The organism is Mesorhizobium sp. WSM4822 (genome assembly GCF_055811155.1).
Window position 1 is genome coordinate 208,095 of the sequence record NZ_JBVVQM010000007.1, and the last position, 174,913, is coordinate 383,007.

Genomic DNA, 174,913 nt, shown 5'->3' on the forward strand with positions numbered 1-174,913 from the left:
CCAGCAGCGAGGCACTTTTGCCCGAAGGGACAGGCGTGCTCTTTGGCGTCGACTGGCAGGATGCCAGCACAAAGCCCGCCGCGGCGACCAGTGCGATCGTCTTGCGTCTGATCAAGCGGCACCCATCTCGAGTTCGGACAGAAAAATCTTCAAACCATCGGTCATCTCGCCCCACACACGCGACAATGCCGGATGTTGCGAGGCGATCTGCTGGTAGGCGTCGAATTTGGGATAGGCGTCGAGCAGGTCGTGGCGTCCCGTCATGGCGCGGAAATTGTTGAAGATGAACCGTGTCGGCGTCAGCCAGGCATCGGCGAAGCTGATGTCGTCGCCGAGTGCGAAGGGCCCTTGCGCCATGCGCGCCTCGATCGCCGCCAGTCCATGATGCAGGCGGGCAAATTGGGCGTCGATCTCGGCATTGTTGCGCTTCGGCACGGAATGAAGCTCGAAAAGCTTCATCATCGGGGTCAGCACATCGAGATCGGTGATGCGGGCGAACATGCGCACCAGCGCGCGATCCTTGGAATCGGGCGGCAGCAGCGCCGGTTCCGGAAACCGTTCCTCGAGATATTCGGCGATGACCACCGATTCGACGATCGTCTCGCCCGAGCCGGTGATCAGCACCGGAATCCGGTTCATCGGTGAGATGGCGCGAAACTCTTCCGGGATGGGAAAACCGGGCGGCGGCGCGATGATCTTGAGTGGTACGTCCTTGATGTAGGCCAATGCCCGCACGATCGACGAGTAGGGCGACAACGGCCGCGAATAGAGTTTCATGACCGTCTCTCTCCCCAATGAACCAGACTTGCTCCAAAGAGACAGGAATGTCCGGCTGTTTTCAAGCTGTTCGCTTCGATATCGTCAGGCAGCGATGCCGAGGGCGCTCTCGAACAGTCCGCGGCCGTCGGTACCGCCATGGGCTGCTTCGATCAGGTTTTCCGGATGCGGCATCAGCCCGAGCACATTGCCTTGGCTGTTGACGATGCCGGCAATGTCGTTGATCGAGCCGTTGGGGTTGGTGCCCTCGGCATAGCGGAACACCACCTGGCCTTCGCCTTCGATTCGGGCAAGCGTGTCGGCGTCGGCGAAATAATTGCCGTCATGATGCGCGACCGGCGAGCGAATGATCTGGCCCGGCTGATAGCGGCGGGTGAACATGGTGTTGGCATTGGTGATCTCGAGCTTCACCTGCCGGCAGACGAATTTCAGCGAGGTGTTGCGCATCAAGGCGCCCGGCAACAGGCCGGCCTCGACCAGGATCTGGAAACCGTTGCAGACGCCGATGACCGTAACGCCGGCGGCCGCTTTTTCGGCCACCGCCCGCATGACCGGCATGCGCGCCGCGATCGCGCCGCAGCGCAGATAGTCGCCGAAGGAAAAGCCGCCCGGAATGGCGATCAGGTCGACATCGGGGATTTCGGTGTCGGTTTGCCAGACGGTGACCGGCGGCGTTCCCGAAATCTTGGTCAGCGCCGCGATCATGTCGCGGTCGCGGTTGAGGCCGGGCAGGAGGACAACGGCTGATTTCATGGCAATTCCCGTTCGAGCATCTGAACCAGATACCGGGGTGAAACGTGGTTGGTCAACCAGACACCGTTGTCGAGAGAAAGAATAATGCCCCGTTCTTGGTCATCGCTGCCGAGTCGACGCTCAGGATAGCACTTTCCTGCGTGAGATTGCGTTTGGAAAGCTTCACGCTCGTTCAAATCATACGTCACGCCGCTTTTCCGGTGAACGCGCGGAAGTCGCTGGAACAATGTCAGCGGTCAAGATCTGTAGCTGCGGAAAGCCCAACGATGGACCAGGGTTCTCACTATTGATCAAGTCTCGGCTCGTCTTTGAAGCGTCCGAGACGCTCTCTAAAGATTTTTATACAGTATGAATCCGGGATATTAACGTCTGCAGCAGCATAAGGACGATGGCTGCAAACGACTTGAGACTCCGGTGGACAACGGCAAGATCAAAGAACGCGAGGACATTCGGCGCGCCATGTGGGTATCGGCGACGATAGTGGCGTCGCTCGGCGCGTTCGCATTCATGCTGATGTGGGACGCCCGCCCTTCCACGGGGGAGCTTTTTTCAAAGTGGCTTTCCCTCGATACGAGCCTCGGCGCCTGTGCCGTCTCGTTCACGCGCCTGTTTCTCGTGACCACGATTATTTCAGTCAGCCTCGGCGTCATTTCCGCAGGGATGATCATATCGGATGCGATTGATGTCTTTACCTACAAGAGACGCTTTCGCGCTTACCGCGCACTTTTTCTGACTGGAGCGGGCCTTACGGCATTCTTGTTGGTGCCGCTTGTTTCGGGGGACGGCGTCTGGAACGCGGGTGGTCGTCACGGCTTATCTCGGATTGATTTCGCAAACGCCTGCATTGCTAGCCATCACACCACCTTTCATCGGTTGCATTGGCACCTTCTGATGGTCGCTCTTGTAGGGTGGTTCAACATGATGGTGTTGGTGGGTCTGCGGCGCGCAATTGGCGACGGGCGCGATCCGAGCCAGCTCTCCGACGATCCTCGGGTAAGAGCCGTCCAACTGGCGGCAATGGCGCGAACGAAACGGAGCCTGGCATTCGGTCGTTTCGTGTTAAAGCTCCTACTGACGGGGATGGCAGCAGCGCTTTTCTTTTTGGGCGCATCGTCAATGAAGCCGGCCGTCGTCCGCTTCATTCACACGTTCACCTGGGAACGGCAAAAAGCGGACGTGGTTGAGACCGGAATGCAGTGTGTACTGGAAGTGAAGGTCAGGCGCGACTGGGTAGAGCGGTCGCGCGCCAATTGCTCTTCTGGTGCCGCGACGGCTCCTTTGACCCCGGCGCCGGGAGAGGGCGCCTGGCGCATCACGAAAATCCCAACCGCAAAGCTCGCCTATCGCGCTCCGGGTGGTGGCGAGTATTCGTTTGACGTGGCCGGAGATTTTTTTATGAAGATGCCCACGTCGATCGGCACTGAGATCGAGCTGTTGCGAAACCCGGCCAGTCCCGAAGGGATCGACAAGGTTTTCGACTTTGGTGATGTCAAACGAATGTTCTACAAACTGCTCGTGATCATCGCTGGCGCAATCGCGATCTACTACCTGTGGGTTCGCAGGCCGCGCAGTCCACGCCCGATCTAGACCGGATCAGCGCCCGCCAACTGGCGGGCGCTATCGGCGTTACCCCAGCGTCACACTATAATTCTCAATCACCGTATTCGCCAGCAGCTTGTCACACATGGCCTTGAGGTCGGCTTCGGCCTTGGCCTTGTCGCTTTCCGCCAGCTCGACGTCGAACACCTTGCCCTGCCGCACCGCGCCGACGCCGCCGAAACCCAGGCCAGACAGCGCGTGTTCGATCGCTTTGCCTTGCGGGTCGAGCACGCCGTTCTTGAGGGTGACGGTAATGCGGGCCTTGATCACGCTGGACTTGCTCCTGTTCTGGGTATCGGGGCGCAAACCGCGATTAGTGCGGCTTGCCTTTGAGGCCGTCGGTCGAGGCGACAAGCACCGGGCCGGTCGGGCGCGGCGGTTCGTTCTCGTTCATGATGCCGAGGCGGCGGGCAACTTCCTGGTAAGCCTCGACGAGGCCGCCCATGTCGCGGCGGAAACGGTCCTTGTCGAGCTTGTCCTGCGTCGCCACGTCCCACAGGCGGCAGGAATCCGGCGAGATCTCGTCGGCGACGACAATGCGCATCATGTCGCCTTCGAACAGCCGGCCGCATTCGATCTTGAAGTCGACGAGCTGGATGCCGACGCCCATGAACAGGCCGGAGAGGAAGTCGTTGACGCGGATGGCCAGCGCCATGACGTCGTCGATCTCCTGCGGGCTCGCCCAGCCGAACGCGGTGATGTGCTCTTCCGACACCATCGGGTCGTCGAGTGCGTCGGCCTTGTAATAGAATTCGATGATCGAGCGCGGCAGAACGGTGCCTTCCTCGATGCCGAGCCGCTTGGACAGCGAACCGGCGGCGACATTGCGCACCACCACTTCGAGCGGAATAATCTCGACTTCCTTGATCAGCTGCTCGCGCATGTTCAGCCGGCGGATGAAATGGGTCGGAATGCCCATGCGGTTCAAATGGTTGAAGATGTACTCGGAAATGCGGTTGTTGAGGACGCCCTTGCCGTCGATGACCTCGTGCTTCTTCTTGTTGAACGCGGTGGCGTCATCCTTGAAGAACTGGATAAGCGTGCCCGGTTCGGGTCCCTCATAGAGTATCTTGGCCTTGCCTTCATAAATGCGGCGGCGATTTTTCATCTGGATTTTTCTCTGGGGTTCCGGACAGGGCGGTATCAGACCATTTCCTGTCCGTCTGCCTGAAATAGTGCGGCTACGGTAGGGTTCAATGCCGGGTCTATCCCAATCACATCGTTTGCTCAATCGGCAAATCCTTCCAATCAACCGCTTTCGGGACTGAAATGCCGCAGCGCAGCATGCGATGAAGCGTATTGACCGACCCGCGACCTTTTGGTTTGTGCTTTGGCAACGCACATATTCACCGCCAACGAATCGAATTTGACCGGAGGGACGCCATGAGCAGCATGAAAGACCGCGAAGAGGGCTTTGAGCGTAAATTCGCATTCGACGAGGAGCTTCGGTTCAAGGCCTCGGCGCGCCGCAACAAGGCGCTCGGCCTGTGGGCCGCCGAAAAGCTCGGAAAATCCGGCGCTGATGCCGACGCCTATGCCAAGGAAGTGGTTATCTCCGACATCGAGGAAGCCGGCGACCACGACGTGTTCCGCAAGATCCGCGGGGATTTCGACGCGGCCGGCGTCGAGCAGTCGGACCACCAGATCCGCCGCACCATGGACGAACTGATGGCGCAGGCGATCGAGCAGATCAAGAACACCTGATCCGGGCCATGCGCTGATCCCGGCCATACGCTGGACCAATCGACCGCCCGGCCTATCCGGGCGGTTTTTCTTTGCCTTTGTCGCGGTTTCCGGCTGAAACTGCCGGAGTTAACAAGGAAAGTATCCATGTCCCTGAAGTCCCGCCTCGCGGCCGACGAAACGCTGTTCACCGCATGGTCCGGCGTGCCGGATGCCTTGACCGTCGAAATCGTCGCCAAGCAGGGTTTCGATGCCGTCACGCTCGACATGCAGCATGGCGGCCATCACGAAGACAGCGTGCTGCGTGGCCTGGTGCCGGTGCTCGCTGCCGGCAAGCCGGCGCTGGTGCGCATTCCCGTTGGCCGTTTCGACATGGCAAGCCGCGCGCTCGATTTCGGCGCCGAGGCAGTCATCGCGCCGATGGTGAATTCGGTTGCCGATGCAAAACTGTTCGCCGCCGCCATGAAATACCCGCCGCTCGGCGAGCGCTCCTGGGGTCCGACCTACGCTTTTCCACGCCACGGCCAAGGCGACCAGGCCGACTGGCTGCGCGACACCAACCAGCGCACGATGGCCTTCGCCATGGTCGAGACGCGTGCCGCCCTCGATGCGCTCGATGGCATCCTCGACACGCCCGGCATCGACGGCATCTTCCTCGGCCCGTCGGATTTCTCGATCGCCTGGAGCAATGGTGCGACCGTCAATTCGACGCTGGAAAGCATGATGGAGACGGTGGCATCGGTGGCCGAGCGCACCCGCAAGGCCGGCAAACATGCGGCGATCTACGTTGTCGAGCCGGCAATTGCCGGCCGGGTCGTGTCGATGGGCTATCGCCTGCTGGCCATGGGCTCCGAGCATTCGCTGATCGGGCTTGGGGCAAAAACGCTGATCAAGAGCGTCCGCGATTCGATCGGGTCCTGAAGACGCTCAAGGTTTCAGATCCGTCAGGAATTTGGCGAAGGTCATTGAACCTTCGGGCCAAGGACCAAAACCTGAATCCGGGTTGAGATGACCGGTCTCACCGGCATCGATGAACAGCGAACCCCAGGCGCCGGCGATATCCTCCGCGACATCGAAGGCGCAGAACGGATCGTTGCGGCTGGCGATCACGATCGAGGGAAAGGGCAGCGGCTCACGCGGATAGGGGCCGAAGGTCATCAGGTGCCTGGGCCTGATCTCGGGATTGGCGACGTCGGGAGGTGCCACGAAGAAGGCCCCGGCAACCGGCTTGCGGAACTGCGGAATGGCTTGCACTGCAGCGGCGACACCGAGCGAGTGCGCCACCAGGACGACCGGCCGCTCGGCCTCGTTGACCGCCTCGGCGACGCTCGCCGTCCAGTCCTCGCGAACCGGCTTCGACCACTCGGCCTGTTCGACGCGGCGCGCCGTCGACAGTTTCGACTGCCAGCGGCTCTGCCAATGGTCGGGGCCGGAATTGGTGTAGCCCGGTACGATGAGAATATCTGCTTCCTTGACCTTCATGGCGCTGAGATAGCGAGCGGCATCGCTTCGTGCAACCGGCAGGAACGCCGCTTTTGATCACAATAGTGAACACCATGTTCGCTTCTTCGCGTCTTGTGTGAACGATGCAGATGGACGATCTGTGGTCAGGAAAAGAAACAGCCGTGCGCGGGAACCCTGACTTTGGAACTGACACGACGTACAATGATCGGCGGAGTGGGGCTTCTCGCCTTGGGAGCTTCATCGCAGGCCGGTCGAACGGAGCATTCGATGAGCGAGTTGCCTTTTGCCGCCACCACCCCGGTCAGCATTGCCTGTGTCGGGCTGAAGGCGCGCGACGCGGAAAGCCTTGCCGCCTATTACCGCGAAATTGTCGGTCTGCAGGAGTTGAGCCGTGCCGATGGCGCGATCACCCTGGGCGCCGCCAACCGTCCCTTGTTGGTGCTTGAGCAGGACGCTTCAGCCAAGCCGGATGATCCGCGCAGCGCCGGGCTGTTCCACACCGCCTTCCTGCTGCCCAGCCGCGCCGACCTCGGCCGCTGGATCAACCACGCCGTATCAAACAAGATCGCGATCGAGGGCGCTTCCGACCATCTGGTCAGCGAAGCCCTGTACCTGACCGATCCCGAAGGCAATGGCATCGAGATCTATGCCGACCGCCGTCCGCAGGACTGGAAGTGGAACGGCGACAAGATTGCCATGGCGACAGAACGGCTGAACATTCCGTCCGTCGTTGCCGAAGTGCCGGCGGGTGATGCCGGCTGGCAGGGTACGCCGGAAAACAGCATCGTCGGCCATGTCCACCTGCGTGTCGGCAGGCCGGAAGACGCCGAAGCCTGGTGGAACCAGGAATTTGGCTTCGACACCATGGCCAAATACGGTGGCCAGGCGGTGTTCCTGTCGTCGGGCGGCTATCACCACCACATCGGCGCCAACGCCTGGCAGAGTTCAGGCGCCGGCCGCCGCGATTCGAGCCGGTCGGGCCTTGCCTGGGTCGAGATGCGTTCGGACAAGGTGACGAGCCCGGCAACCCGCGAAGATCCGTGGGGCACGGTGATCAGGACTGTTCCCGGCAAGGCTTGAGAGCGTCTTTCTCCCCGTCACTATACGGGGAGAAATGCCCGGCAGGGCAATGAGGGGCAGCGCCAAAGTCGTGAATTTCTCAAAGCGTGAATGGGTGCGATTGTCGCCGAAGTCGGCACCGCCCCTCATCCGCCTGCCGGCACCTTCTCCTCGTATAGTGACGGGGAGAAGGAAGCTCAGGCTTCTCCAAACACCCGCTTGAAGATCGTGTCGACATGCTTGGTATGATAGCCCAAGTCGAATTTCTCGCGGATTTCGGCTTCAGGCAGCGCTGCGGTCACTTCCTTGTCGGCCAAAAGTTCCTCAAGGAAATCAGCGCCTTGCTCCCACACCCTCATGGCGTTGCGCTGCACCAGGCGGTAGGAGTCTTCGCGCGACAGGCCGGCTTGGGTCAGCGCCAGCATGACGCGCTGCGAATGCACGAGGCCGCGGAACTTGTTCATGTTCTTCAGCATGTTGTCGGGATAGACGAGCAGCTTGTCGACGACGCCGGTCAGCCGTGACAGTGCGAAATCGAGCGTCACGGTGGCATCCGGGCCGATCATGCGCTCGACCGAGGAGTGCGAGATGTCGCGCTCGTGCCAGAGCGCCACATTTTCCATCGCCGGCAGCGCCATGGAGCGCACCATGCGGGCAAGACCGGTGAGGTTTTCGGTCAGCACCGGGTTGCGCTTGTGCGGCATGGCCGACGAGCCCTTCTGGCCCGGCGAAAAATACTCTTCCGCCTCCAGCACTTCGGTGCGCTGCAAATGCCGGATTTCGATCGACAGCCGCTCGACCGACGAGGCGATGACGCCGAGCGTGGCAAAGAACATGGCATGGCGGTCGCGCGGGATCACTTGCGTCGACACCGGCTCGGGTTTCAGGCCGAGCTTTGCCGCCACATGTTCCTCGACATAGGGGTCGATGTTGGCGAAGGTGCCGACCGCGCCCGAAATCGCGCAGGTCGCTATATCTTCCCGCGCGTGCACCAAGCGCTCGCGGCAGCGCGAGAATTCGGCATAGGCCTGCGCCAGCTTGACGCCAAAGGTGGTCGGCTCGGCATGGATGCCATGGCTGCGGCCGATGGTGACGGTGTCCTTGTGCTCGAAGGCGCGGCGCTTGAGCGCTGCAAGCAAGCCATCGATATCGGCGAGCAGGATATCGCTGGCGCGGGTCAGCTGCACGGCAAAACAGGTGTCGAGAACATCGGACGAGGTCATCCCCTGGTGGATGAAGCGGGCGTCCGGGCCGACGAATTCGGCGAGATGGGTGAGGAAGGCGATGACGTCATGCTTGGTGACGCGCTCGATCTCGTCGATCGCCTCGACATCGAATTTTGCCGCCCCGCCCTTTTCCCAGATGGTTTTTGCCGCTTCCCTGGGAATGACGCCGAGTTCGGCCAGCGCGTCGCAGGCATAGGCTTCGATCTCGAACCAGATGCGGAACCGGGTTTCTGGCGACCAGATGGCGACCATTTCCGGCCGGGAATAGCGAGGGATCATCGGTCAGTCCTGACATATCGAGAAGTTTGCCCGCGTCCTAACAGAGGCGAGCAAAATGCTCAACGCTGCTGGCGCGCAAACCAGACGCCCGCGGCAAACAGAGCGATGAAACCAACTGGAAAATAGAGCCGGATGCCCAGCACCACGAACTGGTAGAGCGCAATCAGCGTCGTGAAGACGAACTGGAGGACCCAGGTGCGGGTGAAAGCAGGGGCGTGCCACTCGGCGTAGTAGGAGCGGTACTGCAGGGCAAAGAGCCCGGCGGTCAGGCCGATCGTCGCCGCGGCTAGGCACACGAAGGCCGCGGCAAAGGCGACTTCCCAGCGTCTTCCCTGCGAGACCAGCCGCGCCGCGAACAGGCCGATGGGAAAAGCCAGCGCAGCTCCCACCGCAAACAGCGCGGTGACAATGCGGATTTTCGCCGGCGTCTCCCAGTCGTCCAACAACAGGGCGACGAGCGCGCTGGCGCCCATCGTCGTGGCCCATAGCAAGGCGCCATAAAACGCAGTGCGCGGCGTCGGTATCGCGCGGCGAAGGCGGTTCAGCGAACGATCGCGCGGGGCGGGTGGGACAAGCGGTGTCACAGGCGGCCGGTCACCGCGATCCAGCGAAAGTCCGGGCCTTCAAAGCCGTATTGGCGCACCGCGATCAGCACGGCATAGGCGCTGAGACTGTCCATCGAAAAGGTCTGCACAGCGCCGATGCGGTAGCCGTTCGGGCAACCCCGGCTTTTCGGTATCGACTTGTCCTCGTGCAGCAGCTTGGTCGTGCCGCCATCCTGCGCCTCGATACGCAGCAGCCGGAAGCCGTTGATCTCGCCCTGGCTCTCGCAGCCCTCGGTGTTGTTCATGCCGAGCTCGTCGAGCCGAAACTCGAGCGGTGGGTCGACCGGCGAAAAGATCGGGCGCGGGTTGACTGCCATCCGGTGCGGATCGGCCGAAAGTTCGGTCACCGGGTTGAAGCCGACGGTGATGCCGCGATTGGCGTCCAACTCGGCCTGACTGACAATGGCTTCGCCTTTTTGCCGGGCCTGAAGGCGCGCCGCATCCAGTTTGGCATTCTCGTCCTCAAGCCGGACCCGGATCGGCGTGCCCTTGAGAAAGCCGTCGGTGCCGGTGTCGATGTAGTAGCGGTTGGCATAGGGAAAACCCGATCCATCCTGCACGCCATATTCCTCGAAAGCAAAGACGCTGCCGTCCTTGGTGAAGCCGAGGATTTCAAGTTCGGCGACATCGCCGGCATGAGCCGCGATCGAGGTGGCAAACTGTGCAAGCAGGCCAACGGCAAACAGAAAGAGCATTCGCATCGGTCTTCACCCCCGTGATCGTCTCAATCCCCTAGCACGCCGAAATCAAAACGTCGTGCGGTGCGAAAGCCGATGCATCCAATCGGCCCGTCATTTGTTATCGTCGGCAGTCCCAATGGAGACCACCATGACCGACACCAGCAAAATTCGCGAGCATATGGAAGTCGTCGGCGCCGACGGCGTGCATGTCGGCACTGTCGACAAGGTCGATGGCCAGCGCATCAAGCTGACCAAGGCCGATAGCGGCGAGGGCGCTCACAAGGGCCATCATCACTATATTCCCCTGAGCCTGATTGCCGAAGTCGACGGCAAGAAGGTCTGGCTGTCGGCGAATTCCGATGTTGCGGTGACGTTCGAGGAAGAAAAGTCCGATCGGGTCTGATTGATCGCTTCACCTCAGGCGTGACGACCAGACCGGAAACAGATCGTTTTCGGCAGGGGTTGCCGCATAGACGCCGCGACTGATGGCGCGCGCCATGGTGGCGCCGGCTGCGGCGTAGAGATCGATCGCCGCATCGGCGGAGAGTTCGATACCGCTCGTGCCGGTCGCCAGCGCGAACACAAGGTCGCCATCGGCCGGTGTGTGCGTCGGCCATATCGCGCGCACGAACCCGTCATGCGCCGATATCGCCAGGCGCTTGGCGGCAGCTTTTGTGAGCACCGCATCGGTGGCAATGACGGCGATGGTGGTGTTGCCGCCGGTCTCCATCTGCCTGCCAACATGCTTGTCGCGGTGTTTCAAAAGAATCCGTTTCGCATCGTCCGGCATCGGCGAGGGATAACCAAGCCCGCCGAATTCGTTGCCGATTTCGAACGGTGCTGCCCAGAAATGGCGGGTTCGGCCTGTGGTCACCGATCCGGTCGGGTTGACGGCGGCCAGCGCACCGACGGTGACGCCGCTATCCAGCAGCGTCGAGGCGGAGCCGAGGCCGCCTTTTAGCCCCGAGGTCAGCGCGCCGGTGCCGGCCCCGATCGTGCCAAGCTGGAAATCGGCGGTGGCGGTTTGCGCGGCTTCATAGCCAAGCTCGCGGTAGGGCGGATAACGGCCCCAATCCTTGTCGCCGCCATTGCGCAGGTCGAACAGGATCGCCGAGGGCACGATCGGCACGCGAAAGCCACCGACCTCGAGGCCGATGCCGCGTTCACGCAATGCCGCCTGTACGCCGGACGCCGCGTCGAGGCCGAAAGCCGAGCCGCCCGAAAGCACCACTGCGTGCACCACATCGACGGAATTGTGCGGTTCGAGCAGGTCGGTCTCGCGGGTGCCCGGCGCACCGCCGAGGATCTGAACGCCGGCCACCGTGGACACATCGCAAAGCACGGTCGTCACGCCGGATTTCAGGCTGGCGTCGGACGCATTGCCGACGCGCAGGCCGGCAACGTCGGTGATCAGGTTGCGTGGGCCGGTGCGAAACATCAGTTGCTGTCCAAGGGCGCAAAGCGCGTGCCGTCGAAACGGAAGACGCGGTAGGGGCTCTGGCTGAGGTCGCCTTTTGCATCAAAGCGGATCGGCCCGATCGCCGTGGTGAAATCCTGTCCGGTCAGGGCCTCCGTCAGCGGCTTGCCCGAGCTTTCGGACAAGCCTGATGCTGCCTTGGCGATTTCGACCGCCGCAAAGGCCGGCAGCGCATAGCCGTCAGGCACGATCTTCTTAGCGTCAAATGCCGCCAGCACTTTTGGATCGGCGACATCGGCCCATTCCGGCGGTGCGATCATCAGCGTGCCCACGGCATAGGGTACATCGCCCGGCGGTGTGCGGAGATTTTCGCCGCCGGCAAAGACGATGCCCGCCTGAAGCTGTGCGGCATCGCGGCCCATGATGGCGATGTCGTCGCCGTCGCCACCGGCAAAGACATGCGTCGCGCCAGCCTTCTTCAGCCGGCCGATCATGCCGATCTGGTTGTCGAGCTGTGGCCGGAACGTGTCGACGAATACCGGTTTCAGCGCTGCCTGTTCGGCCGCTGCCCGCAACGTCTCGGCGATCTCACGTCCGTAGATGGTGCCGTCGTCGATAATGGCGAACAGCTCGTTCTGCCATAGATGGGTGAGGGCGGACGCGATGGCGTTGCGCTCATCGTCGCCGCGCGGCCCGAGGCGATAGACCGGCCAGCCGGTCTTGGCGCGGCGGTCGGTCAGGCTTTCGGTCCGCACGCCAATGGTGATGACCGGAATGCCGGCGTCCTTCAGGATCGGCATCGCCGCCTCGATCGCCTCGGTGCAGAGAAAGCCGACCACGACATTGACCTTGGCAGCGGCGAAATCCCTGGCAGCAGTAGCGCCGCCATCGGCGGTGCAGGCGTCATCCACGGTCTTGAGTTCGATGCCGTTCGCTTCGGCCGCCAGGCCGGTGCCGGCCTCGATCTGCTTGCCGAGAATGGCAGATGGTCCCGATAGCGGTGCCGCGACGCCGACGAGCAGCGTCTGGGCATCCGCGGCACTGGCCAGAAACAGCCAGAACAGCGCCGCTATTGTTCTTGTCCTGGGTCGCATTCGAGCGATGGGTCCCTCCGTGCCGGCTCTATGCTCCTGGCACTATTGCCGCCAAGACCTAAAGGCTGCCCGGCCTTGGTGCAACACGGGAATTTCGGGATATGGCTCAAGCACTTCGCTTGTGGCGGGCTATATCTGGCCATATATGTCGGTAGGATCCTGACCATGGAAAAAATACGGTGCTGAAGAAGAACGACATTGGGCCGCAGGCCTATCGCGACGCGATGAGCCACTTTGCCGGCCACGTCCATGTGGTCACCACCGACGGGCCGGCCGGCAAGCGCGGCACGACGGTGATCGCCGCCTGTTCGGTGTCGGACACGCCGCCGACCATCCTGGTCTGTCTCAACCGCGAAAATGCCAAGAATGAGCTGTTCGTGAAAAACGGCAGGTTTGCCCTGAACACGCTGGCCTCGCACCAGGAGCCGCTGTCGGTCGGCTTTTCCGGCATCACCGGCCTGCCGGTCGAGGAGCGTTTCGCGCTTGGCGAATGGGATGTGATCTCCACCGGCGCGCCGACGCTGAAAGGCGCGCTTGCCGTGTTCGACTGCGAATTGATCGACACCAAGGATCTGGCCACCCATCGTGTGCTTTTTGGCAAGGTGACAGGTCTGCGTATGGGCGATAATTTGCGGCCGCTGATCTACCACGCCCGCGGCTACCACGTTCTGGACAGCGGAGCGGCGGCGTTCACGGAGAAAGAATGACCGAGCTGAAACCGCGCGCCGCGCCACGGACGATCGACGAGACGCTCGATCTCCTGACCGGTGCGGACTATGTAGCGGACCGGTCGCTGGCGACCGTGCTGTTCCTGTCGTTGCGTATGAAGCGGCCGCTGTTCCTCGAGGGCGAGGCCGGCGTCGGCAAGACCGAGATCGCCAAGGTGTTGGCACAGGCGCTCGGTCGCCGGCTGATCCGCCTGCAGTGCTATGAAGGCCTCGACGTTTCGTCCGCCGTCTATGAGTGGAACTACGCCGCGCAGATGATCGAGATCCGCATGGAGGAGGCGGCCGGCAAGGTCGAGCGCTCCGCCATGGAGCGCAACGTCTTTTCCGAAAAATACCTGATCCGCCGCCCGGTGCTCGATGCGCTGACCGGAAAGACGGGCGCTGCCCCGGTTTTCCTGATCGATGAGCTCGACCGTACCGACGAGGCGTTCGAAGCCTTCCTGCTCGAAATCCTGTCCGACTTTCAGGTGACGGTGCCCGAACTTGGCACCATCAAGGCGGAAGAACCGCCGATCGTCATCATCACCACCAATCGCACCCGCGAAATCCACGATGCGCTGAAGCGGCGCTGCCTCTATCACTGGGTCGACTATCCCAACGCCGAGCGCGAACTCGAGATCGTGCGCCGTAAGGTGCCGCAGGCCAACCAGCGGCTTTCGGCCGAAGTGGTCTCCTTCATCCAGAAGCTGCGCCAGATCGAATTGTTCAAGGTGCCTGGCGTCGCCGAAACCATCGACTGGGCCGGCGCGCTGACCGAGCTCGACAAGGTGGCGCTCGATCCGGAAACCGTCTCCGACACGATCGGCGTGCTGTTGAAATACCAGGACGACATTGCCCGCATCGAACAGGGCGAAGGCCGGCGCATCCTCAACGAGGTGAAGGCCGAGCTTTCGGCGGCGGAGTAGGCGATGCCGCCCCCCGAACCGAAAGAGGCCATGCCGCACGGGCGAATCGCCGACAACATCGTCTATTTTGCCCGCACCTTGCGCAAATCAGGCATGCGGGTCGGGCCGGCCTCGGTCAAGGACGCAATCGAGGCGGTGCTCGCCGCCGGCATTGGTTCGCGCGACGATTTCTACTGGACGCTGCACGCCGTGCTGGTGTCCAGGCATGAGGATCACGCCACTTTCGACGAAGCTTTCCGGCTGTTCTGGAAATCGCGTGAACTGATCGAGAAGATGCTGGCTATGTTTTCGCCGGTGGCACCCGACACCAAGGAAAAGCAGAAGCCGCGCGCCGCTGAAAACCGGGTCAGCCAGGCGATGTTCGAGGGCCACCAGAAGAACCAGCCGCCACAGGAAATTCCCGAGATCGAGGTCGACGCCCGCTTCACCTTTTCCGGCAACGAGGTGCTGCGGGCCAAGGATTTTGCCCAGATGAACGCCGCCGAGATGGCCGACGCCAAGAAGGCGATCGCCGAACTGCGGCTGCCTTTCGACATGGTGCGGACCCGGCGCTTCAAGGCCGATGCGCATGGCCGCCGCATCGATCCGCGAGCCATGATGCGTTCGGCCGCGCGCACCGGCGGCGAACTGATCCTGCCGAAATTCCGCTCAGCCCGCGAAGTTCATCCGCCTTTGGTGGTTCTGGCCGACATTTCAGGCTCGATGAGCCAGTACACGCGCATCTTCCTGCATTTCCTGCATGCGCTCACGGAAAAACGCCGGCGCGTGCACACGTTCGTTTTTGGCACAAGGCTGACCAATCTGACCCGGCAGATGCGCCACCGCGATCCCGATGCAGCACTTGCCGACTGTTCTGCGGCGGTCAAGGACTGGTCGGGCGGCACCCGCATCGGCGACACACTTGCCGAGTTCAACCTGATATGGTCGCGGCGCGTGCTGGGGCAGGGGGCGGTCGTGCTTCTGATCACCGACGGGTTGGAGCGCGACGATGTCGACGGCCTGTCGGAGGAAATGGAGCGCCTGCACAAATCCTGCCGGCGGCTGATCTGGCTGAACCCGTTGCTGCGCTTTGACGGTTTTCAGGCGCGCGCCCGTGGCGTCAAGGCGATGCTGCCGCATGTCGACGAGTTCCGCTCGGTGCACAATCTCGATGCGCTCGCCGATCTCTGCGCGTCATTGGACAAGAAGTCGGCACAATCCGTCGATCCGCGCCGATGGCTGGACGCTGGCGCGAGGCACGCCGCATAACCATATCTTTCCCACCCGGAAAACAGATCCCGAGAAAAACAGACTTCTGGAGAAACGGTCATGGAAAACAGCATTTATCTGGATGAGGCCCGCGACCCGCTGATCATCGCGGAGGGCTGGATGAAGGACGGCAAGGACGTGGCCATCGCGACTGTGGTCGAGACCTGGGGTTCGGCGCCCCGACCTGTAGGCAGCCATCTGGTCATCGACGCCGACGGCAATTTCCACGGCTCCGTCTCGGGCGGCTGCGTCGAAGGCGCTGTGGTCAGTGAGGCCATCGACGTCATCGACAGCGGCAAGGCCAGGTTGCTGGAGTTCGGTGTTGCCGATGAAACCGCATGGCAGGTCGGCTTGTCCTGTGGCGGCCGCATCAAGGTGTACGTGGAAAGACTGGGCTGATCTCGGATGGATCCCTACGCCTTAAAAATTTTGAACGCCGAACGACGAGCTCGCCGTGCGGCGATCCTTGTCACCGATCTCGGTGACGGCCGCGACCGCATCGTGCGCGAAGGCGATCAGGTCGCCGGCGATCTCGGCGCTGCCATTGCCAAGGCGTTCCGCACCGGCAATTCCGGTTCGGTCGAGGCAGAGGGGAGGACTTTCTTTCTCAACGCGCATCTGCCGCAGCCGCGTCTGGTCGTGATTGGCGCTGTCCATATCAGCCAGGCGCTGGCGCCGATGGCGAAGATCGCCGGCTATCCCGTGGAGATAATCGACCCCCGCACCGCCTTCGCCACGCCGGACCGCTTTCCCGATGTGGCGCTTCATGCCGAATGGCCGGAGGATGTGCTGAAGCGCCAGCCGCTTGACAGCTACACCGCACTTGCCGCCGTCACCCATGATCCGAAGGTCGATGATTTCGCGCTGAAGGCCGCGCTTGACGCCAACTGTTTCTATGTCGGGGCGCTGGGTAGCAGGAAGACGCATGCGAAGCGGGTCGAACGCCTGCTGGCGCTGGGCGCGAGCGCCGATCAGATCGCCCGTATCCATGCGCCGATCGGGCTCGACATCGGTGCTGCCAGCCCGGGAGAGATCGCCGTTGCGGTGTTGGCCCAGGCAATCCACGCCTTCCGCTCGCGCGGTCTCGATGCCTCCGCATCGGCTCCAAAATCGAAATCGACTTTGGAAAAGCACGATGCGTAGATTCAAACTAGCAGAGCGTCCGTTGCGCGTCCAAAAGGACGCGCGGCGCTCTGCGGGCGCTGCGGCGTGAAATTCGGCCCGATCCCGATCGAGACCGCGGAAGGCGCGGTGCTGGCGCATTCGACCACCGCCGGCGAACGCCGCTTCCGCAAGGCGCACAGGCTGAGCGCCGAAGATGTGGCGCTGCTGCGGGCTGCCGGCATTTCTGAGGTCGTTGCGGCCGTGCTGGCCGTCGACGACCTCGGCGAGGATGCCGCCGCGCAGACGATCGCCGAGAGCATGACCTTTCGCGGGATCGAAGCCAGGCCTGCCGCGACCGGGCGGGTCAATCTCCATGCCAAGGCGCCGGGCATCTTCACGGTCGATGCCGCTGTCATCGATGCCATCAATGCCATCGATCCCGCCATCACCATTGCGACGCTGGCGCAGCATGCGCCGGTCGAGAAAGGCCAGATGGTCGCGACCGTGAAGATCATCCCCTTCGCGGTCAGTTCAGCGCTGGTCGACGCTGCGACGAAAATCTGCGCCGCGGGCGAGATATTTGCCGTCAATGCCTACCGGCCCGTGCGTGTCGGCGTCATCCAGACGGTTCTGCCGGGCATCAAGCCTTCCGTGCTCGACAAGACGCTGCGAGTCACGGAAGCGCGGCTGGCGCGTACGGGCGGCAGGCTGACTGCGGAGCGCCGCACGCCGCATGAGGTCGCGCCAGTGGCGGAGGCCGCGGTCTCCCTGGCGCGCGACAACGACATGGTGGTGATCTTCGGCGCTTCGGCGATGAGCGATTTTGCCGATGTCATTCCCGCGGCGATCGAGAAGGCGGGTGGTGCAGTCATCCGCGCGGGCATGCCGGTCGATCCCGGCAATCTGCTGGTGCTCGGAACGCTCGGCGGCAAGCACGTCATCGGCGCGCCCGGCTGCGCCCGCAGCCCCAAGGAGAATGGTTTCGACTGGGTGCTGGACCGGTTGATCGCTGGCCTCGACGTGACCGCAAGGGATATTGCCGGCATGGGGGTCGGTGGGCTGCTGATGGAAATCCCGACACGGCCGCAGCCGCGCGAACCGCTGCCGGCGAGAAGCCAGCTCAAGGTCGGCATCGTGCTGCTGGCGGCCGGCCGCTCAAGCCGCATGGGCGGGCCGAACAAGCTGCTGGCGCTGTTCGACGGCAAGCCGCTGGTGCGCCGCACCGCCGAGCGGGCGCTCGGCTCGAAGGCGTCCGGCACTGTCATCGTCACCGGCCACCAGCGCGAGCGGGTGCGCGCTGCGCTGGTGGGCCTCGACGTGACCTTCGCCGACAATCCCGATTTTGCCGAGGGCCTGTCCACCTCGCTGAAAGCCGGCATCGCCTATCTGCCGGAAGATTCCGCCGGCGTGATGATCGTTCTCGGTGACATGCCTGATATCACGTCCGATGACCTCGACAGATTGATCGATGCTTTCCGCAAGGCAGGCGGCAATGCGGTGGTCCGCGCCTCGCATGACGGCAAGCGCGGCAACCCTGTGCTTTTGCCGCGCTCGCTGTTTCCGGCGATCGCCCATCTCGAAGGCGACACAGGCGCGCGCCATCTGGTTGAGACGGAAGGGCTCGATGTCATCGATGTCGAGATCGGCGCGGCGGCGTCAGTCGATGTCGACACACGCGAGGCGCTGGAAGGCGCCGGCGGCGTGCTGCAGGATTGACAAACCCAAGCCGAATTACGCATGCCTTGGGCATGGCTATTCGTACCGTCGCACCCCCCTCTGGCCTGCCGGCCATCTCCCCCTCAAGGGGGGAGATCGGCAGTTTCGATGGCGGCGTCCATCCTGCGGCCTTGGAGATTGGCGAAAACCGAAGGCGCATCCAATCTCCCCCCTTGAGGGGGAGATGGCCGGCAGGCCAGAGGGGGGCGGTCCGCGCTTTCCTCACAGCAATGCTTTTCTTGGTTTCTTCAGCTGCCCACGCTGCCGCTCTCGAACTAAAACCCTTCAAGGACGATCTGTTCGCCTATCCAGCCACGCTGTCGTCCGACACCAATGGCGCCTATACCGTCATCGACTACCGCGAGATGCGCGATATCAACCAGCGTGACCAGGTGCCGGAGCGGCGGGTGAACGCCCAATACACCGACACCGGCGTCCGCAAGATGCAGCAGGATCTGTTGCTGAAAACCGATGCCGGCGATGTCAGGCATGTCGCCGCAGGCAAGACCGAGGGCGCCGGCATCATCGTGCTTTATCTGCACGGGCAGGGCGGCAGCCGCAAGCAGGGTGTCGACGACTTCACCTTCGGCGGCAATTTCAACCGGCTCAAGAACCTGATGGCCGGCAATGGCGGCCTCTATCTCAGTCCTGATTTCCCCGATTTCGGCGACAAGGGAGCGGCGCAGGTGGCGGCGCTGATCGGTCATTATGCCGAACAGTCGCCAGGCGCGAAGATCTTCGTCGCCTGCGGCTCGATGGGCGGCGCGCTATGCTGGAAGCTGGCCGCGCGCAAGGATACAGGCGGACGCATCAATGGCCTGCTGCTGCTCGGTTCGCTGTGGGATGAGAGCTTTTTCACCAGCCCGGCCTTCAAGCGCCGCGTGCCGGTCTTCTTCGGCCAGGGCAGCCACGACGTCGTCTACCCCGTGGCAAAGCAGGAGGCGTTCTTTCGCTCGATCCTGACCAAATCGAAGACCTATCCGACCCGCTTCGTCCGCTTCGAGACCGGCACCCATGGCACGCCGATCCGCATGACCGACTGGCGCGGCACGCTCAACTGGATGCTGTCGAAGGCGCCCTGATCGACGCAGCCTGCAAGCTCGTGTGATGCTCAGGGCGCGGTGTTATAGTCGACAACCGTCTCCGGATTTTGCTCGCCGTCATAGGACGCATCGACGTCATACTGGACCAGCGAAAAATTGCCGTTGCGGAACAGATACGTCCCTGCGTCGGACGCATCGCCGATGCCGCGCCACTTGTTGAATGTTGTGATCGTGTGGGCAGCCTCGTCATAGTCGGAATTGACCGCCCAGCCGGACGTCTGGAAACCGACGATACTCATGCCCAGCAATTTGCCGTTGCTGTCATTGTTCTCGTAGCGGATGTCCATCTTGGGCTCGGCGAACTGCAACTGCTGCACGCCCGACACGTCGTCGGTCATGTAGTAGATCGAGCTTTCATTGTAGGCCGCGGCCGAACAGGAAAAATGGAACAGCCGCGTCTCCTTGTCGGGTTCGCCGGGCTGCGCATCCTTGTCCTTGTATTTAATCGAAAAAACGGTCGGCTCATTGGCAAGGAACTGCTTGTCGCACTGGTCGCCATAGGTTGCCAGAAAGGCCTTCTTGGCCTGCTCCAGTGCGGTGTCTTTCTTTGGCGGTGGCGGCCCGTCGCCGCAGCTTGGCGGCAGCGCCTCTTCGAAATCGGCGGTGGAGGGTTTCAGCGCGCCTTTTTCGATATGGATCGGATCGAAGGGCGGCTCCGCCTGGATCTGGGCATTCACCTGGCGCAGCGTATAGCAACCGGCAAAGACCTTTTCGCCGCCGGCCTTGTCCGTCGCGCGAATGGCGACGGGGACGTTGTAGAAAATGCTGCCAGCCGCACCTTCGTCGGAAACAGCTCCGGTCTCGACCTCGACCTTGTGGGTCCCATCAAAACCCTTGACGAAACTGTCGAAATCCTTTGCCGGCTTTGTATCGCCGAAATACCCCCAGGCGCGGGCGAATTCGTGCCGGCTGATGGCGCTGTACAGCGAACGGACAACCGCGTCGGCGCTCGACCGATCGTCGATATAGGGTGCTTCGGGGGCATCGTCGGCAGCCAATACCGTCTGGCCGATCGGTGCCAGGGAGAGAAAGGCAGTCGCTGCGAAAAGGGCGCGTCTCATCGGGAACCTCCGCTCGATAGAGGATTCTACGACGGCGATTGCGGCAACGTGGTGACGCAGGCTCGACGGACTTGAAGAATCGCGCGCGAAGGCGCTACGTCGCGTCCGCCGGCGTTCGGCCGGACAGGAGATTTGACGTGACGATATCGATGTATGAGGCGTCCGTGCCGGTGTTTTCGGCCAGGCTGAAAGCGCTTTCCGATGTGCTGGCGACCGCCGAACAGAATGCGCTTGACCGCAAGATCGACCCGCAGGTGTTTCTGACGGCGCGGCTGGCGCCAGACATGTTCGCCTTGACCAGGCAGGTGCAGATCGCCACCGATCATGCCAAGGGCGCGCCGTCACGACTCGCCGGGCGCGACGTGCCGAGATACGAGGACAACGAGGCGAGTTTCGCCGAAATTCAGGCGCGCATCACCAAGACCCTCGACCTTCTGGGCACATTTTCGGCTGCCGAGTTCGACGGCTCCGACGACAAGATCATCGAGCTGAAGCTTGGCGGGCGCGAAAGCTCGATGCCCGGCCTGCAGTATCTGCTGCATGTGGCTATGCCCAACTTCTATTTCCACCTCACCACGGCCTACGACATTCTTCGCCACAATGGCGTGCCGTTGGGCAAGGCGACATTCCTGGGAACGCGCTAGGGAATTGAGTTTTTTGGAGATGTCCCGGATCGATCCGGGACATCTCCGGAAGTACCTAGCGAATGGACATTTCGCGGGCGATGCGGGGGAAGTCGGCCGGCTTGATACCGATGTCGGCGCGGTCGGCATTGCTCATCGAATGAAGCAGCGCGAGCGCCGAGCGGTATCTCAGATGCTCCTGCGGCCGCGGCCGGGCGAACATTTCAGTGAAGAAACCCATGATTCAAGCCCCAAATTGGTCCTCCACATCCGCCAATATAGTTGAATCGTGACAATTGTGCAGTGCAGCATTTGCATACCTGCCATGTCTTGGCGAATTTTTCGACATTTTCTCTAACGGGCGAAACTTTTGGCCGGTGCGTATCGTAGCCTCGAATGCTGGCTACATGGCCGGTTTTCCTCGCCACACCTGGCGAATTCCGGACTGCAAAAAAATACAGTCTGAATTTTTGTTCTTGGGGTTGCGATGGGTCAAGCGGTGCAGGCGACGGCTAAATTCGTTAAGATCGGTGGCATGCATTTTTAACGAGCCGGTTCTATGCTTCGGTACCCGAATGGTCGGGCGGGGGGAGGCTGACATCGCTACTGGCGCCAAGCGGGATTTCGCTTCGTTGCTCGACGACCTATTTATCGCCCCCGACAAGAATGGCGAGGGCGAAGAGGCCGGCGCTCGTCCATCCATCCCGTTCGACTATCTTTCGGTGGCCGATGAACTCCATTCCGGCCGCATCAAGGTTTCCGCAGCCGAATATCGCGAGGCGGGCGCGGATCTGGCGACGGAATTCGCCGCCTTGCTCGATCATGCCAAGCTGGCTCTCGCCGGCGAAGAGCCAAAGCCCGAGGAAAAGCTGCCGCCGATCGATCCGGAAGCCATCGCCGTCGAACTCGGCCTCAATCAGCCCAGGCAGGTCGCCGATTTCGGTCCTATGCGCCGCCGCTTTGCCTTTGCCAACCATCCCGACCGTGTCGCCCCGCATTTGCGCCAGCGCGCCATGATCCGCATGCAAGTGGCCAACATGCTGATCGACGAAGCCAAGCGCCGTGCACTGGCCGGTGCTCGCCGCTAACCCGGCTGGTTCACGCAAAAGTCGGTCTGGCGAGGCTTGGAGAGCGGCTCTGCTTTGCTTATAGATGCGGCTTCCTCCGCGCAGTCGCGCCAGCCTTCCTCCGGAGCCGAATCCCATGCACAAACGCCGTCTCGGTCGGACCGATCTTCTTGTGACCCAGATCTGCCTGGGCTCCATGACCTGGGGCCAGCAGAACACCGAGGCCGAAGGCCACGCCCAGATGGACCTGGCTTTCTCGCGTGGCGTCAATTTCATCGACACCGCTGAGCTCTATCCGATCCCGCCCAAGGCGGAGACGCAGGGACGGACCGAAAGGATCATCGGCAGCTGGATGAAAGCCAAGGGCAACCGCGACAAGGTGATCCTGGCCTCGAAGGTCGTCGGCCGCACGGCCAACAGCTGGTTTCGCGGCGACAGGCCGTCGCAACTGGTGCGCGCCGATATCTTTGACGCCATCGACAAGTCGCTGGCCAAGCTCGGCACCGACTATATCGACCTCTATCAGATCCACTGGCCGGAGCGGGATATCCCCTGGGGCGCCAACCCGACGCGCGTCGGCGCCGTGTCGCCGCGCGCCGATTCCGTCGGCGCACCGGCCGACGAAACACCGATCGCCGAGACGCTTGCCGTCTTCGACGAACTGGTGAAGGCTGGAAAGATCCGCCATTTCGGGCTGTCGAACGAGAGTTCCTGGGGCGTGATGCGGTTCCTTGCCGAAGCCGACAAGGGCATCGGCCCGCGCGTCGCGTCGATCCAGAACGCTTACAATCTCGTCAACCGCACTTTCGAGGTGAACCTCGCCGAGGTCTGCGAGCGCGAGCAAGTGTCGCTGCTGCCCTATTCGCCGCTGGCCCAGGGCTATCTCACCGGCAAATACGACCATGGCGCGCGACCGCAGGGGTCCCGCTCGCAGCTGTTCAATCGCGGCCAGCGCTACGAGACGCCAGGTGCCGCTGAAGCACAACTTGAATACAATGAGCTGGCGCGCTCCTTTGGCCTGGAGCCGGCACTGTTTGCCAATGCCTATGTCTCGAGCCGGCCGTTCGTAACCTCCAACATCGTCGGCGCAACGACGCTTTCGCAGCTCGACATGGCGCTGTCTTCCGTCGACGTCACCTGGACAGAAGAAATGCAGAAGGCGGTCGACGCGATCCACCAGCGGGTCGGCAATCCCTGTCCCTGAACGGGACTGGCTGCAGGCCGAATACTCGACAATTCCAAGGGAGCGAGCAGCAATGAATTTTCCAGTCGAGGCAGTGCGTGAAAAATTTCCGGCTCTCTTCCTGACCGACAAGGGCCGCCGCCGCATCTATCTCGACAATCCGGCCGGCACGCAGGTGCCACAGGCAGTGGCGGACGCGGTGTCGCGCTGCCTTTTGACCACCAATGCCAACCTTGGCGGCTTTTTCGAAACGACGATTGCCGCGCAAGTTGTCGTCGACGAGGCGCATCAGGCGATGGCCGATTTCCTCGGCGCCGCAAGCCCCGAGGAAATCATCATCGGCGCCAACATGACGACGCTGACCTATCACATGTCGCGCACGCTCGGCCGCACGATGCAGCGCGGCGACGAGATTATCCTCACCCGCATGGATCATGAGGGCAATGTTTCGCCCTGGCTGCAACTTGCCGAGGATCTCGGGCTCGTCGTGCGCTGGCTGCCGTTCGATGAAAAGAGCTGGCAGGTCGAAGAGGCGACGCTGGCCGGTCTGTTTTCGGAGAAGACACGGCTGGTCGCGTTGAACTACGCCAGCAATTTGACCGGCTCGATCAATCGGGTGAAGGCGCTGACTGCGATGGCCAGGAATGCCGGCGCCCTTGTCTATGTCGATGCCGTCCAATTCGCGCCTCACGGTCTGATCGACGTGCAGGAGCTCGGCTGCGATTTCCTGATCTGCTCGGCCTACAAATTCTTCGGCCCACATATGGGCATATTGTGGGGCCGGCGCGACGTCGTCGAGACGCTGGAGCCCTACAAGTGCCGCTGCTCTTCCAACGGCCTGCCGGAGCGGTTCGAACTCGGCACGCCGCAGATCGAGCTGATGGCCGGTCTCACCGCCGCGGTCGACTACTTTGCCGACCTTGGCGCGGCGGCGGGCGAGGGCGGTTCAAGAAGGCAGAAAATTGCCAAGGCGTTTGCGGTTTCGATCGCGTATGAAAACCCGCTGGCGCAACAGCTGATCGATGGCCTGTCCGATGTCGAGGGCCTGACCATCCACGGCATCACCGATCCGAAGCGGCTCGGCGAGCGCGTGCCGACGGTTTCCTTCACCGTCGATGGCATCGTGCCCGAAACGATCGTGCGGCAGATGAACGCCGAAAACATCTTCCTGTGGTCTGGCCACAACTATGCCTGGGAGATCGTCCACCAGCTCGGCATTCCGGCCGAGCATGGCGTCGTGCGTATCGGCATCGCCCACTACAACACTACAGCCGAAATCGACCAGACGCTGGAGAGCGTACACCGTGTGATCGCCATGCTCAGGCAGCAGCGCTCCTGACGCTGGCTTGAGCATTCACCGCGTCTTGCCGCCGAAGCCGGTGAGGAACGCGGTGAGATTGTCGCCGAGTTCGTCGCAGAGATAGCCGCCTTCCTGGACGATGACCGTCGGTAGATCGAGCTTTGCGATAGCCTCGCCGATGCGCGAGAAACCCGGCGTCGTCATCGAAAGTCCACCGAACGGATCGCCCTCGAACGCGTCGAGGCCGAGCGCCACGACCAGCGCGTCGGGCGAAAAAGCGCGGATACGCTGTAACGCCACCGCGAGCGCTTCGAGAAACGCCGCATCGGCGGATTTGCGCGGCAGCGGCAGGTTGAAATTGTAGCCGAGGCCTGGCCCTTCGCCGCGCTCGTCGGCATGGCCCCAGAAGAACGGATAGAAGCGCACGGGATCGGCATGCAGCGAGACGGTCAGCACATCCGGCCGTGCGTAGAAGATGCCTTGCGTGCCGTTGCCGTGATGCAGGTCGACATCGAGGATCGCCACCCGTGCGGCCTGCTTACGCAGAACCTGCGCCGCGACGGCCGAGTTGTTGATGAAGCAGAAGCCGCCGGCGACATCGGCAAAGGCATGGTGGCCGGGCGGGCGGCTCAGCGCATAGGCGGCCGGCGCGCCTGACATCACCGCCTCGGCCGCGTCGACAGCGCTCCAGGCGCTCCACAGCGCGCTTTGCCAAGTCTCGCCCGAGATCGGGCAAGCAGTATCGGCCATGTGGTAGCCGGCCTGGCCGACTGCCGAGGCCGGGTAGGAGCCGTTGCGCGCGATCGGATGGATGTTGGGGATCACTTCGGCCGAAGCGCCCTCGATGCGCTGCCAGCGCGCGTAGATATGCTCGAGGAAATCCAGATATTCGGGCGTATGCACAGCCGCGACCGGGCCGAGCCCATGGTTGCGAGGTCGCTCGATCGTGCAGCCAGCATATTTTGCGCCGGCTAACAATCTCTCGACGCGCTCCGGCTTTTCCGGATTGGGCTGTGCCGCACCGCTTGACAGGAAGGCCTTGGGGTCGTGACGCTTCTGTTCCTCGGCATAGAAGGCTTTCATTCCGGATCCTCGTTCTGGGGCGCATCGGCGAAGGCAAAGAAAGCCTCGCCGATGATCTTCTGCGTCTGCTCATAGCTCGACCAGGCGATGCCCAGCCTTTCGTAGAAGGTCTTGGCACCCTCATTGTCCGTGTCGACCGACAGTCGGAGATAGACGCCGCCTTCTTTCCGGCACTGCGCCGCAACATGCCGCAACAGCCGCTCGCCGATCTTGCGGCCGCGAAACCGGTCCTCGACATAGAGGTCCTGCACATAGACGCCAGGCCGCCCCATCCAGGTCGAAAAGATCGGGAAATGCAGGCAAAGCCCGGCAAATTCCCCGCCGACTTCGGCGATCAGGGTCGAGAAGGCGGGCTTTTCGCCAAAGCCGTACGTTCTGAGATCGTCGGGTGTGGAGATGATTTCTTCCGGCGCACCGATATGCGTGCCGAGCTTCAGGATCGCCGCGTGGATGGTTTCGACGTCGTCGATCCGGCCGGGGCGTAAGAGGACGTCATTGGATGTTGGATTGATCACGGTCGTCTCTCAAAACGCCACCCGGTCGCCGCCCTTGAGCGCCAGCATGTCGCGCGCTTCGGTTGGCGTTGCAACCTCCAGAGACAGCCCGTCGAGAATGCCACGGATGCGGCGCACCTGGTCGGCATTGGATTTCGCCAACTGGCGGCCATCATAGAGACTGTCTTCCAGCCCGACCCGGACATTGCCGCCCATCGCCGCGGCGATCGAAATCAGCGGCATCTGCTGGCGGCCGGCGGCCAGCACCGAGAACTGGTAGCTGTCGCCGAACAATTTGTCGGCGATCCGCTTCATATGGACGAGGTTCTCCGGGTCGGCGCCGATGCCACCAAGAATGCCCAGCACGAACTGAATGAACAGCGGCCCCGACACCAGCCCGCGGTCGCGGAAATGCGCCAGCGAATAGAGATGGCCGACATCGTAGCATTCGAATTCGAAGCGCGTGCCGCAGCCCTTGCCCAGCCGCTCCAGCACGCCCTCCATGTCGGCGAAGGTGTTCTTGAAGATGGTGTCGCGCGTCGCTTCGAGCAGCTTGGATTCCCACTCGTGCTGCCATTCCCTTGGCTTGTCGAGCATCGGGAACAGCGCGAAATTCATCGAACCCATGTTGAGCGAGCACATTTCGGGTTCAGCCCGCAAAGGGGCTGCCAGCCGCTGATCGAGCGTCATCAGCGACGAGCCGCCGGTGGTGATGTTGATCACCGCATCGGTCGCCTGTTTGATGCGCGGCAGGAACTGCATGTAGACGTCCGGATCGGCGGTCGGGCGGCCATCCCTCGGGTCGCGGGCGTGCAGATGCAGGATCGACGCGCCGGCTTCCGCCGCGGCGATCGCGTCCGCCGCGATCTGGTCCGGCGTCACCGGCAGATAGGGCGACATCGACGGCGTGTGCACCGAGCCGGTGACGGCGCAGGTGATGATGACTTTTCTCAGGCCCATGCTTTTACCCTTCGACCGGCAGGTCGAGCTCGGAGGCGAGAACCTCCAGCGAGTCGCCGATGATGGAGACGATCTCGCCGACCTGTTCCCTGGTGACGATCATCGGCGGCGCGACCATGAAATTGTCGCCGTCGACGCCGCCCTTGACCCTGCGGCCATAGATGATCAGCCCACGTTCATAGGCGAGGTCGAGCAGCCGCTGCGTGGCTTTCTTGGTCTGGTCGATCGGCCTCAGGGTCTCTGGATCGGCGACCATCTGGGCGCCGGTGAGCAGGCCCTTGCCGCGCACGTCGGCGATGAACGGAAACCGCTTCGCCAGCCCCTTCAGTCCGTCCATCAGCACGTCGCCCATGGCGGCCGCATTGGCGATCAGGCCAAGCCGGTCCATTTCACCGAGCACGGCAAGCCCGGCGGCGCAGGCCAGCGGATTGCCGGCATAGGTGTGGCCGTGCTGGAAGCCGCCGGAGTCAAGCAGCGGCTGCACCAGCCGCATCGGGGCGGCGAGCGCGCCAAGCGGCGCATAGCCCGAACCCAGCCCCTTCGACAGCGCGATGATGTCGGGCTTGCAGTTCCAGTGGTCGCCGCCGAGGAATTTGCCGGTGCGGCCGGCGCCGCTCATCACCTCGTCGTGGATGAGCAGGATGCCGTAGCGGTCGCAGATCTCGCGGATGCGCGGATAATAGCTGTCCGGCGCGACCAGTGCCGCGGTCGCCGCACCGCCGATCGGCTCCATGATGAAAGCGACCACGCTGTCTGGACCTTCCGCAAGAATCTTCTCCTCCAGCATGTCGGCATAGCGGATGCCGCGCTGTTCCATCGAGAGATTGTCGCGGTCACGCCAGGCATTCGGCGCCGGCACGGTCGGCATAGCCCGCATCATCGGCTCGAACGTTTCGGCCAGCGCATCGTCGCCGGTGACCGAGAGCGAACCCAGCGTGCCGCCATGATAGGAGGGGAAGCGGGTGATCACCTTCCAGCGGCTGGCCTGGCCGGTGGCGACGGCCCATTGCCGCGCCAGCTTGATGCAGGATTCCGTCGCTTCCGAGCCGCCCGAGACGAAGAAGATTCGGTCCATGCCTTCCGGCAGCTTGCCGGCCAGTTCGCGTGCCAACTCCTCGGCCGGCTCGTTCTCGAAATGCAGCCGATAGGCAAAGGTGGCGCGGTCCATCTGCCGCTTCATGGCATCCAGCACATTGCGGTTAGAATGGCCGATATTGGCGACCATCGGGCCGCTCGAGCCGTCGATGAAGCGGCGGCCGTCCTGCGTCCACATATAGATGCCCTCGGCGCGGTCGATCAGCGGCCGGCGCAGGCTGGACAGATAGAACAGATGCGAGTCTCGCCGGGCGTCGGTGGCTTGCGCGGCGGTCTGGACTTTCGACATGTCAGGGCTTTCCGAGATAACGATCGAGGACATTTTTGGTGACGCGTTCGACCATCGGGTCCTGTCTTAGCAGGCCGGCGACCCATTCGCAGCTTCCGGCGTGGAACACCTCGCCCTTGCCGCGCGGGAAATTGACGATCATGCCGTTGCCGCGTTTGACCTTTTCCAGATTGGCGTCGCTCGCCTCGCCGAACAGCGTCTCGGCGGTGAAGCGGCCATCCTCGTCGGTGAGGAACTGGTCCTCGATCGGGATATCGGCGCTTTCCTCGACCTGGGATGCCATGCCGACGGCGAGAACCTGCAAGCCGTCTGGCGCGCCGCTGGTAGCGGTCGGGTAGGGCAGGCCGCCGAGTATCTCGAAGTCGAGCCCGTCGACCTCATAGCCATAGACATGGCTGTCGGCCCCCAACAGGTCACCATAATAGATGCCGGTGCCGGCAAAGGCCCAGTGCTCGGGCCGGTAGACCGGAAAACCACGCACGCCGCGCGGCGCGCAGCCGCCCCAACCGGTATAGACCCCGCGCGTCGCGTTGAGCCCGAAGGTAGCCGAACCCGGCCGGCCGATTTCCGGCGCTTCCCAGGAATTGGTGGCACGGGTGACGTCGCCGCCTGGGAGATAGGCCGGGTCTTCGGCACGCGAGCGATATTTGTAGCAGACCTGCCGGCGGCCCTCGTCCTCAAGCCGCGTCTGCCACATGAAGTTACCGGCAAAGCGCGCCGCATGACCACCACGCTCGACATAGGCGTCGACGGCATCGCGCATTTCCCAGGTCCAATATTCGTCGTGGCCGACGAAGACGGCGCAGTCGTAGCCGTCGAGAATTTCCGGCGAAAAATGCAGATCGTGCTGGCTGGCGAGATCGACTTGATAGCCGGCTCGCTCGGCAAAGCGGAAGAAATGGCTGTCATAGCTGGCCCAACCCGACGAGGCGTACTTTTTCGAATGGCCTGTGGCGAGCGCCCATTCCATGTGCGGATAGCGCGGGATCGTCTTGGGCGGTACGGCGACTTCCAGCGGCACGCGCGGCGCATCTTTCGGCAGCACGACGAAGCCACGGCACCAGGGGCGCTGTGTCGACACGATGGGCGAGTATTGGTTGCGGTCCGGCCCGGTAATGCCCTGGTAGTGGTTGGAACCGCCCCAGGTGTTGTAGGCCAGCCAGGTGCCCGTCGCCGCCACCTGCAGCACACGGCCGGGTTTACGGCCCGGCTGCGGGCTGACGATAAAAATATGGTGGGATTGGATCGGCTTGCCGTCGCGCCCGTCGGCGGTCAGCGTGACCCGATAGGCGCAGGACGGCCAGTCGTTCTCGACACGGAATTCGAACGAAGCGTCCCAGCCGCATCCTTCAGCCGAACACTGGTCGGGTGTGTCCTGCCGGCGTGCCGCGATGCCCGATTTTTCGAACACTTTGGTCTCGCTGCCGCCATCCCGGGTGATTGTCATGCCGAAGTTCGGAGCTGTCGAACTGACATGCAACGCCACCGTTTCGCCGGCGCGATAGGAAAACCGGTCGCTGTAGCACCAGATCTCGCCGCGCTCGCCATCCATCCCCGGCCATTCGTAATAATGGCCACGCACCGCGTGGCGGCGCTGCTCCGGCGTCAGTCCGAAATCGGGGAATTCGGTCGGCAGATGGGTCATGAACACCTGAAAAGGTCGAGGGCCGCCATTTCGGCGATCTGCCGGTCACGCGTCAAATAGAAACGATCGGGCCAGCATTCGCTAGCCGCACCCTTGGCCGCCTCCATCAAACGGACTATCTCAGGGGAGGCGGCGTTTCCGCCACGGGGGTCGGAATGCTCAGAGTGCAAAAGGTCAAGGTCGACGAGATCTACGTGCCGACGGCGCGCAAGAAGACGCTGCATCCCGAGACCGTTCGCCATCTGGCCGAGGACATTTTGGAAAACGGCATGAAGACGCCGATCCAGGTCCGCCATGACGGCAAGCGCCACATCCTCGTCGAAGGCCTGCACCGGCTGGAGGCGGCAAGGTGGCTCGGCGAGACCGAGATCGAGGCTTATCTGGTGCAAGCCAAGCGCCACTGACGCATCGAGTTTCTCGGCGCAGAAGTTTTTATCGAATGCCTTGGCGATTGGCTCGAACCCTGATCGCTTCGTCATCCACGGGCGGAGCAAGGAGCGCAGCGACGCGGCGCAGACCCGAGGATCCATGCCGCGACTCCAACGCGTCACGACGGTGCGGAATTCTTGCTCCGCTGCATTCCTCGACAACGGTCGCGGCATGGATCCTCGGGTCTCCGCGACGGAGCTCCGCTCCTGCTCCGCCCGTGGATGACGAAGGTGGGGAACGCCTTGGCCCATCGAGACGGTGCCGACATTTTTTCACTGGCCGATGTCGGTTTGCGGTTCATCGGCTCGTCCTTGGGACGGAAGCCAGATCAAACGCAGGACGCCATCATGACCATCAAGCTCGACATCGCCCCCACCAATGACCGTGAACTGGTTCTCGCCCGCATCATCGATGCACCGCGCGAGAACGTCTATCGCTGCTGGACCGACCCGAAACTGATCACGCGCTGGTTCTCGCCAAAACCATGGACGACGCCGCGCGCCGAGATGGATGTGCGCACCGGCGGCTCGAGCCTTGTCGTCATGGCTAGCCCGGACGGCAACGAATTCCCCAACCCGGGAGTCTTCCTCGAAGTCGTTCCCCGCAGGAAGATCGTCCTCACCGACGCCTACACAGAGGCTTGGCAGCCTTCGGAAAAGCCGTTCATGACCGTCGCGCTGACCTTCGAGGACGAGGGCAATGGCAAGACCCGCTACATCGCTCGGGTCAGGCACTGGAGCGTCGCCGACCGCGAACAGCATGAGAAGATGGGTTTCCACGAGGGTTGGGGACAGTGCGCCGACCAGCTCGAAGAACTCGCCAAAACGCTTTGATCCGCCTGACGCTCTGATACCGGCATGACGAGAGGAGATCGATATGTCCAAAACCCTGTTTTTCGCCATTCTTGCTTCGGTTGCAGCGCTCGTTGGCTGCCCAGGCACCACCAATGCGGAGGAGACAAAACCCGCCATGACGACTGAGACGAACGCACTGCCGAAGCCGGAAAAGTCCGGCCTGCTGCCGATCAACGGCCTGAATTATTATTATGCCATCTATGGCAAGGGCGAGCCGCTGCTTCTGCTGCATGGCGGTCTCGGCACCACGGATATGTTCGCGCCGATCCTGCCGAAACTTGCCGAAAACCGCACCGTCATCGGCGTCGACCTGCAGGGTCACGGTCGCACCGCGCTGGGCGACCGCCCATTCACCGTGGAGGCGATGGGCGACGACATGGCCGCCATCGTCAAGGCGCTCGGTTACGATCAGGTCGATGTCATGGGCTATTCGCTGGGCGGCGGCGTCGCCTTCCGCATGGCCGTCCAGAATCCCGAAGCGGTGCGCCGCCTCGTCCTGGTATCGACCGGCTACGCCACGGACGGCTTCTATGACGAGATGCGTCCCCAGCAGGCACAGGTGAGCGCGGCCGCGGCTGAGTTCATGAAGGACACGCCGATGTACAAATCCTACGTCGCCGTGGCGCCGCATCCTGAGGAGTTCCCGAAGCTCCTCGATGCGCTGGGCGGCTTCATGCGTCAGAACCGCGACTACTCGGCCGACGTCGCCAAGCTGAAGATGCCTGTCATGCTGGTCTATGGCGACAGCGATATGTACAAGCCCGAACACGAGATCAAGTTCTATCAGATGCTCGGCGGCGGGCTGAAGGACGCCGGCTGGATGCGCGAGAACCTGTCGCAGAACCGCCTGGCGATCCTGCCCAACCGCACCCACTACGATACCTTCTTCGCGCCGGAGCTGACGGCCGCAGCGCTGCCGTTCCTCAACGGCCAGACCAAGGTCAAAACCTGGGACGAGGTCGTCGGCGAAACGGAGTGAACGCCAAAGCCGCCGGCTGTTGGCGGGCAGCCGGCATTCCATGGCAGCCATGACAGCTTTCGGCGTCATCGCTTCACCCCACTCGCATGGCTCGACGATCCCACGGTTTTCAAGCCGCAAATGCATATTTTCACGGGCTCGAAGCAGCCCTGGGTGGTGCTCGATGACAGCCTGCCGAAATACGAAGGCGCCCCTCCGCCAGGCTAATTTTTCCCTTCTCCCCTTGTTGTGGAAGGAAGTGGATCGACGCGCAGCGCCAAGGGCCAAGGGAGAGCGCAAGCATGGCCAAAATTTAATCCAAATCGACACGAGATAGCCGGCAAAGCGTCATTGGCGGGCCATCATTGTCTCCCTATTTATGGGTCGCGGGTACGGCATTCGAGGAGACGACGGATGAACGACAGCATCAGCACCCTGGACGAGCTTTTGAGCGATCCGATGGTCCTGCTTGTGATGGAGCGCGATCGTGTGCGCCCCGAACAGGTGCGCATGCTGCTCGAACGGGCTCGCCGGCCTTCGACCGATGAGCCCGAAGTGCCGCCGGCGCATGTGATCGCCAGGACATGCCAGAAACTCTGGCTCTGCCCGTAGTCGCTTTGCGATTTTCGCTGTGTATCTCAAGCCGGCTCCAAGGTGGGCCGGTTTCGAACGGCGTGCACTTCGGCACGCCAGCTTACAAATCCGTAAATTGATTATCCGGCCCATGACGATAAGGCTTGCCCGGGATTGACCGATGGTCGGTCCACGCAACTCCGATCTCTCATGCACGGAATTCGATTTTGGCCGATATCTGCACACAAGGCCTGGATACGGGCTTCGTCGGCCTGGGGTTCGCCAAGGTGGCGTTCCTCGGCGTGGTGCAAGGCATCACCGAACTGTTGCCGATTTCCTCGACCGCCCATATGCGCATCGTGCCGGCCGTGCTCGGCTGGCAGGATCCTGGCTCCGCCTTCTCCGCCGCCATGCAACTCGCGGCTCTTGCCGCGGTGGTCAGCTATTTCTGGAGTGATGTCAGGAATATCCTGTTTGGTTCGTTCGACGCTCTGGCGCGACGCGATTTCGCCGACCGGCATTTCAAGCTGGCGCTCTGGATCGTGCTGGCGACGATCCCGATCGTCATCGCCGGCGTGGCGCTGTCGGGCGTGCTCAACGCCTGCAATTCGCCGCTACGCAGCCTGACGGTGATCGGCTGGGCCTGCATCGCAATGGCGATCCTGCTGGCGCTGGCCGAGATCTTTGCCCGTCACCGGCGCAGCATGGGGGGTGCGTCGCTAACCGATGCGCTGCTCGTCGGTGTTGCCCAGATCGGCGCGCTTGTCCCCGGCGTGTCGCGCTCGGGCTCGACCCTGACGGCGGCATTGGGGCTCGGCTTCAAGCGGGCTGAGGCGGCGCGCTTCTCATTCCTGCTCGGGCTGCCTGCCATCGCGCTCGCCGGCCTCAAGGAACTCTGGGAACTGCACAAGGTCCATCTCGACGCCCATGGCTGGTCGGTGCTTGCTGTCGGGCTGGTCGTTGCGTCGATCTCCGCCTTCTTCGCCATATGGGGGCTGATGCACGTGCTGGAGCGTTTCTCGGCCTGGCCGTTCGTCATCTATCGCGGCCTGCTCGGCATCGTCTTGTTATTGAGCGTCGCCATGGGATGGCTTGCCTAAGTCCAGAGCCTTTCACAGTCTCGCTTGAAACAGGTTATATCCGTACCGGACCTCGAACTTCGATTCCGGTAAGCACATGGATTTCCTGACCCTCCTGCAATCATTGCCGTTGCTGCTGGCCTTGGCCAAGGGCGCACTGCCGTCGGTGGCGGCATTTGGCATGGGATTTGGCCAGTGGACCGCTTCACTGCCGCCATGCCGGGACTTCACCTTCGAGGCGACCAGCTATCTCGTTTGCGAGGTCGATCCAAAACGATATCAGCTCGAGCTGTTCTGGAAGGATGCGGCGGGCAAGCCGTTTCAGTCGCTGCACAATCTGCATGCCACGCAACAGGCGGCAGGGCGCACCATGCTGTTCGGCATCAATGCCGGTATGTATCACCCGAACCTCGCGCCGGTCGGCCTCTATGTCGAGCGTGGCCAGGAGATGGCCTCGGTGAAAACGGGATCGGGAAGCGGCAATTTTTCCCTGCAGCCGAACGGCATTTTCTACATGCGCGACGGCAAGGCCGCGGTCCGTGCCACTCGGGATTTCGTGAAGAGGCGCCCGACCGTCGACTATGCGACGCAATCGGGGCCGATGCTGGTGATCGAGGGCAAGCTGCATCCGAAATTCCAGGCCGACGGCACTTCACGGAAAACCCGCGACGGTGTCGGGGTGCGAAAGGACGGCGTCGCGGTTTTTGCGATTTCGAATGGCACGGTGACCTTCCATGCCTTCGCCCGTCTGTTCCGCGATGCGCTCGGCTGCGACAACGCGCTGTTCCTCGACGGCACGATATCAAGTTTGTTTGCGCCTGCCATCGGCCGCAAAGACGACTATTGGAATCTCGGGCCGATGATCGGCGTTTTCAAAAAATCCTAGCCGGTTTCCATCGCGCTTACCCGCACGCGGTATGGGCGAAAAAAACTTGATTCAAACTTTATTGGTAATTTCTCATTCATAACTGATCCGGTTTGTCCGTCGGCTGTCGTTTTGCCCTCGGTCTGTTGTGTTTTGAGTACAGGTCCAGATGCGGATTCCGGGCGTCGTCAGTTTTTTGATCGCATCGCTATGCCTTGCCGGCTGCTCGTCGACGGCCGGCGTCGACGCGCTGGATTTGCAGAAACCGTCCAACGAGACCACCAGTTCCGTGATCCGGCCGCCGGCACCGATCGCCGCTGCTCCGGCGGCAAGGGGCAACAGAGCGGCAAGGGCCGGATTGGCTCCCATGTCTGACAACGGTCCGGGGGAAAAAACGCGCCCGTTCGGTTTGGCGGAGGAGGAAGAGACAGGGGTGTTTGCCGCACCCGACGTGCCTGATCCCCAAGTGCCTGATGTCGGCGGGCTGCCGGTCGAGCCGGCAGCCTTGGTGTCGCCGCCCAAGCTGTTGACCCGCGCGGCACCGGCCATGCTGGCCGGGCCGCTCACCCGTTACGGATTTCGCGACGCCAAGCCGATCAATTTCGGCAAGGGTTCGCCTCGCCGGCTTGCAGTGCACGGCGTCGACGTCTCGCGTTGGCAAGGCAACGTCAACTGGGACAAATTGCGGGCCCAGGGCGCCAACTTCGCCTACATCAAGGCGACCGACGGTGGCGACCACCTCGATCCGATGTTCATGAAAAACTGGCGCAGCGCCGACGCCGCCGGCTTGAAGCGCGGCGCCTACCATTTCTTCTACTGGTGCCGCACGGCCGGCGAGCAGGCGGACTGGTTCATCCGCAACGTGCCCAGGGTCGAAGGCGCACTGCCGCCGGTGATCGACGTCGAATGGAACGGCGAGTCCAGCTGCAAGCGGCGGCCGTCGCGCGAAAAGGTGCTGGAAAAGATGCAGGTGTTCATGGACAAGCTGGAGCGGCATTACGGCCAACGTCCCATCATCTACACCGCGCCCGATTTCTACCGCGACAATCTCAGGGGCGAATTCCTCGACTATCCGTTCTGGCTGCGTGCCGTGGCCCAGCATCCGTCAAAGGTCTATCCCGGCCGCAAATGGCTGTTCTGGCAGTATTCCGGCTCCGGCCTGTCGCACGGCGTCACCGGCCGCATAGACCTCAATGTCTTCCATGGCGACGAACGGCAATGGCGCGCCTGGGCCGGCGGCCGGCAGACTGTAGCCGACGCCAACTGAGACAGTCGTCAGTCCCGGCGCGCTCCGCTCTGCCTGATGCCCGCGGTCTGGGCAAGCGCGATATCGGACTGCTCGATGGACACGCTTCGGCCGGCAGCATTGGCTGAGGAAAGTGTCCGGCTCTTTGACCGACATGGACGCATGGGAGGAAAGATGGGTGTGTCATCGGAGGCTCTGGCGCAGAGCCGTCAAACGATCAGCGCTTACGAGGATTATGCGGAACAATATGATGCCATCGTGCGCCATGTCCCCAACGTGAAGGAGCAGGCATCGCTGAAGCGCCTGGTGGCGATTGCCGGCACAGGCGGCCGGATTTTGGAAGTCGGGTCCGGAGCCGGATACGACGCGGATTTTCTGGAGAGTTTGGGTGTCAAAGTCCGGCGCACCGACGCGACCAAGCGGTTCCTGGAACTGCAGGCCGCGCGTGGCAAGCATGGCGAGTTGCTCGATCTCATCACCGATGATCTCGGCGGCCCCTACGACGCAGTTCTGGCCCTGTGCGTCCTCATCCATGTGCCTCGCGACGAGACCGACCAGGTGCTTGCCAAGATAGCCGGGGCGCTGCGGCCGGGCGGCGCCTTTCTCGTCTCGATGCGCAATGGCGACGGCGAGACATCAGGCGAATATCATACGGTCTACTGGCGCAGGGACGACTTCGCGGCCCGTCTCGAAGGCGCCGGGCTCGTCCTCATCAGGGACGATTTCAACGTCGGCCGCGATAGCGAAGAATGGAACACGTTCCTGGCCGTGAAGCCTGCATGACGCGGCGTGGGCTGTTGCCGTTTGCGCTGCTCAACCTTTTCAGATTTTGCGAATAAGCAAGACATTGCCGCAGCCTTGCTGTCTATGTGCAGGTTCCTGCACTCCTGGGGGGAGACGAGTTGGAACTCAAGATCATGCTTGTCGGCTTTGCCTGCGTGGTCGCGGGCGCGCTGTCGTTCATCACCTTCATGAAATGGCGAGAGGTGAAGGCACTCAGCCGCTGGCTGCCGACGCCGGGAAAGATCATTTCCTCGCGCGTCGAGGCACGTGAGGTCAGAAACTCGGGCGTTGGTTCGGACAGCACTGACACCACCGAAATGCGCAATTTTCCGGCGATCACCTTCGAATACAAGATCGGCGGCAAGAAATTTCAAAGCTCGCGCTACAGCGTGAAGGAAAATCTGGGGAATTTCGAAGTCGCTGAAACCCTTGCCCAGTTTCCCCGCGGCGCGGACGTGACTGTCTTCTACAATCCGGCCGATCCGAGCAAAGCGGTGATCGAGCGCACCCTGCCGGACGGCGCCTTCAAGTTCATGGTCCAACTCTCGGCGGGATTGGCGATCGGCGCGGTTGTGCTGGTGTTTTCCGTCGGCGGTGTTCTGGAAGCGATCGGGCCGCATTTGCCCAAGCCGCAGAATCTCGGTGCCGCGGCGTTGCTGCTTTTTATGGGCTTGTTCATCCTGAGCATGGGTTTCGCCCAGAAAGCGTTGGCCGAGCAGGCGGCAAAATGGCCGATCGTGGTTGGCCGCATCGACACTTCAGGTCTGCAGGCGCTCCGAAACCATTCAGGCTATGGCCGCTGGCGCACCGTCTTCAAATCCCGAATCGTCTACTCCTATGGCGTCGCTGGCCAGCGCTACAGCGCCGATCGTGTGGCCTTCGGCGCCACCGTGACTGCCTCGCTGCCGGGCCTCGTCGGCGGCCAGGCACGGCAGTATGTCGAAGGCAGCAAGGTCGACGTCCACTATGACCCCGCCAACCCCGGCTCGGCGGTGCTCGAATGCCGGGTCCGGGGGCTTTGGCTGCTATGGATCTGCTCGGCAGGCTTTCTCGGTGGCGCGGCCTTTCTGCTCGGGCTGGTTTGAGCGTGCCAGCCGACTTCCCCAATGCCAATCCAGACGGCTCCTCATGGGATGCCTTTACCTAAACAGGATGCAGCGATGAATAGCGCCATGAGATCGATCATCTGGGCCTGCGCCCTGCTTGCATCCGCGACAATGTCCGCGATGGCAGACGAGCCGGCGCCGTCGCGCTCGCCGATCGACAAATGCGTCTGGGAAAGGTTGTCTGACAAAAATATCGGGCTGGCCGCCTGGGCGCAACGCTGCGACTTCGGCTTCCGCCAGATTCATTTCGAATTCGCCGACAACGCGCTTGCCATCAAATACAGCGACGGCGGCGCGGCCGATCCTCTCGTCGAACTGTTCGACATCATATCAGGTGAAACCGCTGAGGCTGCTTTGCGTCGCCTGTTCCTGGAAAAGACCGAAAAGGCCGTCAGCGCCCGCTGTGTGCTGACGCCTTACACGCAGGGCACGGAGCCTGCAGGCGTCAAACGCTACTCATTCAGCCCTGACGCCTCCTATGCGGAAGAACTCAAAGCGCTTGCCAGTTCCGACGAGGTTCCCGAACCGCCCTGCGGCGACTGGGGTGAAATGCCTGACGGCATCCAGTATTTCGAGGTGCCGGCGGGTGAGGGGCACAGGCTTCTGTTTGTGCGCATCGGCCAGGACGAGCCATTGTTTGACGAGCAGACGCTTCGCGTTTTCCGGAGGGGGTGAGAAGCGCTTTCTCACCAGGTCAGACGGATTCGGTCATGGCACCGATCCGCCGGTAGACGAATGATTCTTCTCTCGAAGGGGCTGTGGCAATGCGCTTGGCTTCGTCGATCAGCATTGCCATGCGAGCATGGATCGGCGATTTCGCGCAAGCCGGGTCCGTTGCAGCGGCATCGCCGGCGATCGCCATCGCCTGGCAGCGGCAGCCGCCCCAGTCGATCTCGCGCCGCTCACAGCCGCGACAGGGTTCCTGCATCCAGTCCGTGCCGCGAAAGGCATTGAACCCCGGTGAATCGGCCCAGATCGAGGACAGCCTGCGTGGTTCGAAACGCTCGAAGCTGAGCGACGGGATCGTCTGTGCGGCATGGCAGGGCAGTACGGTGCCGTCAGGCGTCACCATGAAGGCGTCCCGCGCCCAGCCGCCCATGCACGGCTTGGGATAGATCGCGAAATAGTCCGGCGTCACAAAATCGATGTTGATGATGCCGGCCAACCGCTCCTGTGCCTCCGCGACGATCTCCGCCTGCCTGTCGACCGCTTCCCGCTCGGGCATCAGTTGGTCGCGATTGGTCAACGCCCAGCCGGCATACTGCACATTGGCGATCTCGAGCCTCTCCGCGCCCAGCGAAAGGGCGAGATCGATGAATTCCGGCACTTCCTCGATGTTATGGCGATGGATCGGTGCGTTGATGGTAAGAGGCAGACCGGCAGCGCGCGCGCGGCGTGCCGTTTCCAGCTTCTTTTCGTGAGCGCCCTTGTGGTTGCCGATGCGATCGGTGGTCGCCGGACGCGCGCCCTGAAAGCTCAGTTGCAGATGGTCGAGGCCGGCTTCGGCAAATGCCTCGATACGGCCCTCGACGATGCCAACGCCCGCGGTAATCAGATTGGTGTAGACGCCGCGCCCCGCAAGCCCGGCGATCAATTGCTCGAGGTCGCGGCGCAGTGTCGGCTCGCCACCGGACAGATGCACCTGGAGCACTCCCAGATCGGCGGCCTCCGAGAACAGGGCGAGCCAGGTCTCAGTGTCGAGTTCGCGATTGGCCTTCAGCAGTTCCAGCGGATTGGAGCAATAAGGGCATTGCAGCGGGCAGCGATGCGTCAGTTCCGCCAGCATGCCGATTGGAGGGAGGAGGGGCGTGCTCATAGCCTCACCAGCAGCTTGTCCGACCATTCCTGCAGGAAGGCGATGACGTCGGTCGCCACGGCCTCCTGTTCGGCCTCATAATCCGCGGCAAGGCCAGCAATGATATCGCCTGCCGTTGACCGTCCATCGCAGCGGCGCAAAATATCGAGACTGACATCGTTCGGCCAGAATATCTTTTCGGGTGAAAGCACGGCGAATGCCTGCCGCACGGAATCGTACTGTATGCGCACGTGCTTCGGCAGCGAAGGTATCGACCGCAGCGACACCACGGCTCTTTCGCGCAGCGCCATCATAGGGCTGCCTCGGGCTGGAAGGCGCCGGGCGGTATGTTTCCCTGCTCGCCATAGGCGTGTTGAAGCGCATCAAGCATGGCCCAGAGTATATCGCATTTGAACACCAGTGCATTGATTGCCTGCTGCTGGCGCTCCGCCGTATCGGCGTGGCTGAGCACGTAGACGAGGGCGAAGTCGGCGTCACGTGAGGCCTGTTCGGGCCGTTGCCTGAAATAGGCCAGCGTGTCCTCGGTGATGTAGTCGTATTTGGCCAGCATTGCCGGCACCCGCTCGCCGATGATGAGTGGCGAGAACATCTCGGTCAGCGAGGACGCGACCGCCTCGAACAACGTCCGGTTTGTACAAAAGGAAAGGTAAGCGTCCACCGCGAAGCGCGTCGCCGGCAGTGCCAGCCTTTCGCTCTTCACGGCCTCGGCGTCCAGGCCGAGCGAAGTTGCCAGATGCAGCCAGCGCGCGATACCGCCGCTCCAGCCGTCCTCGCCGTCATGATCCTCGATCCGCTTGCGCCACGCGGCGCGAAACGCTGGATCCTCGGCATGCACGAGTATCATGGCATCCTTGCGCGGGATGACCGCCTGATAGCAATAGCGGTTCAGCGCCCAGGCCTTCATCTCGGCCTTCGACAATGCGCCGCTGGTCATCCTGTGGTGAAAGGGATGGCGATTGTGATAGCGCTCGGCGCCAACCTGCCTCAACACGGCTTCGAGAGCGCTCGTGGAGAGTCCGCCTTTGGCTGCATCGCGGAAGTCGCTCAAAATCCCATCTCCATACCGTCGCTTGCGATTTCCCAGCCGGCCGCCTTGACCGCCGCGTGCTCGGCGGAGTTCTCGTCAAGGATGGGGTTGGTGTTGTTGATGTGGACGAAGACACGGCGGCCGACCTTCACATCGGCCAAGCCGGCGATCGAACCCGATTCTCCCGAGATCGCCAGATGCCCCATGCGCGCGCCGGTTTTCTGACCGACGCCGGCGACGATCATCTCGTTGTCGGTATAGACCGTGCCGTCGAACAGAAGACAGGCGGCATCGGTGAGACGCGTGCGCAAGGCCGCATCGATGCGCGCGCAGCCCGGAATATAGAAGACGGAGCCGCGGCTGCCGATGCCGGCAATTCGGACTCCGATCGTATCACCTGCGTCGGCGCTGAAATTGGCATCCGGATGGTCTCTATCCTCCAGATAGAGTGCTATCTTCCCGGGCACTGGAAAGGGCTCGATCATTACGCCGGTCTCGCGGCCTTCTGCGTCGCAAATGGCCAATTCTTTCGCCGGCGGCAGGATGCGCCGCGGCACAAGCGCTGGATCGAGAACGTTGAAAATCGAATTCGCCTCCAGCGTCGCCAGAACCTGCGCCGTTGCATAGATGGCGAAAGGCTGCCGCTCGCGCAGGCTGAGCAGTCCAGCGATATGATCGACATCGGCGTTGGTCAGCACCACCGCGCGAATAGGCGTGGAGCGCAGCGGCGCATCGCCCACAGGCTGCAGTTCAGGTGTTGCAGCGATTTGCTGGCGAATGTCGGGCGAGGCATTGAAAAGAACCCAGCCGAACCCGTCCGCGGAGGCGGCGATACTGGACTGGGTTCGTGAATGCACCCCGGCCATGCCGGTGCGAGCCGCACGACTCAGACGGTAGTTGCAGTTCCATTGCGGAAAGCCGCCGCCCGCCGCCGATCCGATGATCCTCAAATGCATGAAAATGCCCGCGCGCCGGCTTCTCTGACCTGCAGGCAATTTGCAGTCACAAAAAACGCTTCGCGCGCTTTGCGTGCGTCAAAATCTTTCACGAAAATCCATGGGGCGAGGGGATGCGCGCCCCTGTCGCCAGGGACGCGCACCTCTGCGGCCTACTTCTTGGGAGTAATTTCAGCAGGCAGATACCGTGAAATTTCGAAGCCAGCGGCAACCTGACACATGGTCGGTTTTTTCCAGTTCTTCTTCATGACATTTCTCCTCTTATACCAGCCCGAAGGGACCGATCCTGTCGTTAGCCAACCATTGCAGGGCACCGACGCAATGGCTCGTCCATCAAGTCTCAAAATGGACAAATGAAACAATAGGTTTTGAAAAGTTGAAAACAAACTATCGAGAATAATTGCAGTCCTTACTTCAATTGTTCCTTGTGTAGGGTTTCTTCTCCTCCAGTGGAAGGTTTGCATCTTCCCACCCATCAGCGCCGAGCGGATACCAGATTACCGAACTGTAGCCCCACTCGACGGCCCGTTTCGCCGCATTCCACGACATCCAGCAATTCGTCATGCAGTAGAACAGAATCGCGCGCGACTTGTCCGTCCCGGCCTTGGCCTCGAGGCCTTGGCGAAAATAGCTGGCGGTCTCCTGCGAAATAGCGCCGTATCCCACATTGGCCAGCCATATGCTGCCTGGGATGTCCTTTCTGACCTTGTCCCTCCATATGGTTCCTGCCGGCAAATTGGTCGGTTTGGGCGTGTCCGGCATCACGTCGAAGAAGATCGCCTTTTTCGCCCGCCACAGCGCTTCCGCTTCCACCGTCGTCACCACCCTCGCGCCTTGCAGCGTCCGCGGCACCGGCGCCCGATAGTCGTCCATCCGGAAACCGCTGGGTTCGGCGATATCGCCAGCCCATGTCGGCTCGGTCAGACCCAGAAGGCTCGCGGCGACCAGCAAGAAAATAGTCTCCCTTCCATTCATTGGGTAATCAGGTTGTCGTGTTCGTCGATCAGCGGCACGTTATAGCTCAGCAGGATCCTGGTGATCTCCGCCTGGTTTTCCCTGATCACCCGGTTGAGCGTCCGCTTCCATTCCTGGTCGGACGGACGTACGCCCATGGTAATGCGGTAAGACATGCGCGAGCCGGTTTTTTCCTTCACCAGTGGAACGATCGTCACATCAGCTCCGAGTTCCTTGGCATAGTAACCTGCCATCGGTCCCCACAGCACCGCCGCATCGATCTTGTGTGCCAGCATGTCCTTGATCATGACCTCCCCCATGGATGGGGTGACGCGCGTATCCACCGCAAGCGGATAGATCTTGGCGGTCCGCAGGAGCTTGTTGGCGGCCATGTTGGCGGTTGGCGGCGTGCTTTCAACGACGCCGATCGTCTTGCCCTTGAGTCTGGGATCCTCGATCGTTTCCACGCCTTCCATATCGTGGCTTTTCGGATGCACAAGCACATAGGCGGAGCGATAGTAGGCGTTGGTGTTCTGCACCAGCTCATCGCCCTGGGCATAGCCCATGATGATGTCGCATCGGTTGGCCCCCAACGTATTGCGCACGAAGCCGGTGATCGTGGGAAACCAGGTGTAGGAGACGGACTTGCGCCCGGTTTTCGCGGCAACCAGCTCTGCCAGCTTGTTTTCGAATCCTTCGCCGCTCTTGTCGGTGAAGGGCATATTCGAGGGATCGGCGCAGACGCGCAAGATGTCGGGGTCGACCAGTTCTCCCGCCGCACCAAGGCCGGCGCTTTGCGCATGCGCATTCGACGGCAGCAAGGCGAGCGTGCCGAGGATCGGCAGAACGACGCGCAGCTTCAATGCATCGCGGCCAATCATGTCACCCACCCATGCAGGATGCTTCGGCATCCTTCGCCGCCTGGGCCTTGTCTTCGTGCTTGGGCGGCCGTCCGCGGGGCGCCGCGCCATCTGCGCGCGCGCGCAGGTAGATGTAGAGGTCGTCCATGTAGCAATAGACATTCTTGTTGTCGCCAAAGGCAGGCATGACGTTTTCCTTGCCGCCGCCGACATTCTTGCGGCCCTCGGCGACGATCGAGAGGAACGTGCCGTAATCCATGTTTTTCAGGCTGTTGACCAAAGCCGGCGCATAGCTCGAACCTGTTGCATCCTGTCCGTGGCAGACATGGCAATCGGAGTGATACCGGCGGTAGCCGCTGAACGTGTACCAATCGACGGTTCCGTTTTCGATCTTGTAGGTCGGATTTCCATCCGCATCCAAATACTTGCCGCCTTCTTCCTTCACCGCCTTGGCTTTTTCCATGCTGTCGTCGGCCTGGGCGACGCCTGAGCTTGCCAGAGGCAGCAGAGCCAGGACCAAAGCCGAAATTACAATGCGAACGGACATTCAAACTTCCTTCATTTGCCAATGGACACGGTTTTGCTGGCGCGACCGGCATTGATCGGTGTTTTGGGTGCGTAACCGAATCGAGAGCCCGGCCATGGCTTCCGGATGATCCGGGCTCTCGTTCTTCAAGCCTTTGGTCTCACAAGACCTGAGGCGTTCTCAAGGTTCCCAGCGCATCAATCCGGGAGACCGAAGACGGTGAGCTGACCGCCCAGCGTCGTGTAGTCGGCAAGTGCCGCGTAGCCACCGACGGCACCAAGACCAGCGGTGCCAACGACGGCGGCCTCATCGCCTTGGGCACGGCCCTGATCGACGGCGCCATGCCAGGCAGCGGCGTTATCAGGCGAAAGCAGGCCGCCTGCCAGGCCAATACCTGCCCAGCCGCCAACACCCGACAGAACGGCGATGTACTGCTTGCCGCCCTGCTCGTAGGTCGTGATGTTGCCGATGATGCCGGACGGGGTCTTGAACTTGTAGAGTTCCTTGCCGTCCTTATCGACCGCCTTGATGTAGCCTTCGAGCGTGCCGTAGAAGACGACGTCGCCATCCGTGGCCAACGCGCCAGACCACACCGAGAACATCTCGGGCTTCGACCAGACGATCTCACCCTTGGCTGCATCCCAGGCAATGAAGTTGCCCATGCTGCCGTCGCCGCCAGGGGCCGGGTACATCGACACGGTGGCGCCAACATAGGGCTGACCGGCGGTGTAGCTTACCTTGTAAGGCTCATAGTCCATGCAGACATGGTTGGTCGGGACATAGAACAGCCCGGTCTTCGGCGAGTAGGCGGCCGGCTGCTGGTCTTTGGTTCCAAGCGCGGCCGGGCAGATGCCGGTCGAGTTGGTGTCTTCGCCGTTTTGCTGGGTCGAATATTTCGCCACGACCTGCGGGCGGCCATACTGATCGCTCTTTGGGTCCATGTTGACTTCCGTCGCCCAGTTCACTGACGGATCGTATTTTTTGGCGACGAGAAGGTCGCCGCTGGCGCGATCCATGGTGTAGGCAAAGCCGTTGCGGTCGAAATGCACCAGCACATCGTGCTTGGCGCCGTTGACCTCCATGCCGTCGACGAGGATCATCTCATTGACGCCGTCATAGTCCCATTCGTCATGCGGGGTCATCTGGTAGAGCCATTTGGCAACACCCGTGTCCGCATCGCGGGCCATGATCGTCATCGACCAGCGATTGTCGCCGGGGCGTTGTACGGGGTTCCACGTCGAGGGATTGCCGGTGCCATAGTAGACCAGGTTCAGCTTGGGATCATAGGAATACCATCCCCATGTCGTGCCGCCGCCTGTCTTCCACTGCTCGCCTTCCCAAGTGTTCGTGCCGGAGTCCTTGCCCACCGGCTTGCCGAGATGCGTGGTCTTTTCGGGATCGATCAGGGTGTCTGCGTCCGGACCTTCCGAATAGGCTTTCCAGGCGAGTTTGCCATCTTTCAGATTGTAGGCGGCCAGCCAGCCGCGAACGCCGAATTCGGCGCCGGAGACGCCGATGAGCACCTTGTCCTTGACGACGACGGGGGCAGCCGTACCGGATTCGCCTTTGCCGCCATCGGTCTGGTCACCGTTCTTGACCGACCAGACGACCTTGCCGGTCTTCGCATCGAGGGCGACGACCGTGGTGTCGGCCTGGTTGAGAATGATCTTGCCGTCACCATAGGCAACACCGCGATTGACCGTATCGCAACACATGATCGGAATGACGTTGGGATCCTGCTTGGGTTCGTATTTCCAGAGGATCTTCCCGTCATTCTTGAGGTCGAGCGCAAAGACATTGTTCGGGAAAGGCGTGTGGACATACATCACATCGCCGATGATAAGCGGTCCACCCTCGTGGCCTCGTAGCACGCCGGTGGAAAAGGTCCACTTGACCTGCAGGTTCTTCACATTGTCCGCAGTAATCTGGTTGAGTTTGGAATAGCGGGTGTTGGCGTAGTCACCCGTCTGCATTGCCCAGTTCTTCGAATCCGAAGCCAGCTTTGCAAGGTCCTCGTTAGCCGACGCCGTATAGGCCGCGCCGAGCGACAGAAACGCCGCAGTGGTTAGAATATAGGTAGCTTTCGTAAGTACACGCATCCGAATTCCTCCCGAGGTTCATAGTGATGAATCATTTGCTGAGCCCACAAGGGCTTGCCCAAGCGATTCACGGGGGGGAAATATTTCCGGCAGCGTGTCACGACCTAAGCCAGATGTGCAGAGGGCACCGTTACTGCCCACCTCACCTTGGCCTACGAAAGACTGTCGCCGCTCCCTAATGACGGTGACGCCCTTGAAGCCGGAAACAGGGTGAGGCTATGTCATCGCAAAACGCTAGGCAAGCAAAAAAGCCTGGGTGTCTTTTTGCACCGCAATATCGTAAATGATGCGGTGCAATATAAGGAAATAACTAGGACGGTATTTGTTAGATAAAGTATTTCTACTAGCTAAGTAACGGTTGGCCGCATAAAATTTGATTATTTTTTGAGTTTTACATTTCACCTAAGCAAGGATTTTATTTAGCGGTATTCACTTCGAGGTCCCGGCCTGGCCATCTACGTGCTGCATGGGGAATCGATAGTGGGCCAAGCATGAGATGATCGTTGGAGTTGGGGTGTGGAGCGGGCCATCAGGCCGCCATGCGGAACCACGGTCGATGAGTACCGCATTCCTCCTTTGGTCGTATACGGAAGCCATGGGCGCTTGACTGACTCTGCGGCTCGTTGCCAACTGCCACGGTGATCCCGACTTGGCACATCGCGCCCAGGCTAACCGGAGGTTTTCCCATGATCAGATATGTTGGATTTTCGACCTTGCCGCTGCTCCTGGCCGCGCCGCTGGCCTTCGCAAACCCGGCGGGCGCCGCGGGAGATTACCCGACAGCAACGATTGCCGATTACGTGCTCGGCTGCATGCAGACGAACGGCCAGACACGTAAGGCGCTGGAAAGCTGTTCCTGCTCGATCGACGTCATCGCCTCGATCCTTCCGTACGACCACTATGAGAGGGCCGAGACTTTCAAGAGTATGTCTTTGACCACAGGCGAAAACGCTGGGCTGTTTCGCGAAAGCGCACCGGCGAAGGCCGCCCGTACCGAATTGAAGCGTGCGCAGTCGGAAGCCGACGTGCGCTGCTTTTAGAGCCTGCTCCCTCCGCAAGCCGGATAGAGTTCCATCCTTTGCCTGGACATGATCCTCCCGAAATGAGCTTCACTTCGGGGATCGAGCTGGCAAGCACCCGGCATTACGGCGCAAGAGGGATACTTTAGAGACCTGCTGTCTCCAGGGGCCACTGATTGCGGAATGTTTTGCCATCCGTGTCGGTCGCTTCCACCTGGATTTCGCCGTTGCCATGCACGGTGAAATCGAACCGGAAATTGGGGTCTTCCGAAATCGATATTCCACCTTCCATGGAGAGGATCGGCCGGCCGGCTTGCGAGATCGACAGTTTCTGAACAAAATGCGCCGGTATGAAATACTGGGTCAGCGGATCGCGCTGCAGGCCCGAATTGTTAGGGTGCCGGATCATCAACTGCAGTTCCTCAGTCTTGGTCATCGTCTCTTTGGGCGGGAACTGGCGCAGCTTCATCTGACCCATCGTCGCGTTGGCCTCGTCCTGGTTCTTGACCGCAGGGGCGGAGCATCCGCCTGATGCCTTAACGAAGGTCTGCATCATATGGAGCTGGCCGCTCTGCGTCTCAGCGATGGCACGCAGATAGGAATAGTCGTTGACGCGCACGCGCGTCGACAGATGCGTCACGCCGGCATCCTTGCCGAGCTGGAACGTTGCCGCCACCGGTGCAGGGTTGGCATCGATGATCAGGGTAACGGATTTGATGCCGTCCGGCGCCTTGGCTGGATCGAGATAGATGTCGACGGGCACGATGGCGGCATCCTGCGCCCGCTTCGGCGCTTCGATCCTGACGACGCCGGTATCGACCAGAATTGCCCGATCGCCGAACACGTCGCCCTTCAAGTCATGCCAGATTCTGTCCGAGGACGCGGTTGTTTGCTGTGCGCTGGCGGTTCCGGAGGAACCGAGCAGCGTGCCGATGGCCAAGATGATCGCGACAAAAACGGATGCGAGCGGCAAAGCGAGCTGCCGGCTCGAGTAAACGTGATTTTGCATTTCGATGCCTCCACCAATGCAGAGAGGTGGTGCCCAGGCTGGCGTTGAGGATAAGCCTTTGGCGACGCCTTGGCAAATCGCCGTGCCTTACAGCTGCTGGACGCATGTCGGCATCGTCTATTCCCACTCGAGTTCGGCAAATGCGGCCGTTGCGTTGCGCTGGTTGTAGTCGTCGAACAGGTGCCAATTATCCCGTTCGGTTTCGCCAGCGGTTTTGACTGCTTCGCGCAGCGGCGTTCCGTCGGCGATCGCCTTTCGGATATCGCGCGCCAGAATCTCGAAATAGCGTCGCTCCCCCGCCAGCGCCTGTGGCCAGTCGGCCGTTACAGGACCATGACCTGGAACGACGCGCGTGGCGTCGATCGCGGTGAGCGCATCCATCTGGCGGAGCCATCCAAGCAGTGATCCGTCGAGCGTCGGCAAGGAGCCCATGAACACGAGATCGCCGGCAAAGAGCGTTCTGGTCGCGGTATCGAATACGGTCAGGTCGTTGTCGGTGTGCGCCGCCTTCCATGCCCGCAGTTCGATCATGCGCCCGCCGAGGTCGAGTTGCAGGCGATCGTCGACCAGCATTGTCGGCGGCACGATCTCGATCCCCTCCATCAACGCCTCGCCAAGCTGTTCGCGATAATTGTGCAGATAGAACGCTCCACGCGCCTCGAGAGCACGCGGCAGATTGCGGTGACCGACGATGGTCGCGCCGATCTTCCGGAATGCCGCATTGCCGAAGATATGGTCGGGATGCATGTGGGTGTTGACCAGGAAGCGAACCGGCTTTGCTGTCAGCTTTCCGATCGCGGCGAGAAAGGCCTGTGCCTCGATCAGGCTGCCACCGCTGTCGATCACGGCAACCGCATCGGTGCCGATGACGGCGCCCAGATTGCAGATCGCACCGTTGTTGGCGGCGGTCATCAATTCATCCGCGCCCTGGAAGGCGAAGACGCCGTCGGCGATTTGCGTGGTCGAGAACCGCAAGCTGGCGCCTGCGGCCAGAACGGCTCGTCCGAGGCAGCATGGCAGCAAGGCGGCGCTGGCAGCGGTGCAGGTGAAGCCACTCACAAGCCTGCGTCTTAGCCGATCAACCGACATGAAGGCCTCCGATATGCATTTCGCCAGCAGGCGATCAGGTGACGTCCGGAAATCTATGATGGAACGACCGCAGGAGGTCGCTCATCACCTGCGAATTGCGATGTTGCCGTGGCAACCGTACGTCGAACACGCCGAGCACATGGGTTGGCCGTGGCGCGAGCACGATGATGCGGTCCGACAGCATCAGTGCCTCGCGTAGATTGTGCGTCACCATCAAGGCGGTCGTTGGCCGTGCCGACCACACGGTCAAAAGCAGATGCCGAAGCCGCTCGGCGGTCTGTTCGTCGAGCGAGACAAAAGGTTCGTCCAGGAAAAGCACCGCCGGCTCGGTGGCGAAAGCCCTGGCAAGTGCTGCCCTGCGCGCAAGGCCGAGCGACAGTTCGGCAGGATAGAGCGAGCGCATGCCGGCGAGGCCGAGCGTGTCGAACAGCCCGTCCAGATTTTTCGCTCTCAAGCTTTTCGGCAACGCCAGCCTGACATTCTGTTCCACCGTTCGCCACGGCAGCAGGGTCGGTTCCTGGAATACGGCGGCGATGCGGTTCGAACCTCCTTGCGGCAACTGAAAGGAGCCGGAAAAGTCTTTGTCCAAGCCAAGCAGGATACGCAGCGTCGTGGTTTTGCCGCAGCCCGACGGTCCCAGCAAGCAGGCGAATTCGCCTTGCCGGACCTCGAAGGAAAGGTCCTGAAGCGCGGTGATCGAGACGCCTCGCGCGGACCTGAAGGTCTTTTCGGCGATGTCGACCTTAAGCGGGACGACGGCGCCAACGGGTTGCATGTCGTTCAACGGGCTGCACCAGGAGGAGTTCAATGACAAGCATCACCGCCACGAAAGCCAGCGTGTAGGCAAGGATGGCGGCGACATCGAAGAGCTGGAAATAGAGATGGATCTGGAAGCCGACACCGTTCGAGCGGCCGAGCAGTTCGACGACCAGGACGATCTTCCAGATGAGGGCGATGCCGGATCGCGACGCGGCGGCAAGATAGGGCTGCAATTGCGGCAGCAGGATATGGCGGATGCGTTCAAGGCGGCCGAAGCGATAGACGGTGGCCATTTCGGCGTAACTTGGATCAAGCGCCCTGGCGCCTTCGCGCATCGTCACCACGACATTCGGGATCTTGTTCACCGCCACCGCGCCGATCGCCGCCGCCTCGTTGAGGCCGAACCAGATGTAGCCGAGGACGATGACCACCAGCGCCGGGATGTTGAGGAACAGGATCACCCATGGGTTGAAAAAGCGGTCGACGCGACGATGGCTGCCGAGCAAAACGCCGATGACGGATCCGACGATCATGGCGACGATATATGCCGCGGCGACCCGGCCGAGAGTCACGCCGAGATGGTAAAAGAGGTCGCCGCTCGCAGCCTCCCTGAGAAGCACCTGCCAGACCTGCCGAGGCCCTGGAAAGGCACGGCTTGGCCAGACGCTTGCCGCAAGGTTCCACAGCAGGCAAAGCCCGAGCAGGGAGACCGCTACGGTCAGCGCGGGCATGAGTGCCGTCGCCAGACTGCGTCGGCCGGACATGCTCGGCGGAGCATCACGCGTGCCGTCGGTCCCCAATGCGGTCATTTCCGGGGATCCTGCCAGAACGTGCCGGGCGCCATTTCCGGCGCGCTGCCGACAAGTTTCGCGCCGCCGACCGCCGCCAACACATGGTATAGCCTGCCGGCGTCGGCCGCTTCCTCGGCGACCGACCGTCTGGGAATGCCCTGGCGGTAGCGATCGCGCAGTTTTTCCAGTTCCTTGCCTTCAGCGCGAATGATCGGCGCCAGGCGCAGCCATTCGTCATCGGATCTGGCCAGCAAGTCCTTGGCTTGCGCGGACGCCCTCACGAAACCCCTGACTGCATCCGGGTTCTCGTTTGCCCATTGGTCATGGAAGACGTAACCGAGGGCCGAAACGGGTCCCAGAGCCCCGAGCGACTTTGCCGCGTCGTTCACGCCGATCAGTCGACGGAAGCCATTGGCCTCGAGACGGGCGCAAAAATGCCAGAAATTCAGCACCGCATCGAGTTCGCCCTGTATTGCCTTTTCCGAAATCAGCGGCGGCGCGCCAAAGACGATGTCGCTGGTTGCCGACAGGTCGACGTCGAGATCGCGTCTGGTCAGCGCTTGGATAAGCAGCCAACTCTTGTCGAGCGGGCCGCCGGCGACGCCGATTTTCTTGTCCTTGAGATCGGCGATCGTCCGGATCGGCGAGTCCTCCTTCACCATGATCGCCCCCACGGCGGTCGAATAGGGGGTCAATGTGACGTCACCGCCTTCGGAGCGCTGGCGCGAGACCCATAGCCAGTCGGAGACGATCATGTCGATCGCGCCAGCCAGCATCGCGACGTTGGTTGCATCCTCGCCGGCGAAGTCGATGATCTCCAGATCGATCCCGTTGGCGGCATCGAATTTGTGCCGCCTTAGCGTATCGAGTTCCCAACTCACGGTTCCAAACTTCAGCACACCGAGGCGAATCCTGGCTGCCGCAACGACCGGCCTGGTAGCAAGAACAGCGGCTGTCCCGAGAACCGCTAGACGCAGCGTCATGCGCCGTGAAACCATCATGACACCTCCTCCCCAGGGTTCCGCGCAGCCAAATCAGATGGCTCGTTCCTTGCTCGGAAATGCGCATTTCCAGCGCATGACCTTGAGGTTCGGGTGTTCTTGAGACCATTTCGCGATTTCGCTGGGGGCAAGGATCATGCATTGGAACAGAGTGCCGCGGCTCTCGAAATAGAGATGTTCGTCTCGGCAATTGCTCGGATTGGCGCTGAGGCAAACCGTCAATATGAGATCGACCATGTCCATTCAGCACCTCTTGCGCGTTCCCAAACGCCCATATCGGCGAGCCCAGCCCAACCAGGAGCGAGGACAAAATCACCGCTTGCCGGATTTCCCGAGGTGCCAATGGAGAAACCGGAATGAGGTCAAGCTACGCGCTCGCCGGATAGCCGTCAACAAAGACGAATGGACAGGTCTCTTGAGCACCCAGGCCTCTAAACCTTTGTACGATTGACTTTCACAACATGCCAATTAGCTTCTGAGCCACGCGGCGCGGCTCCACGGGAGAAGCGGATATTCCACTCCACCGCGTAAGGCGCATGCAGACGGATCAAAGGATCGGCATGCGCAAATCGTCCAGGGCACCCAGACGATCAATGAGGAAATACCATGCGCGCAATCGCATTTTTCGCAGTCATGTCCGTTGTGCCCTTCATCGCGAGCCAATCCCAGGCCCAGGATGCGGCGGCTGGTGAGAAGGTCTTCGCCAAATGCAAGGTCTGCCATGCCGCCGACCAGGACAAGAACAAGGTCGGCCCGTCGTTGAACGGCGTCATAGGCCGAACGGCTGGGACACACCCGGGGTTCAGCTATTCTCAGGCGATGGTCGCGGCTGGCAAATCCGGCGTCAAATGGGATGAGCCCTCGCTGAAGACCTATCTTCACGATCCCAAGGCCATGATCAAAGGAACGAAGATGGCGTTTGTCGGCCTCAAGCAGGACGAAGACATCGCCAATGTCATTGCCTATCTGAAGCAATTCTCGAAATAGAGCGCAGCCGGCCGTTCGAATTTGCGTTCGGCCGGCGGACGCCTTGATCACGCATCGGCTTGCAGCCTCTGCATGGCCGAAGGCAGATCGAAAAGGCTGTCGCAAACGAGGTCGGCGCCAAGCTCTTCCACCGGAATGTGGCTGTAGCCGCCGCGCAACAGAATGACGGGCATGCCGGCGGCGCGTGCGGCGCCCAGGTCGGCGCCACTGTCTCCGACCAGCAGCGCGTCGCCGGCGTCGACCCCAAGCTGTGCCAACGCCAGCAGCAGGGCGTCGGGCGCCGGTTTCAGGTATGTCACCGCGTCTCCGCCAACGATTGCGCCGAAATATTCCGTCAATCCGAAATGAAGCAGGATTTCGCGGGTCGCCAACTGCGGTTTGTTGGTTGCCACCCCCATGCTTACTCCGCACAAATGAAAGTGGGTGAGAGCCTCCCTGACTCCAGGCATCAGCCTTGTCAGGCCGGTCAGATGCCGGCGGTAGATAGGCGCCATGACGCGGTTGGCCTCATCGAGAGCGTTGCCGAGCAGTGGCGCTCCCGACGCCGCGAAGGCTCGCTCGATCAATTTCCTGACGCCGCCGCCGATCATGGCCGTGACCTGATCCAGGCGCAGCGGCGGCAGACCGCGACTGGCCAGCAGTTCGTTGACGGCGGCCGCTATGTCCGGTGCCGAGTCGACCAGCGTGCCGTCGAGATCGAACAGGATCGCCTTCGGCGATCGAAGCGGCCTACCTGCGCCGACGTTCATGCGGCATCCTTCCACTTGATCGAGCAGCCGATCGAGGCGATCTGGTCCAGCGGCCCGTCGCCGGTTCGGGCAACCTGCTTCATCGCCTCGAACAGGTCGCGTCTCAGCCCGGGCGCTCCGGCTTCTCGTCGCGAGGCGTCCAGCCGACCGCGATATTGCAGTCCCAACTCGCTGTTGAACCCGAAGAAATCGGGAGTGCACACGGCTGCGTAATCGCGCGCCACAGTTTGGCGGTGGTCGTGTAGGTAAGGGAAGCTGAAGCCGTTCGTCGTGGCGAAGAGCTTCATTTGGTCGAAGGAATCCTCCGGGTAGGTGTCGGCATCGTTTGAGTTGATCGCGACAAAGCCGATACCTTCGGCCTTGAGATCGTTGGCATCGCGCACGATACGTGAAATCACCGCCTTCACATAAGGGCAGTGATTGCAGATGAAGGCCACGACCAGGCCGTTCGGGCCGGCCTGGCTGAAGATCGAATGCGACCTGCCGTCGACGCCAGGCAAAACGGCATCGATGGCGCGCCAGCCGAAATCGCAGACAGGGGGGACGGCCGCCATGCTTGCCTCCGATGGAATTGTTTACGCGGCTTTCCGGATCGCACCGTCGGCCGTCTGTCGGATGGCTCCAATGTTGGCGCGATAAGCCGCCTCGGTGCCCCCCTTGAACACGGCCGACCCGGCGACCAGCACATTGGCCCCGGCCGCGGCGACCAGCGGGGCGGTTTCGGCCGTGACGCCGCCATCGATTTCGATGTCAATCGGGCGGTGGCCAACCAGTGCCTTGATTCGCCTGATCTTCTCGATGACCGCGGAAATGAAGGCCTGGCCGCCAAAGCCTGGATTGACCGTCATCAGCAGCACCAGGTCAAGCCTGTCGAGCACATACTCGATGACGCTCTCCGGCGTCGAAGGATTCAGCGATACGCCGGCCTTCTTGCCGAGATTTTTGATCGCCTGCAGGGAACGATCGAGATGCGGCCCGGCCTCGGCATGCACCGTGATGATGTCGCAGCCGGCGTCGGCGAAGGCGGCCAGATAGGGGTCGGCCGGCGCGATCATCAGATGGCAGTCGAAAATTTTGTCCGTTCGGCCGCGGATCGCCTTGATCACCGGCGGACCGAAGGTGATGTTGGGCACGAAATGGCCGTCCATCACGTCGAGATGGATCCAGTCGGCACCCGCCCGCACGACAGCTTCGACCTCGTCGCCGAGCCGCGAGAAATCCGCGGAAAGCACGGAGGGTGCGATGATTGTCCTGGTGACCATGGTCGTCGTCTCCAATTCTGTCTGCGGGTGTTGGTCGCTGCGCCAGCCGGCTCCATCCCGTCAGCGCATCTTCGTCTCCGGTTCGCCTTCGAGTTTCCCTTCCGCGAACACGCGGCTGCCGCGGATGTCGGATTCCTCGATGGTGATAAGATCGGCTTTGGTCAACACCCGGCTGCGCGATGCGAAAAGCCGGTTGGCCTGCCGCAGCCGCGCCCGGTCGAGCCCATTGCGGACCGAACGCGCGTTGGAGAAATGCGGCAGCCTCATGCGGATCGGAAGATACTCTTCGAGCGCACGGGACGCCGCCTCGCTGAGGCGATAATTCTGCTCCGCGAGCATAATCTCGGCGATCGATTTCAGTTCGCTGACACCGTAGTCGGGGAAATCGAGGTGATGGGCGATGCGCGAACGCATGCCGGGATTGCTGTCGAAGAAGCGGTCCATCTTGTTCTTGTAGCCGGCAAGGATCACAACCAGATCGTCACGGTTGTTCTCCATGCACTGCAGCAGGATTTCGATCGATTCCTGGCCGTAGTCGCGTTCGTTCTCGGGCTTGTAGAGATAGTAGGCCTCGTCGATGAAAAGCACGCCGCCCATGGCACGCTTGATCACCTCGCGGGTCTTGGGCGCGGTGTGGCCCACATACTGGCCGACGAGATCGTCGCGCGTCACGGCGACCATGTGGCCTTCGCGGACGTAGCCGAGACGATGCAGGATTTCGGCCATCCTCAGCGCCACGGTGGTCTTTCCGGTGCCGGGATTTCCCGTAAAGTTCATGTGCAGCGTCGGGGCGCCCGAGGTCAGCCCGAACTTGCGGCGAAGCCGGTCGACCAGGAGGAGAGCGGCGATCTCGCGGATGCGAGTCTTGACCGGCTTCAGGCCAACGAGTTCACGGTCGAGCTTGTCCATGACCTCGTCGATGTTGGACGCCTCGAATTCGGCCTGCAGATCAACCGTCGCGTCCTGTGCGGCAGCGTCCTTGGTCATCGCGTTCAGCATGGTTCGGCTAGCTCCGCTCGCCCTCGGGCCTGTCGGTCGCATAAGGCACGATCGAATAACCCTGGCTGCGGCCGTCGCGCTCCTGGCGCAGCAGCCGGAACCCGGGTTCGCTGGGCGGCCGGTTGACAATGAACGACATGCGCGGGGCTTCCCAGCCCTTGGTCGAATCGAAGGCGGTTACCCGCACATACATGTTCGGACAGGCTTTCCGGCAAGCGTTGACCTCGAGCAGTATGCCCGCCGGATCTTTCAAGTCGAACATCGGGTTGCCGTACATTTCCCAATAGGTATTTCGCGGATGCGGATCGTCCGTGTACTCGACGCTGACCGCCCAATGGTTCTTCAGCGCGTATTTGATCTGCGCCGAAATCTGCTCATCGGTCAGGTCGGGCAGGAACGAGAACTGTCCCTGCGTGACCTTGTTTCCCGGATTGGTCATCATGACGACGGTTCCTTTCGTCTAGAAGCTGGGCGTTGCGGTTGGCACGAAGTCGGCCGTGTCGGTCGATTCGTAGTTGAAGGTGACGTCCTTCCAGGTCTCCAGGGCAGCCTTCAGCGGCGTGCACCATCTGGCCGCCTGTTCGAGGATCTTGGTCCCTTCGCGCAAATAATCGCGCCCCTCGTTGCGGGCCAGGATCATCGCTTCCAAGGCGACGCGATTGGCTGTCGCGCCAGCCTGGATGCCGTCCGGATGGCCGATCGTGCCGCCGCCGAACTGCAGGATGACGTCCTCGCCGAGATAGTGGATCAACTGGTGCATCTGGCCGGCATGGATGCCGCCCGAGGCGACGGGCATCACCTTGTTGAGCGAGGCCCATTCCTGATCGAAGAACAGCCCGGTTTCGAGGTTCTGCGGCGTGCGCTCCTCGCGCAGCGTGTCATAAAATCCCTTGATCATGAGCGGGTCGCCTTCCAGCTTGCCGACCACCGTGCCGGCATGGATGTGGTCGACGCCGGCCATGCGCATCCATTTGCAGATGACGCGGAAATTCATGCCGTGGTTCTTCTGGCGCGAATAGGTCGAGTTGCCGGCACGGTGCAGGTGCAGGATCATGTCGTTGCGGCGCGCCCACTTGGCCATCGACTGGATCGCCGTGTAGCCGATGACGAGGTCGATCATGACGATGCAGGAGCCAAGCTGCTTGGCGAATTCGGCGCGCTCGTACATCTCCTCCATCGTGCCGGCGGTGACGTTGAGATAATGTCCTTTGACCTCGCCGGTGGCGGCCGACGCCTTGTTCACGGCCTCCATGCAGTAGAGGAAGCGGTCGCGCCAGTGCATGAAGGGCTGCGAGTTAATGTTCTCGTCGTCCTTGACGAAGTCGAGGCCGCCCTTCAGCGCTTCGTAAACGACGCGCCCGTAATTGCGTCCCGACAGGCCGAGCTTCGGCTTCGTCGTCGCGCCGAGCAGCGGCCGGCCGAACTTGTCGAGCCGCTCACGCTCCACCACGATACCGGTCGCCGGCCCCTGGAAGGTTTTGAGGTACGCCACCGGGATACGCATGTCTTCCAGCCGCAGCGCCTTGACTGCCTTGAAGCCGAACACATTGCCGATGATCGATGCGGTCAGATTGGCGATCGAGCCCGGCTCGAACAGGTCGAGGTCGTAGGCGATGTAGGCGAAGTACTGTTGTTCGGTTTTGGTTCCGGGACCGGTGTTCGGCACCGGCTCGGATCTGAAAGCCTTGGCGCGGTAGAGTTCGCAAGCGGTCAGCCGGTCGGTCCACACCACGGTCCACGTCGCGGTGGAGGATTCGCCGGCGATGGCCGCCGCCGCCTCCTCGTGGTCGACGCCCGGCTGCGGCGTGATCCGGAACATGGCGATCAGATCGGTTTCCTTGGGCCTGTAGTCAGGCTCCCAGTAGCCCATCTTCTTGTAGGGGATGACCCCTGACTTGTAGCGTTCCTTGCCTTCCTTGAGCGTTCCCGCTGGCAGTATGTCGATCTTGTTCATGACAGGTCTCCTGTTTGTTGCTCAGGCGGCTTTCGCGGTGGCGATATGGGGATCGAGCTTTCCCGCGGCGTAACGTTTCGCCATCTCGTCCATGGCGATGACCTTGATCTTCGAGGCGTTGGACGCCGTGCCGAAACGCTCGAACCGGTCCCGGCAAAGGTCGCGCAAGGCGTCCATGGCGGGTTTCAGGAATTTACGGGGATCGAACTCGCGCGGGTCTTCCGTCGCGACGCGGCGGAACTGCCCGGCCATGGCCATGCGGCAATCGGTGTCGATGTTGACCTTGCGCACGCCGTAGCGGATGCCGCGCTCTATCTCCTCGACCGGAACGCCAAAGGTCTGGGGCATCTCGCCGCCGTATCTGTTGATGATGTCCTGCAACTCCTGCGGCACCGAGGACGAGCCGTGCATGACCAGATGCGTGTTGGGCAGCTTCTCGTGGATCGCCTCGATCACCTGCATGGCCAGGATGTCGCCGTCCGGCTTGCGGGTGAATTTGTAGGCGCCGTGCGAGGTGCCGCAGGCGATCGCCAGCGCGTCGACCTGGGTTGCGGTCACAAAGTCGACCGCCTGATCGGGATCGGTCAACAACTGGTCGTGGGAAAGCGCGCCTTCGGCGCCGTGGCCATCCTCTGCCTCGCTTTGACCGGTTTCCAGCGAGCCGAGCACACCCAGTTCGCCTTCGACGGAAGCGCCGACCCAATGCGCCATGCGTGCGACGCGTTCGGTTATGGCGACGTTGTAGTCGTAGCTGGCCGGCGTCTTGGCGTCCGCCATCAAGGATCCGTCCATCATCACCGAGGTGAAGCCGTGGCGGATCGCGGAAAGGCAGGTGGCCTCGCTGTTGCCGTGGTCTTGATGGATGCATAGCGGGATGGTCGGGTGGATTTCGGTCAGCGCCTCCATCATCTTGGCCAGCATGATGTCGTTGGCATAGGATCGGGCGCCACGCGAAGCCTGGATGATGACAGGCGCGTCGCAGGCCTTGGCCGCTTCCATGATGGCGAGGCCCTGTTCCATGTTGTTGATGTTGAATGCCGGTACGCCGTAGCCGTGCTCGGCGGCATGGTCGAGAAGCTGGCGAAGGGTGATGCGAGCCATTGTGAATCCTCCTAGATGATGAGCTTCAGCGCCGCTGCAGCAACCGCTTCGGACGTTATGTTGAAATGCCGGTAGAGGTCGGGGGCAGGGGCGCTGGCGCCGAAGCCGGTCATGCCGACGAAAGCACCGGTCTCGCCGATCCAGCGGTCCCAACCCAGCCGGGCTGCCGCTTCGACCGCGACGCGCGGCGCCGAGCCGAGGACGGCCTTGCGGGTGGCGCTTTCCTGCTCCTCGAAAAGCTCCCAGCACGGCATCGACACGACGGCGGCGGCGACGCCATGCTCGGTCTCCAGCCTTTCGGCGGCAGCAACCGCGATCTCGACCTCCGAGCCGGTGGCGATCAGGGTGACGGCGCGGTGCCTTGCCGGCTCCCGCAGGATGTAAGCGCCCTGGCAGGAGCGGTTCTCGTCGCTGTGCGACCGACGCAGCATCGGCAGGTTCTGGCGCGACAGCACCAGGACGCTCGGCCGATCCTTGCTCTTTAGCGCGAGTTCCCAGCACTCCGCCGTTTCGATGACATCCGCCGGGCGGAAGACGTTGAGATTAGGCGTGGCACGCAGCATCGCAAGGTGCTCGACCGGCTGGTGCGTCGGGCCGTCCTCGCCGAGGCCGATGGAATCGTGTGTCATCACATAGATGACGCGCTGGCCCATGAGCGCCGAGAGCCGCATCGCGCCGCGCGCATAATCGGCGAAGCACAGGAACGTACCGCCATAGGGCACGAAACCGCCATGCAGCGCGATGCCGTTCATGGCGGCCGCCATGCCGTGCTCACGAATGCCGTAGTGAATATAGCGGCCGGCATAGGCACCCGGTGCAATGCGGTTCATGCCCTTGGTGATCGTCAGATTCGAATGCGTCAGATCGGCCGAGCCGCCGACGGTCAACTCCGTTGCGCCGTTGATGGCCTCCAGCGCCATTTCGGAGGCTTTTCGCGTCGCCACCTTGGTTGCCTTCTCGACATGTTCGCGACGAAAGGCGTCGAGCGCTTCGAAGACCGTATCAGGCAGTTCGGCGGCGACGGCGCTTTCAAAAACCTCGCGCCGCGGCGAGGCGGCAAGCCGCTGCTCCCAGGCGCGCCGCATTGCTTCGCCGCGACCGGCAATCTCGCGCCAGGCGAAAAGGATATCATCCGGCACATCGAACGGCGCGTGCGCCCAGCCTATGTTTTCGCGTGTCGCGGCGATCTCTGCTTCACCCAGCGGTGCGCCGTGTGTCTTCTCCGAACCGCCGAGATTGGGGGCACCCATGCCGATCACTGTGCGGCAGGCAATCAGCGATGGCCGATCCGACCGCCGCGCCGCCTCGATTGCCGCGGCGACTGCCTCCGTGTCGTGCCCGGCGACACTTTGGACATCCCAGCCGGCGGCCTTGAAGCGCGCCGGCTGGTCCATCGACGTGGAGAGGGAGGTCGGCCCGTCAATGGAAATCGCATTGTCGTCCCAGAAGACGATCAGGCGGGAAAGCTTCAGGTGACCAGCGAGGTCTATCGCCTCGTGACTGATTCCCTCCTGAAGGCAGCCGTCGCCCGCAATGACATAGGTATGATGATCGACCAGATCGGCACCGTGGCGGGCGGCAAGCATACGTTCCGCCAGCGCCATGCCGACCGCCGTGGAAATGCCCTGTCCGAGCGGTCCGGTGGTGGTCTCCACGCCAAGCGCATGGCCGTATTCCGGATGTCCGGCGGTGCGGCTGCCCAACTGCCGAAATCGCTGCAATTCCTCGATCTGCATGTCTTCATAGCCGAGCAGATGATGCAGCGCGTATTGCAGCATCGAGCCGTGGCCGGCTGAAAGCACGAAACGATCACGGTCGGGCCAGTCCGGCCTCGACGGATCGATATCGATGAAGCGGTTGAACAGCACCGTTGCGACGTCGGCCATGCCCATCGGCATGCCAGGGTGACCCGAATTCGCCTTTTGGACGCTGTCCATCGCCAGCGCTCGAATGGCGTTCGCCATGTCGCGCTCCGAGACGGGAGCGGTTGTGGTGACGGGCTTCAGTGCTGTTTGGCTGGTCATTGCATCCTCCTCACGACACACGGCTCTTGCGTTCAATCAATTGCAGGATGAGCGGCGTCAGGATCAGCTGCATGGCAAGATCGAGCTTGTTGCCTGGCACCACGATGGAATTTGGCCGCGACATGAACGAGTCGTGGATCATCGACAGCAGATACGGAAAATCGATGCCGCGCGGATTGGCGAAGCGGATAACCAGCATCGATTCGTCGGGCGTCGGGATCCAGCGCGCGATGAACGGGTTGGACGTGTCGACGATCGGCACGCGCTGGAAGTTGATGGCGGTCTGCGAGAATTGCGGGACGATGTAGCGGACATAGTCGGGCATCCGGCGCAGGATCACGTCCATCACCGCCTCGGTGGAATAGCCGCGTGTCGAACGGTCGCGATGGATCTTCTGGATCCATTCGAGATTGATGACCGGCACGACCCCGATCTTGAGATCCGCATGCTTGGCTAGATTAATCGTGTCGGTGACGACACAGCCGTGCAGCCCCTCGTAGAAGAGCAGGTCGCTGGGAGCGAACTCGCGCCATTCGGTGAAGGTTCCCGGTGGCGTGCCGTGCTGCTTTTCCTCTTCCTCATCATGAATGTAGGTGCGGGTCTTGCCGGTTCCGCGGCGGCCATATTCCGCGAACACCTCTTCGAGAATTCCGAGTTCGTTGGCCGCTGCATTGAAATGGGTGAAGTTCGGGTTGCCGGCCTTTTCCTCCTCGGCCACCTTTGCCTTCATCGCCGCGCGATCGTAGCGGTGGAAGGCGTCGCCTTCGATGAAAGCGGCCTCGATGTTCTCGCGCCGGAAAATCAGATCGAAGATGCGCTTGACCGAGGTCGTGCCGGCGCCCGACGACCCGGTGATGGTGATGATGGGGTGCTTGGCTGACATGGTGCTGCTCAGGCTCTGAACAGGCCGCGGCGGCTGAACAGCGGCGCACGCTCACCGATGTTGCTCGGCTCTGTGTGGTAGCGGGTGATGCGCGCGACTTCCCGCGCCGACCCGAAGATCATCGGCACGCGCTGATGCAGGCTCTCGGGTTCGATTTCCAGGATGCGGTTGATCGCATCGGTGGCGGCACCACCAGCCTGTTCTATGAGATAGGCGATCGGGTTGGCCTCGTAGACGAGGCGCAGCCGTCCCTGACCATAGCCCTTGCGCCGATCGCCGGGGTAGAGAAAAACGCCGCCGCGCATCAATATGCGGTAACAGTCGGCAACCAGAGAGGCGATCCAGCGCATGTTGAAATCCTTCTCGCGCGGTCCTTCGGTGCCCTCCAGGCAGTCGTCGACATAGAGCCGCACGGCCTCGTCCCAGTGCCGGTAGTTGGCGGCGTTGATGGCGAATTCCTGAGTGCGTTGCGGAATGATCCGGCTTTCATAGGCCTGGACGAAGGTGCCGAGCCTTGTCGAGAAGACGAAGACATGCGTGCCGCTGCCGAGCGACAGGACGAGTGCCAGCTGCGGCCCATAGATGAAGAAACCGGCGCCTAGCTGGTTCACGCCCGCCTGCAAGAAAGAGGCGGCCGGATCAGCGTCCGGCGCGCCAGTTGCGGTCAGGAGCGAGAAGATCGTTCCGATCGAGACGTTGGTGTCGATGTTGGAAGAGCCGTCGAGCGGGTCGATCGCGATGGCTAGTGGCGCTTGCCTGTCGAGCAGGACCGGCTGCTCCAGTTCCTCGGAGGCGTAAAGCGCGACAGGCGCCCGGCGCATGGCGTCGAGGAAGATGTCGTCGGAGAAGACGTCGAGATCCTTCTGGACGTCGCCGTCGGCATTGGCGCCACGGGTTTCGGCAAAGGCGGCGCCGAGCACCCCTTGGTTGATGGTGTTGCGGACCTTGATGGCGGCCTGTGTCAACTGACGGACGGTCGTCACAACTGCCGAGCGGAATTCGTCAGGCTGGCCGAGATAGGAGTTCAGAAAAGCGTCGAGCGTTGCCGCTGGCATCGTAACCTCCCGGTCCGGCCGCATCTCCTCGGAGCGGCTGGACTGGAGGAATGGAAACAAACGTCGCGAGATAAGTAAAATTCAATAACTTTACTTAGCCAGTAAAAATAATTTAGTATGCGGCATGAGGAACCTCACGCTCAAGCATTTCAAGACCGTCCAGGCAATCACCAGGTGCGGCAAAATTGTCAGCGCGGCCAAGATGTTAGGTCTGTCTCCTCCAGCGCTGACAATCCAGTTGCGGCAAGTGGAGGAAGAATTCCAGCTGGCTCTGTTCGACCGAACGTCGGACGGCATGCGTCCCACTGCCGCAGGTCGGGCTTTCGTCGAGACAGCGCAGGTTATCGAGGAGCATCTCGGTTTGCTCGAAGACAAGATGGATGCCATCAAGGGCGTACGCACCGGCAGCTTGAGGCTCGGCGTCGTTTCCACCGCCAAATATTTCGCGCCGCGGCTGATGGCCGCGTTCATGAAGGACCATCCCGACATCGACATGCGGCTTGCCATCGGCAACCGCGCCCAGACGATCGACAACCTCAGGAACCACGACATCGACATCGCGCTGATGGGGCGCCCGGCGAAAGAGGTTCCGGTGCGTGCTTCGGTCTTCGGCGATCACCCGCTGGTCATCATCGCGCCGCCCGACCATCCGTTGGTCGCGGCGCGAGATATCTCCAAGGAGCGGATCGCGGAGGAGCATTTCCTTATTCGCGAGCCCGGCTCCGGAACCCGCATCTCGCTGGAAATATTCCTGAGCGACGTGCCTGGCCGCATCGACGATCTCGGTGTCGAGATGGCGTCGAACGAAACGATCAAGCAGGCGGTGATGGCCGGCCTGGGCATCGCCTTCATCTCTGCCCACACCATCGCTGCGGAAACCGAAGCAGGCCGGCTTGTCATCCTCGACGTTGTCGGCATGCCGATCCGCCGGCAATGGTTCTCAGTGATGCGAACCGATCACGCAATCTCGCCGGCCATGGCCACGTTCAACGATTTCCTGATGCGCAAGGGCGCGATGTACCTGCCCCTTTTCGGAAAGCTGTATCCAGACAAGGCGGGATGACATTGCACGAACGCGACGGAAAGTCCGGTGGAGAACGCCCGCGATCGTTGGTGTTATATAAGCGATGTGTTATGTTGCAGTGCGAAAGAGCGGGGGGCACGTCCTTTCACACCCGTAAGCGATCTGTATGTGCAACCCCTGCAGACTGTTCGGAAATCTCCCGGGTAGGGTTCGGGAATTCGATGGGGAAAAGGGGTAATGCTTTACACACTCGTTATGATGGTCTGCCTGACGGATATACCGCGGACCTGCGAACAACGCGAACAAATGGTGGACGGTCTGGCGATGAATCCCGGGACTGCCTTCATGCAGGCGCAGCCGCTGGTGGCTCGGTGGATCGAAACACATCCCGGTTATTTCGTGCAGCGTTGGCGTGTGCTGCCTGGCAGGGAGTCATGAGACAGGCAGCCAAGCTCTATTTGTTCACGACGAGCGTTTCCGAGACGGTCTTCGACAACTGGTAAAGCCGCTGCTCGATTATCGTGGGCACATCGCAGACATAAGTCAGCGACTGGACCCGTTCGGTGAAAATTCGCGTCGCGAAATTCAGCTGGTCGGTTCGCCGTTCGACTTCGTCCGGATCCGCATCGGCCTTGGCGCGCAGCGCGTCGACTTCGGATGCTTCCTTGCGCAACTGTGCCGCCATTTCGAGCTGTTTGTGCGCATAGCGGGAGATGCCGGAGATCACGTGCGAGCGCTCGGCGTCCATATGGTCGAACATTCCTTGCACCAGCATCGTCATTTTTGGTGCGACCTGCTCGGGCGGCAGGGAAGTCGCGAAATCCTTGATCTCTTTTTGGGCTTCGGCAATCGGCGTCCGCCGGGCCGCCACCGCCTCGACAAGCGCCGACACACGGGCATCCTTCGCCCAATCTTTCGCGGTCGCAGGAAGCTCCGGCCCATTCCAGATCTGGCCAAGCGAGAGCCGTGGCACCTTACGCTGTATGCAGGGCCAGTCGGGATCGGTGTTTGCCGCGCCGGTGCCTCCCATCGAGCCAAGCGTGGCGACCACAACGAGAGTGTGAACAAGTCTCATTCGCGCCATCAGGCGTTTCCTCCCATGTCCTGCTTGCGGATCACCAAACCGCGCGAAGGGTCGTATGCGATGATGGCGCCGCCCAGAAACAGCAGCGTGCAGCCGGCCACGACGCCCAGCGACAGCCACTCGATCTGCCCGTAGAAAGCAAAGCGGATCAGTTCGACGGCATAGGTGAACGGGTTGCAGAGGCAGATTTTGTAGAGCAGCGGGCTCGCCTCCTGGATGCGCCACAAGGGATACAGCGCCGGAGACGCGAAATAGCCGGGAAAGATGACGAAGTTCATGATGCCGGCGAAGTTTTCGAGCTGCTTGATCAGCGAAGACAAGAGCATGCCGAGAGCGCAAAGCATCATGCCCGACAGGAACAGCGCCGGCAGCACATAGAGGTAGCCGAGTGGCGGCGCTTTGACGCCCCACAACCAGGCAACGATCAGGAACGCGTAGACCTGCACGATCGATACGGCCACGCCGGCGAGCATCTTCGACACCAGCAGGAACCAGCGCGGAAACGGGCTGACCAGCAGGATGCGCATATTGCCCATCTCGCGGTCGTAGACCATCGACAGCGAAGACTGCATGCCGGAAAACAGCAGGATCATGCCGCAAAGGCCCGGCGTGATATAGACCTCGTAGAGCACATAGGTCTTGTAGGGTGGGATGATCGACACGCCGAGCACCTGGCGAAAGCCGGCGGCGAAGATGAACAGCCAGACGAGCGGCCGGACCAGCGAGGAAATGAAGCGTTCGCGCTGGTGCAGGAAGCGCAGGCACTCGCGCAGGACGACGCCTTTCAGGCAAATGAGATAGTGGCGCAGGCCGAATGGCTCAGACCGCACTGGCATGATGCCGGCGAGCTTTCCAGGCATCGCAGGAGCGCTCATGGCGACGTCTCCGCCATGCCCGCCGCATCGACGCGGCTGAGCTTCGAAAAGGTTTCGCGAATCGAACTTCCACCGTTCGCACGGATCACATCCGACACCTTGCCGCTCGCGACCAGATCACCCCGCCGCAGTATGACGACATGGTCGGCGTCTTCGACTTCGTCGATCAGATGCGTGGCCCAGAGCACGCCGATGCCCTCGGCTTGGACGAGCTTGCGGATGGTGGCGAGGATGCCCGCGCGAGACTCAATGTCGAGGCCTACGGTCGCCTCGTCAAGCAGGAGCAGGGAAGGGCGGTGCAACAGCGCCCGGGCGATTTCGATGCGCCGCATCTGACCGCCGGAGAGGCTGCGTGCCTTGTCATGCTGGCGGCCCTGCATGTCGACCGTTTCAAGCAGCGCGGCAATGCGCTGGCGAGCGTCGCGTCCGCCAATGCCATGCAGCGAGGCGTGGTATGAGAGATTCTGGTAGACGCTGAGGTCGAGGTCGAGCGTGCGTGCCTGGAACACGATGCCGACGCGTCTGAGTGCTTCGCCGGATGCGCGGCGAATGTCATGGCCGAAGATGCGGATCGATCCGTGACGCGTGTCGTAGAGGTGGCTTATCAGTGAGAACAGCGTTGTCTTGCCGGCCCCGTTGAGGCCGAGCAGAACGGTGAAAGTCGCCGGCGCGATCGAGAAGGAGACGTCGTTGAGCGCCCGCTTCTGGCCATAGGAATGGCTGACGGCACCGACATCGAGCGCCGCCACCTCTTCTCCCGGACCGCTTGTCCTCATATGCTGCATGCCGGGCCGCTCCTTCAGGACGCGTTGGCTATCTGGCGCCTTGATCGCCTTTTGTCTCACTTGATCGTAATCTTGCCCTTCAGTCCCTTGTCGGCAAGGTCGGGAACCGACCAGGTATATTCGCCCGGGCGAACGGTATGGAACTGCACCTGGATCGTTCCCGCGTCGTCGAATTCCAACCAGGCTGGTCCGCCGTCCATATGCACTTCCAAATCGTTGATGACGATCTGGTCCATCCAGACATTGCGGAAGAGGTCGGTGACGAACTTGTATTCGAAACCGCCCTTGGAGGTGATCTTCCAGCGATAGCCCTGGCCGGCGATCAGCTCGAAATCCTTCTGATTGACGGCGTAAGTGGAATCGGCCGAACCGATAATCAGTTCCGGCAGGTTCTTGCTGGCACGCGACGGTTTTGGTGTTGCGTCGTCGGCGCTTGCTCCGGTCGGAGCAAGGACGAATCCGGCGAGCGCGGCGAAGAAAAACCTGCGGAAAAGTTTCATGTCTTGAGCCTCCCGATGATCAATGTCTGCTATTTGGGCGAAATGACCACACCCCAGGGCTGCTGGCCCACGGTGAGCGATTGGACCGGCTCGTCGGTGGCCGTGTCGATGAAGGTGATATCGTTGGAATTGCCATTCGTGGTGATCAGCGTTTTCTGGTCGGGCGTGAAGGCCAGATGCCAGACACGCTGGCCGACGAGGATGTATTTCTCCACCTCGTAGGTGTCGGTATTGATCACCGCGACATGGTTCGCCGGGCCGAGCGCGACATAGGCTTTCTTACCATCGGCGGTGATGGCGATGCCTACCGGCTGGATGGTTTCGGCCCGCAGTCCCTGAATCGCGAACTGAATCTTCTTCACCACTTCGCGTTTGGCGTTGTCGATGACGCTGACAGTGCCACCGACCTCGGCGCTGACCCAGACCTGCGAGCCGTCGGGCTTGAAGTCGGCGAAGCGCGGGCGCGTGTCGACCAGCACGTTGTCGGTCACCTCATGCGTGCTGGTGTCGATGAAATGCGCCATGCTGGTGGTTTCCGAGGTGTTGACCATGGTCTTGCCATCGGGGCTGACACCCATGCCTTCCGGTTCCACGCCGACCGGAATCTCGGCCAGGACCTGCTTGCTTTCGACGTCGATGGCGGTGACGAGATTATCGTCCTCATTGGCGACATAAAGCGTCTTGCCGTCCGGCGAGAGCACGAACAATTCGGGATCGGGGCCGGATGGCAGCGTACCGACGATTTCAAGCGTCGCGGTATCGATGATCTGGACCGTATCGTCATCGCTGGCGCATAGGTAGACGAACTTGCCGTCATGCGAGATGGTGATGCCGCGAGGTCTCTGGCCGACTTCAACTGTCTTCACCACCTGCATCGTCGCCGTGTCGACGACGGTCATCGTGTTGTCCTTCTCGTTGGAAACGTAGGCCGTATAGGCCGATGCCGGACTGGCCGTCAGGCCGGCCGCTAGAATGGCGAATGCGCAAGCTCGTTTCTGCACGCAAATTCCTCCCGATTGACTCTACTTGAGAGCGCATTTCGTTTCCGGCTGATCGACACCGAGCGTGTCGAGTTCGGAGACCTGGTGAAGATAGCCCTCTTGTGGCGATGTCGAGACGACGGACTTGGTATCGCCAAGCAAGATCGGCTGGCGAAGCTGGAGGTTCCATTTGCGGAAGGTCAGCTTCTGCCCCTTGAAAGCAGCAACCGAAAAGTCGTCCGAGCGCATGTAGTCGCTGATCTTTTTCGCATCGTCGCCCTTGGTGCGCGTGGTGGCCTCGCCGACGGCACGCACCGCCGTCCAGGCCGACATGTCCTTTGAAAGCATCCGCCGGCTCGCCGTCTTCAAGAAGCGGCTCTGCATCTGGATGCCGCCCCATTGTTCGCTGGCGGGATGCCATGACGATGCAACCAGACCGGCCGTGCCGGCGACCAGCCGCGGCGTCCAGGTGCGATAGGGCACGTAGGTCCCGAAAACCTCGCTTTCGTCCGCGACAAGCACCACGTCATGCTCCGGGAGATCTTGCGTGAACACGGAAATCTGCTGCTGTATCTGCGTGGCGCCGGTGTCGGTGCGCCTGGCTGTGCCGGTATCCTTGAATTCCTTCTCGGCGACGATCTGGCCGCCGAAGCGGGTTGCCGCGCGGCGCAACGCATCGGCGTAGAGACGATCCTGCTCATGCGATCCATACAGCAGCACCCAATTCGGCCACTTCTTCACCATGAGATACTGCGCCAGCGCATCGGCCAGCATGCTGCGCGTCGGCGCGACATGGAAAACGTTGACGCGGCAGTCCTCCTCGCGAAGGCTGTCGTCGGTGGCGCCGACGTTGAAGATCAGCACGCCTTTGTCGCGGGCGATGTCGGCGATCGACAGCAATTGTTTGGCTGAAAGATCGGCGACCACATAGCGGTCGCCCTTGGCGATCATGCCTTCGAATGCCTGAACCGCGTCGCCGTCGGGCTTGATCTCGGTCACGTCGAGGCTGAATTTCTGGTTGGTGAACTTTCCGGTCGTATTGTTGTCGCCGATCGCAACCTCGGCGCCGGCGACACCTTCGTCACGTGGCGGCAGGTCGAGCATGGAAAGCGTCAATTGCGGTGCGTAGGCCCGCAAATAGCCTATCTTGATTTCGGTTGTCTTTTTTTCCGGCTTCGCCACCGTTTCCTGGCCTGTCGCGTCGGAAACGTTGACGGTCAGGGAAAAAAAGCACAAAAAGGCAGCGAGAGTGCCTGGCACCGCGCTCGTCATCGATAGTAATTACCCATTCTTGCGCAAAGGTTCGACGGTTGCCGGACCCGCGCCAAGTCAAGGTGCCCATGATCAACTTAGCCGACCCGCAAAATTTATCAAACCCTATCGGAAGACTTTTCGCGCCTGCCAGAACGGTGCGGAAGGTCGCCAGCGTCGATTCGCATGGCAACACCGGCGAGACGTGGCGCAGGGGGATCGACTGCCTCTATAAAAACGTCTTGTCCTCCAAACTGGAGAAACTGTTCAAATGACCAGAATGCTGGCAAGCGTCACCGGCATCGAAGAGGCGGAGATCGCTCTTTCTGGAGGTGTCGACATCGTCGACCTGAAGGACCCGAAGGCGGGAGCTCTGGGCGCGGTGTCCACGGAAACCATGCGCCGAACGATTTCGTTCATCGCTGGTCGGGCTCCGGTCAGCGCGGTCTGCGGCGACCTGCCGATGGAACCCGAAACGATCCGCATCAAGGCCGAAGAGATCGCGGCGACCGGCGTCGACTATGTGAAGATCGGATTTTTTCCTTCGGCGAATATCTCTGCCTGCGCACAGGCGCTCGAACCGCTCGCCGCACGAACGAAGCTGATTGCCGTGCTGTTTGCCGATCTGGCGCCGGACTTCGAGCTTCTGCCGATATTCGCCAGGCATCGCTTCCATGGCGTGATGGTCGATACCGCGCAAAAGGGGAAGGGCCGGCTGCTCGATCATCTGCCGCCGGAGCGTATTCCGGGATTCGTCGACCGAACGAAATCGCTCGGTCTGATGGTCGGCCTGAGTGGATCGCTGGAAGCTCCGGATATTCCGCGCCTATTGCCTTTCGCTCCCGATTTTCTCGGCTTTCGGGGGGCGCTGTGTGGCCATTCCGGTCGCACGAGTTCGATCAGCGCCGAGGCGGTCTCGCAGATTCGAGAGTTGATCCCGGCGGAATCCGGGACCGGCGGTCAATCGAGTATCGACTATCGCCTGTTGGCGGCGAGAGGCTATTCGCCGGACACCGACCCGACATTGGGCACGGACAGGATTTTTGTGCGGGATTTTGTTCTGCCGGTCCAGATCGGTGCCTACAGCTTCGAGCATGGCCATACTCAAAAAGTGCGCTTTGATGTGGCCGCCGACGTGCTGCAAATCACCGACCATCCCGAGGACATGCGCCATGTGTTCTCTTATGACATCATCATGGACGGCATTCGCACCATCGTCGCGCGGGGACATATCCAGCTCAGCGAGGCTTTGGCCGAGCAGGTGGCAGCGCACGTCCTGGAGAACCAGCGTGTCGTGCGTGTCACGGTAAGGGTGGAGAAGCTCGAGCTCGGCCCTGGCGGCGTCGGCGTCGAGATCGAACGCAAGCGCCAATCGGCGGGACGCGGCGCTGCCTCCGGCACTGCCGGCCGAAAAGACCGGAGCGTTGTTTTCCGGCCGCGCCAGGAACGCCCCGAAATGCTCCGACGGGCCATCGTCAAGCTTGGCGGCAGCACGGCCCATGCGGCGGAGATGAAGAGCTGGATCGCAGCGCTGGCGGGTTCCAGGCTGCCGATCGTCATCGTGCCCGGCGGCGGCCTCTTTGCCGACCATGTGCGCGAGACGCAGACACGCATGGATTTTTCCGACGCCGCCGCGCATGCCATGGCGATCCTGGCCATGGAGCAGTTCGGCCATGTCATCCTCGACCGGGACGAAAGACTGACGCCGGCACGGTCGCTGGACGAGATCGGGCGAGCGTTGGAGGCGGGCAAGGTTCCGGTGTGGCTGCCGTCGTCACTGGCACTGCCGGCGCTGGATGTTCCGGCCTCGTGGGACATTACCTCCGATTCTCTGGCCGCCTGGCTTGCCGGCAAGCTTGGCGCAAACGCGTTGTTGCTTATCAAGCAGACCGGTGCATTCTTCGTTGGCGATACCGCTGACAGCCTGAGGACCCGAGGCATTGTCGACCCCGGCTTTGCCGCCATGCTGCCCGACGGCGTCGATTTCCATCTCGCCGGTCCGAAGGATGCTGCCGGGGCCGGCGCGATGCTCGCGTTGGGCAAGCTGCCCGGTACCAGGATCGTGGCTTCAACAGGGTCGTCGGCAAAGAAGGCGGGATAGCCGATGGTGAAGCTGCATGTGCCGCGCTGGGCATGGGTTTTGACGGGTTCCGGGCATTTTTTTACGGAGAGCTTCGCACTTGTTCGCCAACTCGAACATTGCGATGTCTTCGTGTCGAAGGCTGCCAACGAAGTGTTGCGCATGTACAAGCTTAAACTTGATTTCCCGGAGACGACGCGCGTGCTGCACGACAAGACCGCGAGTGCGATCCCTGTCGGCGAATTCTACCACGGTGTCTATCACACGGTCGTGGTGGCGCCGGCCACGTCCAACACGGTCGCCAAATGCGTGCATGGCATTTCCGACACGCTCGCCACCAATGTCTTTGCCCAAGCGGGAAAGTGCCGTGTGCCAGCTATCGTCTTTGCTTGCGACACCGCGCCGGAACTCGAGACCCAGGCACCGCACGGGCTGGTCAAGGTCTATCCGCGCAGGATCGACCTGGAAAATACCAAGCAGTTGAAGAGTTTCGAGCGGACCCAAGTGGTCGAATCGCTCGCTGATCTCGAAGCCTCGCTCACACGGCGCCGGGCCGAACTCGCAAGCGATGGCTGAGCGGCTGGTTTTTCTTACCGGCCATCTGGCCAAGGCGCGGCTGGAACGGCTGCTGGCTGGGCTGGGCAGAACCGCATTCGCGTGGGAAATCGTCGACGTCGGCGTCAAGGTCGCCGCGCTGATGAGCGAGGACATTGTGAAGCGTCGGCTCACTCTGACAGGAGACGTCGACCGCGTCGTCCTGCCCGGACGCTATCGGGGCAACATCGAGCACCTGTCGGAGCATTTCGGCGTGCCCTTTGTGCGCGGCCCCGACGAGATCGCTGACCTGCCGGCCTTCCTTGGCCGGGCGGGCAAACCGCCGGATCTGACGCGTCACGATATGCGCATCTTCGCCGAGATCGTCGATGCGCCGATGCTGTCGGTCGAGGCGCTGATGGCGAGGGCCTCGATGTTGGCCGCGGCCGGCGCCGATGTCATCGATCTGGGCTGCCTGCCGGAGACGCCGTTTCCATTGCTGCCGGAGGCTGTGCGAGCGCTCAAGGCACGCGGATTTATGGTCAGCGTCGATTCGGCCAGCGTGGACGAACTGACGATCGGGGCACGCGCCGGCGCGGACTATCTTCTCAGCCTCGATGAGAACACGCTGCCGTTGATCTTCGACCATAGGGCTACGGCAGTGTTGATACCGTCCACGCCCGGCGATCTGGATTCGCTCGGCCGGGCCATCGAAGCCGCGCAAAAGGCCGGCGTTGCCTTCATTGCCGATCCCGTGCTCGACCCGATCCATTTCGGCTTCGCCGTTTCACTCGGGCGCTTCATCGAGGCGCGGCGCCGCTGGCCGGACGTCGAATTGCTGATGGGTACCGGCAATCTCACCGAATTGACCGACGCGGACAGTTCCGGTGTTACGGCCGTTCTAGCGGGACTCTGCTCGGAACTCCGGATCCGAAACGTGCTGGCGGTCCATGTCAGCCCACACACGGTGCGGACGATCGAGGAGCACGATATCGCCCGCCGCGTCATGTTGGCTGCTTGCACGGACGGCGCGTTGCCGCGCGGCTATCACCCAGGCCTGTTGCAGGTCCACGATCGCAAGCCTTTCACAGCCTCAACCGACGATATCGAGGCATTGGCGGCCCAGGTGCGCGATGCCAACTTCCGGATCGCGGTAGCGGAGGACGGCATCCATGTTTTCAATAGCAAAGGGCATGCGGTTGCCACGGATGCGTTCGAACTTTTTGCCGGGCTGGACGTCAACGCCGATGGCGCACACGCTTTTTATCTCGGCGCGGAACTGATGAAAGCGGAGATCGCGTGGCGCCTCGGCAAGCGTTATGTGCAGGACGAACCGCTCGCATGGGGCGTTGCCGCGCCGGCTCCCGAAACCGACCGTACCCGTCTTGCCGAGCCGGGCCAGACGCTCCGCGCAAGGAAAGAGCGCTAGGACCATGCCCTACATTCGCGAATCGATCATCACGACGGTCAACAAGGCAGGCAACGTCCACATCGCGCCGATCGGCATTATCGCCGAGAATGACGGCTGGGTGATTGCGCCCTTCCGGCCGTCGGTCACGCTCGACAATCTCGCCGAAGTGCCGTTCGCCATCGCCAATTATACCGACGACGTGCGTGTCTTTGCCGGCTGCCTGACAGGCCGCAAGCATTGGCCAACCGTTCCGGTTGACGGGTTTCCGGTGCCGAGGCTCGAGGCGGCGCTGGCGTATTCGGGTCTCGAAGTCCAGGCGGTCGATGACAATGGCGTGCGCCCCCGCCATTTCTGCCGCGTGGTGCGGGAGGAAGCGCTCGCGCCGTTCACCGGCCTCAACCGAGCCAAGGCGGCAGTGCTTGAGCTGGCCATCCTGGTCAGCCGGCTCGGCATGCTGCCGCGCGATAAGATCGAGGCGGAAATCGCCTACCTTTCGATTGCCATCGAAAAGACCGCAGGCGAGGGCGAAAAGGAGGCCTGGGGCTGGCTGATGCAGCGTGTCAGCGATCACTTGACCGCCAAAGGTTCCGGTAGCGAGGACGCGCGGGGTTAGGCCGAGCGCCGCACCCTGCTTACAACGGATATCCCGCCAAAAGCGCTACCGCGGACGCGGGGGCCGCGCTGCTCGCTTGCCCGCGAACGGTGTCATCGGCGGGGATGATGTCGGCGAAATCGACGTAGCTGCGTTCCATGCGTTCGGCCAGTCGCCTGATCTGCCAGCGACCGATTCCGGCCCCGACGATCGGGACATCCCGCGGCAAGGTCCCGGCAACCAGAGACGCTGCATCGTGCACTTTGCGCAGTTGCTGCTCGCTGAACCAGCGCGCGACTTCACCCCATTCCGGCGGGGTCAGGTCAGTGGCGTCGCGCCCCACCATGCGCGCCAGCCGCGCGATCGAGCCGTCCACGGTCTTTTCCTTGCCGTCGGCGGGAGGGTGCCTGTCGTCGTCCTCGTCGAGCACGCCCAGGATGCGGTGCGCGTCGGCGATCGAGGCGAAATACTCGTTCATCAGCGGCGTTAGCCTGCCATGGACGGGAGCCGACGAGGCTACGCCGAACAGGAATGTCCTGGTAAAGCCGGTATAGACCAATTCGCCGGTTAGAAGCCGTCCGGCATCGGTGTAGCCGTCATTGGCCACGGCGCCGTTCTTGATGGCAATGATATCGGTGGTGGTGGAGCCCATGTCGACGAACAGGGCATCGCCGGCGAGTTTTGCCACCAACAAGGCTGTCGCGTGCCAATTGGCAGAAGCCACATCGGCGCCTAACTGCGCTGCCTGCTCGACCCCGACGAAACCGGATGGTCCGGCATAGACCAGCTTTTTGTCTGTGGGGAAATGGGTGGAAATCTGACCCAGCAGAGCCGCTACGCCGACATCGCGGGACGGAAAGATGTCCGACAGTTCGCCTGTCATGGTGAATGCGTTGAGATCCGCACCCGCGTAGATCGGAGCCGTTTCGTCGAGGGCTGAAGCCAGCTTGTGCAGGCCTTGCCAAAGCGGCGTGGCGATCGTTACCGCCTCGACGATGCGACCGTCTTGTGCGCGGGTCACCTTCAGATGCGCGCCGCCAATGTCGAAACCGGCAATGATGCCCTTTCTTTTTTCCACGCTTCAAGCTTTCATGACGGGGGCAATCGGTCGGTGAGAAAAGCGTTGCGTATCATTCCGGTTCTCGACCTGAAAGACGGCGTGGTGGTTCGCGCCCAGCAGGGAAAACGCGATCGCTACAGGCCGATCGTTACGCCTCTCAGCCGAAGCCCCGATGTCGTCGCGGTCGCTGAAGGACTGCGTGGGCTTTATCCTTTTTCGACCTTCTACATCGCAGATCTGGACGCTATCGAAGGCGGAGCGCCAAACAGCGACGCACTCGCCCGGCTGAGGACGATGGCGGAGCCGCCGGAACTTTGGGTCGATGCCGGCGTGGCCGACGAAAAGACACTTTTGGCGGCGCTTGCCGAACGCTCGCTGTCTCCTGTTCTGGGCTCTGAATCGCAGCGGGACGACATGTTGCTGCGGCGTTTTTGCGATCATCCCGATCTCATCCTGTCCCTTGATTTCGTCGGCGATAGTTTTTGCGGACCGCGTTCTCTTCTCGATGAGCCCGAGCTTTGGCCGCAAAAGGTGATTGTCATGACGCTGGCCAAGGTCGGTGCGGCCGCCGGTCCTGACTTCGGGCGGTTGCAGGAGGTCAAGGCCAAGGCCGGAAATCGCGCCGTCATCGCGGCCGGCGGCGTCCGAGATGAGGCCGACATCAGCGCCTTGTCCGCAATGGGTGTCGCCGCGGCGCTGGTAGCAACCTCATTGCACAACGCTACGCTCACACCCGGCCGCCTCGCGTCACTCGGCGCCTGATCATCGTTGCTCGTCACCTCCCGAAGGACGTGCGCCCTTCGGGAGGTGACGTTTCAAAAGCCCAGAACTTTTTTCAGCCGGCGCAACAGACCATCCGTCTCAGAAGAGGGTTTTTCCTGTGCGGGGCTGTCTCTTGTCTAGGCTGCGAACGGATGCTTGACCTTGTCGCGCTGGGCCGTTGCTTCGGCGGCGGTCGGGGTTCCTGCAACGGCGCGCTGGATAGCTTCCTTTGTCGCCTCGTAATTGTATTTCTGGATCTTGGCGTCGTCCGCCGCGTCCCAATGGATGAACACCCCGACGCAGATGAACACGTCGTCCGCTTCGTTGGCCGGAATGGTCCCGTCCGCAACGCTGTCCTGCACGGCCTTTGCCACGGCGTGCTGCGCCGGGCCGAACATCTGGACCGCCTGCTTGGCGCCCTTGATCGTGACCTTGTTGAACATCACGGTGTTGGGTTTGCATTGAAGATTAGGCGCGATCACCGCCAAAAGCGAAGTAAAGCCATCCTTGTTGTTGGTAAGCGCGTTGCAGAATGCCGTTTCGACCGCGCTCCCCCGCGGGCCGATGAGCAGGTCGACATGCGCGACTTCGTTGCCGTCTCCCACCAGCGATTCACCGACCATAACCTTTGATATTTTTGCCATGCCAATTTCCTCCAAGACACAATTATGATGTCCACGGACGCTGCAACCGAGCAGGCGCTCGATGGACAGCTATCCTTGTTGGCAGCGTCCGGATTTGCCCGGACCGGTTGGCTAGATAGCCGCGGAAGCACAGCTTCCGCTTTTGGAAGTCAAGCACCAACGCCGCGATTATGCAAGGTGAGGGCGAGGGTGTGGACTAAAAGAGTAGCCACGGTGAGGTCGGCCGAGGTGCCGGGATTGATGTTGTCGGTCTTTAACCGACGGTCGAATTCCATGAGCAGGCGAATGCGCGACGGTTCGTCGCCCTCGGCATGGAGCGCCGCCTGGACGGCAACGGCTTCCTGCCGCGCCTGATTTGCGACGTCAACGCCATGCTTGCGCATCACATGGCTGTCGGGGAAGCCGGCGAGAAACGCCATGTAGACGAATACCGTCGGCCACATGCCGGTTTCTCCACGTGCCAACGCTCCATCCAGCGCGGCGAGCCCGACCCCGAACACGTCGCCGAAACAGCTGCCGTACTGGCGGGCGATCATGTCGCGGTCGGCGGCCTCCCGCATCGCGTCCAGCAAATGGACCTTCGGCTCCTGCCGCACATCGTTGCCGGCTTCTCCCAGACCGCCTGGCGCGGCCGTGACGATCGCCTCGAATACCGCCTTGGTATCCTGCACGCTCAAAGCCCGAAGCAGCAAGTCGAGATTGTCCTGCAGTCTGTCACCGCCCATTTCGGCGGCGCATATCAGTGGCCCTGCCAGAAGGATGATTCCGAGATTGGTATTGGTTGCGACCGCCAGCCGGGTCGCGCGCACCCCCTCCAGCATACGCTGTCCGACCGGCAGACGAGGATCGGTCAGCGGCCCGGAAGAAACCTCCGCACTCATCATGAACTGGGCGGCGGACATTCCGTGTCCGTCGGCGAACAGATGGACGTTGCCCGGTTTGAGGGCTTCGATCTCCATCCTGCAGGCATCCTTGTAGCTGGCCCGGAGGCGTTCACGCGAAAGCGCCATCCTAGCGGCCCTCACGAATTCGCAGGCGCGGTAAAACGGTAGGGCCGGGGCGCGGCGGCCGCTTCGGCGCGGTCGGTCAGGAGTTTCAGCAAGGCATCGGCGATTGCCTCGGCGATGTTCACGGCGACCACAGATTGCAATCCCGACCAGGCGGGCATGCTGTTCACTTCGAGTATGAACAGATTGCCGTCTTCAGCCCGCACGATGTCCACGCCGGCAAAATCCGCGCCGACCGCGGCTGACGCAGCGACAGCCAGCGATGCCAGTTCCGCCTTGCCATGTTCGGAAACCTGTTCCGGCACACCACCCCGGTTGACGTTCGTGATCCAGTCGTCGCTGATACGGCTCATCATCGCCACGGTCTCGCCGGCGCAGACAAAGACGCGGAAATCCCGGAAAGGCGGACCGGCACGCGACACATATTGCTGAAGGTAGTAGACGCTGTTCACCTCTTCTGCGGCCGGCAAGTCCGAGAGCGTGCGGATCAGCTTTATCCCGCGGCCTTGCGCCCCGAACAATGGTTTCAGCACCAGCGGTCCCCGCGGAAGCTCTTGCGCCGCGATCTCCGCGGCCACGGCAAGTCCTTCTACGGCAAAGGTGCGTGGCGTAGGCAGGTCGGCATTTTTCAAGAGGAATGTCGTCATCGACTTGTCGACGCAGCGCTCGATCGCCTGCGCGGAATTCCACACGGGAACCGACAGTCTGCTTAACGCGTGCAGCACGCCGAGGCGCCGGGTAATCGCTTCGAACGATCCGGCGGCAATCGAACGAACGAGCACGGCGTCGGGCAGCGTGCCGCCGAAGCCGGGGATCGAAAGTCCGCTCGGGCTGCTTGTGTCGAATGCGATCGCCGCCAACGGCACGGCTGCAACGGCCGCGCCCCGCCGACCAAGCCCTGCCGCCAGGCCGTTGGAGCCGGTGTCCACTTTGTCGCTGACGATCAGGATGCGAGGTATCATGTGGCGCCTCGGATACTGGAACGCGGGAGGCGCGAGCGATCCCGCGCCCCCATGGCCGCGTCGGGGCTGCACGAAATGCAGTCGTCGGGCAGGCGAATGACGGACGAATCCCTTGGCACCGCCATGCTCTAGCCGAGACTTCGTTCGAGCATTTTCAGATCACGCCGACCGGCGCGAAACGTATCGCCGGTTTCGATCGCTGTCACGATCACTTCGGCCGGGCTGAACAGCAGCGGGTCGATGGCATAGAAATCGCCCTTGAACCGCGCGAAGATCTCGGCGAAGGGTTGGCCGTAGTCCCGTGAGGCGCTGCTGGGAAGTTTTTCCGCGAGTTTGCCAGCCTCTTTCGCCGATCCTTTCACGAAGAGCTGGACGCTGCCGCCATAGATGATGGCATCGTTGGTTCGGCCCATGGCGGTCAGGAAATCCGGATGGGGGGCGGGGATCGGAGCCGTTCCGATGCCGTCGACAACGTTCTCCAGCGGGAATTTGAGATCGTTGATCTTGTGCAGGGCAACCTCGAGCGCGCGCGCAACGATCTGCACGCTGCCGGCAAGACTTTGTGTCGGCGCATAGAGGAAGGTGAGCTTTTCCATCGCCAGTCCAGTTGCCTTGCCCACTTTCTCAACGATCGCGCGGGGAGGCGGTTCGGCCGTCTCAAGGATAAGCACCGCGGACGATGCGATGTCGCGATAGGAAAGTGTTTCGAACAGCGGTTCGACCCGGGCGAGGGCGCGCGCCGGCCCAGATCCCATCGCGAAATAGTCCTGGCCAGACAGGTTCCAGCCCGCATATTGGCTGCCCAGGCAGGCTAGCACCGGCTGCGAAGATCGCGCTTCGACAGTGAACGGCCATTGCTGTGACGCGCGATCCATGAACACAGAAACGCTGCCGAGACCGCCCATCGCGGCCTCAGCCATGCGCAGCCCGGCTTCGACGCTGCCTACGGTCTTGGCGCCGGCATCGATCAGGCGCTCGCCCAATGGCCCCCTGGAAACGACGATGCGCAGGCGTTCGGCGTCGCCGATCATGCCGTCAACGATGCGCTGTGCATTGTCGTTCAGGAATGCCGAACCGTCTTTCATGTCCGGTCTCCTTCCCATTGGAGTTGCAATTGACTGGCTTGTCCCTTGATGAGTCGCTTGGTCGATTGGGCGCTCGGCCCGCGCGCGAAGACCGTGCAGACAGGGTCGCCGGCAATCAGACGGGTGCCAGCCGACTGCTGGTCCGCTGTCCATTCAGGCCAGGCGATCGACGGAAAGTGAGTGATTGGCGTCGCGGCGTAAGTCACCATCGACGCCATCGAATCGACGAAGCGCGGCAAGCGGAAGACCTGACCCGTCGCGGCGCGCAGATGCGCTTCGATCAATGGCGCGTCGACATCGTCGAAAATGTCCAGGGTGGCGCCCGGCCTCGGATTGATCTCGATGAACTTGTAGCCGTCCGGCCCGCGGATAAGATCGGCGCTGCACAATCCAACCAGGCCGGCGCGCCGCGTCAGACTTGAGAGCCAACCGCCGATCACCGCCGCCTGTTTGCGAGCGAAGCGTCTCAACCGCACGGCGCCGCCGTAGCGATAGGGCGCTGTCGGGGAGGGGGACGTCCATTGTCGGCTGAAGCCCACGACGTGCGCGGTTTGCCCGTTGCCGACGAACAGGGCCGAAATGCTGCGTCCGGCAACGAAGCGCTGGAAATAGCGGCCGGCGGTCGGGCTTTCTCCGGCTGCTCGTCTGACGTGCCCGCCGCCGGCGCCGCCCGCGGTCTTGACCACCCAGTTCTCCCGATCAGGCGGCTGGTCCCATCGCAATTGCGGATGCGGGATGCCAAGTTCGGCGCAATCATCGGCCAGCAACTGCGGATCCTTGATCCTGCGGATTGCGGCGCCGCCATTGCCTGCGAGCGGAAAGTGTCGCGCGATCTCGTCCACGGTCTCAGGCATCCGCTCAAACCCTGAGCCCAGGATAATGGCGACCGGCTGGCCGTCGCCAGCCAATCGCCGAAGCGTGTCGACGATGCGCTCGCCGTCGATGCCCCTCTGCAGGTCGCCCGGCAGCATCGTCGCACGTTCTGCGAGCGCGACGGTGTCCGTATCGCAAAAGAAATCGGCAACCAGCGGACGATAGCCGGCGCGACGCGCGGCGGCGGCCAGCGCCCGGCCTGAAATTGCCGCGATCAAGAGAGATCCGGCGTTACTTGGCAATCTCGCGTGCAAGGGAAAACGCTTCCTGAAAATCGAGCGTGATCGTCTTTTCGGATTCGATCATTCTTTTGAAGAGACCGAATTCGACCTTATATTTGACATTGCCAATGGCAAGCGGACCAATGCCGACAGCTTTTGCCGCTTCGAGTGGATCACCATTGGCATTGACGGCCAATCCTTCGATACCGGCCGGGGGAACGGCATTGACGTCGGCCGCAATAAGCAGGTCATTGCCTTTCAATTGGGCTTTTGAGACCACCTGGACGCCAGCTTTGGCGCAAGCCAGGATAATCTCGTTCGCCTCGACCAGCTTTGTCTTGCGGGCGTCGCTCGATCCGTCAGCGGCATCGACGATGATGTTGAATCTGCTTTCGATCTCGGCCGCGATCTGCTTGACCCTCTCGATGCCGTCATGGCCGACAAGTGTGACCCGGGCACCTTCCCCTGCCGCGATGACGGCGGTGCAGAAGCCGACGACGCCGGTGGCACCGAAAACAGCTACCCTCGTATCCCTGAGCGCACGCTGGAATTTCTTCTCCAGCGCCTTTTCGACCTTGGCCACCATCGCCGCGGCCGTGGTGAACGAGCCGGCCGGATCGGCAAACACCGAAACCTGGAAAGGCGGCACCATCGCCTTCTTCGCGGCGTCGAACATGTCGAGCGCCAACGAGGCATCCTTCCCGGCGATGAAGATGCCGGTGTCGACACCCGCATCCGGCGGGCGCGAAAAGATCGCGTCCTGGACCAGGCCTGTCACTTCGGCGAGGCCTACATCGACATAGGGGACGACGGCGTCGAAACCGGCGTCGAGGGCCATGTTCACGTCGAATGGGCTCATCTGCTTCAACGGTGTCAGCATGTGCAGGATGTGTTTGCGGGCCATTTCTTGCCTTTCTGCCTGAAACGGGAGCGTCAGCTGCCGACGAGATTCAGCCTGGTTGAGCTGATCTTCGCGCCGGAGTTCCTGCCCTTGACGATCTTGATCTCAAGGCCGTCCTCAATTGTCGTCTTCCGAACCGCGTCGACAAACTTGAGTGCGGAATCATGCGATGGCGCGAAGGCAAAGCCTGTCGGCCCCCAGGAACTCTGGCCGATGCCGACGGCGCCTGCTTCATTGAGACGGTGGGCCGCCGTCTCGACCCGCTTCGAGGTGAACACGCCGCCCTGCGCCGGGGCGAAATGGCTGCCGATCAGCATCTGTATCGCGGTGACGGCGGCGCCGAATGCCGGAAGGTCCCGCTCGACCAAAGCCGGCATAATGCCCATCAGCACCCTCCGGCAGATCTCCCCACTGCCTGCCGTTGGGAATGGCGGCAGCGAACGAAACGCCGCGACCTCGGCAGCGCCATGCAGTCCATGCCCTGAATGGTCGAGGATGAGGATGACGCGCCACTCTTCCGGAAACGGCAGCCGCGCGACGACCGGAGGCGTTCCGCCGCGGTCGTTCTTGCCGGCGTCGACTATGACGCCGCCGTCTTCGAAACTTGCGATGCCGATGCCGGATCGGCCGCCCCGCTCGAGCAGGCTCGCATCGCCGGCGATGTCCAGAGGCAAATTGTGGAGAGTGCGCAACGCCGAGGCGACGGCAAGGGCGATCTGCGTGCCGGATCCCAGACCCGCATGACTGGGGATCGACTGCTCGACCACCAGATGGTGATGGCCGCGAATGCCGAGATGCTTGCAGAGCGTCGACAGATGCTCGCTGGCGCGGGTGCTCTCGGAGCCTTCGACGATGGTTTCGCCGGACCGCGACAGGGTGACGACGGTTTCGGGTTCGCTCAATGGAAGCCCGACGCTGCCGAACCGCCGTCCGGCATCGCCATTGAGATCAAGGAAGCCAAGGTGCAGGCGAGCGGGCACTCGTATGGTAACAGAATTCGACATCTGCCCCCCGATGGGTGCATCATGGATGCAGCATGGAAGTTTAGGTGCCCGGTACCATGATAACTGTTTTCGTCGATGGGGCAAGCCAAAGAGAATGCATCCACGTGTTTGCTGGCTCCGGCGTGTAGACAGACCGAGCAATTCGCGGAGGTCGAGATGAACGAGACAGTCAAGGAAAAGGTCTATTCGGAAGCCGAGATCGCCGAGCGGCTTGAGAAGGAGCTGCCAAAATGGCGCTACGAAAACGGCTGGATCCGGCGCAAATACAAGACCCACAGCTGGAAATCGACGCTGATGGTCATCAACACGGTTGGCCATCTCGCCGAGGCGGCGTGGCACCATCCCGATATCACCGCCTCCTATGCCTGGGTCGAGGTGCGCCTGATGAACCACGCGGCGAAAGGCATTACCGACAAGGATTTCGAGTTGGCGAAAAAGATCGAGGATGTTGTCCAGTGGCAGCCGGCCAAGGAAGGCGGGGCACTGGAGGGCACTCCGCTGACCGATCAACGCTTCGCTTATGTCAAATATGACTAGGCAGGGTCGGAATTTGTTGACGCGTATGAAAACATTCGCTGATCCGCTGCAAGGTGGGGTTCACGGCCAATCCAGTTTCGTCTAGGATCGGGCCGGCACCAGAAAGTAGTTTAGCGAATGGCGGTTGCTTGGATCGGCAACCGGGAAGCGCTGATTGAGCGCGCGGCTGCGCATGCCGCGTCGCTACTGTCGTCAAGTCGGTGCCCGGTTTTCAGCTTTGATACGGATATAGACGGCACGAGGGCGGCGATCGCGCTGGCTGAGAGGGCTGGCGCGGCATACGACCACGCCGATGGCGCGGCACTTGCCCGGGAGACTGCGCTTTTTACGGACAAGGGGGCAATGACCGTCGCCCCCGGAGAGACGCGCCGGCGTGCCGATGTCGTGGTGATCGTGGGCGAGCTCCCGCGGATCCATCATGGTCTTGTTGGCGAACTCGCCGGGACGGTTCCCGACCTCTCGACCGTGAACCAGCGCGCGTTCTTCGTGGTAGGCCCGAACGGGATGTCTGTGCCGCCGCTGAACGGCGGGCGCGAGGCAACGCGACTTTCCTGTGGCCAAGCTAGCCTCGCCGCCACGCTGGCGGCACTGAGAGCACAGTACAAAGGGCGGCGTACATCGCAACCGGTGTCGAATTTCAATGATTTCGCCAAAGCTCTGGCGGCCGCGCGTTTTCCCGTGTTCCTGTTTTCAGGCCACGCCGCCGAAGGCCTGGCATTGGAGATGCTGCAAGGACTGATCGCCGATCTCAATCGCAACTCGCGCGCATCCGGCCTTCATCTGCCGGCGAACGAAAACGGCTGGGGTAGCACGCTCGCCTCGGCCTGGATGACAGGTTTTCCGCTGCGCACCGGCTTTGCGCGCGGCTTCCCGGAATTCGATCCCTGGCGCTGCGATGTGGCGCGCATGATCGCTGCCGGCGAAGCCGACCTGCACCTGCGGATCTCCGCCGCAACGGCCCAACCGAAGGAAAAAAAGCGCCGCATGGCACTGATTGCGTTGACGAAAACGCAAGAGCCGGTTGCCGGTGCCGCAGTCACCATCGCCATCGGCGAGGCTGGGCTTGATCACGATGCGGTTGTCTATTCCAGCCGCACGGGCTCGCTCAGGTCGACCGAGGCGCAAGCGGCCTCGCAATTGCCCTCCGCCGCGACGATCATCCGCCTGATCGCTACCCACGCTTTCGCCGAGCCACTGCCATGCTGACGAAAATCGCCGGCGGCGACATCATCGATCCCGTCAACGGCCGTCTCGGCAAAGGCGACCTCTGGATCAAGGACGACAAGATCGTCCCGGCGCCGGCGGGAGGGGCGGCCGACCGGACCATAGAAGCCAGCGGCTGCATCGTGATGGCTGGCGCCATCGACATCCACTCCCACATTGGCGGCGGCAATGTGAACACCGCGCGGCTGCTCTTGCCCGAACAGCATGCCGCCCATCAGTTGCGGCCAGCAATGACGCCGCTCTCCAATGCCGGATGGTCGACGTTCCAGACGGGCTGCCTCTACGCAAAGATGGGCTTTACGACGGTGGTCGAGCCGGCGATGTCGCCGGGAGCGGCGCTTCACACGCATCTCGAACTGGCTGACATCCCGATCATCGACAAGGCAACCCTCGCCATTCTCGGCAATGACGATTTCCTGTTGTCGATGATCCGCGACGACGCCCCCTCGACGATGATCGAGGACTATGTCGCCTGGACGGTCGCTTCGACGCGAGCGCTTGGGGTCAAGGTGATCAACGCCGGTGCGGCGGCCGCGTTCAAGGAGAACGTCCGCACCTTCTCGCTGGACGATGTCGTGCCTTCCTATGGCGTCAGTTCGCGCAAGATCGTCAAGACGCTGCAGGCCGCCGTCGACAGTCTTGGCCTGCCCCATCCCCTGCATGTCCATTGCAACAATCTGGGCAGCCCTGGATCGGCGGATACGGCGGCTGCGACGATCGCAGCGGCGGATGGGCTGCCGCTGCATCTCGCCCACCTCCAGTTCTATGGCTATGGCACGGAAGGAAAACGCGGGTTTTCTTCCGCCGCCGCACGGCTTGCCGAACTGGTCAACGCGACGCCGGAAGTCACCATCGATATCGGCCAGGTCATGTTCGGCCAGACGGTCACGGTCTCCTCCGACGTCATGCGGCAGTTTTCGGCGCGTGGCAGCGCGCACCCGAAAAAGACCGTCATTCATGATGGTGACGGCAATGGCGGCGGCATCGTGCCCTACAGCTATGGCAAGGACTTCTACGGCACGATGCAGTGGGCGATCGGGCTCGAGCTTTTTCTCCTGATCGACGATCCCTGGCGTGTGTTCTTCACCACCGATCATCCCAACGGTGCACCTTTTACCGCTTATCCGGCGCTGTTCGAACTGCTGATGAGCCGGGAAGCGCGCGCCGAAATGACCGCTGGACTTTCACGATCCGCCCTGGCGCTCTCTACCTTGGCCGCAATCGACCGCGAATACACGTTCGAGGAAATCGCCATCATGACGCGCGCGGCGCCGGCCAAGCTGCTCGGCTTGACGGATCGAGGCCATCTCGGCGCCGGTGCAATAGCCGACATCGCTGTCTATCGCAGGGACCGCAGTATCGCCAAAATGCTCGGACAGGCGGCGTATGTTTTCAAGGATGGCGATCTCGTCGTGCAAGACGGGGAAATCATCCATTACCGCTGGGGCAAGGCGTTGAGGCTCAAGCCGCCTGTCGACAAGGCAATGGTGCGACGGCTCGAGGACTATCACCAGCAGCGCTACGGCCTGTCGCTGGACTGGTTCAATTTTCCGGATTCCTCGATTGCGCGCGAACAACCATTCGGCGAGGTGCCATGCCGAACATGAGCGTCAATGGGATGACGATCGACGATACCTTCGCCGAAGCCTTCGGCATGCGCGCGACCGCCATCGTCATCACCGCGCCGAGCCGGAAATGGGCTCGCCAGGCGGCGATCACGATGACCGGCTTCGCCACCTCGGTGATCGGTTGCGGCTGCGAAGCGGCAATCGATCTCGACCTGCCGCCATCGGCCACACCGGATGGCCGGCCGGGCTGCCGCGTCATGATTTTCGCCATGGGAACGGACGAATTGCAGAAGCAACTGCTCAATCGTGTCGGCCAGTGCGTTTTGACCTCGCCGGGTTCCGCCTGCTTTGCCGGGCTGCAGGGCAGCGCCGAGCTCAAGCTCGGTTCGGCGCTGCGTTATTTCGGCGACGGCTGGCAAATCTCCAAGAAGATCGGCGACAGGCATTTCTGGCGTATTCCCGTCATGGATGGCGAGTTCCTGTGCGAAGCAACGACCGGACTGACGAAGGAAGCTGTCGGTGGCGGCAATTTCTTTGTCATGGCGCAAAGCAGCGCCAATGCTTTGGCCGCTGCCGAGGCCGCTGTCGGCGCGATCGACATGGTGCCCGGCGCCATCGTGCCGTTTCCGGGCGGCATTGCCCGTTCGGGTTCCAAGATAGGTGGCAAATACAAGGGCATGATCGCTTCGGCCAACGAAGCCTACGCGCCGACGCTGCGCGGCGTCGTCGCGAGTGAGCTCGGTCCCGACATCAACGCCGTCCTGGAAATCGTCATCGATGGTGAGACCAATGATGCCGTTGCCGCCGCGATGAAGGCCGGCATCAAGGCTGTGATAGAGCTCGGACCGAAAAAAGGCGCGGTTCGGATCAGCGCCGGCAATTACGGCGGCAAGCTCGGGAAATTCATCTACTCGCTGAAGGATATGCTGCCATGAAGGCGCTGACCTTCACCCTGGTTGCCGAGCCGCCGGAGCGCCTTGACCTATCGCCGCTGACGCCGGAGCGGCTGGCCGGGATCGAAAGGCGCGACGTCGAAAGAATCCGGATCGGCATGTCGAAACACGGATCGAAGGTGGGCGACATTTTTCGCGTCGCCGGCAGCGATCCGACAAACATCGTGTTCGAAGGCGGAAGCACGCGCCTTGACCTTGTGGCGCAAGGCATGCGGGGTGGGTCGGTTCGCCTCGTTGGCAATGCGGGCGCCCAGGCCGGGCGCGCCATGCGCGGTGGGGAGCTCACGATCGAAGGCAATGCGGGTCCATACGCCGGCTCCGGCATGCGCGGCGGCAGGCTTGAGATAACAGGCAATGCCGGCGACCACCTCGGTGCGCCGCTCGTCGGGGAACTGGCCGGCATGAACGGCGGGTTGTTGATCGTCAGGGGCAAGGCGGGCGCCTTCGCGGCGGACCGCATGCGGCGCGGCCTGATCGCGGTGCTGAAAGGCTCCGGCGACCATGCCGGCAGCCGCATGATCGCCGGCACCCTGGTGGTGGCCGGTGGCACCGGTGAGATGCCCGGCTATCTGATGCGTCGCGGTTCGATCCTTCTCGATCGCGCGCCGGCACGCATGTCGCCGAGCTTCGTCGAATGCGGCGCGCCCGAGAGCGTTTTCGCCGCCATCATTGATCGTCATCTGATCGCCGAGGGCATTTTGAAACGGTCGCTTCTGGGGAGCGCACCGCGCAAATATGGCGGGGATAACGCAGTGCTCGGAATGGGCGAGGTTCTTTTTCCGCGCTGAGATCCGTCGACACAGGAACCATACGATGGCAGGACGCAAGTGCTGGCCGCTGGGTGGCAGTAGGGGGCGACCGTTATCCGACCCGCAACGTGGAGAACACATGAAAATCATCTCTCAAACGAAAGCCCATGGCGGCGTGCAGGGCGTCTATTCCCATTTGTCGACGAGTTGCCGTTGCGACATGACTTTTGCCGTTTTCATACCTCCGCAGGCGCGGGAAGCGCCTTGTCCCGTTGTGTGGTATCTCTCAGGCCTGACGTGCACCCACGCCAATGTAATGGACAAGGGCGAGTACAGGCGCATGGCCGCCGAGCTTGGCCTGATCGTCGTTTGTCCCGACACCAGCCCGCGCGGGGCCGACATTCCGGATGAAAAAGACAACTGGCAGTTCGGCTCCGGCGCCGGCTTCTATCTCGATGCGACGCAAGAGCCTTATGCGAAGAACTATCGCATGTATTCCTATGTCACCGAGGAGTTGCCTGCCCTCATCGCGGCTGAATTTCCAGCCGATATGGCGCGCCAGGCAATCTTTGGCCATTCGATGGGCGGGCATGGCGCGCTGACGATTGCCTTGAAGAATCCGCAACGTTTCAAGAGCTGCTCGGCGTTCGCCCCGATCGCCCAGCCAAGCACCGCCGGCTGGTCGAGACCGGCTTTTGAGAAATATCTCGGCAAGGATGAGGCCTCGTGGCGAACCTGCGACGCGACGTCGCTCATCGACGACGGATATCGTTTCCCTGAATTTTTGGTGGATCAGGGAACGTCGGATGGATTTCTTGACGACGGGCTGAGGCCTTGGCTGCTTGAGGCGGCCTGCGCCAAAGCGGGTATTCCTTTAAAATTGCGGATGCAGGATGGATACGATCACTCGTATCTTTTCATCTCCAGCTTCATGGACGACCATCTGAGATGGCATGGCGAGAGACTTTGAGCTGGGCAGGCCGAAGGCACGGCCAGATGCAAACAACTTATCGAATCCGACGCCTTACACCGAGGGCGCCGCGCCTGCCGCCGTCAAACGCTAAGCGTTCAGCTCCAACGCGGCCTATGCGAAAGAGCTGAAAGCGGTAGCAAGCCTCGATGAAATCCCGGAGCCACCGTGCGGCGACTGGGGCGAAATGCCTGACGGGATCCAGTATTTCGAGGTGCCGGCGGGTGAGGGGCGCAAGCTGCTATTCGTGGGGCAGGACGAGCCGTTGACGAGCAGACGCTGCGGGTGTTGCCGGCGGGGTAGATGCCGAGAATCCTGATTGCAGGAATTTTATGCCTCTATGTACTCCGCGAGGCTGACACCCTTGGGCACATCCAGCCCATCGGCTCGCAAACCTTCGATGTGAAAGCGTATTGCGTCGCGAATCTCGGTTTCCACTTCAGGCACAGTGGCACCTGTCGCGATGCAGCCGGGTAGGTCCGGCACATAGGCAGAGAAATTACTTCCTGCTTTTTCAATCACCACCGCGTAACGCATGTCATCACTCCTTCAAACCTGACTGCTTGAGGATGCTGTTCAGTGTTCCTGGCGCAACCTCTTCAGACGGCTTGCCAGCCACGGTGACGCGGCCGGCTTTGACTTCATGCTTATATTGGCGATGGCTGCCCTTGGTTGCAACCAGATACCAGCCGTCGGCCTCCAGCAGGCGAATGATCTCGCGAACTGTAAGCCGAGGTGGCACTAGACCTCAGCTACACCCGCTCGTCGAGCCGCACGTATCGCACTTCTCACACGTCCCGTTCCGCACCATCGTAAAGTTCTGGCACTCGGAGCAGGAATTGCCTGTGTAGCCCTGGAGCAGGGACCTTGCGCGGCGGTCGTTGGCGAGTTTCTTGGCTTCCGCCGCCTCGATGGCCGCGGCGTCGGTGAACAGCGCAGCCGTGGTATCGGAAGCAGCACCCACCGCTTCCTCGAAGGCGATGTCTTCGGCCAGTTCCTTTGCGCGCTCCTCATAGTCGCGTTTGTAGGCGACCGCTTCGTCGCTGGCCGGCTTCAGCGCCAGCACGTTGGAGCCGGAGAAGGCGGTCGGTGCCGAGCGGGCAGGGGCGCCCGAGGGGGCCGCAAAGCCTTTCGGATCGTTGCCGCTGACGCGCGACACCAGCTTCACCGGCGAGGCGCCACGGGTCAGGCCCTTGGAAACCGCGTCGGTCTTGCCTTCGCTGATGCCACGGCCAAGTGCGGTGTTGGAAAAGTCCGACTGGTCGACATGGGCGAGGTCGTTGCGGCCGAGATAGGAGATCGCCAGCTCGCGGAACACGTAGTCGAGGATTGATGTTGCGCTCTTGATGGCATCGTTGCCCTGCACCATGCCGGCCGGCTCGAACTTGGTGAAGGTGAAGGCGTGCACATATTCGTCGAGTGGCACGCCATATTGCAGGCCCAGCGAGATTGCGATGGCGAAGTTGTTGAGAAGGCCACGCAAGGTCGCGCCTTCCTTGTTCATGTCGATGAAGATCTCGCCGAGACGGCCATCGTCATATTCGCCGGTGCGCAGGAAGATGGTGTTGCCACCGATCTTGGCCTTCTGCGTGTAACCCTTGCGGCGGCCGGGCAGCTTTTCCTGCTCGCGCGACACGCGCTCGATGATGCGCTCGACGATCCGCTCGGTGATCTGTGCGGCACGTGCTGCCGCAGGTGCGGCGAGCAGTTGCTCGACGGCTTCGTCCTCGTCGTCCTCGCCATCGGCGAGCAGCGAGGAGTTGAGCGGCTGCGACAGCTTCGAGCCGTCGCGGTAGAGCGCGTTGGCCTTCAGCGCCAGCTTCCACGACAGCATGTAGGCGCCCTTGGCGTCTTCCACCGTCGCATCGTTGGGCATGTTGATGGTCTTGGAGATGGCGCCGGAAATGAAGGGCTGTGCAGCCGCCATCATCTGGATGTGGCTGTTGATCGAAAGCGAACGCTTGCCGATCTTGCCGCACGGGCTGGCGCAGTCGAACACCGCCAGGTGTTCGGCCTTGAGGAACGGCGCGCCTTCCAGCGTCATCGCACCGCAGACATGGATGTTGGCGGCCTCGATATCCTTCCGGGAGAAGCCGAGCGCCGGCAGGATCTCGAACGAGAAGTCGTTGAGCTGCTCGTCGGTGAAGCCGAACGTCTCCTTCACCCAGTCGGCGCCAAGCGTCCACTGGTTGAAGACGAACTTGATGTCGAAGGCCGACTTTAGCGCCGCATTGAGCGCGGCGATCTTGTCGTCGGTGAAGCCCTTGGCCTTGAGCGCGCCGGGGTTGATGGCCGGCGCCTGGTTGAGGTTGCCGTGGCCGACCGCATAGGCCTCCATCTCGGCGATCTGGGCTTCGGAGTAGCCAAGCGTGCGCAGCGCTTCCGGCACGGCGCGGTTGATGATCTTGAAATAGCCGCCGCCGGCGAGCTTCTTGAACTTCACCAGCGCGAAGTCGGGCTCGATGCCGGTGGTGTCGCAATCCATGACCAGGCCGATCGTGCCGGTCGGCGCGATGACGGTCGCCTGTGCATTGCGGTAGCCATGCTCCTCGCCGAGCTCGATGGCGCGGTCCCATGCAGCCTTGGCGTGGGTCGCGAGGTCCTGCTGCTTGAGGTCGGAAGCGACCAGCGGCACCGGGTTGACGGCGAGCTTCTCGTAGCCCTGCTTCTCGCCATAGGCGGCACGGCGATGGTTGCGCATGACGCGCAGCATGTTCTGCGCATTGCGGTCGTAGTCGGCGAAGGCGCCGAGTTCGCCGGCCATCTCGGCCGAGGTGGCATAGGCCATGCCGGTCATGATTGCGGTGAGTGCGGCGCAGATGGCGCGGCCTTCATCGGAATCGTAGGGAATGCCCGACGTCATCAGCAGGCCACCGATATTGGCATAGCCGAGGCCGAGCGTGCGGTATTCGTAGGACTGCTTGGCGATCTCCTTCGACGGGAACTGCGCCATCATCACCGAGATTTCGAGAACGATGGTCCACAGCCGCACCGTGTGCTCGTAGGCTGCGATGTCGATCGTGCCGTCGGCGTTGCGGTAAGGCAGCAGATTGATCGAGGCGAGGTTGCAGGCCGTGTCGTCGAGGAACATGTATTCCGAGCACGGGTTGGACGCCCGGATCGCACCGGCCGATGCGCAGGTGTGCCAGTCGTTCATCGTCGTGTTGAAATGCAGGCCCGGATCGGCCGACGCCCAGGCGGCGTAACCGATCTTTTCCCAGAGGTCGCGAGCCTTCAGCGTCTTCAGCACCTTGCCGTCCTTGCGGGCGGTCAGGTGCCAGTCGGCATCGTCCTCGACGGCGCGCAGGAAATTGTCCTTCAGCGACACCGAATTGTTGGAGTTCTGGCCCGAAACCGTGAGGTAGGCATCCGAATCCCAGTCTGTGTCGTAGGTCTTGAACGACATCGAGCTATAGCCCTGCTTGGCGAACTGGATGACGCGGTAGATATAGTTCTCCGGCACGGCGGACTTCTTGGCCGCCTTGATCTCGCGCTTCAGCGCGGAGTTGATCGACGGGTCGAAGCAGTCATCGCCATTGCCTTCGCAGTTGACGCAGGCCTTCATGATCGCTTCGAGATGCTTCTTGACGATCTTCGAGCCGGTCACCAACGAGGCGACCTTCTGCTCTTCATTGACCTTCCAGTCGATGAATTCCTCGATATCGGGGTGGTCGGCGTCGACGATGACCATTTTCGCGGCACGCCGCGTTGTGCCGCCCGACTTGATGGCGCCCGCCGCGCGGTCGCCGATCTTGAGGAAGCTCATCAGGCCCGACGAGCGGCCGCCGCCGGACAGTTTTTCGCCTTCGCCACGCAGCAGCGAGAAGTTGGAGCCGGTGCCGGAGCCGTATTTGAACAGGCGTGCTTCACGCACCCACAGATCCATGATGCCGCCCTCGTTGACGAGGTCGTCCTGTACGCCCTGGATGAAGCAGGCATGCGGCTGCGGATGCTCGTAGGAGGATTTCGACTTGGTCAGCTTGCCGGTGAACGGGTCGACATAGAAGTGGCCCTGGCTCGGGCCGTCGATGCCATAGGCCCAGTGCAGGCCGGTGTTGAACCATTGCGGCGAGTTCGGCGCGACGCGCTGGGTGGCGAGCATGTAGGCAAGCTCGTCGCGGAAAGCGCGCGCGTCTTCCTCCGACCCCTTGAAGTAGCCGCCCTTCCAGCCCCAGTAAGTCCAGGTGCCGGCAAGCCGGTCGAAGACCTGGCGGGCGTCGATCTCGGAACCGTAGCGCTCGGCTTCCGGCAGCTTGGCAAGTTCCGTCTCATCGGCGACGGAGCGCCACAGGAAGGAGGGGACGTCGTTCTCTTCGATCTTCTTCAGGCGCGCCGGCACACCGGCCTTGCGGAAATATTTCTGCGCCAGGATATCGGCTGCGACCTGGGAGAACTGCGCCGGCACGTCGATATTGTCCAAGCGGAACACCACCGAACCATCCGGATTCTTAATCTCCGAAAGCGCCTTGCGGAATTCGATCTCCGCATAGGCAGATTGTCCTGGCTTGGTGAAACGACGCTCGATGCGCATTGGTCCGGTCCCTTTTGTCTATATATAGCGCTTTCCTCCAGGGATTTCTGCCCCCGATGCGAAACGCGCATGTCCGCCGTCTGCCGGGCGTTCGAAAACGGCCGGCTCTCCATTTTCGCGGTCTCCGCCGGCCCTGCTGGTCAAACTCCTTGCGAAGTATCTGTCCAACGCGCCGACGAACCCGCGGGTCCCTCAAAACTGATTTTTCCGATTCCCTCGATCGAGGGAAATTCACACTATCTAGCGTCGAACCTACCTGCAAACACTAAATATAGTATTAACAGACAATTTATTCAAGCCCGACAATTGTCCCTATCGTCCCCAACCGCCCCACAATCCCAACGCTTCCGCCGGCCTCGTAAACGGGCGGAAATGCGAGCAAAAACGCACATAATCCGGGAAAAAAGACCGGGCTCAGAACTTTCCGGTCGCACTCTCAACAGGAGCACATGGCCTATAAAAGGCGACTCGTTTTGCGCCGTCAAGGATTCGTTTGCGTAGCTTTTGTGACCCCAACATCTTGTGTGTCACATATGTGGATAACGGGGATAGAATGCAGGCGCGGATCACGATTTTCCGCGCGCAAGCTTGCCCGGGCGTCAGCCGTAATGCAGCCGGGGCTTTGGCTCGGTGCCGGTGAACTGCACCCCGATACGGTCGTTGCGACGCCAGCGGACCTCGCACCGATAGGCAATGCCGTCGAGCGGCACATAGAGAAGGAACCGATCTGGGACCCGGGCTTCGAGCGGTATCTTCAGTTCGGCGCCGCCGTCGTGCTGGTTGCGCAGCGTGCAACCGACTTCCGAATTCGAAATTCCGGTGATGATCGACCCACCCTTGAGCACGCGCGGACGATGCTCGCGCTGGGGGTCGTCGGACTCGTTTGGAATTGGATTTGCGGGATTCGCCATCGATCAAAAATACCAGAGCTGCCGAATCCTACCCTTGATTCCTTAGCAAAGCATTCATGTCGAAGCGCGGCAACGCGTGTCTAACCTTAGCAAGCCAGTTCCGTTTTGCAAAGAGAGCGGTGTGGCCGCCCGTCAGGAGAAGCTGTGCGGGTCGGCGCAGAAATAGGCGATGATCTGGCAAAGGTCGGGTTCGTTGACCATGCGCACCGCTTCGCTCGCACGGACCCATTTGCGGGTGCGTGAGTGTTTTTCCTTCCAGCGGTCCGCGACTTTGTCGACATGCAGTGGAAACACCAAGACCTCGCACGGCACTTCTTCGCCGGAAGCCAGGACCTTGGCGTAGAAGTAACGGCCGGCTTCAAGATGAGAGACACGGCCGCGCAGCCCGGCCTCCTCGCCGGCTTCGCGCGCCGCGGCCTCGCAGAGCGGCTCCCTGGCCTCTGGCCAGCCCTTGGGCAATACCCAGCGGCCGGTATCGCGGCTGGTGATCAGCATGATTTCGACGCCGTCGCCCGTGTCGCGCCAGGGCAGGGCGGCAACCTGCAGGCGGCACGGCGCCGTGCCGAAGAGCCGTCGGACCCTTTCGGCCAGATGATTGTGTGTCGTTGGCCTCGTCAACATCGAAGAAGCTAGCCCCAGCCTCCGGAATCGTTTGCCGTCTCACGAATCTTACGGCTAATTGTCGGCAATAAAAGTAAAAAATTTCATTCGCCTGGCCGATTTCCGCCAATAGATGTCGATTTCGCAAAATATCCGGCCCTGCCGGACCTGTTTGCGAAAGCAATCATGCCCGGGTGCAAGCTGCTGGTCTGTAACAGGCAGGTAGTTGCGAATCAGCCGGCGTGGTCGTCGGCGATCGGCTTCTGGTAGGTGAAGCCCATGTCCCACGGGAAATAGATCCAGGTGTCCTGGCTGACTTCGGTGACGAAAGTATCGACCAGCGGCCGGCCTTTCGGCTTGGCATAGACGGTGGCGAAATGCGCCTTGGGCATCATCGCGCGCACGATGCCCGCCGTCTTGCCGGTGTCGGTCAGGTCGTCGATGATCAGCACGCCGGCGCCGTCTTCGGCGAGCAGGGCAGGGGTGATCTCCTTGAGGACCTGCAGCTGCCCCTGGCTGGTATAGTCGTGATAGGAGGCGACGCAGACCGTCTCGATGACGCGGATGCCGAGTTCACGCGAGATGATCGCCGCGGGGACCAGCCCGCCTCGCGTGATGCAGACGATCGCTTTCCATTGTCCCTTGTTGGCGCCGGCAAGCCGCCAGGCGAGCGCCCGGGCGTCGCGATGGAATTGGTCCCAGGAGACCGGAAAGGCTTTTTCGGGAAGGGACATGTCGCGCACTCCACAGCACGCGGGGATCGCGCGCAGGAAAACAGGGGAATGCGCGCGGAATTAGCTGGAAAGCCCCCATCTTGGCAAGAGCAAGGGGCCTTGGCAAAGGCAAGGCCCAGCGATCGCTGTGGACCTACCGCGACAGGAACGCCGCCACCGGCGCGGTGCGCAGCACGCTGCGCGTCACGCCGCCGAACAGAAGCTGACGCAGCCATGAGTGGCTGTAGGCGCCGAGCACCAGCAGATCGGCGCCGGTTTCCGCGATTCTGGTCTGGATGATGTCATCGACCGAATTGCCGCCCGACTGCTGCACCGAGACGCTGACGGTGGCGCCGTGGCGCGACAGCGCCGACGCGATTTCGGCGCCGGCGGCCTCCGGGCTGTCGTCGAGCGTTTCAGGAGGGTCGATAACCAATATGTCAGTCTTCTCGGCTTCGATGATGAAGGGCAGCGCGTCGAAGGCGGCCCGCGCCGCTTCCTTGCTGCCGTTCCAGGCGAGCAAGACGCGTTTGAAGGTGGTGATCAGCGGACCCTCGTGCGGCACCACCAGCACCGGCCGGCCGGCATCGTAGACCAGCGTGTCCACGTCCGCGCTGGAATCGCCGCCCGTTTCGCGCTGCGCCGCTATGATCAGGTCGGCGGCCCGCACGCTCGAAATCCCGGTCAGCGCGCTGTCACCCGAAAAGCTCTCCAGGCTTCGCCACTCGAAGGAAAGACCGGAATCCTCGATATGTCTGAGAAACAGCGCCTTTAATTTCTCGGCCCGTTCCCGGTTCATATCTGCCGAAACCTGCAGGAATTCGGTGTCGGGAAAGCCTGTGGCCGAGGTGTACGGCACGGGAAGTGTTTCGGCATGGATGCCGACCAGATGGCTCTGGAACCGGGTGGCGAGCGGAATGGCGCAGTCGAGCACGCGCTCGGCGTCCTGCTCGTTCTGCAGAATGGCGACGATGGTTTTGAATCGCATGACAATCCCTCGATTTACGAGCTGGTGAACTCGTGCCGGGGAAACGTTGCAGCGTCGTGCTTTGTTCCGGTCTGGACCAGATCAGCCGGGATTGCTGGCGAAGCCGGCGACCATCGCCTCGACGTCGGCGCGGGCGGCGTCCAGCGCCTCCTGGTTGCGGGCACGCACGACCAGCTCGGTCCAGAACTTGCCGTCGCCATATTTCGGGTAGGAGCCGATGATCGTATCGGGATGCGCTTTCTGGATATCACCCAACGGCCCGCCGATGAGGCCTTCGCCGAACGGGCAGGGCACGGTCGCCGAAAGCATCTTCGTGCCGGCCTTCAGCGTCGGCACGACATTGTCGAGCATGGCCTGGAAAATCGATGGCACGCCGGCCATGACGTGGACGTTGCCGATGCGGAAGCCAGGTGCGACCGACACCGGATTGTCGATGAGATCGGCGCCGCGCGGCATCCGCGCCATGCGCTTGCGGGCCTGCGTATATTCGATGCCACGCGCGGCATAGCTTGCTTCCAGCATCGCATAGGCCCGGGCATCGTATTCGCAAGGCACGCCAAAAGCCTTGGATATGGAATCGGCCGTGATGTCGTCATGCGTCGGACCGATGCCGCCGGTGGTGAACACATAGGTGTAACGGCTGCGCACGGCATTCACCGCGGCGATGATCTCGTCTTCCTCGTCAGGGACGACACGCACTTCCTTCAGGTCGATGCCGATTGCCGTCATGATGTCGGCGAGATGGCCGATGTTCTTGTCCTTGGTTCGGCCGGACAGAATCTCATCGCCAATGACGAGCATGGCGGCGGTCACGATTTCAGGCATGGAAGGCTCCGGCAAGGCGTATGGCCTGGGAAGGCGAGTGGTCTGAGATAGCGCGGCGCGACGGTAGCCGCAATGTCATCTTCGCGCCGCCAAGGCGGCCGATGACGTCAAGGATCTAGGTTCGAACCGTTCGAGGGAATAGGGCACATGCAGCAATTCGTCGTCCCGGAGCGAACCGCCGCGTTCATCGAGCGCATCGCCGGCCGGGCTTTGCTGGTCAGGGCCTCACCTGAGCCTCACGACAATTTCAAGGAACCATTCGGCTGACTACCGGGTTTTATGAGTGTCGCACCAAGGCGGCTAAGATACGGAGTGATTCAATGGTTACAAAAATTCTCGCAGCATCTGTTCTGACGATCGGTCTCGCAACATCGGCGATGGCGCAGTCACTGGACGACAGGTATTCCAACGATCGCGACTGGTGGCTGTTCGGCAACAACGATCAGACAACTGTCGATCCCTATACCACGGGAAGCATCAGTGACGGCTCCGGGTTGAACACCCAAGGCAATACCGGCGCGATAGGCCCATGTGCCCACAACACGCCAGGCCCGGACGCTAACGCAGGGCAAAACGTCAACGATCAGTATTGCGGCAAATAGCCGAACGCGATTTCCGAAAAGCGGATACCGATTTTCTGGAAAGCCATGTTCAAGGGGTAGTCCGCGAGGCCAATCGCTGGCCGCTGGCGCGTCCTCTCTCCGGACGGCGCTGCGGTCGGCGCCTGCCGGACCGCTCAACATCAACCGCGATACCGAATTAATCTGACACTTCCGTCTGCGGCCGGTCGCGGCCGTCGGCCAGTTCCTCGTGCCATTTGCCTTCGGCGTCCTCATACTGGATGCCGTCGGTCGCTCCGGCGACCTGTTGCTCGGCCGAGGCGATTTCGGCCGCACGCAATGCGTCCTGATGCGTGGGGAACGTCTCGGAAAAGGTCGCTCCGACCTTGTAGGCCCAGCCGCCGTCATGTTCGACGATTTTGTAAGTCAGCTTCGCCATGGAAAACCTCCGGTTGAAAGGTCCGTCTGCTCAATGCAGCCGGTCGTCGGGCAGTCTGTCGTCGGGCACCAGCACTTCCGATTCCTTGGCGGCTTCAATCAGCGCCCGGCGCGCATCTGCTGTCGAACGATAACCTTCCAGCACTTTGAGGCAAGTGTCGAGGGCATCACGATGGCGCGGGCCGCGATTGAGCGGCCACACCGTCATCAGGCACTCCGCGGCTTCCTGGGCGCTGCGGATGTGGCGATATTTGCCGACGTGGCCAAGTTCGACGACGACCGGCACTTCAAAAGGTTTGTTGTCCATCATGGCCGCAACGCAAAGCAGCCAATTTGGTTGCAACCATGGCCGTCAGCCTGCGCCCAAACGTCTCAGAGGCTGTTTGAAGGCTCTACACCTGCGGTCTGCGCCGCAACCGGCAAGAATGCCCTGAACAGGTTCCTCCCAAGCCCAGCCACGCCCACTCCACGCCAACAGCTTGCGGACGGAATAGCAGCGAAGCACCGTTAAGCTGTCTGGAGGCAGGGGGGGCGCGCGTCGGGAGCGCCGACCGTTCAACCCGTCGCCTTCATCCAATGCTGCATCGTGGTCACCGAACGGGCAAGCTGCGGCGCCGGGTGGATCGTTTCGCTGAATGTGGCCGCCGCACGCCATCCCCAGCGCGGATCGGCCAGGAAGGCCCGCGCCAGCGCCACCATGTCGGCGCGGCCCTCGGTGAGGATCGCTTCGGCCTGCTTGGGGTCGTCGATCAGGCCGACGGCACGGGTCGGAATATCAGCACCCTTGCGCACCGCTTCCGCCAGATGCACCTGATAGCCGGGGCCGGTGGGCAATTTCTGCAACGGCGAATTGCCGCCGCTCGAGCAGCAGAGATAGGCAACGCCCTCGTCCTTGAGCGCTTTGGCCACTTCGATCGCGTCCGCCACGTCGAAGCCGCCATCGACCCAATCCATCACCGACAGCCGCGCGCCGAGCATCAGCTTTGGCGTAGCCTTGCGCACCGCCTTGGCGATCTCGACGACAAGACGCATGCGGTTTTCCAGCGAGCCGCCCCAGCGGTCCGTGCGCTGGTTGGACAAGGGCGACAGGAACTGGAAGATCAGATAGCCATGCGCGGCATGCAGTTCGATGAAATCGAAGCCGGCGCGTTCGGCCCGTCTTGCGGCTTCGGCGAAGCGCTCGATCAGTTGCAGGATCTCCTCGTCCTCCAGTGCGTGCGGCACGTTCCAACCGGTGTCGTAGGGGATGGCCGAGGCGGAGACGGTCTGCCAGGGATCCTCATTTGGCTGCAGTGGCCCGCCGCCTTCCCACGGCTTGCGGTTCGAAGCCTTGCGGCCGGCATGGGCGAGTTGGGAGCCGAATTTCGTGCCGGGTGCGGCGACGCGTCGTGCGGCGTCCAGTGCGCGGCGGGCGGCGGCCTCATTGTCTTCGGAATAAAGGCCGAGGCAGCCATGGGTGATACGCCCGCGCCGCTCGACATCGGTCATCTCGACTGTGACCATGCCGGCGCCGGACATTGCGAGGTTCATCCAGTGATGGAGATGCCAGTCACTGGCCGAGCCGTCGTCGGCGGAATACTGGCACATCGGCGCGACGGCGATGCGGTTGGGGAAGGTGAGGCCGTCGAGGGTGATCGACTGGAAAAGCGACGCTGTCATGAGAAACTCCGGGAGGGTTCGCAGCTATTTAGGCGACCGATGGCGCCTGCGCCAGACACGAGGCGGTGAAAGGGGTTCTGGACCAATCACTGACGGGATTGCCGAAATGCCGGTTCGCGGATACGCCTCGGCAATGCATGGCGCCCAAAAGTGGCCCGGTTTGGGAGAGCGACATGCATAAAACAGGAGCATAAAGCGCGACGCGCTTTTGCATGGAGACCACGATGGAAGATCGTATTCGCGTCCGTTCGGAGGAAATCCTCTCCGACGACTGGGCCGTCCTGAAGAAGACCGTCTTCGACTACCGCCGGCGCGACGGGCAGTGGGAGACGCAAATTCGCCAGACCTATGATCGCGGTGACGGCGCGGTGATCCTGCCTTACGATCCTTCGCGCTCGACCGTGCTTCTGGTGCGCCAGTTCCGCTATCCCGCCTACGTCACCGGCCACCGCGAGCCGCTGATCGAGGCCTGTGCCGGCCTGTTGGACGAAAACGATCCCGAAACCTGCATCCGCAAGGAGGCGGAGGAAGAACTCGGCTACCGGCTGCAGAACGTCGAGCGGCTGTTTTCGCCCTATATGAGCCCCGGCAGCGTCACCGAACGTCTCTGGTTCTTCATCGCCCGTTATTCACCCGCCGACCGCATCTCGGCCGGCGGCGGCGCGCAAGAAGAGGGCGAGGACATCGAGGTTCTGGAAATGCCGCTCGACGAGGCACTGGCCGGCATCGCCGACGGCCGCATCATCGACGCCAAGACCATTATCCTGATCCAGCATCTGAAGCTCAACCCGATCGCCGCCTGAACGGCGCCGATCCTCCTTAGCCAAGGCTTCGAGAGGACACTCCTTCATCTATTCGGGTGGCCCGCCACCCGAAGCTCGAAGAGCGAAGGGTGGTGCGGATGAAGGGACTCGAACCCCCACGCCTTTCGGCACTGGAACCTAAATCCAGGGCGTCTACCAGTTCCGCCACATCCGCATGGACCGGCAATCCCATGTGGCCATCATTCTGTCAATGTCGGAGACAAGATGTAGAGGTCAGGGACAAGATGTGGTCAGGTCCAAATGCTGGTTATTCGCCGGGATGCGAAGACTGTTGAAAATTGGCCTCGCCTGTGACAAAAGGCGTGTCAAATGTGACGGGACGCGACGATCCGCTTCTGCAGAATGTGATAAGAAGTAGGAAAAACAAGAACTTATTCACATTTTGGAACGCAGTTTGGGAGAGTTTGAGCCGGGTTTTCGGTCAAATCGCCAGGTTCCGTACCAAAAGCCATTCCCGGCAAGAATATACCGGCAGGCTGTGAACGGCAGAGGCCGTGGCAGTCTCATTGGTGAAAACAAAGGTTTTACGATGCAGGTCACCGAAACGCTCAACTCCGGTCTCAAGCGAGAGATCAAGATCACCGTGCCGGCCGGTGACATGGAAGCCAAGCTGATGGCGCGGCTTTCGGATGCCCGCAACAAGGTCCGCATCAACGGCTTCCGCCCGGGCAAGGTGCCGGTGCAACACCTGCGCAAGGTTTACGGCAAGTCGTTCATGGCCGAAGTGGTCAACGAAATCCTCAACGATTCGACCCGTTCGATCATTACCGGGCGTGGTGAAAAGGCTGCCATGCAGCCCGAAGTCATCATGACCGAGGACGAGAAGGAAGCCGAGAAGATCCTGGCCGGCGGCGCCGACTTCGAATTCCGCCTCAACTACGAGATCATCCCGGCGATCGAGATCAAGGACTTTTCCGACATCAAGGTGACACGCCAGGTGTTCGACGTGCCTGATGCCGAGATCGACGAGCAGGTCCAGCGTGTTGCCGAATCGGCGCGCAGCTACGAGCCGAAGACCGGCAAGGCCGCCAATGGCGACCGCGTCACCATCGACTATGTCGGCAAGATCGACGGCGAAGCCTTCAATGGCGGCGCGGGCACCGATCAGCCGCTGGTGTTGGGTTCGAAGGAATTCATCCCCGGCTTCGAGGATCAGCTGGTCGGCGCCAAGGCCGGTGACGAAAAGCAGGTCACCGTGACTTTCCCGGAGAACTACCAGGCCGCGCATCTTGCCGGCAAGGAAGCGACCTTCGACGTCACCATCAAGGAAGTGTCCCAGCCCGGCGCGCTGGAAATCAACGACGAGACCGCCAAGAACCTCGGCCTGGAGTCGCTGGAGCGCTTGCGCGACGTCGTACGCGGCCAGATCGAGAACCAGTTCGGCGCCATGACGCGCCAGAAGGTCAAGCGCCAGCTGCTCGACCAGCTCGACGCGGCTTATTCGTTCGAGGCGCCGTCGAAGCTCGTCGACGCCGAGTTCAACAACATCTGGGCGCAGGTCAATCGTGACCTGGAAGCAGCCGGACGCACCTTCGCCGACGAAGAGACGACGGAAGAAGAGGCGCGTGCCGAGTATCTGCGGCTTGCCGAGCGCCGCGTGCGCCTCGGCCTTGTGCTGGCTGAAATCGGCGAGAAGGCCGGCGTGACCGTATCGGACGAAGAGCTGCAGCGCGGCCTGTTCGAGCAGGTGCGCCGCTATCCGGGCAACCAGCAGCAGGAAGTCTTCGAGTTCTACCGCAACAACCCGGAAGCGTTGAACACGCTGCGGGCGCCGATGTTCGAGGAGAAGGTGGTCGACCATCTGCTCGGTCAGATTTCGGTCACCGACGTCAAGGTCAGCAAGGAAGAGCTGATGGCCGACGACGAAGAGGACGAGACCTCCGTCAAGGCGAAGCCGGCGAAGAAAGCCGCCGCCAAGAAGGCTGACGCCAAGAAGGCCGACGACGCGGAAGAGCCCAAGAAGAAGGCCGCGCCGAAGAAGAAGGCCGCCGAATAACACCAGCGCTCCGCTGAAACAGGAAGGCCGCCCTCGAGGCGGCCTTTTTCGTTGCCAAACTGCAACAGCCGCCATGCTTCGCGAGCGGCGGCCTGTGGCGACCAAGCTTTGATCATTATCTGCGCTTCTATTGCAAGCCGCTTGGTTGTTGGAGGGCGTGTTGAGACTGTTCGTCGAATTGGGACACGCTTCGGCAATCGCGCTGGTCCTTGTCTCGGCCTGCGGCATTGCCCAGGCCGGCACGGTGTCTGACAACTGGCGCTTCGGCACGAGTGAAGACGGCCTCGTCACGGCCTCGCTCTATGCCACCAACAAGCTGATCACCGGCGGCGGTGCCTTGAGCTACAGCCCGATCCTGACGATTGCCTGCCGGGCAAACGGCGAGCCGCATTGGACTGAATGGCTGCAATTGAACGACGCTGTTTCGGCCAGCCGCAAGATCACCATGTCGATCACGGTCGATCAGGAGAGCAAGTTCGATGAAAGCTGGGCGGTCGGGCCGCGCGGCCGGATGCTGGTGCGCGATGGCGCCGATGGCATCAGGCGCCTTGTCGCCGCGAACCGGCTCCAGCTTTCGTGGCGGTTCGGGCTGCTGGCGGGGCGCGGCGAGGCCGATTTCGACCTCGCCGGGTTCGGCGAAGCGGTCAATCAGGTAGCCGGCAGCTGCAACACCGATCCGCCGTGAACGGATCGTGAGCCAGGGCGGCGACAGGAATGGCTTGCTCAGGACCTCAAAATCTCTTGCTCAGGACCTCCGGCTGTCAGAACGCGACGACATCACCAGGCAGTAGCGCAAGTTCGGCCACGATGCCGCCGCCTGTCGTGGCATTGCTAACCGATCCATTCATGTTGGCGGTGCCCGCTAGCGGCACCATTTTTCGACGGCAATTGCAATTGCCTTGGTGCAATCGACGAGATCGCGCACCGAAACGCGTTCGTTCGGCTGATGCGCCTGCGCGGGGTCGCCGGGACCGAAATTGACGGTCGGCGTGTTGCCGAGGCCGGTCGGCAGGCCGATGTCGCTGTGCGCGCCAAAACCAGTCAGGACCGGCGAGAGATTGGCTTCTTTGACGGCCTCCTGGAAGACGCCGACAAAGGGATTGTCCGAGGGGATTTCGGCGCAATCGGCGTCGAGGATCCACTCGACGCGGGCGGGGTGCTTTCGCAGGTATGGGTCTGCCTGGCAGACATTGGCTATGTGCTCTTCGATTTCGCGTTTGACGTTGCCACCCAGTTTGAACTCGTCGTGCTCGCTCGGCAGATATTGAGCGTCGATGATGATCTCGCCGCGCCCTGCCATGGAGGACGGATGTTCGCCGGCGCTCATCTGGGTGACGATGATCTGGTTGGGCAGGTCCATCAACGGATGGTTCTTTCTGGGATCGAACATCCAGCGCCGGTTGAGGATGTCGATGCCGTCGAGGATTTGCCGGCAAAGCTGGACGGCATCGACCGGGCCGCTCGAATACCAGGCATTGGGCGTCAGCTCCGCATGCCCGCCTATGCCGTCAATGATGATCTTCCCCCACAGAATGCCGTGACAGAGCGGTGCGATCTTGTTCGCCGTCGGTTCGGTCATGATGCCGGCGTCGGCGTGAAAGCCGCGATCGACCATGGCCAGCGACCCCATGCCGCCGATTTCCTCGTCGACGACGGTGGTGAAGACGACGTCTCCGGACAGGGGAATATCGAGTCCCTTCAGGATCTCGACGGCCATCAGCATGCAGGCGACGCCGCCTTTCATGTCGACGGTACCACGGCCGTGTAGAAACCCGTCCTTGAGGACGGGCTGGAACGGGTCGGTCGTCCAGTGCCCTGCGGCGCCGGGCGGGACGACATCGATATGGCCGGTCAGCATGATGGAGCGACCGCCGCCCGTGCCCTTCAAGACGCCGCCGAGATTGGGCCGGCCTTCGAACGTCCTGCCTTTGTTGGCGCCGGCGCGCCCCTTGTATTTTTCGTAGAGTGCAGGGCCATCCGGGTCCCATACATCGGTCGAGAAGCCGAGCGCCTCGATCCGCTTTTGCAGATAGAGCTGGCAATCACGCTCGCCGGGGCCGGCCTCCTTTGGATCGGATTTCACGATCGAGGGGAAGGCGACGAGATCGCTCAGCGTTTGGACGATACGGTCAGCGCTTGCCTCGACGCGCGCGGCAATGATCTCTTCCATGGACGGCATCATGATCTCCAACGTTGGGAAAGTCGGTCGGCGAGAAGGACGAAAACCAGAAGGGCGCCGACAATCCCCACCTGCCAAACCGTGTTGATGTTCAATTGCAGAAGGCCCGTTTTCAGCGTGACCAGCAGCAGGACGGCCGCGAACACGCCGCCAACGCCACCGCGCCCTCCGGTGATGGCGATGCCTCCAAGCATGGCGGCAGTCAGCGATTCGAGTTCGAGGTTCTGGCCGATATTGGGCCTGCCGCTGCCGAGCCAGGAGATCGAGACGAGCCCAGCGGCGCCGGCAAGCGCGCCACTCAAGGCGTAGAGGACCAAGCGAACGCGATCGACCGGAATACCGACCAGCCTGGCCGAGCGTTCGTTGAAGCCCATGGCGTAGATCCAGCGCCCCCACGCTGTCGAGAGCAGCACCAAACCGGCTAGCGCAAAGCAGGGGATGGCAAGGGTGAGAAAGGGCAGGGGAATGCCCATGACGACGCCGCGCCCCCACACAAGCAGCCAGGAGGGCACGCCTGCTTGGGCCGCGCCGCCGGTAATGGCAAGTGCAGCGCCGGAATAGACGAAGAAGGTGCCGAGCGTCGCGATGAAGGGGAGAAGCGCGAGCCCGTTCACCAGCCATCCGTTCAAGGCACCGAGCATCGCGCCGGCCAGGATGCAGACGGCGGGCAGCAGGACCGGCGGCAATCCCAGCTTGAGGCAAAGCATCGCGACGATGGCGGACAGCGAGACCGCACCGCCGACCGAGAGGTCGATGCCGGCGCCACCGGCCATGATGACCAGCCCTTGTCCAAGGCCGACCAGCGCAAGGATCGTCGAGAACTGAAGAATGGTGGTGACGGTGCCGAGATTGAAGACAGAAGGTTTGAGCGCCAGCAGGCCGACAATCACGATCAGCCAAAGCGCGCAGAGCAAAGCCAGGGTAAGGGCAGGGCCCTGCAGGTTGCGGAGCGTTTTCATGCGCGAGCTCGTTGAAATCTGCCGAGCGGCAATCGGTTGCAAACAGCTTCGAAGCCAAGCACGCCGATGATGAGAACGCCGGTGACGACAGGCTGCCAAAGGGAAGGGACACCGATCAGCAGTAGACCGTTCTGCAGGATTCTCAGAAGCAGCACGCCGAGCACGGTGCCGATCAGGCTGCATCTGCCGCCCAATATGCTGGTGCCGCCAAGAATGACCGCGGCAATGGCGTCGAGCGCCAGCGTGCTGCCGATCGTCATCTCCACATTGCGGTAGGTGGCGACATAGAACGTCGCGGCAATGCCGGTCAGGACGCCGCTGATGACGAAGGTGATGAAGCGGACCTTGATCACTGGGATGCCCGAAAGCCGCGCTTTTTCCTCCGAATTGCCGATCGCCAGCAGATGCAGCCCATAAGGAGTTCGCCGCAGCGCCAGCCAGACGGCCAGATAGGCAATGGTGATCGCCAGGGCAGGGACGGGGACGCCGAGCACGCTGGTTGCAAGAACTTCTGTAAGGCTCGAGGGCAGGCCGGAAAGCCATTGCCCTCCGAGAAGTACGAAGACGGCGGTGCGGTAGACACCGAGCAGGCCGAGCGTACCGACGATTGCCGGAACGCGGCCGATGACAACGACGGTGGCGGTCACACATCCCAGCAGCGCACCGACCAAAGGGCCTGCAATGAGCGCCAGCAGCGGATTGCCGCCGGCGCCGAGCACACGCCCGATGGTGATGGCCGCCAGACCCATGACGATGCCGATCGATACATCGATGCCGCCCATGGCGAGCAGCAAGGTCATGCCAAGGCCGATCAGCAGCAGTTCGACACTGTTGCGCAAGACCGTGGCTGCATTGCCTGATGTCGCGTAGTGCGGCGATGCGACAGAGAAAATGACGATCGCCAGCAAACAGGCGACAAGCAGAGACCACTCCCGCCCGTTCATGGAGAAGACACCGTTTCCCAACTGCCGCACCACGTTCATGTCCGGGCTCAGAAGTTGAACTTGTCGACATTGTCCTTGGTGAAGACAGCCGGAGGCCCGAGAAGCAAAATGCCCTTGGCTGCATCATAGGTGACGGGCTTTTCCAGGCCGGCGACCTTGTTTTCCGCCTCGAAACTCTTGCCGTCGATCAGCTGTTTGCCGGCCCAGACCGTGAGATAGCCGAGTTGCTCGGGATCCCAGAGAACGGTGAAGCCGAAGGCGCCGCTCTTCAGGTAGGACCGTGCCGTGTTCGGGCTGCAATAGCCGGCTCCGATGACCGAGCCGATCTTGCCGGCGGTTTCGATGGCCTGGGCAACGCCCGGGCATGTCGAGGAGGCGACGGCGATGATCGCCTTGATGTCCGGGTTGGCCGCCATCAGATCGCCTGATATCTGCGCGGCGCGTTCGGCGGTGCCGCCGGCGAATTGCGGCGCAAGCAGCTTCAGCTTCGGATATTTGGCGGTGGCTTGCTTCTGCATGAAGCCGATCCAGGCGTTGAGATTGGACGCCGTTGCCTCGCCGGAGACGATGCCGATGGTTGCGTCCTCGCCGACGCGCTTGACGAGTTCGTCGACAATGGTTGTGCCGAGGCCTTCGTCGGTCGCCTGCGCCACATAGACGGCGCGGCCGCTGTCGGGCGCGTCGCTGTCGCTGGTGAACAGCTTGATGCCTTTCGCCTTGGCGCTCTCGACCACGGGTGCGATGCTGGAGGCATCGAGGACGCTAACCGAGATCGCCTCGACGCCCTGATCGATCAGGTTCTGGACGATCTGCAACTGGTCGACCGGATTGGTGTCGACGGGGCCGGAGTAGATGAAATCGACGCCGAGATCCTTGGCGGCGCGATTGCCGCCGGCTTCCATGGCGTTGAAGTAAGGGATGCCGATCAATTGCGGGACGAAGGCGACCTTGTGTTTGTCCGCGGCATGCGCCGCGGTTGCAATGGCGAGTGACAGTGCGGAAGCGGCGAGCACTTTCTTGAACTGTGAAAGCATTGTGTTTGAACCTCTCTGGAAATGACGTGCGTTTCAGTTTGTTTTTTCAAGCGCCCGCACGTCGGGATGAGCGCCTGTTATGAGCGAAACGACTTCCTCGTGATGGGTCTCGGCCGCCAGCCGTTCGGCGACCTTGCGGCCGCGTCGGAACACCACGATGCGGTCGGCGACCTCGAAGACCTCGGAAATGTTGTGGCTGATGAGCACAACGGCACAGCCGCGTGCGGCAAGCCGCCGTGTCAGCGCCAGGACCTTGCGCGTTTCGGCAACGGCAAGGGCCGCGGTCGGCTCATCCATGATGACCAGCCTGGCATTCAGATTGAGCGCCCGGCAGATTGCGACGGCCTGGCGTTGGCCGCCCGACAGACTGCCTACAGGCGCTTCTGGATCGGAAATATGAGCATCGAGCTCCTTCAGCAGGCCGTCGACGCGCTGGCGCATTTCTTTGCGCTTCAGGAACGGAATGCCAAAAATGGAGCGTTTCAATTCACGGCCGAGAAAGACGTTTTCTGCGATCGACAGGTTCTCCGAAAGCGCCAGTTCCTGAAAGATCGTCGCGATCCCCGATGCCGCGGCATCCTTGGGCGAGTGAAAGGCGACCGGATTGCCCTCGATCACAAGCTCCCCACCACTGGGCGGATGAGCGCCTGCCAGGATCTTGATGAAGGTCGATTTGCCGGCGCCATTGTCGCCGAGAAGCGCCAGCACCTCGCCGGAGCGGATCTCCAGATCGACATTTGCCAGCGCGGTCAGAGCGCCGAAGCGCTTGGCGATGTTTCTGGCGACAAGAAAGGGCTCTGTCATGACGGGTTCCCCGACGATTGCGGATCGGCTAGGCGGCGTTGCTGACCCAGCGCAGCACGTTGGTCCAAAGCCGCGCGTAGCCAGGCCATTCGACAAAACTGTTCGGCAGCCAGTGAGGACCGATGTCCGACGTCCAGACCAGCGTACGCCCTTCGCCATGGCGCCCGGTAACCAGCAGGGGATGGCCGCCCTGGTCCTGCGGCAGCCGCGCCAGGACCTCGACATCGTCGCGATCACGGGCGATGACCTCGTTGGCACCGAGCAGCAGCGGCCATTCGCCCTCGATGCCGGCAAAAATCGGATGATCCCTGGAACCAGTGATCTCAGGACGAAAGCCTTCCGGAATTTCGAGCCGGTCATCATTGGGAAGGCAGGTCACCGGCAGCGCCTCCTCGACCGCCGTGCGATGCCAGCGCGCCTTGCCGTCAATGCCCTGGAAGCTGAAATAGCCGCCGATCATGATCAGGCCGCCGCCGGCCAGCGTCCAGTCGCGCAGGAGCTTGAGCCGGTTGGGAACCGTTTTGCCGTGCAGCCAGACATCGGGGTGGAGCAGGAGCGAATTCGCGCCAATGTCGGACAGGATGATCGTCCTGTATTGCGACAGCCCTTCCATGGTGAAAGGCAGCTTCTCGACGGCCTCGTGAGCGGGCATGTAGTCGAGATCGAATTCGCTGTCCTTCAAGGCGTCCACCAGGGGTGTTGCGCCCAGGTGAAAGGTGACGCTGCCGAACTGGTCGAACCCCTTGTAGTGGGTCGCCGAACTCACCCAGCTTTCGCCGACGAGAAGGACTTTTGTTTTCGCCATGATCATACTCTCCTGATTTCGTCGGTTGATGCGGTGTTCCGCGCCAGGTCGAAACGTCGATAAGCCATTGTTTCAACTGGCCAGCACGGCATTGTTCGCCAGGGCCGCAGCCTTCAGCGTGGCAAAGTCTGCGATGTAACCCTGCGCGCCTTCGACCGTTGTCGTCAGGCTCGCCCCAATTGCCGCATAGCGCGCGGCGTCGTCGAGCGACGCGCCATGCAGCCAAAGGGCAAGGAAGATGCCGGCAAAGCTGTCGCCGGCGCCCGTCGCGTCGACGCGATTGACCGGCAGCGCCGGCACCTCGATCTGCGGACCGCCATTCGCCGGAAAAACGACGGCGCCGAACTCGCCGAGGGTGAGCACGACCGTTCCCCGTTGTTTGATGCGTGATAACATCGCTCGCACCTCTTCGATCGTCGTTGCCATGCGGCTGCGAAAGTCGAAGATCTCCCGTATCATCACATCGTTGATGAAGGTCAGATCGATCTGTTTGACCATCTGCGAGAAGGTTTCCGGCGTGCGTGCGCTTTTGGGAAGGCCGGCCGAATGCAGGCTCACCTTCCAGCCCGCCTGATGAAAGCGCGCGATGGACGCGGTCATCGTCTCGTAGTGAAAGCCTTCGATATGAAGGCAGGCCGGGCGTTGCTCGGGCTGGATATCCAGATTGGCTGTCAGGTCGACCTCGCCCAGCTCGAACGGTTCGCTGATGATCGTCCGGCTGCCATTGCGCTCGATGATCACGATCGCCTGGGAGAGGCGGTTGTTGGGCGTGTTGCGGATCGGCAAGGCGTGGACACCCAGTTTCGAAAGCGCGCCGAGCGCCCAATCGCTCTCTGGATCCTGGCCAACTGCTGTCGCCAGTTCAACGTCCAGCGCGTAGGGTGCTCCGATGCCGGCGGCGGCAACCGCGAGATTGGCCGCGGGGCCACCCAGCGCCTTGTCGATGTGGCTGGCGGTGATCCGGTCGTCGCGATGCGGCAGCACGTCGACGCGGCACAGGAAGTCGACACTCACCCTGCCGGCGACCAGAAGTCTTGGCAGGTGATCGAGGTTCTTTGGCCTGTGTGGCGCGCGGCCCGGCAGTGAGCGCGCAAAGGAGCTCGGCCGATACATCAGCGCGGCAACCGCCTTCTCGATGCGGTCGCGCGTGCCTTCCTTCAGGCTTGCCGTTCCATTGATGAAATTCGAAACCGTGCCGATGGAGACACCGGCGGTTCGTGCGACATCCGCTATGGTCGGGCGCTTGCGTTGCAATGGCGGAGTTCCAATTGAAGCGTTTCAAAACGGTAGCAGCGAAAATGCGATGCCTCAACGGAATTGTCTTCTAAAAATCAAGAGAGAATTCCCCTCGATTGGAAGTTTAATCCAGAGATAGAGCGGACCTTGGGCCCTCTTTCCAAGATTGAACAATTTTCAAATTTTTTGGTAAAAGATTGTGCAGGCGAATTTCCTGCACTTCATTCGATCGCCCGGGCTTGATCGGACGGTCTTGGCATGCCCCCGGCCCGTCAGATCAGCAACAGGCCCTTCATGCTGGCATATCCCTTCCGCCCGACGATGATGTGGTCGTGCACCGCGATGCCCAGCCGCTTGCCCGCCTCGATGATCTCCTTCGTCATTTCGATATCGGCTCGTGAGGGTGTGGGGTCGCCCGACGGGTGATTGTGGACCAGGATGATGGCGGTGGCCGAGAGTTCGAGGGCGCGCCTGACCACCTCGCGCGGGTAAACGGGCGTATGGTCGACGGTGCCTGTCTGCTGAACCTCGTCGGCGATCAGCGCGTTCTTCTTGTCGAGGAACAGGATGCGGAACTGCTCGCGCGCCTCGAAGGCCATGACCGACCGGCAATAGGCGAGAAGCTGTGTCCAGGACGAGAGGACTTCGCGACCCTGCACCTCTCCGCGCGCCATGCGCTGCGCGGTTGCCGCGACGATCTTGAGATCGAGCGCCACCGCAGGGCCAATGCCCTTGACTTCCTGCAAGAGGCCAACCGGCGCCCCGAGCACTTCGGCCAGCGTGCCGAAGCGCGCCAGCAGCGCCTTGGCCGCCGGTTTGGTGTCGGCACGAGGGATCAGGCGAAAAAGCAGAAGTTCCAGAAGTTCGTAATCGGGCAGGGCGTCCGGACCCGCCAGGGCAAAACGCTCGCGCAGTCGGTCGCGGTGACCGAGGTAATGCGGCTTTTCGTCGAGCGTCGCCTTGGCTTTCGCCGCAGGCGGCATCGGCGCTTCGGAGAAGAAACTCCGCTCGTCGTCGTCGTTTGTGTTCCCCATACACCGCCCACATTGCTCCGGCGCAGCCATTAGAACTGTTCTGGCCGGGATTGAAACAGTTCTGTTCCCCGATCGCGAGACGCCCCACGGCAGATCGTGGCTATGGCTTTCTCATACGGCAAGATGAAACCACGATTGCGCAACAAAACTTAACATCACTTAACGCATGCGGCCACTTTCACCTGACATGTTGGCGCCATCGGAGGCTCGTTGCCTCGCTATACTGGAGCGCGCATGTTCGCCAAAATTGACTCTGGACTATTTGCCGGCCGGGCATCTCTCGCGGCCATGGCAATCCTGCTTTCGACGCATTCGGAGGGCGCGCTGGCGGCAGACGCCATTGCGGTGAATTCCGATGATTTTACCCTGCCGCCCGAGCCTTCCCGTTTCGGGCGTTTCGAACAGAAGCTGGCCGACTGGCATGTCGTGCTTGGCGGCGGCGCCATCATCGTCCCCAAATACGAAGGCAGCAATGAGTTCAAGATCATGCCGGTGCCTTTCGTCACGGCGACATTCCTCGACACGGTGACGATCGACCCGACAGGTGCCAACATCGCCGTCTATGAACAAGGACCGTTCGCGTTCAGCGCTCGGCTTGGCTATGAGATGGGCCGCAAGGAAGACGACTCCGACCATCTGCGCGGCTTGGGGGACGTCGACATGGGCGCGACGGTCGGCGTGAAGGCAGCGGCGAAGTTCGGTCCGGCCGAAATATTCGCGCAACTGGACAAGACCATCGGCGGCAGCGATGGCCTGGAGGGCAGGGTGGGGATCGAGGTGACCCGGCCTCTGTCTCAATCGTTGATGATCGGCGCCAGCGCGTCCGCCGTCTTTGCCGACGAAAATTACATGCAGGCCTATTTTGGTGTCACGCCCGAACAATCGGCTCGCTCGGGGCTGGCGCGCTATGATGCCGGTGCCGGTTTGAAGCGCGCCGATTTTTCGATTTCCGCCACATATATGCTCGACGAGAGCTGGATGGTGCGCGGCGAAGCGGGGGTCGGTGTTCTCTTGGGGGACGCTGCCGACAGCCCTGTTGTCCTCGAAAAGATCCAGCCTTCAGGGATGCTTCTCGTCGGATATCGGTTCTGACGCCTACCCAGGCACCAAATGCAGGCTAGACAAACTCCGGAATGGCACAGCAACGGCACCAAAGCGATTTGAGCGCCGAATCCAGGTCGGCCAGGCAAGGTTCGCGCATCCTCATTGTCGAAGACGATCTTGAGATCGCGCGCATGCTGGGCGAGACGCTCACCGACAACGGCATGATCGTGGAAATTGCCGAGAGCGGCGTCCAGATGAACGCTGCGCTTCGCAACCAGAAATTCGATCTCATCGTGCTCGATGTCATGCTGCCGGGCGAAAATGGTCTCAACATCTGCCGCCGTCTTCGTGCCGGAACCAACATTCCGATCCTGATGCTGACCGCGCTCGGCGAGGAAATCGACCGCATCTTCGGGCTGGAAATCGGCGCCGACGACTATGTGACGAAACCGTTCAGCGCGCGCGAACTGACGGCCAGGATACGGGCGCTGCTGCGCCGTACAGCCTATGCTCCAGACGAGCGGGACTGGTCGAAGGTCCTCCGTTTCAACGGCTGGCGCCTCGATCCAATACGCCGGCAATTGCATGACCCCAACAATGCGCGGGTTACGACCACGACGCATGAATTCGACCTGTTGCTTGCGTTTTGTCGCAATGCAGGCCGGGTTCTCTCTCGCGAGGAACTTCTGGGCGTAACCCATGCCGGGCTCGCGGGGCCGATCGAGCGTAGCGTCGATGTCCATATCAGTCGAATCCGCAGGAAGATCGAAAAGGATGCGCGCGATCCGGTGCTTTTGAGGACCGTTCGGTTGGGTGGCTATATCTTCACCGCGACGGTGGAGGAAGCATGAGTGATATCCTCCGCCGTTTCCTGCCGCAGTCCGTGCGTGGGCAGTTTGTGGCGATCATTTTCATCGCGGTGATCGTGATCATGTTCGTCGGTTCGGTCGTTGAGAGTTTCATAGAGAACGTCGACCTTCCCGCAGCGGAAGATAACGCAAGGCGTGCAGGCGTTGTTGCTGCCTTGTTGCTAGAAACGCCGGCGGAGGCGCGTGGCGCAATTCTGGCGACAGCAAAGCGGGCCGGCTTTGATTTCGAGATATTGCCCAAGGACCAGATAGCCGGCATTCCCCAGTCCTATCTGCAATGGCGAAGTGTCGAATGGCTTTTGCGTATCGACAGGGGGACGGTTGATGGACGCTGGCTAAGGATCGGCGGCCGATACGCGTTTGTCATCGACTTGGACCAGCAGGACGTCCTGGCCCATTTTGGCATGCCCGATTCCTGGCTGACATCGGGCCTCGTCCGTGCCTCGTTCTACAGGTTCATGGCTTTCGTCGCCTTGCCCGTGCTGATCTGGCTGTTTGCGGTTTGGGCCGTGACGGATCCATTGAAGCGCATCTCGGCAGCAGTCGGTTCGGCCGAGATTGAGAATGGCGAACAGCTCTTCGTCGAACACGGCTCCATTGAAATGGTGGGATTGGCGCGCGCCCTGAACAGGATGAGGACGCGCATCCGCACGATGATCGAAAATCGCACGCGCATGTTGCGCAGCGTCAGTCATGATCTGCGCACGCCGTTGACGCGGCTGCGGCTTCGCGCCGAGCGTATGGATGATGGACCCATCCGAACCGCAATCCTGTCCGATGTCCAGCACATCGAAATCTTGATCGACGAGACCCTGACCTATCTGCGCAACGATGTTTCGACGGAGAAGCTGCAGCTCGCCGACATTGCCAGCGTTCTGCAAACCGTCTGCGCCGAGTTCTCCGATGTCGGATTTCCTGTCTCATATTCCGGGCCGGACCGGCTCCTGGGCTGGTGCAAGCCCAATGCATTGGCGCGTGCGATCGCCAATCTATGCGACAACGGGGTCAAATTCGCTGGCAATGTCACGGTCGCCTTGACGGCGACCGGCACGGCGGCGCGCATCACGGTAGGGGACGACGGGCCGGGTATTCCGATGACGGCACGCGCCCGTGTTTTCGAACCATTCTTCAAGGAAGACGCGTCGCGCGGCATTGCATCGAAGCATGGCTTCGGTCTGGGCCTGTCGATCGTTGCCGACATCGTCCAGGGTCACGGCGGCAGGATCGAATTGGAGGACAACCAGCCCAGCGGACTGGTCGTCACCATCGACCTGCCGAATGCCGCTGGCGTGCAGTCGGCATAGACGGCCTCCTGCCGGGCAGACGCGCTCTAAGCCGGCAGGCCGGGGCGATCGAGCTTTTTGGGCGACAGCGTGAAAATCTCGCACCCTGTGTCGGTCACGCCGATCGTGTGCTCGTACTGCGCCGACAGCGAGCGGTCGCGCGTCACCGCAGTCCAGCCGTCCGACAGAACCTTCACATGCGGCCTGCCCAGATTGATCATCGGCTCGATGGTGAAGATCATGCCTGGCCGCATCTCGACGCCTTCATTGGCGCTGCCGTAATGCAGGATGTTCGGCGCGTCATGGAACAACTGGCCGACGCCGTGGCCGCAGAAGTCGCGCACCACCGAGCAGCGCTCGCCTTCGGCAAAGGTCTGGATGGCGGCGCCGATGGCGCCGGTGCGGGCGCCCGGCCTGACCGCTGCAATGCCGCGCATCAGGCATTCATGCGTGACTTCGAGCAGCCGCTCGGCGGCGCGCTTGATCGTGCCGACCGGATACATGCGCGAAGAATCGCCGTGCCAGCCGTCGAGGATGTAGGTGACGTCGATGTTGACGATGTCGCCATCCTTGAGCGGCTTGTTGTCGGGAATGCCATGGCAGACGACATGGTTGATCGAGGTGCAGGACGATTTCGTGTAGCCGCGATAGTTGAGCGTCGCCGGCAGCGCGCCGTGGTCCATGCCGAATTCGAAGACGAAGCGGTCTATTGCTTCGGTGGTGACGCCGGGCTGGACCATCGGCACCAGCTCGTCGAGGCAGCGTGCGGTGAGATCGCATGCCTTGCGCATGCCGGCAAAGCCGTCCTCGCCATAGAGGCGGATCTGGCCGGTATTTCTGAGCGGGGCCGTGGCAGCGTCGAGATAGGTGACCATTTTGTCCGTGTAGCGGGTAGGGCTCTGCATGAGAGCCAGCGTGAAAATTTCCCCAGATTTGGCACTTGAGGGCAAAAGGTTCAAGGAAGAACTGTCTGATGCGGCCGCGCGCTTCCCGATATTTGCCTCGCAAGGGCGATGTCTTGCCGGTTTTTGCCCGGTTTGCTTCCCTTTCTGGCCATGGTGCGTTAGGGCGGGTGATGTTTTCGAGATCGCGTCCCTTCGCGGCGGCCAGGCAAACCGGATGGCCTGAAGCGCCGCTGACGGCAGCGTGCTCATGCCTGATGGGCATGGTGCTGCTGGCGATGCTGTGCTTCGGCCTGCCGGTGGCGTCAGGCTTTGCGGGGTCTGCGCCAAGCGGTGTCAGCGTCGGTGTCGAGCGGTCGGGCGAAGTGGCGGCGCTGCTGCGTGTCACCGGCAAGGCGCAAGCGCTGGAGGTTCGTGCCGGCCGTCCGGTCCTGGTCAAGTTCGCCGGCGGCCACCCCGCGCTTCCGGTCCCCGACGCTGTTTTTCTTTGGGCCGAACGGCCATCGCAAAGAGCGATGGTCTCGGGATATGGGGCCGCCTCGGTTCCCGGGGCGAGCACCAACCAGCCGCGCGCACCCCCGACCATCACGGCCTGAGCGGCCCAGGGCCGTACCCCCACCTCATCGCTATTCCTGTTCGCGTCGTGATCGTGCGGCGGCTGTCGGCCGCGCGGCGCGTCATTTCCGGATTTTTTCAATGCAACAACGCATCAAGACCTTCAAAACCCTGTCGCGCGCGGCCTCGGCTGCCGCGTTCCTCTGCGTCCAGGCGCTCATCTGCATCGGAACCGTCTATTGGGCGGTTGCCGAGGCGCTCGGCCTGTCGGCGATGGCGGCCCTTGTTCTCGGCGGCATCTTCGCCGTGCCGACGGTATTTGTACTGATCACCGCCAGTCGCATGGCCTTCGACGCGGAGACGGATCCGGCGAACCAGTGAGCATATGTCACCCCAGGACAGATCTCGGGTGCGCGATTTGTTTGGCGCGACATGGCGGCCCGCGACCCAAGTGACGACACATTTCTGGGCCAGAAGCCGGTCAAAGCAACTTTTGACGACGAACGGCGTTGCCTCGGCGATGCCGTTCGGGAGACAGGAAATGGATAGACTGCAATTCGAGGTGCCTGTGCGCATAGCGCCTGGACCCGGTCTGCCAGTCGAGGAAATCTATGGCGTCGAACAGGCGCTCGATTTTCTCCAGGACTGGCCTGCGCGCCGTCAGGGCCCGATCTATCAGAAAGCGTTCAACGCCTGCTTTGGCGCCACGGTGGACGTGGTCAAGACCGAGGATGCCTGCCGGGCGTTCATGGCGTTTTGCCGCGCCAGTGGACTGATGGCCAGGGACATGATGACGCCGCGCAGGCGCGGCGGTGAGGCGAGGGCGCTCCAGGCCTGAGGGCTGTGCCCTGTTCGTTGCCCGATTAAAACACCGGCGATCGTATTTGAACGCACGCGGCAATGTCGTGAGCGCGCCGTTGCGCGCGTTTCGTCCCGACGACAGCACCGCACCAAGGTCCGCCCTGTTAAGCTTCCGTTTCCATCTTCCCGGCTACGCCTTTGCTTGTTGGCAATGGTTGATTCGTTGCGTCAGTCTCATGGTTTGGAAGATGTCCCCAGAAAAAGTCCGTGCATTCCCGATCGACCGTCAGGTATTCTTGGTCAGGGAGGTTGCCGCCAAGCTCGGCAATCTGCATGGCGAGACCGCCACCTCGTTCTGGAGAGCCAAGGCGTCGGAGTTGCTCGATCTTGTGGTCGGCTCCGGCAGGGACAGAACAGCAGCCAGCGATGAAGTGCGCAGGTTTTTCCTGGCCGTGCAGCGAGAGATGTTGGCTGATACGGTCGCGGAGTCGATGCCAATTCTTTCCGCTTGAAGCAAATCCTGAACCTCCATCCTCCACACATGGAACAGTAATTTGTAAATACGTTTACTCCGGTGTGTTTTTCGGAGACCCGGTCGTTGTTCGCGCGGTCTCGGCTGCGAATCCGGCAATTTCCCGCCGGCCTTGAGGGGCGGCCCACTCTGAGACATCGACGCGCTTGTGCGTTGGTCAGCCAGCGAAACACTTCTTTTTTGAAGCCAATGGACCACTGCTCAAAAATGCAACGAACTTTTTAGCCATTCGTTCATTTATGCGTGCTTTCTAATTTAAACCATGGCCTTGAGTAGCTTCACCCGTGTTCGGCTTGTAATGGACGCCATGCGCCGGAGCACGGGCGCAAACGTCGCTACCATTTTTGCTCTGACCTTGCCGGTCGTTGTCGGCGCTGCGGGCTTCGGCGTCGAGACCTCCTATTGGTACTACAACAGCCTGAGGTTACAGGCGACGGCCGATGCAGCCGCCTATGCCGGTGCGCTCGAACAGATCTCGGGTTCCGACAAGCCGACGATCGTCGCGGCCGCGACCCAGTCCGCGGCGTCGAACGGACTGGGCTCGGGCACGATCGTCGTCAACACGCCGCCGGCCTCCGGCCCGAATACGGCGAAAAAAGCGGTCGAGGTGATCGTCGGCCAGCAGCTCGACCGGATGTTCACCCTGATCTTCACGCAAGACAAGGTCCCCGAACAGGCAAGGGCGGTGGCCGTCATTACCGATGCTTCGAGTGCTTGCATGCTCGCGCTCGATCCGTCCGCTTCGCAGGCGGCGCTGTTTTCCGGCAGCACCAGCGTCAAGCTCAACGGCTGCTCGGTCATGTCCAATTCGATCGCCTCGGACGCCATCAAGGTTCAGGGCTCGGCCGGCCTGCAGGCCGATTGCCTGATATCGGCAGGCGGTGTCTCTCTCAGCAACCCCGTCACCACCGTCTGCGCGGTCCCGATCACCCAGGCACTGCCTGCCGGCGATCCCTTTGTCGACCTGCCGGCCCCGGTGGCCGCGACCCCCTGCCAGAACGACAACAAGGCGACGCTCGGTCCAGGCACCTATTGCAGCGGCATGAACCTGAAGGGCAATGTCACGCTTTCGCCCGGCGTCTATGTCGTCCAGGGCAGTTTCAAGATAAACGCCAACGCAGCCATCACCGGCAGCGGGGTGACCATCTTCATGTCGGGCAGTTCGACGGTCAGCATGAATGGCAATGCGTCCGTGAAGCTCAGCGCGGCGACTTCGGGCACCTATTCAGGGGTTCTGTTCTACGGCGACAGGACCGGCATGAGCGCATCCAGCACGTTCAACGGCACCGCGGACTCGCTTTTGACCGGGGCCATCTATTTCCCTAAGCAGCAAGTGAACTATCTTGGCAATTTCTCGGGCAATGGCGGCTGCACCAGGGTCGTCGCCAACACGATTCAATGGTCCGGTAACTCAACCATCAATCAGGATTGCTCGAGCCTCGGAGTGCCCAACATTCCAGCCGCGCGGTCCGTGGCACTGTCCGAGTAGCGCCGTGCGGCGCCGATCGATACCGGGCCTTGGCGATGATTCGGGCGTTGCGGCGGTCGAGTTCGCGATGGTGCTGCCGATTCTGTGCCTGGTGCTGCTTGGTATTCTGGACGGCTGGTCCTACGTAACGAGTTCGCTGTCGATGCGCGCCGGTGTGAAGACCGCCGCGAACCTGGTTATGAGCGGATCGACCGATGATGCGGCGACCCAGGCTCTTGCCATTGCGAGCTGGGAAAATCGGCCGGAAGACGGCCAGGTCACGCTAAGCCGCATCCGAATGTGCGGGGCGACGGTGGTCGACGCGTCCACCATGTGCAGTGGGCCGAAGGTGCCAGCGGTCTATGTCCAGATACAGGCATCAGGCACCTGGGTGCCGCCAATTGCCTTCGGCGCCTTTGCCACTTCCACCGTCATCGGTCACCAGGAGACGATCCGTGTCCGCTAGGGTAAGCGCGTTCCGGTGGGATCGATCGGGCGGGGCCGGGCTGGAGTTCGCGCTGATCGCGCCCTTCCTTGTCATGCTGCTGTTCGGAATCTTCGCCTTTGGCTGGTCGATGCACTCGGTCTCCAGTGTTCGCTATACGCTGGAGACGTCAGCGCGCTCGCTGCAGCTTAAAAACACGCTGACCCAGGCCGACATTCAATCGATCGCCACGCAGAAATTGCAGGCCTTGGGGTTCAAGGACGTGAACGTCACCATCGCCATCGACCCGGTGAGCGGCGGCTTCCGCATGGCGCATCTGACCGCCGCCTATGCCTTCGTCATCGACTTTCCCTACTTCAGTTCCTTCCCGATCAACTACGCGACAACCGTTACCGTGCCGCTGCTTGGCAGCGGCTAGGCTGTGGCCGACAACCATCGGCGAGAATGCGCGCTAGGGCCCTGCTCATTTGTACGCTTTGAACGCGATCAGGCCGCCGAGAATGGTTATCGCCGTCAGGATCAGCGCCCACGACATGACGTTGTGTGACAGACGCCTCCGGCGACTGCGCAGGGCCCGGTCCCGCCAGCGTTTGGCCTGATCAGCCCCTGTGTTTTGTCGATCCACGTCCTTCTCCACGAGCAGAATGCGACTCATGCCGGCTGGTGTCCAGATTGGCACCGGTTTTGACGGTCACGATGCAAGCTTGGCACTCAGCCTGCTTTTGATGGCACGGGGCTAGATAATATATTTCGTAGTGCTAATATTAAGGTGACGCTAGGTCATGTCCGACCATCTGTCGGGTGCAATATGGGGGTTCCAATGAGAGTGGCTGTATTTTGCGCGGCTGTCGTTTTCGCTGCGACTGGTGTGGCTGTTGCCAAGGAAAAGAAGGCGGCGGTCAGTGACGCCGCCGCTTTATGTTCCACCAACCCGTCAGCCAAGAAGTCCGCACCAAATCTGGACTGTGGTTTCACCGGAACCGCCAAATCGGGAGATAGCGGCGCAAAAGCAGAGCCGCGCCTCGGATACGACGCCAATCCGTGGATTATAACAGGCTTTTGACTTCGCATCGGCGGTTGCCGGTGAAGCGCTGAAGAGGGGCGTCTTGACCGGCGGGCGTCGCCCCCGCGACCGGAGCGTAACGGTCGGGCGCCGTCGAGAAGGAGGAAGCGCAAATGGCCGCCTATCTGATCGCGGATGTAGACGTAAAGAACGCTGCTGCGTTCGAGGAATACCGGCGGGATGTGCCAGCCACCGAGGAGCGTTATGGTGGGAGATATCTAGGTCGTGGCGGTGCGACCAAGGTTTTGGAGGGCGATTGGGAGCCACACCGTTTGGTTATTATCGAATTCCCCGACATGACGTCGTTGATGGGCTGGTACAATTCGCCGGAATACGCCCGCCTTATTGAAATCCGGAAGCGTTGCGCCAACACCAGGATCATTGCGCTCGAGGGGGTTGCAACACCCACTCTTTGACCGTGGTGGCTCGCCTTCATCAGGTAGTATCCGGCTTTTTTGCCCGAATCCGTACACCGCGAAGTCAGCTGTTTAAAGCCGGGAAACCAGGCAATAAATGCGGGCTTACCACTGCGGGGCTTTCTCATTGTCGCAGTGCCCGAGAACCCAACTCGACCGTGCAATGAAAAGCCCGCCACGGGGGCGACCTGCGGCGGGCTCTTGGAGCGGCTACATCCCTGAGGAATCGACCACTTTGTAGCAGGATTATGACCTGTGTGGCCGCGTTAGCCTATGGTGTGATCGCGGAAGACTGCGCGTCAGTTCAAGACCGCGGCAGAGAGCCAGGCGAAATTGGCCACAGTGGGAGGGAGGTTTGCGCTAAACGCATTATTTTTCTGGTACGCCCAAGGGGAATCGAACCCCTGTTACCGCCGTGAAAGGGCGGTGTCCTAACCGCTAGACGATGGGCGCGCTCAGACGAAGCGGCTTATACTGGCGTTGTGCGCAACCGGCAACCCGTCAGGTGCCACCTTGGACAACTTTTTTCCGGGCCAGCCAAATCAACGATTTCCCGAGGGTTGGCAGGCTTTGATAATTAGCGGCGACACCCATCGTTTCGTCATCCCAGGGTCTCCGCGACGGAGCCTCGCCCTACTTCGCCCTAGGATGACGAAGTTTGTGGGAGGCTTCGGCTAATCCCGAATGCTCAGAATGGTCACCGGTACGATCTTGGCTGCTAGTAGGCCTAAGACCGTCTGCTAGACTAGCCGTCACCGCCGCTGCGCCGGCGGCAGCGCCAGTTCCAGTCGCGCTCGGGGCCGACGTCGACGTGAACCGATTCTGTGTGGCAGTACGTGCCGACGCCGCCGCGGCCGGGCATGCTTCTGATGTAGCTCGCCAGTTCCCATTTCGAAACGCCGGGAACCTGGATATCGGCGGCGGCGCAATACATGTGCAGCGAATTCTTGGCCCCGTTGGCGCGCCGGTTGCGGGCCGGGTCGCGATAGCCCGACGTCACCGTCATCTTGCGGCCGTAGTGGCCTTCGATCGTCTTCAGCACGCGCACCAGCGACGGCTTCAGGCAGGCCACATCGACGCTCTCGTTCTGCTTGAGCAGCCCGTTGGGTGCCAACCGGGCCATGCCGGCGGCGGACGCAACCTGATAGGAGCCGCCGATTGGCCCCTCATCCTCGTTGAGGTCGACGTCGCTTTCGTCGTCGAGGCCGGACTTGCGCTTGATCTCGAACAGGGCCGTCTGGCGCACGCCGGGCAGGGCGTCGCTACCCGTGATGTGATTGCTATCGTCGCCGAGCGAAGCCAGTTGCACCGGCTTGGCCGTGGAACTGGCCGAGGCAAGCGTGATGATCGGCTTTGCCGCTGCTGGCGCCGCTTTTGCCTGCGCCAGGGGCTGCTCGCCCGTTCGGGCGTTGCTGATGATGGGGGTTGGTGTCGCCGAGGCTGGCGTTGCGCCAAACATCGAGGCGAGGAAGCCTTTCTTCTTTGGTGCTTCGGCCTGCGGCATCTCGCCAGCCGTCACATAGACCGGGTTGTTCATGGCCGGAGCGGCAGCGGGCTTCGGCGCCGCCACGTCGCCGTCGACCGCGGCAATCTGCTGGGCGACCGCGTCGGTTTGCTGCGCGGTCTGTGCCTGCTGCGTCAGCGATTGCGGCGTGTTTCCAACGATGGTTTCGGCGCCCGCCGGCGTGGTCAGCGGAAAGGCAGCTCCCGGTTTGGACATAGGCACGTAGGCGACTTTTTCAGGCAGCGCCGTATCGCTCGCCGTCATCACGGTCGTCTGCTCGGTCGTGACCTCGGACGAATCGGCGACAGCGGCCGACTTGCCACTTGAGGCAGCATTCATATCCGATGCGGTGGCATTGTAACCGGGCATTCCGACCGACATTGTCGGGTCGCCAGCCGAAGTGCAGGAGGCCAGAAGCAAGGAGCAGAGCGCTGCCACAATGGCGCGGCGTTCTCCCTTTGCGAGGCTCCATCCTGCTGATTTCAAAGTCAAATTCCCCCTCGATGTCCGATCGGTATATCCTTGGCGCCACACGCATGCGTCGAGGCCAGGGTGACCTTTGTCTCCGATCCGGAAACGAGACCTGTGTCAAATCCGCAAGCCTGGAAGTATTTTTGCGGTGATTGCCGAATTACGGCCGCTTGATGGTTGACGACACCATTTCGCCCGCTTTTGGCGGTCCGTCAACTCACCACACATTACAGTCCGTTACACACGTACTTTCACATAGGTGCCGGGAGCATCACCCAAGGTTTTCATATGCTTGCCCGGTTTGCGGGCAGGCACGCGGGTGTTGTCCTTGGCCTCTATCCAGTCTTGCCAGTGCGGCCACCAGGATCCTGGATGGTCGGTGGCATTGGCTATCCACTGGCTGAAGTCGCCCGTCGGCGTACCCCCGGTCCAGTACTGGTATTTGTTGGATGCCGGCGGATTGACGACCCCTGCGATATGGCCCGACCCGGCCATCACATACTCGACCGTGCCGCCGAAATATTTCGAACCGAGGAACACCGAAAGCGCCGGCGCGATGTGATCTTCCTTGGAGGCGAGGTTGTAGACCGGGATGGTGATGTCGCCGAGCGAGACCGTGTGGCCCGCCAGTTCCATCGTGCCTTGCGAAAGATTGTTCTCGAGATAGCAGTTGCGCAGGTAGAAAGAGTGATTGGCCGCCGCCATGCGGGTGGAATCTGCATTCCAGTAGAGCAGGTCGAAGGGCAGGGGATCCTTGCCGCGCATGTAGTTGTTGACGACATAGGGCCAGATCAGGTCGCCTGAGCGCAGCATGTTGAAGGCGGTCGCCATCTTGGTGCCGTCGAGATAGCCCTTTTCGCTCATCGACTTTTCCACAGCGGCGACCTGTTCTTCGTCGACGAACACCTTCAGGTCGCCGGCATGGGTGAAGTCGACCTGCGTGGTGAAGAAGGTCGCCGACTTGATGCGGTCGTCGCCCTCTTGCGCCATCAGCGCCAGTGCCGCCGCCAGAAGCGTGCCGCCAACGCAATAGCCGATCGCGTTGACGTCGCGTTCGCCGGTGGCCTTCTCGACGGTGTCGAGGCCGTATTGCAGACCCTCGCGGATATAGGCTTCCCAACTCTTGGTGCCGTGGCGCTCGTCCGGATTGATCCAGGAGATGACGAACACGGTGTGGCCCTGTTCAACCGCCCAGCGAATGAAGGATTTCTGCGGGTTCAAATCGAGGATGTAGAATTTGTTGATCCATGGCGGGCAGATCAGCAAGGGTCGCTTGAGCACCGTCTCGGTCGCCGGGTCGTACTGGATGATTTCGGCGACGTCGCTGCGGCCGACCACCTTGCCGGGAGTGGTGGCGATGTTCCTGCCGATCTCGAAGGGTGAGTAGTCAGCCTGCCGCAGCTTCAGGTCGCCCTTGCCGGCGGCGATGTCCTCGGCCAGCATCTTCATGCCGCGCACCAGGTTTTCGCCGTTCGACGCGACGGTTTCACGGAACAGTTCCGGATTGGTCAGGATGAAATTCGACGGCGAGATGGCGTTGGACACCTGCTTGACGTAAAAGCCGGCCTTGTGGCGGGTGTGCTCGTCAAGGCCTTCGGCGTGCTCGACCAGATCGGCCGCCCAGCGCGAGGTGACGAGATAGGCCTGCTTGAGGAAATCGAAGAAGGCGTTGCGGCCCCATTCCGGGTCGAGGAACCGCTTGTCGCCGCGCTCCGGCCTGACCGCGTCTTCGGTGTCTTGCGCGGCGTTGCTGGTGCGCTGGATGGCGTTGGCCCAGACCGTCATATAGCCGGAAAACAGCCGCGTCTGCGCTTCCAGCGCGCGCTGCGGATCGGCAAGCCAGTATTCGCTGAGCTTGGAAAAGGTCTTCACCATATCGACAACGGGCTCAGCGACATGGTCGCGCACGTCGCCTTTTTCGCGCGGCTCGGCCCAGGCGGAAGCGGCCTTGCCGGCCTGCTCGATCATGCGCGCCATGTTCAGGGCGAAGCGTTCCGGGTCCTTCACCAGATATTGCTCGACGGTCGAAGGCTCGTCATCTTCCGCTTTGCCCGAATCGGGTGTTTTGGACATGGTTGGCGGGGTTCCTCCCGAGGCCTTTTCTTGACATATTAACATGGGACATCCGACCGGGCCAATCTCGCTCTACCTCGGCTGCCAGGGAAACAATATGACGATTAATATTGGCGAGACTGTTTTTTTCGGTGCCGGAGGTTTTTGCCGCATCGGCGCGGCGATCGTCCTCATCGGGATTGCCGGGTGCTCGAGCACCAACACGAATGGCCCAACGCCTGTCGCTGCGGGTACGGGGCCGAAGGATACCGGCACCTTTCCGAACCTGAACATCAAGCCGCAAGTGGCGGCGCCTCAGTTCACCGAAGCCGAGAAGAACGCCAAGCTCGCGCAATTGAAGGCGGATGAGAATGCGCAGGCGGCAAAGGGCGGCGGCCCGAAGGTCGCCAACCAGGCGGCGCTGACGGATCTGGCCAAGAAGCATGGCGACGAAACGCTGAAGCAGATCGAAGCCAAATGCGACCCCGCCCTCGACCCTACCTGCAAATAAGTATATAGCGCGCGCCCAACACCCCCTTCGCTGTCTGGAACTGCCATGGAAGAATTTCACAAGGTTCGCCGGCTTCCGCCTTACGTGTTCGAGCAGGTCAACCGGCTCAAGGCCAGCGCCCGATCGCGTGGCGCCGACATCATCGACCTCGGCATGGGCAATCCGGACCTGCCGACGCCCAAGGCTATCGTCGACAAATTGTGCGAGGTCGTGCGCGACCCGCGCACGCATCGCTATTCCTCGTCGCGCGGCATTCCGGGCCTGCGTCGCGCCCAAGCCGCCTACTATGGCAGGCGCTTCGGCGTGAAGCTCAATCCCGACACGCAAGTGGTGGCCACGCTTGGCTCGAAGGAAGGCTTCGCCAATATGGCGCAGGCGATCACGGCGCCCGGCGACGTGATCCTATGCCCTAACCCGACCTATCCGATCCATGCCTTCGGCTTCATCATGTCGGGTGGCGTCATCCGCTCGCTGCAGGTGGAGCCGGACGACGGCTTCATCCCGGCGCTCGAGCGCGGAGTCAAACATTCGATCCCGAAGCCGCTGGCGCTGATCCTCAACTATCCGTCGAACCCGACGGCGCTGGTCGCCTCGCTCGATTTCTACAAGGATGTGGTCGCCTTCGCCAAGAAGAACGACATCATTATCCTGTCCGACCTTGCCTATTCGGAGATCTATTTCGACGGCAATCCGCCGCCTTCGGTGCTGCAGGTGCCTGGCGCGATCGACGTTTGCGTCGAATTCACCTCCATGTCGAAGACCTTCTCCATGCCCGGTTGGCGCATGGGCTTTGCCGTCGGCAACGAGCGGCTGATCTCGGCGCTGACGCGGGTGAAATCCTACCTCGATTACGGCGCCTTCACGCCGATCCAGGTGGCGGCGGCACATGCGCTCAATGGCGACGGCGCCGACATCGCCGAAGTGCGCGACATCTACCACAAGCGCCGCGATGTGATGGTCGATGCCTTCGGCCGCGCTGGCTGGACCATTCCGGCACCGGCGGCATCGATGTTCGCCTGGGCGCCAATCCCGGAGCCGTTCCGACATCTCGGCTCACTCGAATTCTCCAAGCTGCTCATCGAACATGCCGACGTGGCCGTGGCGCCCGGTGTTGGCTTCGGCGAGCATGGCGACGAATTCGTGCGCGTCGCTCTGGTCGAGAACGAGCACAGGATCCGGCAGGCGGCGCGCAACATCAAGCGCTTCCTGTCGACCAGCGCCAAGCAGCCCAACAACGTCGTGCCGCTCTCCGCTCACCGGTAAGCTTGCCGCACGCAAATTCGATCTGACTTTGAGGGACGTCGCCGGACATGGCTGAAGCATTGCGTGTTGGAATTGCCGGCCTCGGCACCGTTGGCGCGTCGGTGGCGCGCGTGCTGCGCGACAAAGCGGTGGAACTGACCCGCCAGTGCGGCCGTGACGTGATCGTCACCGCCGTCTCGGCGCGCGACCAGAAGCGCGATCGCGGCGTCGATCTGAGCTCGGCAAAGTGGTTCGACGATCCGGTCAAGATGGCGCAGACCGTAGAAATCGACGTGTTCGTCGAACTGATCGGCGGCGACGAGGGCCCGGCGCGCTCGTCGGTGAAAGCGGCGCTCGAAGCCGGCCGTCACGTCGTCACCGCCAACAAGGCGCTGCTGGCCAAGCATGGCGTGGCGCTGGCCGAGATCGCCGAGAAAAAGGGTGTTCTGCTCAACTATGAGGCGGCGGTGGCGGGCGGCATTCCCGTCATCAAGACCATGCGCGAGGCGATGGCCGGAAATTCGGTTACGCGCGTGTTCGGCATCCTCAACGGCACCTGCAACTACATCCTGACGCGCATGGAGGCCGAGGGCATCTCGTTCGATGCTTGCCTGAAGGACGCGCAGCGGCTGGGCTATGCCGAAGCCGATCCGACGTTCGACATCGAGGGCCACGACACCGCGCACAAGCTGTCGATCCTGACCAGCCTTGCCTTTGGCACCAGGATCGCCGCCAACGACATCTATATGGAAGGTATCTCCAACATCACCCAGGCCGACATCCGCGCGGCCGCCGATCTTGGCTACCGGATCAAGCTGCTGGGTGTCGCCCAGCGCACCGAGAGCGGCATCGAGCAGCGCGTGCATCCGACGATGGTGCCGACGGCATCGGTCATCGCGCAGGTGCATGGCGTCACCAATGCGGTGGCGATCGAGACCGACATTCTGGGCGAACTGCTGCTGTCAGGCCCCGGTGCCGGCGGCAACGCCACCGCCTCGGCCGTCATCGGCGACATCGCCGACATCGCCAAGAGCCGGCCAGGCTTCCAGCATGGTCCGGTCTTTGGACGGCCGGCGAAGGAGCTGAAACCCTACAAGAAGGCGCAGATGCGCAGCCATGCCGGCGGCTATTTCATCCGGTTGACCGTGCATGACCGCATCGGCGTCTTCGCGGCAATCGCCAAGCGCATGGCCGATAATGACATTTCATTGGAATCGATCGTCCAGCACGCGGTCAATGGCGAGGCGGCGGCACAGAAGACGGTGATCCTCGTCACCCACGAGACGACGGAGGCTGCTGTGCGCAAGGCCGTCGATGGCATCACCAAGGATGGCCATCTGACCGACAAGCCGCAGGTCATCCGCATCGAGCGGGCAGGGTAGCTTTCGCCCGATAGGCCCTGCGGGACAGGAATCCCGCAGGCATTGAGGTCTGGTCTGGTGGGGACAGCCGCCACGCGGGAACGAATTGGTGTCGTCGCCGTTCTCTTGGTCAGCAACCAGAGGAACCGCTTCATGGCCGATACCAACAAGTCCGACACCCCTAATATCGACGACATCCAGAAGACGCTGGAAAAGCAGATTGCCGATTTGCGCAAGGAGATCACCAAGATCAACAAGAGCATTTCGGCGCGGGGCGCGGAAATGCTCGACGACGCCGGCGAACAGGCGTCCGAGTTGTACGACACGGCCGCGAGCCGCGCTTCGCGTACGGCGCAACAGCTGCGCAGCCAGGCTCAGGCTGTTTCGGAGGTCGCGCGTGAAAATCCAGGTACGACGACAGCTTTGGTCGGCGTGATCGGCCTGCTCGGCTTTCTGGCCGGCTTCGCCATTGGTCAATCGACGAACGATACCTCCCGCCGCTGGTATTGACCGCAGCGCGATAGGGCCGGGCTTCCGGCCCACTCTCTTGTTTTCAGCAAATCACTTTTAAGGAGGGCACCATGGCTTCATCAGCATTGATCGGCATCCTGATCACATTCCTCGTCATCATCCTCGTTCTCTATCTGGTTCAACGCCTGCCGCTCGATGGCCGGATGAGACAGATAGTTCAGGTCATCGTCATCATCATCGGCATCATTTCACTGCTCAAATACCTCGCGGTTTTCTAGGCCGTGAACGCCGCCATTTTTACCGTATTGAGACTGGCCCGGCGCACGGCGATCGGGCCAGTCTCGTTTCAGGATGCGGTTTAATCGATTGATATTGTTGGGTATTCGATAAAATCCTGGGTAGGTCTTGCCGTTGTCATGCTGGTTTGACAAAACAGGCCCGCCTCCGGCGGGAGGCCGCATTGCCAACGAGGAAATCACCAGATGAATGTGGCCCAGAACATCGTCGCCGGCCTTGACCGGATACTCACCATGGAACTGGTGCGCGTCACCGAACGGGCCGCCGTCGCGGCCGCCAGGCTGCGCGGGCGCGGCGACGAAAAGGCGGCCGACCAGGTCGCAGTCGACGCCATGCGCCAGGAACTCAACCGGCTTGCCATCAAGGGCACTGTGGTGATCGGCGAAGGCGAGCGCGACGAGGCGCCGATGCTCTACATCGGCGAGGAAGTCGGCTCCGGCAAAGGTCCGGCCGTCGATATCGCGCTCGATCCGCTCGAAGGCACGACGATTTGCGCCAAGAACCTGCCCAATGCACTCGCGGTCATCGCGATCGCCGAAAAGGGCAGCCTGCTGTTTGCGCCCGACGTCTACATGGACAAGATCGCCATCGGTCCGGGCTATGCGGACGGCGTCATCGACATCGACGCCTCGGCGGCTGAGAACATCGCCAGCCTCGCCAGGGCGAAGGGCGTGGCCATATCGGATATCACCACCTGCATTCTCGACCGGCCACGTCATGCCAGGCTGATCGATGCCGTGCGCGCCACGGGTGCCGCGATCCGGCTGATCGGCGATGGCGATGTCGCCGGCGTCATCCACACCACGGATCCGGAAGAAACCGGCATCGACATCTATCTCGGCACTGGCGGCGCACCAGAGGGCGTGCTGGCCGCTGCCGCGCTGCGCTGCACCGGCGGCCAGATGCAAGGCAGGCTGATCCTCGACACGCCGGAAAAGGTTGCTCGCGCGGCAAAGATGGGTATTTCCAATCCGAAACGGGTCTATCGGACGGAGGACATGGCGCGCGGCGATGTGCTGTTCGCGGCCACCGGTGTCACCGACGGCAACATGCTGGCTGGCGTCAAGTTCGGCCACAATTACATCACCACCCACACGATCGTGCTGCGCTCGTCGTCGCGGACGGTGCGCGAGATCAAGGCCCGCCATCAGGATCTGGATAAGTTCTGACGCTCGCTTGCGAAGCTACCTTGCAATTGCTAGCCATTCGGGCGCATCCGATGCTGGCTGCAAGGATTTGACGATGAAACCGTTCGACTGGCATGCGGATCCGATTTCGCGTGCCACCGCCATCACAAAGTCCTATCGCAACACCCAGAATGTGCGTCGCTTTCTCATCCGGGAATGCGGCGATGCATTCAGGTTCGACCGGCCTTTCATGGCCTGGCTCAAGGACGGTGTGGAAAAGATGATGGGCGATGCGGCCGACGAATGGCTTCGGCGCCAGGCTGAAAAGCGGAAAGCGCAGTTTTCTTGACTTATTCCGGGACCGCGCGCACCCGTGAATCGCTTGGCTTTGCCTGCCTTTGGCCTATAGAGCGTCGCGTGAACGCGACGCGCTTAAAATTGTTGCCAATGCAGGTCGTCGCCCCAAAACCGCTGCCCACTTATGGGCGACATGCATTATCGTGCGGCCAACGATGAGTTGGCAAAGCGTATGACCGGCGAAAAACGCCTCTTCCTCGATGTCAGGCAGTCGGTATCAGGGGTTTCCTGGGAACATCGGCTGACAGAACGCCAGGACATGATTGCGCTCGCCATCGCGCAAGGCCATGGCGTGCCCGACATCGTCGCGCGGGTGCTTGCCGGCCGTGGTGTTACCGCCGAACAGACCGAGCGGTTTCTCGACCCGACGATCCGCGATCTTCTGCCGGATCCGGCATCGCTGACCGATATGGACAGGGCGGCGGCCCGCATCGCCGCCGCGGTGATGGCCAAGGAAAAGGTGGCGATCTTCGGCGACTATGATGTCGACGGCGCCGCCTCGTCGGCCTTGCTGAAGCGGTTCCTCACGCATTTCTCGGTGCCGTCGGAAATCTACATTCCGGATCGTATTTTCGAGGGCTATGGGCCCAACCCGGATGCCATGCGCGAACTTGTTTCGCGTGGCGCGACACTGATCGTCACTGTCGATTGCGGCACCAACAGCGCCGTTTCCATCGATGCCGCCAACGAGGCTGGGGCCGATGTCGTGGTGCTCGACCACCACCAGGTCGGCGGTGCCTTGCCGGCGGCAATTGCCGTCGTCAATCCCAATCGCGACGACGACCTTTCTGGGCAGGGCCATCTCTGTGCCGCCGGCGTGGTCTTCCTCGCCCTTGTGCAGACGGCCAGGATCCTGCGCGGCCGCATGGCCGATGCTACGCCGCCGGACCTGCTTTCGCTGCTTGATATCGTGGCATTGGCCACAGTCTGTGACGTGGTGCCGCTGACCGGCGTCAACCGCGCCTTCGTGGTCAAGGGGCTGCAGATGGCGCGCCAGCAGAAGAATGAAGGGTTGGCGGCACTGGCACGCGTGTCGCGCATCGGCGAGCCGATCAGCACTTTCCATCTGGCCTATCTGATCGGCCCGCGCATCAATGCCGGCGGACGCATCGGCGATGCCGCACTTGGTAGCCGGCTGCTTGCGACCGACGACCCGGTCGAGGCGCGCACCATTGCCGAGACGCTCGACCGGCTCAACCAGGAACGGCAGTTGATGGAGCAGGAGATGCTCGCGGCGGCGCGCGTCGAGGCCGATGCAGAGCTCGCCGGCGGCAATGGCCCGGCTATCGTCGTCACCGCCTCCAACAGCTGGCACCCGGGTATTGTCGGCCTGCTCGCTTCGCGATTGAAGGATCATGCCCGGCGGCCCGCCTTCGCCATCGCGTTCAATGCTGTGGGCATCGGCACCGGTTCGGGCCGCTCGGTCTCGGGTTTCGACCTCGGCCGGCTGGTGCGCGAGGCGGCCGTTGCCGGTCTGATCGTCAAGGGCGGCGGCCATGGCATGGCGGCGGGCATCACCGTGGAGCGGGCAAGGCTTGGCGAACTCAGGGCGTTTTTCGAAGAACGGGCGGCAGCCGACGTGTTTCGCCTGCAGGGCGAGGAAAGCCTGGCCATAGACGGCGCACTTGCCGCTGAAGGCGCGACGCTCAGCCTGCTCGACGCGCTGGAACAGGCCGGACCCTTCGGTGCCGGGCATGTGGCCCCTGTTTTCGCGTTGCCGCGCCACCGATTGGCCGATGCGCGGCCGGTCGGCACCAACCACATCCGCGTCGAACTGCAATCGGAAAGCGGCGGCCGCATCCAGGCGATCGCCTTTCGCGCTGTCGATACCGCACTTGGCGAATTCCTGTTCAAGAACCGGGGCAAGACGATCCACGTCGCCGGTTCGCTGTCAGGCAACTACTGGAATGGCAACCGCACCGTGCAGTTTCGCATCACCGATGCGGCTCGTGCGTAGGCTTTGATCAGGCGAGAACGGTCTGCAGCCGGGTCAGTTCGCCGATCTGCGCCATCGTCGCCTGATAGCCGAGGTTGATCGCCTCGTCGGCGCGGTGGAATTCGGTCAGGCCGATATGACTGAGCTTCGGCTGCAGCGACATATCGGGCGGGTCGCCGGCAAGCCTGGCGCGCGAAATGCGGTCCTGAATGATGTTGAAGGCCTCGACCATGACGCCGGTGATGCCGAGCCGCGTCTGATGCGACTGGCGCTCGGCGTCGATCTGACCAGGCCGCGGCGCGTCCTTTTCAACGACCAGCTCGCCGGCGCTGTGCTTGATGACGGCGGCGCGGCCGAACAGATCATAGTGAAGGTTGACCGCCACGACGAGCGGCTGCTCATAGGCGCGGCAGACCGAAACCGGTACCGGGTTGACCAGCGCGCCGTCGACCAGCACGCGGCCATTGCAATTCACCGGCTCGAACACGCCGGGCAGCGCGTAGGAGGCGCGCATGGCGGTGATCAATGAGCCGCTCGACAGCCAGATTTCGTGGCCGGTGCGGATCTCGGAGGTGACCGCGACGAACGGCTTGGCAAGGTCCTCGAAACGAATGCCGGCCATGTGCTCGCGCAGCCTTGCATCGAGCTTCATACCGCCGAACAGGCCGCTGCCGCGCAAATTGAGATCGAGCAGGCCGAAGATGCGGCGCTTGGTCAGGCTGCGGGCGAATTCTTCGAGCTCGTCCAGTTTGCCGGCGAGATAGCAGCCGCCGACCAAAGCGCCGATCGAGGTGCCGGCGATCATCGACACTTCGATGCCGGCTTCGTCGAGCGCGCGCAGCACGCCGATATGCGCCCAGCCGCGGGCGCAACCGCCACCCAAGGCGAGCGAAATGGCTGTTTTCTTCTGGGAGTTCGTTTCGGACGCGCCGCCTGACGAGGATAGGCCGTTGGCCTCCCTGACATCTGGTCTGTTACGCAATGACGCCCACTCGAGCATCATGATCTCCCTTGTCCCACGGCCACTATACGAGCGGGCCGTATCGAAATGATGAATCTGTGTGGTTGGGGTCAGGCAGAAGGTTCAAGCTGGTGGTTTCCGATACGTGTTTACCGCATCGAACAGCGGCTTGCTGCCGTCGTCGGCAAGCGTCCCCTTGCCATCGATCAGCCCCACCGTCCGATAAAAGCATGAACGCCGGCCAGTGTGACAGGTTGCGTCGTGGCCCAACACTTTGACGCGCAACCATATGGCATCCTGGTCACAATCCGTGAGCATCTCGACGACATGCTGAAAATTGCCTGATGTTTCGCCCTTTTTCCAAAGCGCGCTGCGCGAGCGCGACCAGTAGTGGGCGATGCCTGTCTCCAGTGTCAGAGCCAGCGCTTGCGCGTTCATGTGCGCCACCATCAACAGCATGCCGTCCGCGGCATCGGTGACGACGACCGTGACGAGGCCAGCGGCATCGAAGCGTGGTGAAAACACCGCGCCTTCCTCCATGGCCTTCTTGTCTGACGAAGCTTTCGGGAATTCCAATGCCGACATCGCCGGTCCTTATCTAGCGAAGTCGCAGGGCCATTCAGATCCCGCCGCCACGCACCATGGTCACGAAACGAACCTGCTCTTCGGGCGTATCCTTGAAGACGCCGGTGAAGGTCGAGGTCAGCGTGGTTGAACCCTGCTTGCGGATGCCGCGCATGGCCATGCACATGTGCTCGGCCTCGATCATGACGGCGACGCCGCGCGGATTGAGCACGTCCTGGATGACGCCGGCGATCTGCGCCGTCAGCGCCTCCTGGGTCTGCAGGCGGTGGGCGAAGATATCGACGACGCGGGCGATCTTGGACAGGCCGACAACCTTGCCATCCGGCAGATAGCCGACATGCGCCTTGCCGATGATCGGCACCATGTGGTGCTCGCAATGCGAATGGAATGTTATGTCCTTGACGATGACCAGGTCGTCGTAGCCGGCGACCTCCTCGAAGGTGCGGCCGAGCTCGTCGGCCGGGCACATGTCGTAGCCGCCGAACATTTCGCGATAGGCCTTTGCCACCCGCTTCGGCGTGTCGACCAGCCCTTCGCGGTCCGGATTGTCGCCGGTCCAGCGCAAAAGCGTGCGCACGGCGGCTTCGACTTCAGCTTCGCTTGGCCGGTCGGTGACCGGCTTTTCCATATAGGCTGACTGTGGCATGAGCTTCTTGATGACGGCATCCATAAAGGCGTCTCCCGTAGTCCCTCTCGGCGGAGGAACGAGTTGAACGGACCACGACCTTTCGGCGTCGGAAACTCGCCCAGTTTCCAGCCCCGTAAGTGGCGTGAACTTCCCGGCAAGGACATTGGCTTTCGTCGTTCTTGTCGATACCGGACTGCCAGCATTATATAAGGTCATAGCGAGCGAAAGGAAGACACGACAGCGGCAATCGCTGTTCGCTTGGCGGCGACGGATTGGAAAATAATGATAAACGAGGTCTACAACGCGAAAATTCTCGGTTTTGCCGGGAACATTGGCCGCATCGGCCGTCTCGATCATCCTGACGCGACCGCCAAGGCTCACTCCAAGCTATGCGGTTCCACGGTCACCGTCGACCTCAAGATGCAGGACGGCCTGGTCACGGACTTTGCCCATGACGTGAAAGCCTGTGCGCTCGGCCAGGCGTCGTCATCGATCATGGCGCAGCATGTCGTCGGCGCGAGTGCTGAGGAATTGCGCGCGGTGCGCGACACCATGCTGAAGATGCTCAAGGAAAATGGCGCCCCGCCGGACGGTCGCTTCGCCGACCTCAGATATCTGGAGCCGGTGCGCGACTACAAGGCGCGGCACGCTTCGACCATGCTGACTTTCGATGCCGTGGTCGACGCCATCGGCCAGATCGAGAAGAAGCGCGCCGAAGAAGCGGCCTGACCTTGGGGTTTGGCTACCAAAGCCTGGTGTTTGCCGGGAGCCTTGCTGGCTCACTCGCGTTGAGCGGGACCCCGAGCCGGGCAGACGTAGCGGTCGAGCGCGATATCGGCGACTATCTCATGAAGGCAATCCAGCATTGTTGGAACATGCCTGCAAACACCCACAGCATTGCACGCGTCCAGATCAGTCTGAACAAGGACGGGTCACTCGCAGGCCCGCCAAAAATCCTCGGTCCTGTGACGACGCCGCCGGACAAGGTTGCCGAGTCCGCTGTCCGGGCCATCGCACGCTGCGCGCCATTTCCCAGGCTGACATCATATGCTGCCCACTACGATATGTGGCGCGATGTCATCCTCACATTCAACCCGGGAGAAGACTCACCGGGCGAGCTTCCGGCCGCGGATGCGCTCGACAAACTCTTCGAAAAATACAGCAAGAAGGCAAAGTAGCGGGAGCCCGGCCGGAAGGGTTCAAGCCCGCGCTTCCAGCACCCGCCTGCTTTCGACGAATTCGCTTCTGAGCCAGTCGGCGAACGCGGCGGCCGGTTCCGAGAGGTCGCGCAAGTTTCTGGCCACCAGCCAATAGGCGCCGGATGCGACGTCGATGTCGAACGGCTTGACCAGCGCGCCGGATGCGATTTCCGCGCCGATCTGCAAGAGATCGCCCAAGGCCACGCCATGTCCGAGCAAGGCGGCCTGTTTTGAAAGCGACGCATCCGCCAGCATCGGCCCGCGCGCCGGTATGGCGTCGGCGGGCACGCCGGCCGCCTGGAACCAGCGCGCCCAGCCTTGACGGTTTTCCTCGTGCAGAAGCGTGTAGCGGGCAAGATCGATCGGCTTATCGAGGGCGGGGCCAGAGGCAAGCAGCGCCGGCGACAGGACCGGCGAATCGACCGTCGAGGCAAGCCGCTCAGCCTGGCTGCGCGGCCACGAGGTGGCATGCGCGCTGAAGCGCAAGGCAAGCTCCGGCTGATCGCTGCGGAACTCGATCAGCCTTGGATCGACTTCGAGGGAGACGTCGATATCGGGCCGCAATTGGCGAAACCGGTTGAGCCGCGGCACCAGCCACACGGATGCAAGCGACGGCTCGACACTGACGCGGACCACGGACTGCGCCGGTGTCGCCACCAGTTCTCCAAGCAAGGTGTCGATGGCGTCGAAACTTCTGACAAGCTGCTCCAGTAGACGCCGTCCGGTGTCGGTCAGTTCGACACGGCGATGGTGACGTTCGAACAAGGGTTGGCGCAGGAAGGTTTCGAGTTCCCGGATCTGCCGGCTGATCGCCGCCTGCGAGACGAAAAGCTCCTCGGCGGCCCGGCTGAAGCTCAGATGCCGGCCCGCCGCCTCGAAGCTTCTCAATGCCGTCAGCGGCAAGCGTCCGCGCTTCATTCACATAACCCAGGATTATCCGAAGTGGAAATTATACTCGTTTGAAGGCGAAGGCCAGCGGCGGTCTAATCGCATCAAAGGAGACCGACCATGATCCAGTTGCTGAGCATCTTTGGCGATGTCATGCGGATCGCAACGTTTCAATGGCGTGACAGAAGACAGCATGAAAAGCGTTACGAAGAGCCGACCAGTCGTGGCCGGTGGGTGGCTTCGGCTGACTGGCAGCCGTTTCGCCGTTCCGCCCGTGACGACTGAGTGCGCGCAAGGAGTGGGATTGCGTTCTCCAGTGGAAGCTCACATCTATCGCTTGGGAAACGCGATACGGAGACTGTGGTGCGCGACCAGCATGGACATGCGCATATCGCCCGGCCGCCGAAACGCGGCCGCAACTGGCCCGGTCCATGGCGCAAGACGCCGGGCCGTCTCCTCGGCACGTCGCTCGTGCGCCTCTATCAGCTGACGCTGTCGGGCTTTGTCGGCAATTCCTGCCGGCATCTGCCGACCTGTTCAGAATATGCCCATGAGGCGATCGCCCGCCATGGCCTGTGGGCCGGCGGTTGGATGGGATTCTTCCGCGTGCTGCGCTGCGGGCCATTCGGCACGCATGGCATCGACCGCGTGCCGGAGGTGCTGGAGGATCGTTATGTCTGGTTCACGCCATGGCGGTACTGGCGGATCGGCAGCAAGCGCGGCGAAGCGCAGGGGTGATCGCGTCGGTCAGGTACCGGCGGCTCTGCCCGTTTACGATCCGGTAGGGTTAACAACAGCCTGCACAAAGACTGCGCATTTGAGACAAAATCGAGACAAGAGACCCCGCTAAGCCGCTCGCGAACCCCTTCTTGAGCGAGCAGACAAATGCGCAATTTCGACCGTCTTCCCTTCATCTTTGCCGGGATACTGTTCCTGCTCGCCTGGCTGCTGGGATTTCCGTTGCGCGCGCAATCGGCGCCGTTGGGGGACGTGCAGTGCACGGTGATCGCCGATGCGGCGAGCGGCAAGACGCTTTACCAGGACGGGGTGTGCGACCAGCGGTTCAGCCCGGCGTCGACGTTCAAGGTGCCGTTGTCGCTGATCGGCTATGACAGCGGGATCCTGAGCGACGAGCACACGCCGAGCTGGGATTACAAGCCTGAATTCAACGCGGTGAAGCGGGATCAGAAGACCGTCGATCCGGTGGTCTGGGAGCGAGATTCGATCCTGTGGTTTTCCCGGGAAATCACCCGCCGGCTTGGGTCTGAGAGTTTTGCCGGTTATGTCTCGAAATTCGACTACGGCAATGCCGATGTTTCCGGTAATCCCGGCAAGAATGATGGTTTGACCAAGTCCTGGGTGAATTCCTCGCTCAAGATCACGCCGGTCGAGCAGATCGAATTCCTGCGCAAGCTGCTGGCCCGCAAGCTGCCTGTCTCGGCCAAGGCCTACGACATGACATCAGCCATCATCCCGACCTTCCAGGCCGGGGATTGGACGGTGCAAGGCAAGACCGGCAGCACCAGGCTGCGCAACGACACCGACAAGGTCCAGGACAAGCGCTCGCTTGGCTGGTTCGTCGGATGGGCGAACAAGGATGGCCGCCAGATCGTCTTTGCGCGGCTTGTCGTCGATGCCAACCGTACGGACATGCCAAAGGGCCTCAAGACCCGGGCTGCGTTCCTGAAGGATTTGCCGCTCATCATCAAATGAACGCTGACATTTGAGCCGGGCTTTACGGCGGCGGAATCTGTCCATAAAAGACAGCCGCTGCCGGACGCATCCGGCTTTTCCCTATGCATGTCGTAACCCAAAACCGCCATACACTTTTGGGCGACATGCATTTCAACCACCCGCGCTCGTTTGCGGGACTGGATAGGAGATATATATGCTGAATTCCGTTTCTCTGACATTTCCCGATGGCTCCGTCCGCGAATACGACGCGGCGATGACCGGTGCTGGCCTCGCCGAATCGATCTCGAAATCGCTGGCAAAGAAGGCGGTCGCCTATGCGATCGACGGCACGGTTCGCGATCTCAGCGATCCGCTCGGCAAGTCCGGCAAGGTCGAGATCGTCACCCGCGACGACCCGCGCGCGCTGGAGCTGATCCGCCACGACGCGGCCCATGTGCTGGCGGAAGCCGTGCAGGAGATATGGCCGGGAACGCAGGTGACAATCGGGCCGGTGATCGAGAACGGGTTCTACTACGACTTCGCCCGTAACGAGCCGTTCACGCCCGACGATTTTCCGGTGATCGAGAAGAAGATGCGTGAGATCATCGCGCGCAACAAGCCGTTCACCAGGGAAGTCTGGTCGCGCGACAAGGCGAAAAAAGTGTTTGCCGACAAGGGCGAACGCTACAAGCTGGAGTTGATCGACGCCATTCCCGAGGATCAGGATCTCAAGATCTACGCGCAGGGCGACTGGTTCGACCTCTGCCGTGGCCCGCACATGGCCTCGACCGGGCAGATCGGCAATGCCTTCAAACTGATGAAGGTGGCCGGCGCCTATTGGCGCGGTGATTCGAACAACCCGATGCTGACCCGCATCTACGGCACGGCCTGGGCTGATCAGGCGCAGCTCGAAGCCTACCAGATGATGCTGGAGGAGGCCGAGAAGCGCGACCATAGGAAGATCGGCCGCGAGATGGACCTGTTCCATTTCCAGGAAGAGGGACCGGGCGTCGTCTTCTGGCATGCCAAGGGCTGGAAGATGTTCCAGAACCTGGTCAACTACATGCGCCGCCGCCTCGACGAGCAGGGCTATCAGGAGGTCAACGCGCCGCAGGTGCTCGACAAGAGCCTGTGGGAGACGTCAGGCCATTGGGGCTGGTATCGCGACGCCATGTTCAAGGTGACGGTCGCCGGCGACGACACCGATGACGACCGGGTCTTCGCGTTGAAGCCGATGAACTGTCCGGGCCATGTGCAGATTTTCAAGCATGGGTTGAAGTCTTATCGCGATCTGCCTGTCAAACTTGCGGAATTCGGCAATGTGCACCGCTACGAGCCGTCGGGCGCGCTGCACGGGCTGATGCGTGTGCGCGGCTTCACGCAGGACGATGCGCACATCTTCTGCACCGAGGAGCAGTTGGCCGCGGAGTGCCTGCGCATCAACGATTTGATCCTGTCGACCTATGCTGATTTCGGTTTTGACGAAATCAGCGTGAAGCTGTCGACGCGGCCCGACAAACGCGTCGGCACCGACGAAGCCTGGGATCATGCCGAGGCGATCATGGGGAGCGTGCTGGAGACGATCAGGACACGGTCCGGCAATCGCATCAAGACCTCCATCAATCCGGGCGAGGGCGCCTTCTACGGACCGAAATTCGAATATGTGCTCAAGGATGCCATCGGCCGCGAATGGCAGTGCGGCACGACGCAGGTCGACTTCAACCTGCCGGAACGGTTCGGCGCCTTCTATATCGGCTCCGATTCCGAGAAGAAGCAGCCTGTGATGGTGCACCGCGCCATCTGCGGCTCGATGGAGCGCTTCCTCGGCATCCTGATCGAGAACTATTCCGGCCACTTCCCGCTGTGGTTCGCGCCGCTGCAGGTGGTGGTGGCGACGATCACGTCTGACGCCGACGGCTATGCGACCGAGGTGGTGGCAAAGCTGAAGGCCGCAGGGCTGTTGGCGGAAGCGGATCTGCGCAACGAGAAGATCAACTACAAGGTCCGCGAGCACTCGCTGGCCAAGGTTCCGGTCATCCTCGTCTGCGGCAAGCGCGAGGCCGAAGAGCAGACCGTCAACATGCGCCGGTTGGGCTCACGCGACCAGGAATCGCTTGGCCTTGACCAGGCGATCGCGCAATTGGCCGAAGAAGCTGTTACACCCGACCGCCGGCGCAAACGCGCGGCTTGATTGGCATAGTTTCGACTAATGGCGGTGGAGCGATCCACCGCCATTTTCATATCCCTGTCACGCCGACCTTGTAACCAGCCCTTATGCTCAAGTTGAAATTGCGCGAACGACCCTTTCCCGAGCTTTCCTATGCCAATCCGCGCCAGCCGGCGCTGACACGCTGGTTCATTCATTCGGTCGAAGGCCTGTCGGGCCGCGACCGCTACACAGCACTTTATGATTTCTGGCGCCGCCAGGTCGTGCCGACAGGCGAACGCGTGTTCAGCCGTATGCTCGAACTGATCGACGTCCGCGTGCGGACATCGGATCAGTGGCCGCCGGCACAGTTGCCGAACACGCCGCTGGTGATCGTCGCCAATCATCCATTCGGCATTGGTGACGGCATCGCCGTGCTGTCGTTGGTCGAGCAGCTCGGACGCCCGTTCCGGGTGATGATTCACAAGGACCTGCTCAAGATCCGCGAGATGGAGCCTTACTCGCTGCCAATCGACTTTTCCGAGACCAAGGACGCGCTGAAGAACAACATGGCCGTGCGCCATGAGGCGGTGCGGCTGTTGAAGGAAGGCGTCACCATCGTGGTGTTTCCGGCCGGCGGTGTCGCCACCGCGCCGAAGGGCTTTGGCCAGGCACGCGACTTGCCGTGGAAGATGTTTCCAGCCCGCCTCGTCCAGGACGCCAGGGCGTCGGTCATCCCGATGCATTTTTCCGGACAGAACGGCAGGCTGTTCCATCTGGTCAGCGGCCCGATGAATATGGCAGAACGCGACGGCCGGTTGGCCAAGTTCGTCGGCAAGGCCTCGCTGACGCTGCGTACGTCGCTGCTCATCCACGAATTCGCGCGACTGTCCGGCAAGGCGATAGACGTGCGCGTCGGCGATGTGCTGAGCTGGAATGAGCTGGAGCCATTGCGCGACCGCAAGGCATTGCTCGACCGGCTGTATCGCGGCGTGTTCGATCTGGCGCCAATCGTGGCGCGCCGCCGGATTCCGTTCCTGCCGGCGCGGACCAAGATGGCAGCCTGAAAACAGGAAGCCTGCCGCGGAAGGTTAATCCGCGCCTTCTTCGGGGTCCATCGCCGCGGCCTCGGTGGCCAGAACCTCGATTTCCTGGTTCTGCCCGGCCACGACCGTAAAATCCTTCTGATAGATGCGGTCGCGGTTCTTGGCGATGATGGTGTAGTCGCCCTCGGCCAGCACCATCGAGGCGAAGGCGCCCACGGTTTCCTTGATCGGATCGCCGGATTCGTTGAGCAGCGACCAGGATGTGTCGGCGATCGCCTCGCCACCGGTTTCGCGCACCAGCTTCATCGTGATCTCGGCGGCGTGATGCTCGACGGTCGCTTCGGTCAGTTTGCCGGCCTCGACGCGGATGTCGGAGCGAATAACCGCATTGACCGCGCCATAGGTCGAGACGACGTGGTAGATGCCGGCGTTGAGCCGCACGACGCTGTTGGGCTCGACATCGGGAATGATCAGCGCGCGGTCGCCATTGGCCTCGGCGGTGCCCTCGTAGATCGAAAAGCGCAACTTCTTCGGCGGAATGCGCACGCCGCCGGAGAGCACGGCGTCGAGCTTGAGGCCGCCGGCGTCGAGCACGAGACTTTCGCGCTTGGCGTCCTTGCCGACAGTGATGCGCTTGGTGGCGCCGGCCCGGCCGTAGGAGGCGTGAACCAGATAGCTGCCGGGTTCGAGCTGGAAGACGGCGGTGCCGCCATGGGAGGAGGCAACCATCGGCAATTTGCCGTTGACGGCTTCGGGCTTGAAAACCCGCCAGACGATGCCGCGCGTGATGTCGGAGCCCTTGTCGGTCAGCTGGGCGGACAATGTGATGGCGCCGCCGCCGCTCAGCGCCAGCGACGTCTCGCCTTTCGGCGTCGCGTAGCTCGAAATTCCCGGAAGCTTCAGGTCGGTGACACCGTCGACGTTCTGCGCCACGGCAAGCGAAACCGGCGCCATGAATATCAGCGCGCCGAGCCAGACCAGGAAAAGACGGACAGTCCCCTCAAACATGCCTTGCGTTGAAGCCCATGGCGGTGGCAATTTCAAGGCTTAAGAGTTGAAACGACTCTTCCCTCCGGCGTATCCCGCGCCAATGCCCGAGCCGCCCGAATCCCCGATGGTGCGCTTCAGCTCAAAACAGAATGTCCAGGAGACTTGCGCCCATGGCGTCGCCGATCATCGACTTCCTGCTCACCCGAAACTCCGCACCGATCCCCGATTTGAAGGAGCCGGCGCCGAGCGATGCGGAGATCGCCACGATGATCGCCGCTGCCTCCCGGGTGCCCGACCATGGCCGGTTGGAGCCCTGGCGCTTCATCCTCTACCGTGGTGACGCCCGCCTCGAAATCGGCAGCCAATTGGCAGCACTTGCCGAGCAGCGAGAAGGTCCCTTGTCCGAAGGCCGCCGCAACCAGGAACTGGCGCGATTCTCGCGCGCGCCACTGGTGATCGGCGTTGTGTCGATTCCCAGGGAGAATCCAAAAATCCCGCAATGGGAAATGTTCCTGTCGGGCGGCATGGCGGCGATGAACCTGATGATCACAGCGAACGCGCTGGGCTATGGCACCAACATGATCAGCAACTGGTATTCGGATGTGCCGGAGGGCAGGGCGCTGCTGGGGCTGGCGCCGCAGGAGCGGGTCATCGGCTTCATCCATATAGGCTCCTATGCCGGCCCGGCACCGGAGCGGCCCCGGCCCGATCCGGCAAAGCTGTACAGTGACTATTCGGGGCCGTGGGCGGGCTGAATGTTCTACGAACCCTCAAAGGGCCACGGCCTGCCGCATGACCCTTCGAAGGCGATCGTGGCGCCGCGTCCGATCGGCTGGATTTCGACACTGAACAGGGCAGGCGAGGTCAATCTCGCGCCATACTCCTTCTTCAATGCCATTTCTACGCGGCCTTTCATCGTCTGGTTCTCCTCCGAAGGCGAGAAGGACAGCGCCTCCTTCGCCCAGGAAACCGGCGAGTTCGTCGCCAATCTCGTCAGCCGCGATCTCGCGGAGAAGATGAACCGCACATCGGTCAATGCTCCGCGCGGCGTCAACGAGTTCGTCTATGCCGATCTTGCCATGGCGCCGTCTCGGCTGGTGGCGCCGCCGCGCGTGGCGGCAGCGCCGGCCGCGCTCGAATGCCGGGTGACGGAAGTCTTTCGGCCAAAGGCGCTGGACGGATCGCCGACAAGCGCTGTGATTGTTGCCGGTGAAGTGGTCGGCGTGCACATCGACGACGCCTTCCTGACAGACGGCCTGTTCGACATCACCAAGGCCGGCAATGTCGCCCGTCTCGGCTATATGGATTATGCCAGCGTCGACGAGGTGTTTTCGATGCGCCGGCCGCGCTGGGACAAGGACTAGATATCAGGCTTGGCCAGCGCCTTGCCGGCACTCTTTCGCCGCCTGGCCGTCATGACGGTGCGCACATAGCCGGGCTCGCCGATCCGGATGCTTCCATCGGGCAGGCCCAGTATGCGGTCGAGAGCGATCTCGTAGAGCCTGACGCGTTTCTCCAGGGCCTCGATCGCGATCTCCATGTCGGCGTCGCTGCCGCCGGCAATTGCCTTGGCAACGACGTCATGCGTGGCCATGCCGAACTGCATGACGATGTCGGCAACACCTTCCGGATCGAAGGTCCTGAAAGTGCCGTCTTCGATCCCTTGCCTGATGATCTTGACCAGCAGAGGTGAAAACGACGCGCTGGCGGCCAGATTGATACGGTGGAAAAGCACCAGATTCTCAGGCCGAAACATCGTCTCGAAAAGAGTCCAAGCTTCGGGCGCGGTCTCGATCTTTGCCCGCCGCGACTGGCTGAGCAGGCCATTCAGGCGGCCAAGCGGGTCTAGGTCCGGATCGTCGATTATGTCTTGCACCCCAGCCAGTGCCTGTCTTGCAAAGCGATCGGCCAATGCTTCCAGAAGAGCCTCCTTGGAGGGGAAGTAGTGATAGAAGGCGCCCTTCGAGACGCCGGCGGACGCAATCACGTCGTTGAGGCTCGCTTTGTCATAGCCCTGCGTCAGGAAAAGGGTCTGGGCATGGTCCAGAAGCTCTTCTCGCCTGAACTCTGGATGCTTGATGACACGGGGCATGATGAACCTTCTGCACAGTTCGCTTGAATTACAGACCGATGGTCGGTATGGTAGACCAATGGTCTGAAATTGCCAGTGCAGTGAGCGGATATCATGAAAGGTCGATCATGATCGCGAAATTGGTCCTCCAAACATTCGTCTGGTTTGGCGCCATGGGCGCCTTGCTCTTCCTGTCGGCCGGCACGCTGCGCTGGCCGGGGGCCTGGGTCTATCTGGTGGGGATGGTGGGGCTCAGTCTCACCTTGGGCGTGGCGCTGGCAAGGCGCGATCCCGGCCTGATGAATGAGCGGTTGAGTTCTCCTATCCAGAAGAATCAGGACACGGCCGACAAGGTCCTGCTGTCCATACTACTGTTCGCCATCTTTGGTTCGCAGATATTCATGGGGTTCGACGTCCGTTTCGGCTGGTCCGTGGTTCCCGTCTGGGTGCAGGTGGTCGGCGCGCTCGTCCTGCTGCTCGGAATCTGGATCTGCTATCTGACGATGCTGGAGAACAGTTTCGCGGCGCCCGTGGTGAAGATCCAGGATGAACGCGGACAACGTGTGATCTCCACGGGGCCTTACAGCTACGTCCGCCATCCGATGTACGCCGGCGCCATCCTTCTCTTCGCCGGCACTGCACTTCTGCTTGGTTCCTGGTGGGGGCTGGCGTCGGTACTCGTGATCGTCGTTCTCCTGGCCATCCGCACCTTCATTGAAGAGAAGACGCTTCGCACCGGCCTGCGCGGCTATGACGACTATGTGGCCCGGGTCCGTTACCACCTGATCCCATTGGTTTGGTAGCAGGCGCTCAGGCGGAAACACCTGCCGCCTTTGCCCGCGCCAGAAGCCGCTCGGCTAGCCGCAGATGCGGTCGATCGAACATCTTGCCGTCAATGCCGACGACGCCGGGATTTCCCGCTGCCGCGAACGCGGCGACGATTGCTGCCGATTGTCTCACGGCCTCGGCCGACGGCGTGAAGGCGGCGTTGATGACCGGCACCTGATCGGGATGGATCGCCATTTTGCCGGTGAAGCCATCGCGCTCGGCCTCCGTGCATTCCACTTCGAAAGCCGCTATGTCGCGAAAATTCGGGAAGACGGTGTCGATCGCCGCGACCTCCGCCGCACCGGCGGCAAGTATGGTCATGGTGCGAGCGTGGCGGAACACGTCCGTGTAGCGGCCATGCTCGTCGCGGACGCTGCGCGCACCGATCTCCGCCGACAGGTCTTCAGCGCCCCAGGTGAGGCCGGCAAGCCGCGCACTTGTCCCGGCATAGGTCGCCGCCGCCAGCACGCCTGCCGGCGTTTCGGTGATGATCGGCAGGATCTTGATCGCGCCGTCGGCCAAGCCATTTTCGGCCTCGCGCACCCTGAGCTTTGCCGACAGATGCTGCACATCCTGGCCGCTGTTCGACTTGGGCAGCATGATGCCGTCGGGTCGTGCCGGCACCAACGCCGCCAGATCGTCATCCGTCAACCCGGTCGTGAGGTCATTGACCCTGACATAGATGGCTGAACTGGTTTGCGCCCTGCGTTCCAGGATGAAGCGCGCCGCCACCTCGCGCGCCAGCGCCTTGTTGTGCGGCGCCACGGAATCTTCGAGGTCGACGATGATCACGTCGGCGCCGGCACCAAAACTTTTTTCCAGTTTCCTCTGGGAATCGCCAGGGACGAACAGCAGCGAACGCATGCGTCAGATCGCCTTCTTCAGCATCATCGCTTGCCTGGTGCATTTGGCGACGAGATCGCCATGCTGGTTGTAGGCGCGATGCTCGAATTCGACGATGCCGCGATCGGGTTTCGACCTGGATTCGCGCACCGAGATGACTGTCGTCTCGACCCGGATGGTGTCGCCATGGAAGACCGGATGCGGAAACACGGTCTCCTTCATGCCGAGATTGGCGACCGTAGTGCCGACTGTGATGTCATTGACCGAAATGCCGATCATCAAGCCGAGCGTGAACAGCGAGTTGACCAGCGGCTTGCCCCATTCGCTCTTGGCGGCGAAATCGAAGTCGATATGCAGCGGCTGCGGGTTCAGCGTCATTACCGAAAACAGCATGTTGTCGCTTTCGGTAACGGTCTTGCGCAGCGTGTGCTGGAAGACATGGCCGACAACGAACTCTTCGAGATAAAGCCCGGCCATTTCTTTCTCCTCAGGTGCTTGACGGTGATAGGCGCTGCAAATCAGCCTCGCAAGCCAGTTAATGAACATGGTGAACGGTTCGTAAACCAATTCTGCCTACGGTCGTCAGTGGGGTCAGAAGCTTCTGACAAGGGGCGTAAGCAGGCGGGCATGGTTGTTGTTTCGCATTTCCTGAAATGGATCTACACGGCCAGGGTGTCGGAGCGTGCAGCGGCGGCGAGCGCTCTGGCCCGGGCCTATATCAATTCCGAATTGCCTTTCGAGGACCGTTGCGCCGCCGAGGCGGCGCTGACGCTATTGCTCGACGATGCCTCGTCGAAGGTGCGGCTGGCGATGGCCGAGGCGCTGTCGATGAGCCACCAAGCGCCAATGCAGATCATCAGCGTGCTGGCCTCCGACCAGCCGGAAGTCGCCGGCGTGGTGCTGGCGCGCTCGCCGCTGCTCACCGACGCCGACCTGATCAACCGCGTGGCCTCAAGTCCGAAGGCGACACAGAAATTGATCGCCGACCGGCCACTCGTCTCGATGGCGCTGTCGGCGGCCATCGCCGAGATCGGCGAGGCGGACGCCTGCGCGGTGCTGCTCGCCAACAGCGGCGCCGACATCGCCTCGCTCAGCTTCCGCCGCATGGCCGAACGGCATGGGCACCTGCCGCTGGTGCGCGAGGCGCTGATATCGGATATCAGGCTGCCGGCCGACTGTCGGCATATGCTGCTCGTCAAGCTCGGCGAAATGTTGAAAACGTCGCCACTGGTGATGGCGATGATGGGCGCGGCGCGAGCCGACCGCGTCATGCGCGACGCCTGCGTCAAGGCCTCGGTGACGCTGATCGAGGGCACGCGCCAGGAAGAACATGCGGCGCTGATCGAGCATCTCAGGCTGCGCGGTGACCTTACCGCGAGCTTTCTGATCCGCACCATCGCGCATGGCAAGGTCGATTTCTTCGGCTCGGCGCTGGTCGCGCTCAGCCAGCAGTCCGAACAACGGGTGAGGGCGCTGCTTGCCGGCGGGCACGATGTCGCCTTGCAGGCGTTGTTCCGCAGCGTCGGCCTCGCCGCCGCCACGCATGCCATCATCCTGCGCGCGCTGAAGATCTGGCGCGAGGTCGCCAACGGCAAGCGCGTCGCCGGTGTGCAAGAGGTCAGCTGGCTGATGCTCAAGGAGGTGGGCGGGCAGTCCGCGGAAGGCGATCTTGCCACGCTGGTCAAGTCGATCCATCTCGACGCGCTGCGCGAAAACGCACGCGGCCACGCACTGGCGATAGCGGCGGCTTAGCCTTTATCCCTCGCGAAAAAGTCCGGGAAATCCTCCATCGCCGCGGCGATGATGCGCAGCGATGCTGCGATTTGCAGCAATTCGCCGGTGCCGTTTCGCTCGGCGATGTTCGCTGCGTACTGCCGGGCGACGGCGATGGTCGAGGTCTGTGGATCGCCGGGGGCGCGGAAAAGCAGTTCGCGCGCCAGTCCCCTCAGGAAGTTGGCGATCGAAAGCGCGGTCTCGGATGGAATGGCATGGCTTTGGCTTGCATCGCGCAGCCGAAGGACCTCCAGGCCGACGGTGACGGCGGCGACTCCGCCGCCCAGAACCGCATCGCCCTTCTGACCGGCATTCTGCACTAGCGGCATCAGCTGGTTGATGCGGTCGTAGGCGAGGCTCTCGAAGGCCGACCGCCTCGGCACCCGCTCATGCAGGCAAAGCCGCGCCAAATCCTCGCGCATGGCGCGCACGATGCGGTTGGCCGCGAGCCACGGATCGGCTGGCAGCACGACGATGAAGACACCGATCGCCAGCAGGATGCCGACCAGGATCGACGCCGACCCGGCGAAGAAGGGTACGGGATCGTAGGTCATCGCCTGGTGCGGGCTCAGGAAGGCGAGGAAGTTGATGGCGAAGGCCGTCGCCACGCCGACATAGCGTGGATTGGCCATGGCCAGCGCCGTCGGTACAAGGATGGGCACGACAAACAGCATGAACCAGCCGAAGCCCGGCAAAGCGGGCAGCGCGATCTGGCCGACGAGAAAGGCAAAGGGCAAAGCGAGCAGCGTTCCCTTGAAGAAACCCCAGGCGACCTGCACAGGGTCGGGGCGAGCAGCAAACAGGCTCGATACGACAGCAACGAGGATGACCGTGCCGGCCGCTTCCGACCATTTCGTCGTCAACCAGAAGGCCGCGACCAGCAGCGTGGCAAGGGCAGCACGCAAGGCGTTACGCGATGCGCCGGCGTAATCGCGATGCACCACCAGCGCAGGCTGCCTGCTGCCCCTGGCCAGGCGCGTGGCAGGCGCGCGCAGGGCGTCGAGGCCGCGCAGCACCTGCTTGAGCGCCTCGGCGAAATCGGCGGCGATGGTCAGGCGGGTGATGGTGCCGACCCTGTCGTCGCCCTGGTCGATCGAGGCATCTGGCATTTGCCGGGCGTTTCCGGAAATCGCATCGAGCCGAGCCACCCACAGCGCCGTATCGTCCAGCGCGCCGGGCTTGGTCGCCAGCTCGCTGACCAGCGACTGCAGTTCCGAGCGCACCGGAATGAGCGCCGCATTCTTCGGGGCGGCGTGTGAATGCAGCGCGCGTGCCGCCGACAGGGCCGAGAGCAGCTGTCCGATGGTGCGCCGGACTGGATGGGCGCGCGGCGCGAAGCTCGGCGCCTCGAGCCTGGCATAGGCGCGCATCTCGCCGAGCGTCTGGGCATCAGTGATCAGCTTTCGGTGCAGCGTGGACAGCGTTGCCGGGTCGCCGCCAGAGAACGCACCGCCGGCATAGCTGGCAAGATCAAGGATACAGCGTTTCAGGCGCGAGACGATGGCGTCGCTGGCCAGTTTTGGCAGGATCAGGCGGCTGGTCAGGCCGGCGCAGACAATGCCAAGCACGATCTCGGCACATCGCGCGACCGCGAGGTCGACGACGAGATGCGGTTGTCCGAAGGCGGGCAGACCGATGATCATTGCGGTGTAGCCGGCGAGCGCGGCGCCATAGGCTTCCGGATTGCGCAGCAGCGATGAGACGAAGGTACAGATGCCGATCCAGACGGCGAGCACCGTCACCAGCACCCAGGGGTTGGTGCCGAATACGGTGGTGATGCCGATCGCCGCGACGCCGCCGACCAGCGTGCCGAGCAGCCGGTAAAAGCCCTTCGCCAGCACCATGCCGGCAACCGGCTGGGCGACGATGAACACCGTCATCATGGCCCATTGCGGGTGGTCGAGTTTTAGGGCGTAGGCGGCCAGCAGCGCTATCAGGCCGGCTGAAACGGTGCGAAGAGCGAAAATCCAATCCGACCGCGTCGGTTGCGTCAGGTCGGCCAAACTGGTTTCGAAATAGCCTTTCAGCCGTGCCGCAATCACACGCTGGTCTCCATATCAGAAGCGCAAGCTAAACCGGCTGATGGCTAGATATCCAGCACTTCCGTCTCGGCGAATTCGGCGCGTTCCTGGATGAAGCGGAAGCGGGCTTCCGGCTTGGTGCCCATCAACGCATCGACGGCGTCCTTGGTCGCCGCCTCGGCGTCGATCACGTCGATCCTGAGCAGCGTGCGCTTCCTCGGATCCATGGTGGTTTCCTTGAGCTGGGCCGCCATCATCTCGCCCAGGCCCTTGAAGCGGCCGAGTTCGACCTTGCCGCGCCCGGTGAATTCGGTGCGCAGGAGCTCGTCCTTGTGCGCGTCATCCCGGGCATAGGCGACCTTGCCGCCTTGCCTGATCGAGTAAAGCGGCGGCACCGCCAGATAGAGGTGGCCACCACGCACCAGCGCCGGCATCTCCTGGTAGAAGAAGGTGATCAGCAGCGAGGCGATATGGGCGCCGTCGACATCAGCGTCGGTCATGATGATCACGCGGTCGTAGCGCAGATCCTCATCGCGGTACTTCGAACGCGTACCGCAGCCGAGCGCCTGGATCAGGTCCGAAATCTGTTGGTTGCCGGCGAGCTTGTCGTTGCCGGCGCTGGCGACGTTGAGGATTTTTCCGCGCAGCGGCAGGACGGCCTGGCTGGCGCGGTCCCGCGCCTGCTTGGCTGAGCCGCCGGCCGAGTCACCTTCGACGATGAACAGTTCAGCGCCGGCCGCGGCATTCTGCGTGCAATCGGCGAGCTTGCCCGGCAGCCGCAGTTTGCGCACCGCGCTCTTGCGCGACACCTCTTTTTCCTGCCGTCGGCGCACCCTCTCGTCGGCGCGCGCGATCACCCATTCGAGCAGCTTCGAGGCTTCCTGCGGATTGTCGGCCAGCCAATGGTCGAACGGATCGCGGATCGCGGTCTCGACAATTCGAATTGCCTCGATCGTCGCCAGCCTGTCCTTGGTCTGGCCGACGAATTCCGGCTCGCGGATGAACACCGACAGCATGCCCGCCGCCGAGATCATGACGTCTTCCGAGGTCACGATCGAGGCGCGCTTGTTGCCGACGAGATCGGCATAGGCGCGCAGGCCCCGCGTCAGCACGTTGCGGAAGCCGGCTTCGTGGGTGCCGCCTTCGCCGGTCGGGATGGTGTTGCAGTAGGAATTGATGAAGCCGTCGCCGCCGAACCAGGTCACCGCCCATTCGAGCGAGCCATGGCCGCCTTGTTTCTCGCTCTTGCCGGCGAAGATTTCGCGAGTCACCTGGAAGTCGTCGCCGAGCGATGCCTTGAGATAATCCTTCAGGCCGCCGGGAAAATGGAATTCAGCCTTGGCCGGTGTCTGATCTTTTTCCTTGATCAGCGACGGATCGCAGGTCCAGCGGATCTCGACACCACCGAACAAATAGGCTTTCGAGCGCGTCATGCGGTAGAGCCGCGCCGGTTCGAACGCAGCGCCCTTGCCGAAAATCTGCTCGTCGGGGTGGAATCGGATCTTTGTGCCGCGCCGGTTGTGGATTTCGCCCAGTTGCTCCAGGCCGGTCACGGGAACGCCGCGCGAGAATTTTTGTCGATACAGTTGCCGTCCCCGCGCGACCTCGACCTCGAGATGGTCCGACAGCGCGTTGACCACGGACACGCCGACGCCATGCAGGCCGCCTGATGTCTCGTAAACCTTGGAGTCGAACTTGCCGCCCGAATGCAGCGTCGTCATGATCACTTCGAGCGCCGGCTTCTTGAACTTCGGGTGCGGATCGATCGGGATGCCGCGGCCATTGTCGGTCACGGCGAGATAGCCGTCGGCCGAGAGCTCGACATCGATGAAGGTGGCATGGCCGGCTACCGCCTCGTCCATCGAATTGTCGATGACCTCGGCGAACAGATGGTGCATCGCCTTGTCGTCGGTGCCGCCGATATACATGCCTGGCCGGCGGCGCACCGGCTCCAGCCCTTCCAGCACCTCGATGTCGGCAGCGCTATAGCCCTCGCTGCCATCCTTGATTGAGGCAGGACGCTTGGTGGCCTGCACCAGCGGATCCGCCGGACGCGCCGGTGTGCGAACCGGCTGCGGCTGCTTGTCCATATTGCCGAAGAGATCGTTGTTGTCGTCCATGCCTGCCATAGGGTCCGGTGCTGCGAATCACCTCGCGATACTGCCACGCTTTTCAGCGCCAAGCGACCGAGGTTCCTGTTCCGTTCGGGGATCTGATCCCTCTTAACCCAAAACCATTCGATAACCAAGCTGGCGGAAATAGGTCCGATGCCGGCGCGCAAGATTCCTGATTCTTTAACAATGCGGCCTAGCGTGAGCCCAACAAAACAAGAAACTGCTGATATCAGGGGTTTAGGCGTGAGGGGCAAGGCCATATCGATGATCGGCATCGCCGCCGTTTTTGGGGCGATCTCGATCTTTGCCGCGGATTTCTGGGTCAAAAGCCAGGCCAAGGCGGATTCCGAAGAGAAGACGTCGTCTATCCCGGCCCCTGTCGTGCCGAAGGTCGAGTTCAAGACCATCGTGGTGGCGAATGCCCCATTGCGCTACGGCATGGCGCTCGACCGCGCGCAGCTCAGCGAAATCCCGTGGTCGCAAGAGGCCGTGCCGCAGGGCGCCTTCACCACCATCAATGCGTTGCTTGCCGATGGCAGCCGCGTGGTGCTGTCGCCGATCGAGGTCAACGAACCGGTGCTGCTGACCAAGCTGTCCGGTCCGAACGGCCGCGCGACACTCTCCAACATGATGACGCCTGGAATGCGGGCGGTCACCATCCGCACCGATGAGATCGCCGGTGTCGGCGGCTTCGTCACGCCCGGTGACCGCGTGGACGTGGTGCTGACGCGCGATGCCGGCGAAATTCAGGAAGTGGCCAAGAATGCGCAAGGGGCCGCCGGTTCGACCATCACCTCCGAGATCGTCGTCGCCGATGCCAAGGTTCTGAGCGTCGGGCAGGGCGCCGACGAGCGCCAGACGACGCCGCAGATTTCCAATTCGGTGACTATCGAGGTGACGACAGACGGCGCGCAGAAAGTGGCGTTGGCCCGCACCGTCGGCACCTTGTCCCTGTCGCTTCGATCCGCCAGCGAAGGCGGTGACGGCAAGAACGGCGTCACCACCATCTCCTCCTTCGGCGGATCGGTCGCCTCGGATGTGCAGGCCGCGGCCGGCTCGGTGTTCGACGCCGTCACCAAGGAGCCGGAGAAACCGAAGTTCAAGACGGTCATCGTAACGCGCGGCACGAAGGCCGAGGAATACCAGGTTCCTTCGCGGGACCAGAAATAAGCCAGTGGGGACTGGGTGAGGGACGGGACAATGTTCGGGCTGTTCACATATCGGGTCATGGGGCGGTTGCGCATTTTGCGTGCGGTGGCTGTCGCGTCTTCGCTGGCTGCTGCCGCGATGCTGGCTTTCGGCGCCTCGGCGAGAGCTGACAACGACATCGTCTATGTGTCGTCGACCAAGAATGCGTCGATCAAGGTTGCCAAGGGCAAGCCGAAGACGATCATGACCAGTGCCGCCTTCTACCAGATCGTCATCGGCGACCCGGAGATCGCCAACGTCAATCCGCTGACCGACAAATCCTTCTACGTGCTCGGCAACAATCTCGGCACTACCGGCATTGCGCTGTTCGATGAGAAGAAGCAGCTTGTCGGCACCGTCGACATCGAGGTGACGCTCGACACAGACCAGCTGGCCAGCACCATTCGGGCCAGCGTGCCGGATGCCAGGATCAAGGTCGGATCGGCCAATGGCCGGGTCGTGCTGTCGGGCGAGGCGGATGACGCGGTCGCCGCCGAAAAGGCAAACAAGATCGCAACGCGCTTTTCCGGCACCGAGGAGGTCATCAACTCGGTCAACATCTCATCGTCGCAGCAGGTCCAGCTCAATGTCCGTTTTGTCGAGATCAACCGCCAGGCGGGTCAGGATCTGGGCGCCAAATACGCCGCCAATTTTGCCTACGGCCTCGGTGGCCGCGATGTCTCGATCGATCCGGGTACAGTGCCGGCCGCCGGCACCGGCGAGATCATCGGCAGGCTTTTGTCGAACGGCGTGTCGATCGATATCGCCATCAAGGCGCTAGAAGAGCGCGGCCTGGCGCGGCGGCTGGCCGAGCCTAACCTGATCGCCCGTTCTGGCCAGACAGCGAGCTTTCTCGCCGGCGGCGAATTTCCGATCCCGGTCTCCGAGGACGACGGCAAGATCTCGGTCAGCTACAAGAAATACGGCGTCAGCCTGGATTTTACGCCTACGGTTCTGAAAGACGGGCTGGTCAGCCTTGATATTGCGCCGGAAGTCTCCTCGATCGACGCGTCGGCCTCCTACAATATCGGCACCATCTCGGTTCCCGGCTTCATCGTGCGCCGTGCCAGGACGTCGGTCGACCTGAAGAACGGCCAGAGCTTCATGATCGCTGGACTGCTGCAGTCGCAAAACGACATCACCACGTCGCGCATTCCCGGCCTCGGCAAGATGCCGGTGCTTGGGGCGCTGTTTTCCTCGAAATCCTATCAGCGGCGCGAGACCGACCTCGTCATCATCGTGACGCCCTATCTGGTCAAGCCGGTCGATCCGTCGAAGAAGCTCGTCGAGCCGACAGATGGCACGCAGCCGGCCAGCAACGCCGACTATTTTCTCAACAACACCGAGGAAGTGAAGGATTCCGATGCCGGTCGCACCGTGGCGCTGGCAGACGGCCGCGTCACTCAACCTGCAGCGGCCGCTTCGGCTGGGCATTTCCTCGACCTGCCGAAGGATTGAAGCCATGCGTCTGGTCTTTGGATCGAGCGTCGCCTTGCTGCTGACCGGCTTTGCCGCCGGCTGCACCAGCGACGACTATGTGCGCAGCGAAGGGCCGACGGCCGGCGCCGGAAATGCGCAGGCCGCCAACACCGTCATGCAGATGGTCGATCCCTGGAAATACGGGGTCCAGAACACCAGGCTCCTGGTGCCGGCCCAACGAGGCAGTGCCGCGGCTGTCACACCCGATCAGGCGGCCGGTGCCAAGGCGTCGCAGTCCAGCACGACCAATTGATCCCACGGGCAAATGATCCAACGGTCGATCGACCTGACAGGCTGACAGAATGGCAAACGGCATCAAGACCAGGAAGATCCTGCTCGTATCGACCGACAGGACATTTGCGCAGGACACGCGCACCGCATTTTCCGCCTCCGAGATCATACAGCTCTCGACAGTGGAGAAGAACGTCACCGAGTTGCGCGGCGAGATCCAGGAAGCCGACTTCGGCGCCATCATCGTCGACATGGATGCGGCAAGGCTGGAGGAGGTCGAGTCGCTGCAGCGTATTATGCGCCGGCTGGAGGACAAGGTTCCGGTCGTCGTCGTTACCCAGGAGTTCAACGCCGCCGCGGTGCGCATTCTGGTGCAGCTCAAGGTCGCGGATTTCCTGGTCAAGCCGATCACCACGGCCGATCTGGTGCGCTCCGTCGTGCGGGCGCTGCAGGGACCTGGGCGCGAGGAAAACACCGAGTCGCAGATCTACACCTTCATGCCTGCGGCGGGCGGCGTCGGCACCACGACGCTGGCACTGCAGACCGCCTTTCAGCTGCATCACTCGGTGACGCGCGGCGCGTCGACCTGCGTCGTCGATCTCAATTTCCAGCAGGGCGCCTGTGCCGAATATCTCGACCTCGAACCGCGTTTCGACATCACCGAGATCGAGAACCAGCCCGAGCGTCTCGACCGGCAACTGCTCGACGTGATGCTGTCCAAGCATGCCAGCGGGCTGTGCGTGCTGGCGGCACCGGCGCATCCAGCAGAGATGCGCTCGTTCAAGACCGATGTCGTGGTGCGCATGCTGGACCTCGTTTCGGCCTATTTCGACAATGTCGTCATCGACATGCCACGCACCTGGTTTCCATGGACGGAGACCGTGCTGCTCGGTTCCAACAAGCTCTACATCGTCGCGGAAATGACGGTGCCGTGCCTGCGCCACACCCAGCGGCTGATCCAGGCGGTCTACGAGACTGCCGGCAAGGAAGTTAAGCCGAACGTCATCGTCAACCGTTTCGAACAGAAGATGTTCGACAACGGCATCAAGCAGGCGGACGTCCAGGAAATTCTTGGCGAGCATTTCGTCGGCGGCATCGCCAACAACTACCGGCTGGTGCGCGAAGCGGTCGATCGCGGCGTGCCGCTGCACGAGATCGATCCCAACGCCAATGTCGTCAACGATCTGAAAAAGATCATCCTGCCGGAGGAAGCGGTCCCAACCCGGGCGAAATCGCGCTCGCTGTTTGGCATGGGCCGTGGATTACTGAAGAGGAAAGCCGGATGACCAGCCGCTTCTCCGCCCTGCAGAACCGCGATGCGCGTCCGCAGCGCGCGCCTGAGACGACGCCGGTCGCACATCATGCCGTCATCATTCCGACCAGCCGAAAGGCTTTGCCGGCAAAGCCGGACACAGCGCCGGCAAAGAATGCCAACAAGGTGCTCGATGCGCGCGTGCGTATCCACCGGCTGCTGCTCGAGGAGATCAACCTTGTCGCTTTGGAGCGTTTGCCCAAGGACGAGATGCGCCGGCAAGTGCATGATTTCGTGTCGGAAAAGACCAAGCAGGAGCGGATGGCGATCAACACCGTCGAGCTTGACGCGCTGGTCGACGACATCGTCGACGAGATGGTCGGCCTCGGTCCGCTCGAGCCGCTGCTCAAGGACCCCGACATCAACGATATCCTGATCAACGGCCACATGAACTGCTTTGTCGAAAAGAAGGGCAAGCTGCAGCCGGTCCACATTCCGTTCAAGGACGAGGCGCATCTCCTGCGCATCGTCAACAAGATCGTCGCCGCGGTCGGTCGCCGTGTCGACGAATCGCAGCCGATGGTCGATGCCCGCATGCTGGACGGCTCGCGCTTCAACGCGGCCATCCGCCCGGTTGCGGTCGATGGGCCGCTGGTGTCGATCCGAAAATTCTCCAAGAACAAGCTCGGCCTGCACAAACTGGTCGAATTCGGCGCCATCACCCAGAACATGGCCGAAGTGCTGGCGGCGGCCGTGCATGCCCGCAAGACGACGATCATTTCGGGCGGTACCGGCACCGGCAAGACGACCATGCTCAATGCGCTGTCGGCCTTCATTCCGGAAGACGAGCGGCTGATCACCATCGAGGACGCGGCCGAGCTCCAACTGCAGCAGCCGCATGTCGCGCGTATGGAAACACGTCCGGCCAACATCGAAGGCCATGGCGAGCTGAAGCAGCGCGACCTGGTCAAGAACGCACTGCGCATGCGCCCCGACCGCGTCATCCTCGGCGAGTGCCGGGGCGAGGAGGCTTTCGACATGCTGCAGGCAATGAACACCGGCCACGAAGGGTCGATGGCGACCATCCATGCCAACACGCCGCGCGACGCCATTTCGCGGCTCGAGCAGATGCTCGGCATGACCGGCATGCCGATGACGGTGCAGTCGATCCGCAGCCAGATCGCCAGCGCGCTCGACCTGATCGTTCAGCTGACGCGCCTGTCCGACGGCAAGCGCAAGGTGACCAGTGTCGCCGAGGTGACCGGCATGGAAGGAGATGTCATCCAGATGCAGGAGATCTTCCGCTTCGTGCGTACCGGCATGGAGGCCGACGGCAGGATTCTGGGCCACTACGAGGCGACCGGCATCCGGCCGCGCTTCCTTGAGGATCTGCGTGCCATGGGCATCGAGTTTCCCGGACGATATTTCGAACCCGGCCGGCCGCAGGAGTAGCCAAGTGTTCGATGGAATGAGCGCGATCTATGTCGTTTATGCCGCGGCCGCGCTGACCGGCATCCTGATCGCCGAGGCCTGCTACCTGCTTTATGCCGGCCGCAGCGACAAGCGCACCGCCATCAACCGGCGCATGAAGCTGCAGGAAAACAAGATCAGCCAGGAGCAGGTGCTTGTCCAACTGCGCAAGGAACGCGGCCTCGACGCAGGCACGCCGCTGTTTTCGCTGGATCGGTTCCGCGCTTTGCGGACCCAGTCGGGCATGATCATGCCGCTGTCGAAATTCCTGATGATCACCTGCGGCGTGGCGATGGCGATGACCCTGGTCGCCATCTGGTACGGCTTGCCGCCGCTGATGGGGCTTGTGCTGTTTGTGGTGCTTGTGCCGGTGCTGCCGGTGATCACGCTGCGCTTCAAGCGCAAGCGCCGGGTAAAGCGGTTCGGCATGCAATTGCCGGAGGCGCTGGAACTGATCACGCGTGGCCTGAAGGCCGGCCACCCGGTGCCGGTGGCGATCGCCATGGTGGCGCGCGAGATGCCCGACCCGATCGGCACCGAGTTCGGCGTCATCGCCGACGAGGTGACCTATGGCTCCGATCTGGTTTCGGCGTTGAACTCGCTGTTCGACCGGGTCGGCCAGGAGGATCTGCCGCTGTTCGTCACCGCCGTCTCGATCCAGACCAGTTCGGGCGGCAATCTGCGCGAAATCCTCGACGGCCTGGCGACGACGATCCGCGAGCGCGGCAAGCTGCGCCGCAAGGTGCGCGCCATTGCGACAGAAGGTCGGATGTCGGCCTACATCCTGACAGCGGTGCCGGCGTTGCTGTTCACCGCCATTATGGCGCTGATGCCGGGCTTCTACCGCGACGTCTGGGGCGAGGCGAAAACCTGGTACCTGCTCGGCGGCTCGATCACCTGGCTGATGCTGGGCAATCTGATCATGTTCAAAATGTCGAATTTCAAGTTCTGACATGCAGGGCTTCATCGAATTCCTCGCCTCGCTTGCGCCGACCTCATTGATGCCGGTGGCCATCCTGCTGCTGGCGGCGGGTGCTGCCGCTGTTGCCTGGCCTGTTGTCATGGCGAAGGGCGACCGCAACGAGGTCATGCGCCGGCTCAGGGTCGACAACGGCCCCGTGGCCGCCAAACCAGAGCCGGTGCAGAAGAAGAATGCCGGCGTCGTGCGCGAGAAGGCGGTGAAGCGGGCGCAGGAATTCTACGCCAGGAGCGATCCGGAAAATGTCGCCCGGCTGCGCATGAAGCTCATCCAGGCGGGCTACATGGAGCCGCGCGCTGTCGGCACGTTCTTCCTGATCCGGTTCAGCGCGATGATCGGCACGGCAATCGGTGTGTTTGTGCTCAACCGATGGATGGCCAGCCCGGACGCGACGATGGCCAGTCGCTGGACATTCGTCATCCTGTCGGGAGCGGCCGGCTATTTCCTGCCCGGCCTGGTGTTGAGCCAGAAAGTGCGGGAACGCAGGCGTGAGTACCGCAACGGCTTTCCCGATTTCATGGACCTGATGATTGTCTGCTCGGATGCCGGCATGAGCATGGAGGCCGGCATAGAGCGCGTCTCCAAGGAACTCGCCAAGACCTATCCCGCGCTCAGCCAGAACCTGCAGCTGGTGTCGTTGGAGCTGAGGGCAGGGCGCAGCCTCGACGATGCGCTGAAGGCGCTCGCCGACCGCCTCAGCCTGGACGAGGTGCGTTCCTTCGCCACGCTGCTGCAGCAGTCCAAGGAACTCGGCACCAGCCTGTCGGGGGCGTTGCGCGTTTTTTCCGACGACATGCGCCATAAGCGTATGTCGTTGGCCGAGGAAAAGGCGCACGCTCTGCCGGCCAAGATGTCGGTGCCGGTGGTGGTATGCATCCTGCCGGTGGTGCTGATGATCGCGGCCATTCCAGTCATCGTCAAAATGACGGCGCAATAGCATGATGCCGAAAGGTGTGAGGCTTCGATTCGAGCTGAGATCGTCCGGCTCCAGCGAGCGCCCCACAAAAGTCCTAGCAAGGGGACTGACAAACCATTGTTATGACCGTACTCGGCCTTGCAGGTGAGAAGTCCATGCTGTTGCGCACTCTCTTCCTCGGCCTTGCCGCAGCCACCCTATCGCCCGCCTGGGCCGTGGCCGACGATTGCGGCGATGCCGCCGCCCTGGTGCAGCAGGCCTACCCCAAAGCTCGAAAGAGCGCCGACGGCACCTCATTCACGCTCGAACCCCATTTCAGCATCGCCCTGACGGATGGCGACGCGCCGTTTGGGTTGAGCTGCAAGATCTGGCCTGCCCATGACGACCTCCTGTTGGCGGCCGTGCCGCTGATCGACAGCGCCCAATCCAGCGACGATGGCCATGTCGGCGATATCGAGCTTCTGGTCGTCGACAGGAACAGCCTGCAGGTGCGCCAGCGCCTGCTCCAGCCGGGGCTGATCACCGATGATGCCATCGCCATCCGCAAGATCGAATTCGATACCGGCCGCTACAGGCTGGCGCCCGGGGTCATGGCCTTCGGCCTGCGCATCGAAATCGCGAACCATTCGCAAGCCAACCCCTTCAGCGAAACCGACCTGCGGCTTTATGTTCTCGCCGGCGATGCCCTGCGCCTGGTGCTCGATGGCCTTGTCGTGGCCGGCAATGGCGGCGAGGGCGACACCAATTGCGCGGGATCCTTTCGTTCGACCGAGGTCAGCCTGGCAATGAGCCCGACGAGCCATCACGGCTATCACGACATGGTCGCGCTCGAGCGGACGCAAACCGATGACCCGTCTCCCGACAAGGATGGCGAGTGCCAGTCCCATCCCGGCAAGCCGGTGAAACGGACCTACCGGCTGCGCTATGACGGCAACCGCTATCCGGTTCCCGAGGCACTCAAGGTCATGGGTCCGTGAAAAGGCCGCTCGCGTCCTTGCAGGGATAACCCTCGTCTCGTGGTTAATGGCTGGTGTGCCCGAAGCCGAATTTTGGCGGCGTTTCGGCACCGAAGTTTAATCGCCGCTGATATATTGTGTTTCCTGAAGAACGACCCGGCAAATCGGGCGATGAGGCAGGGGCATGCGTCACAGTAATTTCACGGCAATGGCCGCAATGGCGGCCGTCTTGATGATGTCTGGCTGTACGACGAGTGGCGTCGACACCACCAAGACCACCGCCATCCAACCGGCGGCAAAAGACACCGAAACCTCCGATCTGGCGCAAGGCAAGGCGCAGTTTCGCGACGCCAATTACGGCCTCGCCGAAAAGCACTTCCGCAAGGCCGTCGAGTTGAAGGCCGACAATGCGGAGGCCTGGATGGGGCTCGCCGCTTCCTATGATGAACTCGGCCGCTTCGACTTCGCCGACCGAGCCTACGGCCAGCTTTTGAAGGTCGCCGGCCGCAAGCCGCAGATCGTCAACAATATGGGCTATTCGCAACTGCTGCGCGGCAATCGCAAGAAGGCCAAGGCGCTGCTGCTCGAAGCGAAGGCCGGCATGGCCGATCCCACCGTCGTCAACGCCAACCTCGCTCTCTTGAACAAGGGTTGATCTCGCATCCATGGGTCCGGTTTCGGGACACGGGCCATCGACGCTTTGTAAACCCTATCCGCAGGTTGCATCGATGGATTGCCTGAAAACCCGTATCTGAGGGCTGCCGCTGACTTAGAATGCAGCGCAACCGCCGACGCTCAAGAGGCCCTTGCCCGATATGCTGGACTTCAGTTCGCTCCTGCTCGCAGCCGCGCTGTCGGGCATATGCCTTAGCGTCACCATGTTTGCGATCTGGTTCACCGCGCCCAAGGCAGGTTTCGTGCTGACGGTTGCGTGCGGAATTCTGGTGCTCGTCGCGCATGTGATCCTGTTCTGGCGGTACACCAAGGATCCCGATCCGCTGCTTTGCCAGATCGTGCTTGCACTGCTCAGCCTGGGGTTCCTGATCATCTGCTTGTCGGCCATGCAATTTCTGGGGGTGCCCGGCTACGGACGCGCCGTTGCACCGGCGCTAGCCGCCATGGCCATTTGTGCCGTCGTGACCTTTATGGGCTTTGACGGCTTTGGCTTCATCGTCACCTACACCACGGTGACGGCGCTGCTGTCGGCGATCGGCGCCATGTTCTGGATCAACGGCAGTCACGACCGCCGCATCCTTCTGGTGGTTTCGTTTCTGAGCGGCACCTGCGCGATGTCGTTTGCGCTTTGCGGCGTGGTTCTGCTGACCAAGGGGCAATGGACGCTCGGGGTTGCGCCCGACAACTGGGCCGAACGATTGAATTCCGTGGTGGCGGTCGCCTGCATGACCGGGCTTGGAGCGTTGACGCTCTCCCTCCATCATCTGCAGGCGCAAATTGAACTCAAGGCCGAGACCATGACCGACCCGCTGACTGGGTTGCTGAACCGCCGGGCATTGACGTCGCTCTACGGCGAACGGAGTTTCGGTCCGTTCATGTCCATCGTCATGTTCGACCTCGACCATTTCAAGCGGACGAACGATGTCTACGGTCATCCGGTAGGGGATCAGGTCTTGTGCCGTTTTGCCGCCGTCATCAAGAAATATGCCCGGCCCGGCGTCGACGCTTTTCGTCTTGGCGGCGAGGAGTTCGCAATCGTCATGTCGCGGATGACGGATGAAAAGGCCTACGATCTCGCCAGCAAGATCGGCGTGGCGTTCGGCACCGAAATCGTCCCCACCCAGCTCGGCAAGTTGCGCAGCACGGTCAGCGGCGGCATCGGCTTTGGCGAGGCAAGCGGCAGCAGGCTGGACAACGTGCTCGCCGAGGCGGACGCGGCGCTCTATGCCGCCAAACGCGCCGGACGAAATTGCGTCATCAGCCGCAAGAGGATAGGCAAGGCCGAGCTGATCAAGCCGGCCTTGCGCTCAGCGTAGTTACTCCGCGGCACCCAGATAATCCGACAGCGGCGGGCACGAGCAGACCAGGTTGCGGTCGCCGGCGACATTGTCGATGCGTGACACCGGGGGCCAGTACTTGGCTGCCGTGTCGGCGTCGCCGGCCGGATAGGCCGCTTCCAGGCGCGAGTAGGGATGGTTCCACTGGCCGGCCAGCGCCTCGGCGGCGGTGTGCGGCGCGTTGACCAGCGGATTGTCGGCCAAAGGCCATTCGCCCCTGGCGACTTTTGCTGCCTCTGCCGATATGGCGATCATGGCCTCGCAGAAGCGGTCGAGTTCCCGCTTGGGCTCGGACTCGGTCGGCTCCACCATCAGCGTGCCGGCGACCGGGAAGGACATGGTCGGCGCGTGAAAACCATAGTCGATCAAGCGCTTGGCGACATCGTCGACACTGATGCCGGCACTCTCCTTGAGCACACGGGTGTCGAGGATGCATTCATGCGCGACGCGTCCCTGCCTGCCCTTGTAGAGCACCGGGAAATGCGCACCGAGCCGCGTCGCGATGTAGTTGGCGGACAGGATCGCCGTCTCGGTCGCCTGCTTCAGGCCCGAGGCGCCCATCATGCGGATATACATCCAGGTGATCGGCAGGATCGAGGCGCTGCCGAAGGGGGCGGCGGAGACGGCGTGCGCCGAGCCTTCGGTGACATGGCCGGGCAAATACGGCTTCAAATGCGCCTTGACGCCGATCGGCCCGATGCCGGGTCCGCCGCCGCCATGCGGTATGCAGAAGGTCTTGTGCAGGTTCATGTGGCAGACATCGGCGCCAATGTCGCCGGGACGGGCAAGCCCGACCAGCGCGTTGAGGTTGGCACCGTCGAAATAGACCTGGCCGCCATGCTCATGGATCAGTGCGCAGAGATCGCGTGCGCCTTCCTCGAACACGCCATGCGTCGAGGGATAGGTGAACATCAGCGCCGCGAGATTTTGCGCATGTTCAGCCGCCTTGGCCTTCATGTCGTCCATGTCGATGTTGCCGTCTTCGGTGCAGCGCACGACGACGACGTTCATGCCGGCCATCGCCGCGCTCGCGGGATTGGTACCATGCGCCGAGGAGGGGATCAGGCAGACGGTGCGGTGGTTGTCGCCGCGTGAGCGGTGATAGCCGCGGATGGCGAGCAGGCCGGCATATTCGCCCTGGCTCCCGGCATTGGGCTGCAAGGTGACGGCGTCGAATCCGGTGATCTCTGACAGCCAGCCCTCCAGCTCACCGATCATGGCCCGGTAGCCTGTCGAGTGCGCGGCCGGGGCGAAAGGGTGCAGATTGGCAATGCTCGGCCAACTCACCGGCATCATCTCGGCGGCGGCGTTGAGCTTCATGGTGCAGGACCCCAGTGGGATCATGGCGCGGTCGAGCGCCAGGTCCTTGTCGGCCAGCCGGCGCAGGAAGCGCATCATCTCGGTTTCCGACTTGTTTTCGTGGAAAACAGGCTGGGTCAGGAACTCCTTGCCGCGCGGCTTGCCGGGCACCGTGCTGTCGGCGGAGACACCAGCCTTGGCGCCGAACAGGGCCGCTATTGCGTCGAGATCGGCCTCGGTCGAAGTTTCGTCGAAGGCAATGCCGATATGGTCGGCATCGACGGCACGCAGCAATCTGCCACCCTTTTCAGCCGCAGTGGCGATCGAAGTTGCCTTGCCCTTCACCTCCGCCGTCACCGTGTCGAAGCGGCTTGAACCGAGCACGGAGATACCTGCTGCTTTGAGCCCGGAGGCGAGACGATTGGCCAGCGTGTGGATGCGCCCGGCAATCGCCTGCAGCCCGGCGGGGCCGTGCCAGATGGCATAGGCAGTCGCCATGTTGGCGAGCAACGCCTGCGCGGTGCAGATGTTGGAGGTCGCCTTGTCGCGGCGGATATGCTGTTCGCGCGTCTGCAAGGCAAGCCGGTATCCGGGTCGCCCCTTGCTGTCGGTGGACTGGCCAACCAGGCGGCCAGGCATCAGCCGCGTCAGCCTGTCGGAGACGGCGCAATAGGCCGCGTGCGGGCCGCCAAAGCCCATCGGCACGCCAAAGCGCTGCATCGGGCCGACGGCGATGTCGGCGCCAAGCTTGGCCGGCGCGTCGGTCAGCGTCAGGCCGAGCGGGTCGGCGATGAAGACGACGATAGCCCCGGTCGCGCGCGCCTTGTCTATCGCTGCCTTGTGGTCGCCATAGACGCCAAATGTATCCGGCCAGGAGACAAGCAGGGCGGCGGTGTTGTCGTCGATCGTCTCGCCATCGATCTCGATGCCGAGCGGCTCGGCACGGGTGCGCACCACGTCCAGCGTCTGCGGATGCGGCGTGCCGGCAAGTGCGACCTTGGTGCGCTTGTCGCGGTGGTGGCGCAAGGCGATGCCGACGGCTTCGGCCACGGCGGTTGCCTCATCCAGCAGCGAGGCCGAGGCCACCGGCAGGCCGGTCAATTCGGTGACCAGCGTCTGGAAATTGAACAGCATTTCGAGGCGGCCCTGGCTGATCTCGGCCTGATAGGGGGTATAGGCTGTGTACCAGGCAGGATTCTCGAACAGATTGCGCTGGATAACCGGCGGGACATGGACGCCGTGATAACCGGCGCCGATGAAGCTTTTCAGCACCGTATTCCCGGACATGACAGCCGAGAGTTCGGCCAGCGCTTCCGCCTCGCTCGCCGGTGCTGGCAGTGCAAGCGGCCGATCGAGCCGGATCGACTTCGGTACGGACTGGCTGATCAGCGTCTCGATCGAGGGCACGCCGATGGCGGCCAGCATCGCTCTGGTGTCGTTGAGGCCGGGACCGATATGGCGGGCCGAGAAGGGGTAGGGTGCTGCGGTCATGTCAATAAGTCCTGATATCAACCGATATGGGCTTTGTAGGCGGCCTCATCCATGAGACCGGCGAGCTGGCTTTCGTCGGCAAGCTTCATCTTCCACAGCCAGCCGGCCCCTGTTGCGGCCGAGTTGACCAGTGACGGATCCGACGACAGCGTGCCGTTGGCCTCTGTGATCTCGCCATCGACCGGTGCATAGACATCGGATGCCGCCTTGACGGATTCGACCACGACGGCGATGTCGCCCTTGGTCAATTTTTTTCCGGTCTCCGGCAGTTCGACGAAGACGAGGTCGCCGAGCTGCTCCTGCGCGTAATCAGTGATGCCGACCGTGGCGACGCCGCCCTCGACGCGGAGCCACTCGTGATCCGATGTGAAATAGGTCGTTGCCATTGAGATCATCCTTTGCGGTAGCGATGGGGTGTGAAGGGCAGGGAACTGATATCGACTGGGATTTTCGTCCCGCGCACATCGGCGAAGACCCGCGTTCCGGGCTTTGCCAGAGGTGTCGAGACATAGCCCATGGCGACCGGATGGCCGGCCGAGGGGCCGAAGCCGCCCGATGTGACCTGGCCGGCCGGATTGCCGTCGGCGTCAAAAAGCGCGGCACCGCCACGCACCGGCTGGCGACCTTCCGGCTTAAGCCCGACCCGCTTTTGCGCGGGTCCTCGTTCCACGGCGGCGCGGAGCGCATCGGCGCCGATGAAAGCGCCGGAAGCGCGGATGTCCTTTGGAATTGCCCACATCAAGGCGGCGCTGGCCGGATCGGTCTCCGGCGTGATGTCTTGGCCATGCAGGCACAGTCCTGCCTCCAGCCGCAGGCTGTCGCGGGCGGCCAGGCCGATCCACAGCACGCGTTCGTCGCCGAGCAGCTTGGCGACGAGGCCGCGTGCATCGGCTTCCGGCAGGCCGATCTCGAAACCGTCCTCGCCGGTATAGCCCGACCGGCTCATGAACCAGTTTTTGCGCGGTTCGACACCATGCATGAAAAGCAGCGAGCCGGTCTCGATGCCGGCGCGGGAAAGGGCGGCCCAGGCTTCAGGACCCTGGATGGCCAGGAAGACGCGGTCGAGCGGCTCGACCCTGGCGTCGAAATCCGCGGCAAGTGCACGCAAATGCTTTTCATCGGCGACGGCGTTGCCTGCGTTGGCGACTACCATGAACCTGCTATCGCCAAGTCTGGTGACGATGAGGTCGTCCAGGATGCCGCCTGCCTCGTTGAGGAAAAAGGACAGTTTGGACTGTGAGATTTGGAGTGCGCCTGCATCCAAGGGGCAAGCGCGGTTGAGCAGCGCAACCGCCTCCGGCCCGCTGACTTCGAACAGCTTCATATGCGAGATGTCGAACAGGCCGGCCTGTTCGCGGGTGTGAAGATGTTCCTTCATGACGCCCGCCGGATAGGTCAGCGGCATCGACCAGCCGGCAAAAGCGCCAAAGCGCGCACCGGCGGTTACATGGATGTCTTCGAGGGGTAGGTGTCTTGTATCGTCGCCCGTCATGTCGTCTCCAGAGTCGCACGCAATCGGTCGCGAATGGCGACCAGTCCGTGCCCCTCTGTCTGAAGCCTGAGAGACTCGCGCAGCCGGAACTCTGTCAGCGGCGCTTACACCTTCGGCGCGGGGGCAAGCCCCGACTTTCCAGAGTGTCTTTCCCGTCTACGGTTCTTTTGCCTGAGAGATTTCGGGCGATTTCCCCTTCGGCGACAGCTCTCGCTGTTCTCTCCCGCAAACAGGTAGGACTCAGACCCTGAGTCCTCGACGCGCCATCCATAGCTCGCGCGCGACGGCTTGTCACCTGTCAGCGACATCTAAAGCGCGTGCATGCCATTCTTCAAAACCGCGGCACGTTTTGGGCGACATGCGTTGGCCGACAAGTCTTCGCTAACCACGCCGTTTGCCGGTTTTTCAAGACACTGCTGATATGTTGGCTTGTATGACGCTTGGGGTTGGCGCTTGGCGACGGCGGACGGGGACGACAAATGGGCGAATTGATCATGAGCGCGCCGGTGGCCGGGCTGACCTCGAAAAGCCGCATCGCCGCGGAGGACGTGGCGATGTTGCGCCATGAAGTGTTCGGCGATGGCGTCGTGACGCGCGGCGAGGCCGAGGCGCTGTTTGCGCTCGATGCAACGGCGAAGGACAAATGCCAGGAATGGCCGCCCTTCTTCGTCGAGGCGGTCACCGACTATATCGTCCACCAGGAAAAGCCGTCGGGCTATATCTCGCAAGACAATGCCGACTGGCTGATCCGCACGATCTCGCGCGATGGCATGGTCGACAGCCGGACCGAGCTCGAATTGCTGGTGCATGTGCTGGAACAGGCGAAATCGTCGCCGAGCCAGCTTTGCGTCTATGCGCTGGAGCAGGTGGCGCATGCCGTCATTGACGGCATGGGGCCGCTGATGCTCGGCGGCACGCTGGCTCCCGGCCTCATCGCACAGGCGGAGGTTGAGCTGCTGCGCCGGATCCTCCATGCCCATGGCGGCGACGGCAACATCGCCATCACGCGCGCCGAGGCCGAGGTGCTGTTCAAGATCAACGAGTGCACTGCTCAAGGGCACAACGATCCGTCCTGGAACGAGCTGTTCGTCAAGGCGATCGCCAATTTCGTCATGTGCTCGGCCGGCTACGAAGCACCGACGCGCGATGTGGCGCTGCGCCGTGATGCCTTCCTCGAACATGCCGATCCGGAAATCGGCGGCTTCTTCAGCCGCATGATCTCCGGAGGCCTTGCCGGCATCATGGAAGCCTATCGGTCTCCAGGCGACGTCGAGGCCGAGTGGGAAGCCAAGAACAGGGCGGCCGAGGCTCTGGCCCGCCGCGCCGAGACGATCGATGCCGGCGAAGCCGGCTGGCTGATCGAACATATCGGCGTCGACAGGGCTCTTTACGAGAACGAACGGGCGCTGTTGACCCTGATCAAGCACGCCTCACCGGAAATCCATCCGGCGCTGGGGCCGCTGCTCGACAAGGTCGCCTGAGCGGTAGGGGTTGCCTGAGCGGTATGGGTTGCCTCGGTCAAAGCTGGGGTTGCCCGATTAGATCTGGTCGACGTCGATGTATATCCTTGCCAAGCCTTCCCTGACGGTCGACATGGCATCGGCGACGCTGATGGCGATGTGTTCGTGCATGAGCCTTGCGGCCCTGTCGGCATCGCGGGCTACCATGGCCCGGGCGATTTCGCTGTGTTCGGTGTAGGTCGTCGACAATCGCCGGTGCTTCTCCACTTCGATCTTGCGAACGAAATGGATGCGCGTGTTGATGCCTTCGAGCATGCGCGCCAGTTCGGGATTGCCTGACAGCCTGGCGATGCGGATGTGAAATTCCTCGTCCCTGGCGGTCAGCTCAGTGCTGGAAAACGAGTCGGCGCGCGCCATGGTGAGCGCCCACCAGTCGACGAGCGCGGCAAGCTCCTCATCTGTCGCGCGCTGGACCGCCAGCCTGACGGAGCGCTCCTCGAGCACCGCTCGCACGTCGGAAAGATTGACGATCTCGTCGACATCGAAGCCCCGGCAAAAGAAGCCGCGATTGGTCTGGAAAGTGATGAGTTCCTCCGTGACCAGCCGCTGGAGCGCTTCCCGGACCGGGCTGCGGCTGACATTCAGCCTGGCGGCAAGCGCCACTTCGTTGATGCGCTCGTTCGGCTTGAAGCGATAATCCATCGCCATGCGACGGATTTCTTCATAGACACGCGGGCCGGTCTTGATCGGCTTGGATGCCAGCGCTGCGCTGTTGTCCCGGTTGCTTTGCCTGGTGGGTCGGAGCATGGCGTCGTCAAGCCTTTGCGGCGCTTGGTTCGGCGAACCGCGCCTGTGTGGGAAGGATGCCGTCGAGGGCGATCGGCGCTGCCCGGCCGGCGATCAGATCGGCGACGATACGGGCCGATCCATGCGCCATCGTCCAGCCGATATGGCCGTGCCCGGTGTTCAGCCACAGGTTTCGGATGTCGCGCCGGCCGAGGATCGGCAGGTTGTCGGGCGTCATGGGCCTCAGGCAGGCCCGCATCTCGGCGCGATCATAGGCGATGCCGCGCGGGAACAGGTCCTGCGTGACGCGCTTCATGAAGGCGAAATCCGAAGGCTTGTGGCTGCGATCATAGCCCGCGAATTCCGCGGTGGCGGTCACGCGGATGCGATCGCCCATCGGCGTGATGGCGACGAGATTGTGCTCATCGATGACAGGGAGTTTTGGAGCCAGCGCCTGATCGACGATGGGAATGGTCATGGAATATCCCTTGACCGGATAGATCGGCAGACCAAGGCCGATCTTGCGGGCGAGGACGGGGCTCTCGGCGCCGAGACACAGAACGTAGGTGTCGGCCAGAAACTCTCCCTTGTCGGTGACGATCCGGGTGATCGTTTCCTTTCTGCGTTCGATCCCCACGATCCTGGTCCCTGTCAGGATCTTGCCGCCCCTATTTTCGACGATGGCCGCCAGCGCGCGCGTGAACTTGGCGGCGTCGCCGGTTTCGTCGGTCGGACACAATATGCCGCCGGCAATGTTGCCGCGCGACAAAGCCAGCGCCGGCTCGCGGTCAACGATTTCCTGCGCGTCTATGATGCGGATCTCCTGGCCGTCGGCCTCCAGCAGGCGCATGTTGGCGATGCCCTTGTCGAGCGCCTGGCGGTTGCGGTGGAAGTAAAGAATGCCGGCCGATGTCCTGTCGTACTGGATCGCTTCCTCCCTGACGACCGCCTGCAGGACCGATTGGGAATGGACCGCAAGCCGATGTTTGAGAAGGGTGTTGCGACGCGCTTTGGCGGCCGTGCATTGCATGAGGAAGCGCAGCGACCAGCTGTAGAGATGCGGGTCGGCGGAGAGCTTGAAACGAAGCGCCTGGTCTTTCTGGAACAGCGACTTCAGCAGGATTTTTGGCGCGGCCGGCGATGACCAGACGAAGGAATGGCCGGGCGCGATCATGCCGGCATTTGCCCAGCTTGCCCCTTCGGCCACCTGTGATGCCTGCTCGAGAACGGTGACCGTGTGGCCGTCCTTCTGCAACTGATAGGCAGTGGTGATCCCGACAACGCCACCGCCCAAGATCAATATGCGCATCGCTGACCCGAATGGTTGTCGTTTCTATTGTCGACAATTCAACAGGACGACGCTGGCCATTGTCAACGGCGCGTGGGTCGACGATCGATTCACCGTTCAGACAGGGCGAAATCCCGGCATTTCCCGGTTCCCAAAATTGGAACGGAGCTCTTGACACGTTTGGCAAAGTTGTCGCTTCTATTGTCGACAATTCTGATTGGCATCAGGAAGGGGACTGCGCCATGGACGCCCCGCTTAGCCGCGCCGACGATGCGCTTGTCGTCGACAAGGAACACATTCCCTTCAAGACCGACGACGGCATCGGCACCCGCGCCAATCTCGGCCTGCTCGTCCTTCGAACCGACCAGACCATCGAGGATGAATTCCGCTATGCGCTGCCCGCGCGCGACATCGCGCTGTACGAGGCGCGGCTCTACAGCGATGTCGAGATCACGCCGGAAAACCTGATGAAGATGTCGGCCGTCATCCCGGGAACTGTCGGGCTCTTGCCGGACGTCAAGTTTGATGTGATCGGCTTTGCCTGCACGTCAGGAGCGTTAGTTATAGGCGAGGACAAGGTCGCCGAACGCGTTCACGAGGTGCTGCCGGGCGTGCAGGTGACCAACCCGGTGACGGCGGCACGGGCGGCGCTGAAGGCCCTGGGCGTCTCGCGGATCGCGCTGCTCACGCCTTATCTGGCGAAAATCAATCATTCGCTACGTGCATCGCTGATGGCGCGGGGGATGGATATTCCGGTCATGGGCTCCTTCAACGAGGCGGACGACAATGTCGTTGCACGCATCACACCGGCATCGGTCAAGCAGGCCATCTTGGAAATCGGTGCGTCGAGCGACTGTGAGGCGGTGTTCGTTTCCTGCACCAGCATGCGCGTTGCCCGCATCATCGAGGACGTCGAGAAGGAACTGGGGAAACCGGTAACCTCGAGCAACCATGCACTTGCCTGGCATATGCTGCGGCTTGGCGGCATTGGCGAGCAGATTGCCGGAAAGGGCGAACTGTTTCGCCGCTCGCTAGGCTAGCATCTTCAGAGCCGGAATTGCGGTGTTCAGCTCAGATTCCGCCGTACCAGTCGTAGCCATTGTCTTCCCAATAGCCGCCGCGACCGCCGCCGACAGTGGCGAAGCCGTCGACCAGCTCGATCTTGTAGAGATATTTCGGCATCTTGTAGCCGAGTTGGCGCTCGACGCGAACCCGCAGCGGAGCGCCGTTCTCGACCGGCAGCGGCTTGCCGTTCAGGCCATAGGCGAGGATCGTCTGTGGGTGGCGGGCATCGACCAGGTCGATGCTGCCGTAATATTTGATGTCGCCCGACAGGCTGCGGTCGATCGTGTCGAGGCAATGGAACATGACGTAACGCGCCTGCGGTTTGACCATCGCCTGGTCCAGCACCAGCGACAGCGGCGTGCCGGTCCATTTGGCGATGCAGCTCCAGCCTTCGACGCAGTCATGGCGGGTGATCTGGGTGCGGCTCGGCATATTCTGGAGTTGCTCGCGGCTGAGCGATAGCGGCTTCTCGACAAGGCCTGAAACCTCCAGTCGCCAGTCGGCAAAGTTGTTGGCGAGCAAGCCCTTGTAGACATCGTCATCGGGAGCGGTGACACCATTCGGCCGCTGCGGCTGGCGGATGTCGGCCTCGGTGAATTCCGGGGCCCGCGCGTCACTTCCGGCAAGCAGCCGCTGTGCGCGGTAGGTCAGGCCATTGGCGTTTTCGAGGAAACTGCGCAGGCCGCTGCCAACACCTAGCTGACTGTCGAAGGCGTCGCAGCCCGACAGCATGATGCCGGAGACGCCAAGACTGGCACCGGTCAGGAATTTGCGGCGGCTGATCTGGAATTTTGCCATGTCAGGCACTCCTCTCGGCTGTATCGTCCTGTGCGGGAGGATCTGTCCGATACCAGCCGGTGATGATCGAGCGCAGTTCGTTGATCGGGCCGGCGGCCAGGATCATCAGGATATGGACGACGAAGAAGGCGACCAATAGCACCATGACGGTGAAATGGATGGTGCGTGCCGTCTGCCGGCCACCGAGCAGATCGTTGAGGAACGGCAGCACCGAATTCATGCTCGGCGACATGGCCAGACCGGTGATGATCATCAGCGGCAACAGCACGAACAGCACCCCGCCATAGGCCATCTTCTGCAGCGTGTTGTATTCGCGCCTGTGGTGGAATTTGAGCTTGGCGTGGTCAACGATGTCTTGCGGCAATCGTTTCAAATCGTCGAGGCGTGGCGCGAGATCGCGCCGCAGATGGCCGTTCACGGTGCTGGCGACAAACCAGACGATCAACGTCGTGGTCAGTATCCAGGCAAAGAAGAAATGGATGACGCGCGCGGTGCCGAGATCATAGTAGGATGGGATGGTCGCCCAGGACGGGAAGGCGCGGGACGTCTCCTGGCCGGCCGGACCCGACCAGCCGAGCACGCCAGTGGTGTCGAAGCGATGCCCGAAGATTTCCGTGTAGCCGCGCGGACCCGCATCGGAATTCTCGGCGCCGATGGCGAAGATGGTGTTGTTGTATTCGAAGCCCGATTCTTTGCCGATATAGAGCTGCGGACGGGCATTGAAGATCTGCAGGCCTGACAGCAGCATGAAGAACAAGGAGATGGCCCAGAGCCAATGCGTCAGCCGCGTCCAGCGAGACTGACGATAAATCAGCGTTTTGTCGTTCGACGCAGAAGCGCCTGGATCGGCGGCGGATTGGCTTCTGGCAACGGATTCCATCGTCTTTCGTCTCCCGGCCTCGCGGCATGGCCTGCGCGTTCATTGTCCTCCTGATACGTCGCGATCCAAACCGATGTTTCATCCGATCACGGATTTATTACGGACCGCCTAGGCTGACGGCGAGATTGACGGCGGCAGCGACGATGACCGTGTTGAAGAAAAACGACAGGATGGAATGGACAAGCACGACACGACGCATATGCGTGGTCGAGATGTTGGTATCGGCGGTCTGTGCCGTCATGCCGATCACCGTCGAGAAGTACAGGAAATCCCAGCCCTCCGGCCGTTTGTCACCCGGGAACAGCAGTCCGCCGACAGGGATTTTCTTCCTGGTCTCGGCATCCACAGCATCGCCGTCCATCCAGTAGACATGAGCATAATGGAGCGCTGCCATGGCATGAATGGTGAACCAGCCGAGCGGGATCGACAGCAGCGCGAAGGTGAGCTCGACGGGATGGCTTCTGTCCTTCTGATTGATCAGTAGGAACAATGAGATAACGGCAACGCCGACGACGACAAGCGTCACAGCGAAGATGACCAGCACCGGCTGGTCCGTGGCACGCGCATTCTTGCTCAGATACCTGCCGGTGAACTTCGGCATCTGGGCGACGACGAGAATGACATAGGCTGCAAAGAATGCGTTGGCGCCGATCGAATAGGCGAGCGGGGCGTGCAGCAGCAACGCCACAAGAAGCGCAAAGACGCCAACGCAGGCCGACACAGCGAACAACATGTGGCGCTGAATGGGAGACTTCACGGGGGTTTCGGCAGCCATGTCGGTTCCAACCTTGGATGGCGCTCGGTTTCTAGTCTGGTGTGGCGGATTTGAGCGCCCGCCGCAAGATGCGGTCGAGTTCGCCGAGAAACCGCGACCGGTCTTGCGGCGCGAAGCTGGCATTGTAGCCCTTGCTTTCGCCGGTCTCGCGCAGATGCTGCTTCAGGTCGCGCATCGCCACCGCCATGCCGATCGTTTCCGGCGTGAAGGGGCGCCCCGTTGGCCCAAGCACATGCGCGCCGAGTGCCACCGCGCGGGCGGCCAGCGGAATGTCGGCGGTGATCACAATGTCGTTGGTGCGTGCATTGTCGACGATCCAGTCGTCGGCGGCATCAGCGCCCTTGGAGACCACCACGTTGCGCACCATCGGATCGCGCGATGGCCGCAGGCCGCCATTGGAGACGTAGGTGACAACGATGCCATGCCGGTCGGCCACTTTTTCGACCTCGGCCTTGACCGGGCAGGCGTCTGCATCGACGAGAATGGCGGGGAGTTCGCTCATGTTTCTTTTCTCCTCCCACTTGTGAACCACAGAGGTCGCGGGCCGATTGGGCGGCGGCCTGGTATCTTCCTCAGTAAACCACGACGCTTCTGATCGATTTGCCCTCATGCATGAGATCGAAACCCTTGTTGATGTCCTCGAGCTTCAGCGTGTGAGTGATCATCGGGTCGATCTGGATCTTGCCGTCCATGTACCAGTCGACGATCTTGGGCACGTCGGTGCGGCCGCGCGCGCCACCGAAGGCGGTTCCCATCCAGGTGCGGCCGGTGACCAGCTGGAACGGCCGCGTCGAGATCTCCTGGCCGGCACCGGCGACGCCGATGACGACCGACTTGCCCCAGCCGCGATGCGAGGCTTCCAGCGCCTGGCGCATCACCTTGGTGCTGCCGGT

187 protein-coding genes, 2 tRNA genes, 2 pseudogenes and 1 riboswitch (1 of these 192 running past the window's edge) are annotated in these 174,913 nt (G+C 62.1%); of the genes and pseudogenes, 89 read left to right on the forward strand and 102 right to left on the reverse strand.

The genetic code is table 11. The features are described 5' to 3' along the window. The 3 genes from AC0L3E_RS17945 to purQ all read right to left on the reverse strand — a co-directional run. Positions 1-115 carry the 5' portion of a hypothetical protein gene (locus AC0L3E_RS17945; protein ID WP_127398768.1) on the reverse strand. It extends 293 nt beyond the left edge of the window, so 115 of the gene's 408 nt are visible here — the first part of the coding sequence; its start codon is at positions 113-115; the stop codon falls past the left edge of the window. After that, the gene (locus tag AC0L3E_RS17950; RefSeq protein WP_127810643.1) at positions 112-777 is read right to left on the reverse strand and encodes a glutathione S-transferase family protein; all 666 of its coding nucleotides are present in this window, start codon (positions 775-777) and stop codon (positions 112-114) included. Before AC0L3E_RS17950 ends, AC0L3E_RS17945 begins: the two co-directional genes overlap by 4 nt. Positions 778-861: 84 nt before the next feature. Next, on the reverse strand, positions 862-1,530 hold the full coding sequence (gene purQ / locus AC0L3E_RS17955; protein ID WP_027036974.1) for a phosphoribosylformylglycinamidine synthase subunit PurQ: 669 nt from the start codon (positions 1,528-1,530) through the stop codon (positions 862-864). Positions 1,531-1,944: 414 nt separating this feature from the next. On the opposite strand from purQ, the gene AC0L3E_RS17960 reads away from it, so the two are divergent. Continuing rightward, positions 1,945-3,117, forward strand: coding sequence for a hypothetical protein (locus tag AC0L3E_RS17960; protein WP_127398865.1), 1,173 nt, complete (start codon positions 1,945-1,947; stop codon positions 3,115-3,117). 39 nt (positions 3,118-3,156) lie between these two features. Here AC0L3E_RS17960 and purS read toward each other — a convergent pair whose 3' ends face one another. After that, on the reverse strand, positions 3,157-3,399 hold the full coding sequence (purS, locus tag AC0L3E_RS17965; protein WP_027028672.1) for a phosphoribosylformylglycinamidine synthase subunit PurS: 243 nt from the start codon (positions 3,397-3,399) through the stop codon (positions 3,157-3,159). A 43-nt stretch (positions 3,400-3,442) separates the two neighbouring features. Beyond that, positions 3,443-4,237 carry a phosphoribosylaminoimidazolesuccinocarboxamide synthase gene (gene purC / locus AC0L3E_RS17970; protein WP_013532127.1) on the reverse strand — a complete coding sequence of 265 codons (795 nt, stop codon included), beginning with the start codon at positions 4,235-4,237 and terminating at the stop codon, positions 3,443-3,445. A gap of 275 nt (positions 4,238-4,512) precedes the next feature. On the opposite strand from purC, the gene AC0L3E_RS17975 reads away from it, so the two are divergent. Further along, positions 4,513-4,833, forward strand: coding sequence for a DUF1476 domain-containing protein (locus tag AC0L3E_RS17975; protein ID WP_013532126.1), 321 nt, complete (start codon positions 4,513-4,515; stop codon positions 4,831-4,833). Positions 4,834-4,959: 126 nt separating this feature from the next. Continuing rightward, positions 4,960-5,733 carry an HpcH/HpaI aldolase family protein gene (locus tag AC0L3E_RS17980; protein WP_127269901.1) on the forward strand — a complete coding sequence of 258 codons (774 nt, stop codon included), beginning with the start codon at positions 4,960-4,962 and terminating at the stop codon, positions 5,731-5,733. Positions 5,734-5,739: 6 nt separating this feature from the next. Here the strand turns inward: AC0L3E_RS17980 and AC0L3E_RS17985 are convergent, their stop codons facing one another. Beyond that, positions 5,740-6,294 carry an RBBP9/YdeN family alpha/beta hydrolase gene (locus AC0L3E_RS17985; protein ID WP_127269899.1) on the reverse strand — a complete coding sequence of 185 codons (555 nt, stop codon included), beginning with the start codon at positions 6,292-6,294 and terminating at the stop codon, positions 5,740-5,742. A gap of 249 nt (positions 6,295-6,543) precedes the next feature. On the opposite strand from AC0L3E_RS17985, the gene AC0L3E_RS17990 reads away from it, so the two are divergent. Then, on the forward strand, positions 6,544-7,356 hold the full coding sequence (locus tag AC0L3E_RS17990) for a VOC family protein (protein WP_473605280.1): 813 nt from the start codon (positions 6,544-6,546) through the stop codon (positions 7,354-7,356). Positions 7,357-7,532: 176 nt separating this feature from the next. Here AC0L3E_RS17990 and purB read toward each other — a convergent pair whose 3' ends face one another. The 3 genes from purB to AC0L3E_RS18005 are packed head-to-tail and all read right to left on the reverse strand — an operon-like array spanning position 7,533 to position 10,146. Next, positions 7,533-8,840: an adenylosuccinate lyase gene (purB, locus tag AC0L3E_RS17995; protein WP_127269895.1), complete on the reverse strand. Its 1,308-nt coding sequence runs from the start codon at positions 8,838-8,840 to the stop codon at positions 7,533-7,535. Positions 8,841-8,899: 59 nt separating this feature from the next. After that, positions 8,900-9,424, reverse strand: a complete 525-nt coding sequence (locus tag AC0L3E_RS18000; protein ID WP_245470064.1) for a hypothetical protein — start codon at positions 9,422-9,424, stop codon at positions 8,900-8,902. Then, complete coding sequence (locus tag AC0L3E_RS18005) at positions 9,421-10,146, reverse strand: DUF2259 domain-containing protein (protein WP_473605281.1); 726 nt, start codon at positions 10,144-10,146, stop codon at positions 9,421-9,423. The genes AC0L3E_RS18000 and AC0L3E_RS18005 overlap by 4 nt, the downstream gene beginning before the upstream one ends. A gap of 127 nt (positions 10,147-10,273) precedes the next feature. On the opposite strand from AC0L3E_RS18005, the gene AC0L3E_RS18010 reads away from it, so the two are divergent. Next, positions 10,274-10,528, forward strand: a complete 255-nt coding sequence (locus AC0L3E_RS18010; protein ID WP_127269889.1) for a DUF2171 domain-containing protein — start codon at positions 10,274-10,276, stop codon at positions 10,526-10,528. A 9-nt stretch (positions 10,529-10,537) separates the two neighbouring features. Here AC0L3E_RS18010 and AC0L3E_RS18015 read toward each other — a convergent pair whose 3' ends face one another. Further along, positions 10,538-11,563, reverse strand: a complete 1,026-nt coding sequence (locus AC0L3E_RS18015; protein ID WP_473605282.1) for a P1 family peptidase — start codon at positions 11,561-11,563, stop codon at positions 10,538-10,540. Then, the gene (locus AC0L3E_RS18020) at positions 11,563-12,636 is read right to left on the reverse strand and encodes a branched-chain amino acid ABC transporter substrate-binding protein (protein ID WP_473605283.1); all 1,074 of its coding nucleotides are present in this window, start codon (positions 12,634-12,636) and stop codon (positions 11,563-11,565) included. Before AC0L3E_RS18020 ends, AC0L3E_RS18015 begins: the two co-directional genes overlap by 1 nt. Positions 12,637-12,815: 179 nt before the next feature. On the opposite strand from AC0L3E_RS18020, the gene AC0L3E_RS18025 reads away from it, so the two are divergent. The 7 genes from AC0L3E_RS18025 to AC0L3E_RS18055 all read left to right on the forward strand — a co-directional run bounded on the left by AC0L3E_RS18025 (position 12,816) and on the right by AC0L3E_RS18055 (position 19,419). Next, positions 12,816-13,343 carry a flavin reductase gene (locus AC0L3E_RS18025; RefSeq protein WP_095791541.1) on the forward strand — a complete coding sequence of 176 codons (528 nt, stop codon included), beginning with the start codon at positions 12,816-12,818 and terminating at the stop codon, positions 13,341-13,343. Then, positions 13,340-14,269: an AAA family ATPase gene (locus tag AC0L3E_RS18030; RefSeq protein WP_023810354.1), complete on the forward strand. Its 930-nt coding sequence runs from the start codon at positions 13,340-13,342 to the stop codon at positions 14,267-14,269. Before AC0L3E_RS18025 ends, AC0L3E_RS18030 begins: the two co-directional genes overlap by 4 nt. Positions 14,270-14,272: 3 nt before the next feature. Further along, entirely contained in the window at positions 14,273-15,517 is a 1,245-nt protein-coding gene (locus AC0L3E_RS18035; protein ID WP_473605284.1) for a vWA domain-containing protein, read from the forward strand. Positions 15,518-15,577: 60 nt separating this feature from the next. After that, positions 15,578-15,916 carry an XdhC family protein gene (locus tag AC0L3E_RS18040; RefSeq protein WP_128309110.1) on the forward strand — a complete coding sequence of 113 codons (339 nt, stop codon included), beginning with the start codon at positions 15,578-15,580 and terminating at the stop codon, positions 15,914-15,916. Between the two features lie 6 nt (positions 15,917-15,922). Continuing rightward, on the forward strand, positions 15,923-16,660 hold the full coding sequence (locus AC0L3E_RS18045) for an XdhC family protein (protein WP_128309111.1): 738 nt from the start codon (positions 15,923-15,925) through the stop codon (positions 16,658-16,660). Positions 16,661-16,726: 66 nt separating this feature from the next. Next, positions 16,727-18,337, forward strand: a complete 1,611-nt coding sequence (locus AC0L3E_RS18050) for an NTP transferase domain-containing protein (protein WP_128310083.1) — start codon at positions 16,727-16,729, stop codon at positions 18,335-18,337. Between the two features lie 230 nt (positions 18,338-18,567). Further along, on the forward strand, positions 18,568-19,419 hold the full coding sequence (locus tag AC0L3E_RS18055) for an alpha/beta hydrolase (protein WP_473605285.1): 852 nt from the start codon (positions 18,568-18,570) through the stop codon (positions 19,417-19,419). 29 nt (positions 19,420-19,448) lie between these two features. Here AC0L3E_RS18055 and AC0L3E_RS18060 read toward each other — a convergent pair whose 3' ends face one another. Next, a complete protein-coding gene (locus AC0L3E_RS18060) occupies positions 19,449-20,501 on the reverse strand; it encodes a DUF1176 domain-containing protein (RefSeq protein ID WP_473605286.1) in 1,053 nt (350 codons plus the stop codon). Positions 20,502-20,638: 137 nt separating this feature from the next. Between AC0L3E_RS18060 and AC0L3E_RS18065 the strand changes: the two genes are divergently transcribed. Continuing rightward, the gene (locus tag AC0L3E_RS18065) at positions 20,639-21,145 is read left to right on the forward strand and encodes a DUF1993 domain-containing protein (protein ID WP_127267825.1); all 507 of its coding nucleotides are present in this window, start codon (positions 20,639-20,641) and stop codon (positions 21,143-21,145) included. 55 nt (positions 21,146-21,200) lie between these two features. Here the strand turns inward: AC0L3E_RS18065 and AC0L3E_RS18070 are convergent, their stop codons facing one another. Further along, positions 21,201-21,365: a hypothetical protein gene (locus AC0L3E_RS18070; RefSeq protein ID WP_023810361.1), complete on the reverse strand. Its 165-nt coding sequence runs from the start codon at positions 21,363-21,365 to the stop codon at positions 21,201-21,203. A 391-nt stretch (positions 21,366-21,756) separates the two neighbouring features. On the opposite strand from AC0L3E_RS18070, the gene AC0L3E_RS18075 reads away from it, so the two are divergent. The 3 genes from AC0L3E_RS18075 to AC0L3E_RS18085 all read left to right on the forward strand — a co-directional run bounded on the left by AC0L3E_RS18075 (position 21,757) and on the right by AC0L3E_RS18085 (position 24,713). Next, positions 21,757-22,212: a hypothetical protein gene (locus tag AC0L3E_RS18075; protein ID WP_128309813.1), complete on the forward strand. Its 456-nt coding sequence runs from the start codon at positions 21,757-21,759 to the stop codon at positions 22,210-22,212. A 115-nt stretch (positions 22,213-22,327) separates the two neighbouring features. Beyond that, a complete protein-coding gene (locus AC0L3E_RS18080; protein ID WP_128309814.1) occupies positions 22,328-23,395 on the forward strand; it encodes an aldo/keto reductase in 1,068 nt (355 codons plus the stop codon). Positions 23,396-23,447: 52 nt separating this feature from the next. Then, positions 23,448-24,713, forward strand: coding sequence for a cysteine desulfurase-like protein (locus tag AC0L3E_RS18085; RefSeq protein WP_473605287.1), 1,266 nt, complete (start codon positions 23,448-23,450; stop codon positions 24,711-24,713). A 15-nt stretch (positions 24,714-24,728) separates the two neighbouring features. Here the strand turns inward: AC0L3E_RS18085 and AC0L3E_RS18090 are convergent, their stop codons facing one another. Genes AC0L3E_RS18090 through AC0L3E_RS18110 form a run of 5 tightly spaced genes read right to left on the reverse strand, consistent with a single transcriptional unit; the run spans position 24,729 to position 30,240 of the window. Next, positions 24,729-25,757 carry a histone deacetylase family protein gene (locus AC0L3E_RS18090; protein WP_473605288.1) on the reverse strand — a complete coding sequence of 343 codons (1,029 nt, stop codon included), beginning with the start codon at positions 25,755-25,757 and terminating at the stop codon, positions 24,729-24,731. Continuing rightward, positions 25,754-26,269: a GNAT family N-acetyltransferase gene (locus AC0L3E_RS18095; protein ID WP_128310022.1), complete on the reverse strand. Its 516-nt coding sequence runs from the start codon at positions 26,267-26,269 to the stop codon at positions 25,754-25,756. Before AC0L3E_RS18095 ends, AC0L3E_RS18090 begins: the two co-directional genes overlap by 4 nt. Before the next feature lie 12 nt (positions 26,270-26,281). Further along, positions 26,282-27,211: a 3,5-dioxohexanoate:acetyl-CoA acetone transferase gene (gene kce / locus AC0L3E_RS18100; protein ID WP_473605289.1), complete on the reverse strand. Its 930-nt coding sequence runs from the start codon at positions 27,209-27,211 to the stop codon at positions 26,282-26,284. Positions 27,212-27,215: 4 nt separating this feature from the next. Further along, the gene (locus AC0L3E_RS18105) at positions 27,216-28,595 is read right to left on the reverse strand and encodes an aminotransferase family protein (protein WP_473605290.1); all 1,380 of its coding nucleotides are present in this window, start codon (positions 28,593-28,595) and stop codon (positions 27,216-27,218) included. 1 nt (position 28,596) lies between these two features. Then, a complete protein-coding gene (locus AC0L3E_RS18110) occupies positions 28,597-30,240 on the reverse strand; it encodes a N,N-dimethylformamidase beta subunit family domain-containing protein (RefSeq protein ID WP_128309904.1) in 1,644 nt (547 codons plus the stop codon). 155 nt (positions 30,241-30,395) lie between these two features. On the opposite strand from AC0L3E_RS18110, the gene AC0L3E_RS18115 reads away from it, so the two are divergent. The 7 genes and pseudogenes from AC0L3E_RS18115 (at position 30,396) to AC0L3E_RS18145 (ending at position 35,019) form a co-directional block, all read left to right on the forward strand. Then, positions 30,396-30,644, forward strand: coding sequence for a ParB N-terminal domain-containing protein (locus AC0L3E_RS18115; protein WP_127269873.1), 249 nt, complete (start codon positions 30,396-30,398; stop codon positions 30,642-30,644). A 372-nt stretch (positions 30,645-31,016) separates the two neighbouring features. After that, entirely contained in the window at positions 31,017-31,502 is a 486-nt protein-coding gene (locus AC0L3E_RS18120) for an SRPBCC family protein (protein ID WP_128309477.1), read from the forward strand. A 43-nt stretch (positions 31,503-31,545) separates the two neighbouring features. Continuing rightward, positions 31,546-32,502, forward strand: coding sequence for an alpha/beta fold hydrolase (locus AC0L3E_RS18125; RefSeq protein ID WP_127321899.1), 957 nt, complete (start codon positions 31,546-31,548; stop codon positions 32,500-32,502). A 90-nt stretch (positions 32,503-32,592) separates the two neighbouring features. Beyond that, positions 32,593-32,709 (forward strand): annotated as a pseudogene (locus AC0L3E_RS18130) (GFA family protein); the annotation flags it as partial. Positions 32,710-32,895: 186 nt separating this feature from the next. Beyond that, on the forward strand, positions 32,896-33,093 hold the full coding sequence (locus AC0L3E_RS18135; RefSeq protein WP_013532087.1) for a hypothetical protein: 198 nt from the start codon (positions 32,896-32,898) through the stop codon (positions 33,091-33,093). Positions 33,094-33,281: 188 nt separating this feature from the next. Then, positions 33,282-34,154: an undecaprenyl-diphosphate phosphatase gene (locus AC0L3E_RS18140; protein ID WP_127321898.1), complete on the forward strand. Its 873-nt coding sequence runs from the start codon at positions 33,282-33,284 to the stop codon at positions 34,152-34,154. Positions 34,155-34,230: 76 nt separating this feature from the next. Further along, the gene (locus tag AC0L3E_RS18145) at positions 34,231-35,019 is read left to right on the forward strand and encodes a phosphodiester glycosidase family protein (RefSeq protein WP_473605291.1); all 789 of its coding nucleotides are present in this window, start codon (positions 34,231-34,233) and stop codon (positions 35,017-35,019) included. 72 nt (positions 35,020-35,091) lie between these two features. On the opposite strand, the gene AC0L3E_RS18150 is transcribed toward AC0L3E_RS18145, so the two are convergent. Then, positions 35,092-35,367 (reverse strand): hypothetical protein, encoded by a 276-nt coding sequence (locus AC0L3E_RS18150; RefSeq protein WP_245470199.1) that lies wholly within the window; start codon positions 35,365-35,367, stop codon positions 35,092-35,094. Between AC0L3E_RS18150 and AC0L3E_RS18155 the strand changes: the two genes are divergently transcribed. The 4 genes from AC0L3E_RS18155 to AC0L3E_RS18170 all read left to right on the forward strand — a co-directional run bounded on the left by AC0L3E_RS18155 (position 35,255) and on the right by AC0L3E_RS18170 (position 38,808). After that, positions 35,255-36,265, forward strand: a complete 1,011-nt coding sequence (locus AC0L3E_RS18155; protein ID WP_372337994.1) for a glycoside hydrolase family 25 protein — start codon at positions 35,255-35,257, stop codon at positions 36,263-36,265. The genes AC0L3E_RS18150 and AC0L3E_RS18155 overlap by 113 nt on opposite strands. A 153-nt stretch (positions 36,266-36,418) precedes the next feature. After that, on the forward strand, positions 36,419-37,027 hold the full coding sequence (locus AC0L3E_RS18160) for a class I SAM-dependent DNA methyltransferase (protein WP_128309474.1): 609 nt from the start codon (positions 36,419-36,421) through the stop codon (positions 37,025-37,027). A gap of 119 nt (positions 37,028-37,146) precedes the next feature. Continuing rightward, on the forward strand, positions 37,147-38,112 hold the full coding sequence (locus AC0L3E_RS18165; RefSeq protein WP_473605292.1) for a DUF3592 domain-containing protein: 966 nt from the start codon (positions 37,147-37,149) through the stop codon (positions 38,110-38,112). A gap of 75 nt (positions 38,113-38,187) precedes the next feature. Continuing rightward, positions 38,188-38,808 carry a hypothetical protein gene (locus AC0L3E_RS18170; protein ID WP_128308623.1) on the forward strand — a complete coding sequence of 207 codons (621 nt, stop codon included), beginning with the start codon at positions 38,188-38,190 and terminating at the stop codon, positions 38,806-38,808. A gap of 19 nt (positions 38,809-38,827) precedes the next feature. Here AC0L3E_RS18170 and pqqE read toward each other — a convergent pair whose 3' ends face one another. The 8 genes from pqqE to AC0L3E_RS18210 form a co-directional block, all read right to left on the reverse strand. Next, complete coding sequence (gene pqqE / locus AC0L3E_RS18175) at positions 38,828-39,949, reverse strand: pyrroloquinoline quinone biosynthesis protein PqqE (protein ID WP_128308622.1); 1,122 nt, start codon at positions 39,947-39,949, stop codon at positions 38,828-38,830. Next, positions 39,946-40,242 (reverse strand): pyrroloquinoline quinone biosynthesis peptide chaperone PqqD, encoded by a 297-nt coding sequence (gene pqqD / locus AC0L3E_RS18180; RefSeq protein ID WP_128308621.1) that lies wholly within the window; start codon positions 40,240-40,242, stop codon positions 39,946-39,948. Before pqqD ends, pqqE begins: the two co-directional genes overlap by 4 nt. Beyond that, the gene (gene pqqC, locus AC0L3E_RS18185; RefSeq protein ID WP_128308620.1) at positions 40,239-40,997 is read right to left on the reverse strand and encodes a pyrroloquinoline-quinone synthase PqqC; all 759 of its coding nucleotides are present in this window, start codon (positions 40,995-40,997) and stop codon (positions 40,239-40,241) included. Before pqqC ends, pqqD begins: the two co-directional genes overlap by 4 nt. After that, the gene (gene pqqB, locus AC0L3E_RS18190) at positions 40,994-41,932 is read right to left on the reverse strand and encodes a pyrroloquinoline quinone biosynthesis protein PqqB (RefSeq protein WP_128308619.1); all 939 of its coding nucleotides are present in this window, start codon (positions 41,930-41,932) and stop codon (positions 40,994-40,996) included. The genes pqqC and pqqB overlap by 4 nt, the downstream gene beginning before the upstream one ends. A gap of 414 nt (positions 41,933-42,346) precedes the next feature. Further along, on the reverse strand, positions 42,347-42,907 hold the full coding sequence (locus tag AC0L3E_RS18195; protein WP_473605293.1) for a PQQ-dependent catabolism-associated CXXCW motif protein: 561 nt from the start codon (positions 42,905-42,907) through the stop codon (positions 42,347-42,349). Beyond that, positions 42,904-43,797 (reverse strand): substrate-binding domain-containing protein, encoded by an 894-nt coding sequence (locus tag AC0L3E_RS18200; RefSeq protein ID WP_127267402.1) that lies wholly within the window; start codon positions 43,795-43,797, stop codon positions 42,904-42,906. Before AC0L3E_RS18200 ends, AC0L3E_RS18195 begins: the two co-directional genes overlap by 4 nt. After that, on the reverse strand, positions 43,769-44,293 hold the full coding sequence (locus AC0L3E_RS18205) for a c-type cytochrome, methanol metabolism-related (protein ID WP_127327544.1): 525 nt from the start codon (positions 44,291-44,293) through the stop codon (positions 43,769-43,771). Before AC0L3E_RS18205 ends, AC0L3E_RS18200 begins: the two co-directional genes overlap by 29 nt. 176 nt (positions 44,294-44,469) lie before the next feature. After that, a complete protein-coding gene (locus AC0L3E_RS18210; protein ID WP_372337995.1) occupies positions 44,470-46,245 on the reverse strand; it encodes a methanol/ethanol family PQQ-dependent dehydrogenase in 1,776 nt (591 codons plus the stop codon). An 812-nt stretch (positions 46,246-47,057) separates the two neighbouring features. On the opposite strand from AC0L3E_RS18210, the gene AC0L3E_RS18215 reads away from it, so the two are divergent. Next, positions 47,058-47,411 carry a hypothetical protein gene (locus AC0L3E_RS18215; RefSeq protein ID WP_127269861.1) on the forward strand — a complete coding sequence of 118 codons (354 nt, stop codon included), beginning with the start codon at positions 47,058-47,060 and terminating at the stop codon, positions 47,409-47,411. Between the two features lie 124 nt (positions 47,412-47,535). On the opposite strand, the gene AC0L3E_RS18220 is transcribed toward AC0L3E_RS18215, so the two are convergent. The 6 genes from AC0L3E_RS18220 to AC0L3E_RS18245 all read right to left on the reverse strand — a co-directional run bounded on the left by AC0L3E_RS18220 (position 47,536) and on the right by AC0L3E_RS18245 (position 52,282). Then, positions 47,536-48,399 (reverse strand): quinoprotein dehydrogenase-associated SoxYZ-like carrier, encoded by an 864-nt coding sequence (locus tag AC0L3E_RS18220; protein ID WP_127321097.1) that lies wholly within the window; start codon positions 48,397-48,399, stop codon positions 47,536-47,538. A gap of 117 nt (positions 48,400-48,516) precedes the next feature. Continuing rightward, the gene (locus tag AC0L3E_RS18225; RefSeq protein WP_473605294.1) at positions 48,517-49,488 is read right to left on the reverse strand and encodes a quinoprotein relay system zinc metallohydrolase 2; all 972 of its coding nucleotides are present in this window, start codon (positions 49,486-49,488) and stop codon (positions 48,517-48,519) included. A 34-nt stretch (positions 49,489-49,522) separates the two neighbouring features. Next, the gene (locus tag AC0L3E_RS18230) at positions 49,523-50,263 is read right to left on the reverse strand and encodes an ABC transporter ATP-binding protein (protein ID WP_032900692.1); all 741 of its coding nucleotides are present in this window, start codon (positions 50,261-50,263) and stop codon (positions 49,523-49,525) included. Beyond that, the gene (locus tag AC0L3E_RS18235) at positions 50,232-51,056 is read right to left on the reverse strand and encodes an ABC transporter permease (RefSeq protein WP_473605295.1); all 825 of its coding nucleotides are present in this window, start codon (positions 51,054-51,056) and stop codon (positions 50,232-50,234) included. Before AC0L3E_RS18235 ends, AC0L3E_RS18230 begins: the two co-directional genes overlap by 32 nt. Beyond that, on the reverse strand, positions 51,053-52,039 hold the full coding sequence (locus AC0L3E_RS18240; protein ID WP_127327540.1) for an ABC transporter substrate-binding protein: 987 nt from the start codon (positions 52,037-52,039) through the stop codon (positions 51,053-51,055). The genes AC0L3E_RS18235 and AC0L3E_RS18240 overlap by 4 nt, the downstream gene beginning before the upstream one ends. A gap of 33 nt (positions 52,040-52,072) precedes the next feature. Further along, positions 52,073-52,282, reverse strand: coding sequence for a hypothetical protein (locus AC0L3E_RS18245; protein WP_127269602.1), 210 nt, complete (start codon positions 52,280-52,282; stop codon positions 52,073-52,075). Positions 52,283-52,645: 363 nt separating this feature from the next. On the opposite strand from AC0L3E_RS18245, the gene AC0L3E_RS18250 reads away from it, so the two are divergent. Next, positions 52,646-53,026, forward strand: coding sequence for a c-type cytochrome (locus AC0L3E_RS18250; protein WP_127321093.1), 381 nt, complete (start codon positions 52,646-52,648; stop codon positions 53,024-53,026). Positions 53,027-53,073: 47 nt separating this feature from the next. Here AC0L3E_RS18250 and gph read toward each other — a convergent pair whose 3' ends face one another. Genes gph through AC0L3E_RS18300 form a run of 10 tightly spaced genes read right to left on the reverse strand, consistent with a single transcriptional unit; the run spans position 53,074 to position 63,053 of the window. Continuing rightward, positions 53,074-53,775 carry a phosphoglycolate phosphatase gene (gene gph, locus AC0L3E_RS18255; RefSeq protein WP_473605296.1) on the reverse strand — a complete coding sequence of 234 codons (702 nt, stop codon included), beginning with the start codon at positions 53,773-53,775 and terminating at the stop codon, positions 53,074-53,076. Next, positions 53,772-54,329 carry a thioredoxin family protein gene (locus AC0L3E_RS18260; RefSeq protein ID WP_127327538.1) on the reverse strand — a complete coding sequence of 186 codons (558 nt, stop codon included), beginning with the start codon at positions 54,327-54,329 and terminating at the stop codon, positions 53,772-53,774. Before AC0L3E_RS18260 ends, gph begins: the two co-directional genes overlap by 4 nt. A gap of 21 nt (positions 54,330-54,350) precedes the next feature. After that, entirely contained in the window at positions 54,351-55,037 is a 687-nt protein-coding gene (rpe, locus tag AC0L3E_RS18265; RefSeq protein WP_128309087.1) for a ribulose-phosphate 3-epimerase, read from the reverse strand. A 60-nt stretch (positions 55,038-55,097) separates the two neighbouring features. Then, a complete protein-coding gene (cbbX, locus tag AC0L3E_RS18270; protein WP_128288647.1) occupies positions 55,098-56,036 on the reverse strand; it encodes a CbbX protein in 939 nt (312 codons plus the stop codon). 7 nt (positions 56,037-56,043) lie between these two features. After that, positions 56,044-56,478 (reverse strand): ribulose bisphosphate carboxylase small subunit, encoded by a 435-nt coding sequence (locus tag AC0L3E_RS18275; protein WP_013532057.1) that lies wholly within the window; start codon positions 56,476-56,478, stop codon positions 56,044-56,046. 18 nt (positions 56,479-56,496) lie between these two features. Then, entirely contained in the window at positions 56,497-57,990 is a 1,494-nt protein-coding gene (locus AC0L3E_RS18280) for a ribulose-bisphosphate carboxylase large subunit (RefSeq protein WP_013532056.1), read from the reverse strand. 21 nt (positions 57,991-58,011) lie between these two features. Continuing rightward, positions 58,012-59,091, reverse strand: coding sequence for a class II fructose-bisphosphate aldolase (gene fba / locus AC0L3E_RS18285; protein WP_127267899.1), 1,080 nt, complete (start codon positions 59,089-59,091; stop codon positions 58,012-58,014). Between the two features lie 11 nt (positions 59,092-59,102). Further along, entirely contained in the window at positions 59,103-61,115 is a 2,013-nt protein-coding gene (gene tkt, locus AC0L3E_RS18290; RefSeq protein ID WP_473605297.1) for a transketolase, read from the reverse strand. Positions 61,116-61,125: 10 nt separating this feature from the next. Beyond that, a complete protein-coding gene (locus AC0L3E_RS18295) occupies positions 61,126-61,998 on the reverse strand; it encodes a phosphoribulokinase (RefSeq protein ID WP_027036917.1) in 873 nt (290 codons plus the stop codon). 8 nt (positions 61,999-62,006) lie between these two features. Next, complete coding sequence (locus AC0L3E_RS18300; RefSeq protein ID WP_023810405.1) at positions 62,007-63,053, reverse strand: class 1 fructose-bisphosphatase; 1,047 nt, start codon at positions 63,051-63,053, stop codon at positions 62,007-62,009. 124 nt (positions 63,054-63,177) lie between these two features. On the opposite strand from AC0L3E_RS18300, the gene AC0L3E_RS18305 reads away from it, so the two are divergent. Both AC0L3E_RS18305 and AC0L3E_RS18310 read left to right on the forward strand, forming a co-directional pair. After that, complete coding sequence (locus AC0L3E_RS18305; RefSeq protein WP_128308897.1) at positions 63,178-64,116, forward strand: LysR family transcriptional regulator; 939 nt, start codon at positions 63,178-63,180, stop codon at positions 64,114-64,116. Positions 64,117-64,314: 198 nt separating this feature from the next. Beyond that, on the forward strand, positions 64,315-64,515 hold the full coding sequence (locus AC0L3E_RS18310) for a hypothetical protein (protein WP_127269848.1): 201 nt from the start codon (positions 64,315-64,317) through the stop codon (positions 64,513-64,515). Between the two features lie 16 nt (positions 64,516-64,531). Here AC0L3E_RS18310 and AC0L3E_RS18315 read toward each other — a convergent pair whose 3' ends face one another. The 6 genes from AC0L3E_RS18315 to AC0L3E_RS18340 are packed head-to-tail and all read right to left on the reverse strand — an operon-like array spanning position 64,532 to position 69,573. Further along, positions 64,532-65,107, reverse strand: coding sequence for a hypothetical protein (locus AC0L3E_RS18315; protein WP_245469955.1), 576 nt, complete (start codon positions 65,105-65,107; stop codon positions 64,532-64,534). 53 nt (positions 65,108-65,160) lie between these two features. Then, the gene (locus AC0L3E_RS18320; RefSeq protein ID WP_050580490.1) at positions 65,161-65,997 is read right to left on the reverse strand and encodes an ABC transporter permease; all 837 of its coding nucleotides are present in this window, start codon (positions 65,995-65,997) and stop codon (positions 65,161-65,163) included. Positions 65,998-66,032: 35 nt separating this feature from the next. Further along, entirely contained in the window at positions 66,033-66,821 is a 789-nt protein-coding gene (locus AC0L3E_RS18325) for an ATP-binding cassette domain-containing protein (protein ID WP_127269842.1), read from the reverse strand. Between the two features lie 56 nt (positions 66,822-66,877). Next, the gene (locus AC0L3E_RS18330) at positions 66,878-67,321 is read right to left on the reverse strand and encodes a hypothetical protein (RefSeq protein ID WP_127269840.1); all 444 of its coding nucleotides are present in this window, start codon (positions 67,319-67,321) and stop codon (positions 66,878-66,880) included. Positions 67,322-67,350: 29 nt separating this feature from the next. Further along, positions 67,351-68,322 (reverse strand): YVTN family beta-propeller repeat protein, encoded by a 972-nt coding sequence (locus AC0L3E_RS18335; RefSeq protein ID WP_127268107.1) that lies wholly within the window; start codon positions 68,320-68,322, stop codon positions 67,351-67,353. 21 nt (positions 68,323-68,343) lie between these two features. Continuing rightward, entirely contained in the window at positions 68,344-69,573 is a 1,230-nt protein-coding gene (locus AC0L3E_RS18340; RefSeq protein WP_127268108.1) for an ABC transporter substrate-binding protein, read from the reverse strand. 250 nt (positions 69,574-69,823) lie between these two features. Here AC0L3E_RS18340 and AC0L3E_RS18345 point away from each other — a divergent pair, with 250 nt between their 5' ends. Genes AC0L3E_RS18345 through AC0L3E_RS18360 form a run of 4 tightly spaced genes read left to right on the forward strand, consistent with a single transcriptional unit; the run spans position 69,824 to position 74,190 of the window. Continuing rightward, positions 69,824-71,653: a (5-formylfuran-3-yl)methyl phosphate synthase gene (locus AC0L3E_RS18345; RefSeq protein ID WP_473605298.1), complete on the forward strand. Its 1,830-nt coding sequence runs from the start codon at positions 69,824-69,826 to the stop codon at positions 71,651-71,653. A gap of 3 nt (positions 71,654-71,656) precedes the next feature. Beyond that, on the forward strand, positions 71,657-72,208 hold the full coding sequence (locus tag AC0L3E_RS18350; RefSeq protein ID WP_127268111.1) for a flavoprotein: 552 nt from the start codon (positions 71,657-71,659) through the stop codon (positions 72,206-72,208). After that, positions 72,201-73,595, forward strand: a complete 1,395-nt coding sequence (locus AC0L3E_RS18355) for a DUF6513 domain-containing protein (protein WP_473605299.1) — start codon at positions 72,201-72,203, stop codon at positions 73,593-73,595. Before AC0L3E_RS18350 ends, AC0L3E_RS18355 begins: the two co-directional genes overlap by 8 nt. Before the next feature lie 4 nt (positions 73,596-73,599). After that, positions 73,600-74,190, forward strand: coding sequence for a DUF447 domain-containing protein (locus AC0L3E_RS18360; RefSeq protein ID WP_127268113.1), 591 nt, complete (start codon positions 73,600-73,602; stop codon positions 74,188-74,190). A gap of 19 nt (positions 74,191-74,209) precedes the next feature. Here the strand turns inward: AC0L3E_RS18360 and AC0L3E_RS18365 are convergent, their stop codons facing one another. Next, a complete protein-coding gene (locus tag AC0L3E_RS18365; protein ID WP_352583849.1) occupies positions 74,210-75,247 on the reverse strand; it encodes a hydantoinase/oxoprolinase family protein in 1,038 nt (345 codons plus the stop codon). Between AC0L3E_RS18365 and AC0L3E_RS18370 the strand changes: the two genes are divergently transcribed. After that, the gene (locus tag AC0L3E_RS18370; RefSeq protein WP_473605300.1) at positions 75,197-75,991 is read left to right on the forward strand and encodes a HisA/HisF-related TIM barrel protein; all 795 of its coding nucleotides are present in this window, start codon (positions 75,197-75,199) and stop codon (positions 75,989-75,991) included. The two genes, AC0L3E_RS18365 and AC0L3E_RS18370, sit on opposite strands and share 51 nt — an antisense overlap. A gap of 137 nt (positions 75,992-76,128) precedes the next feature. Here AC0L3E_RS18370 and fae read toward each other — a convergent pair whose 3' ends face one another. The 7 genes from fae to AC0L3E_RS18405 all read right to left on the reverse strand — a co-directional run bounded on the left by fae (position 76,129) and on the right by AC0L3E_RS18405 (position 82,688). After that, positions 76,129-76,635 carry a formaldehyde-activating enzyme gene (gene fae, locus AC0L3E_RS18375; RefSeq protein ID WP_013532036.1) on the reverse strand — a complete coding sequence of 169 codons (507 nt, stop codon included), beginning with the start codon at positions 76,633-76,635 and terminating at the stop codon, positions 76,129-76,131. Between the two features lie 149 nt (positions 76,636-76,784). Then, a complete protein-coding gene (locus AC0L3E_RS18380; RefSeq protein ID WP_473605301.1) occupies positions 76,785-77,645 on the reverse strand; it encodes a triphosphoribosyl-dephospho-CoA synthase in 861 nt (286 codons plus the stop codon). An 11-nt stretch (positions 77,646-77,656) separates the two neighbouring features. After that, the gene (locus tag AC0L3E_RS18385) at positions 77,657-78,604 is read right to left on the reverse strand and encodes an ATP-grasp domain-containing protein (RefSeq protein WP_473605302.1); all 948 of its coding nucleotides are present in this window, start codon (positions 78,602-78,604) and stop codon (positions 77,657-77,659) included. Between the two features lie 128 nt (positions 78,605-78,732). Further along, positions 78,733-79,689 (reverse strand): methenyltetrahydromethanopterin cyclohydrolase, encoded by a 957-nt coding sequence (gene mch / locus AC0L3E_RS18390; RefSeq protein ID WP_127269832.1) that lies wholly within the window; start codon positions 79,687-79,689, stop codon positions 78,733-78,735. Beyond that, positions 79,686-80,780 carry an ATP-grasp domain-containing protein gene (locus tag AC0L3E_RS18395; protein WP_473605303.1) on the reverse strand — a complete coding sequence of 365 codons (1,095 nt, stop codon included), beginning with the start codon at positions 80,778-80,780 and terminating at the stop codon, positions 79,686-79,688. The genes mch and AC0L3E_RS18395 overlap by 4 nt, the downstream gene beginning before the upstream one ends. Positions 80,781-80,793: 13 nt before the next feature. Beyond that, positions 80,794-81,687 carry an NAD(P)-dependent methylenetetrahydromethanopterin dehydrogenase gene (locus AC0L3E_RS18400; protein WP_128369862.1) on the reverse strand — a complete coding sequence of 298 codons (894 nt, stop codon included), beginning with the start codon at positions 81,685-81,687 and terminating at the stop codon, positions 80,794-80,796. Positions 81,688-81,716: 29 nt separating this feature from the next. Continuing rightward, positions 81,717-82,688 (reverse strand): beta-ribofuranosylaminobenzene 5'-phosphate synthase family protein, encoded by a 972-nt coding sequence (locus tag AC0L3E_RS18405; protein ID WP_473605304.1) that lies wholly within the window; start codon positions 82,686-82,688, stop codon positions 81,717-81,719. A 156-nt stretch (positions 82,689-82,844) separates the two neighbouring features. Here AC0L3E_RS18405 and AC0L3E_RS18410 point away from each other — a divergent pair, with 156 nt between their 5' ends. From AC0L3E_RS18410 to fghA, 6 genes are all read left to right on the forward strand, one after another. Further along, a complete protein-coding gene (locus tag AC0L3E_RS18410) occupies positions 82,845-83,225 on the forward strand; it encodes a 4a-hydroxytetrahydrobiopterin dehydratase (RefSeq protein WP_027036898.1) in 381 nt (126 codons plus the stop codon). A 117-nt stretch (positions 83,226-83,342) separates the two neighbouring features. Then, the gene (locus tag AC0L3E_RS18415) at positions 83,343-84,431 is read left to right on the forward strand and encodes a molybdopterin-binding domain-containing protein (protein WP_027036897.1); all 1,089 of its coding nucleotides are present in this window, start codon (positions 83,343-83,345) and stop codon (positions 84,429-84,431) included. After that, the gene (locus AC0L3E_RS18420; RefSeq protein ID WP_473605305.1) at positions 84,425-86,056 is read left to right on the forward strand and encodes a formylmethanofuran dehydrogenase subunit A; all 1,632 of its coding nucleotides are present in this window, start codon (positions 84,425-84,427) and stop codon (positions 86,054-86,056) included. The genes AC0L3E_RS18415 and AC0L3E_RS18420 overlap by 7 nt, the downstream gene beginning before the upstream one ends. Next, positions 86,044-86,952 (forward strand): formylmethanofuran--tetrahydromethanopterin N-formyltransferase, encoded by a 909-nt coding sequence (gene fhcD, locus AC0L3E_RS18425; protein WP_473605306.1) that lies wholly within the window; start codon positions 86,044-86,046, stop codon positions 86,950-86,952. The genes AC0L3E_RS18420 and fhcD overlap by 13 nt, the downstream gene beginning before the upstream one ends. Then, positions 86,949-87,758: a formylmethanofuran dehydrogenase subunit C gene (locus AC0L3E_RS18430; protein ID WP_473605307.1), complete on the forward strand. Its 810-nt coding sequence runs from the start codon at positions 86,949-86,951 to the stop codon at positions 87,756-87,758. Before fhcD ends, AC0L3E_RS18430 begins: the two co-directional genes overlap by 4 nt. 100 nt (positions 87,759-87,858) lie before the next feature. Next, entirely contained in the window at positions 87,859-88,689 is an 831-nt protein-coding gene (gene fghA, locus AC0L3E_RS18435) for an S-formylglutathione hydrolase (protein WP_473605353.1), read from the forward strand. A gap of 330 nt (positions 88,690-89,019) precedes the next feature. Here the strand turns inward: fghA and AC0L3E_RS18440 are convergent, their stop codons facing one another. The 8 genes from AC0L3E_RS18440 to AC0L3E_RS18475 form a co-directional block, all read right to left on the reverse strand. Then, complete coding sequence (locus AC0L3E_RS18440; protein WP_027036892.1) at positions 89,020-89,226, reverse strand: type II toxin-antitoxin system HicB family antitoxin; 207 nt, start codon at positions 89,224-89,226, stop codon at positions 89,020-89,022. Positions 89,227-89,230: 4 nt separating this feature from the next. Beyond that, positions 89,231-89,431, reverse strand: coding sequence for a type II toxin-antitoxin system HicA family toxin (locus AC0L3E_RS18445; RefSeq protein WP_013532021.1), 201 nt, complete (start codon positions 89,429-89,431; stop codon positions 89,231-89,233). Between the two features lie 6 nt (positions 89,432-89,437). Beyond that, on the reverse strand, positions 89,438-93,220 hold the full coding sequence (locus AC0L3E_RS18450; protein WP_473605308.1) for a vitamin B12-dependent ribonucleotide reductase: 3,783 nt from the start codon (positions 93,218-93,220) through the stop codon (positions 89,438-89,440). Positions 93,221-93,819: 599 nt separating this feature from the next. Next, positions 93,820-94,131: a PilZ domain-containing protein gene (locus AC0L3E_RS18455; RefSeq protein ID WP_127322526.1), complete on the reverse strand. Its 312-nt coding sequence runs from the start codon at positions 94,129-94,131 to the stop codon at positions 93,820-93,822. A 132-nt stretch (positions 94,132-94,263) separates the two neighbouring features. Beyond that, positions 94,264-94,752, reverse strand: coding sequence for an NUDIX hydrolase (locus tag AC0L3E_RS18460; protein WP_023810435.1), 489 nt, complete (start codon positions 94,750-94,752; stop codon positions 94,264-94,266). Positions 94,753-94,964: 212 nt separating this feature from the next. Next, the gene (gene gpt, locus AC0L3E_RS18465) at positions 94,965-95,465 is read right to left on the reverse strand and encodes a xanthine phosphoribosyltransferase (RefSeq protein WP_057145797.1); all 501 of its coding nucleotides are present in this window, start codon (positions 95,463-95,465) and stop codon (positions 94,965-94,967) included. Positions 95,466-95,598: 133 nt separating this feature from the next. Further along, entirely contained in the window at positions 95,599-96,432 is an 834-nt protein-coding gene (locus tag AC0L3E_RS18470) for a universal stress protein (RefSeq protein ID WP_127272270.1), read from the reverse strand. Positions 96,433-96,513: 81 nt separating this feature from the next. Beyond that, a complete protein-coding gene (locus tag AC0L3E_RS18475) occupies positions 96,514-97,257 on the reverse strand; it encodes a competence/damage-inducible protein A (protein WP_292562288.1) in 744 nt (247 codons plus the stop codon). A gap of 320 nt (positions 97,258-97,577) precedes the next feature. On the opposite strand from AC0L3E_RS18475, the gene AC0L3E_RS18480 reads away from it, so the two are divergent. Beyond that, positions 97,578-97,859 (forward strand): hypothetical protein, encoded by a 282-nt coding sequence (locus AC0L3E_RS18480; RefSeq protein ID WP_473605309.1) that lies wholly within the window; start codon positions 97,578-97,580, stop codon positions 97,857-97,859. A 157-nt stretch (positions 97,860-98,016) separates the two neighbouring features. On the opposite strand, the gene AC0L3E_RS18485 is transcribed toward AC0L3E_RS18480, so the two are convergent. From AC0L3E_RS18485 to AC0L3E_RS18495, 3 genes are all read right to left on the reverse strand, one after another. Continuing rightward, entirely contained in the window at positions 98,017-98,256 is a 240-nt protein-coding gene (locus tag AC0L3E_RS18485) for a DUF2188 domain-containing protein (RefSeq protein ID WP_013532013.1), read from the reverse strand. 30 nt (positions 98,257-98,286) lie between these two features. Beyond that, on the reverse strand, positions 98,287-98,565 hold the full coding sequence (locus AC0L3E_RS18490) for a DUF982 domain-containing protein (protein ID WP_013532012.1): 279 nt from the start codon (positions 98,563-98,565) through the stop codon (positions 98,287-98,289). A gap of 245 nt (positions 98,566-98,810) precedes the next feature. After that, a complete protein-coding gene (locus tag AC0L3E_RS18495; protein ID WP_127321241.1) occupies positions 98,811-99,914 on the reverse strand; it encodes an NADH:flavin oxidoreductase/NADH oxidase in 1,104 nt (367 codons plus the stop codon). Positions 99,915-100,138: 224 nt separating this feature from the next. Here AC0L3E_RS18495 and AC0L3E_RS18500 point away from each other — a divergent pair, with 224 nt between their 5' ends. Further along, entirely contained in the window at positions 100,139-100,717 is a 579-nt protein-coding gene (locus AC0L3E_RS18500; protein ID WP_473605310.1) for an NUDIX domain-containing protein, read from the forward strand. 90 nt (positions 100,718-100,807) lie between these two features. On the opposite strand, the gene AC0L3E_RS18505 is transcribed toward AC0L3E_RS18500, so the two are convergent. Beyond that, positions 100,808-100,892 (reverse strand) — tRNA-Leu (locus AC0L3E_RS18505). A 375-nt stretch (positions 100,893-101,267) separates the two neighbouring features. Here AC0L3E_RS18505 and tig point away from each other — a divergent pair. Continuing rightward, positions 101,268-102,734, forward strand: a complete 1,467-nt coding sequence (tig, locus tag AC0L3E_RS18510) for a trigger factor (RefSeq protein ID WP_473605311.1) — start codon at positions 101,268-101,270, stop codon at positions 102,732-102,734. 160 nt (positions 102,735-102,894) lie between these two features. Next, positions 102,895-103,419 carry a hypothetical protein gene (locus tag AC0L3E_RS18515; protein ID WP_473605312.1) on the forward strand — a complete coding sequence of 175 codons (525 nt, stop codon included), beginning with the start codon at positions 102,895-102,897 and terminating at the stop codon, positions 103,417-103,419. Between the two features lie 177 nt (positions 103,420-103,596). Here AC0L3E_RS18515 and AC0L3E_RS18520 read toward each other — a convergent pair whose 3' ends face one another. The 8 genes from AC0L3E_RS18520 to radC all read right to left on the reverse strand — a co-directional run bounded on the left by AC0L3E_RS18520 (position 103,597) and on the right by radC (position 111,729). Continuing rightward, complete coding sequence (locus AC0L3E_RS18520) at positions 103,597-104,913, reverse strand: M20 family metallopeptidase (RefSeq protein ID WP_473605313.1); 1,317 nt, start codon at positions 104,911-104,913, stop codon at positions 103,597-103,599. Continuing rightward, the gene (locus tag AC0L3E_RS18525; RefSeq protein ID WP_473605314.1) at positions 104,913-105,872 is read right to left on the reverse strand and encodes an ABC transporter permease; all 960 of its coding nucleotides are present in this window, start codon (positions 105,870-105,872) and stop codon (positions 104,913-104,915) included. The genes AC0L3E_RS18520 and AC0L3E_RS18525 overlap by 1 nt, the downstream gene beginning before the upstream one ends. After that, complete coding sequence (locus AC0L3E_RS18530) at positions 105,869-106,855, reverse strand: ABC transporter permease (RefSeq protein ID WP_473605315.1); 987 nt, start codon at positions 106,853-106,855, stop codon at positions 105,869-105,871. Before AC0L3E_RS18530 ends, AC0L3E_RS18525 begins: the two co-directional genes overlap by 4 nt. A gap of 8 nt (positions 106,856-106,863) precedes the next feature. Continuing rightward, positions 106,864-107,850, reverse strand: a complete 987-nt coding sequence (locus AC0L3E_RS18535; protein WP_027036878.1) for an autoinducer 2 ABC transporter substrate-binding protein — start codon at positions 107,848-107,850, stop codon at positions 106,864-106,866. A 33-nt stretch (positions 107,851-107,883) separates the two neighbouring features. Continuing rightward, positions 107,884-108,654, reverse strand: coding sequence for an ATP-binding cassette domain-containing protein (locus AC0L3E_RS18540; protein ID WP_473605316.1), 771 nt, complete (start codon positions 108,652-108,654; stop codon positions 107,884-107,886). A 28-nt stretch (positions 108,655-108,682) separates the two neighbouring features. Next, positions 108,683-109,459: a glutamine amidotransferase gene (locus tag AC0L3E_RS18545; protein WP_027036876.1), complete on the reverse strand. Its 777-nt coding sequence runs from the start codon at positions 109,457-109,459 to the stop codon at positions 108,683-108,685. Between the two features lie 72 nt (positions 109,460-109,531). Then, positions 109,532-110,713: a carbohydrate kinase family protein gene (locus tag AC0L3E_RS18550; protein WP_256748139.1), complete on the reverse strand. Its 1,182-nt coding sequence runs from the start codon at positions 110,711-110,713 to the stop codon at positions 109,532-109,534. 254 nt (positions 110,714-110,967) lie between these two features. Next, positions 110,968-111,729 carry a RadC family protein gene (gene radC / locus AC0L3E_RS18555; RefSeq protein ID WP_473605318.1) on the reverse strand — a complete coding sequence of 254 codons (762 nt, stop codon included), beginning with the start codon at positions 111,727-111,729 and terminating at the stop codon, positions 110,968-110,970. 234 nt (positions 111,730-111,963) lie between these two features. Between radC and AC0L3E_RS18560 the strand changes: the two genes are divergently transcribed. The 3 genes from AC0L3E_RS18560 to AC0L3E_RS18570 are packed head-to-tail and all read left to right on the forward strand — an operon-like array spanning position 111,964 to position 114,946. Further along, positions 111,964-112,821, forward strand: coding sequence for a MipA/OmpV family protein (locus tag AC0L3E_RS18560; protein WP_473605319.1), 858 nt, complete (start codon positions 111,964-111,966; stop codon positions 112,819-112,821). Positions 112,822-112,862: 41 nt separating this feature from the next. After that, complete coding sequence (locus AC0L3E_RS18565; protein ID WP_032900681.1) at positions 112,863-113,624, forward strand: response regulator; 762 nt, start codon at positions 112,863-112,865, stop codon at positions 113,622-113,624. After that, entirely contained in the window at positions 113,621-114,946 is a 1,326-nt protein-coding gene (locus tag AC0L3E_RS18570; RefSeq protein WP_473605320.1) for a sensor histidine kinase, read from the forward strand. The genes AC0L3E_RS18565 and AC0L3E_RS18570 overlap by 4 nt, the downstream gene beginning before the upstream one ends. A 26-nt stretch (positions 114,947-114,972) precedes the next feature. Here the strand turns inward: AC0L3E_RS18570 and map are convergent, their stop codons facing one another. Beyond that, entirely contained in the window at positions 114,973-115,800 is an 828-nt protein-coding gene (map, locus tag AC0L3E_RS18575) for a type I methionyl aminopeptidase (RefSeq protein WP_013532002.1), read from the reverse strand. A 200-nt stretch (positions 115,801-116,000) separates the two neighbouring features. Here map and AC0L3E_RS18580 point away from each other — a divergent pair, with 200 nt between their 5' ends. The 7 genes from AC0L3E_RS18580 to AC0L3E_RS18610 all read left to right on the forward strand — a co-directional run bounded on the left by AC0L3E_RS18580 (position 116,001) and on the right by AC0L3E_RS18610 (position 120,046). Then, entirely contained in the window at positions 116,001-116,423 is a 423-nt protein-coding gene (locus AC0L3E_RS18580; protein WP_127272230.1) for a hypothetical protein, read from the forward strand. A gap of 100 nt (positions 116,424-116,523) precedes the next feature. Further along, entirely contained in the window at positions 116,524-116,763 is a 240-nt protein-coding gene (locus AC0L3E_RS18585) for a hypothetical protein (RefSeq protein WP_473605321.1), read from the forward strand. A gap of 160 nt (positions 116,764-116,923) precedes the next feature. Beyond that, positions 116,924-117,220 carry a DUF982 domain-containing protein gene (locus AC0L3E_RS18590; RefSeq protein WP_473605322.1) on the forward strand — a complete coding sequence of 99 codons (297 nt, stop codon included), beginning with the start codon at positions 116,924-116,926 and terminating at the stop codon, positions 117,218-117,220. A 46-nt stretch (positions 117,221-117,266) separates the two neighbouring features. Then, entirely contained in the window at positions 117,267-117,695 is a 429-nt protein-coding gene (locus AC0L3E_RS18595; protein WP_236382794.1) for a DUF6074 family protein, read from the forward strand. A 327-nt stretch (positions 117,696-118,022) separates the two neighbouring features. Then, the gene (locus tag AC0L3E_RS18600) at positions 118,023-119,204 is read left to right on the forward strand and encodes a pilus assembly protein TadG-related protein (protein WP_352581254.1); all 1,182 of its coding nucleotides are present in this window, start codon (positions 118,023-118,025) and stop codon (positions 119,202-119,204) included. A gap of 4 nt (positions 119,205-119,208) precedes the next feature. Further along, positions 119,209-119,649, forward strand: a complete 441-nt coding sequence (locus AC0L3E_RS18605; protein WP_473605323.1) for a TadE/TadG family type IV pilus assembly protein — start codon at positions 119,209-119,211, stop codon at positions 119,647-119,649. Then, positions 119,639-120,046, forward strand: a complete 408-nt coding sequence (locus AC0L3E_RS18610; protein WP_473605324.1) for a TadE/TadG family type IV pilus assembly protein — start codon at positions 119,639-119,641, stop codon at positions 120,044-120,046. Before AC0L3E_RS18605 ends, AC0L3E_RS18610 begins: the two co-directional genes overlap by 11 nt. 45 nt (positions 120,047-120,091) lie before the next feature. Here AC0L3E_RS18610 and AC0L3E_RS18615 read toward each other — a convergent pair whose 3' ends face one another. Next, on the reverse strand, positions 120,092-120,283 hold the full coding sequence (locus AC0L3E_RS18615; RefSeq protein WP_473605325.1) for a hypothetical protein: 192 nt from the start codon (positions 120,281-120,283) through the stop codon (positions 120,092-120,094). 165 nt (positions 120,284-120,448) lie between these two features. Between AC0L3E_RS18615 and AC0L3E_RS18620 the strand changes: the two genes are divergently transcribed. Both AC0L3E_RS18620 and AC0L3E_RS18625 read left to right on the forward strand, forming a co-directional pair. After that, positions 120,449-120,691, forward strand: a complete 243-nt coding sequence (locus tag AC0L3E_RS18620) for a hypothetical protein (protein ID WP_128308316.1) — start codon at positions 120,449-120,451, stop codon at positions 120,689-120,691. Positions 120,692-120,804: 113 nt separating this feature from the next. Next, on the forward strand, positions 120,805-121,107 hold the full coding sequence (locus tag AC0L3E_RS18625) for a DUF1330 domain-containing protein (RefSeq protein WP_256748143.1): 303 nt from the start codon (positions 120,805-120,807) through the stop codon (positions 121,105-121,107). Positions 121,108-121,485: 378 nt separating this feature from the next. Here the strand turns inward: AC0L3E_RS18625 and AC0L3E_RS18630 are convergent. The 3 genes from AC0L3E_RS18630 to phaC form a co-directional block, all read right to left on the reverse strand. Then, positions 121,486-121,560, reverse strand: a tRNA-Glu gene (locus AC0L3E_RS18630). Positions 121,561-121,852: 292 nt separating this feature from the next. Continuing rightward, positions 121,853-123,103, reverse strand: coding sequence for a YcbK family protein (locus AC0L3E_RS18635; RefSeq protein ID WP_128309349.1), 1,251 nt, complete (start codon positions 123,101-123,103; stop codon positions 121,853-121,855). A 216-nt stretch (positions 123,104-123,319) separates the two neighbouring features. After that, on the reverse strand, positions 123,320-125,155 hold the full coding sequence (gene phaC / locus AC0L3E_RS18640) for a class I poly(R)-hydroxyalkanoic acid synthase (protein WP_127327463.1): 1,836 nt from the start codon (positions 125,153-125,155) through the stop codon (positions 123,320-123,322). Between the two features lie 97 nt (positions 125,156-125,252). Between phaC and AC0L3E_RS18645 the strand changes: the two genes are divergently transcribed. The 8 genes from AC0L3E_RS18645 to recJ all read left to right on the forward strand — a co-directional run bounded on the left by AC0L3E_RS18645 (position 125,253) and on the right by recJ (position 132,457). After that, a complete protein-coding gene (locus tag AC0L3E_RS18645) occupies positions 125,253-125,645 on the forward strand; it encodes a hypothetical protein (RefSeq protein ID WP_127327462.1) in 393 nt (130 codons plus the stop codon). A gap of 45 nt (positions 125,646-125,690) precedes the next feature. Further along, positions 125,691-126,908 (forward strand): LL-diaminopimelate aminotransferase, encoded by a 1,218-nt coding sequence (locus AC0L3E_RS18650; RefSeq protein WP_023810473.1) that lies wholly within the window; start codon positions 125,691-125,693, stop codon positions 126,906-126,908. A 47-nt stretch (positions 126,909-126,955) separates the two neighbouring features. Beyond that, positions 126,956-128,269 (forward strand): homoserine dehydrogenase, encoded by a 1,314-nt coding sequence (locus AC0L3E_RS18655; RefSeq protein ID WP_128309351.1) that lies wholly within the window; start codon positions 126,956-126,958, stop codon positions 128,267-128,269. 132 nt (positions 128,270-128,401) lie between these two features. Continuing rightward, positions 128,402-128,758: an ElaB/YgaM/YqjD family protein gene (locus tag AC0L3E_RS18660; RefSeq protein ID WP_127379827.1), complete on the forward strand. Its 357-nt coding sequence runs from the start codon at positions 128,402-128,404 to the stop codon at positions 128,756-128,758. A 71-nt stretch (positions 128,759-128,829) separates the two neighbouring features. Next, positions 128,830-128,997: a Thivi_2564 family membrane protein gene (locus AC0L3E_RS18665; protein WP_013531988.1), complete on the forward strand. Its 168-nt coding sequence runs from the start codon at positions 128,830-128,832 to the stop codon at positions 128,995-128,997. 204 nt (positions 128,998-129,201) lie between these two features. Then, complete coding sequence (gene glpX / locus AC0L3E_RS18670; RefSeq protein ID WP_127271399.1) at positions 129,202-130,185, forward strand: class II fructose-bisphosphatase; 984 nt, start codon at positions 129,202-129,204, stop codon at positions 130,183-130,185. A gap of 73 nt (positions 130,186-130,258) precedes the next feature. Beyond that, positions 130,259-130,492: a DUF6434 domain-containing protein gene (locus AC0L3E_RS18675; protein WP_473605326.1), complete on the forward strand. Its 234-nt coding sequence runs from the start codon at positions 130,259-130,261 to the stop codon at positions 130,490-130,492. 180 nt (positions 130,493-130,672) lie between these two features. After that, complete coding sequence (gene recJ, locus AC0L3E_RS18680) at positions 130,673-132,457, forward strand: single-stranded-DNA-specific exonuclease RecJ (protein WP_352581258.1); 1,785 nt, start codon at positions 130,673-130,675, stop codon at positions 132,455-132,457. A gap of 7 nt (positions 132,458-132,464) precedes the next feature. On the opposite strand, the gene AC0L3E_RS18685 is transcribed toward recJ, so the two are convergent. The 3 genes from AC0L3E_RS18685 to folE all read right to left on the reverse strand — a co-directional run bounded on the left by AC0L3E_RS18685 (position 132,465) and on the right by folE (position 134,652). Next, positions 132,465-133,436 (reverse strand): patatin family protein, encoded by a 972-nt coding sequence (locus AC0L3E_RS18685; RefSeq protein WP_127267650.1) that lies wholly within the window; start codon positions 133,434-133,436, stop codon positions 132,465-132,467. Between the two features lie 84 nt (positions 133,437-133,520). Next, complete coding sequence (gene hisI / locus AC0L3E_RS18690; protein WP_128308052.1) at positions 133,521-133,982, reverse strand: phosphoribosyl-AMP cyclohydrolase; 462 nt, start codon at positions 133,980-133,982, stop codon at positions 133,521-133,523. A 34-nt stretch (positions 133,983-134,016) separates the two neighbouring features. Then, positions 134,017-134,652 carry a GTP cyclohydrolase I FolE gene (gene folE / locus AC0L3E_RS18695; protein ID WP_027036853.1) on the reverse strand — a complete coding sequence of 212 codons (636 nt, stop codon included), beginning with the start codon at positions 134,650-134,652 and terminating at the stop codon, positions 134,017-134,019. Positions 134,653-134,892: 240 nt separating this feature from the next. Between folE and AC0L3E_RS18700 the strand changes: the two genes are divergently transcribed. Next, positions 134,893-135,339, forward strand: a complete 447-nt coding sequence (locus tag AC0L3E_RS18700) for an iron-sulfur cluster assembly scaffold protein (protein WP_127267647.1) — start codon at positions 134,893-134,895, stop codon at positions 135,337-135,339. Between the two features lie 2 nt (positions 135,340-135,341). After that, on the forward strand, positions 135,342-135,788 hold the full coding sequence (locus AC0L3E_RS18705; RefSeq protein WP_473605327.1) for a cell envelope integrity TolA family protein: 447 nt from the start codon (positions 135,342-135,344) through the stop codon (positions 135,786-135,788). A 21-nt stretch (positions 135,789-135,809) separates the two neighbouring features. On the opposite strand, the gene AC0L3E_RS18710 is transcribed toward AC0L3E_RS18705, so the two are convergent. Then, complete coding sequence (locus AC0L3E_RS18710; protein ID WP_473605328.1) at positions 135,810-136,727, reverse strand: LysR substrate-binding domain-containing protein; 918 nt, start codon at positions 136,725-136,727, stop codon at positions 135,810-135,812. 90 nt (positions 136,728-136,817) lie between these two features. On the opposite strand from AC0L3E_RS18710, the gene AC0L3E_RS18715 reads away from it, so the two are divergent. From AC0L3E_RS18715 to AC0L3E_RS18735, 5 genes are all read left to right on the forward strand, one after another. Continuing rightward, a complete protein-coding gene (locus tag AC0L3E_RS18715; protein WP_127322935.1) occupies positions 136,818-136,982 on the forward strand; it encodes a hypothetical protein in 165 nt (54 codons plus the stop codon). Positions 136,983-137,060: 78 nt separating this feature from the next. After that, entirely contained in the window at positions 137,061-137,435 is a 375-nt protein-coding gene (yidD, locus tag AC0L3E_RS18720; protein ID WP_127322936.1) for a membrane protein insertion efficiency factor YidD, read from the forward strand. Between the two features lie 147 nt (positions 137,436-137,582). Next, entirely contained in the window at positions 137,583-138,410 is an 828-nt protein-coding gene (gene blaOXA / locus AC0L3E_RS18725) for a class D beta-lactamase (protein WP_473605329.1), read from the forward strand. 175 nt (positions 138,411-138,585) lie between these two features. Beyond that, positions 138,586-140,562 (forward strand): threonine--tRNA ligase, encoded by a 1,977-nt coding sequence (gene thrS / locus AC0L3E_RS18730; protein ID WP_127396400.1) that lies wholly within the window; start codon positions 138,586-138,588, stop codon positions 140,560-140,562. Positions 140,563-140,645: 83 nt separating this feature from the next. Continuing rightward, positions 140,646-141,584: a lysophospholipid acyltransferase family protein gene (locus AC0L3E_RS18735; RefSeq protein ID WP_473605331.1), complete on the forward strand. Its 939-nt coding sequence runs from the start codon at positions 140,646-140,648 to the stop codon at positions 141,582-141,584. A gap of 24 nt (positions 141,585-141,608) precedes the next feature. On the opposite strand, the gene AC0L3E_RS18740 is transcribed toward AC0L3E_RS18735, so the two are convergent. Continuing rightward, entirely contained in the window at positions 141,609-142,571 is a 963-nt protein-coding gene (locus AC0L3E_RS18740; RefSeq protein WP_127270173.1) for a hypothetical protein, read from the reverse strand. Between the two features lie 152 nt (positions 142,572-142,723). Between AC0L3E_RS18740 and AC0L3E_RS18745 the strand changes: the two genes are divergently transcribed. Both AC0L3E_RS18745 and AC0L3E_RS18750 read left to right on the forward strand, forming a co-directional pair. Then, on the forward strand, positions 142,724-143,308 hold the full coding sequence (locus AC0L3E_RS18745) for a nitroreductase family protein (RefSeq protein WP_127321428.1): 585 nt from the start codon (positions 142,724-142,726) through the stop codon (positions 143,306-143,308). Next, on the forward strand, positions 143,309-143,917 hold the full coding sequence (locus tag AC0L3E_RS18750) for a flavin reductase family protein (RefSeq protein ID WP_473605332.1): 609 nt from the start codon (positions 143,309-143,311) through the stop codon (positions 143,915-143,917). On the opposite strand, the gene AC0L3E_RS18755 is transcribed toward AC0L3E_RS18750, so the two are convergent. Further along, a complete protein-coding gene (locus AC0L3E_RS18755) occupies positions 143,914-144,645 on the reverse strand; it encodes a TetR/AcrR family transcriptional regulator (RefSeq protein ID WP_127379837.1) in 732 nt (243 codons plus the stop codon). The genes AC0L3E_RS18750 and AC0L3E_RS18755 overlap by 4 nt on opposite strands. Positions 144,646-144,752: 107 nt before the next feature. Between AC0L3E_RS18755 and AC0L3E_RS18760 the strand changes: the two genes are divergently transcribed. Then, positions 144,753-145,427, forward strand: coding sequence for a methyltransferase family protein (locus AC0L3E_RS18760; RefSeq protein WP_473605333.1), 675 nt, complete (start codon positions 144,753-144,755; stop codon positions 145,425-145,427). A gap of 7 nt (positions 145,428-145,434) precedes the next feature. On the opposite strand, the gene AC0L3E_RS18765 is transcribed toward AC0L3E_RS18760, so the two are convergent. Together AC0L3E_RS18765 and AC0L3E_RS18770 are read right to left on the reverse strand one after the other, a co-directional pair. Further along, positions 145,435-146,316 (reverse strand): HpcH/HpaI aldolase/citrate lyase family protein, encoded by an 882-nt coding sequence (locus tag AC0L3E_RS18765; protein ID WP_473605334.1) that lies wholly within the window; start codon positions 146,314-146,316, stop codon positions 145,435-145,437. Positions 146,317-146,319: 3 nt separating this feature from the next. After that, a complete protein-coding gene (locus AC0L3E_RS18770) occupies positions 146,320-146,772 on the reverse strand; it encodes a MaoC family dehydratase (protein WP_023810497.1) in 453 nt (150 codons plus the stop codon). A 150-nt stretch (positions 146,773-146,922) separates the two neighbouring features. Between AC0L3E_RS18770 and AC0L3E_RS18775 the strand changes: the two genes are divergently transcribed. Further along, on the forward strand, positions 146,923-148,047 hold the full coding sequence (locus AC0L3E_RS18775) for a DUF2336 domain-containing protein (RefSeq protein WP_473605335.1): 1,125 nt from the start codon (positions 146,923-146,925) through the stop codon (positions 148,045-148,047). On the opposite strand, the gene AC0L3E_RS18780 is transcribed toward AC0L3E_RS18775, so the two are convergent. Both AC0L3E_RS18780 and parE read right to left on the reverse strand, forming a co-directional pair. Further along, complete coding sequence (locus AC0L3E_RS18780; protein WP_473605336.1) at positions 148,044-150,110, reverse strand: FUSC family protein; 2,067 nt, start codon at positions 150,108-150,110, stop codon at positions 148,044-148,046. The two genes, AC0L3E_RS18775 and AC0L3E_RS18780, sit on opposite strands and share 4 nt — an antisense overlap. 44 nt (positions 150,111-150,154) lie before the next feature. After that, positions 150,155-152,209 (reverse strand): DNA topoisomerase IV subunit B, encoded by a 2,055-nt coding sequence (parE, locus tag AC0L3E_RS18785; protein ID WP_127270722.1) that lies wholly within the window; start codon positions 152,207-152,209, stop codon positions 150,155-150,157. A 237-nt stretch (positions 152,210-152,446) separates the two neighbouring features. Here parE and cpaB point away from each other — a divergent pair, with 237 nt between their 5' ends. The 10 genes from cpaB to AC0L3E_RS18835 all read left to right on the forward strand — a co-directional run bounded on the left by cpaB (position 152,447) and on the right by AC0L3E_RS18835 (position 162,665). Further along, complete coding sequence (cpaB, locus tag AC0L3E_RS18790) at positions 152,447-153,373, forward strand: Flp pilus assembly protein CpaB (RefSeq protein WP_245466310.1); 927 nt, start codon at positions 152,447-152,449, stop codon at positions 153,371-153,373. 57 nt (positions 153,374-153,430) lie between these two features. Then, positions 153,431-154,849 carry a type II and III secretion system protein family protein gene (locus tag AC0L3E_RS18795; protein ID WP_473605354.1) on the forward strand — a complete coding sequence of 473 codons (1,419 nt, stop codon included), beginning with the start codon at positions 153,431-153,433 and terminating at the stop codon, positions 154,847-154,849. Between the two features lie 4 nt (positions 154,850-154,853). Beyond that, entirely contained in the window at positions 154,854-155,123 is a 270-nt protein-coding gene (locus AC0L3E_RS18800) for a hypothetical protein (RefSeq protein ID WP_127269273.1), read from the forward strand. Between the two features lie 49 nt (positions 155,124-155,172). Beyond that, entirely contained in the window at positions 155,173-156,387 is a 1,215-nt protein-coding gene (locus AC0L3E_RS18805; RefSeq protein WP_013531961.1) for a CpaE/TadZ family protein, read from the forward strand. Further along, positions 156,384-157,805: a CpaF family protein gene (locus AC0L3E_RS18810; protein WP_473605337.1), complete on the forward strand. Its 1,422-nt coding sequence runs from the start codon at positions 156,384-156,386 to the stop codon at positions 157,803-157,805. Before AC0L3E_RS18805 ends, AC0L3E_RS18810 begins: the two co-directional genes overlap by 4 nt. Positions 157,806-157,809: 4 nt before the next feature. Further along, positions 157,810-158,775 (forward strand): type II secretion system F family protein, encoded by a 966-nt coding sequence (locus AC0L3E_RS18815; RefSeq protein WP_473605338.1) that lies wholly within the window; start codon positions 157,810-157,812, stop codon positions 158,773-158,775. A 1-nt stretch (position 158,776) separates the two neighbouring features. Continuing rightward, positions 158,777-159,739 carry a type II secretion system F family protein gene (locus AC0L3E_RS18820; protein ID WP_473605339.1) on the forward strand — a complete coding sequence of 321 codons (963 nt, stop codon included), beginning with the start codon at positions 158,777-158,779 and terminating at the stop codon, positions 159,737-159,739. 134 nt (positions 159,740-159,873) lie between these two features. Continuing rightward, a complete protein-coding gene (locus AC0L3E_RS18825; protein ID WP_473605340.1) occupies positions 159,874-160,695 on the forward strand; it encodes a PA3715 family protein in 822 nt (273 codons plus the stop codon). 163 nt (positions 160,696-160,858) lie between these two features. Beyond that, complete coding sequence (locus tag AC0L3E_RS18830; protein ID WP_127320645.1) at positions 160,859-161,329, forward strand: hypothetical protein; 471 nt, start codon at positions 160,859-160,861, stop codon at positions 161,327-161,329. Positions 161,330-161,489: 160 nt separating this feature from the next. Continuing rightward, on the forward strand, positions 161,490-162,665 hold the full coding sequence (locus AC0L3E_RS18835) for a GGDEF domain-containing protein (RefSeq protein WP_473605341.1): 1,176 nt from the start codon (positions 161,490-161,492) through the stop codon (positions 162,663-162,665). Here AC0L3E_RS18835 and gcvP read toward each other — a convergent pair whose 3' ends face one another. The 3 genes from gcvP to gcvT are packed head-to-tail and all read right to left on the reverse strand — an operon-like array spanning position 162,666 to position 166,968. Further along, the gene (gene gcvP / locus AC0L3E_RS18840) at positions 162,666-165,476 is read right to left on the reverse strand and encodes an aminomethyl-transferring glycine dehydrogenase (protein WP_473605342.1); all 2,811 of its coding nucleotides are present in this window, start codon (positions 165,474-165,476) and stop codon (positions 162,666-162,668) included. Positions 165,477-165,493: 17 nt separating this feature from the next. Beyond that, complete coding sequence (gene gcvH, locus AC0L3E_RS18845; protein WP_128308441.1) at positions 165,494-165,862, reverse strand: glycine cleavage system protein GcvH; 369 nt, start codon at positions 165,860-165,862, stop codon at positions 165,494-165,496. Positions 165,863-165,867: 5 nt separating this feature from the next. Next, the gene (gene gcvT / locus AC0L3E_RS18850) at positions 165,868-166,968 is read right to left on the reverse strand and encodes a glycine cleavage system aminomethyltransferase GcvT (RefSeq protein ID WP_128308440.1); all 1,101 of its coding nucleotides are present in this window, start codon (positions 166,966-166,968) and stop codon (positions 165,868-165,870) included. Between the two features lie 149 nt (positions 166,969-167,117). Next, a riboswitch (glycine riboswitch) is annotated at positions 167,118-167,204 on the reverse strand. Positions 167,205-167,447: 243 nt separating this feature from the next. Here gcvT and AC0L3E_RS18855 point away from each other — a divergent pair. Beyond that, positions 167,448-168,449: a hypothetical protein gene (locus tag AC0L3E_RS18855; RefSeq protein ID WP_128308439.1), complete on the forward strand. Its 1,002-nt coding sequence runs from the start codon at positions 167,448-167,450 to the stop codon at positions 168,447-168,449. 57 nt (positions 168,450-168,506) lie between these two features. Here AC0L3E_RS18855 and AC0L3E_RS18860 read toward each other — a convergent pair whose 3' ends face one another. Continuing rightward, the gene (locus tag AC0L3E_RS18860; RefSeq protein WP_473605344.1) at positions 168,507-169,235 is read right to left on the reverse strand and encodes a GntR family transcriptional regulator; all 729 of its coding nucleotides are present in this window, start codon (positions 169,233-169,235) and stop codon (positions 168,507-168,509) included. 7 nt (positions 169,236-169,242) lie between these two features. Continuing rightward, entirely contained in the window at positions 169,243-170,523 is a 1,281-nt protein-coding gene (locus tag AC0L3E_RS18865; RefSeq protein WP_128308437.1) for a D-amino acid dehydrogenase, read from the reverse strand. Between the two features lie 221 nt (positions 170,524-170,744). Here AC0L3E_RS18865 and AC0L3E_RS18870 point away from each other — a divergent pair, with 221 nt between their 5' ends. Beyond that, positions 170,745-171,542: a maleate cis-trans isomerase family protein gene (locus AC0L3E_RS18870; protein ID WP_128308436.1), complete on the forward strand. Its 798-nt coding sequence runs from the start codon at positions 170,745-170,747 to the stop codon at positions 171,540-171,542. Between the two features lie 31 nt (positions 171,543-171,573). On the opposite strand, the gene AC0L3E_RS18875 is transcribed toward AC0L3E_RS18870, so the two are convergent. From AC0L3E_RS18875 to AC0L3E_RS18895, 5 genes and pseudogenes are all read right to left on the reverse strand, one after another. After that, a complete protein-coding gene (locus AC0L3E_RS18875) occupies positions 171,574-172,365 on the reverse strand; it encodes a molybdopterin-binding protein (RefSeq protein ID WP_473605346.1) in 792 nt (263 codons plus the stop codon). 1 nt (position 172,366) lies between these two features. Continuing rightward, positions 172,367-173,245, reverse strand: coding sequence for a cytochrome b/b6 domain-containing protein (locus AC0L3E_RS18880; RefSeq protein ID WP_128308434.1), 879 nt, complete (start codon positions 173,243-173,245; stop codon positions 172,367-172,369). A gap of 97 nt (positions 173,246-173,342) precedes the next feature. Further along, entirely contained in the window at positions 173,343-174,020 is a 678-nt protein-coding gene (locus tag AC0L3E_RS18885; RefSeq protein ID WP_128308433.1) for a DUF1345 domain-containing protein, read from the reverse strand. A gap of 31 nt (positions 174,021-174,051) precedes the next feature. After that, a complete protein-coding gene (locus AC0L3E_RS18890; protein ID WP_127259597.1) occupies positions 174,052-174,522 on the reverse strand; it encodes a YaiI/YqxD family protein in 471 nt (156 codons plus the stop codon). 70 nt (positions 174,523-174,592) lie between these two features. After that, positions 174,593-174,913: pseudogene (locus AC0L3E_RS18895) on the reverse strand (S-(hydroxymethyl)glutathione dehydrogenase); the annotation flags it as partial.

Coding starts and splice junctions, on each gene's coding strand:
- AC0L3E_RS18020 (WP_473605283.1), bottom strand. CDS start 12,636: ATGCGACCCAGGACAAGAACAATAGCGGCGCTGTTCTGGCTGTTTCTG.
- AC0L3E_RS18710 (WP_473605328.1), bottom strand. CDS start 136,727: ATGAAGCGCGGACGCTTGCCGCTGACGGCATTGAGAAGCTTCGAGGCG.
- purQ (WP_027036974.1), bottom strand. CDS start 1,530: ATGAAATCAGCCGTTGTCCTCCTGCCCGGCCTCAACCGCGACCGCGAC.
- AC0L3E_RS18620 (WP_128308316.1), top strand. CDS start 120,449: ATGAGAGTGGCTGTATTTTGCGCGGCTGTCGTTTTCGCTGCGACTGGT.
- AC0L3E_RS18775 (WP_473605335.1), top strand. CDS start 146,923: ATGGTTGTTGTTTCGCATTTCCTGAAATGGATCTACACGGCCAGGGTG.
- AC0L3E_RS18660 (WP_127379827.1), top strand. CDS start 128,402: ATGGCCGATACCAACAAGTCCGACACCCCTAATATCGACGACATCCAG.
- AC0L3E_RS18735 (WP_473605331.1), top strand. CDS start 140,646: ATGCTCAAGTTGAAATTGCGCGAACGACCCTTTCCCGAGCTTTCCTAT.
- AC0L3E_RS18890 (WP_127259597.1), bottom strand. CDS start 174,522: ATGAGCGAACTCCCCGCCATTCTCGTCGATGCAGACGCCTGCCCGGTC.
- AC0L3E_RS18875 (WP_473605346.1), bottom strand. CDS start 172,365: ATGGCAAAATTCCAGATCAGCCGCCGCAAATTCCTGACCGGTGCCAGT.
- AC0L3E_RS18765 (WP_473605334.1), bottom strand. CDS start 146,316: ATGCGTTCGCTGCTGTTCGTCCCTGGCGATTCCCAGAGGAAACTGGAA.
- AC0L3E_RS18420 (WP_473605305.1), top strand. CDS start 84,425: ATGCTGACGAAAATCGCCGGCGGCGACATCATCGATCCCGTCAACGGC.
- AC0L3E_RS18230 (WP_032900692.1), bottom strand. CDS start 50,263: ATGCAACCCGTTGGCGCCGTCGTCCCGCTTAAGGTCGACATCGCCGAA.
- AC0L3E_RS18525 (WP_473605314.1), bottom strand. CDS start 105,872: ATGAAAACGCTCCGCAACCTGCAGGGCCCTGCCCTTACCCTGGCTTTG.
- AC0L3E_RS18370 (WP_473605300.1), top strand. CDS start 75,197: ATGCGCGCCGCCAATGTCGAAACCGGCAATGATGCCCTTTCTTTTTTC.
- AC0L3E_RS18085 (WP_473605287.1), top strand. CDS start 23,448: ATGAATTTTCCAGTCGAGGCAGTGCGTGAAAAATTTCCGGCTCTCTTC.
- fghA (WP_473605353.1), top strand. CDS start 87,859: ATGAAAATCATCTCTCAAACGAAAGCCCATGGCGGCGTGCAGGGCGTC.
- AC0L3E_RS18220 (WP_127321097.1), bottom strand. CDS start 48,399: ATGCAAAATCACGTTTACTCGAGCCGGCAGCTCGCTTTGCCGCTCGCA.
- tkt (WP_473605297.1), bottom strand. CDS start 61,115: ATGACCAGCCAAACAGCACTGAAGCCCGTCACCACAACCGCTCCCGTC.
- AC0L3E_RS18400 (WP_128369862.1), bottom strand. CDS start 81,687: ATGGCCCGCAAACACATCCTGCACATGCTGACACCGTTGAAGCAGATG.
- AC0L3E_RS18560 (WP_473605319.1), top strand. CDS start 111,964: ATGTTCGCCAAAATTGACTCTGGACTATTTGCCGGCCGGGCATCTCTC.
- AC0L3E_RS18645 (WP_127327462.1), top strand. CDS start 125,253: ATGACGATTAATATTGGCGAGACTGTTTTTTTCGGTGCCGGAGGTTTT.
- AC0L3E_RS18225 (WP_473605294.1), bottom strand. CDS start 49,488: ATGTCGGTTGATCGGCTAAGACGCAGGCTTGTGAGTGGCTTCACCTGC.
- tig (WP_473605311.1), top strand. CDS start 101,268: ATGCAGGTCACCGAAACGCTCAACTCCGGTCTCAAGCGAGAGATCAAG.
- AC0L3E_RS18415 (WP_027036897.1), top strand. CDS start 83,343: ATGGCGGTTGCTTGGATCGGCAACCGGGAAGCGCTGATTGAGCGCGCG.
- AC0L3E_RS18350 (WP_127268111.1), top strand. CDS start 71,657: ATGGTGAAGCTGCATGTGCCGCGCTGGGCATGGGTTTTGACGGGTTCC.
- AC0L3E_RS18315 (WP_245469955.1), bottom strand. CDS start 65,107: ATGGGAGGCACCGGCGCGGCAAACACCGATCCCGACTGGCCCTGCATA.
- gpt (WP_057145797.1), bottom strand. CDS start 95,465: ATGTCCCTTCCCGAAAAAGCCTTTCCGGTCTCCTGGGACCAATTCCAT.
- AC0L3E_RS18700 (WP_127267647.1), top strand. CDS start 134,893: ATGATAAACGAGGTCTACAACGCGAAAATTCTCGGTTTTGCCGGGAAC.
- AC0L3E_RS18275 (WP_013532057.1), bottom strand. CDS start 56,478: ATGATGACCAATCCGGGAAACAAGGTCACGCAGGGACAGTTCTCGTTC.
- AC0L3E_RS18865 (WP_128308437.1), bottom strand. CDS start 170,523: ATGCGCATATTGATCTTGGGCGGTGGCGTTGTCGGGATCACCACTGCC.
- AC0L3E_RS18215 (WP_127269861.1), top strand. CDS start 47,058: ATGATCAGATATGTTGGATTTTCGACCTTGCCGCTGCTCCTGGCCGCG.
- AC0L3E_RS18405 (WP_473605304.1), bottom strand. CDS start 82,688: ATGTCGAATTCTGTTACCATACGAGTGCCCGCTCGCCTGCACCTTGGC.
- fba (WP_127267899.1), bottom strand. CDS start 59,091: ATGGCTCGCATCACCCTTCGCCAGCTTCTCGACCATGCCGCCGAGCAC.
- AC0L3E_RS18820 (WP_473605339.1), top strand. CDS start 158,777: ATGCAGGGCTTCATCGAATTCCTCGCCTCGCTTGCGCCGACCTCATTG.
- pqqB (WP_128308619.1), bottom strand. CDS start 41,932: ATGCATTTGAGGATCATCGGATCGGCGGCGGGCGGCGGCTTTCCGCAA.
- AC0L3E_RS18330 (WP_127269840.1), bottom strand. CDS start 67,321: ATGAAACTTTTCCGCAGGTTTTTCTTCGCCGCGCTCGCCGGATTCGTC.
- AC0L3E_RS18440 (WP_027036892.1), bottom strand. CDS start 89,226: ATGCGTTACGCGGTGGTGATTGAAAAAGCAGGAAGTAATTTCTCTGCC.
- AC0L3E_RS18035 (WP_473605284.1), top strand. CDS start 14,273: ATGCCGCCCCCCGAACCGAAAGAGGCCATGCCGCACGGGCGAATCGCC.
- AC0L3E_RS18810 (WP_473605337.1), top strand. CDS start 156,384: ATGACCAGCCGCTTCTCCGCCCTGCAGAACCGCGATGCGCGTCCGCAG.
- AC0L3E_RS18760 (WP_473605333.1), top strand. CDS start 144,753: ATGATCGCGAAATTGGTCCTCCAAACATTCGTCTGGTTTGGCGCCATG.
- AC0L3E_RS18475 (WP_292562288.1), bottom strand. CDS start 97,257: ATGCCTGAAATCGTGACCGCCGCCATGCTCGTCATTGGCGATGAGATT.
- AC0L3E_RS18125 (WP_127321899.1), top strand. CDS start 31,546: ATGTCCAAAACCCTGTTTTTCGCCATTCTTGCTTCGGTTGCAGCGCTC.
- AC0L3E_RS18200 (WP_127267402.1), bottom strand. CDS start 43,797: ATGCCGAAGCATCCTGCATGGGTGGGTGACATGATTGGCCGCGATGCA.
- AC0L3E_RS18615 (WP_473605325.1), bottom strand. CDS start 120,283: ATGAGTCGCATTCTGCTCGTGGAGAAGGACGTGGATCGACAAAACACA.
- AC0L3E_RS18520 (WP_473605313.1), bottom strand. CDS start 104,913: ATGCCGTCCATGGAAGAGATCATTGCCGCGCGCGTCGAGGCAAGCGCT.
- AC0L3E_RS18170 (WP_128308623.1), top strand. CDS start 38,188: ATGAATAGCGCCATGAGATCGATCATCTGGGCCTGCGCCCTGCTTGCA.
- AC0L3E_RS18030 (WP_023810354.1), top strand. CDS start 13,340: ATGACCGAGCTGAAACCGCGCGCCGCGCCACGGACGATCGACGAGACG.
- AC0L3E_RS17950 (WP_127810643.1), bottom strand. CDS start 777: ATGAAACTCTATTCGCGGCCGTTGTCGCCCTACTCGTCGATCGTGCGG.
- AC0L3E_RS18245 (WP_127269602.1), bottom strand. CDS start 52,282: ATGGACATGGTCGATCTCATATTGACGGTTTGCCTCAGCGCCAATCCG.
- AC0L3E_RS18535 (WP_027036878.1), bottom strand. CDS start 107,850: ATGCTTTCACAGTTCAAGAAAGTGCTCGCCGCTTCCGCACTGTCACTC.
- hisI (WP_128308052.1), bottom strand. CDS start 133,982: ATGTCGGCATTGGAATTCCCGAAAGCTTCGTCAGACAAGAAGGCCATG.
- AC0L3E_RS18195 (WP_473605293.1), bottom strand. CDS start 42,907: ATGAATGGAAGGGAGACTATTTTCTTGCTGGTCGCCGCGAGCCTTCTG.
- AC0L3E_RS18010 (WP_127269889.1), top strand. CDS start 10,274: ATGACCGACACCAGCAAAATTCGCGAGCATATGGAAGTCGTCGGCGCC.
- AC0L3E_RS18015 (WP_473605282.1), bottom strand. CDS start 11,563: ATGTTTCGCACCGGCCCACGCAACCTGATCACCGACGTTGCCGGCCTG.
- fae (WP_013532036.1), bottom strand. CDS start 76,635: ATGGCAAAAATATCAAAGGTTATGGTCGGTGAATCGCTGGTGGGAGAC.
- AC0L3E_RS18495 (WP_127321241.1), bottom strand. CDS start 99,914: ATGACAGCGTCGCTTTTCCAGTCGATCACCCTCGACGGCCTCACCTTC.
- AC0L3E_RS18880 (WP_128308434.1), bottom strand. CDS start 173,245: ATGGAATCCGTTGCCAGAAGCCAATCCGCCGCCGATCCAGGCGCTTCT.
- AC0L3E_RS18120 (WP_128309477.1), top strand. CDS start 31,017: ATGACCATCAAGCTCGACATCGCCCCCACCAATGACCGTGAACTGGTT.
- gph (WP_473605296.1), bottom strand. CDS start 53,775: ATGAACGTCGGCGCAGGTAGGCCGCTTCGATCGCCGAAGGCGATCCTG.
- AC0L3E_RS18090 (WP_473605288.1), bottom strand. CDS start 25,757: ATGAAAGCCTTCTATGCCGAGGAACAGAAGCGTCACGACCCCAAGGCC.
- AC0L3E_RS18160 (WP_128309474.1), top strand. CDS start 36,419: ATGGGTGTGTCATCGGAGGCTCTGGCGCAGAGCCGTCAAACGATCAGC.
- AC0L3E_RS17985 (WP_127269899.1), bottom strand. CDS start 6,294: ATGAAGGTCAAGGAAGCAGATATTCTCATCGTACCGGGCTACACCAAT.
- pqqE (WP_128308622.1), bottom strand. CDS start 39,949: ATGAGCACGCCCCTCCTCCCTCCAATCGGCATGCTGGCGGAACTGACG.
- AC0L3E_RS18565 (WP_032900681.1), top strand. CDS start 112,863: ATGGCACAGCAACGGCACCAAAGCGATTTGAGCGCCGAATCCAGGTCG.
- AC0L3E_RS18805 (WP_013531961.1), top strand. CDS start 155,173: ATGGCAAACGGCATCAAGACCAGGAAGATCCTGCTCGTATCGACCGAC.
- AC0L3E_RS18115 (WP_127269873.1), top strand. CDS start 30,396: ATGCTCAGAGTGCAAAAGGTCAAGGTCGACGAGATCTACGTGCCGACG.
- AC0L3E_RS18110 (WP_128309904.1), bottom strand. CDS start 30,240: ATGACCCATCTGCCGACCGAATTCCCCGATTTCGGACTGACGCCGGAG.
- AC0L3E_RS18340 (WP_127268108.1), bottom strand. CDS start 69,573: ATGACGAGCGCGGTGCCAGGCACTCTCGCTGCCTTTTTGTGCTTTTTT.
- AC0L3E_RS18885 (WP_128308433.1), bottom strand. CDS start 174,020: ATGGCTGCCGAAACCCCCGTGAAGTCTCCCATTCAGCGCCACATGTTG.
- AC0L3E_RS18260 (WP_127327538.1), bottom strand. CDS start 54,329: ATGGCGGCCGTCCCCCCTGTCTGCGATTTCGGCTGGCGCGCCATCGAT.
- purB (WP_127269895.1), bottom strand. CDS start 8,840: ATGATCCCTCGCTATTCCCGGCCGGAAATGGTCGCCATCTGGTCGCCA.
- AC0L3E_RS18070 (WP_023810361.1), bottom strand. CDS start 21,365: ATGGGTTTCTTCACTGAAATGTTCGCCCGGCCGCGGCCGCAGGAGCAT.
- glpX (WP_127271399.1), top strand. CDS start 129,202: ATGAATGTGGCCCAGAACATCGTCGCCGGCCTTGACCGGATACTCACC.
- AC0L3E_RS18430 (WP_473605307.1), top strand. CDS start 86,949: ATGAAGGCGCTGACCTTCACCCTGGTTGCCGAGCCGCCGGAGCGCCTT.
- map (WP_013532002.1), bottom strand. CDS start 115,800: ATGGTCACCTATCTCGACGCTGCCACGGCCCCGCTCAGAAATACCGGC.
- AC0L3E_RS18310 (WP_127269848.1), top strand. CDS start 64,315: ATGCTTTACACACTCGTTATGATGGTCTGCCTGACGGATATACCGCGG.
- AC0L3E_RS18745 (WP_127321428.1), top strand. CDS start 142,724: ATGGCGTCGCCGATCATCGACTTCCTGCTCACCCGAAACTCCGCACCG.
- cbbX (WP_128288647.1), bottom strand. CDS start 56,036: ATGCTGAACGCGATGACCAAGGACGCTGCCGCACAGGACGCGACGGTT.
- AC0L3E_RS18540 (WP_473605316.1), bottom strand. CDS start 108,654: ATGACAGAGCCCTTTCTTGTCGCCAGAAACATCGCCAAGCGCTTCGGC.
- AC0L3E_RS18545 (WP_027036876.1), bottom strand. CDS start 109,459: ATGGCGAAAACAAAAGTCCTTCTCGTCGGCGAAAGCTGGGTGAGTTCG.
- AC0L3E_RS18750 (WP_473605332.1), top strand. CDS start 143,309: ATGTTCTACGAACCCTCAAAGGGCCACGGCCTGCCGCATGACCCTTCG.
- AC0L3E_RS18280 (WP_013532056.1), bottom strand. CDS start 57,990: ATGAACAAGATCGACATACTGCCAGCGGGAACGCTCAAGGAAGGCAAG.
- AC0L3E_RS17975 (WP_013532126.1), top strand. CDS start 4,513: ATGAGCAGCATGAAAGACCGCGAAGAGGGCTTTGAGCGTAAATTCGCA.
- AC0L3E_RS18060 (WP_473605286.1), bottom strand. CDS start 20,501: ATGAGACGCGCCCTTTTCGCAGCGACTGCCTTTCTCTCCCTGGCACCG.
- purC (WP_013532127.1), bottom strand. CDS start 4,237: ATGAAAAATCGCCGCCGCATTTATGAAGGCAAGGCCAAGATACTCTAT.
- AC0L3E_RS18800 (WP_127269273.1), top strand. CDS start 154,854: ATGCGTCTGGTCTTTGGATCGAGCGTCGCCTTGCTGCTGACCGGCTTT.
- AC0L3E_RS18650 (WP_023810473.1), top strand. CDS start 125,691: ATGGAAGAATTTCACAAGGTTCGCCGGCTTCCGCCTTACGTGTTCGAG.
- thrS (WP_127396400.1), top strand. CDS start 138,586: ATGCTGAATTCCGTTTCTCTGACATTTCCCGATGGCTCCGTCCGCGAA.
- AC0L3E_RS18135 (WP_013532087.1), top strand. CDS start 32,896: ATGAACGACAGCATCAGCACCCTGGACGAGCTTTTGAGCGATCCGATG.
- AC0L3E_RS18470 (WP_127272270.1), bottom strand. CDS start 96,432: ATGCGATTCAAAACCATCGTCGCCATTCTGCAGAACGAGCAGGACGCC.
- radC (WP_473605318.1), bottom strand. CDS start 111,729: ATGGGGAACACAAACGACGACGACGAGCGGAGTTTCTTCTCCGAAGCG.
- gcvP (WP_473605342.1), bottom strand. CDS start 165,476: ATGACCGCAGCACCCTACCCCTTCTCGGCCCGCCATATCGGTCCCGGC.
- AC0L3E_RS18835 (WP_473605341.1), top strand. CDS start 161,490: ATGCTGGACTTCAGTTCGCTCCTGCTCGCAGCCGCGCTGTCGGGCATA.
- gcvH (WP_128308441.1), bottom strand. CDS start 165,862: ATGGCAACGACCTATTTCACATCGGATCACGAGTGGCTCCGCGTCGAG.
- AC0L3E_RS18325 (WP_127269842.1), bottom strand. CDS start 66,821: ATGCAGCATATGAGGACAAGCGGTCCGGGAGAAGAGGTGGCGGCGCTC.
- rpe (WP_128309087.1), bottom strand. CDS start 55,037: ATGGTCACCAGGACAATCATCGCACCCTCCGTGCTTTCCGCGGATTTC.
- AC0L3E_RS18460 (WP_023810435.1), bottom strand. CDS start 94,752: ATGTTGACGAGGCCAACGACACACAATCATCTGGCCGAAAGGGTCCGA.
- AC0L3E_RS18450 (WP_473605308.1), bottom strand. CDS start 93,220: ATGCGCATCGAGCGTCGTTTCACCAAGCCAGGACAATCTGCCTATGCG.
- AC0L3E_RS18485 (WP_013532013.1), bottom strand. CDS start 98,256: ATGGCGAAGCTGACTTACAAAATCGTCGAACATGACGGCGGCTGGGCC.
- phaC (WP_127327463.1), bottom strand. CDS start 125,155: ATGTCCAAAACACCCGATTCGGGCAAAGCGGAAGATGACGAGCCTTCG.
- AC0L3E_RS18870 (WP_128308436.1), top strand. CDS start 170,745: ATGGACGCCCCGCTTAGCCGCGCCGACGATGCGCTTGTCGTCGACAAG.
- AC0L3E_RS18580 (WP_127272230.1), top strand. CDS start 116,001: ATGTTTTCGAGATCGCGTCCCTTCGCGGCGGCCAGGCAAACCGGATGG.
- AC0L3E_RS18500 (WP_473605310.1), top strand. CDS start 100,139: ATGGAAGATCGTATTCGCGTCCGTTCGGAGGAAATCCTCTCCGACGAC.
- AC0L3E_RS18380 (WP_473605301.1), bottom strand. CDS start 77,645: ATGGCGCTTTCGCGTGAACGCCTCCGGGCCAGCTACAAGGATGCCTGC.
- AC0L3E_RS18715 (WP_127322935.1), top strand. CDS start 136,818: ATGATCCAGTTGCTGAGCATCTTTGGCGATGTCATGCGGATCGCAACG.
- AC0L3E_RS18665 (WP_013531988.1), top strand. CDS start 128,830: ATGGCTTCATCAGCATTGATCGGCATCCTGATCACATTCCTCGTCATC.
- AC0L3E_RS18795 (WP_473605354.1), top strand. CDS start 153,431: ATGGGGCGGTTGCGCATTTTGCGTGCGGTGGCTGTCGCGTCTTCGCTG.
- AC0L3E_RS18045 (WP_128309111.1), top strand. CDS start 15,923: ATGGATCCCTACGCCTTAAAAATTTTGAACGCCGAACGACGAGCTCGC.
- AC0L3E_RS18570 (WP_473605320.1), top strand. CDS start 113,621: ATGAGTGATATCCTCCGCCGTTTCCTGCCGCAGTCCGTGCGTGGGCAG.
- AC0L3E_RS18685 (WP_127267650.1), bottom strand. CDS start 133,436: ATGCTCGAGTGGGCGTCATTGCGTAACAGACCAGATGTCAGGGAGGCC.
- AC0L3E_RS18410 (WP_027036898.1), top strand. CDS start 82,845: ATGAACGAGACAGTCAAGGAAAAGGTCTATTCGGAAGCCGAGATCGCC.
- AC0L3E_RS18235 (WP_473605295.1), bottom strand. CDS start 51,056: ATGACCGCATTGGGGACCGACGGCACGCGTGATGCTCCGCCGAGCATG.
- AC0L3E_RS18590 (WP_473605322.1), top strand. CDS start 116,924: ATGGATAGACTGCAATTCGAGGTGCCTGTGCGCATAGCGCCTGGACCC.
- AC0L3E_RS18360 (WP_127268113.1), top strand. CDS start 73,600: ATGCCCTACATTCGCGAATCGATCATCACGACGGTCAACAAGGCAGGC.
- AC0L3E_RS18585 (WP_473605321.1), top strand. CDS start 116,524: ATGCAACAACGCATCAAGACCTTCAAAACCCTGTCGCGCGCGGCCTCG.
- AC0L3E_RS18005 (WP_473605281.1), bottom strand. CDS start 10,146: ATGCGAATGCTCTTTCTGTTTGCCGTTGGCCTGCTTGCACAGTTTGCC.
- AC0L3E_RS18830 (WP_127320645.1), top strand. CDS start 160,859: ATGCGTCACAGTAATTTCACGGCAATGGCCGCAATGGCGGCCGTCTTG.
- AC0L3E_RS18205 (WP_127327544.1), bottom strand. CDS start 44,293: ATGTCCGTTCGCATTGTAATTTCGGCTTTGGTCCTGGCTCTGCTGCCT.
- AC0L3E_RS18355 (WP_473605299.1), top strand. CDS start 72,201: ATGGCTGAGCGGCTGGTTTTTCTTACCGGCCATCTGGCCAAGGCGCGG.
- AC0L3E_RS18295 (WP_027036917.1), bottom strand. CDS start 61,998: ATGTCAGCCAAGCACCCCATCATCACCATCACCGGGTCGTCGGGCGCC.
- AC0L3E_RS18055 (WP_473605285.1), top strand. CDS start 18,568: ATGCTTTTCTTGGTTTCTTCAGCTGCCCACGCTGCCGCTCTCGAACTA.
- AC0L3E_RS18655 (WP_128309351.1), top strand. CDS start 126,956: ATGGCTGAAGCATTGCGTGTTGGAATTGCCGGCCTCGGCACCGTTGGC.
- AC0L3E_RS18300 (WP_023810405.1), bottom strand. CDS start 63,053: ATGCCAGCGGCAACGCTCGACGCTTTTCTGAACTCCTATCTCGGCCAG.
- AC0L3E_RS18770 (WP_023810497.1), bottom strand. CDS start 146,772: ATGGCCGGGCTTTATCTCGAAGAGTTCGTTGTCGGCCATGTCTTCCAG.
- AC0L3E_RS18625 (WP_256748143.1), top strand. CDS start 120,805: ATGGCCGCCTATCTGATCGCGGATGTAGACGTAAAGAACGCTGCTGCG.
- fhcD (WP_473605306.1), top strand. CDS start 86,044: ATGCCGAACATGAGCGTCAATGGGATGACGATCGACGATACCTTCGCC.
- AC0L3E_RS18345 (WP_473605298.1), top strand. CDS start 69,824: ATGACCAGAATGCTGGCAAGCGTCACCGGCATCGAAGAGGCGGAGATC.
- AC0L3E_RS18150 (WP_245470199.1), bottom strand. CDS start 35,367: ATGGGAGCCAATCCGGCCCTTGCCGCTCTGTTGCCCCTTGCCGCCGGA.
- gcvT (WP_128308440.1), bottom strand. CDS start 166,968: ATGACGGGCGACGATACAAGACACCTACCCCTCGAAGACATCCATGTA.
- recJ (WP_352581258.1), top strand. CDS start 130,673: ATGACCGGCGAAAAACGCCTCTTCCTCGATGTCAGGCAGTCGGTATCA.
- parE (WP_127270722.1), bottom strand. CDS start 152,209: ATGGACGACAACAACGATCTCTTCGGCAATATGGACAAGCAGCCGCAG.
- AC0L3E_RS18675 (WP_473605326.1), top strand. CDS start 130,259: ATGAAACCGTTCGACTGGCATGCGGATCCGATTTCGCGTGCCACCGCC.
- AC0L3E_RS18455 (WP_127322526.1), bottom strand. CDS start 94,131: ATGGCGAATCCCGCAAATCCAATTCCAAACGAGTCCGACGACCCCCAG.
- AC0L3E_RS18040 (WP_128309110.1), top strand. CDS start 15,578: ATGGAAAACAGCATTTATCTGGATGAGGCCCGCGACCCGCTGATCATC.
- AC0L3E_RS18210 (WP_372337995.1), bottom strand. CDS start 46,245: ATGCAGACGGGTGACTACGCCAACACCCGCTATTCCAAACTCAACCAG.
- AC0L3E_RS18755 (WP_127379837.1), bottom strand. CDS start 144,645: ATGCCCCGTGTCATCAAGCATCCAGAGTTCAGGCGAGAAGAGCTTCTG.
- AC0L3E_RS17990 (WP_473605280.1), top strand. CDS start 6,544: ATGAGCGAGTTGCCTTTTGCCGCCACCACCCCGGTCAGCATTGCCTGT.
- AC0L3E_RS18480 (WP_473605309.1), top strand. CDS start 97,578: ATGGTTACAAAAATTCTCGCAGCATCTGTTCTGACGATCGGTCTCGCA.
- AC0L3E_RS18385 (WP_473605302.1), bottom strand. CDS start 78,604: ATGATACCTCGCATCCTGATCGTCAGCGACAAAGTGGACACCGGCTCC.
- AC0L3E_RS18145 (WP_473605291.1), top strand. CDS start 34,231: ATGGATTTCCTGACCCTCCTGCAATCATTGCCGTTGCTGCTGGCCTTG.
- AC0L3E_RS18240 (WP_127327540.1), bottom strand. CDS start 52,039: ATGATGGTTTCACGGCGCATGACGCTGCGTCTAGCGGTTCTCGGGACA.
- AC0L3E_RS18305 (WP_128308897.1), top strand. CDS start 63,178: ATGAGGAACCTCACGCTCAAGCATTTCAAGACCGTCCAGGCAATCACC.
- AC0L3E_RS18740 (WP_127270173.1), bottom strand. CDS start 142,571: ATGTTTGAGGGGACTGTCCGTCTTTTCCTGGTCTGGCTCGGCGCGCTG.
- AC0L3E_RS18855 (WP_128308439.1), top strand. CDS start 167,448: ATGGGCGAATTGATCATGAGCGCGCCGGTGGCCGGGCTGACCTCGAAA.
- AC0L3E_RS17980 (WP_127269901.1), top strand. CDS start 4,960: ATGTCCCTGAAGTCCCGCCTCGCGGCCGACGAAACGCTGTTCACCGCA.
- AC0L3E_RS18860 (WP_473605344.1), bottom strand. CDS start 169,235: ATGCTCCGACCCACCAGGCAAAGCAACCGGGACAACAGCGCAGCGCTG.
- AC0L3E_RS18825 (WP_473605340.1), top strand. CDS start 159,874: ATGCTGTTGCGCACTCTCTTCCTCGGCCTTGCCGCAGCCACCCTATCG.
- AC0L3E_RS18600 (WP_352581254.1), top strand. CDS start 118,023: ATGCGCCGGAGCACGGGCGCAAACGTCGCTACCATTTTTGCTCTGACC.
- mch (WP_127269832.1), bottom strand. CDS start 79,689: ATGAAAGACGGTTCGGCATTCCTGAACGACAATGCACAGCGCATCGTT.
- blaOXA (WP_473605329.1), top strand. CDS start 137,583: ATGCGCAATTTCGACCGTCTTCCCTTCATCTTTGCCGGGATACTGTTC.
- AC0L3E_RS18105 (WP_473605290.1), bottom strand. CDS start 28,595: ATGTCGAAAGTCCAGACCGCCGCGCAAGCCACCGACGCCCGGCGAGAC.
- kce (WP_473605289.1), bottom strand. CDS start 27,211: ATGGGCCTGAGAAAAGTCATCATCACCTGCGCCGTCACCGGCTCGGTG.
- AC0L3E_RS18490 (WP_013532012.1), bottom strand. CDS start 98,565: ATGATGGACAACAAACCTTTTGAAGTGCCGGTCGTCGTCGAACTTGGC.
- AC0L3E_RS18320 (WP_050580490.1), bottom strand. CDS start 65,997: ATGCCAGTGCGGTCTGAGCCATTCGGCCTGCGCCACTATCTCATTTGC.
- AC0L3E_RS18530 (WP_473605315.1), bottom strand. CDS start 106,855: ATGAACGTGGTGCGGCAGTTGGGAAACGGTGTCTTCTCCATGAACGGG.
- pqqD (WP_128308621.1), bottom strand. CDS start 40,242: ATGATGGCGCTGCGCGAAAGAGCCGTGGTGTCGCTGCGGTCGATACCT.
- AC0L3E_RS18080 (WP_128309814.1), top strand. CDS start 22,328: ATGCACAAACGCCGTCTCGGTCGGACCGATCTTCTTGTGACCCAGATC.
- AC0L3E_RS18250 (WP_127321093.1), top strand. CDS start 52,646: ATGCGCGCAATCGCATTTTTCGCAGTCATGTCCGTTGTGCCCTTCATC.
- folE (WP_027036853.1), bottom strand. CDS start 134,652: ATGGATGCCGTCATCAAGAAGCTCATGCCACAGTCAGCCTATATGGAA.